General features: G+C 71.8%; 201 protein-coding genes, 1 tRNA gene, 4 pseudogenes and 2 riboswitches (1 of these 208 running past the window's edge). Of the genes and pseudogenes, 77 read left to right on the forward strand and 129 right to left on the reverse strand.

The window, feature by feature from the left end; genetic code table 11:
- Nucleotides 1–39: 39 nt before the first annotated feature.
- From pgi to uvrC, 10 genes are all read right to left on the reverse strand, one after another.
- Nucleotides 40–1,695, reverse strand: a complete 1,656-nt coding sequence (gene pgi / locus OHB56_RS10845; protein WP_406352906.1) for a glucose-6-phosphate isomerase — start codon at nt 1,693–1,695, stop codon at nt 40–42.
- Between the two features lie 355 nt (nt 1,696–2,050).
- Nucleotides 2,051–2,386, reverse strand: a complete 336-nt coding sequence (locus OHB56_RS10850; RefSeq protein WP_079034708.1) for an RNA polymerase-binding protein RbpA — start codon at nt 2,384–2,386, stop codon at nt 2,051–2,053.
- 234 nt (nt 2,387–2,620) lie between these two features.
- Nucleotides 2,621–2,854: a preprotein translocase subunit SecG gene (secG, locus tag OHB56_RS10855; protein ID WP_079034709.1), complete on the reverse strand. Its 234-nt coding sequence runs from the start codon at nt 2,852–2,854 to the stop codon at nt 2,621–2,623.
- A gap of 96 nt (nt 2,855–2,950) precedes the next feature.
- On the reverse strand, nt 2,951–3,739 hold the full coding sequence (gene tpiA / locus OHB56_RS10860; RefSeq protein ID WP_326752066.1) for a triose-phosphate isomerase: 789 nt from the start codon (nt 3,737–3,739) through the stop codon (nt 2,951–2,953).
- Between the two features lie 6 nt (nt 3,740–3,745).
- Nucleotides 3,746–4,957, reverse strand: a complete 1,212-nt coding sequence (locus OHB56_RS10865; RefSeq protein WP_326752067.1) for a phosphoglycerate kinase — start codon at nt 4,955–4,957, stop codon at nt 3,746–3,748.
- Between the two features lie 148 nt (nt 4,958–5,105).
- The gene (gene gap / locus OHB56_RS10870) at nt 5,106–6,113 is read right to left on the reverse strand and encodes a type I glyceraldehyde-3-phosphate dehydrogenase (protein ID WP_326752068.1); all 1,008 of its coding nucleotides are present in this window, start codon (nt 6,111–6,113) and stop codon (nt 5,106–5,108) included.
- 512 nt (nt 6,114–6,625) lie between these two features.
- Nucleotides 6,626–7,615: a DNA-binding protein WhiA gene (gene whiA / locus OHB56_RS10875; protein ID WP_326752069.1), complete on the reverse strand. Its 990-nt coding sequence runs from the start codon at nt 7,613–7,615 to the stop codon at nt 6,626–6,628.
- Nucleotides 7,606–8,673, reverse strand: a complete 1,068-nt coding sequence (gene yvcK / locus OHB56_RS10880) for a uridine diphosphate-N-acetylglucosamine-binding protein YvcK (protein ID WP_326752070.1) — start codon at nt 8,671–8,673, stop codon at nt 7,606–7,608. Before yvcK ends, whiA begins: the two co-directional genes overlap by 10 nt.
- Nucleotides 8,670–9,707, reverse strand: a complete 1,038-nt coding sequence (gene rapZ, locus OHB56_RS10885) for an RNase adapter RapZ (protein ID WP_406352910.1) — start codon at nt 9,705–9,707, stop codon at nt 8,670–8,672. The genes yvcK and rapZ overlap by 4 nt, the downstream gene beginning before the upstream one ends.
- Nucleotides 9,704–11,905, reverse strand: coding sequence for an excinuclease ABC subunit UvrC (gene uvrC, locus OHB56_RS10890; protein WP_326752072.1), 2,202 nt, complete (start codon nt 11,903–11,905; stop codon nt 9,704–9,706). The genes rapZ and uvrC overlap by 4 nt, the downstream gene beginning before the upstream one ends.
- 673 nt (nt 11,906–12,578) lie before the next feature.
- Between uvrC and OHB56_RS10895 the strand changes: the two genes are divergently transcribed.
- Nucleotides 12,579–13,523, forward strand: a complete 945-nt coding sequence (locus OHB56_RS10895; RefSeq protein WP_406352912.1) for a hypothetical protein — start codon at nt 12,579–12,581, stop codon at nt 13,521–13,523.
- Nucleotides 13,524–13,590: 67 nt separating this feature from the next.
- Here the strand turns inward: OHB56_RS10895 and OHB56_RS10900 are convergent, their stop codons facing one another.
- Nucleotides 13,591–14,010: a Rieske (2Fe-2S) protein gene (locus OHB56_RS10900; RefSeq protein ID WP_326752074.1), complete on the reverse strand. Its 420-nt coding sequence runs from the start codon at nt 14,008–14,010 to the stop codon at nt 13,591–13,593.
- Nucleotides 14,011–14,232: 222 nt separating this feature from the next.
- On the opposite strand from OHB56_RS10900, the gene OHB56_RS10905 reads away from it, so the two are divergent.
- Together OHB56_RS10905 and OHB56_RS10910 are read left to right on the forward strand one after the other, a co-directional pair.
- Entirely contained in the window at nt 14,233–15,405 is a 1,173-nt protein-coding gene (locus tag OHB56_RS10905; protein ID WP_406352915.1) for a LacI family DNA-binding transcriptional regulator, read from the forward strand.
- Nucleotides 15,386–16,294: a carbohydrate kinase gene (locus OHB56_RS10910; RefSeq protein ID WP_406352917.1), complete on the forward strand. Its 909-nt coding sequence runs from the start codon at nt 15,386–15,388 to the stop codon at nt 16,292–16,294. The genes OHB56_RS10905 and OHB56_RS10910 overlap by 20 nt, the downstream gene beginning before the upstream one ends.
- A gap of 212 nt (nt 16,295–16,506) precedes the next feature.
- On the opposite strand, the gene uvrA is transcribed toward OHB56_RS10910, so the two are convergent.
- Nucleotides 16,507–19,428 (reverse strand): excinuclease ABC subunit UvrA, encoded by a 2,922-nt coding sequence (uvrA, locus tag OHB56_RS10915; protein WP_406352919.1) that lies wholly within the window; start codon nt 19,426–19,428, stop codon nt 16,507–16,509.
- A 222-nt stretch (nt 19,429–19,650) separates the two neighbouring features.
- Between uvrA and OHB56_RS10920 the strand changes: the two genes are divergently transcribed.
- Complete coding sequence (locus tag OHB56_RS10920; RefSeq protein WP_406352921.1) at nt 19,651–20,340, forward strand: maleylpyruvate isomerase family mycothiol-dependent enzyme; 690 nt, start codon at nt 19,651–19,653, stop codon at nt 20,338–20,340.
- Nucleotides 20,341–20,350: 10 nt separating this feature from the next.
- Nucleotides 20,351–21,007, forward strand: coding sequence for an MBL fold metallo-hydrolase (locus tag OHB56_RS10925; protein WP_326752079.1), 657 nt, complete (start codon nt 20,351–20,353; stop codon nt 21,005–21,007).
- Between the two features lie 281 nt (nt 21,008–21,288).
- Here OHB56_RS10925 and aroQ read toward each other — a convergent pair whose 3' ends face one another.
- From aroQ to OHB56_RS10960, 7 genes are all read right to left on the reverse strand, one after another.
- On the reverse strand, nt 21,289–21,762 hold the full coding sequence (gene aroQ / locus OHB56_RS10930; RefSeq protein ID WP_326752080.1) for a type II 3-dehydroquinate dehydratase: 474 nt from the start codon (nt 21,760–21,762) through the stop codon (nt 21,289–21,291).
- A gap of 244 nt (nt 21,763–22,006) precedes the next feature.
- Entirely contained in the window at nt 22,007–23,119 is a 1,113-nt protein-coding gene (locus tag OHB56_RS10935) for a calcium:proton antiporter (protein ID WP_406352923.1), read from the reverse strand.
- Between the two features lie 372 nt (nt 23,120–23,491).
- Complete coding sequence (locus tag OHB56_RS10940; RefSeq protein WP_326752082.1) at nt 23,492–24,496, reverse strand: TerC/Alx family metal homeostasis membrane protein; 1,005 nt, start codon at nt 24,494–24,496, stop codon at nt 23,492–23,494.
- A gap of 329 nt (nt 24,497–24,825) precedes the next feature.
- On the reverse strand, nt 24,826–26,817 hold the full coding sequence (locus tag OHB56_RS10945) for a TerD family protein (RefSeq protein ID WP_406352926.1): 1,992 nt from the start codon (nt 26,815–26,817) through the stop codon (nt 24,826–24,828).
- 188 nt (nt 26,818–27,005) lie between these two features.
- Nucleotides 27,006–27,584 (reverse strand): TerD family protein, encoded by a 579-nt coding sequence (locus tag OHB56_RS10950; protein WP_055597847.1) that lies wholly within the window; start codon nt 27,582–27,584, stop codon nt 27,006–27,008.
- Nucleotides 27,585–27,744: 160 nt separating this feature from the next.
- The gene (gene uvrB / locus OHB56_RS10955) at nt 27,745–29,883 is read right to left on the reverse strand and encodes an excinuclease ABC subunit UvrB (protein WP_326752084.1); all 2,139 of its coding nucleotides are present in this window, start codon (nt 29,881–29,883) and stop codon (nt 27,745–27,747) included.
- Between the two features lie 40 nt (nt 29,884–29,923).
- Nucleotides 29,924–30,796 carry an MHYT domain-containing protein gene (locus tag OHB56_RS10960; protein WP_326752085.1) on the reverse strand — a complete coding sequence of 291 codons (873 nt, stop codon included), beginning with the start codon at nt 30,794–30,796 and terminating at the stop codon, nt 29,924–29,926.
- A 377-nt stretch (nt 30,797–31,173) separates the two neighbouring features.
- Here OHB56_RS10960 and OHB56_RS10965 point away from each other — a divergent pair, with 377 nt between their 5' ends.
- Nucleotides 31,174–32,046, forward strand: a complete 873-nt coding sequence (locus tag OHB56_RS10965; RefSeq protein WP_326752086.1) for a glycerophosphodiester phosphodiesterase family protein — start codon at nt 31,174–31,176, stop codon at nt 32,044–32,046.
- 454 nt (nt 32,047–32,500) lie between these two features.
- Entirely contained in the window at nt 32,501–33,055 is a 555-nt protein-coding gene (locus OHB56_RS10970) for a methylated-DNA--[protein]-cysteine S-methyltransferase (protein ID WP_406352929.1), read from the forward strand.
- Nucleotides 33,056–33,083: 28 nt separating this feature from the next.
- Here the strand turns inward: OHB56_RS10970 and OHB56_RS10975 are convergent, their stop codons facing one another.
- The gene (locus OHB56_RS10975; RefSeq protein WP_055597520.1) at nt 33,084–33,512 is read right to left on the reverse strand and encodes a VOC family protein; all 429 of its coding nucleotides are present in this window, start codon (nt 33,510–33,512) and stop codon (nt 33,084–33,086) included.
- 125 nt (nt 33,513–33,637) lie between these two features.
- On the opposite strand from OHB56_RS10975, the gene OHB56_RS10980 reads away from it, so the two are divergent.
- A complete protein-coding gene (locus tag OHB56_RS10980) occupies nt 33,638–34,555 on the forward strand; it encodes a pseudouridine-5'-phosphate glycosidase (RefSeq protein WP_326752088.1) in 918 nt (305 codons plus the stop codon).
- Nucleotides 34,556–34,686: 131 nt separating this feature from the next.
- Nucleotides 34,687–35,577, forward strand: a complete 891-nt coding sequence (locus tag OHB56_RS10985) for a carbohydrate kinase family protein (RefSeq protein WP_406359003.1) — start codon at nt 34,687–34,689, stop codon at nt 35,575–35,577.
- A 37-nt stretch (nt 35,578–35,614) separates the two neighbouring features.
- On the opposite strand, the gene OHB56_RS10990 is transcribed toward OHB56_RS10985, so the two are convergent.
- The gene (locus OHB56_RS10990) at nt 35,615–36,445 is read right to left on the reverse strand and encodes a class I SAM-dependent methyltransferase (RefSeq protein ID WP_406352931.1); all 831 of its coding nucleotides are present in this window, start codon (nt 36,443–36,445) and stop codon (nt 35,615–35,617) included.
- A 212-nt stretch (nt 36,446–36,657) separates the two neighbouring features.
- Here OHB56_RS10990 and OHB56_RS10995 point away from each other — a divergent pair, with 212 nt between their 5' ends.
- A complete protein-coding gene (locus OHB56_RS10995; protein ID WP_326752089.1) occupies nt 36,658–37,785 on the forward strand; it encodes a magnesium and cobalt transport protein CorA in 1,128 nt (375 codons plus the stop codon).
- Between the two features lie 58 nt (nt 37,786–37,843).
- Here the strand turns inward: OHB56_RS10995 and OHB56_RS11000 are convergent, their stop codons facing one another.
- Both OHB56_RS11000 and OHB56_RS11005 read right to left on the reverse strand, forming a co-directional pair.
- Complete coding sequence (locus OHB56_RS11000; RefSeq protein WP_055597524.1) at nt 37,844–38,272, reverse strand: CBS domain-containing protein; 429 nt, start codon at nt 38,270–38,272, stop codon at nt 37,844–37,846.
- A gap of 106 nt (nt 38,273–38,378) precedes the next feature.
- Complete coding sequence (locus OHB56_RS11005; RefSeq protein ID WP_326752090.1) at nt 38,379–39,011, reverse strand: uridine kinase; 633 nt, start codon at nt 39,009–39,011, stop codon at nt 38,379–38,381.
- Nucleotides 39,012–39,156: 145 nt separating this feature from the next.
- On the opposite strand from OHB56_RS11005, the gene OHB56_RS11010 reads away from it, so the two are divergent.
- On the forward strand, nt 39,157–39,636 hold the full coding sequence (locus tag OHB56_RS11010) for an anthrone oxygenase family protein (protein ID WP_326752091.1): 480 nt from the start codon (nt 39,157–39,159) through the stop codon (nt 39,634–39,636).
- Nucleotides 39,637–39,876: 240 nt separating this feature from the next.
- Nucleotides 39,877–41,373 carry a glutamate synthase subunit beta gene (locus OHB56_RS11015; RefSeq protein ID WP_326752092.1) on the forward strand — a complete coding sequence of 499 codons (1,497 nt, stop codon included), beginning with the start codon at nt 39,877–39,879 and terminating at the stop codon, nt 41,371–41,373.
- 219 nt (nt 41,374–41,592) lie between these two features.
- On the opposite strand, the gene OHB56_RS11020 is transcribed toward OHB56_RS11015, so the two are convergent.
- The 3 genes from OHB56_RS11020 to OHB56_RS11030 form a co-directional block, all read right to left on the reverse strand.
- Entirely contained in the window at nt 41,593–42,399 is an 807-nt protein-coding gene (locus OHB56_RS11020; RefSeq protein WP_326752093.1) for an SAM-dependent methyltransferase, read from the reverse strand.
- A 239-nt stretch (nt 42,400–42,638) separates the two neighbouring features.
- Nucleotides 42,639–42,854 carry a DUF397 domain-containing protein gene (locus tag OHB56_RS11025; protein ID WP_095534118.1) on the reverse strand — a complete coding sequence of 72 codons (216 nt, stop codon included), beginning with the start codon at nt 42,852–42,854 and terminating at the stop codon, nt 42,639–42,641.
- 90 nt (nt 42,855–42,944) lie between these two features.
- Nucleotides 42,945–43,805 (reverse strand): helix-turn-helix domain-containing protein, encoded by an 861-nt coding sequence (locus OHB56_RS11030; protein ID WP_406352934.1) that lies wholly within the window; start codon nt 43,803–43,805, stop codon nt 42,945–42,947.
- Between the two features lie 201 nt (nt 43,806–44,006).
- Here OHB56_RS11030 and OHB56_RS11035 point away from each other — a divergent pair, with 201 nt between their 5' ends.
- Entirely contained in the window at nt 44,007–44,726 is a 720-nt protein-coding gene (locus OHB56_RS11035) for an ATP-binding protein (protein ID WP_406352936.1), read from the forward strand.
- Nucleotides 44,723–45,151, forward strand: coding sequence for a hypothetical protein (locus OHB56_RS11040; protein ID WP_326752096.1), 429 nt, complete (start codon nt 44,723–44,725; stop codon nt 45,149–45,151). The genes OHB56_RS11035 and OHB56_RS11040 overlap by 4 nt, the downstream gene beginning before the upstream one ends.
- Nucleotides 45,152–45,205: 54 nt before the next feature.
- On the opposite strand, the gene OHB56_RS11045 is transcribed toward OHB56_RS11040, so the two are convergent.
- From OHB56_RS11045 to OHB56_RS11070, 6 genes and pseudogenes are all read right to left on the reverse strand, one after another.
- Nucleotides 45,206–45,391, reverse strand: a complete 186-nt coding sequence (locus OHB56_RS11045) for a hypothetical protein (protein ID WP_079034860.1) — start codon at nt 45,389–45,391, stop codon at nt 45,206–45,208.
- A gap of 192 nt (nt 45,392–45,583) precedes the next feature.
- Nucleotides 45,584–46,282, reverse strand: a complete 699-nt coding sequence (locus OHB56_RS11050; protein ID WP_326752097.1) for a DUF899 domain-containing protein — start codon at nt 46,280–46,282, stop codon at nt 45,584–45,586.
- A gap of 242 nt (nt 46,283–46,524) precedes the next feature.
- Complete coding sequence (locus OHB56_RS11055) at nt 46,525–48,378, reverse strand: FUSC family protein (protein ID WP_406352939.1); 1,854 nt, start codon at nt 48,376–48,378, stop codon at nt 46,525–46,527.
- Nucleotides 48,379–48,704: 326 nt separating this feature from the next.
- A complete protein-coding gene (locus OHB56_RS11060; protein WP_406352940.1) occupies nt 48,705–48,920 on the reverse strand; it encodes a DUF397 domain-containing protein in 216 nt (71 codons plus the stop codon).
- Nucleotides 48,917–49,774 (reverse strand): Scr1 family TA system antitoxin-like transcriptional regulator, encoded by an 858-nt coding sequence (locus tag OHB56_RS11065; RefSeq protein ID WP_406359005.1) that lies wholly within the window; start codon nt 49,772–49,774, stop codon nt 48,917–48,919. Before OHB56_RS11065 ends, OHB56_RS11060 begins: the two co-directional genes overlap by 4 nt.
- Nucleotides 49,729–49,965 (reverse strand): annotated as a pseudogene (locus tag OHB56_RS11070) (nucleotidyltransferase domain-containing protein); the annotation flags it as partial. The pseudogene OHB56_RS11070 and the gene OHB56_RS11065, both read right to left, overlap by 46 nt.
- 159 nt (nt 49,966–50,124) lie before the next feature.
- On the opposite strand from OHB56_RS11070, the gene OHB56_RS11075 reads away from it, so the two are divergent.
- On the forward strand, nt 50,125–50,541 hold the full coding sequence (locus OHB56_RS11075) for a RidA family protein (protein WP_406352942.1): 417 nt from the start codon (nt 50,125–50,127) through the stop codon (nt 50,539–50,541).
- Entirely contained in the window at nt 50,538–51,002 is a 465-nt protein-coding gene (locus tag OHB56_RS11080) for a GNAT family N-acetyltransferase (RefSeq protein ID WP_406352944.1), read from the forward strand. Before OHB56_RS11075 ends, OHB56_RS11080 begins: the two co-directional genes overlap by 4 nt.
- Before the next feature lie 61 nt (nt 51,003–51,063).
- Here OHB56_RS11080 and pip read toward each other — a convergent pair whose 3' ends face one another.
- On the reverse strand, nt 51,064–52,029 hold the full coding sequence (pip, locus tag OHB56_RS11085) for a prolyl aminopeptidase (protein ID WP_406352946.1): 966 nt from the start codon (nt 52,027–52,029) through the stop codon (nt 51,064–51,066).
- Nucleotides 52,030–52,066: 37 nt separating this feature from the next.
- Complete coding sequence (locus OHB56_RS11090) at nt 52,067–52,828, reverse strand: uracil-DNA glycosylase (RefSeq protein ID WP_406352948.1); 762 nt, start codon at nt 52,826–52,828, stop codon at nt 52,067–52,069.
- Between the two features lie 46 nt (nt 52,829–52,874).
- Between OHB56_RS11090 and OHB56_RS11095 the strand changes: the two genes are divergently transcribed.
- On the forward strand, nt 52,875–53,522 hold the full coding sequence (locus OHB56_RS11095) for an RNA-binding S4 domain-containing protein (RefSeq protein WP_406352949.1): 648 nt from the start codon (nt 52,875–52,877) through the stop codon (nt 53,520–53,522).
- Between the two features lie 148 nt (nt 53,523–53,670).
- Here the strand turns inward: OHB56_RS11095 and OHB56_RS11100 are convergent, their stop codons facing one another.
- Nucleotides 53,671–54,117 (reverse strand): DoxX family protein, encoded by a 447-nt coding sequence (locus OHB56_RS11100; RefSeq protein ID WP_326752104.1) that lies wholly within the window; start codon nt 54,115–54,117, stop codon nt 53,671–53,673.
- A gap of 100 nt (nt 54,118–54,217) precedes the next feature.
- Nucleotides 54,218–54,913, reverse strand: coding sequence for a class I SAM-dependent methyltransferase (locus tag OHB56_RS11105; protein WP_406352951.1), 696 nt, complete (start codon nt 54,911–54,913; stop codon nt 54,218–54,220).
- 143 nt (nt 54,914–55,056) lie between these two features.
- On the opposite strand from OHB56_RS11105, the gene OHB56_RS11110 reads away from it, so the two are divergent.
- Nucleotides 55,057–55,320: a DUF6343 family protein gene (locus tag OHB56_RS11110; protein WP_326752106.1), complete on the forward strand. Its 264-nt coding sequence runs from the start codon at nt 55,057–55,059 to the stop codon at nt 55,318–55,320.
- A gap of 111 nt (nt 55,321–55,431) precedes the next feature.
- Here the strand turns inward: OHB56_RS11110 and OHB56_RS11115 are convergent, their stop codons facing one another.
- The 4 genes from OHB56_RS11115 to rpsA form a co-directional block, all read right to left on the reverse strand.
- Nucleotides 55,432–55,812 (reverse strand): M48 family metallopeptidase, encoded by a 381-nt coding sequence (locus OHB56_RS11115; protein ID WP_055597083.1) that lies wholly within the window; start codon nt 55,810–55,812, stop codon nt 55,432–55,434.
- A gap of 50 nt (nt 55,813–55,862) precedes the next feature.
- Nucleotides 55,863–56,483, reverse strand: coding sequence for a dephospho-CoA kinase (coaE, locus tag OHB56_RS11120; RefSeq protein WP_326752107.1), 621 nt, complete (start codon nt 56,481–56,483; stop codon nt 55,863–55,865).
- 92 nt (nt 56,484–56,575) lie between these two features.
- Nucleotides 56,576–57,514: a PAC2 family protein gene (locus OHB56_RS11125; protein ID WP_326752108.1), complete on the reverse strand. Its 939-nt coding sequence runs from the start codon at nt 57,512–57,514 to the stop codon at nt 56,576–56,578.
- Nucleotides 57,515–57,787: 273 nt separating this feature from the next.
- On the reverse strand, nt 57,788–59,293 hold the full coding sequence (gene rpsA, locus OHB56_RS11130; RefSeq protein ID WP_055597080.1) for a 30S ribosomal protein S1: 1,506 nt from the start codon (nt 59,291–59,293) through the stop codon (nt 57,788–57,790).
- Nucleotides 59,294–59,603: 310 nt separating this feature from the next.
- Between rpsA and OHB56_RS11135 the strand changes: the two genes are divergently transcribed.
- Both OHB56_RS11135 and hrpB read left to right on the forward strand, forming a co-directional pair.
- Complete coding sequence (locus OHB56_RS11135) at nt 59,604–60,515, forward strand: class I SAM-dependent methyltransferase (protein WP_406352954.1); 912 nt, start codon at nt 59,604–59,606, stop codon at nt 60,513–60,515.
- Between the two features lie 4 nt (nt 60,516–60,519).
- Nucleotides 60,520–63,048 carry an ATP-dependent helicase HrpB gene (hrpB, locus tag OHB56_RS11140; protein WP_406352956.1) on the forward strand — a complete coding sequence of 843 codons (2,529 nt, stop codon included), beginning with the start codon at nt 60,520–60,522 and terminating at the stop codon, nt 63,046–63,048.
- Between the two features lie 353 nt (nt 63,049–63,401).
- Here hrpB and OHB56_RS11145 read toward each other — a convergent pair whose 3' ends face one another.
- Nucleotides 63,402–65,174 carry a lytic transglycosylase domain-containing protein gene (locus OHB56_RS11145; RefSeq protein ID WP_406352958.1) on the reverse strand — a complete coding sequence of 591 codons (1,773 nt, stop codon included), beginning with the start codon at nt 65,172–65,174 and terminating at the stop codon, nt 63,402–63,404.
- Between the two features lie 328 nt (nt 65,175–65,502).
- Between OHB56_RS11145 and OHB56_RS11150 the strand changes: the two genes are divergently transcribed.
- Nucleotides 65,503–66,363, forward strand: a complete 861-nt coding sequence (locus OHB56_RS11150) for a DUF4184 family protein (RefSeq protein WP_406352960.1) — start codon at nt 65,503–65,505, stop codon at nt 66,361–66,363.
- On the opposite strand, the gene OHB56_RS11155 is transcribed toward OHB56_RS11150, so the two are convergent.
- Both OHB56_RS11155 and polA read right to left on the reverse strand, forming a co-directional pair.
- Nucleotides 66,281–66,727: a hypothetical protein gene (locus tag OHB56_RS11155; protein WP_406352962.1), complete on the reverse strand. Its 447-nt coding sequence runs from the start codon at nt 66,725–66,727 to the stop codon at nt 66,281–66,283. The two genes, OHB56_RS11150 and OHB56_RS11155, sit on opposite strands and share 83 nt — an antisense overlap.
- Before the next feature lie 237 nt (nt 66,728–66,964).
- Nucleotides 66,965–69,691 (reverse strand): DNA polymerase I, encoded by a 2,727-nt coding sequence (polA, locus tag OHB56_RS11160; RefSeq protein WP_406352964.1) that lies wholly within the window; start codon nt 69,689–69,691, stop codon nt 66,965–66,967.
- 248 nt (nt 69,692–69,939) lie between these two features.
- Between polA and OHB56_RS11165 the strand changes: the two genes are divergently transcribed.
- The 8 genes from OHB56_RS11165 (at nt 69,940) to OHB56_RS11200 (ending at nt 80,066) form a co-directional block, all read left to right on the forward strand.
- Nucleotides 69,940–72,219, forward strand: coding sequence for an FdhF/YdeP family oxidoreductase (locus tag OHB56_RS11165; RefSeq protein ID WP_406352966.1), 2,280 nt, complete (start codon nt 69,940–69,942; stop codon nt 72,217–72,219).
- Nucleotides 72,220–72,339: 120 nt separating this feature from the next.
- Nucleotides 72,340–72,834, forward strand: coding sequence for a PaaI family thioesterase (locus OHB56_RS11170; protein ID WP_406352968.1), 495 nt, complete (start codon nt 72,340–72,342; stop codon nt 72,832–72,834).
- Nucleotides 72,835–72,929: 95 nt separating this feature from the next.
- On the forward strand, nt 72,930–73,439 hold the full coding sequence (locus tag OHB56_RS11175) for a hypothetical protein (RefSeq protein WP_406352970.1): 510 nt from the start codon (nt 72,930–72,932) through the stop codon (nt 73,437–73,439).
- 893 nt (nt 73,440–74,332) lie between these two features.
- On the forward strand, nt 74,333–75,568 hold the full coding sequence (locus tag OHB56_RS11180) for a branched-chain amino acid ABC transporter substrate-binding protein (RefSeq protein ID WP_406352972.1): 1,236 nt from the start codon (nt 74,333–74,335) through the stop codon (nt 75,566–75,568).
- Nucleotides 75,569–75,674: 106 nt separating this feature from the next.
- Complete coding sequence (locus OHB56_RS11185) at nt 75,675–76,607, forward strand: branched-chain amino acid ABC transporter permease (RefSeq protein ID WP_406352974.1); 933 nt, start codon at nt 75,675–75,677, stop codon at nt 76,605–76,607.
- A gap of 5 nt (nt 76,608–76,612) precedes the next feature.
- Nucleotides 76,613–78,439 carry a branched-chain amino acid ABC transporter permease gene (locus OHB56_RS11190; protein ID WP_406352976.1) on the forward strand — a complete coding sequence of 609 codons (1,827 nt, stop codon included), beginning with the start codon at nt 76,613–76,615 and terminating at the stop codon, nt 78,437–78,439.
- A gap of 5 nt (nt 78,440–78,444) precedes the next feature.
- The gene (locus tag OHB56_RS11195) at nt 78,445–79,353 is read left to right on the forward strand and encodes an ABC transporter ATP-binding protein (RefSeq protein ID WP_406352978.1); all 909 of its coding nucleotides are present in this window, start codon (nt 78,445–78,447) and stop codon (nt 79,351–79,353) included.
- On the forward strand, nt 79,350–80,066 hold the full coding sequence (locus OHB56_RS11200; RefSeq protein ID WP_360042287.1) for an ABC transporter ATP-binding protein: 717 nt from the start codon (nt 79,350–79,352) through the stop codon (nt 80,064–80,066). The genes OHB56_RS11195 and OHB56_RS11200 overlap by 4 nt, the downstream gene beginning before the upstream one ends.
- A 74-nt stretch (nt 80,067–80,140) precedes the next feature.
- Here OHB56_RS11200 and OHB56_RS11205 read toward each other — a convergent pair whose 3' ends face one another.
- Nucleotides 80,141–80,797, reverse strand: coding sequence for a response regulator (locus OHB56_RS11205; RefSeq protein WP_326752123.1), 657 nt, complete (start codon nt 80,795–80,797; stop codon nt 80,141–80,143).
- A 105-nt stretch (nt 80,798–80,902) separates the two neighbouring features.
- Here OHB56_RS11205 and OHB56_RS11210 point away from each other — a divergent pair.
- Together OHB56_RS11210 and OHB56_RS11215 are read left to right on the forward strand one after the other, a co-directional pair.
- Nucleotides 80,903–80,975, forward strand: a tRNA-Leu gene (locus tag OHB56_RS11210).
- Nucleotides 80,976–81,081: 106 nt separating this feature from the next.
- Nucleotides 81,082–81,825, forward strand: a complete 744-nt coding sequence (locus OHB56_RS11215; protein ID WP_406352981.1) for a helix-turn-helix domain-containing protein — start codon at nt 81,082–81,084, stop codon at nt 81,823–81,825.
- 18 nt (nt 81,826–81,843) lie between these two features.
- Here the strand turns inward: OHB56_RS11215 and pyk are convergent, their stop codons facing one another.
- A complete protein-coding gene (pyk, locus tag OHB56_RS11220) occupies nt 81,844–83,280 on the reverse strand; it encodes a pyruvate kinase (RefSeq protein WP_406352982.1) in 1,437 nt (478 codons plus the stop codon).
- Nucleotides 83,281–83,583: 303 nt separating this feature from the next.
- Here pyk and OHB56_RS11225 point away from each other — a divergent pair, with 303 nt between their 5' ends.
- Nucleotides 83,584–85,428, forward strand: a complete 1,845-nt coding sequence (locus OHB56_RS11225; RefSeq protein ID WP_326752126.1) for a 5'-nucleotidase C-terminal domain-containing protein — start codon at nt 83,584–83,586, stop codon at nt 85,426–85,428.
- Nucleotides 85,429–85,570: 142 nt separating this feature from the next.
- Here the strand turns inward: OHB56_RS11225 and pepN are convergent, their stop codons facing one another.
- Together pepN and OHB56_RS11235 are read right to left on the reverse strand one after the other, a co-directional pair.
- Nucleotides 85,571–88,096 carry an aminopeptidase N gene (gene pepN, locus OHB56_RS11230; RefSeq protein ID WP_406352985.1) on the reverse strand — a complete coding sequence of 842 codons (2,526 nt, stop codon included), beginning with the start codon at nt 88,094–88,096 and terminating at the stop codon, nt 85,571–85,573.
- Between the two features lie 200 nt (nt 88,097–88,296).
- Nucleotides 88,297–88,671, reverse strand: coding sequence for a chorismate mutase (locus OHB56_RS11235; protein ID WP_406352987.1), 375 nt, complete (start codon nt 88,669–88,671; stop codon nt 88,297–88,299).
- A 111-nt stretch (nt 88,672–88,782) separates the two neighbouring features.
- Here OHB56_RS11235 and OHB56_RS11240 point away from each other — a divergent pair, with 111 nt between their 5' ends.
- A complete protein-coding gene (locus OHB56_RS11240) occupies nt 88,783–89,709 on the forward strand; it encodes a hypothetical protein (protein ID WP_326752129.1) in 927 nt (308 codons plus the stop codon).
- A 115-nt stretch (nt 89,710–89,824) separates the two neighbouring features.
- Here the strand turns inward: OHB56_RS11240 and OHB56_RS11245 are convergent.
- Nucleotides 89,825–90,021 (reverse strand): annotated as a pseudogene (locus OHB56_RS11245) (toxic cation resistance protein); the annotation flags it as partial.
- Between the two features lie 232 nt (nt 90,022–90,253).
- Between OHB56_RS11245 and OHB56_RS11250 the strand changes: the two are divergent.
- Nucleotides 90,254–91,183: a rhomboid family intramembrane serine protease gene (locus OHB56_RS11250; RefSeq protein ID WP_326752130.1), complete on the forward strand. Its 930-nt coding sequence runs from the start codon at nt 90,254–90,256 to the stop codon at nt 91,181–91,183.
- A complete protein-coding gene (locus OHB56_RS11255) occupies nt 91,180–92,085 on the forward strand; it encodes a chitosanase (protein WP_406352990.1) in 906 nt (301 codons plus the stop codon). Before OHB56_RS11250 ends, OHB56_RS11255 begins: the two co-directional genes overlap by 4 nt.
- A 193-nt stretch (nt 92,086–92,278) precedes the next feature.
- Here the strand turns inward: OHB56_RS11255 and OHB56_RS11260 are convergent, their stop codons facing one another.
- From OHB56_RS11260 to OHB56_RS11270, 3 genes are all read right to left on the reverse strand, one after another.
- On the reverse strand, nt 92,279–93,742 hold the full coding sequence (locus tag OHB56_RS11260) for a glutamate synthase subunit beta (protein ID WP_326752132.1): 1,464 nt from the start codon (nt 93,740–93,742) through the stop codon (nt 92,279–92,281).
- Nucleotides 93,735–98,384: a glutamate synthase large subunit gene (gltB, locus tag OHB56_RS11265; protein ID WP_406352992.1), complete on the reverse strand. Its 4,650-nt coding sequence runs from the start codon at nt 98,382–98,384 to the stop codon at nt 93,735–93,737. Before gltB ends, OHB56_RS11260 begins: the two co-directional genes overlap by 8 nt.
- A gap of 594 nt (nt 98,385–98,978) precedes the next feature.
- Nucleotides 98,979–99,710, reverse strand: coding sequence for a VIT1/CCC1 transporter family protein (locus OHB56_RS11270; protein ID WP_364738824.1), 732 nt, complete (start codon nt 99,708–99,710; stop codon nt 98,979–98,981).
- Nucleotides 99,711–100,019: 309 nt separating this feature from the next.
- On the opposite strand from OHB56_RS11270, the gene OHB56_RS11275 reads away from it, so the two are divergent.
- The 6 genes from OHB56_RS11275 to OHB56_RS11300 are packed head-to-tail and all read left to right on the forward strand — an operon-like array spanning nt 100,020 to nt 107,195.
- The gene (locus tag OHB56_RS11275; protein ID WP_406352994.1) at nt 100,020–101,045 is read left to right on the forward strand and encodes an ADP-ribosylglycohydrolase family protein; all 1,026 of its coding nucleotides are present in this window, start codon (nt 100,020–100,022) and stop codon (nt 101,043–101,045) included.
- Nucleotides 101,042–102,505 (forward strand): ADP-ribosylglycohydrolase family protein, encoded by a 1,464-nt coding sequence (locus tag OHB56_RS11280; RefSeq protein ID WP_406352996.1) that lies wholly within the window; start codon nt 101,042–101,044, stop codon nt 102,503–102,505. Before OHB56_RS11275 ends, OHB56_RS11280 begins: the two co-directional genes overlap by 4 nt.
- Before the next feature lie 7 nt (nt 102,506–102,512).
- Nucleotides 102,513–103,694 (forward strand): ADP-ribosylglycohydrolase family protein, encoded by a 1,182-nt coding sequence (locus OHB56_RS11285; RefSeq protein ID WP_406352998.1) that lies wholly within the window; start codon nt 102,513–102,515, stop codon nt 103,692–103,694.
- Nucleotides 103,682–105,124, forward strand: coding sequence for an ADP-ribosylglycohydrolase family protein (locus OHB56_RS11290; protein WP_406353000.1), 1,443 nt, complete (start codon nt 103,682–103,684; stop codon nt 105,122–105,124). Before OHB56_RS11285 ends, OHB56_RS11290 begins: the two co-directional genes overlap by 13 nt.
- The gene (locus tag OHB56_RS11295) at nt 105,121–106,356 is read left to right on the forward strand and encodes a CaiB/BaiF CoA transferase family protein (RefSeq protein WP_406353002.1); all 1,236 of its coding nucleotides are present in this window, start codon (nt 105,121–105,123) and stop codon (nt 106,354–106,356) included. The genes OHB56_RS11290 and OHB56_RS11295 overlap by 4 nt, the downstream gene beginning before the upstream one ends.
- Nucleotides 106,353–107,195 (forward strand): HpcH/HpaI aldolase/citrate lyase family protein, encoded by an 843-nt coding sequence (locus OHB56_RS11300; protein WP_406353004.1) that lies wholly within the window; start codon nt 106,353–106,355, stop codon nt 107,193–107,195. Before OHB56_RS11295 ends, OHB56_RS11300 begins: the two co-directional genes overlap by 4 nt.
- 399 nt (nt 107,196–107,594) lie before the next feature.
- Here the strand turns inward: OHB56_RS11300 and lgt are convergent.
- The 11 genes and pseudogenes from lgt to hisI all read right to left on the reverse strand — a co-directional run.
- Nucleotides 107,595–108,486 (reverse strand): annotated as a pseudogene (gene lgt / locus OHB56_RS11305) (prolipoprotein diacylglyceryl transferase); the annotation flags it as partial.
- 81 nt (nt 108,487–108,567) lie between these two features.
- Nucleotides 108,568–109,344, reverse strand: coding sequence for a DsbA family protein (locus tag OHB56_RS11310; RefSeq protein WP_406353005.1), 777 nt, complete (start codon nt 109,342–109,344; stop codon nt 108,568–108,570).
- A 178-nt stretch (nt 109,345–109,522) separates the two neighbouring features.
- Nucleotides 109,523–110,341 carry a tryptophan synthase subunit alpha gene (gene trpA, locus OHB56_RS11315; protein ID WP_055595489.1) on the reverse strand — a complete coding sequence of 273 codons (819 nt, stop codon included), beginning with the start codon at nt 110,339–110,341 and terminating at the stop codon, nt 109,523–109,525.
- The gene (gene trpB / locus OHB56_RS11320) at nt 110,338–111,624 is read right to left on the reverse strand and encodes a tryptophan synthase subunit beta (protein WP_326752144.1); all 1,287 of its coding nucleotides are present in this window, start codon (nt 111,622–111,624) and stop codon (nt 110,338–110,340) included. The genes trpA and trpB overlap by 4 nt, the downstream gene beginning before the upstream one ends.
- A gap of 132 nt (nt 111,625–111,756) precedes the next feature.
- Nucleotides 111,757–111,927: a tryptophan biosynthesis modulator TrpM gene (gene trpM / locus OHB56_RS11325; protein ID WP_326752145.1), complete on the reverse strand. Its 171-nt coding sequence runs from the start codon at nt 111,925–111,927 to the stop codon at nt 111,757–111,759.
- 21 nt (nt 111,928–111,948) lie between these two features.
- Nucleotides 111,949–112,758: an indole-3-glycerol phosphate synthase TrpC gene (gene trpC, locus OHB56_RS11330; RefSeq protein ID WP_055595487.1), complete on the reverse strand. Its 810-nt coding sequence runs from the start codon at nt 112,756–112,758 to the stop codon at nt 111,949–111,951.
- 182 nt (nt 112,759–112,940) lie between these two features.
- A complete protein-coding gene (locus OHB56_RS11335) occupies nt 112,941–113,366 on the reverse strand; it encodes a DUF2752 domain-containing protein (RefSeq protein WP_406353008.1) in 426 nt (141 codons plus the stop codon).
- An 85-nt stretch (nt 113,367–113,451) separates the two neighbouring features.
- Entirely contained in the window at nt 113,452–113,703 is a 252-nt protein-coding gene (locus OHB56_RS11340) for an HGxxPAAW family protein (protein WP_326752147.1), read from the reverse strand.
- 147 nt (nt 113,704–113,850) lie between these two features.
- A complete protein-coding gene (locus OHB56_RS11345; RefSeq protein WP_326752148.1) occupies nt 113,851–114,492 on the reverse strand; it encodes a TIGR02234 family membrane protein in 642 nt (213 codons plus the stop codon).
- Between the two features lie 109 nt (nt 114,493–114,601).
- Nucleotides 114,602–116,095, reverse strand: a complete 1,494-nt coding sequence (locus OHB56_RS11350; protein WP_326752149.1) for an anthranilate synthase component I — start codon at nt 116,093–116,095, stop codon at nt 114,602–114,604.
- Nucleotides 116,096–116,106: 11 nt separating this feature from the next.
- Nucleotides 116,107–116,517 (reverse strand): phosphoribosyl-AMP cyclohydrolase, encoded by a 411-nt coding sequence (gene hisI, locus OHB56_RS11355; RefSeq protein WP_326752150.1) that lies wholly within the window; start codon nt 116,515–116,517, stop codon nt 116,107–116,109.
- A 159-nt stretch (nt 116,518–116,676) separates the two neighbouring features.
- Here hisI and OHB56_RS11360 point away from each other — a divergent pair, with 159 nt between their 5' ends.
- Together OHB56_RS11360 and OHB56_RS11365 are read left to right on the forward strand one after the other, a co-directional pair.
- Nucleotides 116,677–117,312: a TIGR03085 family metal-binding protein gene (locus OHB56_RS11360; RefSeq protein WP_326752151.1), complete on the forward strand. Its 636-nt coding sequence runs from the start codon at nt 116,677–116,679 to the stop codon at nt 117,310–117,312.
- 108 nt (nt 117,313–117,420) lie between these two features.
- On the forward strand, nt 117,421–117,819 hold the full coding sequence (locus tag OHB56_RS11365) for a VOC family protein (RefSeq protein ID WP_326752152.1): 399 nt from the start codon (nt 117,421–117,423) through the stop codon (nt 117,817–117,819).
- 67 nt (nt 117,820–117,886) lie between these two features.
- Here OHB56_RS11365 and hisF read toward each other — a convergent pair whose 3' ends face one another.
- The 8 genes from hisF to hisD are packed head-to-tail and all read right to left on the reverse strand — an operon-like array spanning nt 117,887 to nt 123,750.
- Nucleotides 117,887–118,645 (reverse strand): imidazole glycerol phosphate synthase subunit HisF, encoded by a 759-nt coding sequence (gene hisF / locus OHB56_RS11370; protein WP_055627705.1) that lies wholly within the window; start codon nt 118,643–118,645, stop codon nt 117,887–117,889.
- Entirely contained in the window at nt 118,642–119,142 is a 501-nt protein-coding gene (locus tag OHB56_RS11375) for a Rid family hydrolase (protein ID WP_406353012.1), read from the reverse strand. Before OHB56_RS11375 ends, hisF begins: the two co-directional genes overlap by 4 nt.
- Entirely contained in the window at nt 119,139–119,864 is a 726-nt protein-coding gene (gene priA, locus OHB56_RS11380; RefSeq protein WP_055597882.1) for a bifunctional 1-(5-phosphoribosyl)-5-((5-phosphoribosylamino)methylideneamino)imidazole-4-carboxamide isomerase/phosphoribosylanthranilate isomerase PriA, read from the reverse strand. Before priA ends, OHB56_RS11375 begins: the two co-directional genes overlap by 4 nt.
- A gap of 4 nt (nt 119,865–119,868) precedes the next feature.
- Nucleotides 119,869–120,510: an imidazole glycerol phosphate synthase subunit HisH gene (gene hisH, locus OHB56_RS11385; protein WP_406353014.1), complete on the reverse strand. Its 642-nt coding sequence runs from the start codon at nt 120,508–120,510 to the stop codon at nt 119,869–119,871.
- A gap of 2 nt (nt 120,511–120,512) precedes the next feature.
- Nucleotides 120,513–120,671 (reverse strand): hypothetical protein, encoded by a 159-nt coding sequence (locus tag OHB56_RS11390; RefSeq protein ID WP_279336570.1) that lies wholly within the window; start codon nt 120,669–120,671, stop codon nt 120,513–120,515.
- Nucleotides 120,672–121,265 (reverse strand): imidazoleglycerol-phosphate dehydratase HisB, encoded by a 594-nt coding sequence (gene hisB, locus OHB56_RS11395; RefSeq protein ID WP_055571490.1) that lies wholly within the window; start codon nt 121,263–121,265, stop codon nt 120,672–120,674.
- Complete coding sequence (locus OHB56_RS11400) at nt 121,262–122,401, reverse strand: histidinol-phosphate transaminase (protein WP_326756962.1); 1,140 nt, start codon at nt 122,399–122,401, stop codon at nt 121,262–121,264. The genes hisB and OHB56_RS11400 overlap by 4 nt, the downstream gene beginning before the upstream one ends.
- A 23-nt stretch (nt 122,402–122,424) precedes the next feature.
- Nucleotides 122,425–123,750 carry a histidinol dehydrogenase gene (hisD, locus tag OHB56_RS11405; protein ID WP_326752154.1) on the reverse strand — a complete coding sequence of 442 codons (1,326 nt, stop codon included), beginning with the start codon at nt 123,748–123,750 and terminating at the stop codon, nt 122,425–122,427.
- Between the two features lie 207 nt (nt 123,751–123,957).
- On the opposite strand from hisD, the gene OHB56_RS11410 reads away from it, so the two are divergent.
- The 4 genes from OHB56_RS11410 (at nt 123,958) to ybaK (ending at nt 128,083) form a co-directional block, all read left to right on the forward strand.
- Nucleotides 123,958–125,535, forward strand: a complete 1,578-nt coding sequence (locus OHB56_RS11410; RefSeq protein WP_326752155.1) for an oxidoreductase — start codon at nt 123,958–123,960, stop codon at nt 125,533–125,535.
- Between the two features lie 172 nt (nt 125,536–125,707).
- Nucleotides 125,708–126,757, forward strand: a complete 1,050-nt coding sequence (locus tag OHB56_RS11415) for a hypothetical protein (RefSeq protein WP_406353017.1) — start codon at nt 125,708–125,710, stop codon at nt 126,755–126,757.
- A gap of 11 nt (nt 126,758–126,768) precedes the next feature.
- On the forward strand, nt 126,769–127,509 hold the full coding sequence (locus tag OHB56_RS11420; RefSeq protein WP_326752157.1) for an LON peptidase substrate-binding domain-containing protein: 741 nt from the start codon (nt 126,769–126,771) through the stop codon (nt 127,507–127,509).
- Nucleotides 127,510–127,579: 70 nt separating this feature from the next.
- A complete protein-coding gene (gene ybaK / locus OHB56_RS11425; protein ID WP_406353018.1) occupies nt 127,580–128,083 on the forward strand; it encodes a Cys-tRNA(Pro) deacylase in 504 nt (167 codons plus the stop codon).
- A 460-nt stretch (nt 128,084–128,543) separates the two neighbouring features.
- Here ybaK and OHB56_RS11430 read toward each other — a convergent pair whose 3' ends face one another.
- The 4 genes from OHB56_RS11430 to OHB56_RS11445 form a co-directional block, all read right to left on the reverse strand.
- Nucleotides 128,544–129,326, reverse strand: coding sequence for an AAA family ATPase (locus OHB56_RS11430; protein ID WP_406353020.1), 783 nt, complete (start codon nt 129,324–129,326; stop codon nt 128,544–128,546).
- Nucleotides 129,327–129,394: 68 nt separating this feature from the next.
- A complete protein-coding gene (locus tag OHB56_RS11435) occupies nt 129,395–130,216 on the reverse strand; it encodes an ABC transporter permease (protein ID WP_326752160.1) in 822 nt (273 codons plus the stop codon).
- Nucleotides 130,217–130,343: 127 nt separating this feature from the next.
- A complete protein-coding gene (locus OHB56_RS11440; protein ID WP_326756963.1) occupies nt 130,344–131,318 on the reverse strand; it encodes an ABC transporter ATP-binding protein in 975 nt (324 codons plus the stop codon).
- A 211-nt stretch (nt 131,319–131,529) separates the two neighbouring features.
- The gene (locus OHB56_RS11445; protein WP_406353023.1) at nt 131,530–132,741 is read right to left on the reverse strand and encodes an NYN domain-containing protein; all 1,212 of its coding nucleotides are present in this window, start codon (nt 132,739–132,741) and stop codon (nt 131,530–131,532) included.
- A 222-nt stretch (nt 132,742–132,963) separates the two neighbouring features.
- On the opposite strand from OHB56_RS11445, the gene OHB56_RS11450 reads away from it, so the two are divergent.
- A complete protein-coding gene (locus OHB56_RS11450; RefSeq protein ID WP_326752162.1) occupies nt 132,964–133,128 on the forward strand; it encodes a hypothetical protein in 165 nt (54 codons plus the stop codon).
- A gap of 125 nt (nt 133,129–133,253) precedes the next feature.
- On the opposite strand, the gene dnaE is transcribed toward OHB56_RS11450, so the two are convergent.
- The gene (gene dnaE / locus OHB56_RS11455) at nt 133,254–136,793 is read right to left on the reverse strand and encodes a DNA polymerase III subunit alpha (protein WP_406353025.1); all 3,540 of its coding nucleotides are present in this window, start codon (nt 136,791–136,793) and stop codon (nt 133,254–133,256) included.
- A 264-nt stretch (nt 136,794–137,057) separates the two neighbouring features.
- On the opposite strand from dnaE, the gene OHB56_RS11460 reads away from it, so the two are divergent.
- The 5 genes from OHB56_RS11460 to OHB56_RS11480 all read left to right on the forward strand — a co-directional run bounded on the left by OHB56_RS11460 (nt 137,058) and on the right by OHB56_RS11480 (nt 142,438).
- Nucleotides 137,058–138,383 carry a DUF2252 domain-containing protein gene (locus OHB56_RS11460; RefSeq protein WP_406353027.1) on the forward strand — a complete coding sequence of 442 codons (1,326 nt, stop codon included), beginning with the start codon at nt 137,058–137,060 and terminating at the stop codon, nt 138,381–138,383.
- Between the two features lie 113 nt (nt 138,384–138,496).
- Nucleotides 138,497–139,201 (forward strand): hypothetical protein, encoded by a 705-nt coding sequence (locus OHB56_RS11465; RefSeq protein WP_406353029.1) that lies wholly within the window; start codon nt 138,497–138,499, stop codon nt 139,199–139,201.
- A 104-nt stretch (nt 139,202–139,305) separates the two neighbouring features.
- Nucleotides 139,306–140,130 (forward strand): thioredoxin domain-containing protein, encoded by an 825-nt coding sequence (locus tag OHB56_RS11470; RefSeq protein ID WP_326752166.1) that lies wholly within the window; start codon nt 139,306–139,308, stop codon nt 140,128–140,130.
- A 286-nt stretch (nt 140,131–140,416) separates the two neighbouring features.
- Entirely contained in the window at nt 140,417–140,689 is a 273-nt protein-coding gene (locus OHB56_RS11475; protein ID WP_406353031.1) for a hypothetical protein, read from the forward strand.
- 63 nt (nt 140,690–140,752) lie between these two features.
- A complete protein-coding gene (locus OHB56_RS11480) occupies nt 140,753–142,438 on the forward strand; it encodes an alkaline phosphatase D family protein (RefSeq protein WP_406353032.1) in 1,686 nt (561 codons plus the stop codon).
- A 50-nt stretch (nt 142,439–142,488) separates the two neighbouring features.
- Here OHB56_RS11480 and OHB56_RS11485 read toward each other — a convergent pair whose 3' ends face one another.
- Complete coding sequence (locus tag OHB56_RS11485) at nt 142,489–143,067, reverse strand: dienelactone hydrolase family protein (protein WP_326752168.1); 579 nt, start codon at nt 143,065–143,067, stop codon at nt 142,489–142,491.
- Between the two features lie 199 nt (nt 143,068–143,266).
- Here OHB56_RS11485 and OHB56_RS11490 point away from each other — a divergent pair, with 199 nt between their 5' ends.
- Nucleotides 143,267–144,442, forward strand: coding sequence for a mechanosensitive ion channel domain-containing protein (locus tag OHB56_RS11490; protein WP_326752169.1), 1,176 nt, complete (start codon nt 143,267–143,269; stop codon nt 144,440–144,442).
- A 7-nt stretch (nt 144,443–144,449) separates the two neighbouring features.
- Here the strand turns inward: OHB56_RS11490 and OHB56_RS11495 are convergent, their stop codons facing one another.
- From OHB56_RS11495 to OHB56_RS11520, 6 genes are all read right to left on the reverse strand, one after another.
- The gene (locus OHB56_RS11495; protein WP_326752170.1) at nt 144,450–145,196 is read right to left on the reverse strand and encodes an SDR family oxidoreductase; all 747 of its coding nucleotides are present in this window, start codon (nt 145,194–145,196) and stop codon (nt 144,450–144,452) included.
- A gap of 41 nt (nt 145,197–145,237) precedes the next feature.
- Nucleotides 145,238–146,824, reverse strand: a complete 1,587-nt coding sequence (locus OHB56_RS11500) for a Na+/H+ antiporter (RefSeq protein ID WP_406353035.1) — start codon at nt 146,822–146,824, stop codon at nt 145,238–145,240.
- A gap of 265 nt (nt 146,825–147,089) precedes the next feature.
- On the reverse strand, nt 147,090–147,557 hold the full coding sequence (locus OHB56_RS11505) for a GNAT family N-acetyltransferase (protein WP_406353037.1): 468 nt from the start codon (nt 147,555–147,557) through the stop codon (nt 147,090–147,092).
- Nucleotides 147,554–148,498, reverse strand: a complete 945-nt coding sequence (locus OHB56_RS11510; protein ID WP_326752173.1) for an RluA family pseudouridine synthase — start codon at nt 148,496–148,498, stop codon at nt 147,554–147,556. Before OHB56_RS11510 ends, OHB56_RS11505 begins: the two co-directional genes overlap by 4 nt.
- A 55-nt stretch (nt 148,499–148,553) precedes the next feature.
- Complete coding sequence (lspA, locus tag OHB56_RS11515) at nt 148,554–149,165, reverse strand: signal peptidase II (protein ID WP_326752174.1); 612 nt, start codon at nt 149,163–149,165, stop codon at nt 148,554–148,556.
- An 88-nt stretch (nt 149,166–149,253) separates the two neighbouring features.
- On the reverse strand, nt 149,254–149,730 hold the full coding sequence (locus OHB56_RS11520; RefSeq protein WP_406353039.1) for a TraR/DksA family transcriptional regulator: 477 nt from the start codon (nt 149,728–149,730) through the stop codon (nt 149,254–149,256).
- A 67-nt stretch (nt 149,731–149,797) separates the two neighbouring features.
- On the opposite strand from OHB56_RS11520, the gene OHB56_RS11525 reads away from it, so the two are divergent.
- Together OHB56_RS11525 and ileS are read left to right on the forward strand one after the other, a co-directional pair.
- On the forward strand, nt 149,798–150,241 hold the full coding sequence (locus tag OHB56_RS11525) for a hypothetical protein (RefSeq protein WP_406353041.1): 444 nt from the start codon (nt 149,798–149,800) through the stop codon (nt 150,239–150,241).
- A gap of 611 nt (nt 150,242–150,852) precedes the next feature.
- A complete protein-coding gene (ileS, locus tag OHB56_RS11530; RefSeq protein ID WP_406353043.1) occupies nt 150,853–154,011 on the forward strand; it encodes an isoleucine--tRNA ligase in 3,159 nt (1,052 codons plus the stop codon).
- Nucleotides 154,012–154,280: 269 nt separating this feature from the next.
- Here the strand turns inward: ileS and OHB56_RS11535 are convergent, their stop codons facing one another.
- The 16 genes from OHB56_RS11535 to rsmH all read right to left on the reverse strand — a co-directional run bounded on the left by OHB56_RS11535 (nt 154,281) and on the right by rsmH (nt 172,615).
- Nucleotides 154,281–155,546, reverse strand: coding sequence for a DivIVA domain-containing protein (locus OHB56_RS11535; protein WP_406353044.1), 1,266 nt, complete (start codon nt 155,544–155,546; stop codon nt 154,281–154,283).
- A gap of 52 nt (nt 155,547–155,598) precedes the next feature.
- On the reverse strand, nt 155,599–155,889 hold the full coding sequence (locus tag OHB56_RS11540) for a YggT family protein (protein WP_055593377.1): 291 nt from the start codon (nt 155,887–155,889) through the stop codon (nt 155,599–155,601).
- A gap of 50 nt (nt 155,890–155,939) precedes the next feature.
- Nucleotides 155,940–156,590 carry a cell division protein SepF gene (locus tag OHB56_RS11545; protein WP_326752178.1) on the reverse strand — a complete coding sequence of 217 codons (651 nt, stop codon included), beginning with the start codon at nt 156,588–156,590 and terminating at the stop codon, nt 155,940–155,942.
- 130 nt (nt 156,591–156,720) lie between these two features.
- Entirely contained in the window at nt 156,721–157,452 is a 732-nt protein-coding gene (locus OHB56_RS11550) for a YggS family pyridoxal phosphate-dependent enzyme (protein ID WP_406353046.1), read from the reverse strand.
- Nucleotides 157,453–157,458: 6 nt separating this feature from the next.
- Nucleotides 157,459–158,187, reverse strand: a complete 729-nt coding sequence (gene pgeF, locus OHB56_RS11555; protein ID WP_406353048.1) for a peptidoglycan editing factor PgeF — start codon at nt 158,185–158,187, stop codon at nt 157,459–157,461.
- Nucleotides 158,184–159,377 carry a cell division protein FtsZ gene (gene ftsZ, locus OHB56_RS11560; protein ID WP_055593381.1) on the reverse strand — a complete coding sequence of 398 codons (1,194 nt, stop codon included), beginning with the start codon at nt 159,375–159,377 and terminating at the stop codon, nt 158,184–158,186. The genes pgeF and ftsZ overlap by 4 nt, the downstream gene beginning before the upstream one ends.
- A 280-nt stretch (nt 159,378–159,657) precedes the next feature.
- On the reverse strand, nt 159,658–160,455 hold the full coding sequence (locus OHB56_RS11565; protein WP_406353050.1) for a cell division protein FtsQ/DivIB: 798 nt from the start codon (nt 160,453–160,455) through the stop codon (nt 159,658–159,660).
- A gap of 301 nt (nt 160,456–160,756) precedes the next feature.
- Nucleotides 160,757–161,848 (reverse strand): undecaprenyldiphospho-muramoylpentapeptide beta-N-acetylglucosaminyltransferase, encoded by a 1,092-nt coding sequence (murG, locus tag OHB56_RS11570; protein WP_326752182.1) that lies wholly within the window; start codon nt 161,846–161,848, stop codon nt 160,757–160,759.
- 6 nt (nt 161,849–161,854) lie between these two features.
- The gene (ftsW, locus tag OHB56_RS11575) at nt 161,855–163,207 is read right to left on the reverse strand and encodes a putative lipid II flippase FtsW (protein WP_326752183.1); all 1,353 of its coding nucleotides are present in this window, start codon (nt 163,205–163,207) and stop codon (nt 161,855–161,857) included.
- An 80-nt stretch (nt 163,208–163,287) separates the two neighbouring features.
- The gene (gene murD / locus OHB56_RS11580) at nt 163,288–164,754 is read right to left on the reverse strand and encodes a UDP-N-acetylmuramoyl-L-alanine--D-glutamate ligase (RefSeq protein ID WP_326752184.1); all 1,467 of its coding nucleotides are present in this window, start codon (nt 164,752–164,754) and stop codon (nt 163,288–163,290) included.
- Nucleotides 164,736–165,827: a phospho-N-acetylmuramoyl-pentapeptide-transferase gene (mraY, locus tag OHB56_RS11585; RefSeq protein ID WP_326756964.1), complete on the reverse strand. Its 1,092-nt coding sequence runs from the start codon at nt 165,825–165,827 to the stop codon at nt 164,736–164,738. Before mraY ends, murD begins: the two co-directional genes overlap by 19 nt.
- Nucleotides 165,827–167,248, reverse strand: coding sequence for a UDP-N-acetylmuramoyl-tripeptide--D-alanyl-D-alanine ligase (gene murF, locus OHB56_RS11590; protein ID WP_326752185.1), 1,422 nt, complete (start codon nt 167,246–167,248; stop codon nt 165,827–165,829). The genes mraY and murF overlap by 1 nt, the downstream gene beginning before the upstream one ends.
- 4 nt (nt 167,249–167,252) lie before the next feature.
- Nucleotides 167,253–168,800, reverse strand: coding sequence for a UDP-N-acetylmuramoyl-L-alanyl-D-glutamate--2,6-diaminopimelate ligase (locus OHB56_RS11595; RefSeq protein ID WP_326752186.1), 1,548 nt, complete (start codon nt 168,798–168,800; stop codon nt 167,253–167,255).
- Between the two features lie 268 nt (nt 168,801–169,068).
- On the reverse strand, nt 169,069–171,039 hold the full coding sequence (locus OHB56_RS11600) for a penicillin-binding transpeptidase domain-containing protein (protein WP_326752187.1): 1,971 nt from the start codon (nt 171,037–171,039) through the stop codon (nt 169,069–169,071).
- A 5-nt stretch (nt 171,040–171,044) separates the two neighbouring features.
- A complete protein-coding gene (locus OHB56_RS11605) occupies nt 171,045–171,575 on the reverse strand; it encodes a septum formation initiator family protein (protein ID WP_326752188.1) in 531 nt (176 codons plus the stop codon).
- A gap of 56 nt (nt 171,576–171,631) precedes the next feature.
- Nucleotides 171,632–172,615, reverse strand: coding sequence for a 16S rRNA (cytosine(1402)-N(4))-methyltransferase RsmH (gene rsmH, locus OHB56_RS11610; RefSeq protein WP_406353054.1), 984 nt, complete (start codon nt 172,613–172,615; stop codon nt 171,632–171,634).
- Between the two features lie 435 nt (nt 172,616–173,050).
- Between rsmH and OHB56_RS11615 the strand changes: the two genes are divergently transcribed.
- The 4 genes from OHB56_RS11615 to OHB56_RS11630 all read left to right on the forward strand — a co-directional run bounded on the left by OHB56_RS11615 (nt 173,051) and on the right by OHB56_RS11630 (nt 178,697).
- Entirely contained in the window at nt 173,051–173,599 is a 549-nt protein-coding gene (locus OHB56_RS11615) for a carbonic anhydrase (RefSeq protein ID WP_326752190.1), read from the forward strand.
- Nucleotides 173,600–173,896: 297 nt separating this feature from the next.
- A complete protein-coding gene (locus OHB56_RS11620; RefSeq protein ID WP_326752191.1) occupies nt 173,897–174,934 on the forward strand; it encodes a MoxR family ATPase in 1,038 nt (345 codons plus the stop codon).
- Complete coding sequence (locus tag OHB56_RS11625; protein WP_406353056.1) at nt 174,934–176,298, forward strand: DUF58 domain-containing protein; 1,365 nt, start codon at nt 174,934–174,936, stop codon at nt 176,296–176,298. Before OHB56_RS11620 ends, OHB56_RS11625 begins: the two co-directional genes overlap by 1 nt.
- Nucleotides 176,295–178,697: a DUF3488 and DUF4129 domain-containing transglutaminase family protein gene (locus tag OHB56_RS11630; RefSeq protein WP_406353058.1), complete on the forward strand. Its 2,403-nt coding sequence runs from the start codon at nt 176,295–176,297 to the stop codon at nt 178,695–178,697. Before OHB56_RS11625 ends, OHB56_RS11630 begins: the two co-directional genes overlap by 4 nt.
- Before the next feature lie 265 nt (nt 178,698–178,962).
- Here OHB56_RS11630 and OHB56_RS11635 read toward each other — a convergent pair whose 3' ends face one another.
- The 3 genes from OHB56_RS11635 to OHB56_RS11645 all read right to left on the reverse strand — a co-directional run bounded on the left by OHB56_RS11635 (nt 178,963) and on the right by OHB56_RS11645 (nt 181,275).
- The gene (locus OHB56_RS11635) at nt 178,963–179,385 is read right to left on the reverse strand and encodes a DUF3040 domain-containing protein (protein WP_406353060.1); all 423 of its coding nucleotides are present in this window, start codon (nt 179,383–179,385) and stop codon (nt 178,963–178,965) included.
- Between the two features lie 292 nt (nt 179,386–179,677).
- A complete protein-coding gene (locus OHB56_RS11640) occupies nt 179,678–180,448 on the reverse strand; it encodes a methyltransferase (protein WP_055591863.1) in 771 nt (256 codons plus the stop codon).
- Nucleotides 180,449–180,630: 182 nt separating this feature from the next.
- Nucleotides 180,631–181,275, reverse strand: a complete 645-nt coding sequence (locus OHB56_RS11645; protein ID WP_406353063.1) for an SAV_6107 family HEPN domain-containing protein — start codon at nt 181,273–181,275, stop codon at nt 180,631–180,633.
- Nucleotides 181,276–181,454: 179 nt separating this feature from the next.
- Between OHB56_RS11645 and OHB56_RS11650 the strand changes: the two genes are divergently transcribed.
- Together OHB56_RS11650 and OHB56_RS11655 are read left to right on the forward strand one after the other, a co-directional pair.
- Nucleotides 181,455–182,084: a TetR/AcrR family transcriptional regulator gene (locus OHB56_RS11650; protein ID WP_326752198.1), complete on the forward strand. Its 630-nt coding sequence runs from the start codon at nt 181,455–181,457 to the stop codon at nt 182,082–182,084.
- 457 nt (nt 182,085–182,541) lie between these two features.
- The gene (locus OHB56_RS11655; protein WP_406353065.1) at nt 182,542–184,071 is read left to right on the forward strand and encodes a phytoene desaturase family protein; all 1,530 of its coding nucleotides are present in this window, start codon (nt 182,542–182,544) and stop codon (nt 184,069–184,071) included.
- A gap of 88 nt (nt 184,072–184,159) precedes the next feature.
- Here the strand turns inward: OHB56_RS11655 and OHB56_RS11660 are convergent, their stop codons facing one another.
- The 6 genes from OHB56_RS11660 to OHB56_RS11685 form a co-directional block, all read right to left on the reverse strand.
- Nucleotides 184,160–185,173, reverse strand: coding sequence for a hypothetical protein (locus OHB56_RS11660; RefSeq protein WP_406353066.1), 1,014 nt, complete (start codon nt 185,171–185,173; stop codon nt 184,160–184,162).
- A gap of 56 nt (nt 185,174–185,229) precedes the next feature.
- Nucleotides 185,230–186,153 (reverse strand): methylenetetrahydrofolate reductase [NAD(P)H], encoded by a 924-nt coding sequence (metF, locus tag OHB56_RS11665; protein WP_326752201.1) that lies wholly within the window; start codon nt 186,151–186,153, stop codon nt 185,230–185,232.
- A 189-nt stretch (nt 186,154–186,342) separates the two neighbouring features.
- Nucleotides 186,343–187,023 (reverse strand): thiamine phosphate synthase, encoded by a 681-nt coding sequence (gene thiE, locus OHB56_RS11670; RefSeq protein WP_055593915.1) that lies wholly within the window; start codon nt 187,021–187,023, stop codon nt 186,343–186,345.
- 314 nt (nt 187,024–187,337) lie between these two features.
- The gene (locus OHB56_RS11675; protein ID WP_406353069.1) at nt 187,338–187,703 is read right to left on the reverse strand and encodes an Rv2175c family DNA-binding protein; all 366 of its coding nucleotides are present in this window, start codon (nt 187,701–187,703) and stop codon (nt 187,338–187,340) included.
- Between the two features lie 141 nt (nt 187,704–187,844).
- Nucleotides 187,845–189,086 (reverse strand): FAD-dependent oxidoreductase, encoded by a 1,242-nt coding sequence (locus OHB56_RS11680; protein WP_326752203.1) that lies wholly within the window; start codon nt 189,084–189,086, stop codon nt 187,845–187,847.
- Nucleotides 189,087–189,103: 17 nt separating this feature from the next.
- The gene (locus OHB56_RS11685; RefSeq protein ID WP_406353071.1) at nt 189,104–189,469 is read right to left on the reverse strand and encodes a hypothetical protein; all 366 of its coding nucleotides are present in this window, start codon (nt 189,467–189,469) and stop codon (nt 189,104–189,106) included.
- A 60-nt stretch (nt 189,470–189,529) separates the two neighbouring features.
- Nucleotides 189,530–189,641, forward strand: a riboswitch (TPP riboswitch).
- Between OHB56_RS11685 and thiO the strand changes: the two genes are divergently transcribed.
- The 5 genes from thiO (at nt 189,639) to OHB56_RS11710 (ending at nt 195,087) form a co-directional block, all read left to right on the forward strand.
- Nucleotides 189,639–190,835 (forward strand): glycine oxidase ThiO, encoded by a 1,197-nt coding sequence (gene thiO, locus OHB56_RS11690; RefSeq protein ID WP_326752205.1) that lies wholly within the window; start codon nt 189,639–189,641, stop codon nt 190,833–190,835. Its footprint overlaps the riboswitch before it by 3 nt.
- Nucleotides 190,832–191,068 (forward strand): sulfur carrier protein ThiS, encoded by a 237-nt coding sequence (gene thiS, locus OHB56_RS11695; RefSeq protein ID WP_326752206.1) that lies wholly within the window; start codon nt 190,832–190,834, stop codon nt 191,066–191,068. The genes thiO and thiS overlap by 4 nt, the downstream gene beginning before the upstream one ends.
- A gap of 2 nt (nt 191,069–191,070) precedes the next feature.
- The gene (locus OHB56_RS11700) at nt 191,071–191,865 is read left to right on the forward strand and encodes a thiazole synthase (protein ID WP_055629720.1); all 795 of its coding nucleotides are present in this window, start codon (nt 191,071–191,073) and stop codon (nt 191,863–191,865) included.
- Nucleotides 191,866–192,164: 299 nt separating this feature from the next.
- Entirely contained in the window at nt 192,165–194,123 is a 1,959-nt protein-coding gene (pknB, locus tag OHB56_RS11705; RefSeq protein WP_406353073.1) for a Stk1 family PASTA domain-containing Ser/Thr kinase, read from the forward strand.
- An 82-nt stretch (nt 194,124–194,205) separates the two neighbouring features.
- Nucleotides 194,206–195,087, forward strand: a complete 882-nt coding sequence (locus OHB56_RS11710; RefSeq protein WP_406353075.1) for a deoxyribonuclease IV — start codon at nt 194,206–194,208, stop codon at nt 195,085–195,087.
- Between the two features lie 37 nt (nt 195,088–195,124).
- On the opposite strand, the gene OHB56_RS11715 is transcribed toward OHB56_RS11710, so the two are convergent.
- Nucleotides 195,125–195,772, reverse strand: a complete 648-nt coding sequence (locus tag OHB56_RS11715) for a sulfite oxidase-like oxidoreductase (RefSeq protein ID WP_406353077.1) — start codon at nt 195,770–195,772, stop codon at nt 195,125–195,127.
- A 184-nt stretch (nt 195,773–195,956) separates the two neighbouring features.
- Here OHB56_RS11715 and bfr point away from each other — a divergent pair, with 184 nt between their 5' ends.
- A complete protein-coding gene (bfr, locus tag OHB56_RS11720) occupies nt 195,957–196,475 on the forward strand; it encodes a bacterioferritin (protein ID WP_406353079.1) in 519 nt (172 codons plus the stop codon).
- An 11-nt stretch (nt 196,476–196,486) separates the two neighbouring features.
- Here the strand turns inward: bfr and OHB56_RS11725 are convergent, their stop codons facing one another.
- Both OHB56_RS11725 and OHB56_RS11730 read right to left on the reverse strand, forming a co-directional pair.
- The gene (locus OHB56_RS11725) at nt 196,487–196,723 is read right to left on the reverse strand and encodes a (2Fe-2S)-binding protein (protein ID WP_326752211.1); all 237 of its coding nucleotides are present in this window, start codon (nt 196,721–196,723) and stop codon (nt 196,487–196,489) included.
- Nucleotides 196,724–196,909: 186 nt separating this feature from the next.
- The gene (locus OHB56_RS11730) at nt 196,910–198,262 is read right to left on the reverse strand and encodes a class II 3-deoxy-7-phosphoheptulonate synthase (RefSeq protein ID WP_326752212.1); all 1,353 of its coding nucleotides are present in this window, start codon (nt 198,260–198,262) and stop codon (nt 196,910–196,912) included.
- 343 nt (nt 198,263–198,605) lie between these two features.
- Here OHB56_RS11730 and OHB56_RS11735 point away from each other — a divergent pair, with 343 nt between their 5' ends.
- A complete protein-coding gene (locus OHB56_RS11735; RefSeq protein WP_406353081.1) occupies nt 198,606–200,561 on the forward strand; it encodes an anthranilate synthase family protein in 1,956 nt (651 codons plus the stop codon).
- Here the strand turns inward: OHB56_RS11735 and OHB56_RS11740 are convergent.
- The 4 genes from OHB56_RS11740 to OHB56_RS11755 form a co-directional block, all read right to left on the reverse strand.
- Nucleotides 200,513–201,508 (reverse strand): 2-hydroxyacid dehydrogenase, encoded by a 996-nt coding sequence (locus tag OHB56_RS11740; RefSeq protein ID WP_406353083.1) that lies wholly within the window; start codon nt 201,506–201,508, stop codon nt 200,513–200,515. The two genes, OHB56_RS11735 and OHB56_RS11740, sit on opposite strands and share 49 nt — an antisense overlap.
- Before the next feature lie 197 nt (nt 201,509–201,705).
- The gene (locus tag OHB56_RS11745) at nt 201,706–202,434 is read right to left on the reverse strand and encodes a response regulator (RefSeq protein ID WP_406353085.1); all 729 of its coding nucleotides are present in this window, start codon (nt 202,432–202,434) and stop codon (nt 201,706–201,708) included.
- Nucleotides 202,431–203,651 (reverse strand): MacS family sensor histidine kinase, encoded by a 1,221-nt coding sequence (gene macS, locus OHB56_RS11750; protein WP_406353087.1) that lies wholly within the window; start codon nt 203,649–203,651, stop codon nt 202,431–202,433. The genes OHB56_RS11745 and macS overlap by 4 nt, the downstream gene beginning before the upstream one ends.
- 58 nt (nt 203,652–203,709) lie before the next feature.
- The gene (locus tag OHB56_RS11755) at nt 203,710–204,519 is read right to left on the reverse strand and encodes a lysophospholipid acyltransferase family protein (protein ID WP_406353089.1); all 810 of its coding nucleotides are present in this window, start codon (nt 204,517–204,519) and stop codon (nt 203,710–203,712) included.
- A gap of 201 nt (nt 204,520–204,720) precedes the next feature.
- Here OHB56_RS11755 and OHB56_RS11760 point away from each other — a divergent pair, with 201 nt between their 5' ends.
- The gene (locus OHB56_RS11760; RefSeq protein ID WP_055592061.1) at nt 204,721–205,518 is read left to right on the forward strand and encodes a carboxylesterase; all 798 of its coding nucleotides are present in this window, start codon (nt 204,721–204,723) and stop codon (nt 205,516–205,518) included.
- Nucleotides 205,511–206,191, forward strand: a complete 681-nt coding sequence (locus OHB56_RS11765) for a hypothetical protein (RefSeq protein WP_406353091.1) — start codon at nt 205,511–205,513, stop codon at nt 206,189–206,191. The genes OHB56_RS11760 and OHB56_RS11765 overlap by 8 nt, the downstream gene beginning before the upstream one ends.
- A gap of 12 nt (nt 206,192–206,203) precedes the next feature.
- Here OHB56_RS11765 and OHB56_RS11770 read toward each other — a convergent pair whose 3' ends face one another.
- Nucleotides 206,204–206,962, reverse strand: coding sequence for an endonuclease/exonuclease/phosphatase family protein (locus OHB56_RS11770; protein WP_326752218.1), 759 nt, complete (start codon nt 206,960–206,962; stop codon nt 206,204–206,206).
- A gap of 296 nt (nt 206,963–207,258) precedes the next feature.
- Between OHB56_RS11770 and OHB56_RS11775 the strand changes: the two genes are divergently transcribed.
- Entirely contained in the window at nt 207,259–208,059 is an 801-nt protein-coding gene (locus tag OHB56_RS11775) for an SAM-dependent methyltransferase (RefSeq protein ID WP_406359008.1), read from the forward strand.
- A gap of 156 nt (nt 208,060–208,215) precedes the next feature.
- Here OHB56_RS11775 and OHB56_RS11780 read toward each other — a convergent pair whose 3' ends face one another.
- The 5 genes from OHB56_RS11780 to OHB56_RS11800 all read right to left on the reverse strand — a co-directional run bounded on the left by OHB56_RS11780 (nt 208,216) and on the right by OHB56_RS11800 (nt 212,736).
- A complete protein-coding gene (locus OHB56_RS11780) occupies nt 208,216–209,169 on the reverse strand; it encodes an ROK family glucokinase (protein WP_326752220.1) in 954 nt (317 codons plus the stop codon).
- Nucleotides 209,170–209,315: 146 nt separating this feature from the next.
- Entirely contained in the window at nt 209,316–209,972 is a 657-nt protein-coding gene (locus OHB56_RS11785; RefSeq protein ID WP_406353093.1) for a DUF5304 domain-containing protein, read from the reverse strand.
- 57 nt (nt 209,973–210,029) lie between these two features.
- On the reverse strand, nt 210,030–211,259 hold the full coding sequence (locus OHB56_RS11790; RefSeq protein ID WP_326752222.1) for an ArsA-related P-loop ATPase: 1,230 nt from the start codon (nt 211,257–211,259) through the stop codon (nt 210,030–210,032).
- 60 nt (nt 211,260–211,319) lie between these two features.
- Nucleotides 211,320–211,817, reverse strand: a complete 498-nt coding sequence (locus OHB56_RS11795; RefSeq protein WP_326752223.1) for an SRPBCC family protein — start codon at nt 211,815–211,817, stop codon at nt 211,320–211,322.
- Between the two features lie 121 nt (nt 211,818–211,938).
- Nucleotides 211,939–212,736 carry a metallophosphoesterase gene (locus tag OHB56_RS11800; protein ID WP_326752224.1) on the reverse strand — a complete coding sequence of 266 codons (798 nt, stop codon included), beginning with the start codon at nt 212,734–212,736 and terminating at the stop codon, nt 211,939–211,941.
- A gap of 310 nt (nt 212,737–213,046) precedes the next feature.
- On the opposite strand from OHB56_RS11800, the gene OHB56_RS11805 reads away from it, so the two are divergent.
- Nucleotides 213,047–214,858 carry an AMP-dependent synthetase/ligase gene (locus OHB56_RS11805; protein ID WP_406353096.1) on the forward strand — a complete coding sequence of 604 codons (1,812 nt, stop codon included), beginning with the start codon at nt 213,047–213,049 and terminating at the stop codon, nt 214,856–214,858.
- A 362-nt stretch (nt 214,859–215,220) separates the two neighbouring features.
- Here OHB56_RS11805 and OHB56_RS11810 read toward each other — a convergent pair whose 3' ends face one another.
- Nucleotides 215,221–216,363 (reverse strand): glycosyltransferase family 4 protein, encoded by a 1,143-nt coding sequence (locus tag OHB56_RS11810; RefSeq protein WP_406353097.1) that lies wholly within the window; start codon nt 216,361–216,363, stop codon nt 215,221–215,223.
- Between the two features lie 154 nt (nt 216,364–216,517).
- Between OHB56_RS11810 and OHB56_RS11815 the strand changes: the two genes are divergently transcribed.
- Complete coding sequence (locus OHB56_RS11815; RefSeq protein ID WP_406353099.1) at nt 216,518–217,786, forward strand: glycosyltransferase 87 family protein; 1,269 nt, start codon at nt 216,518–216,520, stop codon at nt 217,784–217,786.
- Nucleotides 217,787–217,923: 137 nt separating this feature from the next.
- Here the strand turns inward: OHB56_RS11815 and OHB56_RS11820 are convergent, their stop codons facing one another.
- The 5 genes from OHB56_RS11820 to OHB56_RS11840 all read right to left on the reverse strand — a co-directional run bounded on the left by OHB56_RS11820 (nt 217,924) and on the right by OHB56_RS11840 (nt 223,550).
- Entirely contained in the window at nt 217,924–219,129 is a 1,206-nt protein-coding gene (locus tag OHB56_RS11820; RefSeq protein WP_326752227.1) for a hypothetical protein, read from the reverse strand.
- A gap of 87 nt (nt 219,130–219,216) precedes the next feature.
- Entirely contained in the window at nt 219,217–220,245 is a 1,029-nt protein-coding gene (locus tag OHB56_RS11825) for an NlpC/P60 family protein (protein WP_406353100.1), read from the reverse strand.
- A gap of 257 nt (nt 220,246–220,502) precedes the next feature.
- Nucleotides 220,503–221,570, reverse strand: coding sequence for an NlpC/P60 family protein (locus tag OHB56_RS11830; protein ID WP_326752229.1), 1,068 nt, complete (start codon nt 221,568–221,570; stop codon nt 220,503–220,505).
- Between the two features lie 327 nt (nt 221,571–221,897).
- The gene (locus tag OHB56_RS11835) at nt 221,898–223,247 is read right to left on the reverse strand and encodes an NYN domain-containing protein (RefSeq protein WP_406353102.1); all 1,350 of its coding nucleotides are present in this window, start codon (nt 223,245–223,247) and stop codon (nt 221,898–221,900) included.
- A gap of 63 nt (nt 223,248–223,310) precedes the next feature.
- Nucleotides 223,311–223,550 (reverse strand): hypothetical protein, encoded by a 240-nt coding sequence (locus tag OHB56_RS11840; protein ID WP_042165845.1) that lies wholly within the window; start codon nt 223,548–223,550, stop codon nt 223,311–223,313.
- Nucleotides 223,551–223,706: 156 nt separating this feature from the next.
- Between OHB56_RS11840 and OHB56_RS11845 the strand changes: the two genes are divergently transcribed.
- From OHB56_RS11845 to OHB56_RS11855, 3 genes and pseudogenes are all read left to right on the forward strand, one after another.
- Nucleotides 223,707–224,441 carry a rhomboid family intramembrane serine protease gene (locus OHB56_RS11845; protein ID WP_326752231.1) on the forward strand — a complete coding sequence of 245 codons (735 nt, stop codon included), beginning with the start codon at nt 223,707–223,709 and terminating at the stop codon, nt 224,439–224,441.
- On the forward strand, nt 224,438–224,719 hold the full coding sequence (locus OHB56_RS11850; protein ID WP_055596069.1) for an Lrp/AsnC family transcriptional regulator: 282 nt from the start codon (nt 224,438–224,440) through the stop codon (nt 224,717–224,719). The genes OHB56_RS11845 and OHB56_RS11850 overlap by 4 nt, the downstream gene beginning before the upstream one ends.
- Nucleotides 224,720–224,762: 43 nt before the next feature.
- A pseudogene (locus tag OHB56_RS11855) lies at nt 224,763–225,412 on the forward strand (glycerate kinase); the annotation flags it as partial.
- Here the strand turns inward: OHB56_RS11855 and OHB56_RS11860 are convergent.
- From OHB56_RS11860 to OHB56_RS11870, 3 genes are all read right to left on the reverse strand, one after another.
- On the reverse strand, nt 225,367–226,764 hold the full coding sequence (locus tag OHB56_RS11860; protein ID WP_406353105.1) for an aminotransferase class V-fold PLP-dependent enzyme: 1,398 nt from the start codon (nt 226,762–226,764) through the stop codon (nt 225,367–225,369). The pseudogene OHB56_RS11855 and the gene OHB56_RS11860 sit on opposite strands and share 46 nt — an antisense overlap.
- 205 nt (nt 226,765–226,969) lie before the next feature.
- A riboswitch (SAM riboswitch) is annotated at nt 226,970–227,086 on the reverse strand.
- Nucleotides 227,087–227,192: 106 nt separating this feature from the next.
- Nucleotides 227,193–228,257, reverse strand: coding sequence for an anthranilate phosphoribosyltransferase (gene trpD, locus OHB56_RS11865; protein ID WP_406353107.1), 1,065 nt, complete (start codon nt 228,255–228,257; stop codon nt 227,193–227,195).
- 172 nt (nt 228,258–228,429) lie between these two features.
- On the reverse strand, nt 228,430–229,539 hold the 3' portion of the coding sequence (locus OHB56_RS11870) for a cytochrome bc complex cytochrome b subunit (RefSeq protein WP_406353109.1). It continues 552 nt past the right edge of the window; the window shows 1,110 of its 1,662 coding nt (coding positions 553–1,662); its start codon lies off the right edge, out of view; its stop codon occupies nt 228,430–228,432.

Here is a 229,539-nt window from a genome sequence, read left to right on the forward strand (position 1 = left end):
AAGCGGGCGACAGTCCGTCGCCCGCTTCCCACACCGTTCTCAGCTCCGGCCGCGCAGCTCCCGGTAGGTGGCGACCAGCGCCCTGCTGGAGGCGTCCAGACCGGGCACGTCGGCGCCCTCGGTGAGCGCGGGCTCGACACGCTTGGCGAGCACCTTGCCGAGCTCCACGCCCCACTGGTCGAAGGAGTCGATGTTCCAGATCGCGCCCTGCACGAACACCTTGTGCTCGTAGAGGGCGACGAGCTGGCCGAGGACGGACGGCGTCAGTTCGCGCGCGAGGATCGTGGTCGTGGGGTGGTCGCCCTTGAACGTCTTGTGCGGCACCAGTTCCTCGGGCACGCCCTCGGCGCGCACCTCGTCCGGCGTCTTGCCGAAGGCCAGGGCCTGCGTCTGGGCGAAGAAGTTGGCCATCAGCAGGTCGTGCTGCGCCTTGAGCGCGTCGCTCAGCTCGGCGACCGGCTCGGCGAAGCCGATGAAGTCCGCCGGGATCAGCTTCGTGCCCTGGTGGATCAGCTGGTAGTAGGCGTGCTGCCCGTTGGTGCCCGGCGTGCCCCAGACGACGGGGCCGGTCTGCCACCGGACCTCGCGCCCGTCCCGGCCGACGTACTTGCCGTTGGACTCCATGTCGAGCTGCTGGAGATAGGCGGTGAACTTCGACAGGTAGTGCGAGTACGGCAGGACCGCGTGCGACTGGGCGCCCAGGAAGTTGCCGTACCAGACGCCCAGCAGGCCCAGCAGCAGCGGCACGTTGGACTCGGCCGGGGCGGTGCGGAAGTGGTCGTCGACGAGGTGGAACCCGTCGAGCATCTCCCGGAAGCGGTCCGGGCCGATGGCGATCATCAGCGACAGGCCGATCGCCGAGTCGTACGAGTAGCGTCCGCCGACCCAGTCCCAGAACTCGAACATGTTCGCCGTGTCGATGCCGAAGTCGGCGACCTTCTCCGCGTTCGTCGAGAGGGCGACGAAGTGCTTGGCGACGGCGGCCTCTCCCCCGTCGAGCGCGTTCAGCAGCCAGGTCCGTGCGGAGGTGGCGTTGGTGATCGTCTCGATGGTGGTGAACGTCTTGGACGCGATGATGAACAGCGTCTCGGCCGGGTCCAGGTCGCGGACGGCCTCGTGCAGGTCGGAACCGTCCACGTTGGACACGAAGCGGACCGTGAGGTCGCGGTCGGTGAAGGCGCGCAGTGCCTCGTACGCCATCGCGGGACCGAGGTCGGAGCCGCCGATCCCGATGTTGACCACGGTGCGGATGCGCTTGCCGGTGTGGCCGGTCCACTCACCGGAGCGCACACGGTCGGCGAAGGCGGCCATCCTGTCGAGAACGGCGTGCACGCCGGGGACGACGTTCTCCCCGTCGACCTCGATCACCGCGTCGCGCGGCGCCCTGAGGGCGGTGTGCAGGACGGCCCGGTCCTCGGTGGTGTTGATCCGCTCACCGCGGAACATGGCGTCGCGCAACCCGAACACGTCGGTGGCCGCGGCCAGTTCGCGCAGCAGCCGCAGGGTGTCGTCGGTGACGAGGTGCTTGGAGTAGTCGATGTACAGGTCACCGACCCGGAGCGTGTACGCGGTGCCCCGGTCGGGGTGGGCGGCGAACACCTCGCGCAACCGCAGGTTCCCGAGCTCCTCGCGGTGCTTGGCCAGTGCGGTCCACTCGGGAGTCTGGTCGAGCCTGGTACGGCCGTCTGCGTTCATCTCGGACTTCAGCCTTCTTCCTTGCTGCCTGTGCTGCGTATCCGCCCCGCTGCCGGTTCCAACCTAATGGAGCAGAGGTGGACATCACCTGTCGTGACGCCGTCGTGGGGCACAACAACAGATACGGCTGTCCGGCCCCCGGCCATTCAGCACGGCGACGGGCAGGACGTCCGCCGGGCCGGGCCACGGGCAGGCGGGAGGGGCGGGACAGGCAGGGCCGAGGGCGGGAAGAAGGAGCCGACTGCGAGCAGCCGGACATGAACACGGCACGACGCGGATACGGATCGGGGACAGCGCGGTGCGGCGCGGGCCGCCCGGCCTGCCGTCGGCTCCCGAACTGAATCGAACTGAACTGCTAGATCTCGCCCCGCAGTTTGGCGAGCGCCTCGGCGAGGATCGCCTCACCGTCCGCGTCGCTGCGGCGCTCCCGCACATAGGCGAGGTGGGTCTTGTACGGCTCCGTACGCGGCGGATCCGGAGGGTTCTCCCGGTCCTGGCCGGCCGGAAAGCCGCAGCGGGGGCAGTCCCACGTATCGGGTACCTGCGCGTCGCTCGCGAAGCTCGGCTGGGTCTCGTGCCCGTTGGAGCACCAGAAGGAGAGGCGCAGCCGCGGCGCTGACTCACCGCGTTCGGCCTCACCCATCGGCCCCGCCCCGACCCGGCTTCCCCGGATCGCGTTGCCACTTGCCACGGTTGTAACTCCCTGCGTGATGGCGCGGCGAGGCGAGTCGGCGTTCCGCTTCGCTGCGAGCGCCTCAGTCTACGTAAGGCCCAACGCGCGTCCAGTGATTGGAGTTACCGCTCCCCTCCCCAGACGCAAGCCCCATGATAGGCCGCGCTGTGCTGCGCGTACCGGACATGGGGCCTTACGTGGGGAATGCGCACCCGATGCGGGCGGATCGTCCGCCAAGGTCTTCCGCTCGGATCAACCCGTCTTCATCATGATGCCGAGCGTGACGATGCAGACGGCCCAGAGCAGCCCGACCACGACGGTGATCCGGTCGAGGTTGCGCTCGGCGACCGAGGAGCCGCCGACGGAGGACTGCATGCCGCCACCGAACATGTCGGAGAGGCCGCCGCCCTTCCCCTTGTGCATCAGCACCAGCAGCATCAGCAGCAGGCTGAAGACGATCAGGGCGATCGAGAACCCCAAAACCACGGCTGGACCAACTTCCTCGGATTCGGATGGGACGACGCGGGGTCCAGCTCAGGACTGGACCCCGCAAGGGTACGACGGATCGCGGCTAGCGCCTACTCACTGGTCGCGAAAGCGGATGATCTTGACGAACTCGTCCGCGTCCAGCGAGGCACCGCCCACCAGCGCGCCGTCGATGTCGGCCTGCGCCATGATCTCGGCGACGTTGCCCGACTTGACCGAGCCGCCGTACTGGATGCGGACCTGATCGGCCACTTCCTGCGAGTACAGTTCGGCGAGCTTGCCGCGGACGGCGGAGCAGACCTCCTGGGCGTCCTCGGCGCCGCAGACCTTGCCGGTGCCGATGGCCCAGACGGGCTCGTAGGCGATCACGACGGATTCGGCCTGCTCGGCGGGCACGTCCTTCAGACCGCCCTCGACCTGGGCGAGGGTGTGGGCGACGTGGTTGCCGGCCTCGCGGACGGCCAGTTCCTCGCCGACGCACAGGATCGGCGTGATGCCGTGCTTGTAAGCGGCCTTGACCTTGGCGTTCACGAGCTCGTCGGTCTCGCCGTGGTACTGCCTGCGCTCGGAGTGGCCGACCGCCACGTACGCGCACTTCAGCTTGGCCAGCATCGGGCCGGAGATCTCGCCGGTGTAGGCGCCGCCGTCGTGCGCCGAGATGTCCTGGGCGCCGTACCTGATCTTCAGCTTGTCGCCGTCCACGAGGGTCTGCACGGAGCGCAGGTCGGTGAAGGGCGGCAGGACGGCGACCTCGACGTCCTCGTAGTCCGTGTCGGCCAGGGCGAAGGCGAGCTTCTGGACGTGGGCGATGGCCTCGAGGTGGTTGAGGTTCATCTTCCAGTTGCCCGCCATCAGCGGGGTGCGGCCTTTTTCAGCAGCGGTCATTGAGGGTCAGTCCTCCAGTGCGGCGAGGCCGGGGAGCGTCTTGCCCTCGAGGTATTCGAGGGAGGCGCCGCCTCCGGTCGAGATGTGTCCGAATGCCTTTTCGTCGAAACCCAGGATGCGGACGGCCGCGGCGGAGTCGCCGCCGCCGACCACGGTGTAGCCCGGGGAGTCGAGAAGGGCCTGGGCGACCGCTTTGGTGCCCTCGGCGTAGTCGGGGTGCTCGAAGACGCCCATGGGACCGTTCCAGAAGACGGTGGCCGCGTCGGCGAGCTTCGAGGCGTAGAGCGTGCGGGTCTCGGGGCCGATGTCCAGGCCCATCCGGCCGGCCGGCATGGCGTCCGCGGCGACGGCGGCGGGGTGGGCCGGCGCCTTCGTCTTCAGGTCCGGGAACTCCTCGGCGACCAGGGTGTCGACCGGCAGCACCAGTTCGACGCCGTTCTTCTCGGCGCGCTCCATGTACTCGGTGACGGCGGACAACTGGTCCTCCTGGACCAGCGACGTACCGATCTCGTAGCCCTTGGCCTTGAGGAAGGTGTACGCCATGCCGCCGCCGATGAGGATGCGGTCGGCCTTGCCGAGCAGTTCGTCGATGACGGCGAGCTTGTCGGAGACCTTGGCGCCGCCGAGGGCGACGACGTAGGGCCGCTGGACGTCGTCCGTGAGCTTCTTCAGGACGCCGACCTCGGTGGCGATGAGGAAGCCGGCGGCGTGCGGCAGGCGGGCCGGGAGGTCGTACACGGACGCGTGCTTGCGGTGCACCGCGCCGAAGCCGTCGCCCACGTAGAGGTCGGCGAGGCCGGCCAGACGGTCGGCGAAGGCGCCGCGCTCGGCGTCGTCCTTGGCCGTCTCGCCGGCGTTGAAGCGCAGGTTCTCGAGGACCGCGACCTGTCCGTCGGCGAGGCCGGCGACGGTGGCGCCGGCGGACTCGCCGACGGTGTCCGTCGCGAACGCCACATCGGCGCCGAGGAGTTCACCCAGGCGGGCGGCGGCCGGGGCGAGCGAGAAGGCTGGGTCCGGGGCGCCCTTGGGGCGGCCCAGGTGCGAGGCGACGACGACACGGCCGCCCGCTTCGGCCAGAGCCCTGACGGTGGGCAGCACCGCGCGGATGCGGCCGTCGTCGGTGATGGTGGTGCCGTCCAGCGGCACGTTGAGGTCGGCGCGGACGAAGACCCGCCGGCCCGCGACCCCTTCGGAGAGGAGTTCGTCGATCGTCTTCATGAAGGGACTCCTGGAGAAGAGCTTGTGTTCGCTCGTGATCGCTCGTGATCGGAAGCGGTCGACCGCTCCGATACGTGCGTCAGGGCTCGGACAGCGCGTAGGCGCGCCGGCCGAGCCCTGCACTCATATCAGGCGGTCTGCTCCACGATCAGAGCTGGTCGCCGACGAAGACCGTGAGGTCGACGAGGCGGTTGGAGTAGCCCCACTCGTTGTCGTACCAGCCGATGATCTTCACGCTCTTGCCGTCCTGGACCATGGTCAGGGACGAGTCGAACGTGCAGGACGCCGGGGCGTTGACGATGTCGGAGGAGACGATCGGGTCCTCCGTGTACTCGAGGAGACCCTTGAGCTCACCCTCGGCGGCCTTCTGGAAGGCGGCGTTGACCTCTTCCTTGGTGACCTCGCGGCCGAGCTCGACGACCAGGTCGGTGACCGAACCGGTCGGGACCGGGACGCGCATCGCGATGCCGTCCAGCTTGCCCTCGAGCTGCGGCAGCACCAGCGCGGTGGCCTTCGCGGCGCCGGTCGTCGTCGGGATGATGTTCTCGGCGGCGGCACGGGCGCGGCGCAGGTCCTTGTGCGGGAAGTCCAGGATGCGCTGGTCGTTCGTGTACGCGTGCACCGTCGTCATCAGGCCCTTGACGATGCCGAAGTTCTCGTCGAGCACCTTCGCCATCGGCGCCACACAGTTGGTGGTGCAGGAGGCGTTGGAGATGACGTGGTGGTTCGCCGGGTCGTACGCGTCCTGGTTGACGCCCATGACGATGGTGACGTCCTCATCCTTGGCCGGAGCCGAGATGATGACCTTCTTGGCGCCACCGGTGATGTGCTTCTCGGCGTCGGCCTTCTTGGTGAAGATGCCGGTCGACTCGATGACGACGTCGACGCCCAGCTCGCCCCACGGGATGTCCGCGGGGTTGCGCTCGGAGAGCACCTTGACCGTCTTGTCGCCGACCGTGATCGTGTCGGCGGTGTGGGAGACCTCCTGCTTGAGGCGGCCCAGAATGGTGTCGTACTTCAGCAGGTGGGCAGTGGTCGCGGTGTCACCCAGGTCATTGACCGCCACGATCTCGATGTCTGCGCCCTGCTCGAGCAATGCGCGGAAGTAGTTCCGGCCGATGCGGCCAAACCCGTTGATGCCTACGCGGATCGTCACGAACCGATCTCCTCGTTGGTGCGCCGGCTCAAGTCGCCGGCGAGCTGTATGGGATGTCCCCGACCACCCCCGACCCTACCTCTCCGGGACCACGCCCGTGACATCGAGTCGGGCCATACCCGGCAGGCCGACCCTTACCCGTCAGTAGGGTACGGACCGCCCAGGCGGAGGGCCCTCGTCCGGCCCGTCCGACAGGGCGACTTGACCAGGGCCGGAAGGATTTCCCGGCGTCCGGTCACCGTGCCGGAGTCCGTGGAGGGACCCCCCGCCCGCCCGCCGACCGGCCTCCGGCCGGCTGCGGTCGATCGATGAGCGGGGGCGCAGGAGGACTTGGCGGTGAGGGCTCGTCCGCGGTGGGAGGTTCGTCCCTCGGCGGGGGTTCGTCCGGCGGGGCGTCGGGAAGCCTCGGCAGCGGGACCCCGTCAACGGGCGCCGACAGTCGGCGCGTCCCGGCCCCACCCGTCCCGGCCGCGGGCCGGGTGGCCGGCCAGGCCGCCCCGGACGGGAAGGCGTCAGCCGACGAGGTTGTCGGCGAGTTCCTCGCCGATGTTGGCTTCCGTGCCCGGGAGGCCGAGGTCGGCGGCGCGCTTGTCGGCCATCGCGAGCAGCCGGCGGATCCGGCCGGCCACGGCGTCCTTGGTCAGCGGCGGGTCGGCCAGTGCGCCCAGTTCCTCCAGCGAGGCCTGCTTGTGCTCCATGCGCAGCCGCCCGGCCGCGGCGAGGTGCTCGGGAACGTCGTCGGCGAGGATCTCCAGTGCGCGCTGCACCCGGGCGCCGGCGGCGACGGCCGCGCGGGCCGAGCGGCGCAGGTTGGCGTCGTCGAAGTTGGCCAGCCGGTTCGCCGTGGCGCGCACCTCGCGGCGCATCCGGCGTTCCTCCCAGGCCAGCACCGAGTCGTGCGCGCCGAGCCGGGTGAGCAGGGCGCCGATGGCGTCGCCGTCACGGACGACGACCCGGTCCACGCCGCGCACCTCGCGGGCCTTGGCCGCGATGGACAGGCGGCGGGCGGCGCCGACCAGGGCGAGCGCGGCCTCCGGGCCGGGGCAGGTCACCTCGAGGGAGGAGGAGCGGCCCGGCTCGGTGAGGGAGCCGTGCGCCAGGAACGCTCCGCGCCAGGCCGCCTCGGCGTCGCAGGTGGCACCCGAGACCACCTGCGGGGGCAGACCGCGGATCGGCCGGCCCCGTCCGTCCACCAGGCCGGTCTGGCGGGCCAGCTGGTCGCCGCCCGCGACCACCCGGACGACGTAGCGCGAGCCGCGGCGCAGCCCGCCCGGTGCCATCACGATCAGTTCGGAACTGTGTCCGAAGATCTCCATGATGTCCCGCTTGAGGCGGCGGGCGGCCATCGCCGTGTCCAGCTCCGCCTCGATCACAATGCGTCCGCTCACCAGGTGGAGGCCGCCGGCGAACCGCAGAACGGCGGAGACCTCCGCCTTTCTGCAGCAGGTCCGCGTGACGGGGAGCCGGGAAACCTCGTCCTTCACCGCTGCCGTCATCGCCATGGGCCGATCCTTCCATGCATCCGAAAAATACGGTCGTACGCGGCGGCCAGCAGCTCCGGGTCGTGCCGGGGGCTTCCGTCGGGCCGGGCCACCGGCGCCAGCTCGACCGCGGCGCCGAGCCGCTCGGCGGCGTCGGTCAGCAAGTCGCGGTCGGGCACGGCGGCCTCGTCGGCCAGCACCACGTCCAGGGCGAGTTTAGGGGCGTGTCGTCCCAAAACCTCCACATGACGCTGCGGGGAGAAGCCCTCGGTTTCTCCGGGCTGCGGGGCGAGGTTCAGGGAGAGCACCCGGCGCGCCTTGGTCCGGATGAGCGCGTCCAGCAGTTCCGGCACCAGGAGGTGCGGCATGACCGAGGAGAACCAGGAGCCGGGGCCGAGCACCACCCAGTCGGCGTCCAGGACCGCCTCGACCGCCTCGGGGACGGCGGGCGGGTCGTTCGGCACGAGGTGCACGGACTGCACCTCGCCGGGGGTGAGGGCGACGGTCGCCTGCCCGCGGACGGTGTCCACGGTGTCCGGGCGCTCCGGGTCGTGGCCCTTGACCAGGGCCTGGAGCTCCAGCGGTACGGCGGACATGGGCAGCACCCGCCCGTGCGCGCCGAGCAGCCGGCCCACCAGGTCCAGGGCCTGGACGTGGTCGCCGAGCTGCTCCCACAGAGCGACGATCAGCAGATTGCCGACCGCGTGCTCGTGCAGGTCCCCCTGGGACTGGAAGCGGTGCTGGATGACCCGGGCCCAGGTCTGGCCCCATTCGTCGTCGCCGCACAGCGCGGCCAGCGCCTTGCGCAGATCGCCGGGCGGCAGTACGCCCAGTTCGTCGCGGAGCCGCCCGCTGGAGCCGCCGTCGTCGGCCACGGTGACGACGGCGGTGAGGTCGCCGGTGATGCGGCGCAGCGCGGCGAGCGAGGCGGACAGCCCCATGCCGCCGCCGAGGGCGACCACCTTGGGCTGGGTGCCCCGGCGTCGCGGTTTGGCGCCGCGGGCCTCGGTCCGCCGTCCGGCGCGCCCTTCGGGCATCGCCCGGCGCAGCCGGTACAGCCGCGGGGTACGCGCGGTCATTCCCGTCCCATGTCCCGGTGGACGACCACCGTCTCCACGCCCTCCGCGGCAAGTCGGGCGGCGAGCTTCTCCGACATGGCGACCGAGCGGTGCTTGCCGCCGGTGCAGCCGACGGCGATGGTCACATAGCGCTTGCCCTCACGGCGGTAGCCCGCGGCGATCAGCCGCAGCAGCTCGCCGTACCGGTCGAGGAACTCCTTGGCGCCGGGCTGGTTGAGGACGTACGCCGCCACCTCCTCGTGGCGGCCGGTGAACGGGCGCAGTTCCGGGACCCAGTGCGGGTTGGGCAGGAACCGCATGTCCACGACCAGGTCGGCGTCGACCGGGAGGCCGTACTTGAAGCCGAAGGACATCACGGTGGCCCGCAGTTCGGGCTCCTCGTCGCCGGCGAACTGGGCGTCCATCTTGGCGCGCAGCTCGTGCACGTTGAGGCTGGAGGTGTCTATCACCAGGTCGGCGTCGCCGCGCAGTTCGCGCAGCAGTTCGCGCTCGGCGGCGATGCCGTCGACGATGCGGCCGTCGCCCTGGAGGGGGTGCGGGCGGCGCACCGACTCGAAGCGGCGCACCAGGGCTTCCTCGGAGGACTCCAGGAAGACGATCCGCCGGGTGACGCCCCGGGCGTCGAGATCGGCGAGGGATTCGCGGAGGTTGTCGAAGAAGCGCCGGCCGCGGACGTCGACGACGACCGCGATCCGGGCCACGTTGCCCTGGGAGCGGGCGCCGAGCTCCACCATGGTGGGGATCAGCGCGGGCGGGAGGTTGTCGACGACGAACCAGCCCAGGTCCTCCAGACACTTCGCGGCCGTGGAGCGGCCCGCCCCGGACATGCCGGAGATGATCACCAGCTCGGGGATCGCCGCCTCGGCGGCCCCGGCCGTTTCCTTGCCCGTACTCACCTGTGCTCCGTCACCTGTTCCGTCGTCGTCCCGCCGTGTCCCAGGATCTTCGTCCCGGCCGGTGTCCCGGACCGCGTCCGCGGCCGTGTTCCGGTCCGCGCCCTGATCAGTGTCCTGGTGTGTCTCGTGCTCGGTCATCTCTCCAGCCCCCGTCGGTCGTCCGGGGCGCCCGCGGACACGGGCTCCCCGGGGGAACCCCCGGACTTCCCGGGTTCTTCCCCGTCGTCCATGTCCTCCATATCAACATCAACCATGTCATCCATGATCTCGCCCGTCGCCGTGTTCACGGCGGGACCGGCGGGGACCGCTCCGGCGAGGGCCGCGGTGATCGCCTCGGCCGTCTTGCGGCCTATGCCGGGCACGTCGCAGATCTGCTCGACGGTCGCCGCCCGCAGTTTCCTCACCGAGCCGAAGTGCTTGATCAGCGCCTGCTTGCGGGTCTCGCCGAGGCCGGGCACGTCGTCCAGTGGACCGGACCGGAAACGTTTGGCCCGCTTGACGCGCTGATAGCCGATGGCGAAGCGGTGCGCCTCGTCCCGGACCCGCTGGAGCAGATAGAGGCCTTCGCTGGTGCGGGGCAGCACCACCGGGTCGTCGTCGTCCGGCAGCCACACCTCCTCCAGCCGCTTGGCCAGGCCGCACACCGCGATGTCGTCGATGCCGAGCTCGTCCAGGGCCCGGCGGGCCGCCGCCACCTGGGGGGCGCCGCCGTCGACGACCACCAGCTGGGGCGGGTACGCGAAGCGCTTGGGACGGCCGTCGTCCTCGGTGAGCGTGCTCGCGGAGGGTACGGCGGGGTCGCCGGCGGTCCCGTCCGGGCCGGGGAGACCCTCGGTACCGGCGGTCCGGTCCGGGCCCGCGGTCCCGTCCGCGCCGGCCGCCTCACCGCCGGCCCCGGCCGCGGGCTCCTCGCCGTCGCTCCACTCGCCGGTCCGCTCCTTGTCGGCGAGGTAGCGCCGGAAGCGCCGGGTGATCACCTCGTGCATGGACCGGACGTCGTCCTGGCCGGCGAAGCTCTTGATCTGGAAACGGCGGTACTCGCTCTTGCGGGCCAGCCCGTCCTCGAAGACGACCATGGAGGCCACGACGTCGTCGCCCTGGAGGTGCGAGACGTCGTAGCACTCGATCCGCAGCGGGGCGCTGTCCAGGCCGAGGGCGTCGGCGATCTCCTCCAGCGCGCGTGAGCGTGTGGTCAGGTCGGAGGCGCGCTTGGTCTTGTGCAGGACGAGGGCCTGCTGGGCGTTGCGCTCCACGGTCTCCATCAGGGCCCGCTTGTCCCCGCGCTGCGGAACCCGCAGGGAGACGCCCGAGCCGCGCCGCCCGGTGAGCCACTGCTGGACGGGCTCCACCGGGTCGGGCAGCGCGGGGACCAGGACCTCCCTCGGGACGGCGTCGCCGGTCTCCTCGCCGTACAGCTGCTGCAGGGCATGCTCCACGAGGGCGCCGGTGGTGATCTCCTCCACCTTGTCGGTGACCCAGCCCCGCTGGCCGCGCACGCGTCCGCCGCGTACGTGGAAGATCTGGACGGCCGCCTCCAGCTCGTCCTCGGCGACCGCGATCAGGTCGGCGTCGGTGGCGTCGGCGAGGACCACCGCGCTCTTCTCCATGGCCTTCTTCAGCGCCCCGATGTCGTCCCGCAGGCGGGCGGCCCGCTCGTACTCCATCTCCTCGGCCGCCTCGGCCATCCGCTGTTCCAGGCGACGCAGCTGGGCGCCGGTGCGGCCGGCCATGAAGTCGCAGAACTCCTCGGCGAGTTCGCGGTGCTCCTCGGCGGAGATCCGGTCCACGCAGGGCGCCGAGCACTTGCCGATGTAGCCGAGCAGGCAGGGGCGGCCCGTGCGGGCGGCGTTCTTGAAGACCCCGGTCGAGCAGGTGCGCACCGGGAACACCCGCAGCAGCAGGTCCACGGTGTCGCGGATCGCCCACGCGTGCCCGTACGGACCGAAGTACCGGACGCCCTTCTTCTTGTGACCGCGCATCACCTGCACGCGGGGGAACTCCTCGTTCATCGTCACCGCGAGGTACGGGTAGCTCTTGTCGTCGCGGTACTTGACGTTGAAACGGGGGTCGTACTCCTTGATCCAGGAGTACTCCAGCTGGAGCGCCTCGACCTCCGTGGACACCACCGTCCACTCCACGGAGACGGCCGTGGTGACCATGGTGCGGGTGCGCGGGTGGAGCCCGGCGAGATCCTGGAAGTAGTTCGCCAGGCGCTGGCGCAGGCTCTTCGCCTTTCCGACGTAGATCACCCGGCGGTGCTCGTCGCGGAACCGGTAGACCCCCGGCGAGTCGGGGATCTCACCCGGTTTGGGGCGGTAGCTGGAGGGGTCGGCCATGTCTCACACCCTACTGGCGGGGACCGACACGGCGGCGGGACCGTGCGGCCATCGGCAGGGCACTGCTCCGGGAGGGTTACGACCTGTGGGAAGCGGGAATGTGGGGGGTCCGGCCCCTCGGGCGGGATGCCAGCAGAATGCGGACGCGGTCACGAGTCGGAGGGCTGGTCGGACAATGCGACAGACACGGATCGAGAAATCACGACGGCCGGCCGCCCGTGCCCGCCGGTACGCGGACGAGACGGCCGCCCTCCTGGACCCACGCGACCCACGCGACCCCGACATCGTGCGCGCCAAGCGCCTGGGTCCGCGTCCGAGGAGCGGCCAGGACACGGCAGGCCGGCCGTAGGGAAGCCGTAGGGAAGCCGTAAGAAGTACGCGGGGAAGCCCTTCGCAGCAGGGCGTCAGGGGCCGTGCCGACCTTCGGGTCGGCACGGCCCCTGACGTGTGGGTACCGCGCGTGCGCACCGCGCGCGCACGCGCGGTGTGTCCGCTTGTTGGGCGTCAGGTGTTGTCGGGAATTGGTCAACACGCTTCAATGCGGGGAAACTCGGGGCCCTGAACGGCGGCGTACGGATGTGAAGACCCGTCCACGCCGACGGGGGAGGGTCCTGAAGTGCGCCGAGCGAACGGCCTGACCAGCCGTTGTGGACATTCAGAGAAAGGCCCCTGCATGCCGCACGCCACACCGCACACGGACACCACCGCGAAACTGGACTCGGCCCTGCGCGGCGGCCCCTTCCATGTCGCCCTGCGGGCCGCGATAGCCGCCCGCGGCCTGCCCCTGCAACGGGTGCAGCACCATCTGTCGCGCCACGGCGTGAAGGTGGGTGTCACCAGCCTCAGTTACTGGCAACAGGGCGCCCGCCGCCCGCAGCGCGCGGAGTCGCTGCGGGCGGTACGGGCGCTGGAGGAGATTCTGGAGTTGCCGGAGGAGTCGCTGATCCGCCTGCTCGCCGAGTCCGACGAGCAGACGCCGGACGGCCGCCCCGCGGGCCGTTCCTACCGCTCGCTGATCGAGGCCTCGGGTGTCCTCGCGGGGCTGCTGGCCGAGCTCGAGGCCCCGCGGGACAGCGGGCTGCAGACCCTGGGGCACCACGAGCGGGTCCGGATCGGGGCGCGCCGGGAGCTGGCGGAACGTGAGTCCCACCACATCGTGCGCGCACACCGGGACGGCATCGACCGCTTCGTGGCCGTCCACCACGGCGACCCCGGTTCCGCACCGGCCCGGATGACCGTGCACTCCCTGGAGAACTGCCGCACCGGCCGCGTCCGCTGGCAGCAGGACACCGGTGTGCTCGCGGCCGAGCTGCTCTTCGACACACGGCTGCGGGCCGGCGACACGTTCCTGTTCCGGTACGCCGTCGAGGACGGCACGGCCGGTGTCTCGCACGAGTACCTGCACGGGACGGACTCCCCCGGCGGCCAGTACGCGCTCCAGGTGTGTTTCGACGCCGGGGCGCTCCCGGCGCGCTGCCACCGGTTCACCCAGCACTCCGCGGCGGCACCGCGCGGCGGCCGTCAGGAACTGGCGGTCAGCGCTCTGCACCGCTCGGTGCACCTGGTCGAACCGCGCGTGCGCTCGGGGTACGTGGGGATCGGCTGGGACTGGGGCTGAGGCCCGGCTCGGAGCCGGCCCGCAGCCTTGCGGCCCGGCCCTCAGCCCTGCGGCCCGGGTCCGCGGCTCAGGTCTGCGGCTTCGCGACGATCGTGCCGTTGTGGACCTCGACGGAGAGCGGTGTCAGCGGTGCCACCGCCGGCTCGCGCAGCACCTTGCCGGTGGTGGCGTCGAACTCGCTCCCGTGGCACGGGCAGATCAGCTTCGTCCCCTTCAGCTGGTTGATGGGACAGCTCGCGTGCGTGCAGAGGGTGCTGTACGCCGTGAAGGAGCCGTCGTCGTCCCGGCTGACGACGACGTTGTGGTCCCAGTACAGCTTGCTGCTCCCCCGGGCGACCTCGCTCTCCGCGCCGAGTTCGACGGGCCCGGCCAGCTGCGAGGGCCTCTCCTCGCCTCCCCCGCAGGCGGTGAGGCCGAGTCCGGCCACAGGAGCGAGGGCCATGCCTCTCAGAACGGTGCGGCGGCTCGCGGCGGATCGGCCGGACATGGGGATCTCCACTGGTCGAACGGCGGTACGAGGCGACCTTACCGGGGGTGATCCCTGCGGTCGCCGGGCGGGGAGCGGGTGAGGACGGCGGGACGGGGCAGAGCGCGCGTCTGAGACGTAAACGTTTGCGCAAGCGTTTACGTCTGTCGCTGGATGAGATAGCTTCCCGTCACGAAGCCGCGGCGGGGACCCGCGTCGGCCGGTACGCGAAGGGAGTGGGCGATGGCCACCATGACGGACGTGGCGCGGTGCGCCGGGGTCTCGGTCGCGACCGTCTCGCACGTCCTGAACGGCACACGGCCGGTCCTCCCGCACACCCGCCAGGCGGTCCTGGACGCCGTCGAGGAGCTCGGCTACACCCCGAACACGCTGGCCCGCTCACTGGTGACCGCCCGGACCCGCTCGATCGGGCTCGCGGTGTCGGCGATCAGCAACCCGTACTTCACCGAGATCCTCCAGGGCGTCGAAGCGGCCGCCCTGGAGTACGGCTACAGCCTGCTCATCGCCGATCCGCACGACGACCCCGAGCACGAGCGCAAGGTCGTGCAGCTGCTGCACGAGCGGCGGGTGGAGGGCATGATCGTCGCCCCGTCCTCCCAACCGCGCGAACTGCTCGCCTATCTCGGGCGCCATCGCGTACCGGCCGTCTTCCTCGACCGGGTGGTCGAGGGCTCCGGGGAGGGCGGGCCGCCCTTCGACCAGGTCTGCGCCGAGAACACGGAGCCGACGGCCCGGCTGGTCACGCACCTCGCCGGGCTCGGCCACCGCCGGATCGCCCTGGTCGCGGGGCGGCCCGGGTTCAGCACCACCGCCGAGCGGATCACCGGGTACCGGCACGGCCTCGCCGGTGCGGGGCTGCCGTTCGACGCACGGCTCCTGGTGCACGGCGACTCCGAGTCGGCCGGCGCCGAACGGGCCACCGGTGACCTGCTCTCCCTCGGCGCTCCCCCGACCGCGCTGGTCACCGGGAACAACGCCATGACGATCGGCGCCCTGCGCGCCCTGCGCGCCCGCGGTCTCTCCGTGCCCGGGGACATCGCGCTGTGCTGCTTCGACGACTTCGCCTGGGCGGACCTGTTCTCCCCCCGGCTCACCGCGATCGCCCAGCCCAGCAGGGACATCGGCGCCCGTGCCGTCCGGGTGCTCCTGGACCGGCTCGCCGCACCGGACCGGCCCGCGCGGACCGAACGGCTCTCCTGCGCCTTCGTGCACCGCACGTCCTGCGGCTGCCCGGACCCCCAGGAGCCCCAGGAACCCCGGAACGATCTGCGCGGTCCCGGTAGCCCCTACGGCCTCGGCACACGCAGCAGACCCACCACAGCAGACCCGGCAGCCGACAACCCGGCAAGCCAGCAACCCGCGAAAGGGGCCCCTCGTGATCGTCGTAGCCGGTGAGGCACTGATCGACCTGGTACCGCAGGACGCGGATGCGCTCACGGCGCTGACGCCGGCGCTCGGTGGCGGCCCCTACAACACGGCGGTGGCGCTGGGCCGCCTCGGCTCCCCCACCGCCTTCTGCTCCCGGGTGTCGCGCGACGCCTTCGGCGAGGCGCTGCTGGACCGGCTGCGGGAGACCGGCGTGGTGGTGTCGCCGGTGCAGCGCGGTGACGAGCCGACGACGCTCGCCGTCGCCACGGTCGCGACGGACGGCTCGGCGGTCTACTCCTTCTACGTGGAGGGGACGGCGGACCGGCTGTTCACGGTGCCGGACACTCTGCCGGCCGGCACCCGCGCGGTGTCCTTCGGCACCTGCTCCCTCGTGCTGGAGCCGGGGGCGAGCGCGTACGAGGAGCTGATGCGCACCGCCCACGCGCGCGGTGTGTTCACCGCGCTGGATCCCAACATCCGGCCGGGGCTGATCCCGGACCCCGACGCCTACCGGGCCAGGTTCCTGAGCTGGCTGCCGTCGGTGTCGCTGCTGAAGCTGTCCGAGGAGGACGCCCGGTGGCTCGGCGGCACACCCACGCGGTGGCTGGCGGCCGGTCCGGCGGCGGTCGTGGTCACCCGGGGCGGTGACGGGCTGACCGTGTTCACCCGGGAGGGCGGCGAGTACTCCGTGCCGGGTGAGCGGGTCGAGGTGGTGGACACGATCGGCGCGGGCGACACCGTCAACGCGGCGCTGCTGCACGGCCTGGAGGCCCGGGGCGCGCTCAGCGAGCGGGGGGCGGCCGCGCTGGGCGCGGACGGCTGGCGGGAGCTGCTCGGCTTCGCGGCGCGCGCGGCGGCGATCACCTGCTCACGCGCGGGCGCCGAGCCTCCGTACGCGCGTGAAGTAGCCGCCTGACGGCCACCCCGCCGGTCGGGGGCAGGCGGGCAGGCAGGTGCATGGAGGACACCGTGGCTTCGCCCGACGTCAGTCGTTGCCCCAGCGGCAGGCGAGCTGGATTTCCCCGCCGCAGCGGGGACGGTCCGTTCTTCCGCGAGGTCCTTGGCGCCGAGCGTATGTCGTCCCCGCCCTCGCGGGGACGCGCCAGATCCCAGCCCGCCTGCCTGCCTCTATCGCTTGATTGCCGCCTTTCGTCGGCCAACGGCCTTCTTCACCGGCGCCTTCACAAAACGTGCGGCATCGCTGATCTTTTCCGGCTCCAGAACCTCCCGCAGGAACTTGCCGGTGTGGCTGGCCGGAACGCTCGCCACCTGTTCGGGCGTGCCCTCCGCGACGACCAGGCCACCACCGGAACCGCCCTCGGGGCCCATGTCGACGACCCAGTCGGCGGTCTTGATCACGTCGAGGTTGTGCTCGATGACGATCACCGTGTTGCCCTTGTCGACCAGGCCGGACAGGACGGTCAGCAGCTTGCTGATGTCCTCGAAGTGCAGTCCGGTGGTCGGCTCGTCCAGGACGTAGACCGTGCGGCCGGTGGAGCGCCGCTGCAGCTCGCTCGCGAGCTTCACCCGCTGGGCCTCGCCGCCCGACAGGGTGGTGGCCGCCTGGCCGAGCCGGACGTACCCGAGACCGACGTCGTGGAGCGTCTTCATGTGCCGGGAGATCGCCGGGACGGCCTCGAAGAAGTGCATGGCCTCCTCGATCGGCATGTTCAGGACGTCGGCGACGGACTTGCCCTTGTAGTGGACCTCCAGGGTCTCCCGGTTGTAACGGGCGCCGTGGCAGACCTCGCACGGGACGTACACGTCCGGGAGGAAGTTCATCTCGATCTTGATGGTGCCGTCGCCCGCGCAGTTCTCGCAGCGACCGCCCTTGACGTTGAAGGAGAAGCGGCCGGGCAGGTAGCCGCGGACCTTCGCCTCGGCCGTCTCGGCGAACAGCTTGCGGACGTGGTCGAAGACGCCGGTGTACGTCGCCGGGTTGGAGCGCGGGGTGCGGCCGATGGGCGACTGGTCGACATGCACGACCTTGTCCACCAGGTCGTCGCCGTCCACGCGTGTGTGCCGGCCGGGGACGCTGCGGGCGCCGTTCAGCTCGCGGGCCAGGTGGGTGTACAGGATGTCGTTGACCAGCGTGGACTTGCCGGAGCCGGAGACGCCCGTGACCGCGGTGAACACGCCGAGGGGGAAGGACACCTCGATGTCCCGCAGGTTGTTCTCACGGGCGCCGTGCACCGTGAGGAGGCGCGACGGGTCGAACGGGCGGCGGACCTCCGGCAGCGGGATGGCCTTCCGGCCGGACAGGTACTGGCCGGTCTGCGACTCGGTGTTCTCGAGCAGCTCCTTCAGGGCTCCGCTGTGCACGACCTTGCCGCCGTGCTCACCGGCGCCCGGACCGATGTCGACGATCCAGTCGGCGACCTTGATGGTGTCCTCGTCGTGCTCGACGACGATGAGCGTGTTGCCCATGTCGCGGAGCCTGACCAGGGTCTCGATCAGCCGGTGGTTGTCGCGCTGGTGCAGGCCGATGGACGGCTCGTCGAGGACGTAGAGGACGCCGACGAGGCCGGATCCGATCTGGGTGGCCAGGCGGATGCGCTGGGCCTCGCCACCGGAGAGGGTGCCCGCCGCGCGGTTCAGCGAGAGGTAGTCGAGGCCGACGTCGACCAGGAACCGCAGCCGCTCGTTGACCTCCTTCAGCACGCGCTCGGCGATCTTCTTGTCGCGGGCGGAGAGCTTCATCCCGCCCAGGAAGTCCGCGCACTCGCTGATGGACATGGCCGAGACCTCGGCGATCGACTTCTCCATGACCGTGACGGCGAGGACGATCGGCTTGAGGCGGGTGCCTTCGCAGGAGGGGCAGGCGACCTCGCGCATGTAGCCCTCGAAGCGTTCGCGGCTGGCGTCGGTCTCGGCCTCGCTGTGCCGGCGCTTGACGAAGGGGAGTGCACCCTCGAAGGCCGTCGTGTACCGGCGCTCGCGGCCGTACCGGTTGCGGTAGCGGACCTCGACCTGGGTCTTGTGGCCGTGGAGCAGGGCCTTCTTGGCCCGCTGCGGCAGGCCCTCGAAGGGGATGTCCGTGCGGAAGCCCAGCGCGTCGGCGAGAGCTCCGATCAGCCGGGCGAAGTAGTCCTTGGTCTGGCCGTGCGACCAGGGGTGGATGGCACCCTCGTCGAGGCTCTTGTCCGGGTCGGGGACGATCAGCTCCGGGTCGACCTCCATGCGCGTGCCGATGCCGGAGCATTCGGGGCAGGCGCCGAAGGGCGAGTTGAAGGAGAAGGAGCGGGGCTCCAGCTCCTCGAAGGACAGGTCGTCGTACGGGCAGTACAGGTGCTCGGAGAACATGCGCTCGCGCTCGGGGTCGTCCTCGGGGAGGTCGACGAAGTCGAGCACGACCATGCCGCCGGAGAGGCCGAGCGCGGTCTCGACGGAGTCGGTGAGGCGGCGCTTGGCGCTTTCCTTCACGGTGAGGCGGTCGACGACCACCTCGACGGTGTGCTTCTCCTGCTTCTTCAGCGTGGGCGGGGTGGCGAGCTGGACGGTCTCGCCGTCCACCCGGGCCCGGGAGTAGCCCTTGGTCTGGAGGTCGGCGAAGAGGTCGACGAACTCGCCCTTGCGCTCCCGTACCAGCGGCGACAGCACCTGGAAGCGGCTGCCCTCCGGCAGCTCCAGCACCCGGTCGACGATGGCCTGCGGGGACTGACGCGAGATGGGGCGGGAGCACTGGGGGCAGTGCGGTTTCCCGATGCGGGCGAAGAGCAGCCGCAGGTAGTCGTAGACCTCGGTGATGGTGCCCACGGTGGAGCGGGGGTTGCGCGAGGTCGACTTCTGGTCGATGGAGACGGCCGGGGACAGTCCCTCGATGAAATCGACGTCCGGCTTGTCCATCTGACCGAGGAACTGCCGGGCGTACGAGGAGAGCGACTCCACGTAGCGCCGCTGCCCCTCGGCGAAGATCGTGTCGAAGGCCAGCGAGGACTTGCCCGACCCCGACAGGCCCGTGAAGACGATGAGCGAGTCGCGCGGGAGGTCGAGCGAGACATTCTTGAGGTTGTGCTCGCGCGCTCCACGGACGATGAGACGGTCGGCCACGCGGGTCCGCACCTTTCTGAGAGAAGTGACAGGGGCGGGGCCCCCGTGTCTTCTCACACTAGGGCGAGCCACTGACAACGCCGGTCGGATTCACGGGTTGACAACAATCCCCGGCTCTCCAGCATGCCCGACGCCACGCCCGAGCTTATAGCACGTACATTCGATTCACGGCCTTCCTTCGCCACCTTCACCCGAAGGTGTGGCGGGACTAGGGTCGGCGCCATGATGGATCACGCTCATGACCTGGCGTCTGTACACGACGCGACCGAACGGCTGCTCCGTGCGGTCGCCGCACTGGACAACGCCGCTGTGACGCAGGCGTCACGGCTTCCGGGCTGGACCCGTGGACACGTACTGGCCCACCTCGCGCGCAACGCGGACGCCTTGGTGAACGTCCTGGAAGGTCGTCCGATGTACGTCTCCGGCGCCGCCCGGGAGGCCGACATCGAGCGGGACGCCCCACGCCCCCTCGACGTCCAGCTCGACGACGTGCGGGAGAGCGCGATCCGCCTCCAGGAGGCGGGCGCGGCCCCGGGGGACCGGTCGCGCACCGTGGAGCTGCGCAACGGGGTCACCGACCGGGCGGAGCGGCTGCCCTTCCGGCGCTGGATCGAGGTGGAACTGCATCACGTGGACCTCGGCATCGGCTACGAGCTGGAGGATCTGCCGGCGGATTTCACCGAGCGGGAGATCCGCTTCCTGAGGGCGCGGTTCGACGGCCACCCGGACGTGCCCACGACGCGGCTGGCCACCGACGACGGCCGGACCTGGACCACGGGCGGTGGGGCTCCGGGCGACCCGGTCGCGGTCGAGGGTCCGGCCGCCGAACTGCTCGGCTGGCTCGCCGGGCGCCGTGACGGCTCGGGGCTGACGGTGACGTCCGGCACCCTGCCGGCCCTCCCTCCGCTATAGGCTGGCCGTCATGACGTACAGCGGGCGTGTGACGGTCGGCGGATCGGCCGACGTGCACGAACTCAAGGACCTGATGATCACCAAGGTCGCCGTCGGGCCCATGAACAACAACGCCTATCTGCTGCGGTGCCGGGCCACCGACGAGCAACTGCTGATCGACGCGGCCAACGACGCGGACACCCTGCTGGGCACGATCGGTGACGACGGCATCGCGTCCGTCGTCACCACGCACCGGCACGGCGACCACTGGCAGGCGCTCGCCCAGGTGGTGGCGGCCACCGGTGCCCGCACCCACGCGGGCCGGGAGGACGCCGAGGGCATCCCGGTGCCGACGGACGTCCTGGTCGACGACGGCGACACGATCCGGGTGGGGCGGGTGGAACTCACCGCGCGCCATCTCGTCGGCCACACACCCGGCTCGATCGCCCTCGTCTACGACGATCCGCACGGGCATCCCCACGTGTTCACCGGGGACTGCCTGTTCCCGGGCGGTGTGGGCAACACCCACAAGGATCCGGAGGCGTTCGCCGCCCTGATCCACGACGTCGAGACGAAGATCTTCGACGTGCTCCCCGACGAGACCTGGGTCTACCCCGGGCACGGCAACGACACCACGCTGGGCGCGGAGCGCCCGCAGCTGCCCGAGTGGCGCGCGCGGGGCTGGTGAGCGGCGGCCGGGTGTCCCGGCACGGACGCCGGCCCGGGGGAGCCCCGTCCTCCGGGGCGGATCCCAGGGGGCGGGCGGGGCTTAGAGCCCCGACCAAAATGGGAGTCCGATCAGCTCGCGGCGTCTGGTGCGTGCGATCGCAAGGCGCCGGAAGGTCCTCGATGGGGGTCCCCCCGCTTGAGCGGAGCCGAGAGTGGGGGAGGAGCTACTAGGGCCTTCCGGCGCCTTGCGAGCGTGCGTGCCAGACGCCGAGAGCCGGGCGCCCATTTTGGTCGGGGCTCTTACGCCCGTGCCCGTCCGGGGCCGGCCAGCGCCGCGATCCGCTCCACCGCGAACACGTACCCCTGCACCCCGCATCCCGCGATGACCCCGTCGGCCCGCAGCGAGACGTAGGAGTGGTGCCGGAAGGACTCCCGACGGTGGATGTTGGAGATGTGGACCTCCACCACGGGCAGGCCGTCGCAGGTGTTGAGGGCGTCCAGGATGGCGACGGAGGTGTGCGAGTAGGCACCGGGGTTGATCACGATGCCGCAGTGGTTCAGCCTCGCCTCGTGGATCCAGTCCACCAGCTCGCCCTCGTGGTTGGACTGCCGCAGGTCCACCGTGCCCCCGTGGACGCCTGCCGCCCCGGCGCACAGCGCCTCCACGTCGGCGAGCGTCTCGGAGCCGTAGATCTCCGGCTGACGCTGCCCGAGCAGGTTCAGGTTGGGGCCGTTGAGAATCATGATCGGGGCATCGGCCAGGCTGCGGTGCACAGTTCCTCCGGTCCGTTCGGAAAGGTCGGGAAGAGTCGGGAGAGCGGGAAGGACGTCGTGAAGAGAAGGAAACGGGTTGCGGCGGCCGTCACCGGGACGCCGCTCGGACACCGGTCTATCACGGTCCCGCGGGCGGTCGCCCCTGGCCCGGTGTGCCAAGGGAACCGTCTCCGGGTGGGGGTGCGCCGGAGCGTGGGTCTGCGCCGGACACGCCCCCGCCCGGAGGCGGTTTCTGGGGTCGGGCCTACGGATTGATCGCCAGTTCGAGATAGGCCGCGAGGATCACCAGGTGCACCCCGCCCTGGAGCGGTGTGGCCCGGCCGGGGCGGACGGTCAGGGCGCCGACCACCACCGTCAGGGTGAGCAGCACCATGTGGGTGTTGCCGAGGCCCAGGACGAGCGGGCCGGAGAGCCAGAGGGAGGCTATCGCGACCGCGGGGATGGTCAGGCCGATGCTGGCCATCGCGGAGCCGAGCGCGAGATTCACACTGGTCTGCACCCGGTTGCGCTGCGCCGCGCGCACCGCGGCGATGGTCTCGGGAAGCAGGACCAGCAGCGCGATGATCACACCGACGACGGCATGGGGCAACCCGGCCGACTTGACGCCGGACTCGATGGCGGGCGAGACGCCTTTGGCCAGGCCGACCACTCCGACCAGGGCCAGGCCGAGCAGTCCGAGGCTGATCATGGCGGTGCGGGTGGAGGGCGCGGCCGCGTGCTCGTCCTCCGGGTCCACGACCGGCTTGGGCTTGCCGGGCTTGACCACGGGCAGGAAGTAGTCACGATGCCGGACGGTCTGTGTCGCGACGAACAAGCCGTAGAGGATCAGTGAGGTGACCGCGGCGAAGGTGAGCTGCACCCCGGAGAATTCCGGGCCGGGCTTGCTGGTGGTGAACGTCGGCAGCACCAGGGTGAGGCCCGCCAGCGTGGCCACCGTGGCGAGCGCCGCGCCGGCGCCTTCCGGATTGAAGGTGGCCGTGCCGTGCCGCAGCGAGCCGACCAGGAGGCTCACGCCGAGGATGCCGTTACAGGTGATCATCACGGCCGCGAAGACGGTGTCCCTGGCCAGGGAGGCGGTATCGGGCCCGCCGTCGATCATCAGGGTGACGATCAGCGCGACCTCGATGATCGTGACGGCGACCGCGAGGACCAGTGAGCCGAAGGGTTCACCGACCCGGTGGGCCACCACCTCCGCATGGTGCACCGCGGCCAGCACGGCTGCCGCCAGCACCACGACCGCCACGGCGATGACCGCGCCGGACAGTTTGCTCCCCCAGGTCAGAGCCAGGAGAACCACCGCGAGCACGGGCACCAGGTTCGTCCACCGCTCGCCGATCGTTCTGAACCAACCGATCATGCGCGGCTCTCAGACATGAAGGAACTCCGGCCTTCGGTCACTCGACGCTCTGTGGACTCGCCTGTCGTACTGATCACTTTCACATCCACGCCATCACCAGATATCAGTTCGTGCGAGCGGTCCCGCCGCTGTCCGGCGGCTCCGATCCCCTGCGTGTTCCTTGTCGTTCTGAGGTGGTCGTCGTCGCGCATGATCTCCTCTGCTGGCCGGAGGGACGGCCCTCGACGGACGGCGGTGAGCGTGACCGACCGCCCTGTGTACCGGTTGTGGGGTGGTGGTCCGGCACGAGACAGGCAGATGCCGGGAGCGGTGCGCGACTCCGCGTCGCGCCCCGCTCCCGGGGATGTCCTGTCCGGTTCCGGACGGACGGGGTCAGACGTCGATGCTGTCCTTGGCGGTGCCCTCGCCCCGGCCCGACTCGGCCTGGTCCTCCAGGGCCTGTTTCTTGGAGGCCCTGAGGCTGGTGATCGTGGTGACGACGAGGACGCCGCAGATCACGCCCAGCGACACCGGGATGCTGATCTCCGGAACATGGACCCCGGACTCGTGCAGTGCGTGCAGCACCAGCTTCACACCGATGAAACCGAGAATGATCGACAGGCCGTACGCCAGGTGGACCAGCTTGCTGAGCAGGCCACCGATGAGGAAGTACAGCTGCCGCAGACCCATCAGGGCGAACGCGTTCGCCGTGAACACGATGTACGGGTCCTGGGTCAGACCGAAGATCGCGGGGATCGAGTCGAGCGCGAAGAGCACGTCCGTGGTGCCGATGGCGAGCATCACGACCAGCATCGGGGTCATGACCCGCTTGCCGTTCTGCTCGATCCACAGCTTGGTGCCGTGGTACCGGTCGGCCACGCCGAACCTGCGCTCGGCGGCCTTGAGGAGCTTGTTCTCCTCGAACTCCTCGTCCTCCTCGTCGGCGCGGGCCTCCTGGATGAGCTTCCAGGCCGTGTAGATCAGGAAGGCGCCGAAGATGTAGAAGACCCACGAGAAGTTGGCGATGATCGCGGCGCCCGCGGCGATGAAGATCGTCCGCAATACCAGGGCTATGACCACACCGACGAGAAGTACCCGCTGCTGGTACTGCGACGGCACCGCGAACTTCGTCATGATCAGGACGAAGACGAACAGGTTGTCGACGCTCAGCGATTTCTCGGTGATGTAGCCGGCGAAGAACTCACCTGCGGGTTGTCCCCCTCCGAAGACCAGCAGGCCGAGTCCGAAGAGCACGGCCAGGACGACCCAGACGATGGTCCAGATCCCGGCTTCCTTGATGGAAACGTCGTGCGGTTTGCGCCCGATGAAGAAGTCGATGGAGATGAGGGCGACAAGGCCCAGGACAGTAAGGACCCATAGGGTCGAGGAAACATCCACTGCGCCTCCGGCAGATACGTCTCACGGAAAATGTCAGCGTCATCGCTGCCGGAGGTCTCTTCCACCCAGGCCTCAAGCGCTTGTCAGCGCCAGGACAGACCTATGGGCCGACGCCCCGGGACCAGGCCTGATCCGTATTGACGGGGTCGCCGCACAGACGGGGAGTACTCCCCTCCGTGCGCAAAACTTTACCTCCATCACCAAGGTTTGGTAAAGAGCGAGGTAAAAGAAATCCCAAAGCGGCAGGTGGAAGGCGGTCGCACGCGGGCATGGTCCAGGAGATGGGACACCACCACCGCGTCTACGGACACACGCTCACGGGTTCCCGGTCAGGGGCGTCCTGTCCGGCGGGCCTCGGCGACCCGGGTGAGAACCTGCTGGAGGACCTGGCTGCCCGGGGGCACGAGGGGCGGCTCGTACGTCCAGGCGTGGCCGACCCACGGGTCGGCCAGATGACTGTCGGCCACCGGGGTCAGCCGCAGCAGGGAACGCCACAGGGGGTCCAGCAGCGGACCGTATCCGGCGGACTCCTCGCGGTCGGCGACCATCATCAGGTGAACGCCGACGGCCGGGCCCTCGTCGGCGAGGTAGCGCAGCTGGTTCACGGCACGGTCGTCGAAACCGTGCGGGAAGTCGTTGACGACCAGCAGCTGCTGGGAGGGGTCGAAGCCGGGCGGCAGGGCGTCGGGGGCCCCGCCGCGCAGCGCCATCTGCACCAGGTCGACCCGCTGGGTGAGCCGGCCCAGGACATCCGCGACGCCCGCGGCGCCCTGGGCGGGCGGGGCCGCCAGCACACCGCTCCGCGTCAGCGGTACCAGTGACTGCGCGCCCGATCCGGCCGGGTCGACGACGTGCACGGTGAACTCGCCCGCCGGGTAGACGGCGAGCAGGCGTGCCGCGTGGGTCACCGCCGTCTCCATGGCGAGGCGCCGCATGTCATGGGCATCGGTGAACGAGTCGTCCAGGGCGTCGGTGCGGCCGCTGTCGATCCACAGGCCGCGCTCCAGCGGCAGCCGGAGCAGCATGGGGATGCGTATCCGGTCGGCTTCGGGCAGTCGGAGGTCGCCCAGGCGCAGCGCCATGGGAATCTCCATCGGCACCCGGTAGGCGTGCCAGACGGGGTTGTCCCAGCGGGCGTACGCCGGGGGCAGGGCGGGTTCGACGACCTCGGCCTCGGCGACGAGCTGGGCGAGGTCACGGTCGAGGGCCTCCCTCGCCCGGTCGACGAGCTGGGCCTGCCGGGCCCTGGCCGCCTCGCGCGCCGCGTCGGCCTGGCCGCCGATCCGGCTGCGCGGGTCGGACAGGACCTGCTCCAGCTCTTTGTCCATCCGGGACTCGGCGAAGTCGACGGCGCTGCGGTAGGCGGCGGTGGTGCGGGCCAGGTCCTCGAACATGCCCCAGACCTGGTTGTAGAGCCGCTCCTCCATGGACCAGCCGGTCGCGTCGCCCGCGACGGGCTGCGCGGGCTGTCCCGGCGGGGCCGGGGGCGCGGTCGGCGGGGGCGGCGGCGGGGCGGCGCTCTGCCGGCGGGGGTGGCTGTAGTCGATCGGGCCGCCGGTCGGCGCCGCGGACGGCTCCGCGACTGCCCCGGGGTACGCCGGCTGCGGTCCGGCCGACCGGCCGCCGTACGCGGGCGGCACGGGACCGGGGTCGCCCTGGGGCGCGGTGGCGGCGCTCTGGTCGGGGTGGTGGGCCGGGGTGGCCGTCCGGCGTGCGCGGTCGCCGTCGGAGGGGCGGGGCGGTGGCGCCTGCACGGAGCGGGCGAGGCCCCTGGTGACCGCTTCCTCGATGCTGCCCGCGAGCTGCTGCGCCTGGGGCAGTGCCTGGTCGGTGAGGAGTTCGGCCAGGCCGCCGGCGTATCCCTGGCCGACCGCGCGCACCTTCCAGGCTCCCTGGCGCCGGTAGAGCTCCAGGGCGATAACGGCCGTTTCGGCTTCCAGGCCGGTGATGGTGTAGCTGGCCATTTCGGTGCCGTCCAGCCCGGTGACCGCGACGAAGGGTGCGGCGACGGCGCCGAAGCGGGTGGGGCCCTGGCCGCCGGCGGGGGCGGGCAGGGCGAGCAGCACGCCGACGCGGTGGACCGTGTCGGCCAGGGCGTCCAGGTCCACCGCGAGCCGGTGGTCGGCCGCGGCCTGCCGCGACACCTCCAGGCCGGGCCGGGTGGGTGCGCCCGGGTGGGCCACCCACTCCACCCCGTGGATCCGGCCGTCCTCGTCGCCGAGCGCGGCCACGGTCACAACCGGCGTGCCGGCCGAGACCCGGATCTCGAGACGGGACTGGGAGAGGGGGTGGTTCTGTCCCCGCACCAGCTCAGCCGTCATCGCCCTCGTCCCCCTGTGTCGCGTGCTTCGCGTGTGTCGCTCGTGTTCCGTCGTGCGTGACGTGCCGCCGGTGACGTACCGCTCGCTGCGTCACCTGGTGATGGCCCGGGCGCCGCTCACCGGCCCCGACGGGGCCGGCCGGCGCTTCGGGTGCTGCGGGTTGCTCGACCGGGTGCCGCTGCGGATGCTCAGAGCACCGGCAGGATCGACGGCATGAGGTCCTGGAAGGTGCGGCCGTTGGCCGGGTTGCCGAGGGCCGTCATCGTCCAGCCCGTGCCCGAGCGGTGCACCTTCGCCATGAGCTGGGCCGTGTAGGCGCCGCCGCCGGCCAGGGTGTAGCGGGCGAGTTCCTGGCCGTTGGTCTCGTCGACGAGACGGCAGAACGCGTTCTGCACCTCCTGGAAGGTCTGGCCCGTGAAGGAGTTCACGGTGAAGACGATCTGGTCGATGTGGACCGGGACACGGGACAGGTCGACGAGGATGGCCTCGTCGTCGCCGCCCTGGCCGACGCCGCCGACGAGGTTGTCGCCGGTGTGGCGCACGGAGCCGTCGTCGCTCACCAGGTGGCGGAAGAAGACGACGTCGACCGGCTGCTTGTCCGCGAACAGGACGGCGGAGGCGTCCAGATCGATCTCCCGGGTACGCGAGCCGAACAGGCCGCGGCGGGGAGCCGCCTGCCAGCCGAGACCCATGCGGACCGCGGTCAGGCTGCCGCCGTCGTTCTTCTGCAGACTGATGGCCTGACCCTTGGTCATGTTGACGGTCACGCGCTGATTCCCCTCTCGGACTTTCCCCTGTTGCCGCGAAACCGCGGATGCCCAGAACCCTACGCAGGAGCACCGACGGTGACGCACCCCGGTTCGCACTTTGTGTCGGTCTTGCAACACAGCCCGTGCCGGACGGGCGCCGGGCCGGAGGACGGCGCCGTCAGGACAGCCCCACCTCCCGCATCTGCCGCAACTCCTTCTTCATCTCGGAGACCTCGTCGCGCAGCCGGGCCGCGATCTCGAACTGGAGGTCCGCGGCGGCGGCCCGCATCCGTGCGGTGAGTTCCTCGATCTCCCCGGCGAGCTCCGCCGCGGGCCGGTCGGTGGGCACCGGCTCGGCACCCTTGGCCCTGCCCTTCGCGCCCTTGGCCGCCTTGGTGCCGAGCGCGGGCACGGGGGCCTTGGCCCCGCCGCCGTCCTTCTTGGCCTGGCGGTAGCCGGAGCCCAGCAGCTGCTCGGTGTCGATGTCCTCGCGGGCGATCTGGGAGACGATGTCGTTGATCTTCTTGCGGAGCGGCTGGGGGTCGATGCCCTTCGCCCGGTTGTAGGCGACCTGCTTCTCCCGGCGGCGGTTGGTCTCGTCGATGGCCTTCTCCATCGCCGGGGTGATCTTGTCCGCGTACATGTGGACCTGGCCGGAGACATTGCGCGCGGCACGGCCGATGGTCTGGATCAGGGAGGTGCCGGAGCGCAGGAAGCCCTCCTTGTCCGCGTCGAGGATCGCGACCAGGGACACCTCGGGCAGGTCGAGTCCCTCACGCAGCAGGTTGATGCCGACGAGGACGTCGTACTCGCCGCTGCGCAGCTCCCGGAGCAGCTCGACGCGGCGCAGGGTGTCGACGTCACTGTGGAGGTAGCGCACCTGGATGCCGAGTTCGAGGAAGTAGTCGGTGAGGTCCTCGGCCATCTTCTTGGTGAGTGTGGTCACCAGGACGCGCTCGTCCTTCTCGACGCGCGAGCGGATCTCGTGCACCAGGTCGTCGATCTGGCCCTCGGTGGGCTTGACGACGACCTCGGGGTCGACCAGGCCGGTGGGGCGGATGATCTGCTCGACGACACCGTCCGAGCGGGAGAGCTCGTACTGGCCGGGGGTGGCCGAGAGGTACACGGCCTGGCCGATGCGCTTTTGGAACTCCTCCCACTTCAGCGGGCGGTTGTCCAGGGCGGAGGGGAGCCGGAAGCCGTGGTCGACGAGGGTGCGCTTGCGGGAGGCGTCGCCCTCGTACATGGCGCCGATCTGCGGCACGGTGACGTGCGACTCGTCGATGACCAGGAGGAAGTCCTCCGGGAAGTAATCCATCAGGGTGTTCGGCGGGGAGCCGGGCAGGCGGCCGTCGAAGTGCATCGAGTAGTTCTCGACGCCGGAGCAGCTGCCGATCTGGCGGAGCATCTCGAGGTCGTAGGTGGTGCGCATCCGCAGACGCTGGGCCTCCAGGAGCTTGCCCTGCTTCTCCAGCTCGGCGAGGCGCCCGGTGAGTTCCTTCTCGATGTCGTTGACGGCCCGCTCCATGCGTTCGGGGCCGGCGACGTAGTGGGAGGCCGGGAAGACGTACAGCTGCTGGTCGTCGCTGATGATCTCGCCGGTGACCGGGTGGAGCGTGGAGAGCGCCTCGATCTCGTCGCCGAACATCTCGATGCGGACGGCGAGCTCCTCGTAGACCGGGAAGATCTCGATGGTGTCACCGCGGACGCGGAAGGTGCCCCGGGTGAAGGCCAGGTCGTTGCGCGTGTACTGGATGTCCACGAAGCGGCGCAGCAGCTCGTCCCGGTCGAATTCCTCGCCGACGCGGAGCGGCACCATGCGGTCCACGTACTCCTGCGGGGTGCCGAGGCCGTAGATGCAGGAGACGGAGGCGACCACGACGACGTCGCGGCGGGTGAGCAGGGAGTTGGTCGCGGAGTGGCGCAGCCGCTCGACCTCCTCGTTGACCGAGGAGTCCTTCTCGATGTAGGTGTCCGACTGCGGGACGTACGCCTCGGGCTGGTAGTAGTCGTAGTACGAGACGAAGTACTCGACCGCGTTGTTCGGGAGCAGCTCGCGGAACTCGTTGGCCAGCTGGGCGGCCAGAGTCTTGTTCGGCGCCATGACCAGGGTGGGGCGCTGGAGCTTCTCGATCATCCACGCGGTGGTGGCGGACTTGCCGGTGCCGGTCGCGCCCAGGAGGACGACGTCCTTCTCGCCTGCTCCGATGCGCCGGGCGAGGTCGGCGATGGCCGTCGGCTGGTCGCCGCTGGGCTGGAAGGGGCTGACGACCTCGAAGGGCGCCACCGTGCGTTCGATCTGGGAAACGGGCCGCATGTCACCCACGGTACGACCCCCCGCTGACAACGGGTCCCGGTCAGTGTTTCTGCGGGGTGCGGGTGCGGTGCTCGACGGGGCCGCGGGCACGCGGCCGCAGGCGTTTCGGGTGCGTCGGGGAGGAGTGGTGCCGGGGGCGGGCGGGGATGCCGGGCTTGTGCTCGCCGGGTGCCGGGCCGGGCCGGCCCGTGATCATCAGCGGGTCGAAGATCACCACGATGCCGGCCAGGACCAGGAGGGCGAGCGGGCCGAGCATCATGGGCGCGAGCAGGGCGGCCGCGGATTCTCCCGTGGCGGGGTCGGTCGTCCCGTGGACGTGGACCTCCAGGGCGGCCATGCCGGTGTAGTGCATGCCGGTGACCGCGAGACCCATGACGACACTCGCACCCACGCTCCACAGGAAACCCTTGGCCTGCGCGGCCGCCCACAGGGCGGCGGTCGCGGCCGCCATGGCGATGGCGACGGACGCGGCGACGGTGAGGGTGTTGTACTCCAGCCGTCCGTCGAGGCTCATGCTGGCCATGCCCAGGTAGTGCATGGAGGCGATGCCGAGGCCGGTGATGGTGCCACCGGTGAACAGGGCCGTTCCCGTGGCCCCCCGGTAGCCGACGATGAAGATCCCGATCCCCACCATGACGACGGCGACGGCCAGGCTGGCGAACGTCATCAGGCGGTCGTAGTGGATCGGCGTGTTCTCGATCGTGAAGCCCATCATCGCGATGAAGTGCATGGTCCATATGCCGGACCCGATGGCCCCCGAGCCCAGGGCGAGCCAGCCGGGGCGCCACGACCCGGTCACGACGAGCGGCCGGGTGGCACATCGCAGCCCCAGGGCGCCGCCCAGGCAGGCCATGAGGAAGGCCACCGTCGGTGTGACCAGACCGTAACTGAATCCGTCGACCGTGCTCTGCATGCGCGGCTGTCCTTCCGCCCTTTGCGTCCCGGAATTCCGGTTGTAAACCCCCTCCCAGAACCGCGTCGGCGGTCAGGGTTGACGCAGAGAGTATGACCTCACCAGAACGGTCGAACGACCATCCAGCAAAGAAACACGTCCTCGCCCCACTTGTGCGGCACCAGTGTGCGCAGTTGGGGCGGGACTGTTCAATTTGTGGTCATCCTGCGCCCGCCCTCCGTCGACTCTCCGCTGTCGTATTTGAACTGTCCGTGATGTTCCGACCGGGCGATGATCAGACCGTCCGATGTCGGCCGACCGCCCGGCGGGAATCCGGCCGTTCGGCCATGACCCGCCTTCCCGCCGATGGCCCGACCCGCTCGACGCGAGGAGTAAGCATGCACACGCGCACCGTTGTCGCCTCGACCATCGCACTTGTGGGAACCGCCGCCCTCCTGCTCACCCTCTCCCCCGCCCGCGCCACCGGCAGTGACGCGCTCCCCCTGGTCGTCGCCCACCGGGGCGCCTCCGGGTACGCGCCCGAGAACACGCTCCCGGCCGCCGACAAGGCGGCGGAGCTCGGCGTCGACTGGGTGGAGAACGACGTCCAGCGCACCCGCGACGGCGAACTCGTCGTCCTGCACGACGACAGCCTGGCGCGCACCACGAACGTCGAGGAGGTCTTCCCCGGCCGGTCGCCCTGGAAGGTGAAGGACTTCACCGCCGCGGAGATCGCCCGGCTCGACGCGGGCAGCTGGTTCGCTCCCGCGTTCGCGGGCACGCGCGTGCCGACGCTGGAGCAGTTCGTCCGGCGGCTCGAGCGGCACGACCAGAAGCTGTTCCTGGAGATCAAGAACCCTCAGCTGTATCCCGGCATCGAGGGCGAGACCCTGAAGGTCCTGGCCAACGAGGGGTGGCTCGACCGCGCGCATCTGAGGGACCGGCTGGTCGTGCAGAGCTTCAGCGCGGACAGCGTGCGGACGGTTCACGAGCTGAAGCCCGGGGTGAAGACCGGCTTCATCGGTGCGCCTCCCGTGAAGGACCTGCCCGTGTACGCGGACTTCGCCGACCAGATCAACCCCTCGTACACCTCCTTGTCCACCGGTTACGTCGCCGCCGTCCAGGGCTTCCGGGGACCGCACAGCAAGCCTCTGGAGGTCCTCACCTGGACGGTGGACAACGCGGCCGCGGCCCGGCGGGCCGCGGGATTCGGGGTCGACGGGATCATCAGCAACAAGCCCGACGTGGTGCGGGACGCGGTGGGCGGCTGATCTCCCCTCACCGTTCCTCCGGGCCGAGTGGGAGCGGGTCCGCCCAGCCGCACGCCCCGAACGGTCCTGGGCGCACCGGTCCCCGGCACACTCGGCCCCGGGGCGGCGACACGCGTCCCGTGCGCGGTCCGGGCCCGGGAGACCGGTCCCCCGCGCGACCCGGCCCCATGAGTACGGCCGGAGGCGACGGGGAGGCCCTGGACCATCACTCCGTGGAGCAGGGACCCCGCTCACCGACGCCGTACCCGGCATCCCGGATCGCACGACCACGCCGGCCCGGACGGCCCACGACACCGCGAGCCCGGAAACCGGCCACCGCACGAACGAGTCGAACCACCCTCGCGCACGCTCCCCGGCAAGGTGCTGACGCCCCCTTCGTGCCCCTCGCGCCTGATCGCCCCCGGCCCGTCGCTTCGGGTCCGGCGTGTCGGTGGCGGGTCGTACGGTGGGGCGCATGGACAGCCATGGACAGTACGAGCAGCGGGTCGTGTGGGCCGTCGTCGACACGGGCGTCGGTCCGCTGCTGCTGGCCGCGACCCGTGAGGGCCTGGTCAACGTCGTGTTCCACGCCACGGACGAGGTGCGCGACAGCGCGCTGGACCGGCTGGCGTCCCGGCTCGGCAGCGAGCCCGCCGAGGACCCCGGTTCCCCGCTGCTCACCGAGGCGATACGCCAGGTCGAGGCGTACTTCGCGGGTGAGCGGCGCGATTTCGACCTGCCCCTGGACTGGTCGCTGGTCTCCGGCTTCCACCGGGAGGTCCTGAGCGAGCTGGCCTCCGGCGTGCCGTACGGCACGGTGGTGGGGTACGGCACTCTGGCCGGCCGGGTCGGCCGGCCGGAGGGCGCCCAGGCCGTCGGCGCGGCGATGGGCGCGAATCCCCTTCCGGTGGTCGTGCCCTGTCACCGGGTCGTGGAGAGGGACGGCGGCATCGGCGGGTTCGGGGGCGGGCTGGAGGCCAAGCGGCGGCTGCTCGCCCTGGAGGGCGTACTGCCGGAGCCCTTGTTCTGACGGGTGGGCCGGTGGTCTGACGGGTGGGTCAGTCGTAGTGCCGCGCCTCGAACACGTTTCCGTCGGGGTCGCGGAAGTAGAAGCTGCGCCTGGCGAGGCCACGGGCGCCGAAGGAGTCGTGCGAGAGGTCCGTCATGGGGACGGACTGTTCCTCGAGGCGGCTGCGGAGAGCGGCGAAGTCGTCGGCGGGCAGTGACAGACAGACGTGGTTGACGGGATGGCCGGAGGCTTCGGCGGCGCCGGGCAGCATCGTCATGCGTTCCGCCATGGCGAACGGCATGAGGTCGAGGATGGTCTCCTCGTTGACCCGTACCGAGGGGAACGGCACCTCCCCCACGGAGAAGTCGGCGAGTCTGACCGGTTCCAGGCCGACCGCCTTCTCGTAGAAGCCGGCGGCCGCGATCGGATCGCGCACCCAGAGGACGACGTGGTCGAGACGTGCTGTGTTCTCCGTCATGTGTCCCAGACTCCGCGAGATCCGCGGCGGCCCGCAAGGGGCTGTCCCGCGGACGGGCTCCGGGGGTTTGACCGGCCGTCCGGCCCGCCAGGGATGAGGGAGGAGCGACAGACGGGAGACGGTACGTGATCCTGACGGTGTCCGAAGAGGTGCGGGAGGCGCTCGCCGCCCGTCGGCCGGTGGTGGCCCTGGAGTCCACGATCATCGCGCACGGGCTGCCCCGGCCGCGCAATCTCCGGGTGGCGACGGAGCTGGAGGCGGCGGTGCGGCAGGAGGGCGCCGTTCCCGCCACGGTCGCCGTGCTGGACGGGCGGCCCCGGGTCGGTCTGGACAAGGAGCAGCTGGAGCGGGTGGCCCGTGAGGACGGCATCCGCAAGCTCGGTCATCGCGATCTGCCGCTCGCGATGGCGTCCGGGGCGAGCGGTGCCACCACGGTGTCGGCCACCGCCCTGCTGGCCGCGCTCGCGGGCGTACGGGTGTTCGCGACCGGCGGACTCGGCGGGGTGCACCGCGAGTGGACGGTGACCCAGGACGAGTCGGCCGATCTCGGGCTGCTGGCGCGGACCAGGATCACCGTGGTGTGCGCGGGCGTGAAGTCGATCCTGGACGTACCGGCGACGCTGCAGCGGCTGGAGACCCTGGGGGTCGCGGTCGCCGGATACGGCACGGACCGCTTCCCCGGCTTCTACCTGGCGGACTCGGGGCACCCCGTGGACTGGCGGCTGGACGCTCCGGAGCAGGTGGCGGAGGTGATGCGGGCGCAGGACGCCCTCGGCGGGCCCGAGTCGGCGCTGATCGTGGCCAACCCCGTTCCCGTGCAGGAGCAGTTGGACCCCGGACTGCACGCCCGTGTGCTCGACGAGGCGCTGCGGGCGTGCGAGGAGGAGGGTGTCACCGGTCAGGCGGTCACTCCGTTCCTGCTCGACCACCTGGTGCGGCACACCGACGGTGCCTCCCTCGCCGCCAATCTGGCGGCGGTCCGGGGCAACGTACGGCTGGCGGCCCGCATCGCGACGGCTTGGGCCGGGCGTGAGGGAACGTGACGGCGGCGGTCCCGGGTGACGGAGGCGGCAGTGCCGTCGGGGCGGGCCGTGCGGCGGGGGCGGCTGGTGCGCGCTCCGGCGCGGGTTCCGGTGCGCGGCCCGGCGCGGGTTCCGGTGCGCGGCCCGGAGCGCTGCTGGTCGTCGGTGACGTCATCACCGATGTGGTCGCCCGGCACCGGGGGCCGCTCACCCCGGGTACGGACACCGCGGCGGCGGTCCGGACGGTGCCCGGCGGCGCGGGGGCCAATGTGGCCTGCTGGGCGGCGTGCTGGGGCGACACGGAGGTGCGGCTGCTCGGACGAGTGGGCGAGGACGCGGCGGCGTGGCACGCACGGGAGCTGGCCGCCTGCGGAGTACGTCCCCTGCTGGTGGTCGATCCGCAGGCGCCGACCGGAACCGTGATCTGCCTGGTCGACGAGGGTGCGGCGGCCGAGCGGACCTTCCTCACCGACAGCGGGGCCTCACTGCGGCTCGAACCCGGTGACTGGTCGGACGCGTTGCTGGACGGGGTGGCCCGGCTGCATCTGTCGGGGTATCTGCTGTTCAGCGAACCGGGCCGGGCGTTCGTGGCGGTGGCTCTGAAGGCGGCACGCGTGCGTGGGGTGCCGGTGAGCCTGGATCCGGCGTCGGCCGGTTTCCTCACGCGGCTGGGTGCCGACCGATTCCTGGCCCTCGTCGAGGGCGTCGACATCCTGCTGCCCAGTCGTGACGAGGCGTGCCTGCTCACGGGGTTGCCGGGGGTGGCCGACGCGGCGGCGCGGCTGAGTCGGCGGGTTTCGCTGGTCGTGGCCAAGCAGGGGGCCGAGGGCGCGCTGCTGGCCCGGTCCGGCCAGGTGTGCGCCCGCGTTCCCGCCGTGGTGGCGACGCCCCGGGACAGCACGGGCGCCGGCGACGCCTTCACGGGCGCGTTCCTCACCACCCTCATGACGGGCGCCGATCCCGAACACGCGGTGGCGGAGGGATGCAGGGCGGGTGCGCTGGCGGTGCGCCGAGTGGGAGGCCGCCCGCCACCACCGGCCTGACGGCCTCGGCCGCCTTCCGCCCTCCGCCGGAAAGGTTCTAGACCTTGCGCCCCCAGACCAAGATCATCGGGGCCGTTGCCAGGTCCAGGATGCCGGCGGCGACGTTGGCGAGGTGGCGGTCGATGTCCTGGGCGGTGGCGACGCCCGCGGTGACGAGCTGGTCCCGGGCCAGGCGGACGGTGGCGGACTCCAGGGCCGCGCAGGCGGGTGCGGCGATCGGGAAGCAGACGTCGGCCCGTACCTCGCTCAGGCCGGTCTCCCGCAGCAGACGCGGGAGTGTGCGGCCCTGGGCGAGGTCGGCCCCGCGGCCGTGGGGGAGCTTGCGCAGATCCTGCCGCAGCCGGTTCGCAAGCCGCTGTTCGGGGCCGTACTCGTCCAGGCAGGCCAAGGGCTGCAGAGCAGGGTCGGTGTCCTCGACCAGGAGGTGCCCGCGGGGGCGCAGGGCGTCGGCCATGGACCGCACCGCCCGTTCGCGGTCCGCCACGCCGAGGGACGGGAGCCGTGCGTGCACCAGGTCGAACACGCCCTCCGGCGGCTCCTCCGCGCCGATGTCATGGGCGCACACCTCCACCGGCGGACGGGCGGCCGGGGCGAGCCGGGTGATGTCGGTGCCCGTGGCCAGTACTTTGCCGGTCGGTCCGACCTTCTTGGCGAGCCAGGACACCACGGAGACACCGTCGGCGCCGATCTCCCAGCAGCGCCAGCCGGCCCCGACGCCGACCACTTCGAGATGCCGGAACGTGGCGGGGTCGAACAGGTCGGCGAAGGCGTCGAGGCGTTCCGCCGCCTCGGCCTGCCGGTGCGCCCCGCTCTGCCGGTGCACCTCGGTCTGCCGGTCTTCGAGCAGGTACCCGTCGCTTCGCGTCATGGCGCGATCATCCCAGTTGCCTGACTTGTCCGGTGCGGTTGACGCTCCGGTCCGTCGCCCTTCGTCCACAGCCGGGAACCGGACAACCGAACGGAACGCTCTGTTTCCACAGGCTCGTACGCGGTTCGCATGCGGCTCACGCACTGCTGGCAGACTGACCTGCCAAAGCGCGGGAAAGCGTGAACGCGGGGGAACCACGTAAGGGGAGCCGGATGTCGATGGCAGGGAATCTGCGGAAGGTCACACGTCTGGGCGGGGTGGGCGGCCTGCGCAGAGCGGCCCGGCTGGCCCGGCGGCGCCCGCGGGTGGATCTGAGCCACCCGGCCCGGTCCCCGCTGGGGTCCTCGGTGGTGAACTGCGTGAGCTACCGGGACGGTGTCCGCGTCTCCGCGCACGGGGAGCTGGTCGATGCGGTGCGGCAGGTGCGCGAAAGCGGGGAGGGCTTCGTCTGGCTGGGGCTGCACGAGCCGACGGACCGTGAGCTGGCGGGCATCGCCGAGCTGTTCGATCTGCATCCGCTGGCGATCGAGGACACGGTCGAGGCGCACCAGCGGCCCAAGCTGGAGCGGTACGGCGAGACGCTGTTCGCGGTGTTCAAGACGGTCTGCTACGTCGAGCACGAGCAACTCACCTCCACCAGCGAGGTGGTGAACACCGGCGAGATCATGGTGTTCGTCGGACAGGACTTCGTGATCACCGTGCGGCACGGACGGCACGGCTCGCTCGGGCCGCTGCGCGAGGAGCTGGAGTCCGATCCCCGGCAGCTCGCCGCAGGGCCCTCCGCGGTGCTGCACGCCGTCGCGGACCATGTGGTCGACGACTACCTGACCGTGATCGACTCGGTGCAGGAGGACGTGGACGAGGTCGAGACGGAGGTGTTCGCGGAACACGGCGCCCGGGTCGACCCGGGACGCATCTACCAGCTCAAGCGCGAACTCCTCGAACTGAAGCGGGCGGTGGCGCCGCTCAGCGGGCCGCTGGAGGAGCTGGCCACCCGCCCGGCCCGGGCGGTCGCTCCGGAGATACAGGCGTACTTCCGCGATGTCTCCGACCATCTGTCGCGGGCGAAGGAACAGATCGCGGCCTTCGACGAACTCCTCAACTCCATCCTGCAGGCCCATCTCGCGCAGGTCACGGTCGCGCAGAACGAGGACATGCGGAAGATCACCGCATGGGCGGCGATCGTCGCCGTGCCGACCATGGTCTGCGGGGTGTACGGCATGAACTTCGATCACATGCCGGAGCTGCGCTGGCGGTACGGCTACGGCATGGCCCTCGGCGTCATGTCCTTCGCGTGTCTGCTGCTGTACCGGGCCTTCCGGCGCAGTCGCTGGCTCTGACACGCAGGGCGTCCGCCGCCGCACGGCACCCGGAGGCGGGGCGCGGCACAGCCCGCGTTCAGCCGGACGGGACCCTGGCGTAGACGTTCTCGGCCCAGGTGGCGAGCTGGTCCTCCGTCAGGTGCTGGGCGAGATCGGCCTCGCTGATCATGCCGACCAGGCGTTTGTCGTCGACGACGGGGAGCCGGCGGATGCGGTGTGTCTGCATCTCCTGAAGGACTTCGCCGACGTCGGCGTCCGCCGCGATCCAGCGCGGTGTGCCCTTGGCCATCTCCCCTGCGGTGACCCTGGCCGGATCGTGGCCCACGGCGACACAGCCGACGACGATGTCGCGGTCCGTGAGGATGCCGCAGAGGCGCTCGTTCTCGTCGCTGATGGGCAGCGCGCCGACGTTCAGTTCGCGCATCAGCTGGGCGGCGCGGTCGAGCGTCTCGTGGGCGGGGATCCACTGGGCGCCGCGGTGCATGATGTCTCCGGCGGTGGTCATGAGGTACCTCCCGGTGCCGGACGGCCGGCGCGGCGCGGGACGCGCCGCGAGTACCGGCGTCCTTCATTGTCGTCGTGCCGACAGGGCCCCGCACCTTCGCCCGGCCTCAGCCGTGCCACGCCGGGTGGCGGGGGTCGTCGGCGCGTACCAGGACGTCGGCGGTGCCGGCCGGGCCGGTCTCCCGCTCGTAGCGCTCGAAGGCGGGGAGGGTCCAGTGCTCGGACTCGGGGGTGCGGCGGCGCAGGGCGCCCGGGGAGAGCGAGACGTGGACGCTCAGATCGAAGGGGAACCAGTGCCGCAGGAGGAGCGGGCCGTGCAGCAGCAGTACCCCGCCGGGCGGGAGCGGGACGTAGGGGCTGCGGGTGGCACGGTCGGTGACGGGGTCCCACAGATCGGGCAGGACCCGTCCGTTCCCGCCCGGGTCGAGGGGGCCGAACACCTCGCGCCAGAGGGCGCCGGTGTCGTACCAGCCGTCGTAGTACGACTCCACGTCCTGGCGGCCGTGCTCCAGCCGGACCGACGCGGGGCGCAGGAAGCCCTCCGTGCCCACCACGAGGGAGGGGCGCCCGCGGACGCGCAGGGCCTCGGCGACCCGTTCGGCGAGGTCCTCGGGGCGGGCGGCCGGGGCGCCGTCGAAGGCGACGCGCGGCCAGGGACCGCCGTCGGACGTCTGCAGCGTCGCCACACGCTCGGCGAGGAGGTCGCCGAGCCGGTCCCAGGTGATCGCTTCGCATCGCACACCGCCATGATGCGCGGGCCGGCTGGACTCCCGCGCATGGCCCCGGGACGCTCGGCCATGGCCGAGCGTCCCGGGCCCGGCTTCACTGGTGGTGACAGTGGCCGCCGGGAGGAGTTCCGGCCGGGGAAGGGCAGGAGCCGACAACGTGACAGATGGCCCGTACTTCGTGCTGACGGTGCTGGGCGTACTCGGAACCGGGCTGGTGGCGGGAGCCTTCTGCGCCTTCTCGACGTTCGTGATGAGGGGGCTCGCGGCGCTGCCGCCCGCGCAGGGTGTGGCGGCGATGCGGTCGGTCAACGTGGCCGCGGTGCGGGCGCCCTTCATGCTGGTGTTCCTCGGCTCGGCGCTGCTGTGCGCGACGATCGCCGTGGTGACCCTGGTGACGGGGCCGGACGAGGGGGCGGCGTGGCTGCTGGCCGGCAGCGCGCTGTACCTGTTCGGCGGGTTCGGGGTCACCGTGGTCGCGAACGTGCCGCGCAACAACGCGCTGGCCGGGCTCGGTCCCGGGACCGCGGAGGCCGCAGCGTACTGGACCGCGTACGTGCGCGAGTGGACGCGGTGGAACCACGTGCGCACGGGTGCCTCGGCGGGTGCCGCGGTGGCGTATGTACTGGCTCTCGCCTGACGGCCCTGACCGCCCTGACGGCACGGAAAGGCGAGGAAAGGCGAGAAAGCCCTGGCGACGGGCCTGCGTACGGGCACGAGCAGTCGTATCGTGGCCAGAGAACGCCGGAATCCGGAGCGCCAGGTCCGGAGAGACAACAAGAGGCGCCGGGAGGAGAAGGCCCGGCCCTCCGCGGAGTGCCGTCCGACCGCGAACGGCCTGCCACTCGCGCATGCAGGAAAGAACGCAAGGAAGACGGCCATGGCCGATCCCAAGGGGTTCCTGACCACGCCGCGCCGGGAATGGCCGCGCAGGCCCATCGGGGAACGGGTCCGGGACTGGGACGAGGTCTACGTCCCCGGCGCGCTACTGCCCATCATCGGTCCGCAGGCCGACCGCTGCATGGACTGCGGCGTCCCCTTCTGCCACGAGGCCTGCCCGCTGGGCAATCTGATCCCCGACTGGAACGACCTGGTCGCGCGCGACGACTGGCGGGCCGCGGCGGAGCGGCTGCACGCGACCAACAACTTCCCCGAATTCACCGGCAGACTGTGCCCGGCACCCTGCGAGGCGGGATGTGTGCTCGCCATCAACCAGCCCGCCGTGACCATCAAGAACGTCGAGTGCGCCATAGCGGACCGGGCCTGGGAGGAGGGATTCGCCGGGCCGGCCCCGCCGGACCGGCTCTCCGGCCGGACGGTGGCCGTGATCGGTTCGGGTCCCACCGGACTGGCCGCGGCCCAGCAGCTGACCCGTGCGGGGCACACGGTCGCCGTGTACGAGCGGGACGACCGGATCGGCGGGCTGATGCGGTACGGCATCCCCTCGTTCAAGATGGAGAAGCGTCATCTGGAGCGGCGCATCGAGCAGATGCGGGCCGAGGGGACGAAGTTCCGTACGTCCACGACGGTCGGGCGCGATGTCGACGCCGCCGAACTGCGGGCGCGTTACGACGCCGTGGTGATCTCCACCGGGGCCACCGCGTGGCGGGAACTGGCCGTTCCCGGACGGGAACTGATCGGTGTTCACCAGGCCATGGAGTATCTTCCGCTGGCCAACCGGGTGTGCGAGGGGGACCTGGAGACGTCCCCGCTGTCCGCCGCGGGCCGGGACGTCGTCATCGTCGGGGGCGGTGACACGGGCTCCGACTGCCTGGGCACGGCCGTGCGGGAGGGGGCCGCGTCCGTGACGCAGCTGGACATCTACGACCGGCCGGGCGACGCGCGCGACGAGGACACCGAACCCTGGCCGACGTACCCGAAGCTGTACCGGCTGTCCCCCGCGCACGAGGAGGCCGGCGTGCTGCGGACGGCACCGGAGGCGGCCGAGGACTCCGACGCACGGCTGTTCGCGGCGTCCACCCTGCGCCTCACCGGCGACACGGACGGGCGGGTCCGGGCGCTGCACCTGGTCGGGGTGGACGCGGAGCGCCGCCCTCGGCCGGACACCGAGCGGGTCCTGCCCGCCGGCCTCGTCCTCCTCGCGCTCGGCTTCTCCGGACCCGATCTGAAGGACGGGCTCGTCGCCGGGCTCGGTCTGGAACTGGAGCCGCGCGGCACGATCGCGCGCGACGCCGGCTTCGCCACGAACGTGCCGGGCGTGTTCGCGGCCGGGGACGCCGCCCGCGGGCAGTCGCTGATCGTGTGGGCGATCGCCGAGGGCCGGGCGGTGGCGGCGGCCGTCGACCGCCACCTGACCGACGGCACCACCCGGCTCCCGGCCCCCATCGGCCCGTACGACCGCCCGATGACGGCGTGACGCACCCCGGCGGGGCGCACCCGCCCTCGGAGCCCAGTCTTTCGGACCCCTGGCGCCCAGCCCTTCAGACCCCCGGAGCCCAGCCTTTCGGACCCCCGGAGCCCAGCCCTTCAGACCCCCGGGGCCCGGCCTTTCGGACCCCGGCGGTCCAGCCTTTCGGGCCCCCGGGGCCCGCCCCCTCGAACCCCCCGAGGTCCAGTCCCTCGGACCGCCCGGGGCTTATGCCTTGCGCCCCACCGCCCCGTATCCCGGGATCACCCCGTCGTCCTGACCGGGTACGGGCTCGCCCAGTTCGGGGTGCCACAGGTGGGGCACCTGGACGCCGGGTTCGACCAGCTCGAGGCCGGCGAAGAAGCGGGTGAACTCCTCGCGGGAGCGCAGGGCCAGTGTGACGCCCGCGGCCTTGAGCTTCTCGGTGGCCGCCTTCGACTCCTCGGGAGTGAAGTCGGGTGTCGCGTGGGAAACCACCAGGTAGCTGCCGGAGGGCAGATCGGCGAGCAGCCGGCCGACCAGCTCGTGGGCGCCGTCCTCGTCGGGGATGAAGTGCAGCAGCGCGATGAGGGAGAGCGCGACCGGCCGGTCGAAGTCGAGGATCTTCCGCGCGCCCTCCAGGATGCTCTCCGGATCGCGCACATCGGCCTGGAGGTACTCGGTCACCCCCTCGTCGGTGCCGCGCAGCAGCGCGCCCGCGTGGGCCAGCACGATCGGGTCGTTGTCGCAGTAGGCGACGCGCGCGTCGGGTGCGATCTCCTGGGCGACCTGGTGGAGGTTGGGCTCGGTGGGGATGCCGGTGCCGATGTCGAGGAACTGACGTATGCCCTGGCCGGCCAGCCAGCGTGTGGCGCGCTGCATGAAGGCCCGGTTCACCCGGGCCATCACCGGCACTCTCGGGTCGAGGGCGAGCATCTGCCGGCCCATGGCCTCGTCGACGGGGTAGTTGTCCTTGCCGCCGAGGTACCAGTCGTACATCCGCGCGGTGTGCGGCTTGCTCGTGTCGATCTCGACGGGGTGCTGCTGCCCGGTCATGACGAACTCCGTAAGTGTCTGCAACTGTTAGTGATCAATTTCAGTGCCGAGCCGGTGTGGTGGGCGGGGCGGGCGGGGACACCCGGAACAGAGTGCTGCGCGGGGGACGGGGGTGCGTACTCGGCGGGGAGTCAGCAGGGAGAAGGGGGAAGGAGGGAGAGAGGGGAAGGAGGGAGAGAGGGGGGAACAAGCAACATCGGGTGTACGCCGGGAAGCAACGGTAGGACGGTCGGCAAGGGTCAGGACAGCAGGAAATCCGCCTCTCCCGCTTTGGCTCCTTCGATGAAGGCCGTCATCTCGGCCGAGGTGTAGATGAGCGCCGGTCCGTCCGGGTCGGTGGACTGCCGTACGGCGATCCGGCCGTCGTCGAGCTTCATCGCCTCCAGGCAGTTGCCGCCGTTGCCGCCGCTCCACGGCTTGTGCCAGCCCTCGCTGCCCAGCTCGCGCGCGGGCATGCCGTTGTAGATCCGTCCGGCGCGGGCCCGGGGCGGGTGCACCGGCAAGAGTGAGGTCAAGGACAGGGACAGGGGTTTGATGTGATTCATTCACAGCTCCTTGCGGAGATCCCTGAGGATCACCTTCGTGCGATGTGCTGTAGCGGCCTGCGCCGCCATGCGGTCCATGACTTCGAGGTGGGTCGCCACCTCGGCACGCGCGTCCAGGTAGACGGCGCCGGTCAGGTACTCGCTGTAGACCATGTCCGGCAGTTCGGGCATGGCGAATCGGAACAGCACGAACGGCCCGTACGTGCCGGGGTGCGGCCCACTGGCGAACGGGGCGACCTGGAGCGTCACGTTGGGCAGCTTCGTCGCCTCGAGAAGTCTGTCGATCTGGGCACGCATCACCTCCGGGCCGCCGACCGGGCGGCGCAGCGCCGTCTCATCCATCACGACCCACAGCCGGGGTGCGTCGTCACGGGTGAGCAGATCCTGCCGTTGCATGCGCAGGGCGACGTGTCCCTCGATGTCCTCGGGCCGGGTCTGCCCGATGGCACCCGAGAGCAGCACGCCACGTGCGTAGTCCTCGGTCTGCAGCAGACCGGGGACGAAGTGGGGCTCGTAGCTGCGGATGAGCGTAGCCGCGCCCTCGAGACTGACGTACATCGAGAACCAGCCGGGCAGGATCTCGTGGAAGCGCTGCCACCAGCCGGGCCGGTTGGCTTCCTCCGCCAGCTGCACGAAGGCGTCGGCATCGCTGTCGGAGACCCCGTATGCCTTCAGCAGAAGCTGGAGGTACGGAATCTTGAGCGCGACCTCGGCCATCTCCATGCGCCGGACCGTGGCGGGGGCGACGCGCAGGACGCGTGCGGCCTCCTCACGCTTGAGGCCGGCGCTTTCCCGCAGATCCAGCAGGCGCCGGCCGAGGACGACCTGGCCGACCGTCGGCGCGGACCGCGGTTCGCTCACGCTCCACCTCCACGAAAAGGTTTTCGGGACGTTCCCGAAGCTGGCAGCTCTGACAGCCCCGACAGCCCTGCGGCGCCAATCCGAGATCCATCGAATGCTTCTTCGATGACCTCAACTGGCGCCGCGCGGGGTGCTGTTGCGAGCAGTGTGCCACGGCCGTCCAGACCGTCACACAGCACTCTGGATTTTTCAGAGTGACACTTGCCAAGTGTGCACGGCGGGGCGATAGTGGCAAGCGTGATTCCGTCCGTGCCCTTAGGAACAGACGCCGCTGCGCGCCCCTTCGGTCTCGGCCCCGCCTCGGGAGCCGCCGACCCCGCAGGGGCTGTTGTCCAGCGCCGGTTCCGCTTCGAACTGGCCGCCCATCCGGGTTCTCCCGCGCAGGCCAGACGCCTGACGAGGGCCCGGCTGACCGGCTGGTCGGTGTGCGAGGACACCTGCGACACAGCGGCTCTGGTCGTCTCCGAACTCGTCACCAACGCCATCGTGCACACGGCGAGCAGTCACATCGTCTGCGAGCTGCACGACGGCGACGACCTGGTGCGCATAGCCGTGCGGGACGAGGGCTGCGCCCCCGGCCGGCCCCGTGCGAACACCCGGCAGCAGCCGGAGGAGGAGCACGGCAGGGGACTGCTTCTCGTCGACGCCGTGTGTCACGCCTGGGGCGCCCACGAACAGGGCTCCGGTCTGCTGGTCTGGGCCGAGCTGCCCCGCAAGGCCGACACGCCGCTTCCGTCCGACGGGCCGCGGAACGACCTCGGCTGGGGCGAGCGCCCCAAGCCGGACCCGGCCGGCGGCCAGGACGAGGACGGGGAATCCGAGCAGCGGCACCGTCACGGAGCGGCCCCGACCGCCTCGCACACACCTCCCCGTCAGCACACGCCCCCGCGCCAGTACCGCCGGGACGGGGGACGGGTGTGACGGGCACTCGGACCCTGAGCCTGAACACGCTGGTGCGTCTCCAGCGCGGGCTGCGGAATCCGGCCGCACCGCTCCTGCGCCTGCCCGTCCCCGAGGGGATGACGGCGCCGATGGGCTGCGACGCGGTGGCGGTGCCGGCCCGTTTCGGCCCGCTGGTCATGCCCCGGCTGCCACGGGTGGGGTGCGTGTACGCCGATGAGGCGCACTGGTGGTGGCTGGTTCCCTCCGATTCGGACTACGCCCTGGAGTGGCCCGCCCCCGCGCGGTACGACACGGGGGCCGTCGTGCCGGACGCTCCGGACCTCCCCGGCCTGATCCACCGCCCCGACGGCACCCTTCCGTACACTCCGCCGATACCGCTCTACCTGGCGGTGTGCCGCCTGACGGACACGACCCCGAGCTGGTCCCGCCCGGTCACCGCGTAGGGCTCCCGGGCCTCACGCGGCACCGCCCACCGCCCTGCCGTGGCCCGTGCGGGCTCACGCGGCCGCGTCCGCGCTGCCGTCGCCACCGCGGACGATCACCAGGAACATGTCGGTCGCGAGGTCCATGACGACCTCGGCGGGCAGGCCCTCCATGCGCCGCGCCCGCGCGAACTCCTCCGCGGGCCAGGACCCCCGCGGCCCGCCCGCGGGAAAGCTTTCAAGCACCGTTCGCCCGTTCACCTGCTGCCTCTCCTTCGGCATCGCACTCGTAGAGTGAAACGCCGACGACGGGAGAACGTCTCGCCCAGTGACGCCACTGAGACGTGGTTGACACCCGTTCACCACCAGGAGGGGGGCGCACTCTCCGCTCTCTCGGACATGCGGTCACCATCCGTACAAGGTTCCGCACTCATCGCACTCGTCTCATTCGTCTTACCCGTCGTACTCGTCGTATTCGTCGTGATAGCGGATGCGTTCGCTGCCCGCCGGGGCCCCGAAAGCCGACGCGCGCCCCTCGGGTTCCTCCCACTCCTCCTGCCTGCCGAGCGCCGTGAGGTCCAGCAGGGTGGTGGTCGAGCCGAGTCCGTCGAGGCCGCGTTCGTAGGTCGAGTACGTGTGGAAGACGCGGTCCCCGTCCCGCAGGAAGCAGCTGAGGCCCGGCCGCTCGACCAGCTCCCCGTCCTGTTCGAGGGTGGCTTCGAAGTCCTTGTTGAAGTCGTCGGCGTAGGAGGAGTACCAGGGCAGCGTCCAGCCCATCCGTGCCTTGAACGGAAGGATCTTCGGGTACGGCGCCCGGGAGACGACCGCGAAGGTGGTGTCGCGGGCCTTCAGATGGGCGAGGTGCCCGATCTGGTCCAGGAACCCGGAGCAGCTGCGGCACCCGGCGTCCCACTCGGGCGCGAACATGAAGTGGTACACGACGAGCTGCCGGCGCCCCTCGGACAGGTCGAGCAGCGTGGCCTTGCCGTCACCGCCCTCGAACACGTACTCCCGGTCGATCTCGACCATGGGCAGCCGACGCCGCTCGGCGTTGAGCGCGTCCTTCGCGCGGGTGACGACCTTTTCCTTGACCAGCAGTTCCGCACGCGCCGCGCGCCAGTCGGCGCGCGAGACGATCTCCGGAAGCGACATGGTTCCTCCTGTGCAACGGTCCCGTTGCAAGAGGTGACCGGCGCCGTCACCGGAACTCATCGGAACTCGCCCGCCCGGTCCCAAGATTTTCCGGACCGGCCGCTCACGTCCGCCGGGTGCGCGCCGGGCGCTCGTCCGGTGCTCGTCCGGTGCTCGTCCGGTGCTCGTCCGGTGCTCGTCGGATGCCCAGGTGTCGTACTCCTGGCCATGCCGCCCGTCGACGACAGTGGTGCGGACGTCGCTCACCCGGCGACGGGCGACTCCGGCAGCCGGACCCCGACGCCCTCGTGGCGCCCCGCGAGCGCGTCCCGCAGTTCGGCGAGCCGCTCGGTATGACGGGCGTCGAGCCGGCCCGTGTCGTCGAGGTGGACGGCGCAGGCGGTGGTGGTGTCGACGAGCTGTTCGAGCAGGGCGGCCACCTCGTCCGTGCCGTGGGAGTGCCGGGCGAGCGCGGGGAGCTCGGCGGAGGCCAGGGCGATGGCGCCGCGGGCCTCGGCGAGGGTGCGGTAGGCCTCGCGGCGCAGGGTCCAGCGGGTGGCGCGGTCGTCGGACGCGCCGAGCACATGGGTGAGGTACGCGTGCGCGGCGTCCTCCGCTTCCGCGAGCCGGGCACGGAGGGCGCCGCCGCGCCGCACGGGCATCGGCAGATGTCCGACGACGAGCACGATGGCGCAGGCCAGCAGTGTCTCGCCGATCCGTGCCACGGAGGCCTGCGGTTCCCCGCCCACCATCACCAGGGCGAGCACGAGCACGGTGACGACGGTGGTCTGCGCGGCGAAGTGCCGGGCGGCGACCGGGATGAGCGCCCCGCTGACCGCCACCAGCGCGATGAGCCCTTCCGGCCGGGGCAGCACGGCGGCGAACCCGGCGAAGAGGAGCGCCCCGAGCACGGTTCCGGCCGCCCGGTTCAGCACCCGGGAGGCGAGCGGACCGAGGTCGGGCTTGACGAGGAAGACGGCGGTGACGGGCAACCAATACCAGTGGTCGTGCTGCCCGTACCAGCGGGAGTGGTACAGGGCCTGGGCGACGGCGACGCTCGCGCCGAAGCAGAGGGCGACCCGCAGGCCGTACTCCTGACCCCGGGCGCCGAGGACGGTACGGGTGAGGGCGGCGCGGGACCGGCGGCGCGTGTGCAGGTCACCACCGTCGGCCCGGTCGAAGGCCACGGCGGCTCGCAGGAGGGCGTCGTCGAGGGCCCGCAGTGCGGGGACGGACCGGGAGGGCGCGGGCAGCGGCCCGGTGGAGGCGCCGCCGCGCACGGCGACGGCGAGCCGCCGGGGCCCTTCGGACGCACGGGCCGGTACGGCCGCCCCGGCCCAGGCCAGCGCGGTCGCGGCCTCGGCCAGCGGCAGCGCGGCGGCGTACTGCGCGTGCAGTCGCCGTTCGGCCGCGGAGCTGGCGTACCGCCGCAGCCGGGGTCCGGCCAGCGCGTCCTGCGCGTGGTCGAGAGCGGCGGTGAGCGCGGACCGCCGTGCGATGGCGGTGGGTGAGCCGGTGGCGTCGAGCAGCGCGGCGACGGCCTCGTACACACCGGCCACGGCATGCCGTTCGCCGTCGAACCGGAAGTCCCCGGCGAGGGACCCCGGGGTGGGCAGCGCCAGCCGGAGCAGGAGCAGCCACGCGGCTCCGGCGAGGAGGGCGAGCGCCCGCTGCCATCCGGTTTCGGGCAGGGGCATTCCGGCGCCGACGGCGGCCCCGACGAGCAGCTGGATCCCGGCGGCGGAGCCGATCGGACCCAGCGCGCTGACCGCGCCGGCGACCAGCCCGCACCCGGTCAGTAGCAGCGTCAGCAGCACGGCCGGGAGGTGGTCCCCCGCGTACGTCCCGACGAGCAGCCCGGCCGCCCCGGCCAGCGCGGGTACTCCGATCCGGCCGACGGAGGCGCGTCGGCTGCCCGGCCGGTCGTTGATCCCGGCGAACATGGCGCCGATGGCGGCGACCACGCCGAGGGTGGGGTGCCCGGCAAGGACGGCGGCGACCAGCAGGGGCCCGCCGCCCAGCACTCCCCGCGTGACCGCGCTCCACGGGACCGGTCCGCGCTGGGCCCGCAGGGCGTGGGCGAGCCAGAGAGGTACGGCGGGCGTGGTGCGGGACACGGTGCTCCAGTCGTCTCGTCGGGGCGGGGCGGGCTCGCGGGCGACGGTGACCGGGCGGGGGGCGCGGTGTCCACGGTAAGCGGGGTTGCCTGAGGAAAGGGAACGGTCGCGTTTCCGGGAGGTGACGATGCGAGCGAAGGACGCGTTTCTGAGGGAACACGGCCCGCGATGCGCTTGTTCCGCGGGATTCCCGCAGGCCGGGGTCGGGCCCGCCTTCCGTGGACTGCGGGATGCCGAGATCGCGGCCGGCCGCCGCAGTCCTCGTGGGTACGCCAGTGCCCCGTGACCCGGGTCAGCGGTCACGGGGCACTACGGTGCTCTTCGCTCTACGCGGTGTGCCCTGCGGCGAACCCGACGAACTCCGCCCACGCCTCCGGCGCAAGACCGAGCATCGGGCCGCCCTTGTCCTTCGAGTCGCGTACGCGCACGACACCGCTCCTCCCGGCGGCTACCTCAACGCACTCTCCACCGTCCCCGGCGCTGTAGCTGCTCTTGAACCACGCCAGGTTGTCGAAGTCTCGCCCGGTTGTTTCCCCGCTCATCCCTCTCCCAACAACTTCTCGATCAACGAGAGCGATTCAGCCGGTGTGAGCGCCTGCGCTCGGAGACTTCCATACGCAGTCTCCAGCTCCCGGACCTTCCCGCGCTCGGTGTGGACGTGGCTGTCGCCTTGCACCTCTGTGTAGGCGATCCTCCGCTCATCCTTGGTCTCCATCAAGGTGAACGGGCCGGCCAGTCCTGCATGCTGCTTGCGGGAGAGGGGCATCGTCTGGATCTCGACGTTCCGCTGTTCCCCGGCCAGCAGGAGATGTTCCATCTGGCCCCGCCAAACGGTCTCGCCGCCGAGGGGGCGGTGCAGCACCGCCTCATCGATCACGAAGGTCAGGTGTGGTGCCGGGCGTCGGGCGAAGATGTCCTTCCGTGCCATGCGGGCAGCCACGCGCTGCTCGATGACCTCCTCGTCCAGCAAAGGACGCCACATCGCGCACACGGCACGGACGTACTCCTCGGTCTGCAACAGTCCAGGGACAGCCCTGGTGGCGTACACGTGGAGTTCGACCGCCTGTGCCTCCAACCGCGCCGCATCCCGAAAGAACGCCGGATACTGCGCCCGAGCCACCTCCTCCTTCCCCACTTTCAACAACCCACCCGCGTCGAGCAGTTCATCCGCGTTTTCGATGAACTTGGGCGGCGGGATCCGCCTCCCCTGTTCAAAGCTGGCGATGGTCGACGCGGAGTACCCCGTCCGGCTCCCCAACTCCGCCCGGTCCAGCCCCGCCCGCTCCCGCGCCACTCGGGGGCGAGGTACAGCTGCGCCAGCTCCTCGTCCTCCAGCACCATCACACCGACGACGCCGCCGCCCCAGCCTCCGATGTCGGACACCTCGCCCTCCCAGCCGACCGCGCGCAGGTCGTCGGGGTCGAAGGCGCCCTCGCCCCGGTAGTGGACCGCCAGGTCCCAGTCGCTGTCGGGCCGTTCGGTGCCCTGCGCACGTGAGCCGCCGAGGGTGACGGCGCGGACGCCGGGGAGGGCGGCGAGCCGGTCGGCGGTCGTGTCGAGGAAGGCCTGGTCCGGGAGGGAGGGCACGGCTGCGGCTCCTGGCAGGGGACGGAGGGGGGCGGCGGTCGGGTGGAAAGGCTACGGAGGTCGGCCCGGCGGGGCGAGCGAAATAGGGGTGCGGTGACGCTTCTGGGGCCGCATGCTCGGGTGGTCGTCCTTCGCCGTCCCTGGAAGATCGGAGCCCGTGTGATCCGGCGCGTCACCGTCCCCAGTCTGTTCCCGCCCCCCACGTACTCCCACGTCTCCGTCGTCGAGGCGGGCACCCGGCTGGCGTTCCTCGCCGGGTCGGTTCCGCTCGACGCCGACGGGAGGCTCGTCGGGGAGGGGGACCCGGTGCGGCAGGCCGGGCAGGTGCTGGCCAACCTCGAGGAGCAGTTGCGTGCGGTGGGAAGCGACCTGACGCAGGTCGTGTCGACGGATGTGTACGTCGTGAGCGGTGAGCCCGCCGTGCTCTCCGCCGTGTGGGACGTCGTCGAAGCGTCCGGGCTGAGCACCGGGCCGCACTCGTCGACCCTGCTCGGTGTGGCCTGCCTCGGTTACCCCGGGCAGCTCGTCGAGATCACCGCGACGGCCGTCGTACCGGACGCGGCGGCGGATTCATGATCATCGACGACCGGACGGTGAACCTGCGCCGGGCCCTGCCCGCCGACGCCGCTCCCGCGGCCGACGTCTGGCTGCGGTCGTTCGCCGCAGCCCTGCCGGACGTGGTCCGGCCCCGCTCCGACGACGAGGTGCACGGCTACTTCCGTCAGGTCCTCGTGCCGCTGCGCGAGACATGGGTGGCGGAGGCGGAAGGCGGGGGCGTCGTCGGTGTGATGGTGCTGGAGGACGAGGAGCTGGCGCAGCTGTACCTCGCCCCCGAGTGGCGCGGGCGCGGGCTGGGCGACCGGTTCGTCGCCCTGGCCAAGGAGCACCGCCCCGAGGGCCTTTCCCTGTGGACCTTCCAGGTCAACGGGCCCGCGCACCGCTTCTACGAGCGGCACGGTTTCGAGGCCGTCGAGTGGACCGACGGGAGCCGGAACGAGGAGCGGGAGCCGGACGTGCGGTTCGTGTGGCGACCGTAGGGCGGACGTGGGGCGGACATGGGGCGGCCCCTGTGGGAGACACCCGCCGCGCGCGTACGCGTCAGGCCTCGGCGCGCGCGTACCTGTCCGTCGCCGCCACCAGGACGTCGTCCCCGACGGTTCCGGCGTCGTGGCCGGCCTCGTCGACGACCGTCAGCTCGGCGTCCGGCCAGGCGTGCCTGAGCCGCCAGACGATGCCGAGTAGATTGCCCAGGTCGAGGCTGCCCTGGACCAGGGTGCCGGGGATGCCCTTCAGCAGATGCGCGTCGCGGAGGACCACGCCCTCGTCGTTGCCCTCTCCGAGGAAGTGGTCGTTGCCCCAGTAGTGGGTGACGGTGCGGGCGAAGCCTCTGCGGAACACCGGGTCCTGGAAGCGCGCGACCGAGCCCGGCGGCGCGGGGATGATCGCCGTCTCCCAGTCGGTCCAGGCCCGTGCGGCCCGTTCCCGGACCTCCGGATCGGGGGACTCGAGCAGCCTGTTGCAGGCGGCTGCGAGGTTGCCGTCGCGTTCGTCGGCGGGAAGTTCGCCGAGGAAGCGTTCGAAGGCCTCCGGGAAGATCTTCCCCAGCCCACGGGTCAGGAGGGCCACCTCGGGGTTGGAGCCCGTGGCCACCCCGGTCAGCACCAGCTCGGTCACCACCCCGGGGTGCGTCTGCGCGTACCGCAGTCCCAGCGCCGACCCCCAGGACACCCCCCACACCAGCCACCGCTCGATGCCCAGGTGGGCGCGCAGCCGCTCCAGGTCGGCCATGAGGTGGGCGGTCGTGTTCACGCTCATGTCGGTGGCGTGGTCGGCCGCGCTCGGTGTCGACCGTCCGGCGCCGCGCTGGTCGAGGAGCACGATGCGGTACGCGGCGGGGTCGAAGAAGCGGCGGAGGCCGGGGCTCGCGAGGCTGCCCGGGCCGCCGTGCAGCACCAGCGCGGGCTTGCCGTGCGGGTTCCCGCAGGTCTCCCAGTACACGTGGTTGCCGTCGCCGACATCGAGCATGCCGTGGTCGTACGGTTCGATATTCGGATAGAGACCCATCGGGGCACCGTAGCGCTCGTGACGGGGCCCGCTCCTCTCATTTCCGCGTGGGCGCTCCCGCCGCTTCGGCCGCCGTGCGCAGCACCTCCCGCAGCATGGCGGGGGTGAGCTTGCCGGTGAAGGTGTTGCGCTGGCTGACGTGGAAGCAGCCGAAGAGGTGCAGGTCGTCGCCTTCCGGAGCGGGAAGCGTGACACGGGTGCCGTGGGCGAAGGCCGGGCGGGGGCGGGGTACGGTCCAGCCCGCCTCGGTGAACGCGGGCAGGGCGGCCTGCCATCCGAAGGCGCCGAGGACGAGCGCGGCCCGCACCGTCGGCCGCAGGAGCCGCAGCTCCTGGAGCAGCCAGGGCCGGCAGGTGTCCCGTTCCGCGGGGGTCGGTTTGTTGGCGGGCGGGGCGCAGTGCACGGGCGAGGTGACGCGTACGCCGTACAGTTCCAGGCCGTCCTCCGCATGTGCGGAGGTGGGCTGCGAGGCGAGCCCGACGTCGTACAGCGCCTCGTACAGCACGTCTCCGGAACGGTCTCCGGTGAACATCCGCCCGGTGCGGTTGCCGCCGTGCGCTGCGGGCGCCAGTCCGATGACCAGCAGCCGGGCGTCCGGCGGCCCGAATCCCGGCACCGGCCGTCCCCAGTACGTCCAGTCGGCGAACGCGGCGCGTTTGGTACGGGCGACCTCCTCCCGCCAGTCCACCAGCCGTGGACAGGCACGACAGCCGGCGATACGCCGGTCGAGAGCGGGGAGGCTCGGCACGTCGTGGACGCCGGAGGGGGCGGAGGAATCGGGGAGGCCGCTGGGGTCCATGGTTCCACGGTAGGGCGGGCCGTCCCGGAGCGTTAAAGTCGGGAGCATGGCTTCTGAGGGTGCCGAGTACGGCAGGACACGGGGTGGCGAAGACACCGCGGAGGGGGCGGGCCCCGTGCGGGAAACCGCTCCCGCGCCGGAGTCCGCGGGCACTGCCCCGGACCCGGGGACCGCCGCCGCCGTGGCCGCCGCCGAGGCCGCCGGACCGCAGAGCGGCGAGAGGATCCGGACCGACAGCTGGATCTGGGCCGTACGCCTGGTCAAGACCCGTTCCCTCGGTGGCGCCGCCTGCCGGGGCGGTCATGTGCGAGTGAACGGTGAGCGGGTGAAGCCCGCGCACGCGCTGCGCGTCGGCGACGAGGTGCGTCTGCGGCACGAGGGACGGGAACGGGTCGTCGTCGTCAAGCGTCTGATCCGCAAGCGGGTGGGCGCCCCGGTCGCGGTCCAGTGCTACATCGACAATTCCCCGCCGCCCCCGCCCCGCGACGCCGTCGCCCCGGCCGGTATCCGGGACCGCGGCGCGGGCCGTCCGACCAAGCGCGACCGCCGCGAGCTGGAACGTCTCCGCGGCCTGGGCGGCCCAGGGGGCCTGAGCGGCCCTGACCTCCCCGGCTCCCTCGAAGGATCCGACGCACCGGCCGGGCCCGGCGGCCGTGGCCGGCGACCGGCCTCGAAGAAACGGCAGCGGCCCTGAACGACCGGCTACGCACGGTGCCGGGACGGTCCCTGGGCCGGGCCGAACCCGGTGGTGCCCCGGACACCACTCCAAGGCACCGCCCCGGCGGGCGCTTCGGCCCTGCCGGGGCCGAGCCGTGGCACCGGGCGGAGCCGCACCGCTCTCCTCACCCCTGACGGCGCACCAGTCGCAGCAGCTCCGCGTTGTGCTCCCGTCGCACCCGGGCGATGAGCACGAGCGGCACCAGCAGAATGACCGGGGTCACCGCGTACTGGCCGTCGAAGACGACGATCTGCACCACGCACGCTCCCACCATCAGCGCGCTCAGCCCTACCGCGGCCGCCGACTGCAGTACCGGGACCAGCAGGCCGATCGCACCCGCGAGTTCCAGCGCGCCGATGATGTACATCCCCGCGCTGCCCCAGCCCATGTCGTCGAAGGACTCGACGGCCGACGCGTGCGCGATGAGCTTGGGCAGGGCACTCGCGAGGGCGAAGAAGAGCGCGAGCACCACCTGCACGGTGCGCAGTGCGAGGCCGGCCCACCGCCCGCGGGCGGACACGGGTGCGGGCACGGAAGCGGCGGATACGACGGGGGCGGTGTGCTCGGGCATGGTGTCTCCTGCGGGAAGCGGTCGGTGTCGCTGTCGTAGAGGTAGACCACCCCTCGCCCGCGAACTCATCGCCGCCCGGGCTGAACTCCCGGTTTTCCGCTCAGCCCCCGGTCGCCACCGCCCTCACCCACATCCCGTCCTCCGTCAGGTACCGGTCCACGCGCAGGCCCTCCTCCTCCAGCGCCTCCTCGAACTGCTCCTTCGTCAGCGGCCGCGACCGGAACGTCTGGGTCCACACCGCGTCCGGGAACACGTACTCCGCGCGCACCGCGTCGACCCCGTCGCCGACCGGCTCGGCCGACACGATCCGCACGGTGAAGCCCGCCGGGTCCACCCGCTCGCGCGGCACGTTCGTGTGGTAGTCCTCGCCCTCCCGCTGGATCAGTACGCACCCTCCCTGCGCCAGATGCCGCACGCAGGCGCGCAGCAGGCCCCGCCGCACCTCCGCGTCGCCCGCGTGCACCAGGAACGACGCGAGCAGCACCACGTCGAACGTCTCGTCCAGCCGCAGCCTCTCGACGGGACCGCATATGGTTCGCGCCCCGCGGACGCGCTCCAGCATCTCGGCGGACTCGTCCACGGCCGTGACCCCGAATCCGCGCTCCAGCAGCGCGTGGGTCATCCTGCCCACGCCGCTGCCCAGCTCCAGGACGCTCGCGCCCTTCGGTACCGCGGCGGCGATGATGTCCGGCTCGTCCCCGACGGGCAGCCGCGAGTACAGCTCCACCGCGCAGCCGTCCGGGGTGATCGCCCCGGGCCCCGTCCCCTCGTGTCCCTCACGCATTTCCAGCTTCATGCCCGTCCAACGGACCGGATCCGCAAGCCCGTTCCCATGCTTCCCTGGTTTCACCCGTCCGAGTGACGGCACCCCTCAGGGAGAGGTCGACGGCCGTTGCCCGCGGTCCGGCGTACGGTGGAGACAGGTGGGGTGGTGACGGAATGCGTACGGGCAATGAGCCGAGGACCGCGCGCAGTGCGCTGCGCATGCGGTTCTGGCTGAGCGTGTGGGGCGAGGTCTGGACGGTCTTCGGGACGGTGGCGTTCGCGGTCTCCGGGCACCCGGGCTGGGCGCTCGTCTGCGGGCTGCTGTGGCTGGTCGTCACCGTCGACCTGATCGTGGTCGTCCGGCGCCTGCGTCAGGGCTCGCACTACCAGCCGGGCCGTGACGTGCCACCGTACGAACCGCCCCGGGACGCGATGTGACCGTCGAAGAACGGCCTGTCGCCCTGGGAAGGCAGGCGCCGTGACCGGGTCCGGGCGGGGTCCTCCCGGAGGCCCGGCCGTCCTCTGCCCGCCGCCTCGGGCGTGGTCGAATCAGTCGTCGAACCGTGCGGCCTTCAGGTACTCCGGGTTCGGGTCCAGGGCGGCGGCCAGCCGGAAGTGGCGCCTGGCGGGGTCGGGCCGGCTCTGCCGCTGGTAGGTGCGGGCGAGCGCGAAGTGCGCGAAGGCGTTGTCCGGCTCGCGCTCCAGGACGATGGAGAACTCGAGTTCCGCCGGACGCAGCTGGGCCGCCGCGAAGAAAGCACGCGCGCGCAGCAGCCGCGCGGCCGTGTTCTCCGGATACGCGTCGATGACCCCGTCGAGCAGCTTCACCGCGCCTCGCGGGTCCCGCGAGGCGAGCAGTTGCTCGGCGGCACGGAAGTCGATGACATGCGTCTCCGGCGTACGTCCGGTCGAACCACTGCTCTCGGGCACAGCCGCATCCTTCCCTTGCCGAACCGGTTCAACGCCCCGGCCAAGAACCCCTATTCCCGCGCGGACCGTCGGTCCGCGCCCGCCCGGCGTACGAGCTCGGCCCCTATGTCCTTCACCCGCCGCGTCAGCTCGTCCAGGGACACGTCGTTGTCGATGACGATGTCCGCGATCTTCCGGCGCTGCTCGCGCGTCGCCTGGGCGGCCATCCGTGCGCGGGCGTCCTCCTCGCTCATGCCGCGCCGGCCGACGAGCCGCTCGAGCTGGGTCTCGGTACTCGCGTCGACCACGATCACGAGGTCGTAGAGGGAGGCGAGGCCGTTCTCCGTGAGGAGGGGTACGTCGTGGACGACGACGGCGTCCTCGGCGGCGGCTTCCTCCAGCTCCCGGGAGCGGGCGCCCACCAGGGGGTGCACGATCGAGTTGAGGAGGGCGAGCCTCTCCTTGTCGGCGAAGACGATCGCGCCGAGCCTCGGCCGGTCCAGGCTGCCGTCCTCGGTGAGGATCTCCTCGCCGAAGGCCTCCACGACCGCCGTGAGACCGGGTGTCCCCGGTGCGACGACCTCGCGTGCGATGCGGTCCGCGTCGATCAGTACGGCGCCGCACTCGACGAGCAGCCGAGACACCTCGCTCTTGCCCGCGCCGATCCCGCCGGTCAGTCCCACCGTCAGCATGTCCGAAAGCTTAGGGCCTGTCGTCGGCGGCGCCCCGGGCGGGACCGGCATGTGGTGCCGGGACGGCCGGGGATCCCGGCGTCCCGGCCGTCTCAGACGTCGCCTTCGCGCTCCGCCAGGAACCGCTCGAACTCGAGCCCGATCTCGTCCGCCGACGGGATCTCCACCGGCTCGGCGAGCATGTTGCCCCGGGTTTCGGCACCCGCGGCGGCGTCGTACTGGTGCTCGAGGCCCTGGATGAGGGCCGTGAGTTCCTCGTCGCCCTCCTGGACCTGGCGGTCGATCTCGGTCTGGGTGCGGTGGGCGTCGGTGCGCAGGGAGTGCGCCACACCGGGCAGGACCAGGCCGGTGGCGGCCGTGATGGTCTCCAGGACGGTCAGCGCCGCGTCCGGGTAGGTGGAGCGGGCGATGTAGTGCGGCACGTGGGCGGCGACTCCGAGCACGTCGTGTCCGGCCTGCATGAGCCGGTACTCGACGAGGGCCTCGACGCTGCCGGGCACCTGCGCCTCCTCGAAGGGGCTGCTGTGGGCCGGGACGAGGTCGGTGCGGTTGCCGTGCGGGGTGATGCCCACGGGGCGGGTGTGCGGGACGCCCATGGGGATGCCGTGGAAATTCACCGCCAGGCGGACGCCGAGCCGCTCCACGATCTGCCGCACCGCGGCGGCGAATCTCTCCCACTCCACGTCCGGCTCCGGCCCGGACAGCAGCAGGAACGGCGCTCCGGTGGCGTCCTGGACCAGCCGCACCTCGAGTGCGGGCACCTCGTAGTCGGTCCAGCGGTCGCGGGTGAAGGTCAGCAGAGGGCGACGGGCCCGGTAGTCGACGAGCCGGTCGTGGTCGAACCGGGCGACGACCTGGTGGGGCAGCGAGTCGAGCAGTCGCTCGGCGATCTGCTCGCCGGTCTCGCCCGCGTCGATGTATCCGTCGAAGTGGTAGAGCATGACAAGCCCGGCCGATTCCTGGGCGAGCGCCATGTCGACGACAGCCAGCCCCTTCGGCTCCCATGCGTACAAACCCTGCGGATCAAGCACAGTGACCGCCCCTCCTCGTGTTTCCTAGTGGACAACGTGGCACGCGGCACCGGCATTCCCGGAGTCCGTCCTCGAACGCTCCTGCTCTCACGGGACTTCACGTGGGGCGCCGTCCTCCCACGGCCGGCTCGGGCACCGTCACCGGCCGGCCGGGCGGCCTCCTGGCCGGCCGGCCCACCGGACCGGGACGTGCCGAGGGCCCGCACCCCGGTGGGGTGCGGGCCCTCGGCCCAAGAGCTCGCGCTCAGTGGTTACCGCTCAGCGTGCCGCGGTTCAGCTCTGGCCGCCGGCCAGCTTCTCGCGCAGCGCGGCCAGCGCCTCGTCCGAAGCCAGGGCGCCGGAGGTGTCGCCGCCCTCGGAGGAGTACGAGCCGCCGCCACCACCGGAGGCAGCCGGAGCCGCACCCGCGGTGTCGACACCCTCGGCAGCGGCCTTCTCGTCCGCCTCGCGGGACTTGATGACCTGCGCCTGGTGCTGCTCGAAGCGGTTCTGCGCCTCGGCGTACTGGGTCTCCCACGCCTCCCGCTGGGTCTCGTAGCCCTCGAGCCAGTCGTTGGTCTCGGGGTCGAAGCCCTCGGGGTAGATGTAGTTGCCCTGGTCGTCGTAGGACGCGGCCATGCCGTACAGGGTCGGGTCGAACTCGACCGCCGACGGGTCGGCGCCGAAGGCCTCGTTGGCCTGCTTCAGCGAGAGGCTGATGCGGCGGCGCTCGAGGTCGATGTCGATGACCTTGACGAAGATCTCGTCGTTGACCTGGACGACCTGCTCCGGGATCTCCACGTGGCGCTCGGCCAGCTCGGAGATGTGGACCAGACCCTCGATGCCCTCGTCCACGCGGACGAACGCACCGAACGGAACCAGCTTCGTGACCTTGCCGGGCACGACCTGGCCGATCTGGTGGGTGCGGGCGAACTGCTGCCACGGGTCTTCCTGCGTCGCCTTCAGCGACAGGGAGACACGCTCGCGGTCCATGTCCACGTCGAGGACCTCGACGGTGACTTCCTGACCGACCTCGACGACCTCGGAGGGGTGGTCGATGTGCTTCCAGGACAGCTCGGACACGTGCACCAGGCCGTCGACGCCACCCAGGTCCACGAAGGCACCGAAGTTGACGATCGAGGAGACGACGCCGGAACGCACCTGACCCTTCTGGAGGGTGGTGAGGAACGTCTGGCGGACCTCGGACTGGGTCTGCTCCAGCCAGGCACGGCGGGACAGGACCACGTTGTTGCGGTTCTTGTCCAGCTCGATGATCTTCGCCTCGAGCTCCTTGCCCACGTAGGGCTGGAGGTCGCGGACGCGGCGCATCTCGACCAGGGAGGCCGGGAGGAAGCCACGGAGGCCGATGTCGAGGATGAGACCACCCTTGACGACCTCGATGACGGTACCGGTGACGATGCCGTCCTCTTCCTTGATCTTCTCGATGGTGCCCCAGGCGCGCTCGTACTGGGCGCGCTTCTTCGAGAGGATCAGGCGGCCTTCCTTGTCCTCCTTCTGGAGAACAAGGGCTTCGATCTCGTCACCGACGGCGACGACCTCGTTGGGGTCGACGTCGTGCTTGATCGAGAGCTCGCGGCTCGGGATGACACCTTCGGTCTTGTAACCGATGTCGAGCAGGACCTCGTCCCGGTCGACCTTCACGATGACGCCGTCGACGATGTCGCCGTCGTTGAAGTACTTGATCGTCTCGTCGATCGCGGCGAGGAAGGCTTCCTCGTTACCGATGTCGTTGACCGCAACCTGCGGGGTGGTGGCGGTGGTCTCGGTGCTGCTCGTCATGTGGGAAAGGGCTCCGGTACGGACAGTGAGTCGTAGGTACTGCTACGCCGGAGCCCGTTTCGCTCTGCAGAAGCCGGACAGCCTGGGAAGCGCCGTTCCAGACACCGGGTGCCCGGTGACGCCTCGACAACCGAGGGGACATACAACAGATGCGAGCGCAGCCTGCTACGTCTGAGGTGCGCAGGCTCGCAGCGCAACTTGTAGCATACGGGTGCAGCCGGGCAGGGTCAATGCGCGAAGCCCCCCACCCGGGGCGGATCGCCGCATAACCGGCACAATTCCCCCGTCCGGGGGTAGAGCCGCACGTCAGATGCCACCTCGAGGCCACGCGGAACCCGCACCGCAGGACACCGCGCCCCCTGTGGCGACAGCCGGGGCGACTGGACGGAAGAGTACGACGATGGAGCCGATCATCCAAGAGCCCGAAGGCCCCGAACCCGAGGCGACCCGACGGGACGCCGGCATCACCGAGAGCACCCGCGCCAACCGGGGCTGGTGGGACCGCAACGCCGACGAGTACCAGGTCGAGCACGGCACGTTCCTCGGCGACGACCGCTTCGTGTGGTGCCCCGAGGGACTGGACGAGGTGGAGGCCGAGCTGCTCGGCCCGCCGGAGGAGCTGAAGGACCGCGCCGTCCTGGAGCTCGGCGCCGGCGCGGCCCAGTGTTCGCGCTGGCTGGCCGCGCAGGGCGCGCGCCCGGTGGCCCTGGACATCTCGCACCGGCAGCTGCAGCACGCACTGCGCATCGGGGGCGCGTTCCCTCTGGTGTGCGCGGACGCGGGCGTGCTGCCGTTCGCGGACGGTTCCTTCGACCTGGCCTGCTCGGCGTACGGGGCGCTGCCCTTCGTCGCCGACCCGCGGCTCGTGCTGCGCGAGGTGCACCGGGTGCTGCGGCCCGGCGGCCGGTTCGTCTTCTCCGTCACGCATCCCATCCGCTGGGCGTTCCCGGACGAGCCCGGTCCGGAGGGACTGAGCGTCTCCGGGTCGTACTTCGACCGCACGCCCTATGTGGAGGAGGACGAGCAGGGCCGCGCGGTGTACGTCGAGCACCACAGGACGCTGGGCGACCGGGTCCGCGACGTCGCCGCCTCGGGCTTCCGGCTGGTGGACCTGGTGGAGCCGCAGTGGCCGGAGTGGAACACCTCGGAATGGGGCGGCTGGTCCCCGCTGCGCGGCCGTCTGATCCCGGGAACGGCGATCTTCGTGTGCGTACGGGACTGAGGGCGTGATCCGTCACGACGCTCTGGAGTCCCTCCCCGTACACGAAGCGCTCCCCCCTCTGACCGACGCCCTTCAGGAGCGCGGCACCGCCGTGCTCGTCGCCCCGCCCGGCACCGGGAAGACGACCCTGGTGCCGCTGGTGCTGGCGGGGCTGATCGGCGACGGTCCCGCGCGGCGGGTCGTGGTCGCCGAGCCGCGGCGGATCGCGGCGCGGGCGGCGGCCCGGCGGATGGCCTGGCTGCTGGGCGAGAAGCCCGGCGAGTCGGTCGGCTTCACGGTGCGCGGGGAGCGGGTGACCGGTCGGCACACGCGCGTGGAGGTCGTCACGACCGGTGTGCTCCTTCAACGGCTGCAGCGCGACCAGGAACTGACCGGTGTGGACGTCGTGGTGCTCGACGAGTGCCACGAGCGGCATCTGGACGCGGACACGGCCGCGGCGTTCCTGTGGGACGTGCGCGAGACGCTGCGTCCGGAGCTGCGTCTGGTGGCCGCGTCGGCGACGACCGACGCGGCGGGCTGGGCACGGCTGCTGGGCGACGCGCCCGTCGTCGAGGCGCGCGGCACGGCGCACCCGGTGGAAGTGGTGTGGGCGCCGCCCCCGCGGCCGGTACGGCCGCCGCACGGCATGCGGGTCGACCCGGCGCTGCTGACGCATGTGGCGTCGGTGGTGCGGCGGGCGCTGGCCGAGCGGGACGGGGACGTTCTGGTGTTCCTGCCGGGCGTGGGCGAGATCGCCCGGGTCGCCGGGCAGTTGGGGACGCTTTTGGACGTCGAGGTGCTCCAGGTGCACGGGCGGGCGCCGGCCGCGGTGCAGGACGCGGTGCTGATGCCCGGACAGCGGCGGCGGGTGGTGCTGGCGACCTCGGTGGCGGAGTCGTCGCTGACGGTGCCGGGGGTGCGGGTGGTGGTGGACGCGGGCCTCGCGCGTGAGCCCCGTGTCGACCACGCGCGCGGGCTGAGCGCTCTGACGACGGTACGGGCCTCGCAGGCGGCGGGCCGGCAGCGGGCGGGACGGGCCGGGCGTGAGGCGCCGGGTGCGGTGTACCGGTGCTGGGCGGAGGCGGAGGACGTCCGGCTGCCGCGGTTCCCCTCCCCCGAGATCAGGGTGGCCGACCTGACGGCGTTCGCGCTCCAGGCGGCCTGCTGGGGCGATCCGGACGCCTCCGGGCTCGCCCTGCTCGATCCGCCCCCGGCCGGGGCGATGGCGGCGGCCGGGGCCGTCCTGACCGCGATCGGGGCCGTCGGCGCCGACGGGCGGGCCACGGAGCGGGGCGCCCGGCTCGCCCGGCTGGGCCTGCATCCACGACTCGGGCGTGCCCTGCTGGACGCGGCGGCGGTCGTGGGCCCCGCGCTCGCCGCCGAGGTGGTCGCGCTGATCGGCGAGGAGGCGCCGCGGAGCTACGGGGACGATCTCGCCGGTGCGTTGCGCACCGCGCGGCGCGGGGACGACGCCTACGCGCAGCGGTGGCGCACCGAGGTGCGCCGGCTGCGCGCGCTCGCCCAGGACGTCTCCGCACAGGGCTCCTCGCGGACGGGCGGCGGCCTGCCGCGCGTGGACGGGACGGACGCGCGGGTGGGGCTGGTGGCCGCGCTCGCGTTCCCCGAGCGGATCGCCCGCGCGGACGGCGGTTCGTATCTGATGGTGTCCGGGACGCGGGCCGAAGCCGGGGCGGGCACCGGGCTGCGCGGCGCGCCCTGGATCGCGGTCGCCGCGGCCGACCGGCCCGTGGGGCGGGGTCACGCGCGCGTGCAGCTCGGCGCGGTCGTCGACGAGGCCACCGCGCGGTGGGCGGCCGGCACCCTGCTGGAGACGCGCGAGGAGGTGCACTGGGCCGACGGGGACGTCGTCGCCCGGCGGGTCGAGCGGCTGGGAGCCGTCGAACTGGCCGTGCGGCCCCGTACCGACGCGGAGCCCTCGCTCGTCCGGGCCGCACTGCTGGACGGGCTGCGGCGGGAGGGTTTCGGGCTGCTGCGGTGGCCGGACGGGGCGGCCATGCTGCGGCAGCGGCTCGCGTTCGTGCACCGGCAGGCCGGCGAACCCTGGCCCGACGTGTCCGACGACGCGTTGCACGCGCGCGTGGAGGAGTGGCTGGAGCCGGAGCTGAGCCGGGCCCGGCGCCGGGCCGACCTGGGCCGGATCGACGCCGGGCAGGCCCTCCGCCGGCTGCTGCCGTGGGCGTCCGGGGAGGCCGCCCGCCTGGACGAACTCGCCCCCGAGCGGATCACCGTGCCCAGCGGGTCCGCGGTCCGGGTCGACTACTCCGACCCCGCGCGGCCGGTGCTCGCGGTGAAACTCCAGGAGATGTTCGGGCTCCAGGAGTCGCCGCGGGTGGCCGGGGTGCCCCTGCTGGTGCATCTGCTGTCCCCGGCCGGCCGGCCCGCCGCCGTCACCGCCGACCTCGCCTCCTTCTGGAAGGACGGCTACAAGGGCGTACGGGCCGAGCTGCGCGGCCGTTATCCCCGGCATCCGTGGCCCGAGGACCCCGCTGCGGCCGAGCCGACCCGGCACACCAACGCGCGGCTCGGGCGGTGACCCGCTCCCGCTCGGCCGCCGGGGCGGGACCTGACCGCCCGGCGGCGGAGCGGCGGCCACGAGGCTCCGGGCGCGGTGCCGGGCCCAGCAGCAGGACGCCGGGGCCGGGGAATCCCCGGGGCGGGTACGAGGTCGTCACCAGGACGCGGGTGTGTTCGGCCCCTACCGGGTCCACGGTCCCGTGATCCCACGTGGACTGACGGGACGTCGCGTCCTGGCGGGTTCGGCACCTTGGCGACGGGCGGGCGGACGGACGGACCGGCGAACCGGATAAGAACACGTCGCGCACGCGGGAGGCGCCCCTCCGTCGGCAACGGAGGGGCGCACCAATGTGTCCGCGCGGGCGCGTGCGACTACGCGCCCCCGGTGGGTTCGGGGGAGGCGGTCCCGGCCTCGGCCACGGTGAGTTCGACCGTGAGGGTGGCGCCGCCCGCGGTGGTGATGCGGAGCAGGAAGGTGCCGGTGGTGTCGTCCGCGTACAACTGGGGCAGCTTCAGCCGGCCGTCCGCGTCCGTCCGAAGGTCGTTCAGGGTGCGTACGGCCTTGTCGTCGGCGTCCTTGAAGTAGGGGCCCTTGTCGTTGACAGTCGGATCGTCGGCCGAGGTGATCAGCGTGGCGGTGGCGGCGACCTTGCCTGCGGCGGCGCCGTCGTGAGTGGCCAGCACCTCGAGGCGGTGGGCGAACTCGCCGCCCGGCGTGCAGGTCAGCGCCTCGTCATCGGTACGGACGACGGTGTCGGCGACGCGCTCGGTGACGGTGGCCCGGTAGTCGAGGCCGGGCACCACGCGGCCGACGACGGTGGCGCGGACGGTGACGTTGCCGGTCTTCTCACCTGCCCGGAGTACGGGCGCGACGGCGACACCGGAGCTGTTGGTGAGGACGGTGGCCACGCTCTCGCCGCCGATGAAGGTGGTGTCGGTGTCGCCGAGGACGGTGAAGCGGATCCGCACCTTCGCGACGGCCTTGCCCCCGTCCGTCTCCGCGCGGGTGCTGATCCGCTCGGTGAACGCCTCGCCCGCCGTCGCGGTGAGCTTGCCCGTGCCGGCGTTCTCCAGGTGGTCCACCGTGTCGGTGGGCGTGGGGGACGTGGTGGGGGGCGGGGTCGTCGTCGGCGGCGGGGTGGTCGGCGGCGGGGTCGTGGACGGCGGCGGGGTCGGTGTGCCGGGCGAGGACGGCGGCTTGGTACTGCCGCCGCCCTGGTTGCCGGGCGGTGTGCCGGGCTTCGACGGCTGCGTGTCCGGGGTGGACGGGCCGGCGCCCGGCGTCGACGGGGTGGGGCTCGTGGAGCGGTCGTCGCTGCGGTTGTCGGGCAGGGTGCCGGTGCCGTCCGGGACCTCGTGCGTGCCCTTGCGGTAGTACTCCAGCCACGACAGGACGGTGTTCAGGTACTCCGTCGAGTTGTTGTAGCTGAGGATCGCCTTGCGGAGGTCCGTCCGGTCGGACAGGTTCCAGTCGAAGCGGCACAGGTAGTGGCCGGCCGCCAGCGCGGCGTCGTAGATGTTGTTGGGGTCCTCGAGGCCGTCGTCGTTGCCGTCGCGGCCGGCCCACGCCCAGGTGGACGGGATGAACTGCATGGGGCCGACAGCGTTGTCGTAGGCGCTGTTGCCGTCGTACCTGCCGTCGTCGGTGTCCTTGATGAGCGCGAAGCCGTTGCCGTCGAGCTGCGGGCCGATGATCGGGGAGGTCGTGGTGCCGTCGGCGTCGACGCGTCCGCCGCGGGCCTGGCCGGACTCCACCTTGCCGATGGCGGCGAGCAGTTGCCAGGGCAGGTGGCAGCCGGGCTTGGACTCGCGCAGCGCGGCTTCGGCCTTCTTGTAGGCGTCGAGGACGGTCGCGGGTATGCCCGCCTCGGCGGCGCCCCGCGTGACCGGGTCGGAGCTCGCGGACGGCGAGGGGTTGGGGCTGTTCAGCGGCGGCAGGTCCGTGTAGTACGGCGAGTTGCCGGTCGCGCCGGGGTCTCCGGCACTCTCCTCGGGCTCCGAGGCGGCGCCCGAGGGGGTCCGGCCGCCCTGGCCGTCGATCGTCACGCCCGGAGCCTGGGACGCGGACAGGGCCGCCACCGCGGCCGCCGCCACGGCGGTGGTTGCCGCTCCCTTGCGCAGCCTCCTGCCGAAATGCGCCGCCATAGAGTGAACCCCTCCCCGTGGACGCCGGAGCATCCGTCAATGTCTGTCACGGTCGCCTGTGGTGACGATCAGCCGCAGCCATCGGTTGTACTGATTCGTTGTAACGATCCGTCGTGGCACTGCAGTCGGCCCCGTTGGTCGCACCGGGCACGGCAGCTCTCGCGACCCTACGGCACCATCCTTTGTCCGGACACCCGTTCACACCCGGTCTTCACCGGTCGGCCACAGCCGTTCCCTCCCCGGTCGAGGACGGCCGGGTCGCGCATACTGGGGTCCGCCGAGCACCCGGGCCGACGTGCCGGGTCAACTACCCTTCCGAGGAGCCGGGTTGCCTTTCACGCTGAGCCACGCGGTGGCGGTCCTGCCCGCCGTGCGCACCGACGGGACCGGCCGGGGACCGCTGGTGCCGGCCGTACTCGTGGCGGGCAGTCTCGCTCCGGACCTGACCTACTACGCGGCCAGTTTCCTGTCCGGGGCGATGGAGTTCGGGGACTTCACGCACTCGTTCCCGGGCGTTCTCACCATCGATGCGGGCATCGCCTGGGCGTTGGCGGGTCTGTGGCTCCTGGTCCGTGAACCGCTCGTCGCCCTGCTGCCGCGGTCCCGGCAGGGGCGGCCGGCCGCCCTGCTGCGCTGCGGCACGCCCCGCGCGCGCGTGCGCGCCGCCTTGGCGGCGCGCTGGTACGTCTCGGCCGTCCTCGGTGCGCTGACGCATGTGGTCTGGGACGAGTTCACGCACCTCGACCGGTGGGGGATGCGGGTCTTCCCCGTCCTGGGACAGGAGATCGCGGGCTCACCGCTGTACTGGTACCTGCAGTACGGCGGGTCGGCGGTGGCCGCGGTGGTGATCGCCGTGTTCCTGGCGCGGGCGCTGCGCCGGGCGACGCCCGGCCCGGGGCCTGCGGGGGTCCCTGCGCTGTCCCCGGCCGACCGGTGGGCGGCCGCCGCGCTGCTCGGCGGCTGCGCGCTGGCGGGGGCCGTGCAGCGGGCCTCGCGCTGGTGGGACTACTGGGGTGCGACCGCGAAACCCTGGGAGCTGATCCCCACGGTGTGTTTCGGGGCGGGCGCCGGGCTCGTCCTCGCGCTGCCGGTGTACGCCGTGACGGTCAGGACGTGGCGTCCGGCCCCGGCCCCTGCGGACCCCGAGGAGGCGGATACGCGGCTGCCGAGCCGTACGGCCGCACGCTGAGGGTCTCGCCGGCCGCCACGAACACGGTGACGGTACGGACCGGGCGGGGCCGGGGCAGCAGGGTGAGGGCGAGCGTCAGACAGCCGCGGACCAGCTCGGCCCACCGCCGCCACGCGGGCGGCTCGCCGGCGCCGGGGCCCGGGAGTCCGGGCCCTTCGCACAGGCCGGGGTGCCAGGGACCGTCGGCGATGCGGCGGCCGAGATCCGCGGTGGCACGGCGCAGCGCGACGGCCGGGGAAACGGGGGTGCGGGCGGTACTCGCGTCGGCCGCGAAGACCGGAACCGGCGACAGCGCCTCGGGGGTGGGTCCGTCGGCGGCGGCCCTCGGGAATGCCGCTCTGCGGTGAAGCATGCGTATGCCCATGCCCCGCATCCTGGCGCCCGGTCCACTCGACGGCTTGCCCGCCTGGCCCACGCGAGTGAAGCGCCCTCCGGGGGCCGGGCACCTGCGGGGGAGACGGGCAGGGGCGGAAGGCGCCCACCGGACGCCCTCCGCCCCTGCCCATCCACCGTCCGCCGCCCGCCGGTCCCCGCGTGACCGGCGTGGCCCGCGTGACCCGCATGCCCCGCGTGACCGGCACGCCCCGCGTGCCCGGCGCCGTCAGTGTGCCGCCGACTCCCAGTCCGGGCCCGCGCCGACCGAGACTCCCAGGGGGACGCTGAGCCGGACCGCGTCGGCCATCTCCCGGCGGATCAGCTCCTCGGCGGCCGGACGCTCACCGGGGGCGATCTCCAGGACGATTTCGTCGTGGACCTGGAGGAGGAGGCGGGACTCGAGGTCCGCCTCGCGCAGCGCGCGGTCCACGTTCAGCATGGCGATCTTGACGATGTCCGCCGCCGTGCCCTGGATCGGCGCGTTCAGCGCCATGCGCTCGGCCGCCTCGCGGCGCTGACGGTTGTCGCTGTTGAGGTCGGGCAGGTAGCGCCGGCGGCCGAAGAGGGTCGCCGTGTAGCCCGTCGCCCGAGCCTCGTCGACGACTCGGCGCAGATAGTCCCGTACTCCGCCGAACCGCTCGAAGTACGCGTCCATCAGGGCGCGGGCCTCGGCCGCCTCGATGTTCAGCTGCTGCGAGAGCCCGAAGGCGGACAGCCCGTACGCGAGGCCGTACGACATCGCCTTGATCTTGCGGCGCATCTCCGCGTCCACCGCGGACTGCTCGACCGCGAACACCTGCGCGGCGGCCGTGGTGTGCAGGTCCTCACCGGAGGTGAACGCCTCGATGAGGCCGGCGTCCTCGGAGAGATGGGCCATCACCCGCAGTTCGATCTGACTGTAGTCGGCGGTGAGGAGGGATTCGAAGCCCTCGCCGACGACGAAGCCCCGGCGGATCGCGCGTCCCTCGTCGGTACGGACCGGGATGTTCTGCAGGTTCGGGTCGGTCGACGAAAGGCGGCCGGTGGCGGCGACCGTCTGGTTGAACGTGGTGTGGATACGGCCATCGGCGGCGATCGTCTTGATCAGGCCCTCGACGGTGACGCGCAGCTTCGCCTGTTCACGGTGCCGGAGCATGATCACCGGAAGCTCGTTGTCGGTCTGGCCGGCCAGCCAGGCCAGGGCGTCGGCGTCGGTCGTGTACCCGGTCTTGGTCTTCTTCGTCTTCGGCAGGCCGAGTTCACCGAAGAGGACCTCCTGGAGCTGCTTGGGCGAGCCCAGGTTGAACTCGTGTCCCGCCGCCGCGTGCGCCTCCTTCACGGCCTGCTGCACGGCGCCCGCGAACATCTGCTCCATGGACTCCAGGTGGGCCCGGTCCGCCGCGATGCCGTGCCGTTCCATGCGGGCCAGCAGGATGGACGTCGGCAGTTCCATGTCCCGCAGCAGATCCGCGGCGCCCACCTCCTGGAGGCGGCCCTCGAAGGCCTCGCCCAGGTCGAGCACCGCACGGGCCTGCACCATCAGCGCCTCGGCCTCGGCGGCGTCGTCCGCGCCGAAGGCCAGCTGGCCGTCGGCCGCGGCGGCGGGCGCCAGTTCGCGGTGCAGGTACTCCAGGGACAGCGCGTCCAGGGCGAAGGAGCGGCGGCCGGGCTTGACCAGATAAGCGGCGAGGGCCGTGTCCATGGAGACGCCCTCGATGCTCCAGCCGTGCTCGGCGAAGACCCGCATCGCGCCCTTGGCGTTGTGGAACACCTTGGGCCGGTCCGCGTCGGAGAGCCAGGCGGCGAAAGCCTGTTCGTCGCCCTCGTCCAGCTCGGCCGGGTCGAACCAGGCGGCCGGTCCGGCGGCCGCGGCGAGGGCGATCTCGGCGACCGAGCCGGTCCCCAGCGCCCAGGTGTCGACGGTGGCGACGCCGAGGGGCCCGACGGCGTGCTCGGCGAGCCAGCCGGCCAGCTCGCCCGCGGCCAGGACCGTCCCGTCCAGTTCCACGCCCTCCTCGACGACCGGGGTGGTCTCGGCCTCCTGCGCTCCGGGGTCGACGGCGAAGAGCCGCTCGCGCAGGGACGGGTTCCTGATCTCCAGGGTGTCCAGGATCATCGCGACGGCCTTGCGGTCGTAGGCGGTCCGCTCCAGCTCGGTGACGCCCTTGGCCAGCTCGACCTGCCGCTCCATCTCGGTGAGGCGGCGGTTGAGCTTGACCGATTCCAGGTGGTCGCGCAGGTTCTGCCCGGCCTTGCCCTTGACCTCCTCGACCCGCTCGACGAGCTGCGCGAAGGAACCGAACTGGTTGATCCACTTCGCGGCCGTCTTCTCGCCGACTCCGGGGATGCCGGGCAGGTTGTCGGACGGGTCTCCGCGCAGGGCCGCGAAGTCGGGGTACTGCGCGGGCGTCAGCCCGTACTTCTCGAACACCTTCTCGGGAGTGAACCGGGTCAGCTCGGAGACGCCCTTGGTCGGATACAGCACCGTGGTGCGTTCGGAGACCAGCTGGAAGGAGTCCCGGTCACCGGTGACGATCAGCACGTCGAAGCCCTCGGCCTCGGCACGGGTGGCGAGCGTGGCGATGACGTCGTCGGCCTCGAACCCGTCGACGGCGAAGCGCGGGGTGTGCATCGCGTCGAGCAGCTCACCGATCAGCTCGACCTGGCCCTTGAACTCGTCCGGGGTCTTGGAGCGGTTCGCCTTGTACTCGGGGAACTCCGCCGAGCGCCAGGTCTTGCGGGAGACGTCGAAGGCCACCGCGAAGTGCGTGGGCGCCTCGTCACGCAGCGTGTTCGCGAGCATCGACGCGAAGCCGTAGATCGCGTTCGTCGGCTGGCCCGTCGCGGTGGTGAAGTTCTCCACGGGCAGCGCAAAGAACGCGCGGTAGGCCAGCGAATGCCCGTCCATGAGCATCAGTCGCGGTCGGGCCTCGCCGGAGGTCTGGTCGGTCTTCTTCGCTGCTGTCTCTGCCACGTCCCCGATCCTGCCACGCGCCACCGACACTCGGCCCCGCCCCCGCCCCGCCGGACGTCATGACCGTCGCCCCCGCCCCGGCGCTTCGCCCCCCTTCCTCCACGCGAAGCCGCACGCAATCCCTCGAAACCGTTCGCAACCGTTCACGGGGGAACGCCCCCGCCCCGCCAGGAGCCCGCCGTGGCCGTCACGTCCCGTGCGAGGATTCGGAGCCGTATGTCACACGTGTACGCGAAGAGGAGTGCGCGATGGCCAGCAAGCCGCCCAAGGGCGACCCGGTCCAGGACGCGCCGAAGGTCGCCGAGCCGAAACGCTCGGCAGCGGGCCTCACGGCGATCGGCCACAGTCTGCGTATGGCCCACCAGCAGATGGGCGTGAAACGCACGGCGCTGACCCTTCTCAGCGTCAACCAGAAGAACGGTTTCGACTGTCCGGGCTGCGCCTGGCCGGATCCCGAGCACCGGCACACGGCGGAGTTCTGCGAGAACGGCGCGAAGGCCGTGGCCGAGGAGGCCACTCTGCGACGGGTCACCCCCGAGTTCTTCGCCGAGCACACCGTCGCCGACCTGGCCGGCCGCAGCGGCTACTGGCTGGGTCAGCAGGGCCGCCTGACCCATCCCGTGTACCTCCCGGAGGGCGGTGACCGCTATGAGCCGGTCACCTGGGAGCGCGCCTTCGACATCGTCGCCGAGGAGATCGGCGCCCTCGGCTCCCCCGACGAGGCCGTCTTCTACACCTCCGGACGCACCAGCAACGAGGCCGCGTTCCTCTACCAGCTGTTCGCGCGCGAGCTCGGCACCAACAACCTGCCCGACTGCTCGAACATGTGCCACGAGTCCTCCGGCTCCGCCCTGTCCGAGACGATCGGCGTCGGCAAGGGCAGCGTCCTGCTGGAGGACCTCCACCGGTCCGACCTGATCATCGTCGCCGGCCAGAACCCGGGCACCAACCACCCGCGCATGCTGTCCGCCCTGGAGAAGGCCAAGGCGAACGGCGCACGGATCATCAGCGTCAACCCGCTGCCCGAGGCCGGTCTGGAACGCTTCAAGAACCCGCAGACCCCCAAGGGCCTCACCACCGGCGCCGCCCTCACCGATCTGTTCCTGCAGATCCGTCTCGGCGGCGACCAGGCCCTCTTCCGCATCCTCAACAAGCTGATCCTCGACACGCCGGGTGCCGTCGACGAGGACTTCGTCCGTGACCACACCCACGGTTACGAGGACTTCGCCGAGGCCGCCCGCGCCGCCGACTGGGACGCCACCCTCACCGCGACCGGCCTCACGCGCGAGGACATCGAGGAGTGCCTGCGCATGGTCCTCGCGTCGAAGCGCGTCATCGTGTGCTGGGCGATGGGCCTGACCCAGCACAAGCACTCCGTGCCCATGATCCGCGAGATCGTCAACTTCCTGCTGCTGCGCGGCAACATCGGCCGCCCCGGCGCCGGCGTCTGCCCGGTGCGCGGCCACTCCAACGTGCAGGGCGACCGCACCATGGGCATCTTCGAGCGGCCCGCTCCGGAGTTCCTGGACGCCCTGGAGAAGGAGTTCGGCTTCGCCCCGCCGCGCGAACACGGCTACGACGTCGTACGGGCCATCCGCGCACTGCGCGACGGACGGGCGAAGGTCTTCTTCGCCATGGGCGGCAACTTCGTCTCCGCCTCCCCCGACACGGAGGTCACCGAGGCCGCGATGCGCCGGGCCCGGCTGACCGTGCACGTGTCGACCAAGCTCAACCGCTCGCACGCCGTCACGGGCGCGCGCGCCCTCATCCTGCCGACCCTGGGGCGCACCGAACGCGATCTGCAGGGCGGCGGCGAGCAGTTCGTGACGGTCGAGGACTCCATGGGCATGGTGCACGCCTCCCGCGGCCGCCTCGAACCGGCGAGCGGGCAGCTGCTGTCCGAGCCGGCCATCGTCTGCCGGCTGGCCCGCCGCGTCCTCGGCTCCGGCAGCAAGGTGCCGTGGGAGGAGTTCGAGAAGGACTACGCGACGATCCGCGACCGCATCGCCCGCGTGATCCCCGGCTTCGAGGACTTCAACGCGCGCGTGGCGAACCCCTCGGGCTTCACGCTCCCCCACGCCCCGCGCGACGAGCGGCGCTTCCCGACGGCCACCGGCAAGGCCAACTTCACCGCCGCCCCGGTCGAGTACCCCGAACTGCCGAAGGGGCGGCTCCTGCTGCAGACACTGCGCTCACACGACCAGTACAACACCACGATCTACGGCCTCGACGACCGCTACCGCGGCATCACGAACGGCCGCCGCGTGGTGCTCGTCAACCCCGAGGACGCGCGCGAGCTGCGGCTCGCGGACGGCTCGTACGTCGACCTGGTCGGCGAGTGGAAGGACGGTGTGGAACGCAGGGCCCCCGGATTCCGCGTCGTGCACTACCCGACCGCCCCTGGCTGCGCCGCCGCGTACTACCCGGAGACCAACGTACTGGTGCCGCTGGACGCGACCGCCAACACCAGCAACACCCCGGCCAGCAAGTCGGTCGTGGTCCGTCTGGAACAATCCACGACCGACTGAGCGTTTGCTCAGCAATGACGGCGGCACTGCCGTGGACGCTTGCGCGCAAGCGTCCACGGCAGTGCCGCCGCAGTGATCACGACGGACGAACCACAACGAACGACGAACGGAGCCCGGCCCATGGGAGAGCAGCAGCACGTGAAGTTCCCGCAAGAGGTCATCGACGAGTACGCCGCGCTCGGGGTGGACCTGGGGGCACTGTTCTCCGCCGGCCACCTCGGTACCCGCATGGGCGTGCAGATCCTGGAGGCCTCGGCGGAGCGGGTCGTCGGGACGATGCCGGTGGAGGGCAACACCCAGCCCTACGGGCTGCTGCACGGCGGCGCCTCCGCCGTCCTGGCCGAGACCCTCGGCTCGGTGGGGTCGATGCTGCACGGCGGCGCCGCCAAGATCGCCGTGGGCGTCGACCTCAACTGCACCCACCACCGCGGCGCGCGCTCCGGCCTGGTCACCGGGGTCGCCACCCCGGTGCACCGGGGGCGGTCCACGGCCACCTACGAGATCGTCATCAGCGACGAGGCCGGCAAGCGGGTGTGCACCGCGCGCCTGACCTGCCTGCTGCGGGACACCGGCACGAAGGACGCGGAGCAGGCCGCCGGCGCCGCCAAGAGCTGACCGGCACGGGTGGTGCGGGGTACGGCACGCGGCCGCCCGCGCCACCCGTTGCCCGGCCCTTGCCCGGCAACAGCAAGGTGCCCTACCGTTCCGGCATGGAACGGGGAGGTGCCACCCGGCCCGCCGCGCGGGACCCCCGCCGCCCCCTGCTCGCCACGGCGCCCCTCCCGACACCTCCGGCGCTCCCGGCACTCCTCTCGAGGGTCTTCGCGAGAGTGTTTCCGGCCTCCCTCCTGGCCGCCCTCGCGACCGTCCTCCTGGCAGCCGGATGCGGCCCGTCCGGACGCCCCGGCGCCCCGGCACCGTCCCTGCCGCCGCCCGCCCCGGCGCCCTCCCCGGCGGCGACCGCTCCCAAGGACGTGTGCGCACGGGTCGTCGCCCATCGGGCCCGTGAGGTGCTGGACGGCACCGCCTACGGCGACTACCAGTCGATGGGCCTGTCCAACGGCCAGTACGACATCCTGCGCGACGCCGTGGCCGCCGCCCGCCCCGTCCGCGAACGCCAAGGCACCGCGGCTGCCCACGACGTGATCGACCGTCATGTCGGCGAGGCCTGCGCGGCACGGCACCGCACCGGCGGACCGGACGAAGGCGCCTGGCGATGAGCGCCATCGGCCCCGTGGAACCCGGCGGCGAAACCCGCCCCTCGATCCCGCCGCCGCGTCGCGGCCTCCGGGCCCCCGCCGCGGCCCCCTCGCGGCGCTGCACGGGCGTCATCGCCGGACCGTACTCGCCGCCCTCACCGTGGCGGCCGTCCTCACGGCCGGCGTCCTCCTCCACCTCACCCGGCCCCGGCAACCTCCGCCGCCCGCAGCTCCGTTCCCGTCCCGGGTGATCACCGTCGCCTACCTGAAACCGCAGGCCAGAGGCCCAGAAACAGATAAACGGAATTTCAGCTTCATCGTCGAACCCACCGTGGAATCAGGCCCTCCGGTCACCGTCACCCCCATATCCCAGGCCTACTCGGGTTTTCGACGGCCTCCAGCCCGCACGCCCTTTTCCGGACAAAAGAAAGGTCCCCCGCAAGCTCGTCATCACCCTCCGCGTCACAGAATGCGGAGAATTGCCGGAGACCGTCGGACTCCCTCTCCTGGATGTAACTCTGCGTAATGCGCGCGCAATACGGACTCACGGCTTCACCCTCGGACCGCGCTGCGCGCAGGAACTCTCCACAGCCCTAAAAGTCGCCTGCAGCAACGATTTTCGGTAATCACCAAAACCCCTGATACACCTGAACACCCCCCGCCCGGTCCTGCGGTTTCTCACCATGCGGACAGGTCAAAACGGCCGGAATTCCGCCGTTCCCCCCACTCAGTACCGCTCTGCATTACCTCGTGTCATAACAAGAGCGTCACAGCATTGGCCAGACCCTCCTCCCCGTTCCCCCCACCCGCTTAGAGTCACGGCCAGTCACCGCGCCTCCCGATTCTTACTTCGGCCCAGCGCTCGACTCGGCCGTTTCCACCGGGAAACAGCCGTCAGGGGAAAGGACTGGATCGTGCGTCAACGTTCACTCATCGCCGTCACCGCTGCTTTGGCGGCAGGAGCACTCACCCTCACCGCCTGTGGTTCGCGCGACGAGGGCGGGAGCGGCAACTCGGGTTCCGGCAGCGGTGGCACCACCGTCGTGATCGGCATCGACGCACCGCTGACCGGCGACCTGTCCGCGCTGGGTCTCGGCATCAAGAACTCCGTGGACCTCGCCGCCAAGATCGCCAACAAGGAGAAGGTCGTCGACGGCGTCACCTTCAAGGTCGAAGCCCTCGACGACCAGGCCCAGCCCTCCTCCGGCCAGCAGAACGCCACCAAGTTCGTCGCCAACGACGAAGTACTCGGCGTCGTCGGCCCGCTGAACTCCTCCGTCGCCGAATCCATGCAGAAGGTCTTCGACGACGCCAAGCTCGTCCAGGTCTCACCCGCCAACACCAACCCCTCCCTCTCCCAGGGAACCGACTGGCAGAAGACCCAGACACGCACCTATAAGTCGTACTTCCGTACCGCGACCACGGACGCCGTCCAGGGCCCGTTCGCCGCCCAGTACCTGTACAACGACTCCAAGAAGCGCAAGGTCTTCGTCATCGACGACAAGAAGACCTACGGCGCCGGCCTCGCCGCCACCTTCACCGCCGAGTTCAAGAAGCTCGGCGGCAAGGTCGTCGGCACCGAGCACATCGACCCCGAGACCAAGGACTTCTCCGCGGTCGCCACCAAGGTCAAGTCCTCCGGCGCCGACGTCGTCTACTACGGCGGCGAATACCCGCAGGCCGGCCCGCTCAGCAAGCAGATCAAGGCCGCCGGCGCCAAGATCCCGCTCGTCGGCGGCGACGGCATCTACAGCGCCGACTTCATCAAGCTCGCCGGCGCCAGCGGCACCGGCGACCTCGCCACCTCCGTCGGCGCCCCGGTCGAAGAGCTCCCCTCCGCCAAGGAGTTCGTCGCCAACTACAAGGCCGAGAAGTACAAGGAAGACTTCGAGGCCTACGGCGGCTACAGCTACGACTCGGCCTGGGCCGTCATCGAAGCCGTCAAGAAGGTCGTCGAGGACAACGACGGCAAGCTGCCCGAAGACGCCCGCGAAAAGGTCACCGCCGCCATGCAGAACGTCTCCTTCGACGGAGTCACCGGCAAGGTCTCCTTCGACGAGTTCGGTGACGCCACCAACAAGCAGCTCACCGTCTACGCCGTCGAGAACGGCGACTGGAACGACGTCAAGTCCGGCACCTACACCGGCTGACCCAGCCGCACCAACCGAGCCGCGCGGGGCGCCGCACCACAGGCGCCCCGCGCGGCTCGTATCCGGCCCCATCCATCGAACTTTCCGAACGCTCGGAGGACATGCGGTGAACGAACTGCCGCAGCAGCTGGTCAACGGCCTGCTACTGGGATCCATGTACGGGCTGGTCGCCCTCGGCTACACAATGGTCTACGGCATTGTCCAGCTCATCAACTTCGCCCACGGCGAGATCTTCATGACCGGCGCCTTCGGCGCACTCACGGTCTACGTATACGTCCTGCCCGACGGCACCTCCATGCTGATCGCCCTGCCGCTCATGCTCATCGGCGCCATGATCATCTCCACCACCGTGGCCGTAGGAGCGGAACGGTTCGCCTACCGGCCCCTGCGCGGCGGCCCCCGCCTCGCCCCCCTCATCACCGCCATCGGCCTCTCCCTCGCCCTCCAGCAGGCGGTATGGGCCTGGTACCCCGAAGCGAAGTCCGCCCGCACCTTCCCCAGCATCCCCGGCGGACCCTTCGAGATCGGCACCGTCACCATCCAGACCGGCGACGTCTTCGTCTTCTGCGCCGCCCCCCTCAGCATGGCCATCCTCGGCTACTTCGTGATGCGCACCCGCACCGGACGCGGCATGCAGGCCACCGCCCAGGACCCCGACACGGCCAAGCTCATGGGCGTCAACACCGACCGCATCATCGTGGTCGCCTTCGCCCTCGGCGCCATCTTCGCCGCCGTCGGCAGCGTCGCCTACGGCCTCAAGTACGGCCAGATCGACTTCCGCATGGGCTTCATCCTCGGACTCAAGGCCTTCACCGCCGCCGTCCTCGGCGGAATCGGCAACATCTACGGAGCCATGCTCGGCGGCCTCGTCCTCGGCATCGCCGAAGCCCTGTCCACCGCCTACATCTCCGACATCCCCGGCATGCAGCAGTTCGGCAGCCAGTCCTGGGCAAACGTCTGGGCGTTCGTACTCCTCATCCTCGTGCTCCTCTTCAGGCCCCAAGGCCTCCTCGGCGAGCGCGTCGCGGACAGGGCGTGACACCGATGACCACACAGACCACCACAGCACAGACCCCCGGCTCCCACACCGCCGAACCCAACAAGGGCATCATCGGCATCCCGGAGCACATCGGCCGCGCCCTCGCCACCGCCGGCGGCGCCCTCACCGTCATCTCCACCTTCCTCGCCTGGACCTGGACCTCCGCCTTCCCCGGCGACCTCACCTACTACGGCTACCCCGGCGGCCTCCAGGTCCTCGTCCTCATCGGCGGCGCCCTCACCACCCTCTTCGGCCTCGCCTCCTACGGCACCAAGGGCCTGCGCTGGCTCACCCCCGCCGGTGCCGACAGCGCCATCAAACTCGCCGCCACCGGCACCTTCGCCACCGCCTGGTACACGATCACCGCCATCAGCGCCAAACTCGGCGGATTCGTCAACCTCGAACCCGGCGGCTGGATCGCGGCCCTCGCCACCCTCACCGCCCTCCTCGGCGCCCTCGCCCTACCCTTCGAACGGCCCGAACCCGACCCCCACGACCCCGACGACAGCGACTGGGAACAGATCCGCCACGAGTTCCGGCGCGGCTTCGCCCTCCTGCGCGCAGCCATCGCCACCGGCCGCACCCGGCCCGCACGCGAACTCCCCGCCTACGCCGAGATCCTCATCATCGTCGCCGCCCTCACCACCGGCCTGATCGTCTTCACCTACGGCATCGGCACCTCGTACGACGAACTCTTCGTCGGCTTCCTCATCACCGCCGGCTTCGGCTTCGCCGCCCTCGCCAAGGCAGGGCTGATCGACCGCGTCTCCGCGATCACCGCCAGACACCGCAACGTCACCCTGATCGGCGCCTTCGTCGCAGCCGCCGCCTTCCCCTTCACCCAGTCCGACGACCAGTACGCCACCATCGGCGTCTACATCCTCATCTTCGCCACCGTCGCCCTGGGCCTCAACATCGTCGTCGGCCTGGCCGGCCTCCTCGACCTCGGATACGTCGCCTTCCTCGGCGTCGGCGCCTACACCGCCGCCATGGTCTCCGGAAGCCCCTCCAGCCCCTTCGACATCCAACTCCCCTTCTGGGCCAGCGCCCTCCTCGGCGCAGCCGTCGCCATGGTCTTCGGCGTCCTCATCGGAGCCCCCACCCTCCGCCTCCGCGGCGACTACCTCGCCATCGTCACCCTCGGTTTCGGCGAGATCTTCCGCCTCGCCGTCCTCAACACCGACGGCACCTCCGGACCCGACATCACCAACGGCTCCAACGGCATCTCCTCCATCCCCAACATCAACATCCTCGGCTTCGACTTCGGCCAGGAACACACCATCGCCGGCTTCACCATCGCCCGGTTCGCCAACTACTTCCTGCTGATGCTCCTCATCACGCTGGTCGTCGTCGTGGTCTTCCGACGCAGCAGCGACTCCCGCATCGGCCGCGCCTGGGTCGCCATCCGCGAAGACGAAACCGCCGCCCGCGCCATGGGCATCAACGGATTCCGCGTCAAACTCATCGCCTTCGCCCTCGGCGCCACCCTCGCCGGCCTCGCCGGCGCCGTCCAGGCCCACGTCACCTACACCGTCACCCCCGAGCAGTACATGTTCGCCCACGTCGTCCCGCCCAACAGCGCCTTCCTCCTCGCCGCAGTCGTCCTCGGCGGCATGGGCACCATCAGCGGGCCCCTCGTCGGCGCGGCCCTGCTCTACCTCATCCCCGCCAAACTCCAGTTCCTCGGCGACTTCCAGCTCCTCGCCTTCGGCCTCGCGCTCGTCCTCATCATGCGCTTCCGGCCCGAAGGCCTCATCCCCAACCGGCGTCGCCAGCTCGAATTCCACGCAGAGGCCGAAGCACCCACAGTCCTCAGCAAGTCAGGGGCCTGACCACCATGACAACCGACACCACCACCCCGAGCGCCCCCACCGGCGCCACCCCGGGCGAAACCATCCTCGACGCCCGCGGCGTCACCATGCGCTTCGGCGGTCTCACCGCCGTCCGCAGCGTCGACCTCACCGTCAACAGCGGTGAAATCGTCGGCCTCATCGGACCCAACGGCGCCGGCAAGACCACCTTCTTCAACTGCCTCACCGGCCTCTACACCCCCACCGAAGGCGAAGTCCGCTACAAGGACAAGGTCCTGCCCCCCAAGTCCTTCAAGGTCACCGCCGCCGGCGTCGCCCGCACCTTCCAGAACATCCGCCTCTTCGGCAACATGACGGTCCTCGAGAACGTCCTCGTCGGCCGCCACACCCGCACCAAGGAAGGCCTCTGGTCCGCCCTCCTGCGCGGCCCCGGCTTCCACAGGGCCGAAGCCGCCTCCCGCGAACGCGCCATGGAACTCCTCGAGTTCGTCGGCCTCGCCGACAAGGCCGACCACCTCGCCCGCAACCTCCCCTACGGCGAACAACGCCGGCTCGAGATCGCCCGCGCCCTCGCCAGCGAACCCGGACTCCTCCTCCTCGACGAGCCCACCGCCGGCATGAACCCCCAGGAAACCCGCGAAACCGAAGAACTCGTCTTCGCCATCCGGGACAAGGGCATCGCCGTCCTCGTCATCGAGCACGACATGCGCTTCATCTTCAACCTCTGCGACCGCGTCGCCGTCCTCGTCCAGGGACAGAAACTCGTCGAAGGCGACGCCGCCACCGTCCAGGCCGACGAACGCGTCATCGCCGCCTACATCGGGGAACCCATCGCGAACGACCCCGGCGCCGAAGAAGCAGCCGAAGTCGAAGCCGCGGAAGCAGCCGCCGAGGCCACCACGGACGCCGCGCCCGGCAAGGAGAACGACCGATGACCGCACTCCTGGAAGTCGAAGACCTCAAAGTCGCCTACGGCAAGATCCAAGCCGTCAAGGGCATCTCCTTCAAGGTCGAGGCCGGCGAAGTCGTCACCCTCATCGGCACCAACGGCGCCGGCAAGACCACCACCCTGCGCACCCTCTCCGGCCTCCTCAAGCCGGTCGGCGGCCAAATTAAGTTCAACGGAAAATCACTCAAGAAGATCCCCGCCCACGAGATCGTCTCCCACGGCCTCGCCCACTCCCCCGAGGGGCGGCACATCTTCCCCCGCATGACCATCGAGGACAACCTCCGCCTCGGCGCCTTCCTCCGCAACGACAAGGCAGGCATCGACAAGGACATCCAGCGCTCCTACGACCTCTTCCCCATCCTCGGAGAACGCCGCAAACAAGCCGCGGGAACCCTCTCCGGCGGAGAACAGCAAATGCTCGCCATGGGCAGGGCCCTCATGTCCCAGCCCAAACTCCTCATGCTCGACGAACCCTCCATGGGACTCTCACCGATCATGATGCAGAAGATCATGGCCACCATCGCCGAACTGAAGGCCCAGGGCACCACCATCCTGCTCGTCGAACAGAACGCCCAGGCCGCCCTCTCCCTCGCGGACCACGGCCACGTCATGGAAGTCGGCAACATCGTCCTCTCCGGAAGCGGACGCGACCTCCTCCACGACGAATCCGTCCGCAAGGCCTACCTCGGCGTCGACTGACCCATCCACACCACAAGCACAACACTGAGGCCCGGCTCCCCCAGGGAACCGGGCCTCAGCAGCACAACCGACAACTACCCCTTCGCAGCCTTCTTCTCCTCCGCGTCATCGATAACCGCCTGCGCCACCTGCTGCATCGACATCCGCCGATCCATCGACGTCTTCTGAATCCAACGGAACGCCGCCGGCTCCGACAACCCGTACACCGTCTGCAACACCGACTTCGCCCGGTCCACCAGCTTCCGCGTCTCCAGCCGCAGACTCAGATCCGCGACCTCACGCTCCAGCTCCCGCAACTCCGTGAACCGCGACACCGCCATCTCGATCGCCGGCACCACATCACTCTTCGAGAACGGCTTCACCAGATACGCCATCGCCCCCGCGTCCCGCGCCCGCTCCACCAGATCACGCTGCGAGAACGCCGTCAGCATCAACACCGGCGCGATACTCTCCTCGGCGATCTTCTCCGCCGCCGAGATACCGTCCAGCTTCGGCATCTTCACATCGAGAATCACCAGATCCGGACGGTGCTCCCGCGCAAGCTCCACCGCCCGCTCACCATCACCGGCCTCACCGACGACGGTGTACCCCTCCTCCTCCAGCATCTCCTTGAGATCGAGCCGGATCAGCGCCTCGTCCTCGGCGATCACGACACGCGTCGTCATCGGAGGCACGTGCGACTTGTCGTCGTCGGGCACGTCTACTGGCTGGGGCGACTCGGGGACGCTCAACGGGGCTCCTTGGTGCGGGCAGGGCAGATACTGCTGACAAGAGCGTACCTAGCTGCGGTAAGGTGGGGGCACGGCGGGTGACCGCCAACCTTTGTTTTAGAGGAAGCCCCGGTAGTCCAGCGGAAGAGACACGGTGCTCAAACCACCGACAGCGTGGGTTCGAATCCCACCCGGGGCACTTTTCCTTCGATTGCAAGGTCGTCATTCCTAAGCGGATGTTCGCATTCTCGTGAACATCCGCTTTTTGCCGCGTGTCGTAGTGGCCCCCCACGCATCGTGTGCACATGTACGACCTCAGCACACGCAGGCGGGCACTGGCTTTGGTGGCCCAGGGCCGAAGCCTCAACTCGGTGAGCCGCGAGACGGGCGTCTCGCGCGCCGCGATCAGGTCCTGGCAGCACCGCCTGGAGCCCATGCCCCGCATGATGACTCCGGATCCGGGACCGCCTGCCGATGAGTTCGCCTACGCCTATCTCCTCGGCCTCTATCTCGGCGACGGCTGCATCAGCCCGCACCGACACTCCGGCTACTACCTGCGGATCGCGTGCGCCGACGCATGGCCGGGATTGATCGAACTGTGCCGCGAAGCCATCACGCGAGTGCGCCCCGGTATCGGCGTCTACACACAGCCGAAGCAGGGCTGTGTGATGATCACCAGCTACTCTCCGCACTGGCCCCAGCTCTTCCCCCAACACGGGCCCGGCAAAAAGCATGATCGTTCCATCGCTCTGCAGCCCTGGCAACAGGCTCTGGTCGACAAGTACCCCTGGCAGTTCATCCGTGGACTCATCCACTCCGACGGATGCCGGATCACCAACTGGACGACGCGCATGGTCCGCGGTGAACGGAAGCGCTATGAGTACCCGCGGTACTTCTTCACCAATCTCTCGGCCGACATCATCCGCCTCTTCACAACATCCCTGAACCAAGTGGGTGTCGAATGGCGGCAGCCCAACCCCCGCAACATCTCCGTCGCCAAGAAGGCGTCCGTCGCCCTGATGGACCTTCACGTGGGCCCCAAGTACTGAACCGGGGCCCTGATGAGGCTACTTGGGGCTGTCGTCCTCGCCGACGTGGTGGACGCGGACGAGATTGGTCGAGCCGGAGACGCCGGGCGGGGAGCCGGCGGTGATGACGACGATGTCGCCCTTCTTACAGCGGCCGTAGGCGAGGAGGAGTTCGTCGACCTGGTCGACCATGGCGTCGGTGGAGTCGACGTGGGGGCCGAGGAAGGTTTCGACGCCCCAGGTGAGGCTGAGCTGGGAGCGGGTGGCGGGGTCGGGGGTGAAGGCGAGGAGGGGGATGGGTGAGCGGTAGCGGGAGAGGCGGCGGGCGGTGTCGCCGGACTGGGTGAAGGCGATGAGGTGGGTGGCGTCGAGGAAGTCGCCGATTTCGGCGGCGGCTCGGGCGACGGCGCCGCCCTGGGTGCGGGGTTTGTTGGTGTCGGTGAGGGGTGGGAGGCCTTTGGTGAGGATGTCCTCTTCGGCTGCTTCGACGATGCGGGCCATGGTGCGGACGGTGTGGACGGCGTGTTTGCCGACGCTGGTTTCGCCGGAGAGCATGACGGCGTCGGTGCCGTCGATGATGGCGTTGGCGACGTCGGAGGCTTCGGCGCGGGTGGGGCGAGCGTTGTCGATCATCGAGTCGAGCATTTGAGTGGCGACGATGACCGGTTTGGCGTTGCGTTTGGCCAGTTTGATGGCGCGCTTTTGAACGATGGGGACTTGTTCGAGTGGCATTTCGACGCCGAGGTCTCCGCGGGCGACCATGATGCCGTCGAAGGCGGCGACGATGTCGTCGATGTTCTGGACGGCTTGGGGTTTTTCGATTTTGGCGATGACGGGGAGGCGGCGGCCTTCTTCCTCCATGATGCGGTGGACGTCCTTGATGTCGTGTCCGCTGCGTACGAAGGAGAGGGCGATGGTGTCGAAGCCGGTGCGCAGGGCCCAGCGGAGGTCGTCCTCGTCCTTTTTGGAGAGGGCGGGGACGGAGACGGCGACGCCGGGGAGGTTGAGGCCTTTGTGGTCGGAGACCATGCCGCCTTCGATGACGGTGGTGTGGACGCGGGGGCCGTCGACCTCGGTGACGTGGAGGGTGACTTTGCCGTCGTCGATGAGGATGCGTTCGCCGGGGGTGACGTCGTCGACGAGGCCTGCGTGGGTGGTGCCGCAGGTGTGGCGGTCGCCTTGGACGCCGTCTTCCACGGAGATGGTGAAGGTGTCGCCGCGTTCAAGGAGTACGGGGCCTTCGGTGAAGTGGCCGAGTCTGATTTTCGGGCCTTGAAGGTCGGCGAGGAGGCCGACGCTGCGTCCGGTTTCGTCGGCGGCTTTTCGGACCCGGTGGTAGCGCTCCTCGTGTTCGGCGTGGCTGCCGTGGCTGAGGTTGAATCGGGCGACGTCCATTCCGGCGTCGACCAAGCCTTTGATCTGGTCGTATGTATGAGTGGCGGGCCCTAGCGTGCAGACGATTTTGGCTCGGCGCATGGAATGAGCCTAGGGCTTACCGACGGGTAGGGATTAGGTCACATGTGACCATTCGGCGGACTGCGCATGAATGACTATTGACAAGTGTTGAACTGTGCGGCCATGCGCTCCGATGAGCACACCGGATCGTCGGCCGCGGCGCGGTTCTCACGGCCGGTCACGGCGTCCGCCGCCGTCATCGCCGCCGCCCGTGCCGTCCTGCCGGATCGCGGCTCGTGAGGGCTGGTCAGACTCGACGTGTTCAGGTCAGAATCGTCGCGCGTGGATCTACGCGCGTCATTGCCTGCCTGAGGAGAGCCCCGGATGCCGTTGAACCGCCGGAAGTTTCTGACGAGGTCCACTGCGACGGGGGCGGGGGTGGCGCTGGCGGGTGCGGCGGCTCCCGCTGCTCGGGCCGCCGGGTCCGCGGAGGCCGCAGGGTCCGTCGTGGCGGCGGGTGGGGGCAGAGAGGGGAAGGGGAAGCCGGTGAAGCGGTACGCGCTGACGGTGATGGGGACGACGGACCTGCACGGCCATGTCTTCAACTGGGACTACTTCAAGGACGCGGAGTACGAGGACGGGGCGGGCAACGCGCAGGGGCTGGCGCGGGTGTCGACGCTGGTGGAGCAGGTCCGCAGGGAAAAGGGCCGGCACCACACGATGCTGCTGGACGCGGGTGACACGATCCAGGGCACGCCGTTGACGTACTACTACGCGAAGGTGGATCCGATCACCGCGAAGGGCGGTCCGGTTCATCCGATGGCGCAGGCGATGAACGCGATCGGGTACGACGCGGTGGCGCTGGGCAATCATGAGTTCAACTATGGGATCGAGACGCTGCGGAAGTTCGAGGAGCAGTGCCGTTTCCCGTTGTTGGGTGCGAACGCGCTGGACGCGAAGACGTTGAAGCCGGCGTTCCCGCCGTATTTCATCAAGGAGTTCCGGGTGAAGGGTGCTCCGCCGGTGCGGGTGGCGGTGCTGGGGTTGACGAATCCGGGGATCGCGATCTGGGACAAGGCGCATGTGCAGGGGAGGCTGACGTTCCCGGGGCTCGAGGAGCAGGCGGCGAAGTGGGTGCCGAAGCTGCGGTCGATGGGTGCGGACGTGGTGGTGGTGTCGGCGCATTCGGGGTCGTCGGGTACGTCGTCGTACGGGGATCAGTTGCCGTATGTGGAGAACGCTGCGGCGAATGTGGCGCGGCTGGTGCCGGGGATCGACGCGATTCTGGTCGGGCACGCGCATGCGGAGATCGAGGAGTTGCGGGTCGTCAATGAGGAGACGGGCCGGGAGGTCGTGCTGTCGGAGCCGCTGTGTTATGCGGAGCGGTTGACGTTGTTCGACTTCGGACTCGTTCTGGAGCGGGGCCGGTGGCGGGTGGAGTCGGTGGGGGCCTCGTTGCGGGATGCGGCGACGGTGGAGGACGATCCGCGGATCACGCGTCTGTTGTCGGACGAGCATGCGGAGGTGGTGGCGTACGTCAATCAGGTGGTGGGTTCGGCGACGGTGGCGTTGACGACGGTGGAGGCGCGTTACAAGGACGCGCCGATCATCGATCTGATCACCAAGGTGCAGGAGGACGTGGTGCGGGCCGCGTTGGCGGGTTCGGAGTACGCGTCGCTGCCGGTGTTGTCGCAGGGGTCGCCGTTCTCGCGGACGTCGGAGATTCCGGCGGGTGAGGTGACGATCCGGGATCTGTCGGGTCTGTATGTGTATGACAACACGTTGGTGGCGAAGTTGATGACGGGTGCGCAGGTGCGGGCGTATCTGGAGTATTCGGCGGGGTATTTCGTGCGGACGGCGGTGGGTGCGCCGGTGGATGTGGCGGCGTTGACGAACGCGGGTGGGCGGCCGGACTACAACTACGACTATGTGTCGGGGTTGCGGTACGACATTGATGTCGCGCAGCCGGTGGGGTCGCGGATCCGGAATGTGACCGTCGGGGGTGCTCCGTTGGATGACGCGCAGGAGTTCGTGTTCGCGGTGAACAATTACCGGGCGAACGGGGGCGGCGCGTTTCCGCATGTGGCGTCGGCGAAGGAGGTGTGGTCGGAGTCGACGGAGATCCGTACCCGGATCGCGGAGTGGGTGACGGCGAGGGGTGTGCTGGATCCGGCGCAGTTCGCGTCGGTGGACTGGCGGCTGACGCGGGAGGGTGTGCCGGTGTTCTGAGGGGTTGTGCGGGAGGGTGTGCCGGTGGTGTGAGGGCCGGTGTTCCCGGCGGCCGCCCGGGGTGGCCGAGGTCGTCTTGACGTGTTGCCGGGGGTGCCGCATGGTGGTGCGGCGCCCCCGGTCGCGTGGTGTGTCTGCCGGTTTACGCCTGCTGCTGTATGCGCAGTGCGCGGGCGAGGTCGTCGAGCTGGTCGACGAGTTTGCGGCGCAGGGCGGGGGTCGGGTCTGCCTTGCGGAGGCATTTCTGGCCGAGGCGGAGGGTTTCGGGGTCGACGGCGTGGACGGGGAAGGCCCAGTGGCCGGCGGCTTCGGCGATGGCGGGGCCGCGGCGGGCGGCGAGGGCGACGGCGTCCTTGTGGTAGCGGGCGACGTAGGGGTGTACGAGGTCGGCCTGTTCGGGTTGCCAGAAGCCTTGGGCGGTGGCGGTGAACAGGTAGTTGGACAGGTTGTCGGTGTGGAACAGGGCGTCCCAGGCGCGGGCTTTGGCGTCTTCGTGGGGCAGGGCGGCGCGGCAGCGGGCGGCGCCTTCCTGGCCGGTGGCGCTGGGGTCGTCGGCGAGTTCCGCGGCGATGGCGGCTTCGTCGGTGGCGTCGAGGACGGCGAGGCGGGTGAGGATGCGCCAGCGCAGCTCGGGGTCGAGTTCGGGGCCGCCGGGGACGGTGCCGTCGGTGAGCCAGGCGGCGATGGTGTCGGGGTGGGCGGCGGTGTCGATGCGGTGGCGTACGGCGATGAGGCGCAGGCCGGGGTGGTCGCCGTCCTCGGTGCGGCGGATGAGGTCGCGGCACAGGTCGGTGAGGGTGGCGAGGGCGGCGGGCCGCCGGCCGGGGGTGATGTAGCGGTCGGTGACGTGGGTGGTGGCGAAGGCGAGGACGCCGCCGACGAGGGCGAGGTCGGTTTCGTGGGGGAGGTGGGTGCGGGCGATGTCCAGGTAGGTGGTGGGGGGGAGTTCGCCGTCGCGGACGGCGTCGCGCAGGGCGTTCCAGACGACGGCGCGGGTGAGGGGGTCGGGGAGTCCGGAGAGGCGGGTGCGGAGGGTCTGGGTGGACTCGTCGTCGAAGCGGATCTTGGCGTAGGTGAGATCGCCGTCGTTGAGGACGAGGAGGGCGGGGCGGGGGCCGGGGGCGCTGATGGTGGTGGTGCCGGTGGTGGAGAGGTCGGCTTCGAGGGGTGTGCGGGGGGTGAGGCCGTGGGGGGTGTGGGGGTCGTGGTCGTAGAGGCCGAGGGTGATGCGGTGCGGGCGGCCGGTTTCGTCCACGGGGGGCGGGTTGTGGAGGGTGAGGTGCCAGTGGCCGTTGTCGGTGCGGAGTTCGGGGGTGAGGGTGTCGACTCCGGTGGTGGTGAGCCAGGCGTTGGCCCAGGCGTGGACGTCGCGGTCGGTGGCGGAGGCGAGGGAGTCGATGAAGTCGGTGAGGGTGGCGTTGGCGAATTTGTGCCGCTCGATGTGGGTGTTGATGCCGGCGAGGAAGTCTTCTTCGCCGAGCCAGGCGACGAGCTGACGCAGGACGGAGGCGCCCTTGGCGTAGGAGATGCCGTCGAAGTTGAGGAGGGCGGAGGCGGTGTCCTGGACGTCCTCGGGGGCGACGGGGTGGGTGGAGGGGCGCTGGTCGGCGTCGTAGCCCCAGGGTTTGCGGGTGACGCCGAAGTCGGTCCAGGTGTCGGTGAAGCGGGTGGCTTCGGCGGTGGTCTGGTAGCCCATGTATTCGGCGAAGGACTCGTTGAGCCAGATGTCGTCCCACCAGGTGAGGGTGACGAGGTCGCCGAACCACATGTGGGCCATTTCGTGGGCGATGACCATGGCGCGGGTCTGCCGTTGGGTGTCGGTGACGGCGGACCGGAAGACGAATTCGTCGCGGAAGGTGACGAGGCCGGGGTTTTCCATGGCGCCGGCGTTGAATTCGGGGACGAAGGCCTGGTCGTAGGAGTCGAAGGGGTAGGGCTGGGTGAATTTTTCGTGGTAGCGGTCGAAGCAGGCGCGGGTGACGTCGAGGAGTTCGTCGGCGTCGGCGTCGAGGTGGGGGGCGAGGGAGCGGCGGCAGTGGAGGCCGAAGGGGAGGCCTCGGTGTTCGGTGCGTACGGAGTGCCAGGGTCCGGCGGCGACGGCGACGAGGTAGGTGGAGATGAGGGGGGTGGTGGCTGCTTTCCAGCGGCCGTCGCCGAGGTGTTCGGTGATGCCGTTGGCGAGGACGGTCCAGGTGCGGGGGGCGGTGACGGTGAGGTCGAAGACGGCCTTGAGGTCGGGCTGGTCGAAGGCCGCGAAGACGCGTTGGACGTCGTCGAGGAAGAGCTGGGTGTAGGTGTAGGTCTCGCCGTCGGCGGGGTCGGTGAAGCGGTGCATGCCTTCGCCGGTGCGGGAGTAGTGCATGGCGGCGTCGATGTGGAGTTCGTGTTCGCCGGGGGTGAGGTCCTTGAGCGGCAGTCGGTTGCCGTCGAGGGTCTCGGGGTCCAGTGGGTGTCCGTCGAGGGTGACGGAGCGCAGCTCGGCGGGCTTGACCTCGACGAAGGTGTCCGTGTCGTCCTGGTCCGCGAGGACGGTGAAGCGGATCAGGGTGCGGGAGTCGAAGGTGTCGTCACCGGTGGTGAGATCGAGTTCGATCGCGTAGCGGTGGACGTCGAGGAGCTGTGCTCGGTTCTGCGCTTCGTCGCGCGTGAGTACGGACATGCAGGCCATGCTGCCTGATGGCGTTGGTGGGGCACAGAGGCGGATCGGTACACGGCTTATGTCCGGTCCGGGGTGGGCTCCCGGGTGTGCGCCCCTGTGTGGGGGTTGCGGGGTGTGCGGGGTGTGCGTGCCGTCGTGTGGGGGCGGTGCCGGCGGGGTGTGGTGTCGGCCGTGGGTGCCCGTGCCCCCCGGGGAGGGGGGCCGGGGGGTCAGTCCGTGGTGGGTGCGGGGGTGCCGGTGGGACTGCCGGCGGTGCTCCTGGTGGCGCCGTCGGCGATGTGTTCGTGGTGGCGGATCACTTCGGCGATGATGAAGTTCAGGAACTTCTCGGCGAAGGCCGGGTCGAGTTTGGCGTTCTCGGCGAGGGTGCGCAGCCGGGTGATCTGGCGGGCTTCGCGGGCCGGGTCGGCGGGGGGCAGCCGGTGTTCGGCTTTGAGGCGGCCGACCTGCTGGGTGCATTTGAAGCGTTCGGCGAGCATGTGGACGACGGCCGCGTCGATGTTGTCGATGCTGTCGCGCAGCCTGGCGAGTTCCTCGCGGACTGCGGGGTCGACGTCACCGGTACCGGTGCTGCTGGTGGTCATGGGAAGTCAGCCTACGGGGCGGTGGCGGGGTGGCGGGTGTCCGCGGTCGGGACAGGTGCCGGGGTGGGCTCGTACAGTGGAATCGGTGGTGGGACGTCTTGGGGGTGAGGCGTGACGAGCGACGGGGCGGTGGAGCGGGGCTTCCCGCATCTGGGGACGGTGCGATCGGCGGTGACCGCGGTGTACCGGCGTTTGTCGTATGACACGGTCCGGTCGTTCTCGGTGAGTGTGGCGCCTGTCGATGTTGCGTTCTGCGACACGGATGATCTTCATATGGGGGCGCAGCGGGTGGCACGGGAGATGGTCCGGCACTACCGGTTGCCGGATGAGCGGTTGATCGTCAGTTTTCGCGAGATGAGGCATGCGGCGAATGTCGAGCTGGCGGCGGGTCCTGAGTACTTCGTGGAGCTGAACGATCGGTTCCGGACGCATCGGCGGGACATAGGGGCGGCGCTGGCTCACGAGGTGACGCATGTCTATCTGCATCGTCTGGGGCTGTCGTTTCCCGATGCGCGCGACAACGAGCTGCTGACGGATACGGCGGCGACGTATCTGGGGGCGGGGTGGCTGCTGCTGGACGCGTTCCGTCAGGACGAGGTGTCGTCGCAGAAGCTGGGGTATCTCACGCCGGAGGAGTTCGGCTATGTGCTGGCGAAGCGGTCGCTGGCGTTCGGCGAGGATCCGTCGGTGTGGTTCACCAGCGAGCAGGCTTACCGTGCGTACGTGAGCGGGATGGAGCTGGCCCGGCTCGACGGGCGGCAGCCGCCGCTGACGGCTGCCGGCTGGACGGGGCGCAGGCGGTACGCGCGGGAGCGCCGGTATGCCCAGCAGGGGCAGCGGGGGGTCCTCCCCTTCCCCTCGGACCGGACGGCCCGCACGGATGTGCCGTACAGCTTCACGCGGGGCGGTGGCCGTGAGGAGCCGTTGCGGGTGTCGTTCCCGTGTCCTACGTGCCATCAGCGGATCAGGGTCCCGGTGCGGGGGCGGGTACGAGCGCGGTGCACGTTGTGCCGGACGGTGCTGGAGTGCGACACGTAGGGGGCGGGGAGGTCGGGGCGCCGGCCCGGCCCGGCGGTGATGCGGGCGTCCTCGGCCGGAGGGTCCCTCGTGCCCGCGCGTCCGCCGGCCACTGGGGGAACTCGTCCGGCAGCCGGCCCGGCACCCGGTCGGCGGGCGCCTGCACGCTGCCGTCCTTGTAGTACGGCGTAGTACGGCGTAGTACGGCCGCATCGAGCCGGAGTGGTCGATCACGAGGTGGACGGCGGCGCGCAGCCCGTGCGGCCCGTGCCCGGGCACCGCGTGCCCTGCGGTCCTGTACAGGCTGACCGGTGCGGGCTCGGTCTTCTCCATCCCGCTCAGGCTGATCGCGGCCGTGCGCGCTCCCCCGCCTGTCGCCGGGACCGCCGCTCGGGCGCCGGGGGCCGGTGGTCCCGTCACCGGAAGCGGTCGTCCGGTCCGCGGAACCGGCCCCGAGGGTACGGCGCCTCCACCCCGCCTGCACACCTCTCCCCCATCGTTCGATATTTTGTTCGCCGCCGTCCCTACCGGCTCGTCCGTCCCGTCCGTCGCAAGGAGCCGGCCCGTGGATTCCGAGGCCACTGTCACCACCTGCTATCGCCATCCCAAGGTGGAGTGCCATGTCCGCTGCGTGCGCTGCGACCGGTACATCTGCCCGGACTGCATGCGGGAGGCGGCCGTGGGCCACCAGTGCCCCGACTGCGTGAAGGAGGGCATGCGGTCGGTGCGGCAGGCCCGCACCGTGGTCGGCGGGCGCGTCTCGGCGGTGCCGGTGGTGACGTACGCGCTGATCGCCGTCAGCGTGCTGGCGTACCTGGCGGAGCTGGCGCTGCCGGAGGTCGTGGACCGGTTCGCGATGCTGGGCGCGGGGCTGGTCGGGCCGGACGGCGGTCACTACGTGTGGGTCGAGGGCCCGTACTACGGGGACTTCCGTGCGGAAGGTCTGGTGAACGGGGAGTGGTACCGGCTGCTGACCGGCGCCTTCCTGCATCTTCCGCCCACCGAGGGCACGTTCGGGATCCTGCACATCGTGATGAACATGGTGGCGCTGTGGAACCTGGGCCGGGCCGTCGAGCCGATGCTGGGCCGTGTCCACTATCTCGCCCTGTACCTGCTGTCGGCGCTGGGCGGCTCGGTGCTGGTGCTGCTGCTGGCACCGCAGGACGCCGTGGTCGGCGCGTCCGGGGCGATCTTCGGGCTGGGTGCCGCGTACTACGTGGTGGCCCGGCGGATCGGTGCCGACATGCGGGCGGTCAACCGGTTCATGGCCGGGCTGCTGCTGTGGCTGGTGATCTCCGCGGTGGTGACGTCCTGGGAGGGGCATCTGGGCGGGATGCTGGCGGGGGGTGCGGTGGCGGCGGCGTTCGCGTACGTGCCCAGGGGCAGGCGCCGGACGGTGCTGCAGGCGGGGGCCTGCCTGGTCCTGCTCGCGCTGCTCGTCGTCCTGGCGGTGGCCAAGGTGTCGGAACTGACCGGTGGAGGAGTTTCCCAGTGAAACGTTCAGCCCTGCTGCTCGCGGCCGTGCCCGTGGTGGCGACGGCCGTGTACATGCTGGTGCCCGGAGGGTCCGACGGCGCGGCCGTGGGCGACGGCCCGGCCGTGTCCGCCTCGCCCCCTGCGCGCGAGCAGGCCAAGGAGCGCGCCGAGTCGGAGTCGGCCAAGGACGACAAGGTGGTGGCGAGCCGGCCGCCGGGCCTGGCCGACCCGGCGAAGAAGGAGCTCGCCCAGCAGATCCTGGCGAGCGCCGAGAACGCGACGTTGCGCTGGCGCGAGACCTACGGCTCCATCGAGGACGCCGGGGACGGCGTCGGCTACACGGCCGGCATCGTCGGCTTCACCACCGGTACCCACGACCTGCTCGCCCTCGTCGAGGGCTATACCGAGGACCACCCGGACAACGGCCTGGCAAGGTATCTGCCGGCGCTGCACGAGGTCGACGGCACGGACTCGCACGAGGGCCTGGACCCGGGCTTCACGGCCGCCTGGCAGGCCGAGGCGAGGACGCCGGCGTTCCGCGCGGCCCAGGAGGCCGAGCGCGACCGGGTCTACTTCGACCCGGCGGTGCGCATGGCCAAGCTCGACGGCCTCGGCACGCTCGGCCAGTTCGTGTACTACGACGCGATGGTCCGGCGTGGCCCCGACACCGGCTCCGACGGCTTCTACGGCCTGCGGGAGCAGGCCATGCGCAAGGCGAGAACGCCGGGCCAGGGCGGCGGCGAGAAGGCGTTCCTGGAGGCGTTCCTCGACGTGCGCCGCGCGGCCGTGCTCGCGAAGAAGCCGGGCTCCGACACGTCCCGGATCGACACCGCCCAGCGCCGGTTCCTGAGGGAGGGGAACCTGGAGCTGACCACGCCGCTGACGTGGCAGGTGCACGGGGAGGCCTTCCGCGTTCCCTGAGCGGGTGAGCGCATGCGGCAGCGCCTGCCCAATCCGTCCTGGTCGGGGACCGGCGGGCAGGCGCCACCTGTGTTCCGTACGCCGTTGTACGGGACCTCTGCGGGGGACCGTCAGGTCCCGTTGTGCGCGGTCCGGACCGGCGGGGTCCGGATCGCGTGGTGTGTCCCGGAGCGGCCGGCCGGCCGGCGTCCGGTCACACCGTCAGTGAGCGGTCGGTCGGGCGGATCGGTGCGGGCAGGTCGCTCGCCCCGGTGAGGTGGCGATCGCAGCCGCGCGCCGCGGAGCGGCCCTCGGCGATCGCCCACACGATGAGCGACTGGCCGCGTCCGGCGTCTCCGGCGACGAAGACGCCCGGCACGCTGGTCCGGAAGTCGGCGTCACGGGCGATGTTACCGCGCGCGTCGAGTTCCAGGCCGAACTGCTCGACCAGGCCGTTGTCGCGGTCGGTGCCGGTGAAGCCCATGGCGAGGGTGACCAGCTGGGCCGGGATCCTGCGCCCGGTGCCGGGCTTCGGGGTGAGCCTGCCGTCGACGAACTCGACCTCGGTCAGGTGCAGCCACTGCACGTTGCCGTCCTCGTCGCCCTCGAAGTGGGTGGTGGAGACGGAGTAGACCCGCTCGCCGCCCTCCTCGTGCGCGGAGGTGACCTTGTAGAGCATGGGGAAGGTCGGCCACGGCTGGGAGAGCGCGTCCCGGTCCTCGTTCGGGCGGGGCATGATCTCGAGCTGGGTGACGGAGGCGGCGCCCTGGCGGTGGGCCGTGCCCACGCAGTCGGCGCCGGTGTCGCCGCCGCCGATCACGACGACGTGCTTGCCCTCGGCCGTGATCGGCGGGGCGACGTAGTCGCCCTCCTGCACTTTGTTGGCCAGCGGCAGGTACTCCATGGCCTGGTGGATGCCCTTGAGTTCGCGGCCGGGCGCCGGCAGGTCGCGTGCGGTCGTCGCGCCGACGGCGAGGACGACGGCGTCGTACCGCTTGCGCAACGCGGTGGCCGGCATGTCCCGGCCGATCTCGACGCCGGTGCGGAACTTGGTGCCCTCCGCGCGCATCTGCTCGATGCGGCGGTTGATGTGCCGCTTCTCCATCTTGAACTCGGGGATGCCGTACCGCAGGAGGCCGCCGAGGCGGTCCGCCCGCTCGTAGACGGCGACCGTGTGGCCGGCCCGGGTCAGCTGCTGGGCAGCGGCGAGGCCGGCCGGGCCGGAGCCGACGACGGCGACGGTCCTGCCGGACAGGCGCTCGGGGATCTGCGGGGCGACGTCGCCGGTCTCCCACGCCTTGTCGATGATGGAGACCTCGACGTTCTTGATGGTGACCGGCGGCTGGCTGATGCCGAGCACGCACGCCGACTCGCACGGAGCGGGGCACAGCCGGCCCGTGAACTCCGGGAAGTTGTTGGTGGCGTGCAGGCGCTCGCTCGCCGCCGACCAGTCCTCGCGGTAGGCGTAGTCGTTCCACTCGGGGATGAGGTTGCCCAGCGGGCAGCCGTTGTGGCAGAACGGGATGCCGCAGTCCATGCACCGGCCGGCCTGCTTGCTGATGATCGGCAGCAGCGAGCCGGGGACGTGGACCTCGTTCCAGTCCTTGACGCGTTCGGCGACCGGGCGTGAGGCGGCGACTTCGCGGCCGTGGTTCAGAAAGCCCTTCGGATCAGCCATTGGTCGCCGCCTCCATCATCTTCCGGTGGGTGTCGGACTCGGAGAGCCCGGCTCGCTCGGCGGCGTCCTTGGCGGCGAGCACTGCCTGGTACGTACTGGGGGTGATCTTGCTGAAGCGGGCGGCGCCCCCGTCGGGGCCGTCCCACTCGGCCAGCAGCTTGGCGGCGACGGTGGAGCCCGTCTCCTCCTGGTGCCGGCGCACCACGTCGTGCAGCCAAGCACGGTCGGTGTCGTCGAGCTCGTGGACGGCGTCCAGGTGGCCGGGGTTGACGTTGTCCCGGTCGAGGTCGAGGACGTAGGCGGTGCCGCCGGACATGCCGGCCGCGAAGTTGCGGCCGGTCTCGCCGAGGACGACCGCGTGACCGCCGGTCATGTACTCGCAGCCGTGGTCGCCGACGCCCTCGGAGACGACCAGCGCGCCGGAGTTGCGGACGCAGAACCGTTCGCCGACCTTGCCGCGCAGGAACATCTCGCCGCCGGTGGCCCCGTAGGCGAGGGTGTTGCCCGCGATGACGCTGTACTCGGCGAGGTGGTCGGCGCCCCGGTCGGGGCGGACGACGATCCGGCCGCCGGAGAGGCCCTTGCCGACGTAGTCGTTGGCGTCGCCCTCCAGGCGCAGCGTGATGCCGCGCGGGACGAAGGCGCCGAAGGACTGGCCGGCGGAGCCGGTGAAGGTGATGTCGACGGTGTCGTCGGGCAGGCCGGCACCGCCGAACTTCTTCGTCACCTCGTGGCCGAGCATGGTGCCGACCGTGCGGTTGATGTTGCGGATGGCGACCTGGGCGCGTACGGGCTGCGCCTCGGTCGCGCCGTCGGCGGCGAGTGCGTCGGCGGCGAGCTTGATCAGCTCGTTGTCGAGGGCCTTCGCCAGACCGTGGTCCTGGGGGACGGTGTGGTGGCGGACGGCGCCCTCGGGCAGTTCGGGCACGTGGAAGAGGGGGGCCAGGTCGAGGCCCTGTGCCTTCCAGTGGCTCACCGCGCGGGTGACGTCGAGGACCTCGGCGTGGCCGACGGCCTCCTCGACGGAGCGGAAGCCGAGTTCGGCGAGGAGTTCGCGGACCTCTTCGGCGATGAACCGGAAGAAGTTCACGACGTGCTCGGCCTTGCCAGCGAACCGGTCGCGCAGGACCGGGTTCTGCGTGGCGATGCCGACCGGGCAGGTGTCCAGGTGGCAGACGCGCATCATGACGCAGCCGGAGACGACCAGCGGAGCGGTGGCGAAGCCGAACTCCTCGGCGCCGAGGAGGGCGGCGATGACGACGTCGCGGCCGGTCTTGAGCTGGCCGTCGGTCTGGACGACGATCCGGTCGCGCAGGCCGTTGAGCAGCAGCGTCTGCTGGGTCTCGGCGAGGCCGAGCTCCCAGGGTCCGCCGGCGTGCTTGAGCGAGGTCAGCGGGGAGGCGCCGGTGCCGCCGTCGTGACCGGAGATGAGCACGACGTCGGCGTGGGCCTTGGAGACGCCCGCGGCGACGGTGCCGACGCCGACCTCGGAGACCAGCTTGACGTGAATGCGCGCCTGGGGGTTGGCGTTCTTCAGGTCGTGGATGAGCTGGGCGAGGTCCTCGATGGAGTAGATGTCGTGGTGCGGCGGCGGGGAGATGAGGCCGACGCCGGGCGTCGAGTGACGCGTCCTGGCGATCCACGGGTAGACCTTGGGGCCGGGCAGCTGGCCGCCCTCGCCGGGCTTGGCGCCCTGGGCCATCTTGATCTGGATGTCGTCCGCGTTGACCAGGTACTCGGAGGTCACACCGAAGCGGCCGGAGGCGACCTGCTTGATGGAGGAGCGGCGGGCCGGGTCGTACAGGCGCTCCGGGTCCTCGCCGCCCTCGCCGGTGTTCGACTTGCCGCCGAGCTGGTTCATGGCGACGGCGAGGGTCTCGTGCGCCTCCTGGGAGATGGAGCCGTACGACATGGCGCCGGTGGAGAAACGCTTGACGATCGCGGAGACCGGCTCGACCTCGTCGACCGGGACGGGCGCCCGGCCGGAGGTGAAGCCGAAGAGCCCGCGGAGCGTCATCAGGCGCTCGGACTGCTCGTTGACGCGGTCGGTGTACTGCTTGAAGACGTCGTAGCGGCCGGAGCGCGTGGAGTGCTGGAGGCGGAAGACCGTCTCGGGGTCGAACAGGTGCGGCTCGCCCTCTCTGCGCCACTGGTACTCGCCGCCGATGTCGAGTGCCCGGTGCGCGGGGGCGATGCCGGTGGCGGGGTACGCCTTGGCGTGGCGGGCGGCGACCTCCTTCGCGACGATGTCGAGGCCGACGCCGCCGATCTTGGTGGCGGTGCCGTGGAAGTACGTGTCGACGAAGGCCGCGTCGAGGCCGACGGCCTCGAAGACCTGGGCGCCGCGGTAGGAGGCGACCGTGGAGATGCCCATCTTGGACATGACCTTCAGGACGCCCTTGCCGAGGGCGTGGATCAGGTTGCGGATGGCCTTCTCGGACTCGGTGCCGGGCAGGAAGGTGCCCGCGCGGACGAGGTCCTCGACGGACTCCATCGCCAGGTAGGGGTTGACCGCGGCGGCGCCGAACCCGATGAGGAGGGCCACGTGGTGGACCTCGCGGACGTCTCCGGCCTCGACGAGGAGGCCCACCTGGGTGCGCTGCTTGGTGCGGATGAGGTGGTGGTGGACGGCCGAGGTGAGCAGCAGCGACGGGATCGGCGCGTGCTCGGCGTCGGAGTGCCGGTCGGACAGGACGATCAGGCGGGCGCCGTTCTCGATCGCGGCGTCGGCCTCGGCGCAGATCTCCTCGATGCGGGCGGCGAGGCTGTCGCCGCCGCCGGAGACCCGGTAGAGGCCGGAGAGGGTGGCGGCCTTGAAGCCGGGCAGGTCGCCGTCGGCGTTGACGTGGATGAGCTTGGCCAGCTCGTCATTGTCGATGACGGGGAAGGGCAGCACGACGCTGCGACAGGACGCGGCGCTCGGTTCGAGCAGGTTGCCCTGGGGGCCGAGCGGGCTGCGCAGGGAGGTGACCAGCTCCTCGCGGATCGCATCCAGCGGCGGGTTGGTGACCTGCGCGAACAGTTGGGTGAAGTAGTCGAAGAGGAGCCGGGGGCGTTCCGACAGGGCGGCGATCGGCGAGTCGGTGCCCATGGAGCCGATCGGCTCGGCGCCGGCCTTGGCCATCGGGGCGAGCAGGACGCGCAGTTCCTCCTCGGTGTAGCCGAAGGTCTGCTGGCGGCGGGTGACCGAGGCGTGGGTGTGCACGATGTGCTCGCGCTCGGGCAGGTCGGACAGCTCGATCTCGCCGGCTTCCAGCCACTGTGCGTAGGGGTGCTCGGCGGCGAGCCGGGCCTTGATCTCGTCGTCCTCGATGATGCGGTGCTCGGCGGTGTCGACGAGGAACATGCGGCCGGGCTGCAGGCGGCCCTTGCGGACGACCTTGGCGGGGTCGATGTCGAGGACGCCGACCTCGGAGCCGAGGACGACGAGGCCCTCGTCGGTGACCCAGTAGCGGCCGGGGCGCAGACCGTTGCGGTCGAGTACGGCGCCGACCTGGGTGCCGTCCGTGAAGGTGACGCAGGCGGGGCCGTCCCAGGGCTCCATCATCGTGGAGTGGTACTGGTAGAAGGCGCGGCGGTCGGGGTCCATCGAGCCGTGGTTCTCCCACGCCTCGGGGATCATCATGAGCACCGAGTGCGGCAGGGAGCGCCCGCCGAGGTGCAGCAGTTCGAGGACCTCGTCGAAGGACGCCGAGTCGGAGGCGTCGGGGGTGCAGACGGGGAAGATCCGCCCGAGGTCGGCGGAGCCGCTGCGCCCACGGTCGGCGGAGCCGCTGCGCCCACGGTCGGCGGAGCCGAACAGGTCGGAGGCCAGCTGGGACTCGCGGGCGCGCATCCAGTTGCGGTTGCCCTTGACGGTGTTGATCTCACCGTTGTGGGCGACGAAGCGGTAGGGGTGCGCGAGGGGCCACGACGGGAAGGTGTTCGTGGAGAACCGGGAGTGCACCAGCGCGAGCGCGGAGCCGAAGCGGCGGTCGGACAGGTCGGGGAAGAAGGGCTCGAGCTGACCGGTGGTGAGCATGCCCTTGTAGACGATGGTCCGCGCGGACAGCGACGGGAAGTAGACGCCCGCCTCGCGCTCGGCGCGCTTGCGCAGCACGAAGGCCGTGCGATCGAGGTCGATGCCCCGGGACACGTGGTCCGTGACGAAGATCTGGCGGAAGACCGGCATCGTGGAGCGGGCGGTGGCACCGAGCAGGTCGGGCGCGACGGGCACCTCGCGCCAGCCGAGGACGGTGAGGCCCTCGGCGGCGGCGATCTCGTCGATGCGGGCGACGGTCTCGTCGGTGGCGTCCACGGGGAGGAAGGCGGTGCCGACGGCGTAGGCGCCGGCACCGGGCAGTTCGAATCCGGCCACCTCGCGGAAGAAGGCGTCCGGGACCTGGGAGAGGATGCCCGCGCCGTCGCCGGAGTCCGGCTCGGAGCCGGTGGCACCGCGGTGTTCCAGGTTGCGCAGGACGGTGAGTGCCTGCTCGACCAGGGTGTGGGACGCCTCGCCGGTAAGCGTGGCGACGAATCCGACGCCGCAGGCGTCGTGCTCGTCGCGGGGGTCGTACATGCCCTGCGGGGCAGGGCGAGCATCCATGAAGGACCAGTTCTGGCCATGCGCGGAATGCTGGGACGGCTGGCGCGTCATACGCATCGCCTCTTCCCGTCGTCGTCATGTGGCATGTGCAAAGTGCCGAGGGACGACGCTGGCCCTCTGCGTGACTGCGAAATTTCGTGCAGGTTACACGATGGCTCGGTTCCCGGTAGGCGGGATTTTCCGTTCCACCATGTGGACACCATGCAGGTCGCTTCGGGAATTCCGCGCCTGACGGGGAGAAGCTGGGGGACCGTGGCGGGCGCATCGATGTCCGCCGGTCCGATGGCGGGCCGGGCGTCCTCGCCCACTCCCGCGGCCGCGTCGTGAGCTTCGTTGCCCACGGCGCTTTCGGCTCATGCCCCATCGTCACGCGGTCGAAACCAACGAGCAACAGCTACTTGTGCGGCCCCTCGCACGGAAGCGGAGCCGGGGCGTCGGTGCTGCCCGTCCGTGCCGGGCGCCCAGCCGGCGCCCCGGTCCGGGGCAGCCGTGCGGGGCCGTCCGAGTCGAGTCGCCCGGTCCGGGGCAGCCGTGCGGGGCCGTCCGAGTCGAGTCGCCCGAGCCGGGCCGTCCGAGCCGGGTCGTCCGAGCCGGGTCATCCGAGCCGGGTCATCCGAGCCGGGTCATCCGAGCCGGGTCATCCGAGCCGGGTCATCCGATGGCCGTTCCGAACCATGTGCCCAGGGCGTATGTCACACCGGCCGCCGCGCCGCCGAGGGCGAGCTGCCGCAGACCGCTGTACCACCAGGTCCGCGCGGTCACCTTGGCGACCAGCGCGCCGCACAGGAAGAGCCCCAGCAGCGCCACCAGCACGGCGGGCCACAGAGCGCTCGCGCCGAGCAGGTACGGCAGTACGGGGAGCAGCGCGCCGAGCGCGAAGGCGCCGAAGCTCGAGACCGCGGCCACGGTGGGCGAGGGGAGGTCGCCGGGGTCGATCCCCAGCTCCTCCCGGGCGTGGATCTCCAGCGCCTGCTCGGGGTCGCGCGACAGCTGCCGGGCCACCTCGGCGGCGAGCTCCGGCTCGACGCCCCGGGCCTCGTAGAGGGCGGCGAGTTCGGCCTCCTCGTCCTTGGGGTGCTTGCGCAGCTCGTGCCGCTCGACGTCCAGTTCGGCCTCGACGAGCTCGCGCTGGGAGGCGACGGAGGTGTACTCGCCGGCGGCCATGGAGAAGGCGCCGGCCGCCAGGCCCGCGAGGCCCGTGATGACGATGGTCTGCTGTCCGACCGAGCCGCCGGCCACGCCGGTCATCAGTGCGAGGTTGGAGACCAGGCCGTCCATCGCGCCGAACACGGCCGGTCGCAGCCAGCCGCCGTTGACATCACGGTGCGTGTGGTTGTCGCGGTGCGCCTCGTGCAGCGTCGCCTCGGTCTCGATGATCGCCATGCCGTCCCCCAGGGAGTTCGCGAAAGCGCCTGCAAAGCCGACGTCTCCGACGGCTGCTGCAGACCTCGTTTTAGACAAGTTCTACTTTTGAACAGCACCCAATCTACGCTTCCGCATTCCCTCCCGCCAGCAAGGAAAGGCTGGGCTAACCTGCGGTTTCGTCGCTTCAGCCGCTCACCTGCGGGAGGGCCCGCGCAGATGTCGACCGGGTGACACCGAGGCCTGTGAGGCTGTGCCGGACCTCGCACCGGGGACAGTTCCGCAAAGGGCTTCGCGCCTCTCGGGGCGCCCCTGAGAGGAGAGCCGCGCATGGCATCGAACGCCCGCATCCCCTCGGCCCCGGCGTCCGGGAATTCCCTCGGGCTCCGCGAACGGGCACGCGGCGCGCTGCTCGGCCTGGCCGTCGGCGACGCGCTGGGCGCCCCGGCCGAGAACATGAAACCCTCCGAGATCCGCGCCCGGTGGGGCCGCATCACGGGATACGTGGCGGAGTATCCCGCGGGCACGGACGACACCGAGTACGCGATCCTCTCCGGCCTGCTGCTGGCCCGGCACGGGTCGGCGCTCACCCCGGCGCAGGTCGGGGCGGCCTGGCACGAATGGATCGCGGACCGCGCCGAGGGGCGGTTCCGGGGCGCCGGATTCAGCGAGCGCGGCACCCTGGAGAACCTCCGCCGGGGACTGGCCGCACCCGTCTCCGCCCAGCACCGCCACGCCTGGAGCGACGGGCTGGCGATGCGAGCGGCACCGCACGGCGTCTTCGCGGCCGGCCGTCCCGCCGAGGCGGCCCGGCTGGCGGCGATCGACGGCTCGGTCAGCCACGACGGTGAGGGCATCTACGGAGGCCGGGCGGTCGCGGCGGGCGTGGCGGCGGCGATGGCCGGGGCGCCAGTGGTCACCGTCGTGGCCACCGCGCTGGCCCTGGTGCCGGAGGACTCCTGGACCGCCCGTTCCCTGCGCCGCGCCGTCACCGCGGCCCACCGGGGCGAGCACGCGGTCCGCTCCGCGGTCGTGATCGGCGGCTACCCCTGGACCGACCTGGCCCCCGAGGCCGTCGCCCTCGCCTTCGGCGCGTACGCGGCGGCGGACGGGGACTTCGAACAGACGGTGCTGACGGCCGTCAACATGGGCCGTGACGCGGACACCACCGCGGCGGTGGCGGGCGCCCTGGCGGGCGCGACCCGGGGCGCCGCCGCGATCCCGGAGCACTGGGCGGCCGCGATCGGCCCGGCCCGCGGCAGCTGCCTCCCCGCGATGGCGGGCCACCACGTCCTGGACATCGCGGACCTGCTCACTTCGGCACCGGCCGGCAACACCACGGAGACCCCGTCATGACCCTCTCCCCACCGGCGGCGACACCCACGTCCGCGCCCCCGGACCCGCCCCCCGCACCCCCCACCGAGAACCCCCCGCCGAGACCGCCCCCGCCCGATCCCGAAACCTGCCCCGCCGGCCCCACCGACACCCCCGGGGCCCGCCGGACCGAAAGCCGTGTCTCCGGCACCCGTCCCCCTGAAGGCGCTCCCGGGGCCGCCGACGGCGCGACGGCCCCACCGGGGCCGCCCGCACCCGCCCCCGCCGTCCGCGGAAGCGGTGCGGGCGAAAAGCGCCGGGCCGGAGGCGAAGCCGAGGCCTTCGGCGACCACCGGCCCGCGACAGCGGCCCTCGTCCCGCCGCCGCAGGCGCCCCGCATCGAGGGCCTCCTCCTCGGCCTCGCCGCCGGGGACGCCGCCGGCTGGCCCGCGGCACGCCACCGTGCCGCCCGGATGCCCGAGTGGACCCGGCGCCTCACCCGGGAACTGGACACCTTCGCCGAGCAGAACGCGACCACCACCCTGCCCGTGCCCATCGCCCTCAACCAGTCCCCGGAACCCCTGCGCCTGGGTCCCTCCGACGACGCCGAGTGGGCGGTGTTCGCCGCCGAGGCGGTCCTGCGGGCCGGCGACGACGGCGCGCTCGGCGACCTGAGCCGCGAACGCCGGACCCGGGCCGCCATCGACCTCACCTGGAACGCCGTGGCCGGCGAGGTCGCCGCGGCCGCACAACGCGCGCCCGAGGTCGAGTCGGCCGTCCTGCCCCTGCGCGCGCGTATCTCCGTACGGGCCGGGCTCGGCAACCTCGCCACCGGTCTGCGCCCGCCCGCCACCGGCCACGACAACCCGCACTACTTCGACGACGCGGCCTGCGTACGGGCCTGTGTCCTGGCCGTGGCCCACCCCGGCGACCCCGAGGGCGCCGCCGCGCTCGCCGAGTTCGACGCCCGCTACACCCAGGACGGCGACGGGGTGCACGGCGCCCGCGCGATGGCCGCCGCCATCGCCCTCGCGCTGGCCGGCGCGGGCGTCGGGGCATGCGTGGCGGCCGCGGTGGCCGAGTTGCCCGAGGAGACGGAGATCGGCCGCAACGCCCGGCACGCGCTGCGGCTCGCCGCGGACACCGACGGCGCCTTCGCCCTCGTGCCGCTCCTGGAGCACCAGATCGTCGACCACGTCTACAGCTACGGCATCGCCGCCGCCGAGACCGTTCCCGTGGCCCTCGCGCTGGCCACCGCCTCGCAGGGCCGGATCGCGGAGGCGGTACCCGCGGCGGCCTGTCTGTCCCGGGTCGCGGACTCGGCCCCCGCCCTCGTCGGCGCGCTGACCGGCGCGCTCGGCGGGGGTACGGCGATCCCGGCGTCCTGGCGGGAGAGCTGCCGCATCCTCTCCGGCTGCACGCTCCCCCGGCTCACCGGCACCGACCTGGTGGAACTCGCCGGGCTCCTGGAAGCCGCACAACCGCCTCCCCCCGGAGGATGATTCGGGCATGACGCTCAAAGAGCACGAAAAGCAGGTTCGGGGTGCCTCCCTCGACGAGCGGATCACCGGCGCGCTGGTGGGGGCCGCCGTCGGCGACGCGCTCGGCGGCCCCGTCGAGGGGTACTCCCCCGAGCAGATCGTCGAGCGCCACGGCGGCCGTGTCCACGGCGTCGTCGGCCCCTGGAACGGCGACGACTGGCGCACCGCCCGGCCGATCGCCCCGTACCACAAGGGCGACGGCCACGTCACCGACGACACCCTCATGACGCACGCCCTGGTCCGGGTGTACGCGCGGGTCAGGGACCATCTGGACGCCCACGCCGTGGCCGACCACCTGGTCCCTGACCTGATGACGCACCCGCGCTGGATCCCGGAGCTGGAGGCGGAGGCGCTCCTGCTGCAGCGGGTCTTCCTCGCGGAGAAGTGGCTGGTGTCCCGGATCCACTACGGCCATGTCGACCCGCGCGAGGCGGGCGTCGGCAACATCGTCAACTGCGGTGCCGCGATGTACATGGCCCCGGTCGGCCTGGTCAACGCGGCCCACCCGGCGGGCGCGTACGCCGAGGCGCTGGACGTCGCGGGGGCCCACCAGTCGTCGTACGGCCGGGAGGCGGCCGGTGTCCTCGCCGCGGCCGTGGCGGCCGCGTGCGCACCGGGGGCGACACCGGACTCGGTCGTCGCCGCCTGCCTGTCCCTGGCGAAGGACGGCACGCGGACGGCGATCGAGAAGGTCTGCGAAGTGGCGTCCCGTCATACGGACTTCGAGTCCGCGCTGCGCCCGCTGCGGGAGGCGGTGACCCCGTACGACACCGTGGGCCCCGACTACCGTGCCCCTTCGCTGGATGCCCGCCGTCCGTCGCGGCTGCACGCGATCGAGGAACTCCCGGTCGCGCTGGGCATGGTGGTGGTGTCCGGCGGCGACTTCCGGCACGCGGTGCTGGGCGCGGTGAACTACGGCCGGGACTGCGACTCCATCGCCACGATGGCCGGCGCCATGACGGGCGCCCTCGGTTCGCCGGTCCCCGAGGGCTGGGCGAAGACCGTGGCGGAGGCCAGCCGTCTCGACCTCCTGGAACCCGCGGCCGCGCTGACGGAGGTGGCCCGCGAGATCTTCGCGCGCGACGTGTCCCGGCGCCGCTCGCACGAAAGGGCGTTCGCCGAGCTGGGAGGCCCGGAATGCTCCGACTGACCTGGGTCCAGCCGGAGGACCTGATCGGGCACGAGCTGCGCCAGGCCGCCCAGGACGGCCGGTCGGCCGCGGCCGTCGCCGCCGTCGCGGCCCGGTGGCGCGCGGCGGGCGGCTCCGAGGCCCCGCCTCGCGCGGGCGCCTCCCCGCAACCCGCGTCCCGCTACCTCCGGCTGCTGGCCGGGGACCTCCTGGACGAACTCGCCGACCTGCCCAGCGGCCTGGCGGACGATGAACCGACGGACCTCGGCGCCATCAAGTCCCTCTGCCCGAACTGGCCCTCACCCGTCGGCGCCGCTCCCCCGGCCCCCGACCGCGCCGAAGCCGGCCCTCCCGAGGACGACTGCCTCGAAGCCTGCCGTCTCGAGGCCGCCTGGCTCGGCCGTGCCGTGGGCTGCCTGCTCGGCAAGCCGGTGGAGAAGCTCCCCCTCGACGGCATCCGCCGACTCGCCCGGGCCACCGGAAACTGGCCTCTGAACGGCTACTTCACCGCCCTCGGAGTCCCCGGGGAGCTGGCCGCGCGATACCCCTGGAACCGTCGCTCGGCGACCACCTCGCTCGCCGAGAACATCGACGGGATGCCCGAGGACGACGACCTCGACTACCCCCTCCTCAACCTGCTGCTGCTCCAGCGGTACGGCAAGGACTTCACCACCGCGGACGTGGCCCGGCTCTGGCTGGACGAGCTCCCGGCGGGCCGTGCCTTCACCGCCGAACGCGTCGCCTACCGCAACCTCCTCGACGGCGTGGAGCCGCCGCGCACCGCCCGCCACCGCAACCCGTTCCGCGAGTGGATCGGCGCCCTGATCCGCGCCGACGTGCACGGCTGGACCAACCCCGGCGATCCGGCGGGAGCCGCCGAACAGGCCCACCGCGACGCCACCCTCACGCACACCGCGGGCGGTGTGCACGCCGCGATGTTCGGCGCGGCCGTCATCGCCACCGCCGCAGGTACAGGCACAGGTACAGGCGGCGACCGCCCGGACGTCCACGCCTGCCTGCGCGCCGGCCTCACCGTCGTACCGCCCCGCTCCCGGCTCGCCCGCGCCGTGCGCGAGGCCGTACGACTGGCCCACGAACACCACGACTTCGCCGCCGTCGTCGACCGGCTCCACGCCCTGCACGCTGGCACCCACTGGGTGCACGCCGTCCCCAACACCGCCCTGATCGCCGCCGCCCTCACCCACGCGGACGGCGACTTCTCCGGCGCCGTCTGCCGTGCCGTGTCCGGCGGCTGGGACACGGATTCCAACGGCGCGACGGTCGGCGGTGTCACCGCCCTGCTCGCCGGTTCCCCCGCCGCGCTCCCCGAGCGCTGGACGGCCCCGCTGAAGAACCGGCTGGCCACCTCCGTCGGCGACTTCAACGGTGTCGGCTTCGACACCCTGGCCCGTCTGACCCGTACGACCCGTCTGGAGGCCTCCCGCCCATGACCCGGCCCACCGCGCCCGCCGCCCCCTCCCCCGCTCCCTCCGCTCCCGCGCCCCCGCTGACCGGTCTGCGGGTCCTGGACCTCGCGACCCTCTTCGCCGGGCCCCTCGCCGCGACCCTGCTCGGCGACTTCGGCGCGGAGGTCGTCAAGGTCGAGCACCCGAGGAAACCCGACCCCTCCCGAGGCCACGGCCCGTCGAAGAACGGCGTGGGGCTGTGGTGGAAGATGCTCGGCCGCAACAAGCGGACCATCACCCTCGACCTGTCCACCCGCGGCGGCCGGGCGACCCTGCTACGCCTCGCCAAGGCCACCGACGTGATCATCGAGAACTTCCGGCCCGGCACCCTGGAGAAGTGGGACCTGGGCTGGTCCGAACTGTCCGCCGTCAACCCCCGTCTCGTCCTGGTCCGGGTCACCGGCTTCGGCCAGTTCGGCCCGTACGCGCACCGGCCCGGCTTCGGCACGCTCGCCGAGGCGATGAGCGGTTTCGCCGCCATCACCGGGGAGCCGGACGCGCCCCCGACGCTGCCGCCGTTCGGCCTGGCCGACTCCATCGCGGGCCTGACCACGGCGTACGCGGTGCTGACCGCCCTCGCCGGGCGGGAGAGCACCGGCGAGGGCCAGGTCGTCGACATGGCCCTCATCGAACCGATCCTCACCGCGCTCGGGCCCCAGCCGACCTGGTACGACCAGCTCGGCCACGTCCAGCCGCGCACCGGCAACCGCTCCCAGAACAACGCCCCGCGCGGCACCTACCTCACCGCCGACGGCACCTGGGTCGCCGTCTCCACCTCGGCCCAGTCGGTCGCCGAACGGGTGATGCGGCTGGTGGGGCGGCCCGAGCTGATCGACGAACCGTGGTTCGCCACCGGCGCCGGCCGCGCCCGGCACGCGGACGTCCTCGACGAGGCGGTGGGCGGCTGGATCGCCTGCCGCACCCGTACCGACGTGCTCGCCGCCTTCGAGAAGGCCGAGGCAGCGGTGGCGCCCGTCCAGGACGTACGGGACGTGATGGCCGACCCGCAGTACCAGGCCCTGAACACGATCACCACGGTGGACGACCCCGAGCTGGGCCCGCTGCGCATGCAGAACGTTCTCTTCCGGCTCTCGCGCACCCCCGGCGCGATCCGCTGGGCGGGCCGACCGCACGGCGCCGACACCGACGAGGTCCTGACCGAACTGGGCCTCACTCCGGCCGAACTGACGGCCCTGCGCGCGGAAGGCGCACTGTGACGGCCGCATCCCCGCTGACCTGGCTGTACGCGCCGGGCGACCGGCCGCGTGTGGTGGCGAAGGCGCTCGTCTCCGGGGCCGACGTGGTGGTGATCGACCTGGAGGACGCCGTCGCCCCCGACCGCAAGGCGTACGCCCGTGCCGCCTCCGCCGAACTGCTGTGCGACCCGCAGCCGGTCCCGGTCCACATCCGCGTCAATGCCCTGACCGGCCCCTGGGGCGAGGCCGACCTCGCCGCCGTGGCCCCGGCCGGGGGCCTGGCGGGGCTGGCGGGCCTGCGGCTGCCCAAGGTGTCCTCGCCCTCCGACGTCGTCCGGGTCGCACGGCGGGCCGTGTCCGCCCGGGGCGGCCCGCTCGGTCTGTACGCGCTGCTGGAGACGGCCCTCGGCATCGAGCGGGCGCACGACGTGGCCACCGCACACCCGTCCCTGCGCGGTATCTCGATCGGCGAGGAGGACCTGCGGACCGACCTGGGCGTAGGCGACGACGCGGGCCTCGACTGGTCCCGCTCCCGCGTGGTCGTCGCCGCGCGGGCGGCGGGTCTGGCCCCGCCCACCCAGTCCGTCCACCCGGACATCCGCGACCTGGACGGTCTCCGCGCCTCCTGCGCCCGTGGTCGTGCCCTGGGTTTCCTGGGCCGCGCCGCCATCCATCCGCGTCAGCTGCCGGTCATCGAGCGCGCCTACCTGCCCACGGAGGAGGAGATCGAGCGGGCGGAGACGGTCGTCAAAGCGGCGGCCGGCGAGCAGGGCGCCCAGGCGCTTCCCGACGGCCGCTTCGTCGACGCGGCGGTGGTGACGGCCGCCCGGCGGGTCCTGTCCCTGGCCGACCGCGCCTGAGGCGCCGCACACACGCCCGTGGGGCGCCCGGAGTTCCCGGGCGCCCCACGGCGTCGTTCACGTACCACGGGCCGCCGGTCGGCGGCGGCCCGGCAGACCGTCAGCTCTTCTTCGCCGACCCGGCCTCGTCCTTGGACCGCGCGTCCGCGGAGTCCGCGGCCCCGGGACCCGTGTCCTCGGAGTCCGCCCGGACCGTCTCCGCCTCGGCGTCCTCGGCCTTCGCGTCACCCGGCTCGGCGGCGTCCTTGTCCGCTGCGCCGCCCTTCTCCTTCGAACTCGCGTCGGCCTTCGACCCGGCGTCCGGCTTCTTCGGCCCGGCTTCTTCCTTCGCCTCCGGGGAATCCGCCTTGCCGTCCTTGCCGGCGGCTTCCGGCTCGGTCGCCCCGGATCCGGAACCGCTCCCGGCCGCGTCCGGGGCATCGTCGCCCCCGGCGGAACCGTCCGTCGCGCCACCTGTCGCACCACCGGTGGCAGCCGCGCCCGGTTCCACCACGGTCTCGCGTCCCGGACGCAGCTTCGCGGACATCACGAAGTACACGACCGCGAGCACGAACACGAACATCGCGGTCCAGTTGTTCAGCCGCAGGCCCAGGATCTCGCGGGCCTCGTCGACGCGCATGTACTCGATCCAGAACCGGCCCGCGCAGTACGCGGCGACGTACAGGGCGAACGCCCGCCCGTGCCCGAGCTTGAAGCGGCGGTCCGCCCAGATGACCAGCAGGGCGACGCCCACGCACCACAGGGACTCGTACAGGAACGTCGGGTGGTAGTACCCCGGTACCCGGCCGCCCGCCGTGGACGTGATGTGCAGGGCCCACGGAAGGTCCGTCTCCCGGCCGTACAGTTCCTGGTTGAACCAGTTGCCCCAGCGTCCGATCGCCTGCGCCAGCGCCAGACCGGGGGCCAGGGCGTCGGCGTACGGCGGCAGGGCGATTCCCCGGCGCCGGCAGCCGATCCAGGCACCCACCGCGCCCAGCGCGATGGCGCCCCAGATACCGAGGCCGCCCTCCCAGATCTTGAAGGCGTCGACCCAGTTCCGGCCCTCGCCGAAGTAGAGCTGGTAATCGGTGATCACGTGGTAGAGGCGGCCACCGACCAGGCCGAACGGGACGGCCCAGAACGCGATGTCCCAGGCGGTTCCCTTCTGGCCACCGCGCGCCACCCACCGGCGGTCGACGATCCAGAGGGCGACGAAGAGGCCGGCGAGGATGCTGAAGGCATAGCCGCGGAGCGGAACGGGGCCGAGGTACAGCACCCCGCTCGACGGGCTGGGAATGTAGGCAAGTTCCATGGCAGGGTCGACGCTACCGCGCCGGACCGCTCCTACGGCGGGCGGTCCGGCTACGGGTCCATAACGGGAAGGCTCGCAGCCCTACTGCTGATTGGCCTCCTCCACCATCTTCTTGAGTTTCGCCGGGGTCATCGTCCGGTCCTGGTAGATGTTCTTGTCGCCGAGCAGGACGGTCGGGGTGCCGGGGAAACGCCCTTTCTGGAAGGCCTCGTTGGACTTCGCGACCCAGCTGTTGTGCGCGCCGTCCTCCACGCAGCCGCGGAAGGCGGGGGTGTCGAGGCCCTTGACCTTGCCGGCCAGCTCGATGAGCTTGGCCTTGTCGGCGAAGGCGTCGTCCGTCTCCGGGGGCTGGTTGTCGAACAGCACGTCGTGGTAATCGGTGAACTTGCCGGCGTCCTGGGCGCAGGCCGCCGCGTTGGCGGAGTTGCGGGAGCCGGTGCCGCCCATGTTCCCGTCGATCAGCGTGACGAGGTGGTACTCGATCTTCAACTGGCCGGACTCGGTCAGCTCATGGAGGGTCGGCCGGTACGCCAGCTCGAAGGACTTGCAGGCGGGGCAGCGGAAGTCCTCCCACACGGTGAGGGTGGACTTGGCACTCTCCTTGCCGACCGGGATGGCCAGGCCGTCCTTGCCGAGCGCCCCCGAGGGCGCCACCATCGGGCCCGCCTCCTCGCCGCCCTCGTCCTTGCCCGCGTTGGCGGCGACGATGCCGATCACCGCCGCGAGCGCCAGGACACAGACCACGCTCGCCCCCACGATCAGGGTGCGGCGCCGCCTGTCCGCCGTCTTCTGCTTCTCACGCTCGACCGCCAGCCGCTCACGGGCGGTGCGCTTTCCCTCACGGTTCTTCTCGCTCACACCCCGCAGAACGAACCGGGGAGGCGCAACGCGCCTCCCCGGCACCAGATCCACCCGTACGAGGGACCCGTATGACTAACTGCGGAACGTCTGCCGAGAACGGGACACCGGTGCCGCCCTCCCGGATCGGTGCGTCCGGGCCCGGCCGCACGCGCCGTCGCCGACCCCCCGCACGCCGTCAGGACCGGCCGCGTACGCCCTTGGCCAGCTCGCCCGCGAGCGCCCGCACGGCCTGGAGGCCCGCGGCCGGGTCGGGGGCGTCCAGCAGCCGTTTGACGAAGGCCGATCCGACGATCACGCCGTCGGCGAAGCGGGCGACCTCGGCGGCCTGGGCGGCGTCGGAGACGCCGATCCCGACGCACACCGGCAGGTCGGCGCGGCTCGCCCGGGCGCGTGCCACGAGGTTCTCGGCCTGCGTGCCGACCGACTCGCGGGTGCCGGTGACCCCCATGAGGGACGCGGCGTAGACGAAGCCGCTGCCCGCCGCGGTGATCTCGGCGAGCCGCTCGTCCTTGCTGCTGGGCGCGACGACGAAGACGGTGGCCAGACCGTGCTTGCCGGCGTGCTCCCGCCACAGCGCCGACTCCTGGACGGGCAGGTCGGGCAGGATGCAGCCGGCGCCGCCCGCCTCGGCGAGCTCGGCGGCGAACCGCTCGACGCCGTAGCGGTCGACGGGGTTCCAGTACGTCATGACGAGGATCGGCTTCCCGGTGGCCCGGTGGGCCTCCCGGACCGTGCGCAGCACGTCGGCGATCCGTACGCCGCCGCGCAGGGCGATGTCGTCGGCGGTCTGGATGACGGGCCCGTCGAGGACGGGGTCGCTGTGCGGCAGGCCCACCTCCACGACGTCGGCACCGCCGTCGATGACGGCCTTGACGGCGTCGATGCCGCCGTCGACGGTCGGGAACCCGGCCGGGAGGTAGGCGATGAGGGCGGCCCGGCCCTCGGCCTTCGCCGCGGCGAGGGTGTCGCTCAGCAGTCGCACGTTCCCGCTCACTTGGCGTCCCCCTCGATCTCGGCGGTGTCGGTGTCCGCGTCGGCGGCGACCTCGGCGTCGGTGTCGTACAGCCCGAAGTAGCGGGCGGCGGTGTCCATGTCCTTGTCGCCCCGGCCGGACAGGTTGATCACGATCAGCCCGTCCTTGCCGAGTTCCTTGCCGACCTCCAGGGCACCGGCCAGCGCGTGGGCGCTCTCGATGGCCGGGATGATGCCCTCGGTGCGCGACAGCAGCCGCAGCGCCTGCATGGCGGCGTCGTCGGTGACCGCGCGGTACTCGCCGCGGCCGGAGTCCTTGAGGTAGGCGTGCTCGGGTCCGATGCCCGGGTAGTCGAGCCCGGCCGAGATGGAGTACGGCTCGGTGATCTGGCCCTCGTCGTCCTGGAGGACGTAGGAACGCGAGCCGTGCAGGATGCCGGGCTCGCCCGCGGTGAGGGTGGCCGCGTGCTCGCCGCTCTCGATGCCGTGGCCCGCGGGTTCGCAGCCGATGAGCCGTACCGAGGCGTCCGGGATGAAGGCGTGGAAGAGGCCGATGGCGTTGGAGCCGCCGCCGACGCAGGCGACGGCGGCGTCGGGCAGCCGTCCGGCGCGCTCCAGGAGCTGGCGGCGGGTCTCGACGCCGATGACGCGGTGGAAGTCGCGCACCATGCCGGGGAAGGGGTGGGGCCCGGCGACGGTGCCGAAGAGGTAGTGCGTGCTGTCGACGTTGGCGACCCAGTCGCGGAACGCCTCGTTGATGGCGTCCTTGAGGGTGCGGCTGCCGGACTTCACGGCGATGACCTCGGCGCCGAGCATGCGCATCCGGGCCACGTTGAGGGCCTGGCGCTCGGTGTCGATCTCGCCCATGTAGATGGTGCAGTCGAGGCCGAACAGGGCGCAGGCGGTGGCGGTGGCGACGCCGTGCTGGCCGGCGCCGGTCTCGGCGATGACACGGGTCTTGCCCATGCGCCGGGTGAGCAGGGCCTGGCCGAGCACGTTGTTGATCTTGTGGGAGCCGGTGTGGTTGAGGTCCTCGCGCTTGAGGAAGACCCGGGCGCCGCCGGCGTGTTCGGCGAACCGGGGCACCTCGGTGAGGGCACTCGGGCGGCCGGTGTAGTGGACCAGCAGGTCGTCGAGTTCGCGGGCGAACTCGGGGTCGGCCTTGGCCTTGTCGTACTCGACGGCGACCTCGTCCACCGCGGCGACGAGCGCCTCCGGGATGAACTTGCCGCCGAACGCGCCGAAGTAACCCTCGGCACTGGGGACCCGGCCCTCGGGGTCGGGCAGGAAGAACTCGCTGGGCATGCGGAAACCTCACGGTGAGTGTGCGGACACGTTGCGCCGTGGGGGCAGGGTGCGCCGACCGGCTTCAGGCCGGGTGCGGCTGATCGCGCCGACACGGCCGAGTGGCGTGTCGGCGCAGCCCCGCGCCCCTTGTCAGGGGCGGTGCCATCGCAGTCCGTTGACCTGACCGGGCTCGTCACCGATGTGGTAGCGCACCCTGCGGCCGAGCACACGGCGAGCGGGGGCCCGGCAGCCCCGCGGGCGGCAGCCGCGAGCGAGGCGCGCGTACGGGTCCCTGGTCGGCAGGGTGATCGGGAGGGTCATCGGGGCCAGCCTAGCGTGTGCTCAGCCGCGCCCGTGGCGCAGCGCCGGGTGCTCGCCGGCCGCCACCAGGTCGGCGACCGCGGTCTTCGGGTCGCGGCCGGTGACCAGGGACTCGCCGACCAGGACGGCGTCGGCGCCGGCGTTGGCGTAGGCGATGAGGTCGTGCGGGCCGCGGACGCCGGACTCGGCGACCTTGACCAGGTGGTCCGGGATCTCGGGGGCGACCCGCTCGAAGGTGCCGCGGTCGACCTCGAGGGTCTTCAGGTTGCGCGCGTTGACGCCGATGACCTTGGCTCCGGCGTCGACCGCGCGCTCGACCTCGTCCTCGTCGTGCACCTCGACGAGCGGGGTGAGCCCGATGGACACGGCACGCTCGATCAGCGACTCCAGGGCCGACTGTTCGAGGGCGGCGACGATGAGCAGCGCGAGGTCGGCGCCGTGTGCCCGCGCCTCCCACAGCTGGTACGAGGTGACGATGAAGTCCTTGCGCAGGACGGGGATGTCCACCCGCGCGCGGACCGCCTCCAGGTCGGCGAGCGAGCCGCCGAAGCGGCGCTGCTCGGTGAGGACGGAGATGACGGCCGCGCCGCCCGCCTCGTAGTCGGCGGCGAGTCCGGCCGGGTCGGCGATCGCGGCGAGCGCGCCCTTGGACGGGCTGGAGCGCTTGACCTCGCAGATCACCTTGACGCCTTCGCCGCGCAGGGCGGCCACGCCGTCCTTGGCCGCGGGAGCCTTCGCCGCGCGCTCCTTGAGCTCGTCGAGGCTCACCCGTGCCTGGCGCTCCGCGAGGTCGGCACGGACTCCGTCGATGATCTCGTCGAGCACACTCACGCGAGGGGCCCCCTTCCAGACGGTCCGTCTTCAGTGCGTTCGTTTCCGTCCCTGGGGCGTTGCCCGTCCTGACGGGCGGGTCGCCGGACGAAACCGGTGGTCACTGCGATGGTATCCGCAGCAGGGGGTACGGCTCACATCCGGTTGACGCCGGTCCCACTACCTGGACGTTCGCCTTTTGATCAAGGATGCAGCCAGCCACCGAACGGCAGGTTCCGGACAACCGTGAAGACCAGCACGAACGCCCCCAGGGACCACAGGAGCACCGGTCGGGGGTCGATGCGCAGGGGTTTTCCGCGCACCGCGCGGACCACCCATACGGTCCAGAGGACGGCGAAGGCCGCGTAACCGAGGACGGCGGGCGCGTTGGCCTGGAGGGCGGCCAGGAGGTCGCCGTGGGCTACGGCGTGCGCGCTGCGCAGTCCGCCGCAGCCGGGGCAGTACAGGCCGGTGAGGCGCAGCAGCGGGCAGGCGGGGTAGTGGCCGGGCTCGTTGGGGTCCACGGCCCCCACGTAGAAGAAGGCGCCGACGACGGCGGCGAGCGCTCCGGCGGGGAGGACGAGTCGGGCGGCGAGGCCGCGGGGCACGCTGCGGCTGACGGCGTTCACGGGGTGATTGTGCCCCGCGCCCGCGCGTCGGGGGCGGTTCCGGCACCCGGGTGCCGGCCGCCCCCGTCCGGAGCGCTCCCGGTGATCAGCTCTCGGCGCGGGCCGGCTCACGGCCCGCGGCCGGCGGGTTGAGCGGGTGGAAGTGCGGCTTCTGGCCCATGCCCATCTTGCTCATGATTCCGCCGACGACACCGCCGAGCAGCACGATGCCCATGCCGACCCAGAAGCCCACCGGCGAGGCCACCACCATGAACAGGCTCGCGACGCAGAAACCGATGAACGAGATGATGACACCGGTCCAGGCGGCCGGGGTGTGACCGTGGCTGCTGCCCGCCATTGCTTGCTCCTCAGTGCTGTGTACGTGTCTGAGCAGGACGCTCGGATCGATTGTCCCGCACGTGCGCGCGTGCCGTGATCGGGGGTGCTCCTCCGCGCGGCGAACGCCCCCGGCCGGCCGCTCGTCGAGGGGTGGCGGCCCGGTGGTTCAGGCTCCGGTCGGGTCCTCGCCCCGGTCGAGGGCCTTCCACAGTTCCTCCGGCCGGTCGGGATCGCCGGCGGCTGCCGTGCGGCGTGGCCGCGGGGCGCCGGCTCGCTCGTAACGGCCGGACATCGCGGGCCACAGCCTGCCGTAGCGCAGGGCGAGCACGCCGGCCAGCAGGAGCAGCAGGCCGCCCACGGCCGCGACGTAGGGCCAGGCCGTGTGGCTGAGGGCTTCCACGGCGGCCGACGTGTCGCCGGAGACCTCGGCGGCCTTGTCGTCGAGCGCGGAACTGTCGGAGGCGCCGAGCAGGGCCGCCGCGACGGTGCCCGCCCCGGCCAGGGCGAGCAGGGCGGCGACGGTGAACCGGCCGGCCCGGCGGACGGCGAAGACAGCGACGAGCGCGGCCAGGCCCACCACGGCGAGGGCGGCGGGGACGCCGGTGACGTCGCTGCCGTTCGCGGTCAGGGGGAAGGAGCCGCCGGCCACGGTCGCGGTGCCCTTGGACCACTGCTGCCGGGTGGCGAGCAGGGCCACGGCCGCGCCCAGGGCACCGCACAGCAGGGCGACGGCGAGGCTGAGGCGGCCGGCCCGGGCGGAGCCGGCGGCCTCGGAACGGGGGTGAGGTACGGCAGTCACGTACTCCACTATCGCGTGAACCGCGCGCGAACGGTCACCCGGGGGCTCGTCCCGGTCGCATCTCACACGGCTCCGGACGCGTCCCGCGCGGCCCCGGGCAGGTGTCACCCCGTGCGTGTCACCCCGTGCCCAGCCGGTTCGCCGTGTGGACGGCGCGCAGCACGGCGGCCGCCTTGTTGCGGCACTCGGTGTCCTCGGCGACCGGGTCGGAGTCGGCGACGATCCCGGCGCCCGCCTGGACGTACGCGGTGCCGTCGCGCAGCAGCGCGGTGCGGATGGCGATGGCGGTGTCGGAGTCGCCGGCGAAGTCCAGGTAGCCGACGCAGCCGCCGTACAGTCCGCGCCGGGACGGCTCGAGTTCGTCGATGATCTGCATGGCGCGGGGCTTGGGCGCGCCGGAGAGGGTGCCCGCCGGGAAGCAGGCGGTGAGCACGTCGAAGGCGGAGCGGCCGGGCGCGACCCGGCCGGTGACCGTCGAGACGATGTGCATGACGTGCGAGTACCGCTCGACGGACATGAAGTCGACGACCTCGACGGAGCCGGGCTCGCAGACCCGCCCGAGGTCGTTGCGGCCCAGGTCGACGAGCATGAGGTGCTCGGCGCGTTCCTTGGGGTCGGCGAGCAGCTCCTCGGCGAGGGCCTGGTCCTGCTGCGGGGTGGCGCCGCGCGGCCGGGTGCCGGCGATGGGGTGGACCATCGCCTGTCCGTCGTCGACCTTCACGAGTGCTTCGGGGGACGATCCGACGACGTCGAATGCGTCGAAGCGGAACAGGTACATGTAGGGCGACGGGTTGGTGGCCCGCAGCACCCGGTAGACGTCCAGGGCGCTCGCCGTGACCGGGGTCTCGAACCGCTGGGAGGGGACGACCTGGAAGGCCTCTCCCGCGCGGATGCGTTCCTTGATGTCCTCGACGGCGGCCCGGAAGTCGGGGCCGCCCCACAGGACCGTGTGGTCGGGGAGTTCGGAGGGCGGGAGGACGGCCGGGGGCTGGGCGACCGCGCGGGAGAGGTCGGCCTCCATGGCGTCCAGGCGGGCCACGGCGTCGGCGTGGGCCTCGTCGACGCCGGTCTCCAGGTCGTTGTGGTTGATCGCGTTGGCGATCAGCCAGACGGAGCCCTCCCAGTGGTCCATCACGGCGAGGTCGCTGGTGAGCAGCATGGTCAGCTCGGGCAGGCGCAGGTCGTCCCGCTCGCCGGGGCCGATCTTCTCGAGCCGGCGCACGATGTCGTAGCCGAGGTATCCGACCATGCCGCCGGTGAAGGGCGGCAGGCCGAGGTCGTGGGCGAGGTCGCGCGGGGTGTGCAGGGCTTCGAGGGTGGCGCGCAGCGTGGCGAGCGGGTCGCCGCCGGCCGGTACGCCGACGGGCGGGGTGCCCTCCCAGTGCGTCTGTCCGTCCCGCTCGGTGAGGGTGGCGGCACTGCGGACGCCGACGAAGGAGTAGCGGGACCAGGACCGTCCGTTCTCGGCGGACTCGAGGAGGAAGGTGCCGGGGCGCTCCGCGGCGAGCTTGCGGTAGAGCGCGACCGGGGTGTCGCCGTCGGCGAGCAGTTTGCGGGTGACCGGGATGACCCGGCGGTCGGTGGCGAGCTTGCGGAACGTCTCGAGGTCCATGGCGGCAGACCTTACTGACCGGGGGCGTGCGCGCCGCTTCCGGCACGGTCCGCGGGGGCGTCGGTGAGCAGCACGTCGGCGTCGAAGCAGGTGCGGGCGCCGGTGTGGCAGGCGGCGCCGGTCTGGTCGACCTGGACGAGGAGGGTGTCGGCGTCGCAGTCCAGGGCGACGGACTTCACGTGCTGGACGTGGCCGGAGGTGTCTCCCTTGACCCAGTACTCCTGGCGGCTGCGCGACCAGTAGGTGCAGCGGCCGGTGGTCAGGGTGCGGTGCAGCGCCTCGTCGTCCATCCAGCCCAGCATCAGCACCTCATGGGTGTCGTACTGCTGTGCGATGGCGGGCAGGAGGCCGTCGGGGCTGCGCTTGAGCCGCGCGGCGATCTCCGGGTCGAGGCGGCTGGGCCGGGACGTGCTGCTGGTCATGGAAACCATTGTGCCGTGCGGGTGGGCGGCGCCCGGGTCGCGTCCACGGGTTGGAAGGACGCGGGGACGAAACGGGCCGGGGTGGTGCGCACGCGTCTCGTTGGGGTGACGGCCGGGGGACGGGTGGGCGGACCGGGCGGGCCCCCGTAGGCTGACTGCATGTCGACCCATGCCAAGCGTGAACGACTTCTTCTGGCCGACCTGCTGGAGACCGCGGGCCCTGAGGCCCCCACTCTGTGCGAGGGCTGGCGCACCCGCGACCTCGCCGCCCACGTGGTGGTGCGCGAGCGCCGCCCGGATGCCGCCGGCGGGATGGTGGTCAAGCAGCTCGCCCAGCGTCTGGAGCGGGTGATGGCGGAGTTCACCGCCAAGCCGTACGAGGAGCTGATCCAGCTGATCCGTACCGGTCCGCCGCGCTTCTCGCCCTTCAATCTCAAGCAGATCGACGAGCTGTCGAACGTCGTCGAGTTCTACGTCCACACGGAGGACGTGCGCCGCGCGCAGCCCGAGTGGGCGACGCGCGAGCTCGACCCGGTGTTCCAGGACACCCTGTGGTCGCGGCTCGAGCAGACCGCCCGGATGATGGGCCGCGGTGCCCCCACGGGCCTGGTGCTGCGCCGCCCGGACGGCCGGACGGTGGTCGCCCACCGCGGCACGCCGGTGGTCACGGTGACCGGTGAGGCGTCGGAGCTGGTGCTGTTCCTCTACGGGCGGCGCCAGGTGGCCAAGGTCGACCTGGAAGGCGAGGCGGACGCGATCGAGAAGCTGAACGCGTCCAAGCAGCTCGGTATCTGAAGCCGCACGCTCTCGGGGACCGTCCCAGTACGGTCATGGATACCGGGGCCGGTGACCGGTGCCGGCGACCGGCCCCGGAAAGACTGCAAGATCGGAAGAAGAATCCCCATGATCAAGGTCGCCATGACCAGCGTGTACGTCGACGACGTGGCGAAGGCGCACGCTTTCTACACCGGCGTCCTCGGCTTCGAGACCCGCACCCGGACGGACCTGGGCGACGGCACCCTGTTCGTCACGGTCGGGGCGGGCGAAGGAGCGCAGCGGGATCTGGAGCTGCTGCTGGAGCCGGGGCAGGGTCCCATCGCGGAGCCGTACCGCAGGGCGGTGCGCGAGGCGGGGCTGCCCGCCATCGTGTTCTCGGTGACGGACCTTCGCGCGGAGTACGAGCGGCTGCGCGGCGAGGGCGTGAACTTCGTCCAGGAGCCGCAGGATCAGGGGCCGGTGCTCACCGCCGTCCTGGACGACACGGTCGGCAATCTGGTCCAGCTCGCCCAGCCGAAGGACTGAGCGGGCCGGCCGGGCGCCGCACCCCGCCCGGGCGCCGGGAGCGGCGGCCGGGCGGCGCGCGGCGGCCTCACCGTACCGGGTGGCCCGCTTCCCGCAGGGTCTGCTTGACCTGGCCGATGCGCAGGTCGCCGAAGTGGAAGACCGAGGCGGCGAGGACCGCGTCGGCGCCCGCGGCGACCGCGGGCGGGAAGTCGGCGAGCCGGCCCGCACCGCCCGAGGCGATCACCGGGACGGTGACGTGCTTGCGGACGGCGGCGATCATGTCGAGGTCGTAGCCGTCCTTGGTGCCGTCCGCGTCCATGGAGTTGAGCAGGATCTCGCCCGCGCCCAGCTCTGCGGCCCGGTGGGCCCACTCGACGGCGTCGATGCCGGTGCCCCGGCGGCCGCCGTGCGTGGTGACCTCGAAGGAGTCGCCGGACCCGGTGCGGCGGGCGTCGACCGACAGGACGAGGACCTGGCGGCCGAAGCGCTCGGCGATCTCCCGGATGAGGTCCGGGCGGGCGATCGCGGCGGTGTTGACGCCGACCTTGTCGGCGCCCGCCCGCAGCAGCTTGTCCACGTCCTCGGTGGTGCGGACGCCGCCTCCCACGGTCAGCGGGATGAACACCTGTTCGGCGGTGCGGCGCACCACGTCGTAGGTCGTCTCGCGGTTGCCCGACGAGGCGGTGATGTCCAGGAACGTCAGCTCGTCGGCGCCTTCGGCGTCGTACACCTTGGCCATCTCGACGGGGTCGCCCGCGTCCCGCAGGTTCTGGAAGTTGACGCCCTTGACGACCCGGCCGTTGTCCACGTCCAGGCAGGGGATGACTCGGACCGCCAGGGTCATGAATCGTGCTCCTCTAGTGTCTGTTCGGTGTCCGCTGATTGATCTCGGTGCCCGCTGACCGGTCCCGGTGTCCGGCGGCGGTCTCCGGGCCGGCGGGCCGGCCCGGTGGCGTCGAACGCCTCGACCTCCACCGCCACCAGCACGCGCGAGTCCATGAAGCCCTCCACCACCAGGAGAGTCGTGACCGGGCGCACCGCCTCGAACAGCTCCCGGTGGGCGCGGCCGGCCGCGTCGATGTCCCGCGAGTGCGCGAGGTACACGCGCGTGCGGATCACGGAGTCGACGCCGAGCCCGAACTCGGCGATCGCCTCCAGGGCGCTGCCGAAAGCGGCCCTGGCCTGTTCGTACGGGTCGCCCTCCCCGTACAGGACGTCGCCCTTGAACGCGGTCGTGCCGGCCACCAGGACCCGGTCGCCCGCCGCCACGGCGCGTGCGGACCCGAAGGACTCCTCCCAGGGGCTGTCGCCCCGCACGCGCCGTACGGCTTCGGATGTCATCGGGACACAGCCTCCAGGGCCTCTTCCAGGGTGAACGCCTTCGCGTACAGGGCCTTCCCGACGATGGAGCCCTCGACGCCGAGCGGGACGAGCTCGGCGATGGCCCGCAGGTCGTCGAGCGAGGACACGCCGCCGGAGGCGACCACGGGGCGGTCGGTGACGGCGCAGACGTTCTTCAGCAGTTCCAGGTTGGGGCCCTGGAGGGTGCCGTCCTTGGCGATGTCGGTGACGACGTACCGCGCGCAGCCCTCCTTGTCGAGACGCCCCAGCGTCTCGTAGAGGTCGCCGCCGTCGCGGGTCCAGCCGCGGCCGCGCAGGGTGGTGCCGCGTACGTCGAGGCCGACGGCGATCTTGTCGCCGTGCTCGGCGATGACCTCGGCGACCCATTCGGGGGTCTCCAGGGCGGCGGTGCCGAGGTTGACGCGCGTGCAGCCGGTGGCCAGGGCCGCGGCGAGCGTGTCGTTGTCACGGATGCCGCCGGACAGCTCCACCTTGATGTCCATGGCACCTGCGACCTCGGCGATCAGCGCGCGGTTGTCGCCGGTGCCGAACGCGGCGTCCAGGTCCACCAGGTGCAGCCACTCGGCGCCCGAGCGCTGCCAGGCGAGCGCGGCCTCCAGCGGGGAGCCGTAGGAGGTCTCGGTGCCGGACTCGCCGTGCACGAGGCGGACGGCCTGGCCGTCGCGGACGTCGACGGCGGGGAGGAGTTCGAGCTTGGCCATGTCGCTACAGGGTTCCGATCCAGTTGGTGAGGAGCTGGGCTCCGGCGTCGCCGGACTTCTCGGGGTGGAACTGCGTCGCCCACAGGGCGCCGTTCTCCACGGCGGCGACGAACGGTTTGCCGTGGGTGGACCAGGTGACCTTGGGTGCCCGCATCACCGGGTTGTCCACCTGGAGGGACCAGTCGTGGACGGCGTAGGAGTGCACGAAGTAGAAGCGGGCGTCCGCGTCCAGGCCGGCGAAGAGTTCGGACCCGGTCGCCGCGTCCACGGTGTTCCAGCCCATGTGGGGCACGATGTCGGCCTGCAGCGGCTCGACCGAGCCGGGCCATTCGTCCATGCCCTCGGTCTCGACGCCGTGCTCGATGCCGTGGGCGAACAGGATCTGCATGCCGACGCAGATGCCCATGACGGGCCGGCCGCCGGACAGCCGGCGGTCGATGATCCAGTCGCCGCGCGCCTCCTTGAGGCCCTTCATGCAGGCGGCGAAGGCGCCGACGCCGGGGACCAGCAGCCCGTCGGCGTTCATGGCGGTGTCGAAGTCGCGGGTTATCTCCACCTCGGCGCCGGCGCGCGCGAGGGCGCGCTCGGCGGAGCGGACGTTGCCGAAGCCGTAGTCGAAGACCACGACCCGTTTGGTGGCGCTCACGGTCACACCTCCAGCCGGAGGATGCCCGCGGCCAGGCACATCGCGGCGCCGATGCCGAGCACCGCGATCACCCCCTTGGGCAGCTTCTGCTTGCTGAACGAGACGACGCCGCCGACGAGGAACAGACCGACGACGATCAGCGCGGTGGACAGACCGTTCATCTACAGGGCGCCCTTCGTGGAGGGCAGGATGCCCGCCGCACGGGGGTCGCGCTCGGACGCATACCGCAGGGCCCGGGCCAGCGCCTTGAACTGGCACTCGACGATGTGGTGCGCGTTGCGCCCGTACGGCACGTGCACGTGCAGCGCGACCTGGGCCTGGGCGACGAAGGACTCCAGGATGTGCCGGGTCATCGTGGTGTCGTACTCGCCGATCATCGGCGCCATCTTCTCGGGCTCGGTGTGCACGAGGTAGGGGCGGCCGGACAGGTCGACGGTGACCTGGGCGAGGGACTCGTCCAGCGGGACCGTGCAGTTGCCGAAGCGGTAGATGCCCACCTTGTCGCCGAGGGCCTGCTTGAAGGCGGCGCCGAGGGCGAGGGCGGTGTCCTCGATGGTGTGGTGCGAGTCGATGTGCAGGTCGCCCTCGGTCTTCACGGTCAGGTCGAACAGACCGTGCCGGCCGATCTGGTCGAGCATGTGGTCGTAGAAGCCGACCCCGGTGGAGATCTCCGTCTTGCCGGTGCCGTCGAGGTCGATCTCGACGAGGACCGACGTCTCCTTCGTCGTCCGCTGGACGCGTCCTACGCGGCTCATGCGCTCTGCTCCTTCGGGGGTGTGGGGGTGGCCCCCACGTAGCTGACCAGTTCACCGACCGCGTCGAGGAACGCGTCGTTCTCGGCCGGGGTGCCCGCGGTGACCCGCAGCCATCCCGGTACGCCGTTGTCCCGCACCAGGACGCCCCGGTCGAGGATCTTCTGCCAGACCACGTGGGAGTCCGCGAACGTGCCGAACTGGACGAAGTTCGCGTCGGACTCGGTGACGTCGTAGCCGAGGGTACGCAGTGCGGTGACCAGCCGGTCCCGCTCCCCCTTCAGCTGCTCGACGTACTTCAGCAGCGTATCCGTGTGTTCCAGGGCGGCCAGCGCGGTCGCCTGGGTGACGGCGGACAGGTGGTAGGGCAGGCGGACGAGCTGCACGGCGTCCACCACGGCCGGGTGCGCGGCGAGGTAGCCCAGGCGCAGTCCCGCCGCGCCGAACGCCTTCGACATGGTGCGGGAGACGACGAGGTTCGGGCGGCCCTCGATCAGCGGCAGCAGGGAGTCGTCGTGGCTGAACTCGACGTACGCCTCGTCCACGACCACCATCGACGGCCCGGCCGCCTGTGCGGCCTCGTACAGGGCGATAACGGTCTCGGCGGGGACCGCGGTGCCGGTGGGGTTGTTGGGAGTGGTGACGAAGACGACGTCCGGGCGGTGCTCGGCGATCGCCTTCTCGGCGGCGGGCAGGCCGATGGTGAAGTCCTCGCCCCGGGGGCCGGAGACCCAGCCGGTGCCGGTGCCGCGCGCGATGAGTCCGTGCATCGAGTACGAGGGTTCGAAGCCGATGGCCGTGCGGCCGGGCCCGCCGAAGGTCTGCAGCAGTTGCTGGATGACCTCGTTGGAGCCGTTGGCGGCCCAGACGTTCTCGGGGCCGACGGGGTGGCCGCCGCTCTTCGTCAGGTACTCGGCCAGCCGGGTGCGCAGCTCGACCGCGTCCCGGTCGGGGTAGCGGTTGAGGTGGCGGGCGGCCTGGCGGACCCGCTCGGCGATCCGCTCGACCAGCGGTTCGGGCAGCGGGTAGGGGTTCTCGTTGGTGTTCAGCCGTACCGGGACGTCCAGCTGGGGCGCGCCGTAGGGGGACTGGCCGCGCAGCTCGTCGCGTACGGGGAGGTCGTCGATGGTGACGTTCACGGGGTCGGTGGCGTTGATGGCGTTCACTTGCTCTCGGGTACCTTCCAGCCGAACCGGGCCTTGATCGCCGCGCCGTGCGCGGGCAGGTCCTCCGCCTCGGCGAGCGTGACCACGTGGTGCGCGACGTCGGCCAGCGCGTCCTCGGTGTAGTCGACGATGTGGATGCCGCGCAGGAAGGACTGGACGGACAGGCCCGAGGAGTGGCAGGCGCAGCCGCCGGTGGGCAGGACGTGGTTGGAGCCGGCCGCGTAGTCGCCCAGGGAGACCGGGGACCAGGGGCCGACGAAGATCGCGCCGGCGTTGCGTACCCGGCCGGCGAGCGCGGCGGCGCCGGCGGTCTGGATCTCCAGGTGCTCGGCGCCGTAGGCGTCGACCACGCGCAGGCCCTCCTCGATGCCGTCGACCAGGACGATCGCGGACTGTCGGCCGGCGAGCGCGGGGGCGATCCGGTCCTCGACGTGCCGGGAGGCGGCGACCTGGGGGGCCAGCTCCTTCTCCACGGCGTCCGCGAGAGTGACGGAGTCGGTGACCAGGACGGCGGCGGCCAGCGGGTCGTGCTCGGCCTGGCTGATCAGGTCGGAGGCGACGTGGACCGGGTCGGCCGTGTCGTCGGCGAGGATCGCGATCTCGGTCGGTCCCGCCTCGGCGTCGATGCCGATGCGGCCGGTGAAGTAGCGCTTGGCGGCGGCGACCCAGATGTTGCCGGGGCCGGTGACCATGGGGGCGGGCGGGCAGGACTCCGTGCCGTACGCGAACATGGCGACGGCGGTGGCGCCGCCCGCGGCGTACACCTCGTCGACTCCGAGCAGGGCGCACGCGGCGAGGATCGTCGGGTGCGGCAGTCCGCCGAACTCCTTCTGTGCCGGGGAGGCGAGGGCGATCGACTCGACGCCCGCCTCCTGGGCCGGGACCACGTTCATGATCACGGAGGACGGGTACACGGACCGTCCGCCGGGCGCGTACAGGCCCACGCGGTCGACCGGCACCCACTTCTCGGTGACGGTGCCGCCGGGGACGACCTGGGTGACGTGGGTCTCGCGGCGCTGGGCGCGGTGCACGAGCCGGGCGCGTCGGATGGACTCCTCCAGAGCCGCGCGCACGGCCGGGTCCAGTTCCTCCAGCGCGTCGGCGAGCGCCCGCGCCGGGACCCGGACGGATTCCAGACGCACGCCGTCGAACCGTTCGGCGAAGTCGATCAGCGCCGCGTCGCCCCGATGGTGCACGTCCTCGCAGATGGGCCGCACCCTCTCAAGGGCGGCCGCGACGTCGAAGTCGGCTCGGGGCAGCAGGTCGCGCAGGGCGGGGCCCTCGGGGAGGGTGTCGCCGCGCAGATCGATTCGGGAGATCACGTGCTCAATTCTCTCAGACCCGCCCCCGACGCCGTGCGGGCGTTCCAATGGCTGATACGCGGCCCTCCCGGTAACCCATTGTGCGCACCCGGAAGATCCTCCTTACTTTCTGTGTTCGAGGCGTCACCCGGTGGGCATGAACCGTTGTACGCGTACGAGTTGTACGAAGTGACGAACCCACGAGTACCTGGGGAAGGAGGGAGGACCGTGACCGAGGGGGAGGGACGACGCCCCGGCGAGGTGCCGGCCGACCTGACGGCGCCGGAGGCCGGCATGTGGCAGGCCTTCCGCAACGGCAGTGTGTACGACCTGAGCAGCGGGGACTCCGCCGTCGACGATCCGCACGGAGGGCATCCGTGGGGGCCCGAGCGGACCGTCCGGGCGCGGGTCGTGTGCTGGCTCCTGCTGGACGGCCCGCCCGCACTGGCCGGCCGGGTCTCCTCGCTGAAGCTGGTCGGGGTGCTGATCAGCGGCGCGCTGGACCTCGCGGGCGGCACGGTGATGCCGTACGTGGAGATGCGCGACTGCCGTTTCGAGGGGGACGTGCTGCTGCCGGAGGCCCGCTTCACGACGGTGCGGCTGGTGGACTGCTCGGTGCCGCGGCTGGAGGCGGCCCGGCTGCAGACCGAGGGCGATCTGCATCTGCCGCGCTGCCGGTTCCTGAGGGGCATACGGCTGACCGACGCCCGGATCGGTACGGACCTGATGCTCAACCAGGCGGTCGTGCACCGCGACCGCAGCGGCCGGTCGATAGCCGCGGACGGCATGACGATCGGCCAGGACCTCCAGGCCGAGCTCCTGGAGTCGCACGGTGAGCTGAGCTTACGCAGCGCGACGATAGGCGTCTCGGTGAATCTGCGCGGGGCCCGGCTGGTCAACCCGTCCGCCCGGCTTGCGTTGAACGCGCCGCAGCTGACCGTCGAGCGGTCGCTGTACCTGACGCCCGCCGGGGTCGGCACCCAGGCGCGGAGCGGGATGACACCGGCGCGCGGGACACGGATCCAGCGGTTCGACTGCCAGGGCGGGATAAGGCTGGACGACGGGCGGTTCGGCGACGCGGTCGACTTCGAGCGGGCCCGGTTCACCCTGACCGACGACCAGGAGCTGTCGCTGCGCCGGGTGCAGACGCCGGAGCTTCGCTTCCTCGGGGAGCGGCCGGCCCGCGGGCGGGTGGCGCTGTCCGGGGCGCGGGTGGTCAACCTGATGGACCGGGCGGACAGCTGGCCGGGGCCGGGCCGGCTGCACATGGGCGGCTTCGCCTACGAGAACCTCGTGCCGCGCGGGCCGTTCCCGCTGGCGGAGCGGCTGGAGTGGGTGGCCGCGGCGAGCGCCGAGTACACCCCGGAGCCGTACGAGCGGCTGGCCGCCGTGCTGCGGGCGGGCGGCGAGGAGGAGGACGCCCGCGAGGTGCTGCTCGCCAAGCAGCGCCGGCGCCGCGAGGGCCTGCCCCTGGCGGCCAAGCTGTGGGGCTACGCGCAGGACTGGACGGTCGCCTACGGCTACCGGCCGGGGCGGGCCGCGGTGTGGATGGCGGTGCTGTGGGCGGGCGGTTCGCTGGCGTTCGCGCACGCGTACCATCCGCCGGTCAAGAGCGGCGAGCATCCGGCGTGGGACCCGTCCCTCTTCGCCCTGGACCTGCTGCTGCCGGTGATCGACCTGGGCCAGGTGGGGTTCTGGCACCTGCGCGGCGGCTGGCAGTGGCTCGCGGCCGCCTTCATCCTGCTCGGCTGGATTCTCGCCACGACGGTGGCGGCGGGCGCGACCCGGACCCTGCGCCGCGGCTGACCGGCCCGCCCCGGCCCCTGACCGTCCTCCGCCCAGCGTCCGACCAGCGACGACGGGTGTCTTTGCGGCCCCGGAGGGCTCGCCTCCTTTTTACCCGGCCTTGAACGAACGGCGTACAACCTTCCGCGACTTCCGTGAAGGGTCTGGCGCCGCTGTGACCTGCGGTCTTTCAATGGTCGACACCATGGCTCTGCTGCACACGTTCACCCGTGCGTCCCGGGTGCGAGAGAAGCCGGGCGCCGCCCGGCCCGGCGTCCTCGTGCTGCCCGCGGACGCCGAGGTGCTGCTCGACGCCCCCGACGAGGTCCTCGGTCCGGTCCTGGTCGGGGCCGCGGCCGGCGACCCGGCGCCCGCCGCCGGCCTGCTCGCCGCCACCCGGCATCGCGGGTCGTGGGAGCACCGCGACCGGTATGTGCGGCAGCTGGCCGTCTTCGCCCGTTCGCGCCCCGAGTGGCTGGACACCTGGCGCGTCCACGACCCGCACAGCCCCGACGGGCTGCTCGTGGACGCCCAGCGGGCGGTGCACCGCGCCTGGGACTCACCGGCCCGTGCCGAACTGCTGCGCGAGGTGAGCCCGTCGATCACGGCCGCCGCGCGGGCCGATCACCGCGACCCGGTGCCGTGGCGGCTCGCCCTGGACCACGCCCGCGGCGCCCGGGCCGGGCACCGGTACTTCCAGGAGCTGTGGGAGGCCGCGGTCCGCCGCGCCCCGCACCACTACGGCTGCCACGTGGCGGCCCTGCGCTACCTGTCGTCCTCCTGGCACGGCGCGCACCTCGAGTGCTTCGACTTCGCCGACCAGGCCGCGCAGGACGCGCCGGACGGCTCGCTCACGCAGGCCCTGCCGCTGCGGGCGGCCTTCGGTTACCTCACCGACGGGGGCGGCGCCGAGGTGCCGCGCGAGCGGCTCGACGCGGCGGCCGACCGCGCTCTGGCCCTGTCCGCCCGGCTTCCGGCGGCCCACCCCCGGCCGGCCGGCCTGCGCAACCTTCTGGCGTACGTCCTGCTGCGTCTGGAGCGCCGGCCGGAGGCCCTGGAGCAGCTGCGGCTCACCGGCCCGTACGCCACCTCCACGCCCTGGGACCGGGAGGCGGAGGACCCCCTCGGCCGGTTCCTGGAGGTGCGCCGGGGCCTGCACGAGGAGGCGGCCGCCGGTCCCGCCGCGGCCTCCCGGCATCCACGGAGTGAACGGGGCCGCCGGGCCCGGTCCGGCGACCATTAGGCTTTTGCGTCGTGACCACCGCCCGGCTCCCGCTCTTTCCCCTGAACTCGGTGCTGTTCCCCGGGCTCGTGCTTCCGCTGAACATCTTCGAGGAGCGCTATCGCGCCATGATGCGCGAGCTTCTGAAGACACCGGAGGACGAGCCGCGCCGGTTCGCCGTCGTGACGATCCGCGACGGCCACGAGGTCGCCCCGAGCGCCCCCGGCATCCCGGACCCGACGGCCGTACCCGAGCTGGGGCCCGCGGCGGGCTTCGGCACCGATCCGCTCCGGTCCTTCCACAAGGTGGGCTGTGTGGCCGACGCGGCGACGATCCGGGAGCGGGCCGACGGCACCTTCGAGGTGCTGGCGACGGGGACGACGCGGGCGCGGCTGCTGTCGGTCGACGCCTCCGGGCCGTTCCTGACGGCCGAGCTGGAGCCGGTGCTCGAGGCTCCCGGCGAGGAGGCGGGGGCGCTCGCCGAGGGGGTGCTGCGGGCGTTCCGCCAGTACCAGAAGCGGCTGGCGGGGGCGCGGGAGCGGTCGCTGGCGACCGGCGCGGAACTGCCGGACGAGCCGGGGGTCGTGTCCTATCTGGTCGCCGCCGCAATGATGCTCGACACGCCGACGAAGCAGCGTCTGCTCCAGGCGCCGGACACCGCGTCCCGGCTCCGCGACGAGCTGAAACTCCTTCGCACGGAGACGGCCATCATCCGCAATCTGCCGTCGCTGCCGGCGGCGGAACTGACCCGCGGGCCGACGCACCTCAACTGACGTACGACCGTACGACTTCCCGGAGCGGGACGGGACCGGGACCGGGCACAGGGACGGGAGCAGGGCCGGGATGGCGAAGAAACCGAAGAAACAGCAGCAGTCGGGCGGTACGCCCGCGACGGTGACACTCACCGCGGCCGGGGTGCCGTTCACGGTCCACTCCTACGACCACGACCCCGCCCACCCGTCCTACGGCGAGGAGGCGGCCGAGGCGATGGGTGTCTCCCCCGACCGGGTCTTCAAGACGCTGGTGGCGGACGTCGACGGCGCGCTGACGGTGGCGGTGGTCCCGGTGGCGGGGCAGCTGGACCTGAAGGGCCTGGCGGCGGCGGTCGGCGGCAAACGGGCCGCGATGGCCGACCCCGCCCTGGCGGAACGCACCACGGGCTACGTCCGGGGCGGCATCTCTCCCCTCGGCCAGCGCAAGCGGCTGCGTACGGTGCTGGACGACTCGGCCGGCCGGCACGAGACGGTCTGCGTCTCGGCCGGCCGCCGCGGTCTGGAGGTCGAGCTCTCTCCCGCCGACCTGGCCGAACTGACCTCGGCGGTGCTCGCCCCGATCGGGCGTGCCTGAACCCTGGGGTCCGTCCGGCGGATCGTGCCGGAGACGCGGGCCGGCACGCGCATCCGCCGCGTTGTCGTCACTCGCCGACTCCCCCGCTCTCGACTCCTCCCCCACTCTCGGCTTCGCTCGAGCGGGGGCACCCCCATGAGCAGGGGGGACCCCCATCGCGTCGGCTCCTTCCTCCGCCGTGCGGCCGCACGCTCCCCCAAGTTCTCGGCTCCGCTCGAACAGGGAGGGACCCCCAGGGCCCCGCTCGCTCCGGCCGGACGGATACCGTCGGTCACCTCCGGCCCGACCCGCCGGACAGACCCTGGACGGACTCCGCCTTTTCGGTTAATCAGAAGAGGCATGTCGAAGAGAACACGCAAACGCAAGTGGCGTACCAGGAAAGGCCGCGCGAACCATGGCAGGCGCCCGGCCTGACACCCCGACCGGGCCGGGGCCGTGGGGTCTGCCCGCCGGGCAGGCCCTACGGCTTCGGAAATCCGCCGTGCGGCGGCTGCGGGACGTACGGGTCGGCCGGCGGGTAGGGGTCGGGGTCGCGGGGGCCGAACAGCGCGGTCAGGCCCAGGTGGACGACCAGCCCGGCGAACGGCCAGGCCAGCAGTGCCCCTTTGGCGCTCAGCTTCAGCGGCGCGTCGAACGTCACCCCCTTGCCGACGTCCCTCGCCTGGGCGATGACGTCCTGCGCGGGCCCGAGCCACACCCCGAGCCGCCACGCCAGCAACGATCCGAGCAGCCCGCCGACCCCGAGCGCCACCACCAGCGGCACACTCCCGCGCCTCCGCACGAGGAACACGGCGAGCGCGCTCACCGCGCCGAACGCCAGCGCGAGCAGTACGAACGTCCCGTCCACGCCGATGGCCTGCTCACCCTCGGTGTCCTTGAGGTAGACGACCCAGCTGTCGCCCGTGACGTCGCCCACCAGCGGGACCCGCGGCGCCAGCCACCACCACAGCACCCCGAGCAGCACCCCGCCGAGCGCCACCGCCACCGCGGTCACCGCGGCCTCACGCAGTTCCGTCTTCATCCCGGGGCCGTCCTGTTCGTACCAGCCGTAGCCTGCCCGGTCACCGTGCCGGGCAGGCCCGGCCGCGGCGTCCGGGGCGGACCCGTCGGCCGAGGCGGACCCGTCGGCCGAGGCGGACCCGTCGGCGGAGGCGGCGGCCACCTGCCCGGCGGACGGTGACTGCCACCCGCCCTGCGGGGAGTGTTCATGCGGAGGCGGTGGTGGTGTCAGAGGTGCGCTCACCCTGACATCGTGCCAGGCCCGGCTGTGCGGCGTGACACGGACAGGTCACCGACGGGACACCGTACGGATCAGCGGACGGCGGCCCTGCGGTACGCCCAGGCCGCCACGGCCAGCGAGAGCACGCCGACCACCCCGCACACGGCGAGGTCGCCGAGGACCAGCGCCCAGTCGGGACGCGGCGCGAAGGTCCGCGCGAGGGCCTCGACGCCGTACGTCGACGGCAGCAGGTCCCGGACGACGCGTACCGCCTCCGGCATCCGCTCCGCCGGCAGCACACCCAGCAGCAGCGCCGCCGACATGCCGAGCTGGCCGAGCAGCGTGGCGAACTCGGGCCGCGGCGCGAGCAGCCCCAGGGCGGCTCCCAGCCCGGCGAGCGCGGCGCCCGACAGCGGGATCACGGCGGCCAGCACCCACAGGTGCGTCAGCGGCAGCCCGAACAGCACGCATCCGAAGGCCGCCGTCACCACGGTCCCCGGGACGGTGAACGAGGCGTAGGCGCCGGCCGTGCCCAGCACCACCGCGGCCGGCGGCACCGGCAGCGTCGCGTAGTGGTCGAGTCCGCCGCTGGCCCGCAGCTGTCCGAAGTACTGCGCGAGCAGGTTGAGTGCGACGAAGGCAACGACCAGGACGGCCGATCCGGCCACCACCGCCCGCGCCTCCGAGCCGCCGTCCACGACCCCGCGCATCAGGATCATGATCCCGACGGACTGGAAGGTCGCCACGAACAGCAGGGGGATCCGCGCCACCCGCGCCCGGGAGAGCTGCGCCCGGTACACGGCCGCCAGCGACGGCCACAGCCGCGCCCGGGGGCCGAGCACGGCGGGTTCCGGCGCGCTCTCCTCCGCGGCCAGGACGGCGCCCGGCAGGACATCGGCGGGTACGACACTCACGTCGCGCTGCTCCCCTTCGCTCGGAGGTTCGCCCGGATCCACTCCGGCAGTCGTCCTGTTCTGTTCTGTACGGATACGGCGCCGTTCCGTACGGATACGGCGGCCGGTGCACTCAGGGGTCCGCCGTTCATGCCTTCACCAGCCCCTGCCGCACGGCACCGCCCAGCGCCAGGTACACGTCCTCCAGAGTGGGCGTGGTGAGCGTGAAGTCGTCCAGGGCGGCGAAGGCGGCGCCGCCGGTGACGGTGGCGACGACGGCGCGGGCCTCCTCCGGCCCGAGCCGCAGCGTCCAGCGGCGGCCGGACTCGGCGGCGCGGTCCTGGAGCGCGGCGACCTCCGGCACGTGCAGGGGGGCCGTCTCGCGCCACACCAGGTCGACCCGGACCTCGCCCGCGACCTGCTCCTTCAGCCCGGACGGGCTGTCGCAGGCGATCACCCGGCCCCGGTCGAGCACGGCGACCCGGTCGAGCACGGTCTCGGCCTCGATGACGTTGTGGGTGACCAGCAGCACGGTGGCGCCCTGCTCGGCCCGGCGCCGGTCGACGGCGGACCACACGGCGCGCCGCGCGATCGGGTCCATGCCGACGGTGGGTTCGTCGAGCACCAGCAGGGGCCGCTCGCCGACCAGCGAGGCGGCGAAGCAGGCCAGCCGGCGCTGGCCGCCGGACAGCTTCTTCAGGGGGCGCGCGGCGATCGGGGTGAGCCCGAGTTCGTCGAGGACGTCGTCCCGCTCCGCGCACGCCCGCTTCGCGTCGAGGCCGCGCAGCCGCGCGGTGGTCTCGACGGCGAGCGACACGGTCAGCTCGTCGAGGGCGGTGGACTCCTGCCCGAGGTAGGCGAGGATCCGCGCGGCCCGCTCGGGGTGGCGCACGATGTCGTGGCCGAGGATCCGGACGCTGCCGCGGTCGGGCCGCATCAGTCCGGTGAGCTGGCGTACGAGGGTGGACTTGCCGGCGCCGTTCGGCCCGAGCAGTCCGAAGATCTCACCGCGCCGGACGTCGAGCGTGACGTCGTCGGTGGCCCGGACCTCGGGGGTCGCCGGCACTCCGCGGCGTCCACGGGCCGCCGGATAGGTCTTGGTCAGCCCGCGCACCACGCACACGATGTCACTGTCGTGCCGGAATGCCTGTACCGCGCGCGTACTCACAAGAAACGAGACTACGGGGTCCGCGCCCCCGATCCACTTCCGGGTCGGCCGACCACCCCGGAATCCCCGGGGGAACGACGAGTCGGCCGCACGGCACCGGTCCGCCCCGGCACGGGGCCGCACGGGGACGCCACCGCGGGGTCGGCGCCCGGCCCGGGTGCCCGGATCAGTCCCCGACCGGGGCACGGTCCGTCCCCGTGCGTACGTCCAGCTCGCGCCAGAAGCCCGCACGGATGGCGTACCGGTCGCGTTCGTCGATCTGGTCGTCCTTGTGGGCGAGCAGGCCGAAGCGGGCGGCGTAGCGCAGCAGCTCGCCGTCGACGCGGTGCGGGATGCGGGGGTACATGCCGGACAGCTTCTGGACACTGCTCTGCTCCCCCAGCCGCTCCAGCCAGCGGCGGGCGAAGACCTGCCCCACCTCGAAGGGGTCCCCGCCGACCGTGGTGATGTCCTCCTCACGGTCGGCCCACCGCTGCTCCGCCGTGGTCAGCTGGGCGAGCGTCGGCATCGAGGCGGCCTCGGGAGGCTCGGCGACGGGCCGGTCGACCCAGCCCTTGTCGGAGGACCAGCGCAGGGTGGCGGACTGCGGCGGGTGGGGGTGCGGGGCTCCCGGGCCGCGCAGGGCCGCCAGGTCCTTGGGAGTGGGGACGCCCTTGGCGGCGGGTGCCCGCTCGCCGGTGCCGTTGTGTCCGGCGACGGCCGGGTGCGGCGGCTCCTGGGCGGCCGGCTCCTCCCCCTGGGCGGGCGCGGACTCCGGCAGCGGGGCGGAGAGGATCGCGGCGATCTCTGGACGGGCGGCGGGGGGCGGCGCGCACACCCCGGAGTAGTCCTCCTTGGCCCGCACCGCCCCGGTGATCCAGGCACGGTCCAGCACCCGGCGTTCGTCGGCCTCGGCCACCAAGTCCTCGGACTGGTTGTAGTCGCCGTCGGCGGCCTGGACGGCCCACAGGTGGACGGCGACACCGTGCTCCTTGGCCGCCATCATGCCGGGCAGCAGGTCGCCGTCGCCGGTGACCAGGACGATGTCGGAACAGGCGCGGTTGCGGGCCAGCTCGGTCAACTCGGCGTGCATGGCGGCGTCGACGCCCTTCTGCGCCCAGCGGCCGTCGCTGCGGGTGAGGGCGCCCAGCCGGACGGTGACCCTGGGCATGACCCGCAGCCGGCGGTGCTCGGGCTGCGGCACCCGGTCGGGGGCGCCGTCGAACCAGTAGATGCGCAGCAGGGGCCGGCCCGTGTCGGACTCGGCCCGGTCGCGCAGCCCTTGGATGAGGGCGGTGTGATCGACGGTGATCCGGGACCGCGAGGGCTCCCCGGCGAGGAGACTGGCGGCGGCCCCCAGCAGATACCCGGCGTCCACCAGGACGATGCAGCGGTCCACGCGATCCACCCTCTTTCCGGGAGGTTTGCTTCGGGCTTGCTTCGAGTCTGCCCGACCACGCCGGGGTTAACGGCCCGAACTCGATCTTCGGCGTGGCGTTTCCACACTTCCTTCGTCGACCCACCCTGTCACACACGGTAATTGTCCGACATGCGGTGGCCCTTCCGCCATGTGATTCTGGTCCCGGCCCTGGCCCCTAGATCCCCCACAGGAGGCATCACCATGGCCAAGAACAAGAACCGTGAACGGAAGCAGCCGCAGACCGCACGCGCCCCGCAGCCGGCGCAGCATCCCTCCGCGGAGCCGCAGACCGAGCAGCACGGACCGCAGATCACTCCCGGAGATGTCGCCCGCAAGGGCAGGGAGAAGCGCTTCGGCCACAACTGACGCCCGTGCGGTGGGCCCTTGAGCCCCGCACACGGCCTATGCAGAGGGGTGCCCCCGTCACCGGGGGCACCCCTCTTGGCCGTCGGTCCCGTCGGCCTGGCCGGTCGTGTGGTCCGCCCGGTCGGCTAGCCCGCCAGGCAGGACGGGCCGAGGAGGACCTTGAGGTCGCCGAACAGGGCGGGGTCCGGCTTCACCCGGTGCCGGTCCAGGCGCAGCACCGTCGTCTTCGTCGGCCCCTGGAGCCTGATGCGGACCTCGCTGTCGCCCTTGTGGTGGCCGAGGATCTCGCCGAGGCGGCTGACCATCGGCGGGGTGACCCTGGTCGCCGGGATGGTGAGCACGACGGGCGCGTTGGTGCCCGCGTTGGACAGGTCGGGCACCTGGAGCTCCATGGCGACCAGCCGCGGCACGTCCTCGCGCTTGTCGAGCCGGCCCTTGACGAAGACCACGGCGTCCTCGACGAGTTGGGTCGAGACGAGCTGGTAGGTCGCGGGGAAGAACATGCACTCGATGGACCCGGCGAGGTCCTCCACGGTGGCGATCGCCCAGGCGTTGCCCTGCTTGGTCATCTTGCGCTGGAGGCCGGAGATGATGCCGCCGATGGTGACCACCGCGCCGTCGCCGAAGTCGCCGCCGGTGAGTTGGGAGATGCCCGCGTCGGCCTTGTCGGACAGGACGTGCTCCAGCCCGAACAGCGGGTGGTCGGAGACGTACAGCCCGAGCATCTCCCGCTCCTGCGCGAGCAGGTAGGTCTTGTCCCACTCGTCGTCGGTGAAGGTGACGTCGAGGCCGAAGCCGGGCTCGCTGGTCTCCTCCTCGCCCATGCCGCCGAAGAGGTCGAACTGTCCCTCGGCCTCCTTGCGCTTGACCGCGACCACGTTGTCGATCATCGGCTCGTACTGGGCGGTGAGGCCCTTGCGGGTGTGCCCCATGGAGTCGAAGGCGCCCGCCTTGATCAGCGACTCGGTGGTCCGCTTGTTGCAGACGACCGCCTCGACCTTGTCGAGGTAGTCCGGGAAGGAGGCGTACTTCCCCTTGGCCTTGCGGCTCTTGATGATCGACTCGACGACGTTGGTGCCGACGTTGCGGACCGCGGACAGGCCGAAGAGGATCACGTCGTCGCCCTGCGCGGCGAAGTTCGACTCGGACTCGTTGACGTTCGGCGGGAGCACCTTGATGCCCATGCGGCGGCACTCGTTGAGGTAGACGGCCGACTTGTCCTTGTCGTCCTTGACCGAGGTGAGCAGCGCGGCCATGTACTCGGCCGGGTAGTTCGCCTTGAGGTACCCGGTCCAGTACGACACCAGTCCGTACGCGGCGGAGTGGGCCTTGTTGAACGCGTAGCCGGCGAACGGGACCAGCACGTCCCACAGGGCCTGGATCGCCTCGTCGCTGTAGCCGTTCCTGCGGGCGCCCTCCTGGAAGAGGACGAAGTTCTTCGCCAGTTCGTCGGGCTTCTTCTTGCCCATCACGCGGCGCAGGATGTCGGCCTCGCCGAGCGAGTAGCCCGCGATGATCTGGGCGGCCTTCTGCACCTGCTCCTGGTAGACGATCAGGCCGTAGGTGACCGACAGCACCTCCCGGAGCGGCTCCTCCAGCTCCTTGTGGATCGGTGTGATCTCCTGGCGGCCGTTCTTGCGCTCCGCGTAGTTGATGTGCGAGTTCATGCCCATCGGGCCCGGGCGGTAGAGGGCCGAGACGGCGGAGATGTCCTCGAAGTTGTCGGGCTGCATCTGGCGGAGCAGCGAGCGCATCGGGCCGCCGTCGAACTGGAAGACACCGAGGGTGTCACCGCGGCAGAGCAGTTCGAAGGTCTTGGGGTCGTCCAGTGGGAGGGCGAGCATCTCCAGGTCGATGCCCTTGTTGGCCTTCACCATCTTGATGGCGTCGTCCATGATCGTGAGGTTGCGCAGGCCCAGGAAGTCCATCTTCAGCAGGCCGAGCGACTCGCACTGGGGGTAGTCCCACTGTGTGATGGTCACGCCGTCGGTGTGCCGCACCCAGATCGGGGCGTGGTCGACGATGGGCTCGCTGGACATGATCACGCCGGCCGCGTGCACGCCCATCTGCCGCACGAGGCCCTCGACGCCCTTGGCGGTGTCGATGACCTTCTTCACGTCCGGCTCGTTCTCGTACATCGCGCGGATCTCGCCGGCCTCGTTGTAGCGCGGGTGCGAGGGGTTGGTGATGCCGTCGAGGTCGATGCCCTTGCCGAGGACGTCGGCGGGCATGGCCTTGGTGAGCCGGTCGCCCATGGCGTACGGGTAGCCCAGGACGCGCGCGGAGTCCTTGATGGCGTTCTTCGCCTTGATCTTGCCGTAGGTGCCGATCATGGCGACCTTGTCGGCGCCGTACTTCTCGGTGACGTACCGGATCACCTCGACGCGCCTGCGCTCGTCGAAGTCGATGTCGACGTCGGGCATGGAGACGCGCTCGGGGTTGAGGAACCGCTCGAAGATCAGGCCGTGCGGGATCGGGTCGAGGTCGGTGATCCCCATGGCGTAGGCGACGATCGAGCCGGCCGCGGAGCCGCGGCCGGGGCCGACGGCGATGCCCTGCTTCTTGGCCCACATGATGAAGTCGGCGACGACGAGGAAGTACCCGGGGAAGCCCATCGAGATGATGGTGTCCATCTCGTACTCGACCTGCTTCATGCGGTCGTCCGGGATGCCGCCCGGGAAGCGGCGGTGCATGCCCCGCATGGTCTCCTCGCGGAACCAGGTGACCTCGGTGTAGCCCTCGGGGATGTCGAACTTGGGCATGAGGTCGCGCTTCTCGAACATGCCCGTGGTGTCGACCATGTCGGCGATCAGCCTGGTGTTGGCGCAGCCCTGCTGCCAGGCGTCGGAGGAGTCGACGGCGTACATCTCGTCGGTGGACTTGAGGTAGTAGCCGGTGCCGTCGAACCGGAAGCGGTCGGGGTCGGAGAGGTTCTTGCCGGTCTGGATGCACAGCAGCGCGTCGTGCGCGGTCGCCTCGTGCGCGTACGTGTAGTGCGAGTCGTTGGTGACCAGGGGCGGGATGCCGAGCTTCTTCCCGATCTCCAGGAGGCCGTCACGGACCCGGCGCTCGATCTCGATGCCGTGGTCCATCAGCTCCAGGAAGTACCGGTCCTTGCCGAAGATGTCCTGGTAGTCGGCGGCCGCCTTGAGCGCCTCGTCGAAGTGGCCGAGGCGCAGCCGGGTCTGGACCTCGCCGGAGGGGCAGCCGGTGGAGGCGACCAGCCCGGTGGACCACTTGGAGATGGTCTCCTTGTCCATCCGGGGCCACTTCTGCAGCCAGCCCTCGGCGTACGCGTCGGAGGAGAGCTTGAAGAGGTTGTGCAGACCCGTGCTGTCGACCGCCCAGATCGTCTTGTGGGTGTAACCGCCCGAACCGGAGACGTCGTCCCGCTTCTGGTGCGGCTGGCCCCACTGGATCTTGCGCTTGGTGCGCCGCGACTCGGGCGCGACATACGCCTCGATCCCGATGATCGGGGTGACTCCGGCCTTCTGCGCGCTGTGGAAGAAGTCGTACGCGCCGTGCAGGTTTCCGTGGTCGGACATGGCGATGTGGCTCATGCCCATCTCGTTGCAGGCGTCGAACATGTCCTTCAGCCGCGCGGCACCGTCCAGCAGCGAGTACTGGGTGTGGACGTGCAGGTGCGTGAACGGCGTCTTCGACACGGTTCGGCCTCCAGTGGCGGGGGTCGGACGGGAAGGGTGGCTGTGGCGCGGAGCGCCTCGTCGAGGGGCGGTGGCCGGGCGACGGGTGGGTGCTCGGCGGCAGTCCGGTGGACAGCCTCGAAGTCTATGCCCCGACACTGACACTCGGGGCTCCGCCGGACGTACCTTCGGGCATGCGTCGCGGGCACTCCCGTGACGCGTCACACGTTGGACGGGGGACGGATCCGCCGTCCCAGAACATCCCGTACCAGGAGGCACTCAGCGATGTCGGTCCCGCAGCTCAACGACGAGCACCGTGGCGAGGAGATTCTCGCCGTTCTCGACACCGCCTTCGGCGAGCTCCTGGCCGCCGACCCTGCCGCCTTCCGCGTGAAGTTCCGGAAGATGGCGGCCTCGGCGTTCGCGTTCTACCGAGGCACGGCGTGTCTCTTCTACCGTGATCTGGACGCCGAGAAGCGCGGCGGACCGTACCTGGACGACCGGACGGCCCGGGTGTGGATCCACGGTGATCTGCACGCGGAGAACTTCGGCACGTACATGGACTCCAACGGCCGTCTGGTCTTCAACGTCAACGACTTCGACGAGGCCTACGTCGGCCCCTTCACCTGGGACCTCAAGCGCTTCGCCGCCTCCATGGCGCTGATCGGCTACGCGAAGGCGCTCAGCGACGAACAGATCACCGAGCTGGTACGGATCTACACGGCCGCGTACCGGGAGCGGATCCGCGCGCTGGCGACCGGCGCGAAGAGCGACGAGGTGCCGCCGTTCACGCTGGACACCGCGCAGGGCCCGCTGCTCGACGCGCTGCGCGACGCCCGCTCGCTGACCCGGTTCGGGCTGCTGGACTCGATGACCGTCATCCGTGACTTCGAGCGCCGCTTCGCCTCCGGCGGCGGCACGGTGGAGCTCGACGCCGCCACCCGCTACAAGGTCCTCGCCGCCTTCGACGGCTACCTGGAGACGCTGCCGGACGCCTCGCTGGCCCGTCCGGACTCCTACCGCGTGAAGGACGTCGTGGGCCGCCGGGGCGTGGGCATCGGCTCGGCCGGGCTGCCGTCGTACAACATCCTGCTGGAGGGGCACAGCGACGCCCTGGAGAACGATGTGGTGATCTACATCAAGCAGGCGCAGACGCCGGCCGTCTCCCGGCACATCACCGACCCGTCGATCCGGGACTACTTCCAGCACGAGGGCCACCGCACGGTGATCTCCCAGCGCGCCCTGCAGGCGCACGCCGACCCGTGGCTGGGCTGGACCGAGCTGGACGGCACGGGGCAGCTGGTCGCGGAGGTCTCGCCGTACGCGGTGGACCTGGACTGGGGCGACATCGACGAGCCGGAGGAGATCGCCCAGGTCGTCGCCGACCTCGGCCGGGCCACGGCCACGATGCACGCGGCGGCGGACGACACGTCCGGCGAGTCCCTGGTGCCGTTCTCCACCGAGCGCGCCATCGACGCGGCGATCGCCGCCGACGAGGAGGGGCTCGAGCCCCTGCTGGTCGACTTCGCGCACAGCTACGGCGCCCGTGCGCGCGGCGACCACCAGATCTTCCTGGACCTGTTCCGCAACGGCAGGATCCCAGGACTGTGACCTGCCCGCCGCCCGGGATTTCCCCGCCCGGAGCTCCTCCGGGCGGGGAAATCCTGCCAACCGGAACCCTTTAGGGATCCCTTACCGGAGCGCATGACAGACTCGGCCCCACCATGGACATATCCGGAGCCCCGCTCAGAGCCGTACGCGCGGCGCTGTTCACGACCGTGGTCGTGACCCTCAGCACCGCGTCGCACGTGGTGCTGTCCGGGGCTCCCCTGCCGTTGAGCACGGTGGCGGTGATCGCCGTCGCCGTGTTCGTCCTGGCGTACGCCCTCGCGGGCCGGCAGCGCTCCTTCGGGCGGATCGCCGCCCTGCTGGTCCCGCTGGAGCTGGCCGCCGACACCGTCTTCACCACCGGCCAGCACGTCTGTTACGGCCGGATGGGCGGCCCGATCACGGGCCCGCTGCGCTCGGTCGGCTTCGACGTGCTGTGCGGCGACGCCGTGGGCACCCCGTTGACGCGGGTGACCGGCACCGCGGCCGACGGCGGCGACCGGTTCGCGGGACTGCTCGCCCAGGCCGACCCGGCCACCTCGTGGCTGCTGCTCGGCGCGCACATCGGCGTCGGCCTGTTCGCCGCCGCCTGGCTGCACCGCGGCGAGCGGGCGCTGGCCCAGCTGCTGGGCGCGGTGACGGCGACGGCTTCGACAGCGGTCCGGCCGCTGCTGCTGGCGGTCGCCGCGGTGACCGTGCGCCGCGCCCCGAAGGTCCGCCTGCCGGCCCGCCCGGACCACCGGGCCACCACGGCCGTGGACCGGATCTTCGTGCACTTCCTGGGACGGCGTGGACCGCCGTGCTCCACCGCCCTCGTCTGAGACGGCTCAGTCCTTCCGGCGTCGGCATCATGTCCGAGCACCCGCAGTCCCCCCTTACACATCCCGCACACACACTGTGCGCGTCCCCCGTGGAGAGCATCACCATGAGCAAGCGGAACAGCCAGGCGGCGAAGACGGCGGCCCGTGAGCGTCTGCGCGTCGAGCGCGAGCGCGAGGCCAAGAAGGCCAAGGTCAAGCGTCAGCTGGTCGTCGCCGGAACGATCGTCGGTGTCCTGGCGATAGCCGGCGGCATCGGCTACGCGGTCATGCAGGCCAACAAGCCCAGCGCATGGGAGGCCGCGGCGGACGCGAAGCTCGTCAAGCCGGCCAACTCCAGCGGCGAGAACGGCACCACCGTCGTCATCGGCAAGGCCGACGCGAAGAAGACCCTGCAGCTGTACGAGGACCCGCGCTGCCCGGCCTGCGCCGCCTTCGAGCAGCAGATCGGCGCGACGATACACGAGGACGTGAAGGCCGGTAAGTACAAGATTCAGTACGTCGGCGCCACCTTCATCGACAACAACGTCCCCGGCGAGGGCTCCCGAAACGCCTTGAGCGCACTGGGTGCCGCTCTGAACGTGAGCCCCGAGGCATTCTTGGACTACAAGACGGCCCTCTACTCGGAGAAGTACTACCCCGAGGAGACGGACGACAAGTTCAAGGATGACGAATACCTGATCAAGGTGGCGAACAGCGTCGACGCGCTGAAGGGCAAAACGGCGTTCCAGAAGGACGTAAGGGACGGGACCTACGACAAGTGGGCGCTGCTCATGAGCGACAAGTTCGACGAGGACGGGAAGAAGTACGACTTCGGGGGAACTCCGAGCCTGATCATGGACGGCAAGAAGGTCACCGGAAGTAACGGCCAGAGCGCCCCCATGACCGCCGCGGAGTACACGACGGCGATCGACGCGGCACTCAAGGGCTGATCTCTCCGCGCGACGTGACACTGCCCCAGGGGGTGGGCGGCCCGAGTATCGCGCCGCCCACCCTTGTGAACCGATGACCGACTTCACAAGATCATCGGCGAACGTGACCAGTTCATGAAGGGGAGCCACTACGTCACGCGCCAAAGCCACGATGTATGCAATCGCTGCAGCAGGTGCCGCCGTTGTCCTTACGGCGAGCCCTGCGAGCGCCGGCACCAACGTCTCCGTCCACACCTCGGATCCTCGGCATTCCGGCACGGCAGGCTTCCGGGCCGACGGTGAAACGGTGACGGTCTGCGACAACCGCGCCGACGGAATGCGGGCAACCGCGATCTTCATCTGCACGGGGGCGAACCCCAGCGAGCGGGTGAGGATCTCGGACACCAACGGTTCCGGGAACAGTTGCGCCACCCAGGACTTCAGTATCCCCGAGGGAAACCGCGTGCTTCTGGAGGTTTGCTTCCAGAACGGCGCCAACGGCACCCTCCAGCACTGCGCCGGCAGCAAGGAAGGCAGGGCCCGAGCCCGTGACGGGCCCGGTCGGCCGACCACACGCTGAAGAGCGGGCGAACTTTGCGAGTTCGCCCGCTCTGGCATGTACCGATCAGTAACCTGGTCGGCTGTGACCACTCGACACAGATCGTCCGAGAGCGCCGCCTCCGCCACTGCGGACGCCAACTCCCTTTCCCCCCGCCGCCGTTCGGTCGTCAAGGCAGCCGCCGCGACCGCGATTCTCGCCGCACCGCTCACCGCCGCGCTGCCCGCCCGCGCCGCCACCGCCGTGGCCCCCGCCTTCCTGCACGGGGTGGCCTCCGGCGATCCGCTGCCGGACGGCGTCCTGCTGTGGACGCGCGTGACGCCGACGCCGGAGGCGATACCAGGCTCGGGACTCGGCCCCGACACCGAGGTCGGCTGGACCATCGCCCGCGACAAGGCGTTCACCGCCGTCGTCGCGAAGGGGTCGACCCGCGTCACCGCGGACACCGACCACACCGTCAAGGCCGATGTCCGCGGCCTCGCGCCGGCCACCGACTACTGGTTCCGCTTCTCCGCCGGCGGCACCGACTCCCCCGTCGGCCGCACCCGCACCGCCCCGGCCGCCGACGCCGCCGTGACCGGTCTGCGCTTCGGCGTGGTCTCCTGCTCCAACTGGGAGGCCGGCCACTTCTCGTCGTACCGCCATCTCGCGGCCCGCGGCGACCTCGACGCCTGGCTGCATCTCGGCGACTACATCTACGAGTACCGGACCGGCGAATACGGCACGCGCGGCAGGACCGTCCGCGCGCACGCGCCCGCCCACGAGACCGTCACCCTGGCCGACTACCGCCTCAGGCACGCGACGTGCAAGACCGACCCCGACCTCCAGGCGCTGCACGCCAAGGCGCCGGTCGTCGCGATCTGGGACGACCACGAGATCGCCGACGACACCTGGTCCGGCGGCGCCGGGAACCACACCGAGGGCGAGGAAGGCACCTGGGCCGCACGTCAGTCCGCCGCCAAGCAGGCCTACTTCGAGTGGATGCCGGTACGTCCCGCGCTGGCCGGCACCACCTACCGCCGGCTGCGTTTCGGCAGGCTCGCCGACCTCTCGCTGCTGGACCTGCGCTCCTTCCGCTCCCAGCAGGTCTCCCCGGGCAACGGCGAGGTGGACGACCCCGACCGTACGCTCACCGGCCGCGCCCAACTCGACTGGCTGAAGTCGGGGCTGGCGGCGTCCGACACCACCTGGCGGCTGGTCGGCACCTCGGTGATGATCTCGCCGCTCGCGATCGGCTCGCTCCCGGCCAGTCTGCTGAAGCCGATCGCCAAGCTGCTCGGCCTGCCGCAGGAGGGCCTCGCCCTCAACACCGACCAGTGGGACGGCTACACCGACGACCGCCGGGAACTCCTCGCCCATCTGCGGGCGAACGCGATCCGCAACACGGTCTTCCTCACCGGCGACATCCACATGGCGTGGGCCAACGACGTGCCGGTGAACGCGGGCACGTACCCGGCTTCCGGCTCGGCGGCCGCCGAGTTCGTCGTGACCTCGGTCACCTCGGACAACCTCGACGACATCGTCAAGGTTCCCGAGGGCACCGTCTCCGCGGTCGCCTCCCCGCTGATCAAGGCCACCAACCGGCACGTCCACTGGGTCGACACCGACCGCCACGGCTACGGCGTGCTGGACATCACCTCCGAGCGGGCGCAGATGGACTACTACGTGGTGTCCAGCCGCACCGATCCGGGCGCCACGTCCACGTGGGCGCGCTCCTACCGGACGCTCAGCGGCACCCAGCGGGTCGAGCGCGCCGACCGCCCGGTCTGACCCGCGCGGTCCGGTACGCCGGTCCGGCGCGCGCCCTTCGCTTCTCTCCGTCAGTCGTCCTCCAGCGAATCGAGGAAGCCGAGCGCCACCCGCCAGGTGGCCTCGGCGGCCTCCTCGTCGTGGTCCGGCAGGCCGGGGTCGGTGTAGAGGTGGCCGGCCCCGGCGTACCGGTACACCTCGACGTCGGCTCCGGCGCGGCCCATCTGCAGATACCAGGCGCTCAGCCAGTCGTCCGTCTCGAACGGGTCCGGCTCGGCGACGTGGAGCTGTACCGGCAGACCGTCCACCGCCGCGTTCGCCGCGATGTCCGACGTGCCGTGCAGGAGCAGCAGCCCGCGCGCCCGGCCGTCGCCGAGGGCCAGCGTCTGGGCGACGGAGGCGCCGAAGGAAAACCCGGCGTACACCAGCCCCCGCTCCGAGTAGGGCGCGGCGGCGAGCACGGCCCTCCTCAGCAACTCGTCCCTGCCGATGGACTCCTGGTGGGCCATGCCCTCCTCGACCGTGTCGAACGTACGGCCCTCGAAGAGGTCGGGTGTCCACACCTCGTGTCCGGCGCCGCGCAACCGGTCCGCGGCCGCGGACACCGCGGGTCGCGGGCCGTAGGTCGAGTGAAACAGCATGATGTTCATGACGCCCATGGTGCCAGCCGGGTCCGACGGCCGGTGCCTGCCGGTGCCCCGGTCCGATGTGCCGGCCCGCGTACCGACGCGGCCTGCGGATCCGGCGTGCCGGCCTCGTGCCACGGCTCCGGCCCTCGGCACCGGCCGTACCCACGGCGCCGCGGATGTCACATGTTCACTGCGCGCGAGGCCGGTTAGGTTCGAGGACATGGAAGACGTGCTCCGCCCCCTGATCGTGTTCGGCGGCTCGGTCGTGCTCACCCTGATGCTCGGCTGGGCCACCGACCGACTGCTGCGCAAAGCCGACGCCCGGCACTCCGAGACCCCCATGTGGGAACTGCTCCGGCGCGGCCGCATCCCCTACCAGCTGCTCATCTGCGCGGCCCTGCTGAGAAGTTCGTTCAGTGAGGCGAAGCTGTTCGAGGGCCACCGGGCATCCATCGAGCGGGTGCTGACGCTGGTGCTGATCGGGTCGGCCGCCTGGCTGGTGATCCGGATCGCGGCGGCCGTCGTCGAGACCTCGTACACCCGGTACGCCAACGTGCACCGCGAGCGCGACCCGGCCAGGGTCCGCCGGGTGCGCACCCAGGTGACGCTGATCCGGCGGGTCGTCTCGGCGATCGTCGGCGTGGTGGCGGTGGCCGCGATGCTGCTGACCTTCCCCGCCATGCGCGCGGCCGGCGCCTCGCTGCTGGCCTCGGCGGGCATCCTCGGCATCGTCGCCGGTGTCGCCGCCCAGTCCACGCTCAGCAACCTGTTCGCCGGGCTGCAGATCGCCTTCGGCGACATGGTGCGCATCGGCGACACGGTCGTGGTGGACGGCGAGTGGGGCACGGTCGAGGAGATCACCCTGACCTTCCTCACGGTGAACACCTGGGACGAGCGCCGGATCACCATGCCGGTGTCGTACTTCACGTCCAAGCCGTTCGAGAACTGGTCCCGCGACTCCCCGCAGATGACCGGGACGGTCATCTGGCACCTCGACCACCGGGCCCCGCTGGACGCCATGCGCGACCGGCTCCGCGACATCCTGCGCGAGTGCCCGGCCTGGGACGGCCGCGCCTACAACCTGACCGTCGTGGAGACCACACCCAGCACCATCCAGGTCCGGGCCCTGGTGACGGCCAAGGACGCCGGCGACATCTGGACGGTACGGGTCGAGGTCCGCGAGCAGATGATCCGCTGGCTGGCCGAGCAGCATCCCTACGCGCTGCCCCGGATCAGCACCGCCCCGGCCGACCCGGCACCGGTCCTCGACAGGAGCCACCACTCCCCCGGCGGCGCCGCCGGCATCACCCGTCCCCCCGGTCTCCCCGGCCCCTCCGGTCCTCCGGAGAACGGGGCGCCCGCCCAAGAACCGCAGGGCGCGGCGCAGGGGTACTGACGGCGCCTCAGTGGCCGCGTTCGGCACCGCCGTTGACCTGGATGATCTGCGAGGTGATGTGTCCGGCGCCCGGGGAGGCCAGCCAGTGCAGGGTGGCGGCCACGTCCCCGGGCGTCCCGGCCCGCCCGTCGGCGGTCTCGGCGACCAGCTCCGCCCGCCGCTTCTCGTCGATGCCGTCGCCGAAGAACGCGGTGTCCTCGATGTAGCCGGGCGCGACCACGTTCACCGTGATCCCGTGCGGCCCCAGTTTCCGGGCGAGGTCATGGGCGTACGGGTGCAGCCCCGCCTTGGCCGCCGCGTACGCGATCTGCCCGGATCCCCGGTAGGCGGCGATGGAGCTGAGGAACAGCACCCGCCCGCCGGGCTCGGCGAGCCGGTCCTTCAGGGCCTCCGTGAGCAGGACGGCGGTCAGCAGGTTGAGCCGGAAGTTGACCGTCCAGTGGCGGGCGACGGCTTCGAGCGGATCGTCCGCCCCGGCCTGGCGTTCGAGGAGGCCGTTGCCGCCGGCACTGTGGATCAGTACGTCGACGGCTCCGAACTCCCGGCCGACGTGGTCGGCGACACCCCGCACGGCGACCGGATCGGCGAGGTCCGCGGCATACGCCTCGGCCCCCGGCACCTCGGCCCCGGCCCGCTCCAGGACGTCCTCGCGCCGCCCGAGCAGCAGCACCCGGTCCCCGTCGGCCGCGAAGAACCGTGCCGCCGCCAGCCCGATCCCCGTACCGCCCCCGCTGATCACCACGTTGCGCCTCATGCCCCGACCTTACGGACCGAACGCCGCACCGCGGAGCGAACTCACCGCATGCTGCGCACATCGAGGTGGCGCAGCACCCGGTCCACCACCTCGGGGTCGGCCCCCGCCTCGCTCCGCGCCGCCAGCACCTCGTGCCGTGCGGCACTCAGCATCTCCCCCCGGATCCGCCGCGCCGCCCTGACCCATCGCGCCCGCTGCCGGTACGCCTCCCGCCGCTCCTCCTCGACGACATCGGGGCTGATCCGCGCCCCGATCTCGAAGGCACTGCGCAGCATCTGCTCGGCCAGTTCCTCCGGGAGCTCCTCGGCCTCCTCGATCTCGCGCAGCCTGTGTCTCGCGGCCTGCGCCGCCCGCAGCGCGAGGTCCCGTTCGAGTTCCTTCTCCCGCCTGGTGTCGGCCCGCACCCCCAGCCGTTTCACCAGCCACGGCAGGGTCGTCCCCTGGACCAGCAGCGTCGCCATGATCACGCCGAACGCGATGAAGACGATCTCGCCCCGGGCCGGGAAGTCGCCCCCGGTGTCGGTCTCCAGCGGAATCGCCAGCGCCAGCGCGACGGAGGCCACCCCGCGCATCCCCGACCACCACATCACCACGGTCTCGCGCCAGCTCACCGGGATGTCCTCGCCGGTGTCCCGCGCGGCGTGCAGCCGCCGCGTCAGCCAGGTCGCCGGCAGCAGCCACAGCAGCCGGACGAGGACGACCACGCCCACGATCGCCCCCGCCCAGCCGAGCAGTTCGCCCCAGTGGCCGGCCGCGGCCCCGACCGCGTTGTGCAGTTCGAGACCGACCAACCCGAACGCGACGCCGATGACGAGCGTGTCCACGATGTCCCAGAAGGCGTGCCCGGCCAGCCGGGTCATCACGTCGTCGGCGTCGGTGGCGTACTCCACGAGGAACAGCGCGGTGGTGAGCACCGCGAGCACCCCCGAACCGTGCAGTTCCTCGGCCAGGACGTAGGAGAAGTACGGCACCAGCAGGCTCAGCGCGATCTGCAGGGTCGCGTCCCCGAGCAGGTCCATCAGCCGGTTGGCGCCCCAGCCGAGCGCGAGCCCGACCGCGACCGCCACCACGGCCGACAGGACCAGGTCCAGGCCCGCCTCCCAGGGCGAGAAGGTGCCGCTCAGGGCGGCGGCGATCGCCACGTGGTACAGGACGATGGCGGTGACGTCGTTGAACAAGCCCTCGCCCTCGAGGATCGACACCAGCCGGCGCGGCAGCCCCAGCTTCCCGGCGACGGCGGTCGCCGCGACCGGGTCGGGCGGTGCGACCAGCGCGCCGAGGGCGATCGCGGCGGCCGGCGGCAGGCCCGGCACGATCGCGTGGGCGACGACGGCCACGCACAGCGTGGTGACGAACACCAGCGCCACGGCGAGCAGGAGGATCGGTCTCGCGTTCGCCGCGAACTGCCGCCAGGACGTCCGGCGGACGGCGGCGTAGAGCAGGGGCGGTAGCAGCAGCGGCAGGATCAGGCCCGGCGGGACGTCCACGTTCGGGACGAACTCCAGGAGTGCGAGGACGATGCCGAGGAGCGTCATCAGCACCGGCGCCGGCAGCCCCAGCCGGTCTCCCAGGGGAACACACACCACGGCCCCGAGCAGCAGGGCGAACATCAGGGCCAGCTGGTCCACGGTCGGTGCTCCGGACGGCTCGGCGGTCGGACGACGGGGCGTCCAGCCTGCCACGCCGACGCCCCGCGCCGGGCGTGCGGCGCCGACCGTTCGGCGCCACGCGTTCGGCGCCCCTGGTCGCCCCACGTGCCGGAACCGGAACGCTCATGCGTGCGGAGCCCGGCCGGCCGAGGTGCGTACGGCCGCCGTGACCGGCCTGCCTCGATGCGGTCCGGCTGCCGGACCCCCGGGCCGCCCCGCGCCGTCCGCTACCTGTCCCGTCCGGTCACAGGGCGCGCCGCATGGCCCGGTGGGGCATCCCCGCGTCCGGGAACTCCGGTCCGTACGCCACGTACCCCAGCCGCTCGTAGAACCCCAGGGCATGGGTCTGCGCGTGCAGGTCGACGGCGGTGAGGCCGCGGGCGCGGGCCGCCTCCTCGATACCCCGGACCAGGGCGGCCCCGATGCCGAGCCCCCGCGCCCGGCGCGTCACCGCGAGCCGTCCCAGGGACCCGACCGAAGCGTCACCGCCGGTCTTCGCCGCGGCGGCCCCGCCGTGCAGCAGCCGCCCGGTGCCGAGCGCCTCGCCGTCCTCACCGATCGCGAGCACCTGCACGGCGCCGGCGTCGTACGCGTCGTACTCCAGGTCCTCGGGCACGCCCTGCTCGGCGACGAAGACCTCCTTGCGCACCGCGAAGCACGCCTCCCGGTCGCCGGGTTCCACCGCCTCGCGGACCACGTGCGGGGTGCTCACGCGTAGGTCTCCTCCCGGACCAGGTCGAGCGCCTGGCTCAGGTCCTCGGGGTAGTCGCTGGTGAACTCCGCCCACAGGCCGTCCCCGGGGTGCTCGAAGCCGAGCCGCACGGCGTGCAGCCACTGACGGGTGAGGCGGAGCCGCTTGGCGAGCGTGGGGTCGGCGCCGTAGGTCAGGTCGCCGACGCAGGGGTGCCGGTGGGCGGCCATGTGGACGCGGATCTGGTGGGTGCGGCCGGTCTCCAGCTTGACGTCAAGGAGCGAGGCGGACCGGAAGGCCTCGACCAGGTCGTAGTGCGTGACGGAGGGCTTGCCCTCGGCGGTGACCGCCCACTTGTAGTCGTGGTGCGGATGCCGGCCGATGGGTGCGTCGATGGTGCCGCTGGTCGGGTCGGGGTGGCCCTGGACCAGGGTGTGGTAGCGCTTGTCGACCGTGCGCTCCTTGAACTGGCGCTTCAGCGACGTGTACGCGTACTCCGACTTGGCGACCACCATGAGACCGGAGGTGCCGACGTCGAGACGGTGCACGATGCCCTGGCGCTCGGCGGCGCCGGAGGTCGAGATGCGGTACCCGGCGGCGGCGAGGCCGCCGATCACTGTCGGTCCGGTCCAGCCCGGCGAGGGGTGGGCGGCGACCCCGACCGGCTTGGCGATCACGACCACGTCGTCGTCGTCGTGCACGATCTCCATGCCCTCGACGGGCTCGGCGACCACCTGCACCGGGGCGGGCGCCTGCGGCATCTCCACCTCGAGCCAGGCGCCCCCGCTCACCCGCTCCGACTTGCCGACCACCGATCCGTCGACCGTGACCTTCCCCGAGGTGGCGAGTTCGGCCGCCTTGGTCCGGGAGAAGCCGAACATGCGGGAGATGGCGGCGTCGACGCGCTCGCCCTCCAAGCCGTCGGGCACGGGCAGGGTTCGAATCTCGGGAATCGTGCTCACCCGTCGAGTATGCCGGACCGGTCCGGCAACCCCGTACCCGCGCTCTCGGCCCTGCTCAGTCCTTGTGGACGGTCCCGTCCGGGTCGAGGCCCCGGAAGGACAGCAGGACGATCAGGATGCCGCCGCAGACGATCGCCGAATCCGCCAGGTTGAAGACGGCGAAGCCCTTGGGCGCGATGAAGTCGACGACCGCGCCCCGGAAGACGCCCGGGGAGCGGAAGATCCTGTCCGTGAGGTTGCCGAGGGCACCGCCGAGCAGCAGGCCCAGCGCGATCGCCCAGGGCAGGCTGTACAGCTTGCGGGCCAGCCGGACGATCACCACGATCACCGCCGCCGCGATCACCGTGAAGATCACGGTGAAGGCCTCGCCGAAGCCGAAGGCCGCGCCCGCGTTGCGGATCGCCTCGAACCTCAGCCAGTCGCCGACGATCTCGATGGGCTCGTGGTGCTCCAGCTCGGCGACCACGATCATCTTGCTGATCAGGTCGAGGGCGTAGGCGACGACGGCGACGGCGAACAGCACGGCCACGCGCCGCTTGCCGCGGGGTGCTCCGGCCGCCGCCTCCGCGGCCTGGGCATCGGCCCGGTCGAGCCCGGTCCGGTCCTGCCCGCCCCGGTCCGCGTCCGGGGTTTCCGGCGTACCGATGATGCGCTCCGCCTCTGCCACGTGAGTCCCTCAAGCTAGGTACCTGACTGAGGACGAGGGTACGGCACACCCCGCGCGACCCTCGTGCTCAGGCGGCGTACGAGGGTGCTCAGTACCGGCGCTCCTGCTTCTGCTTGCACTCGACGCACAGCGTGGCCCGGGGGAAGGCCTGCATCCGGGCCTTGCCGATGGGGTTGCCGCAGCTCTCGCACAGGCCGTAGGTGCCGGCCTCCAGCCGCTGCAGGGCGCGCTCGTACTGGGTGAGCATCTCGCGTGCGTTGGCGGCGAGCGCCAGTTCGTGCTCGCGCGTGGTGTTCTTCGTGCCGGTGTCGGCCTGGTCGTCACCCGCCCCGTCCCCGGAGTCCCGCATCAGGCCGGCCAGCGACCGTTCGGACGAGGCGATCTCCTCGCTCAGCCGCAGCACCTCGGTCGTCAACTCGGCCCGTGCGTCCTCGACCTCCTCCGGTGTCCAGGGCTCCTCTCCCGGACGCACCGCGAGGTCGCCGGGCTCCACTGCTGCGAGCCGCGCCTTGGGCACGGCGGTCTTCGCCGCCGTCGCCGTGCCAGGAGTCTTCTCAGCACCCACCGTTGTCGCTCCCGTCTGCGTCGCGGCCTCGACCGCGCCCGTGTCAGTGGCCGTGCCGTGCCCGGCCGTGTCCTGTGTGCCCCCGCTGGTCCTGGTGGTGCTTTCCCTCGTACCGCCGCCCCCGCCCGTGCCGCCCTCACGCGCGGCGCCCCGCCCGGCACCGGCCTCCGTTCCCCGGGCCGCCGCCTTCTTCCGGGAACTCCTGGCCGTGACGGCCCTGGAAGCCGTCGCCTTCGAGCGCGCGGCTCCGGAGGCCGCCGTTCCCTTCTCCGCCTTCGCGGGGGCGGGGGCGGCCTTCCCGGTCCCGGTCTTTCCCGCCGTGTTCCTTCCCGTCCCGGCCTTCCCGGATCCGGCCTTCCCGGCCGACTGCTTCGCAGCCGCCTTCCCCGCATGCGCCGTCGCCTTCGCGTCCTCCCGGGACTCCTCGGCGGGCACGGCCCTGCCGGACGCCGACTGCTGTACGGCGGTCTTCTTCGCCACCATGGCCGCGGCCCCTTTTCACATACTGTGATCTTGCGCGCGCATCGTTCTGGGACGATAAATCGACTCGGGTCCCGCGGCAACGGGGCGCACCGCCCGATTCGCCCGCCCCGCGGACGCCGCGCGGCGGACCTTCATGCGTTGTGCCCAGCTCCCCGCCGGGTATGCCACCAAGTCGGACGTCGCGGAATCCGAACACCCGTACCGCCCCATTCGGCGGTATGTACCCCTATCGGCGACTCGTGAGGCATATGCGCGAACCCTGCCCGGCCCCCGCTCGCCGTCCACGGAACAACCGGTCAGCCGCTGTCCGCTCCGCGCCGTACACTGGGCGGAGCGAAAAGCGTGGATGGGGACGAGTAGCGGCGTACGCAGCCCAGAGCGACCCGGGGACGGTGTGAGCCCGGGGGCGAGCGCGACGCGAAGATCACCCCGGAGCCGCCGGAGGAAAGCCGCAGCCCGACAGCAGCGGCGAGTAGAACCGGCATCGCGACCCCAATGAGGGGGTTCACCGGCGCACACGACGCACCGGGGAGCCAAGGAGGGTGGTACCGCGGGAGCGCGCCGACGGTGGCGCAGGGATCGACACAGCTCTCGTCCCTCCGGACGGAAGGCAGCAAGTCCGCCGGAGGAAGCCCGCTGATGACAACGCCGACGTACCGACAGGTGCCCGCCCAGGTCGACCTGCCCGCTCTCGAGCACGCGGTGCTCGACTTCTGGCAGGAACAGAAGATCTTCGCCAAGAGCCTGGAGCAGTCCGAGGGCCGCCCCGAGTGGGTGTTCTACGAGGGCCCGCCCACCGCCAACGGCATGCCGGGCGCCCACCACATCGAGGCGCGCGTCTTCAAGGACGTCTTCCCCCGCTTCCGCACCATGCGCGGCTACCACGTGGGCCGCAAGGCCGGCTGGGACTGCCACGGCCTCCCGGTGGAACTGGCGGTGGAGAAGGAGCTCGGCTTCTCCGGCAAGCAGGACATCGAGGCGTACGGAATCGCCGAGTTCAACGCCAAGTGCCGCGAATCGGTGACCCGCCACACCGACGCCTTCGAAGAGCTCACGACCCGCATGGGTTACTGGGCCGACCTCCAGGACCCGTACCGCACGATGGACCCGGAGTACATCGAGTCCGTCTGGTGGTCGCTGAAGGAGATCTTCACCAAGGACCTGCTGGTCCAGGACCACCGCGTCGCCCCCTGGTGCCCCCGCTGCGGCACCGGCCTGTCCGACCACGAGCTGGCGCAGGGCTACGAGACGATCGTCGACCCGTCCGTCTACGTCCGCTTCCCCCTCACCTCCGGCCCGCTGGCCGGCGAGGCCTCGCTCCTGGTGTGGACGACCACGCCGTGGACACTGGTGTCCAACACCGCGGTCGCCGCGCACCCCGAGGTCGCCTACGTCGTCGCGACGAACGGTGAGGAGAAGGTCGTCGTCGCCGAGCCGCTGGTGGCCAAGGCCCTCGGCGAGGGCTGGGAGACCACCGGCGAGACCTTCACCGGCGCCGAGATGGAGCGCTGGACCTACCAGCGCCCCTTCGAGCTCGTCGCGTTCCCCGAGCCGGCCCACTATGTGGTCAACGCCGACTACGTCACCACCGAGGACGGCACCGGTCTGGTCCACCAGTCGCCCGCCTTCGGTGAGGACGACCTCAGGGTCTGCCGCTCCTACGGCCTGCCCGTGGTGAACCCGGTCCGCCCGGACGGCACCTTCGAGGAGGACGTCCCGATGGTCGGCGGCGTGTTCTTCAAGAAGGCCGACGAGAAGCTGACGGAGGACCTGGGCGACCGGGGCCTGCTGTTCAAGCACATCCCGTACGAGCACAGCTACCCGCACTGCTGGCGCTGCCACACCGCGCTGCTCTACTACGCGCAGCCCTCCTGGTACATCCGCACCACGGCCGTCAAGGACCGCCTGCTCGAGGAGAACGAGGGCACCAACTGGTTCCCGGACTCCGTCAAGCACGGCCGGTACGGCGACTGGCTGAACAACAACATCGACTGGGCGCTCTCCCGCAACCGCTACTGGGGCACCCCGCTGCCGATCTGGCGCTGCGAGGACGACCACCTCACCTGCGTCGGCTCGCTCGCCGAGCTGACCGGGCTGACCGGCACCGACCAGTCGGGCCTCGACCCGCACCGCCCGTTCATCGACGCGGTCACCTTCGCCTGCCCGCAGGACGGCTGCGGGAAGACGGCCACCCGCGTGCCCGAGGTCATCGACGCCTGGTACGACTCGGGTTCGATGCCGTTCGCGCAGTGGGGCTACCCGCACAAGAACAAGGAACTGTTCGAGAGCCGGTACCCGGCACAGTTCATCTGCGAGGCCATCGACCAGACCCGCGGCTGGTTCTACACGCTGATGGCGGTCGGCACCCTGGTCTTCGACAAGTCCTCGTACGAGAACGTCGTCTGCCTCGGCCACATCCTCGCCGAGGACGGCCGCAAGATGTCCAAGCACCTGGGCAACACCCTGGACCCGGTCCCGCTGATGGACCAGCACGGCGCGGACGCGGTCCGCTGGTTCATGGCGGCCGGCGGTTCCCCGTGGGCGGCCCGCCGGGTGGGCCACGGCACCATCCAGGAGGTCGTCCGCAAGACGCTCCTGACCTACTGGAACACCGTCGCCTTCCAGGCGCTGTACGCCCGTACGTCCGGCTGGGCCCCGTCCGAGGCCGACCCGGCGCCCGCCGCCCGCCCGCTGCTGGACCGCTGGCTGCTCTCCGAGCTGCACGCGCTCACCGACCAGGTGACCCGGGCACTGGACAGCTACGACACCCAGCGCGCCGGCAAGCTGCTGTCCGCGTTCGTCGACGACCTGTCCAACTGGTACGTCCGCCGCTCCCGGCGCCGCTTCTGGCAGGGCGACAAGGCCGCACTGCGCACCCTGCACGAGGTCGTCGGGACGGTCACCCAGCTGATGGCCCCGCTGACCCCGTTCATCACCGAGCGGGTCTGGCAGGACCTGGTCGTGCCGGTCACCCCGGACGCCCCGGAGTCCGTCCACCTGTCCTCCTGGCCCGAGGCCGACCTGACGGCGATCGACCCGGAGCTGTCGAAGCAGATGGTGCTGGTGCGCCGCCTGGTGGAGCTGGGACGGGCCACCCGCGCGGAGTCGGGCGTCAAGACCCGCCAGCCGCTCAAGCGCGCCCTGATCGCGGCGAGCGGCTTCGGCGCCCTCCACCCGGAGCTGCACCAGCAGATCACCGAGGAGCTGAACGTCGAGTCCCTGGCGTCCCTGTCCGAGGTGGGCGGCTCGCTGGTGGACACGACGGCCAAGGCCAACTTCCGTGCGCTGGGCAAGCGGTTCGGCAAGCGCGTCCAGGACGTCGCCAAGGCCGTCGCCGGCGCGGACGCCGCCGCGCTGTCCCTGGCACTGCGCGAGGGCACCGCCTCCGTGGAGGTCGACGGTGAGACGGTCGCCCTCGCCCCGGACGAGGTGATCATCACGGAGACCCCGCGGGAGGGCTGGTCGGTGGCCTCCGACGCCGGCGCCACGGTCGCCCTGGACCTGGAGATCACCGAGGAGCTGCGCCGCGCCGGTCTGGCCCGGGACGCGATCCGGCTGATCCAGGAGGCCCGCAAGAACAGCGGCCTCGACGTGGCCGACCGGATCGCCCTGCGCTGGACGTCGACGGAGGACGCCACCGTCGCGGCCCTGACCGAGCACGCCGGTCTCATCGCCGATGAAGTCCTCGCCGTGGCCTTCGTGAATGAGCACAGTGCCCGGGATGAGGCCGACGACACTTACGGTCAGCCGTTCACCGATGAGGGCCTGTCCCTGACGTTCCGCCTCCGCAAGGTGTGAGGTCCAAGGGGTAGAACCACCGGCGCACCCCGCGCCACCCGCAATGCCGAAGGGCCCGGGTCCGCCGAAAAAGTTCGGCGGACCCGGGCCCTTCGGCATTGCGTCCTACGGACAACTGCCCCGCACCTCGAACAACCGCCGCAACCACCACAACCACCGCGAAAGGGCCCCAACGCGCGTAGCACAAGGGCGGGGCCCCGGGTTCTCGAACCCGGGGCCCCGCCCTGAACGCTGTCGGCCGCTACGCCGTACTCATGGCCATCAGGCCGTCAGTTGTCGTCCTCGTCGATCAGGAACCCGCGCATCGGCGAGGGCGCCTGACCCATCGGCGACGGCCCCTGCGGACGCACCGGCGCCATGGGCTGGGTCATCGCCGGCTGCATCTGCTGCTGGCCACCGCCGTAGGACGGGCCGGACTGGCCGGGGCCGCCCATCTGCTGGCCCCCGCCGTAGGACGGCGCACCGGCACCGGCCGGAGCCATCGAGGGCGCCGGGGACGGCGGCAGCGACGGAGCGGCGGGCTGACGCGGCGGGGCGAGCGAGTCGTCCGCCTGGGTCTCCAGCTGACGCAGCTGCGACTCCAGGTAGGACTTCAGCCGCGTGCGGTACTCGCGCTCGAAGCCGCGCAGGTCCTCGACCTTGCGCTCCAGCGTGGCGCGGGCGGACTCCAGGGAGCCCATCGCGACGCGGTGCTTCTCCTGCGCGTCCCGCTCCAGGGCGTCCGCCTTGGAGCGGGCGTCCCGCTCGAGGCCCTCGGCACGCGAACGCGCCTCGCCGACGATCTTGTTGGCCTCGGAACGGGCCTCGGCGATCGCCTGGTCGGCGGTCTGCTGGGCCAGCGAGAGCACACGGGCCGCACTGTCGCCGCCGGGGCCGCCCTGCTGTCCCGGGAGGCCGGGAGGACCGCCCATGGGGCCACCGGGGCCGCCCATGGGGCCGCCGTGGCCCATCTGTCCCTGCATCTGGCCCTGCATCGGACCGCCCTGGCCCATCTGCCCCTGCATCGGGCCACCCTGGCCCATGGGACCGCCCTGGCCCATGGGACCGCCCTGGCCCATCTGCCCCTGCATCGGGCCGCCCTGGCCCATGGGACCGGGACCCTGACCCATCTGGCCGGGACCCTGCGGACCGCCCTGACCGCCGGGGCCGGCGGGCAGCTGCGGCGCACCGCTCGGCAGCTGGGGCGGACCACCCATGGGGCCACCCATCTGCTGCTGCGGCGGGCCCGATATGCCGGCGGGCACCGGACCGCCGGGACCTCGCATGCCCTGCTGGGGCATGCCCTGGGGCGGCCCCTGCTGTTGCTGCTGCTGGTCCTGCGGTTCCGGAGGCTTGCGCATGTTCTGCTGGTTCTGGGCAGCAGCGCGCGTGGCCGCGGCCAGTTTGGCGCGCAGGTCCTCGTTCTCTCGGAGCAGGCGCGTCAGTTCGGCTTCGACCTCATCGAGGAAGGCATCGACCTCGTCCTCGTCATAGCCTTCTCGGAGGCGGACGGTCGTGAACTGCTTGTTCCGCACGTCCTCGGGGGTCAACGGCATCTCTTCACCTCAACGTAGTCATCGGCAGTCGGCAGGCCCATGTCGTCCACAGTCACCTCAGCGCACTGCCCACGAGGGAGATCAGGATGTAGACGATGATCATCAGTACGAAGAAGGACAGGTCGAGCGCCACGCCCCCGAGACGCAGCGGCGGGATGACCCGCCGCAGAAGCTTCAGCGGTGGATCGGTGACAGTGTAGGTGGCCTCCAGGACGACCACCATCGCCTTGCCGGGTTGCCACGAGCGGGCGAACTGGAAGACATAGTCCATGACCAGACGGAAGATGAGCACGATGAGGAACACCATCAGCGCGATGTAGATCACCTGCGCGAACACGCTCATGGTCTGGTTGTCCCTCTCCCCTGTGTCCTGCGTCTGTCCGGTCCTGCGTCTCAGCTCTGGTTGAAGAACCCGCCCTCTGCGATACGGGCCTTGTCCTCCGCCGTGACATCGACGTTAGCAGGAGACAGCAGGAACACCTTCTGCGTCACCCGCTCGATGCTGCCGTGAAGACCAAACACCAAACCGGCCGCAAAGTCGACAAGTCGCTTGGCGTCCGTGTCGTCCATCTCGGTCAAATTCATGATCACCGGCGTGCCTTCACGGAAGTGTTCCCCGATGGTACGGGCCTCGTTGTAGGTCCGCGGGTGAAGTGTGGTGATCCGGTAAGGCTCTCGTTCCGACACGACCTTGGGCATGATCACCGGTGCGTTCTTCTCCAGGCTGGCGCGTTCTTGTGTGATGGATGCCACGGGCGCGATGCGCGCCGGGCGTGCCGATTCAGCGGGAAGCGAAGCGGACCGGGCGACCGGCTCGCGAAGCGGGGGCGAAGGGGCGACTCGCACCTCTTCGCCCCTTTGGAGTTGGTGTGCCCCATGTGCGCCGTGCGACTGGTGCGACGGCTCGTGCCGCCGGTGGTCCCGCTCGGGCTCCGGGTCGAGTTCGGGTTCGAAGTCGTCGTCTGGGTCAAATCCGCGGCCGTCGTACCCATCGTCCTCCACGAGGCCGAGGTAGACCGCCATCTTGCGCATCGCGCCGGCCATTCTCCGTGCCCTCCGCTCTGTGGTGGATCCGCTGACGACCGCCAAGTGCCCGCGATCCACAAGGTCCTCAAGTCCGCCCGATCAGCGGCAATGACCATATTTTCTGCTGTGGTCCGACTTCCTGGCGACGTTACCCGAGCCGGGGGCGGACTCCGAGTACCGCACTGCCTACACGCACATGTGTCGCTCCGGCCGCAACAGCCTGTTCGAGATCCGCACTCATCCCCGCGGAGACCATGTTCGCAGCAGGATGGGCCGCGCGCAGGTCGGTCGACAAATCCATCAAGCGCTCGAACGCCGCCTGTTGGCGCCCGGCGTACTCCCCGGTGAGCGGAGCGACGGTCATCAGCCCGTCCAGCCGCAGACCTTCGGCCCCGGCGACGAGACGGGCCAGTTCCGCGACGCCGTCCGGTGCCACGCCGCCGCGCTCCCCCCGGCCCCCTCCCGCCGCGGGCTCATCCGCGTCGAGCGCGACCTGGATGAGGCAGCCCAGTTCGCGCCCGTTGCGCACGGCCTCCTTCGAGAGCGCCGTGACCAGTCGGGAACGATCGACGGACTGCACGAAATCGGCATAACCCGCCACAGACCGCACCTTGTTGGTCTGAAGCTGCCCGACAAAGTGCCACCGAAGGGGCAGATCGGCACATGCGGCGGCTTTCGGGGCGGCGTCCTGGTCGCGGTTCTCGGCGACATGACGCACACCGAGCTCCGACAGGATCCGCACATCGCTCGCGGGGAAGGTCTTGGTGACCACGATCAGGGTCACTTCCTCCCGCCCGCGTCCGGCGGCCGCGCACGCGGCGGTGATCCGCTCCTCCACATCCGCGAGATTCGCGGCGAGTTCTTCCCTACGTTCCGTCATACCCCATCAGTCCAGCCATACATAGCCCGCGAGCCGCCCGGTGGTGCGGTCCCGCCGGTACGAGAAGTGATCGTCCGACTCCAGCGTGCACACCGACGACCGCTCCCGGTCACCCACCCCGAGCCGTTCGAGCTGGGCGTGCACACCTCCGGCCACATCGACCGCCGGCGTACCCCGACTCGTCTCGGCATACGCCGCCGGCTCGACGGCGGCCACCTCGGCGCGCATCTGCGACGGCACCTCGTAGCACCGGCCGCAGACGGCGGGGCCGGTGCGGGCGACGATGCGGGCCGGGTCGGCGCCGAGTTCCGTCATGGCCCGCACGGCGGCGGGGACCACCCCCGCGACCAGGCCGGGCCGGCCCGCGTGGGCCGCCGCGGCGACACCGGCGACGGGGTCGGCGAGCAGTACCGGGACGCAGTCGGCGGTGAGTACGGCGAGGGCGAGGCCCCGCCGCGCGGTGACCACGGCGTCGACCTCGGGAACGGGACGGTCGCCCCACGGCCCGTCGACCACGACCGCGTCGGCTCCGTGCACCTGGTTCATCCAGACCACCCGGTCCGGGTCGAGGGCAAGGGACTTCGCGGCCAGTTCGCGGTTGGCGCGCACCGCGCCGGAGTCGTCGCCGACCGCCCCGCCGAGGTTGAGCTCCGCATACGGAGCGGCGCTCACCCCGCCCCACCGGTCGGTGAAGGCGAAGTGCGCGCCGCGCACGCTTTCACGCTGTCCTATCACTTGAGGAAGTCCGGTACGTCCAGTTCCTCGGCCGCGCTGTCCGCGTAGGTGCGGGACGGCGGGACGGGCGGCTGGGCGATCGGGATGTCGCTGACCGGCTCGGGGGCCTGCTCCGGCTCCTCCTTGGGCGTGACACTGCCCAGGGAGCCGAAGGACGGACGGCTCTCGGGCTGCCGCGCGGGGGCGGGCTCCTCGCGCTTGGCCGAGGACGAGCCGAGGACGTTGTCCCGCTTCGAGGGCGGCTGGCCGCCGTCGAAGCCGGCCGCGATCACCGTGACCCGGACCTCGTCGCCGAGGGCGTCGTCGATCACCGCGCCGAAGATGATGTTGGCTTCGGGGTGGGCCGCCTCGCTCACCAGCTGGGCGGCCTCGTTGATCTCGAACAGACCGAGGTCGCTGCCGCCGGAGATGGACAGCAGGACGCCCCTGGCGCCGTCGATGGAGGCTTCCAGCAGCGGGGAGGAGATCGCCATCTCGGCGGCGGCCACCGCGCGGTCGTCGCCGCGGGCCGAGCCGATGCCCATGAGGGCCGACCCGGCCTCGGACATGACCGACTTGACGTCGGCGAAGTCGAGGTTGATCAGGCCGGGGGTGGTGATGAGGTCGGTGATGCCCTGGACACCGGAGAGCAGGACCTGGTCCGCCGACTTGAAGGCGTCCAGGACCGAGACCTGGCGGTCCGAGATGGACAGCAGCCGGTCGTTGGGGATGACGATGAGGGTGTCGACCTCTTCGCGGAGCTCGGCGATGCCGTCCTCCGCCTGGTTGGCGCGGCGCCGGCCCTCGAAGGTGAACGGGCGGGTGACCACGCCGATGGTGAGAGCGCCGAGCGAGCGGGCGATGTTGGCCACCACGGGGGCGCCGCCGGTGCCGGTGCCGCCGCCCTCGCCGGCCGTCACGAAGACCATGTCGGCCCCCTTGAGGACCTCCTCGATCTCCTCGCGGTGGTCCTCGGCCGCCTTGCGGCCGACGGCCGGGTTGGCTCCGGCGCCGAGTCCGCGGGTGAGTTCACGGCCGACGTCGAGCTTGACGTCGGCGTCGCTCATCAACAGGGCTTGCGCGTCGGTGTTGATGGCGATGAACTCGACGCCCTTGAGACCGACCTCGATCATCCGGTTGATGGCATTGACACCACCGCCGCCGACACCGATGACTTTGATGACTGCGAGGTAGTTCTGCGGTGCTGCCACGTCGAAGGCCTCTCGCCTCGAGTTACGTGTCGCCGACTCACGGCCGTGCCGCGGTTCGACGACTGATGCCGATGTGGGACGGTCCGTATCGCCGACCCGAACCCTAACGTTGAAGTTTAGGGTTACCAGTGTGCCTGTTCCCTGGAGTCTTCTGAACAGGACAGTAAGTCGACAAGTGGCGCGCGTTCAACGAACACGCCGAACCTCCCGTTTTTCTTTTCACCCTATGTGATCAGCCGTGGCACCACCCAACCAGGGGTCTGGCCTGCACTGATATGCGTCAACTCCCCGATGACGCGGGAGCGGTGGGAACACTCACATCGAAGTGCCGTGCGTCCGGCGCCGCTTTCAGCAGAGCGGTGAGGGCACGGCCCTTCGCGGCACCATTCTCACCGCTCCCCCAGGCGATCGCCCTGCCGTCCGCCAGTTCCAGCGAGATGTCGTCATAGGAACGGACCTTGACGCTCCGCGTCGCGCGGATGACGGCGTCCGGCACATCACGGGCGACCCGTACCGCTTCGCGCACCAGTCGGCCCTCGCCGAAGCGGCGCAGACTCGCGGCCGTGGTATCACTCCGGCGCACGCTCAATTCCAGCCGGGGAACACCTTCGGGCGCTCGGGAAACCGTGGCGTATCGGACACCTTCGCCGTCGATCTCGGTGAACTCCCCGCCTTTTTCGACCACGAGAACCGGCGTGCGCTCGGTGATATTCAGCTCTATTTCGTGCAGCCAGGAACGGACCACGTCAACTGCGCCGATTCGGGGCAATTCATCGCGGAGCCGTGCGGCGATCGCGTCCGTGTCCACCGCGACCATCTGGTCCCCGACGGGGACATCGGCGATCTCACGCACTTCCCCGGGGGTCAGGACCCGGGTGCCGGACACGGACACCCGCTCCACCCGGGCCAGATCGGACCCGTACAGCAGCCAGAACGTGCCGCTGCCGAGGAAGACCAGGGCGACCGCCAGGACGACGATCAGACGAAGGTGTCTCCGCCTCAACCGCCGCCGCGCCGGCGGCGGCCCGGACGGCTCCCGCCGGCGTTCACCGCGCTCGGCGGTGGTCGATCCGGCCACAGCACTCCCTTTCCCGCGGCGCGGTTCGCCTCCGGGGCACCGCGGTCGGTGCCGGCAGGCCGACCGCGCTCAGCCCTTCGGGCCTTCGCACGCTCGGCCTGCCGGCACCGCCGCGCCCCTTCGGCTCACTCGCCGGTGTCCTAGGCCTGTCGTTTGGATCAGGCCGGGCTCGCGGGCCCCGGCACCGCGCCTCGCCGCGTTGTCGTCGGTCCCCAGGGCTCGGCCCTGGCTCCCTCCTCCGCCTTGCGACGCACGGCACCGGACCCCGCTCCCTGATCCGGCCTGATCCAAACGAAAGACCCTAGCGCTGACGTGAGGCGATCGCCTCGTACACCATGCCGACGAGCAGGTCGTCGGCGTCCCGGCGGCCGAACTCGGTGGCGGCGCGGGACATCTCGTACAGCCGGTGCGGGTCGGCCAGGACGGGCAGCACGTTCTGCTGGACCCACTCCGGCGTCAGTTCCGCGTCGTCGACCAGAAGTCCGCCGCCGGCCTTGACCACCGGCTGGGCGTTCAGCCGCTGTTCACCGTTGCCGATGGGCAGCGGGACGTAGGCGGCCGGGAGCCCGACGGCGGAGAGTTCGGCGACGGTCATCGCGCCCGCGCGGCAGAGCATCATGTCGGCCGCGGCGTACGCGAGGTCCATCCGGTCCACATAACCTACCGGGATGTAGGGGGGCATTCCCGGCATCTGCTGCACCTGGGGCAGTTCGTTCTTCGGGCCGACCACGTGCAGGATCTGGATGCCGGCCTGCTGGAGCCACGGCGCGACCTGCTGGACGACCTCGTTCAGCCGGCGGGCGCCCTGCGAGCCGCCGGACACCAGCAGCGTGGGCAGGTTGGGGTCGAGCCCGAACGCGGCACGGGCCTCGGGCCGCACGGCGGCCCGGTCCAGGGTGGCGACGGAGCGGCGCAGCGGAATCCCGATGTAGCGGGCGTCGCGCAGCTTGCTGTCCGGGGTGGAGACGGCGACCCTGGCCGCGTACCGGGAGCCGATCTTGTTGGCCAGACCGGGGCGGGCGTTGGCCTCGTGGACGATGATCGGCACACCGAGCCGCTTGGCGGCGAGGTAGCCGGGCAGGGCGACATAGCCGCCGAAGCCGACCACGGCGTCCGCCTTGGTGCGTTCCAGGATCTGCTCGGTCGCCTTGATGGTGCCGCGCAGCCGGCCCGGGACGGTGATCAGCTCGGGGGTGGGCTTGCGGGGCAGCGGCACGGCGGGGATCAGCGCCAGTTCGTACCCGCGCTCGGGTACCAGACGTGTCTCGAGACCGCGTTCCGTGCCCAGGGCCGTGATGCCCACGGACGGATCCTGCCTGCGCAGGGCATCCGCGAGGGCGAGCGCGGGCTCGATGTGGCCCGCGGTTCCTCCGCCGGCGAGTACGACATGCACCGAAATTCACCGCTCTCCGGACGAACGTGCCGCCGTGGCGCGCCGTCGCATCGTGTTCCATCTGTGGGGTCGCTGAGTACCCCGGTTCCGCTTTCTACCAAAGCGAGGTTGCCGCATCGCAAGCGCCGCCCGCGCAGCGGGCTCGTCACGCGCGAAGGCGATCAGCAGTCCGATGGCGAACATGGTCGGCAACAGGGCGGAGCCCCCGTAGGAGAACAGCGGGAGGGGAACACCTGCGATCGGCAGCAGTCCGAGGACCGCACCCATGTTGATCACGGCCTGGGCCGTGATCCAGGTGGTCACGCCTCCCGCGGCATACCTCACGAAGGGGTCCTCCGTGCGTCCGGCCACGCGGATACCCGCATAGCCTAGAGCCGCGAACAGGGCGAGTACCGACAGCGTCCCCGCCAGACCCAGTTCCTCACCGGTGATGGCGAAGATGAAGTCGGTGTGGGATTCCGGCAGTTGGCCCCATTTCTCCACACTCGCGCCGAGTCCGGACCCGAAGATCCCGCCGGACGCGAGTGCGTAGATCCCGTGCACGGCCTGCCAGCAGTCGACGGGGCCCGCCTGGGGCTCGGTGGCGCCGAGGCAGGCGAGCCGGGCCATGCGGTTCGGGCTGCTCCAGATGAGGAAGGCGCCGATCAGCGTGGCGACGGCCAGCACGCCGGCGAACAGCCGGGTGGGCGCCCCGGCCAGCCAGAGCAGGCCGAAGAGGATCGCCGTCAGGATGATCGCCGTGCCCATGTCGCCGCCGAGCATGATCAGTCCCAGCAGCATGAAGGCGGCCGGAACGAGCGGCACCAGCATGTGCTTCCACTGGGACAGCAGCTGCCTCTCCTGCTTGCGGGCGAGCAGGTCGGCGCCCCACAGCACCAGGGCGAGCTTGCCGAACTCGCTGGGCTGGAGTTGGAAGGAGCCGCCGACGCCGATCCAGTTCTGGTTGCCGTTGACCTCCATCCCTATCCCCGGCACCTGCACCAGGACCATCAGGAAGACGGCGCCCGCGAGGATGGGGTAGGCCAGCGCCCGGTGCAGCTTCACCGGCATCCGGGAGGCCGCGAGCAGCAGCACGGCGCCGATGCCGGCGGCCAGGAGCTGTTTGCGGAAGAAGTACGAGCCCGGCAGCGACATCTGCAGCGCGGTGATCTGGGAGGCCGAGTAGACCATCACCAGGCCGAGCACGGTGATCAGCGCGCTGCCGCCGAGGATCAGGTAGTAGGCGGTCAGCGGCCGGTCCCAGGCCTTGTAGGCCCGCGCGTGGAGGGCCCTCAGGGGGTTCTCGCGGGCCTGCCGGGGTGCGGCGGGGCGGTGGGGCGCCCGCCGCACGGGAGGCCGTCCCGTGCGGCTACCGGGCATGTCGGCCTCCGCTGTGCGCCCCATGGTGCCTCGACGGTCCCACGCGTCCCTCCCAAGGTCGCCCGGCACAGGCGGCCGGGTCAGGCACCGAGTTCGCGCACCGCCTGTGCGAACGCCTCACCGCGCCTGTTGTAGTTGGCGAACATGTCCATCGAGGCGCAGGCCGGGGCCAGCAGCACCGTGTCGCCGGGCCGGGCGAGGCGCTTCGCCTCCTGGACAGCCTGGAGCATCGCCCCAGTGTCGGTCCGGTCGAGGTCGACCACGGGTACTTCCGGTGCGTGTCGCGCCAGGGCTTCGCGGATCAGCGCGCGGTCCGCGCCGATCAGGACGACGCCGCGCAGGCGCTTCGCCGAGGCCGCGACCAGTTCGTCGAAGGCGGCACCCTTGGCGAGTCCGCCGGCGATCCACACGATCGACTCGTAGGCCGCCAACGAGGCCTGTGCGGCATGGGTGTTGGTCGCCTTGGAGTCGTCGACATAGGCGACCTCGTCCACGTCGGCGACATGCGCGATGCGGTGGGCGTCCGGGGTGAAGGCGCGCAGCCCGTCCCGTACGGCCGCCGCCGGCACCCCGTAGGCGCGCGCGAGGGCGGCGGCGGCGAGGGCGTTGGCGATGTTGTGCGGGACGGGCGGGTCGACGTCGGCGACCTCGGCGAGTTCCTGGGCGCTGCCCCGGCGGTCCTCGACGAAGGCGCGGTCGACCAGGATGCCGTCGACGACGCCGAGTTGGGAGGGGGCGGGGGTGCCGAGGGTGAAGCCGACGGCGCGGCAGCCCTCCTCGACGTCGGCCGCGCGGACCAGGTCCTCGGTGGACGGCTTGTCGGTGGCGTCGGCGTTGTAGACGCAGGCGATCCGGTTGCCCTCGTAGACACGGCCCTTGTCGGCGGCGTACGCCTCCATGGAGCCGTGCCAGTCGAGGTGGTCGGGGGCGAGGTTCAGCACCGCCGCCGAGTGCGCGCGCAGGGAGGAGGACCAGTGGAGCTGGTAGCTGGACAGTTCCACGGCGAGCACGTCGTACCGCTCGTCGCCGAGCACCGCGTCGAGGAGCGAGACGCCGATGTTGCCGACGGCCGCGGTGCGCAGGCCCGCCGCCTCGAGGATCGAGGCGAGCATCCGGACGGTGGTGGTCTTGCCGTTGGTGCCGGTGACCGCGAGCCAGGGCGGGGCGTCGGGGCCGCGCAGCCGCCAGGCCAGTTCGACGTCGCCCCAGACCGGGACGCCGGCCTGTCCGGCGGCGGTGAACAGCGGCTTGTCGGGCTTCCAGCCGGGGGCGGTGACGACGAGTTCGGTGCCCTCGGGGAGGGTGCTCGCGGCCTGCTCGCCGAGGCGGACGGCGATGCCGAGCCGTTCCAGCTCGGCCGCCTGGGTCCGGGCGCGCTCGTCGTCGCCGTCGTTGACGACCGTGACGTGCGCGCCGAGGCCGTGCAGCGCCCTGGCCGCCGGGACGCCGGAGACGCCGAGCCCGGCGACGGTGATGTGCCTGCCCCGGAACCGGTAGGGCTCCGGGGACTGCGATGCCACTGGTGCGGTCACTTGTCCGCTGCCCATCCCGCGTAGAAGATGCCGAGTCCGACGATCACGCAGATGCCCTGGATGATCCAGAAGCGGACCACGACAAGGACTTCGGACCACCCCTTGAGTTCGAAGTGGTGCTGGAGCGGTGCCATTCGGAAGACGCGTTTCCCGGTGAGCTTGAAGGAGCCGACCTGGATGACCACCGACATGGTGATGAGGACGAACAGGCCGCCCAGGATGGCGACCAGCAGCTCGGTGCGGGAGCAGATCGCGAGGCCCGCGAGGACGCCGCCGAGCGCGAGCGAACCGGTGTCGCCCATGAAGATCTTGGCCGGCGAGGTGTTCCACCACAGGAAGCCCAGGCAGGAACCCATCAGCGCGGAGGCGACCACCGCGAGGTCGAGGGGGTCCCTCACCTCGTAGCAGGCACCCGGGTTGGTCAGGGTCGTCGCGTTGGCGCAGGACTCCTGGAACTGCCAGACGCCGATGAAGGTGTAGGCGCCGAAGACCAGGACGGAGGCGCCGGTGGCCAGGCCGTCCAGACCGTCCGTCAGGTTCACGCCGTTCGACATCGCGAGGATCATGAACAGCGCCCAGATGACGAACAGCACCGGGCCGATGGTCCAGCCGAAGTCGGTGATGAACGACAGCTTGGTGGAGGCCGGGGTGTTGCCGCGGTCGTCCGCGAACTGCAGGGCGAGCACGGCGAAGGTGATACCGACGATCAGCTGGCCGGACATCTTCGCCTTGGCCCGCAGGCCCAGCGAACGCCGCTTGACGATCTTGATGTAGTCGTCCAGGAAGCCGACCAGGCCCATGCCCACCATCAGGCCGAGCACCAGCAGACCCGAGAAGGTCGGCGACGCGTCGACCTTCGGGTCCACGTAGCCCGTGACCAGTTTCGCCAGGAAGTACGCGGCGACCGTCGCCAGGATGAAGGCGATACCGCCCATCGTCGGCGTACCGCGCTTGCTGGCGTGCTCGCGCGGGCCGTCGTCGCGGATGTACTGACCGTACCCCTTGCGTGCGAGCAGCTTGATCAGCAACGGGGTGCCGATCAGCGTCAGGAAGAGGCCAATGACTCCTGCGAACAGGATCTGCTTCATCATCGGGCGACGACCTCGCCCTCGGTACCGGTCGCGAGCAGCGCCTGCGCCACGCTCTCGAGACCGACCGACCGGGACGCCTTCACGAGAACGACGTCTCCCTGGCGCAATTCACTGCGCAACAGGTCGACAGCCGCCTGTGCGTCGGACACGTGCACCGACTCCTCACCCCACGAACCCTCGTTATATGCGCCCAGTTGCAGCCAGGCGGCTTCCCTGCCCCCGACCGCGACGAGCTTGCTGACGTTGAGTCGGACGGCGAGCCGTCCGACCGCGTCGTGCTCGGCGAGCGCCTCGTCCCCGAGCTCGGCCATCTTGCCGAGCACCGCCCACGTACGGCCCCCCTTCGCCTGTGAGGCTTTGCCCATGGCCGCGAGCGCGCGCAGGGCGGCTCGCATGGACTCGGGGTTCGCGTTGTAGGCGTCGTTGACGACCGTCACGCCGTCCGGGCGCTCGGTGACCTCCATCCGCCAGCGGGAGAGGGAGCCCGCTTCGGAGAGCGCGAGTGCGATCTCGTCTGCGGACATGCCCAACTCGTGGGCGACGGCGGCCGCGGCGAGCGCGTTCGACACGTGGTGCTCACCGTACAGGCGCATGGTCACATCGCTTGCACCGGAGGGTGTGTGAAGCCTGAACGAGGGCTGTCCGCTGTCCATGAGTCGTACGTTCTCGGCCCGAACGTCCGCTTCGTCGCTCTCCCCGAAGAGGAGCACCTTCGCCTTCGTGCGGGACGCCATGGCGCGTACGAGCGGGTCGTCCGCGTTGAGGACCGCGGTGCCGTCCTCGGGGAGGGCCTCGACGAGTTCGCCCTTGGCCTGTGCGATCTGCTCCCGGCCGCCGAACTCCCCGATGTGCGCGGTGCCCACGTTGAGCACCAGGCCGATCTTCGGCGGGGTCAGGCCCGCGAGGTACCGGATGTGGCCGATGCCACGGGCGCCCATCTCCAGCACGAGGAACCGGGTTTCCTCGGTGGCGGTGAGCGCGGTCAGCGGCAGCCCGATCTCGTTGTTGAGGGAGCCGGGGGTGAAGACGGTCGGCGCCTTGCGCCGCAGCACCTGCGCGATGAGGTCCTTGGTGCTGGTCTTGCCGGCCGAGCCGGTCAGTGCGACGAGGGTGGCGCCGAGACGCCGCACGACGTGCCGGGCGAGGGCGCCCAGCGCGCTCTGGACGTCCCCGACGACGATCGCGGGCACCCCCACGGGCCGGGAGGCGAGCACGGCCGCCGCGCCCGCCTCTACGACCGCGGCCGCGAAGTCGTGGCCGTCCACGCGTTCACCGGCGAAGGCGACGAACAGGCTGCCCGGCACCACCTCCCGTGAGTCCCGCACCACCGGCCCGGTGACCGGAACGGACGGATCCGGTATGTCGTACGTCTGCCCGCCGACGACTTCTGCGATCTCGGCGAGGGAGAGGGCGATCACAAGTTCATCCCTGGGTCTGCTGGATAGCTTCGCGAAGCACCTGGCGGTCGTCGAAGGGACGCACCACCCCGGCGATGTCCTGTCCCTGCTCGTGGCCCTTGCCGGCGACCAGCACGGCGTCGCCGGGCTGTGCGCGGGCGACGGCGGCGGCGATCGCCGCGGCCCGGTCCTCGAAGACCTGCACCTCCCCGCGCTCGTGGGCGGGCACGGAGGCCGCGCCCTCCAGCATGGCGGCGAGGATCGCGAGGGGGTCCTCGGAGCGGGGGTTGTCGGAGGTCAGTACGGCGGTGTCGGCGAGCCGGGCCGCCGCGGCGCCCATCGGCCGTCGCTTGGTGACGTCCCGGTCCCCGCCGCAGCCGAGCACCACGTGGACCTTGCCCTCGGTGACCCTGCGCAGGGCGCGCAGCACCGATTCGACGGCGTCGGTCTTGTGCGCGTAGTCGACCACCGCGAGGTACGGCTGGCCCGCGTCCACCCGCTCCAGCCGGCCGGGCACGCCGGGGACCGCGGCGACACCGTCGGCGGCGGCCTGCGGGTCCAGTCCGGCGGCGGCGAGGGCGACGATCGCGGCGAGGGTGTTGGCCACGTTGAAGGGGCCCGGCAGCGGCGACCGGGCGGTGATCCGCTCGCCCTCGGGGCCGAGCACGGTGAACGTGGAGTCGGTGGGGCCGACCACGACGTCCTCGGCGCGCCAGTCGGCGTCGGGGTGGCCCTCGGCGGAGTAGGTGATGACGGGGACGCCGGCCTCCTTGGTGAGGCGGCGGCCGTACTCGTCGTCGGCGTTGACCACGGCGAGGCGGCTGCGCAGCGGGGTGAACAGCTGCGCCTTGGCCCCGAAGTAGTCCTCCATGTCGGAGTGGAACTCCATGTGTTCCGGGCTCAGGTTGGTGAAGACGGCGATGTCGAAGACGCAGCCGTCCACCCGGCCCAGGACCAGGGCGTGACTGGAGACCTCCATGGCGACCGCGTCGACACCGCGTTCGCGCATGACGGCGAACAGGGCCTGGAGGTCGGTGGCCTCCGGCGTGGTGCGCTCGGACTTGATGCGCTCGTCGCCGATGCGCATCTCGACGGTGCCGATCAGCCCCACCCGTCGCCCGCCGCCGCCCTCGGCCGTGCCGCGGACGGTCTTCAGGCCGCCCTCGACGAGATAGGCGGTGGTGGTCTTGCCGGAGGTGCCGGTGATGCCGATCTGGAGCAGGTCGCGGCCCGGGTGGCCGTAGATCGTGGCCGCCAGTTCGCCCATGCCCGCGCGGGGGTCGTCGACCACCAGGGCGGGCAGGCCGGCCGCGGCAACGCGTTCGGCGCCGCTCGGATCGGTGAGCACGGCGACCGCGCCGAGGCCCGCCGCCTGGTCGACGAAGTCGGCGCCGTGCAGGCGGGCGCCGGGGAGGGCGGCGTACAGGTCACCGGGGCGCACCGCGCGCGAGTCATGGGTGATGCCCGTGACGTCGGCGGTCCGCTGCGGCACGGCGGCACCCAGCTGACCGGCGAGTTCCGCGAGGGGTGTGGCGGTGACCCGCGCCGGCCGGGGCGGCCCGGGAAATGTCACGGGGTGGCCCTTCTGAGTGGTTTGGGACTGATCAGCGTGTGGCACGGCGGTGAGCGTACCGGGCTCACCCGCCGCGGAGCGAAAGAGGGGGCCGTGCGCGGTGCCGTCCGGCGGGGAGCCGTGTCCGGCGGCGGGGTCCGGCACGGGGCGGGGGGTGTTCCGTTTCCCGGGGTCGGGAGTGTTCGGTTTCCCGGGGTCGGGGGTGATCGTTGTCACGGGCTGTTCCTGGGTGGTTCCGTGCGGGCCGGACGCGAGGGTTCGCGGCCGGTCAGCGCTTGAAGGTGACCGGGAAGTTGGCCGGTTCGGCACCGGTCGGCGGCACCTGGAGGGTCTTGAGGGCGAACTCCATGACCTGCTTGTAGACGGGGCCGCAGATCTGGCCGCCGAAGTAACTGCCCTCGGTGGCGTTCTGGATGACGCAGGAGACGGTGACCCGGGGCTGGTCGGCGGGCGCGAACCCGGCGAAGGAGGAGGTGTAGCCGTGGTACTTGCCGGTGGCCGGATCCACGCGGTTGGCCGTACCCGTCTTCCCCGCCACCCGGTAACCGGGGATGCGCGCCTTGGTGCCGGTGCCCTCCTCGTCGTCCACGACCGACTCCAGCATCCGGGCGAGCGTCTTCGCCGTCTTCTGGCTGACGACCCGTGTCTTCTCGGGCTTCGGGGCGGAGGTGAAGCTCCCGTCGGGCTCCTTGGTGCCGCGCACCAGCGCGGGTTCGACGCGTACGCCGCCGTTGGCGATGGTGGAGTAGACGGACGCGGCCTGCATGGCGTTGACGGACACGCCCTGGCCGAAAGGAATCGTGTACTGCTGGGAGGTCGACCAGGTGCCGGGCGGGGCGAGGATGCCCTTGGTCTCGCCGGGGAAGCCGAGTCCGGTGTGGCTGCCGAGACCGAAGGCGCGCAGGTAGTCGTAGAGCACCTTGTTGGCGGCGGCCTGGGTCTTGCCGAGCTGGCCGGTGGCCAGGATGGTGCCGATGTTGCTGGACTTGGCGAGCACCCCGTTGAGGGTGAGGTACCAGGTCGGGTGGTCGACGTCGTCCTTGAACAGGCGGTCGCCGCGGTGCAGCCGGTTCGGCACGACGACATGCGTCCGCGGGGTGGCCGCTCCCTCTTCCAGCACGGCCGCCATGGACAGGACCTTGGCGGTGGATCCGGGCTCGAAGGCGTCCTGGAGGGCCGCGTTGCCGAGGGCCGCCGGATCGGCCTCGGAGAGGTCGTTGGGGTCGAAGCCGGGCGCGTTGGCCATGGCGAGGACCTCGCCGGTGCGGGTGTCCTGGACGATGACGTAACCGCGGTCGGCCTTCGACTTCTCCACCTGTTCGCTGATGGCGTTCTGCGCGGCCCACTGGATGTCGCGGTCGATGGTGAGCTCGACGTCGCTGCCGGGGACGGCCGGCGTCTCGCTGGAGTCCACGGTCGGCACCAGACGGCCACCGGACTGGGCGTAGCGGATCTTGCCGTCCTCGCCGGCGAGCCGCTTGTCCAGCTGGAGTTCGATGCCGCCGCCGCCCCTGCCCTCGGCGTTGACCCAGCCCAGTATCCCGGCGGCGAGTTCGTTGTTGGGGTACACCCGCTTGCTGGTGGGCACGGACAGGACGCCGGCGAGGACGTTGACGGAGGACGTGTCGGTCTCCGCCTTCTGGGCCAGCGCGGACTTCAGGTCCTTGATCTGCTGCCACACCTGGGGAGTCTGGCGGCTCGCGAGTTTGACGTAGCGCAGGGCCTTGTTGTCCGGCCGCAGCTTCCCGGCCAGCTGGTCCTGGTCCTGGCCGAGGATCGGGGCGAGGAGGGCGGCGGCCTGTTCGGGACCGTCGGCGATCTCCAGCTGGTCGGGGGCGAACATCGTCGGGTCGGCGGTGATGTCGTAGGCGTCCTCGCTGGTCGCCAGGGCGACGCCGTTGCGGTCGGTGATCCTGCCGCGCTCGGCGTCCAGCACCTGGCCGACGTAGAGGCTCTGCCCGGCCTTCGCGGCATAGGTGTCGGCCTTGACGGCCTGCACCTGGAGCAGGCGCACGACGAAGACGCTCAGGACCAGGGCCAGCACCAGGCCGATCAGGCGCAGCCGGGGACGCGGGCTGCCCAGCCGGATGGCCTTCGGGGCCGCCGAACCCGGCGTCCGGGGGCGGGAGGCCGGCCGGGAACGGGGGGCCGGCCGGGCTCCGGGGCGCTGCCCGGCGCCCGGGCGGGCGGGCCGGGCGGGGCCGGGTACACGGCGGCGGGGCGGTTCCCTGTCGGACACTTCCGTCACCTGCCGGGAGTCGATGCGGGGGTGGACGTGGGGGCGGCCTCGGAGGCGGTGGCGGCCGTGGGGTCTGCCGCCGCGCCCGGGACTGTGCCGAACCCCGTGCCCGGGAGCGTGGCCGTCACGGTGGCCAGCGCCTCGGGGGCGAGCACCAGGGGCGCGCGGGAGGCGGTGGCGGGGCTGGGGACGCCCTTGACCTTGCCGTCGGGGTTCAGGAAGGCGGGGTCCCCGCCGGGCACCATGCCGAGCTCGCGGGCCCGGCGCTGGAGGGCGTCGGGGGCGGAGTAGGCGTCGATGTCCCGCTGGAGGGCCTGCTCCTCGTCGGTGAGGCTCTTCGTCTCCCGCTTGAGGTCGTCGAGCCGGAACGCGCCCTCGCTGAGGGCCGAGTTCAGCACCAGGAGCCCGATCAGTCCGCCGCCCAGGAGAAGGACGACCAGCAGCACGAAGGGGGTACGGGCCGCCTGGGCCCGTCCCGTGGGGAGGAGCTGCGCGAGACGGGCCGCCCTTCCCCTCAGTTCGGGTTTCCTGCTCACTCACGCTCCCTTGGGTTCGCCCGAAGCCTGCCTTCCGTACCCGAGTCCCCCGCACGTCATTCGAGGTGCTCCCGGACGCGCTGGGCGCCCCGCAGCCGTGCGGGTGCCGCTCGCCGGTTCTCTGCGATCTCCTCCTCGGTGGGAAGTTCGGCACCGCGTGTGAGCAGCTTGAGCCGGGGCTGGTAGCGCTCGGGGACGATCGGCAGCCCGGGGGGCGCGGTGGTGGCGGCGCCCGCCGCGAGCACCTGCTTGACCAGCCGGTCCTCCAGGGAGTGGTACGACAGCACGGCGATCCGGCCGCCGACGTCGAGCGCCCGCACCGCGGCCGGGATCGCCCGCTCCAGCACGGAGAGCTCGCCGTTGACCTCGATGCGCAGGGCCTGGAAGGTGCGTTTGGCCGGGTTGCCGCCGGTGCGCTTGGCGGCCTGCGGCAGCGCGTCGCGGATCAGCTCGACCAGGCGTGCGCTGGTGGTGAACGGCTCCTTCTCCCGCTCGCGCACCACCGCGGCCACGATCCTCTTGGCCTGCTTCTCCTCGCCGTAGGCGCGCAGGATGCGGACGAGGTCGCCGGGCGGGTAGGTGTTGAGGACCTCGGCGGCGCTGATGCCGGCCGACTGGTCCATGCGCATGTCGAGCGGGGCGTCCTGGGCGTAGGCGAAGCCGCGGTCGGCCTCGTCGAGCTGCATGGAGGAGACGCCCAGGTCGAACAGGACGCCCTGCACGCGCGGGGCGCCGAGCCGGTCGAGCACGTCGGGGAGTTCGTCGTAGACGGCGTGGACCAGGGTGGCGCGCTCACCGAAGGGGGCGAGTCGCTCGCCGGACAGGCGCAGCGCCTCCTTGTCCCGGTCCAGGGCGATCAGCCGCGCCTCGGGGAACCGTGTCAGCAGGGCCTCGCTGTGGCCGCCGAGGCCGAGGGTGCAGTCGACGACCACGGCTCCCGGCCGCTCCAGGGCGGGCGCCAGCAGGTCCAGGCACCGCCGGAGCATCACCGGGACGTGCCGGGTGTGCCCGCCCGTGTTCGCATGCGCTTCGCGCCCCATGGGGTCTGGGCCCTCTTCTCAAAGTCCGGCGCGGCCGTGACGCACCGCCGGGTCCCCGCCCCTCCCCCGGTGTGGACGGGGCGGTCCGCCGGCGCCGGAGGCGACAGCAGGCCGGGAACGGGAGGAGGCCGAGCCGTGCGTACGCGCAGCGCACGCGGGGAGATCTCCGGGACGCTGCCCGGTTCTCCGGGGAAATCAGTGCAGCGGGGAGTCTCGCCTCCCGCTTCGCGTCACTTTAGTCCACGGTGTCGCCCGGTCAATCAACCGGCCTGCGCGGCGCGGCCCTCGGCGTGAGGACAACCGCATCACAGGGAAACCACTCGTACGAGGAGACTCACACCCCCCTTGTGGGTCATCTCACACCAAAGACGGATGACGTTCTTTGTCCTGTCCCACAGCGAGCCCGGACGGCAGGTGGCCAGTACCGTCATGGCTATGACGACTTCTGCATCGGTTCCCGCGGGTTCAGGAAGCGCGACAGTCAGCCAGGGCACGGTCACCGATCGCCTGGTGGACGCGAACGAGCAGTACGCCCACGCCTTCGTCGATCCCGGAATGGACGCCCGGCCCGTCCTCCGTGTCGCCGTGGTGGCCTGCATGGACGCCCGGCTCGACCTGCACGCCGCGCTCGGTCTCGAGCTCGGCGACTGTCACACCGTCCGCAACGCCGGAGGCGTCGTCACCGACGACGTGATCCGCTCGCTGACCATCAGCCAGCGGGCACTCGGCACCCGCAGCGTGGTCCTCATCCACCACACCAACTGCGGCCTCGAGTCGCTCACCGAGGAGTTCCGGCACGACCTGGAGATGGAGGTCGGCCAGCGTCCCGCCTGGGCCGTGGAGGCCTTCCGGGACGCCGACCAGGACGTGCGCCAGTCGATGCAGCGCGTGCGCACCTCGCCGTTCCTGCTGCACACCGACGACGTGCGCGGATTCGTCTTCGACGTGAAGAGCGGCCTGCTGCGCGAGATCGACCCCGCCTGACCCGTCGGCCCGCTCCGAGGACGCCCTTCGCCGGGGGTTCGCGCGCCCGTTCCCCGGATTCCACCAGGTCGAACGATATTCACAAAAATCTTACGACCTGACATATCACCGCCAGTTGTCCACAGGCGAGTGACACGAATCGGTAACGGCAGCAAGAATGCGGGAGTGGTGCCGTGTGGAACTCTTTCCGCACGGCGTCCGTGATTCGGGGTGGGCCGGTCCGCACAGCAAGGCGTCGGCCCGGACATTTGGGGCCCTCGTTCCTTCGGAGCGGGGGGAAAGGCCGAGGAGGGCCGGGTGACGACCTATGACGATCGAGCGAGCCTCACTGATCTGACCGCCGTGGTCGAGCGCGTGCGGGGTTCGGTGGAGGGCGTGATCGAGGGCAAGCCCGAGGTCGTACGGCTCTCGCTGACCGTGCTGCTCGCCGAGGGACATCTGCTCATCGAGGATGTCCCGGGCGTCGGCAAGACGATGCTGGCCAAGGCGCTGGCGCGGTCCATCGACTGTTCGGTGCAGCGCATCCAGTTCACACCGGACCTGCTGCCGTCGGACATCACCGGTGTGTCCATCTGGGACCAGCAGCGCCGCGACTTCGAGTTCAAGCCGGGTGCCATCTTCGCGCAGGTGGTGATCGGCGACGAGATCAACCGCGCGTCGCCGAAGACGCAGTCCGCGCTCCTGGAGTCGATGGAGGAGCGCCAGGTCACCATCGACGGCACGACCTACCACCTGCCCAGTCCCTTCATGGTGGTGGCGACGCAGAACCCGGTCGAGATGGAGGGCACCTATCCGCTGCCGGAGGCCCAGCGCGACCGGTTCATGGCCCGTGTCTCGGTCGGCTACCCGAGCCCCGAGGCCGAGCTGCAGATGCTGGACGTGCACGGCGGTGTCTCTCCGCTGGAGGACCTCCAGCCGGTGGCGCACGCGCACGAGATCCTGAAGCTGATCGAGACGGTGCGCGCGGTCCATGTGGCCGAACCGGTCCGCCGGTACGTGGTGGAGCTGGTCGCCGCCACCCGCACACACCCCGACCTCAGACTCGGCGCCTCCCCGCGCGCGACGCTGCACCTGCTGCGCGCCGCGAAGGCGTCCGCGGCGCTGAACGACAGGGATTACGCGCTGCCGGACGACGTGCAGGCGCTCGCCGTGGCCGTCCTGGCGCACCGGCTGCTGCCCACCGCCCAGGCCCAGCTCAACCGCCGCACGGCCGAGCAGGTGGTGCAGGAGATCCTGCAGCGCACGCCGGTACCGTCCGCGGCCCCGCAGGAGACCGGCATCGGCCTGGGCCGCGGCGGCCTCGGCTACGGCCGGCAGCAGCCGCGGAGGCTGTGATGACGACCGCGGGACCGGTCCGCGCGGAGGACGACCACGGTGACCGGGGCGGCCTGCGCACGGCTCTGGCCGGGCTGACCACCCGCGGGCGCTCCTTCCTGGCCGCCGGTGCGGCCGCCGCGGTCTGCGCCTATGTGCTCGGGCAGAGCGATCTGCTGCGGGTCGGGCTGCTGCTGGCGGTGCTGCCGCTGGTGTGCGCGAGCGTGCTCCACCGGACCCGCCACCGGGTCGCCGGCAGCCGCCGGCTCTCCCCCTCGCGGGTACCGGCCGGCTCCGAGTCCCGGGTGCATCTGCGGATGGACAACGTGTCCCCGATGCCCACGGGCCTGCTGATGCTCCAGGACCGGGTGCCCTACGTACTCGGGCCGCGGCCCCGGTTCGTGCTGGACCGGGTGGAGGCGGGCGGGCGCCGCGAAGTGTCCTACCGGGTCCGTTCCGATCTGCGCGGCCGCTATCCGCTGGGCCCGCTGCAGCTGCGTCTGTCCGACCCGTTCGGGATGTGCGAGCTGACCCGGTCCTTCTCCACGTACGACACGCTGACGGTGATCCCGCACGTGGAGCCGCTGCCGCCGGTGCGGCTGAGCGGTGAGGCCGGGGGGCACGGCGACGGGCGGCAGCGTTCGCTGGCGCTGGCCGGCGAGGACGACCTGATCCCGCGCGGCTACCGCTACGGCGACGACCTGCGCCGGGTGCACTGGCGTTCCACCGCGCGCTACGGCGAGCTGATGGTGCGCCGCGAGGAGCAGCCGCAGCGGGCCCGGTGCTCGGTGCTGCTGGACACCCGCGCCATCGCCTACGACGGCGCGGGCCCGGACTCGGCGTTCGAGTGGGCGGTGTCGGGTGCGGCGTCCGTGCTGACGCACATGCTGGAGCGGGGTTTCTCGGTGCGGCTGCTGACCGACACCGGCACGTCGGTGCCGGGCGAGGGCTCCGACGGGTTCGCGGGCGCGAGCCAGGGCACTGCGGACGCGGTCGGGCTGATGATGGATACCCTCGCGGTGGTCGACCACTCCGACGGGGAGGGTCTGTCCCGGGCGTACGACATGGTCCGCGGCGGGAACGAGGGGCTTCTGGTGGCCTTCCTCGGTGATCTCGACGAGGAGCAGGCGGCGGTGCTCGCCCGGATGCGGCAGCGCAGCCGGAGCGCGGTCGCCTTCCTCCTGGACAGCGGGGCCTGGCTGCGGGAACCGTCGGGCGCGTCCGGTCCGTCGGAGGGTGGCGGGGAGCGGTCGCGGATGCTGCGCGAGGCGGGCTGGACGGTGGTGGGCGTGCCACGGGGCGCCTCCCTGGAGGAGCAGTGGCGGCTGGCGGACCGGGAGCGTTCCGGCCTGGCGGCCGCGAGCGGTGGGGAGGGAACAGGGTGAGTGGACGACTGCGGCTGACGGTTGCCTCGTGGGCGGCCACGCTGCTGGCCGCGTGCGCGCTGCTGCCGCTGGTCGATCCGCCCTTCTGGATCGTGCAGGCGGCCTTTCTGCTGGCGGTGCAGTCGGGCGTGGGCGCGCTGGCCCGGCGGGTGCCGCTGGCGCGCCCGCTGACGGTGGCGGTGCAGGCCCTGGTCGCGCTCGTGCTGCTGACCCTGGTCTTCGCGCGTGAGCACGCGTTCGCCGGTCTGCTGCCGGGTCCGGACGCGTTCCGCTTCTTCGCCGGGCTGCTCGACCAGGGCGGGACGGACGTCGGCCGTTATGCGATACCGGCGCCGCTGTCCGAGGGCATCCGGCTGATGCTGGTCGGCGGCGTCCTGGTGATCGGACTGCTGGTGGACATCCTCGCGGTGACCTTCCGCAGCGCGGCACCGGCCGGGCTGCCGCTGCTCGCGCTGTACTCCGTCGCCGCGGGTCTGTCCGACGGCGGGGCCGACTGGCTGTGGTTCCTCCTGGCGGCGGCCGGCTATCTGATGCTGCTGCTCGTGGAGGGGCGCGAACGGCTCTCCCAGTGGGGGCGGGTCTTCGGCGGGGCGTCGCAGGGCTCGCCCGGCGAGCCGGGCGGGGCCCGTGCCCCGGTGCGCACCGGCCGGCGGATCGGGGTGCTCGCGGTGGGCATCGCCCTGGTGGCGCCGCTCGCTCTGCCCACCATGAACGGCGGCCTGCTGGACCCGGCGGGTTCGGGAGTCGGCCCGGGCGCCGGCGGGGGCGGCACGATCTCCGCGGTGAACCCGCTGGTGTCACTGCGCGACTCGCTGAACGTGAACGAGGACCGCCAGGTCCTGTCGGTGCGCTCCGAGACGGAGGACGTCTCGGACCTGTACCTGCGGATCGTGTCCCTGGACGACTTCGACGGCACCACCTGGAAGCCGTCCAAACGGTCCATCACCACGGTGCCCGACGGCGCCTTCCCCACCCCGGCCGGCCTCGGCCCGGACGTGGAGCGCGAGGAGATCGGCACGACGATCTCGACCGCCGACTGGTACAGGCAGGACTGGCTGCCGATGCCGTATCCGCCGAGCGGCGTGGACATCAGGGGGAACTGGCGTTACGAACCGGTCGGGATGACGCTGGTCGGCGACCACGGCCAGAACACCCGGGGCCTGACCTACCAGGTACGCAGCCTGAACGTGCGGCCCACGCCGGAGCAGCTGGCCGACGCGTCGGCGCCGCCGGCCGCCCTGGAGCGGGACTACACCGAGCTGCCCGACTCGCTGCCCGCGGTGGTGTCCCGGACCGCCCGCGAGGTCACCGAGGGGGCGGCGAACGCGTACGACCGAGCGGTCATGCTCCAGGAGTACTTCGCCCTGAGCGGCGGCTTCGAGTACGACACCGAGGTCGACGTCGGCAGTGGCTCGGAGGCGATCGCCCGCTTCCTGAGGGACAAGGAGGGCTTCTGCGTCCACTTCTCCTTCGCCATGGCATCGATGGCCCGGTCCCTGGACATACCCGCCCGGGTCGCGGTGGGCTTCGCGCCGGGCACCCCGCAGGCGGACGGCACGGTGGCGGTGGGGCTGCGGGACGCGCACGCCTGGCCCGAGCTGTACTTCGAGGGCGTGGGCTGGACCCGTTTCGAGCCGACTCCCACGCGCGGTTCGGTGCCGGCCTACACCGTGCCGGACACCCCGGAGAGCACACTGCCCGACCCGGCACGGCCGTCCGAGGCGGAGTCCTCGGAGCCCTCGGCCGCCCCGTCGGAGAGCGAGGGCTGCTCGGTGCGGCAGCAGCGACTGGACGGCTGCGCGAGCGAGGCGCCCCTGGCGACGCTGCCCACGGGCGGCGACGGGCCGAAGTGGTACGGGGTCCTGGCGTGGGCGCTGGGCGGTCTCGCCGTCCTCGTGCTGCCCCTGGCACCGATGCTGTGGCGGCTGCGGGCCCGTTCGGTGCGCCTGGGCGCGCACGGCCGGTCCGAGGCGGGCACGGCGGCGCACACCCTGGCCGTCTGGGACGAGCTGACGGACACGGCGTGGGACGTCGGTATCTCCCCGGACGAGTCGCTGACTCCGCGCAAGGCGGCGGCCCGGATCGTCCGGCTCGGCCGGCTCGACCCGGATGCCGCGGCCTCGGTGCACCGGGTGGCGGATGCCGTGGAGCAGGTCCTCTACGCGCCGCGGCCGCGCCCGACGGCGGGCCTCACGGACGACGTGCGCCGGGTGGCCGCCGGACTGAGCTCCGGGGCCGGCCGGGGCATGCGGCTGCGCGCGCTGCTCCTGCCGCGTTCCACGGTGCGGGTGGTGTGGACGGTGTCGGCCCGGTGGGCCGCCGTGCGGGGCCGCGTCCTCGCCCTGCGGCCGGCGTGGCGCAGGCCCGCGTGGCGCAGGCCCTCGCGGCAGCAGGGGTGACGGGCCGGGTCCGGGCCGGTCGGCGCCGGGCCCGGCCGGGCAGGTGCCCCGGCTGAACAGGTGCACGGTGAGGGGCGGGACGACCGGAAATCGTCCTGCCCCTCGTCTTCGTACCGTGCTTCGTGGCGCGACCGGCGCCCGACGCCTGCCCGGGTACGGACATGCGCCGACCCGGGTGCGGACATGTGTCAGGGGGTGACCACCGAGTCGGTGGTCACCCCCTGACACATGCTCTTCGCTCAAGTCCTGGAGTGGTGCGGGGGAGCTACTGCCCGCCGCCCTGTTCGTCGCGGCGGCGCTGCCAGCGCTCCTCTATGCGGTCCATCACGGAGCGCCGCTGTCTGCCCTGCCGGCCGGACTGCGGCACGCCGGTGGAGCCGACGGCACCGACGGTGTCGGCCGCCTGCTCACCGGGCTTGGGCGCCTTGCGCCAGCCGGTCACCGCGAGGACCGCGCAGCCCAGCATGACGAGGAAGCCCACCACACTGAGCCAGACCTGCTGGGCGACCATTCCGGCCATGAGGAGCGCAATACCTACGAGGAAGCCCACGATCGCCTGGTAGACCCGCCGACGGGTGTACGTACGCAGGCCACTTCCCTCGAGCGCCGACGCGAACTTGGGATCTTCGGCGTACAGCGCTCGCTCCATTTGCTCGAGCATGCGCTGCTCGTGCTCCGAGAGCGGCACGGCGTCCTCCTCATCGTGCAGTCGCCGGGGGCGACCCGGGGGGTCACTTCAGGATAGGCAGGGATTCGCCCCCATGAAACCCGCCCCTCTGCGCCAATTGGCCAACCGGCACCCGCCATGGGCGTCCCGGCCCTCTCGAGGCTTCTCATTCCCCGACGGCCAGGCCGTCATGCCGGACGGTCTCCCTCGATCATACGGTGCCCAGCCGCCATTCGGGGGGCCCGGGGCGGACTCCATGCGCTGTGCTGCCGACGGACGCGTCGCTGATCAGCGACGCGTCACAGGCGGCTGCTCAGGCCCCTTCGGCCGCCGGTGCCTCACCGAGCACATGGAGCTGGGTGGCCACGGAATGGAAGGCGGCGAGTTCGGCCGCCGCGGCTTCCAACTTCAGCAGCGCGTCGAGGGCTCCGGGCTCGGTGTCCACCAGGCCTCCGGGGACGAAGTCGGCGAAGACCCGTACGCCGTGCACGGCGCCGACCCGCAGGCCCGCTCCCTCCACCAGACCGCTGAGCTGATCGGCGGTGAAGCGGCGCGGCACGGGATCGCCGGCGCCCCATCGGCCGTTCGGGTCGTCGAGCGCCTGCCGGGCCTCCTTGAAGTGACCGGCGAGGGCGCGGGAGAACACGGCGCCGCCGAGGCCGGCGGCGAGCAGGCTGAGGACGCCTTCGGGGCGCAGGGCGGCCACGGTGTTGCGCACGCCCTCGGCCGGGTCCTCGACGTATTCCAGGACTCCGTGGCACAGCACCACGTCGTAGCCGCCGCGTTCGACGACGTCGAAGAGGCCGTGGGCGTCGCCCTGGACGCCGCGGACCCGGTCGGCGACGTCGGCCTCGGCGGCGCGGCGCTCCAGGGCGAACAGCGCGTTGGGGCTGGGGTCGACGACGGTGACCCGGTGGCCGAGGCGGGCCACGGGCACGGCGAAGTTGCCGCTGCCGCCGCCGGTGTCGAGAACGTCCAGCGCCGGCCGTCCCGTCGCCTTGGCCCGGCGCTCCAGGGCGTCCTGGAGGACCTCCCAGACCACGGCGGTACGGAGGGCGGCGCGGGGGCGCAGGGTGTCCGACACGGCAGTTGACTCCTCGGCGCGGCACCGCCTCGTTCACGGCGGAGCGATCGGGCTGCCTCCCCGTCCCGGACAAGGAACGCGGAGGCTTCAGGCGTCTTCCACCCTATGGCCTGCCCCGCGTTGCCCGCGCCGGGCTGCCCCGCCACCGTCGGGCGGGGCAGTCCGGGGACCGGGAAGAGCACTCAGCCCGCGTCGGGCATCTCGCGGCCCAGGCCGCCGTCCGGACGGTGGCCGTCCGGGCAGTGGCCGTCCGGACCTCGTCCGCCGGGGTCACGGCCGTCCGGGTCGTGGCCGTCCGGGTGGTCGGGGTGATCCGCGTCCGTGCGAGGCTGCGGGAGGACGGGCTGGAGGACGAGCATCCGCTCGACCAGGCGCAGGAACATCGCCACGTCCCGTATCAGGTCATCGGCGTCCCGACCGCTGGCCGCGCCCCGGATGCCCGCCTCGGCGCGGGCGCGGCGCGGGGCGCCCGAGGCGAACAGGGCGCTCCATTCGGTGAGTTCGGGCGCGATCTCGGGAAGCACTTCCCAGGCGCTCCGGATTTTGCTCCGGGCTCTGGACGAGGTCTCGGGCCGTCCCCGTGCGGCGAGCACGGCGGCGGCGGTACGCAGGGCGGCGAGGTGGGCCGTCGCGTAGCGCTCGTTGGAGGTGTCGAGGACGGTGGCCTCGTCGAGACCGGCACGGGCCTGGGCGAGCAGGTCGAGGGCGGCGGGCGGGGCGGTGGCGCGGCGCGGCACGGGGTGCACATCGCTCGCGGGGCCGGTCAGTGAGGGGGCAGGGCCGGTGGCGCGGCGCCGGCGGGCGGCGGCTGCGGAGGAGTGGGCCATGACGAACCTCCTGTCGTCTTCGTGACGGCTCTGTGGCCGTATGGGTTCATCGTGAGGTATGCCACTGACAATCCGTTCCGACCTGTGCTTTTTCTTCGACCGACTGTTCGGTGCGGGTGGGCCGGCCATGGGGCGGAGCCTGTGGCGGGGCGGGCCGAGGGTGCTGTGAGAATCAGGGCATGGAACGCAGCAGCACCACGTCGGGCGGCAGCACCCGCCGCGAGGCCACCCGGCAGAAGCTCTACGAGGCGGCCGTCACGCTCATCGCGGAGCAGGGCTTCTCCGCCACCACCGTGGACGAGATCGCCGAACGGGCGGGGGTCGCGAAGGGCACGGTCTACTACAACTTCGCGAGCAAGTCGGTCCTCTTCGAGGAACTGCTGCGACACGGGGTCGGGCTCCTCACCGCCTCTCTGCGGGAGGCGGCCGAGCGGACCGCCGGGGCGGGGGGCAGCAAGGTCGACGCGCTGGACGCGATGGTCCGCGCGGGACTGGTCTTCATCGACCGTTACCCGGCCTTCACCCAGCTGTACGTGGCCGAGCTGTGGCGCACCAACCGGGCCTGGCAGTCCACGCTGCTGGTGGTCCGGCAGCAGGCCGTGACGGTCGTCGAGGACGTGCTGCGCGAGGGCGTGGACCACGAGGAGTTCAGTGCGGAGATCGACATTCCGCTGACGGCCGCGGCGCTGGTCGGCATGGTGCTGGTGGCCGCGCTGGACTGGCAGGCCTTCCAGCCGGAGCGCTCCCTGGACGACGTGCACTCGGCGCTGTCCCGGCTGCTGCAGGGACGCGTGAGCGGCCACCGCTGAGCCTGGCGGACGACCGCACCCGGCGGCGGTCGGCGGTCGGCCCGGGACACGGAAAGTGCCGGTCCGACGGTGGCTGCGTCCCCCGCGAGCCACTGCCGGACCGGCGTCTTCCTTGCTCCCCCGTACGTCCCCCCGTGGAACCCCGTTGCGGTCGTTCCCCGGGTTCCCCCGTGCCTCGCTCCCGCCGACACGGCCGGCGGAAGGAGCGGATCGCGGACCCGGACCGTTCCGGCGCCCCGTGTCGCCGGTTCCGGAACCGTGCCCCTCTCCGTCATCTCCACTCTCTCGTTTCCGCAGGTCCTGGCCCATCCGCGCGCGTACTCATCTCGGGCACTAGGTACGGATACTCACTCCTGCGCACCCGGCCCCACCCGGTCCGGCCGCCGGCTGGTCACCGGAGCGTGGGCGACGGTACTCGGGGCCGGGGGTGGCCGCGGGGGCGGATAAAGTCCCTGACATGGCACGGATTGCGGTGATCGGCGCCGGGCTGGGCGCGATGGCGGCCGCTGCCCGGCTGGCCGTCGCGGGCCACCGGGTGGCGGTGTACGAGCGGACGGACACGTACGGCGGCGCGCTGCGCCGGCTGGAGCGGGAGGGCTTCGCGTTCGACACCGGCCCCGGCCTGCTCCCCCTGCCGGCGGTCTACCGCGACCTGTTCGTGAAGACGGGCAAGGAGCCGCTGGAGGCCTGCGTCGAGCTGGTCCAGGTCGACCCGTCGTCGCACCACGTGTTCGCGGACGGTACGCGCGTCCCGCTGCCGAACGCGTCCCGCGCGGGTGTCGTCTCCGCCCTGGACGCGGCCCTCGACCCTGCCGCCGCCAAGCGCTGGGGGGACTTCCTGGTACGGGCCCGCGAGACCTGGGACAGGACCCGCAGGCCGCTCCTGGAGGAGCCGCTGTGGCCCGACTGGCAGGTGCTGGCCGGGCGTGAGCCCTACCCGGCCGTCCCCCACAGGAAGCTGCTGCGCACGCGCACGGCGGGCACGCTCGCCGAGGTCGCCGCCTGGGAGCTGCGCGATCCCCGGCTGGCCTCCCTGCTGGAGGGCTACGCGCTCGAGCACGGCCTGGACCCCCGGTCCACGCCGGCGAGCGCGGCGGTGCTGCCGTACATGGAGCACGCCTTCGGCACCTGGTACGTCCGCGGCGGCATGCGGGAGCTGGCCCGCGCGGTGTACGAGCGGTGCCTGGCCCGCAGGGTGGAGTTCCGTTTCGGTGCCGAAATCACCGGGGTTCTGGAGAAGGACGGCCGGGTGGCGGGCGTGGAGTTCACCGAGGGCGCCTCCCCCGGCGGCGGGAGCGGGAACGGGGCGGTGGCCGAGGCGGATCACGTGATCGCCGGGGTGACGCCCGGCGTGCTGGACCGGCTGACCCGGGGGACGCGGGTGCGGGGCGAGGGCGAGGTCGTGGGCCGCTTCGGGACCGCGAGCCGTCTGACGGTGCTGCTGGCACTGCGCGGCGGACGTCCCGAGGGGACACCGCACCGGACGGTCGTGCACACCCGGGACCGGGAGGCCGAGCTGGAGTCCCTGTTCGGCTCCCCCGCGGGCCTGCCCGCGCACCCCACGGTCACGGTCCTGCGCCCCGACGACCCGGCCCTGGTCCCCGACGCGGGCCATGAGTCGGTCACCCTCACCTCCGCGGTGCCCGCGGGGTCCGCGGGGCCGGGCCTGGACGCACACGCGCACACCATGATCGGCGCCGCCGAGCGGGCCGTACCCGGCCTGCGCGACCGCCTCCTGTACAGCGAGGTCCGCACCCCGGACGACATCGCGGAGGCGACGGGCGCGGAGGGCGGAGCGGTGCCCGTCCCGGCGCTCGCCGCGGCGGGCGGACGCCTGCTGCACCCGTCCAACAGCACCGGCATACCGGGGCTGTGGACAGTGGGTGGCTGGTCGCACCCCGGCGGGGGTCTCCCGCACGCCGGGATGTCGGGCGCGCTGGTCGCGGGCCTGATCGTGGAGGGGCCGGGGTTCCGCGGGTCCCAGTGAGCGGCGGGGACCGGGGCGGATCACCGGCCGGGACCGGCGGCCGCGGCGGGCCGGGCCCGGCCCGCCGGGTCAGTAACGGCCCGTCGGGTCAGTAACGGTACTGCTGCTCGTCGTACCCGTTGCCGTTCCCGTTGCCCGGGGTCTGGCCCTGCTGGCCGTCGTCCTGGTACGGGTACGGCTGCTCCTGAGGGAGTTCGCCGCCGTACAGGTCGTCGGTGCTGCGCTGCTGCGGCACCCACAGACCGCCCGCCGGGGTCTCCCCGCCGTAGCCGCCGCCGTACTGGTCCTGGCCGTAGCCCTGCTGGCCGTACTGCTGCTGCGGGTCGGTGTATCCGGTGTCGTACGAGGTCCCGTCGTAGGTCGGGTTGCCGATGTACGGGTCGGAGTAGGCGGCGTACTGCTGCTGTTGGCCCGTGGTGTCGTAGGACTGCTGCTGGCCGTAACCGGAGTAGTCGTAGGCGTAGTTCTGGCCGGTGTCGTAGCCCTGGTCGGTGTTCTGGCCGGTGTCGTAGCCCTGGTCGGCGCTCTGGGCGGTGGCCGCGTACTGGTCCTGGGCGGGGGTGCCGTACCCGTTGTCGCCGTAGACGCCGTACGAGCCGGTGTCGTCGGGCATGGGCTGCGGCTCGTAGACGGCGGTGGTCTCGGCGGCCGTCTGCTGTTCGCCGCGCACGGGCGTGAACACGTCGTCGCGGTCGTAGTCGTCGTCGGCTCCGTAGGAGGCCCGGTCGCGGCGCCGCTCGGCGCCCTCGTCGCCGTATCCGTCGCCGGTGGCCTCCAGATCGGAGACCTCCAGAGTCGGCTCCTCCCGCCCGCGGTCACCACGGCCGCCCTTGACGGCGGACAGCAGGGGGGCGTTGACCGCCCAGCCGGCCGCGAAGCCGCGGCGGAACGACAGCGTGACGTAGGTCTGGCCGATCGCGAAGGCGATGGCGCCCAGGCCGATCACGACGACCGACGGGATCAGCACACCGAGCACGACGCCCAGAAAGCCCCCGAAGGCGAGCAGCCGCCAGCGCAGACGTGCCTTGTACTGCAGCAATACCTCGCCGAGCAGCCACAACGCGACCACACCGAACGCGATGTAGAGGACCGTCCAGCCCATGTACGCCCCTCTCCCAGTGGCCGCTACGCAGTGTGTCGTACGCCGGTGCGACCGGTCTAGGCCCGCGGTGGATGGTGCAGGCCCAGGTTCTCGTAGATTTCCAGCGTCGCCGTGGAGTTGTTCAGCGTGATGAAGTGCAGTCCGGGCACTCCCTCGGCCAGCAGCCGTGCGCAGAACTCCGTGGCGAACTCGATACCGATGGAGCGTACCGCCGCCGGATCGTCCGCCGCTGCGAGGATCCGCTCTTTCAGGGCATCCGGGAACGACGCGTTACTGAGCTGCGGCAACCTCTCCAACATCTTCACACTGGTCACCGGCATGACCTCCGGAATCACCGGTGTTCCGCAACCCGCCGCATCGACCCGGTCACGCAGACGCAGATAGGACTCGGGCTGGAAGAACATCTGGGTGATCGCGTAGTCGGCGCCGGCCCGGCACTTGTCGACGAAGTGTGCGACGTCCGTGTCCCAGTCGGACGACCGCGGGTGCATCTCCGGGAAGGCGGCGACCCCCACGCAGAAGTCGCCCGACTCCTTGATGAGCCGGACGAGGTCCGCGGCGTAGGTCAGGCCCTGCGGATGCGGGATCCAGTCGGCCATCGGGTCGCCGGGCGGGTCGCCCCGCACGGCGAGCATGTTGCGGATCCCGGCGTCGGCGTACTGGCCGATGATGTTGCGCAGTTCGGCGACGGAGTGGTCGACCGCGGTGAGGTGGGCGACCGGGGTGAGGGTGGTGTCGGCGACGATCTGCTCGGTCTCGTGGACCGTGCCCGCGCGGGTGGACCCTCCGGCGCCGTAGGTGACGGAGACGAAGTCCGGAGCGACCGCCTCGACCCTGCGCAGCGCGCTCCAGAGGTTCCGCTGGCCCTTGGGCGTCTTGGGCGCCGAGAACTCGAACGAGTACGTCGTCTTTCCGTCAGCGAGCATGTCGCGCACGGTGCGTGCGTGATCAGTCCTGACGGACGCTGTTCCGAGGGCCATACCGGCAGGTTAGCCAGGGGGCGCCGGTCCCCCAACCGGATGCGGGGGATTTGCCGGAATTGCCGACTTGTTGTCCACCCTTTGGACACGCGGTGACGAGAAGGGGTGGCGGGCCGGGAGCGGGCGACGGTCCGGGCGGCAGGTGGCCGGCGGCGGGCGTGGTGCCGGCGGCGGGCGCCGGCCGCGGTGTCAGGGGCGGCTGCCCGGTGCCGCCTGCCGCAGCCGCCTCGCGAACTCGGCCGCCGCCGCGCCCGGGTCGTCCGCCTCGGTGATGGCCCGGACGACCACGACCCGGCGGGCGCCGGCCTCCAGGACCTCGTCGAGGTTGCCGAGGTCGATGCCGCCGATGGCGAACCAGGGGCGGTCGGTGCCGAGGCCGGCGGCGTACCGGACCAGGCCGAGGCCGGGGGCCTGGCGGCCGGGCTTGGTGGGGGTGGGCCAGCAGGGACCGGTGCAGAAGTAGTCCACGCCGTCCTGCGCGGCGGCCGCGGCGGCCTCGGACTCGGCGTGCGTGGAGCGGCCGATCAGGATGTCCTCGCCGAGGAGGGCTCGGGCCGCGGGGACGGGGAGGTCGCCCTGTCCGAGGTGCAGTACGTCGGCGCCGGCGGCGTGGGCGACGTCCGCGCGGTCGTTCGCCGCGAGCAGCTTGCCGTGCCGGGCGCAGGCGTCCGCGAGGACCTCCAGGTGCTCCAGCTCCTCGGCTGCCTCCATCCCCTTGTCCCTGAGCTGGACGATGTCGACGCCGCCGGCCAGGACCGCGTCCAGGAACTCCGCGAGGTCGCCCTGCCGCTTGCGGGCGTCGGTGCAGAGGTAGACCAGGGAGTCGGCGAGGCGGGCGCGCGGGGCGGTGCCTGCGGCGGTGTCGGGCATGCGGGAATCCCCCTGTGTCGGTGGCGGCCGGGCCGGCGCGGGCCCGGTGGGTCGTCGGCTGATGCCCCACGGCCCACCGGGGCCGGCGGAGCGCACGCCGCAACGGACCCTATGCCGCCGCCCCCGCGACCGGGAGACCGGCCGCGGGGGCGGCGGCGGCCGCCCGCGGGGCCGCGAAGCTCTCCCGACGCCCTGCGGCAGCGGCGCCGGGCGCCGGTCTCATGGCCGGGTACCCGCACGAGTGCGAGGGCGGGCCCGGCACACGAGGAGGTGCGTACCGGTGCTTGCGCGGGCCCCGGCGTTCCGCCCCGGGGTCAGACGGCGAGCGCCTGGGCGCGGCGCTTCACCTCCGTGCCGCGGTTCTCACTCAGTGCCTGCGCGGGCGTGCCCGGCAGGCTCTCGTCGGGGGTGAAGAGCCATTCCAGCATCTCTTCGTCCGTGAAGCCGTCGTCCCGCAGGAGCGTCAGGGTCCCGGAGAGGCCCTTGACGACCTTGTCCTCGTCGATGAAGGCGGCGGGGACGTGCAGTGCGCGGTTCTCACCTCGGCGTACGGCGATGAGCTGGCCGTCCCTGACCAGCTGCCGGACGCGCGTCACCTCGACGCCGAGCATCTCGGCGATGTCGGGAAAGGTGAGCCAGGCGGGGACGAGAGCATCGTTCTTTGCGTCAATCTCGGTCACGGGACAAGCCTGCCATCTGGCACCGACAGCCGGAAGTCGGACCCCTCCACCTGGGCGGATGTTCAACCCGGACGACTGGATGCCCGGCCTGCCTGCCGGGCGCCGGCGGGCAGGAGTCCCCCGGCCCGGGAGACCGGGTGCTCACGCCTTCGCCGACTTCAGCGGCCGCGCCGGGTCGGCCAGCAGCGCCTCGTCCATCACCGTGCCCGCCTCGATCAGCCTGCGCCCCTGGGCCAGGTCGCGGGGGCGGCCCACCGCCAGCAGCGCGACCAGCCGGGACGCACGGAGCCAGCAGACCGTCCACGCCGGTCCGTCGGCCTCCCCGCGCCACACCGTCCGGTCGGCGTCCGCGTGGTGCCCGGCGTACTGGACGAAGCGTCCGAACTGCTCGGACCAGAAGTACGGCACCGGGTCGTACACCGCCGGGGGCGCGCCGGTGGCCGTCCCGATGATGTTCGCCGCGACCGTGCGCGGGCCCTGGAGGGCGTTGTCCCAGTGGTGCACCAGCAGGCGTTCGCCGTACCGCTTCGAGGGGAAGGACGCGCAGTCGCCCACCGCGTACACGTCCGGCACGGAGGTCGTCAGGCGGGCGTCGGCGACCACCTCGCCGTGCTCGCCGAGCTCGATCCCCGAGCCGGCCAGCCAGGCGGTGGCGGGGCGGGCGCCGATACCGACGACGACGGCGCCCGCGGGCAGCCGCGAGCCGTCGTCGAGCACCACCGCGCCGGGCTCGACGCGCTCCACGCGCGCGTGCGTCCGCAGCACCACTCCCGCGTCGTCGTACCAGGCGGTCATCGGGGCGGCCGCCTCGGCGGGCAGCGCCTCGGCCAGCGGCCGGCCGGCGGCCTCCACGACGGTGACCGCGCAGCCCGCCTCGCGCGCCGCCGTGGCGAACTCCGCGCCGATCCACCCGGCACCGACGACCACGACGTCCTGCCGGCGTGCGAGCACCGGCCGCAGCCGTTCGACGTCGTCCAGGGTGCGCAGCAGATGGACGCCCGGAACCCCCTCCGCGCCCGGCAGCCGGACCGGTTCGGCGCCGGTGGCGACGACCAGGACGTCGTAGGGGACCGGCCCGGCCTCCGTGTCCAGCTCGTGGTCGGCGGGGCGCAGTCCGAACACCTCGCAGCCGAGCCGCAGTTCGATGCCGAGCGCCTCGAAGTCGACGTCGAAGGCGGAGTTCTCCGCCGTGCCGAGCAGCACCGCCTTGGACAGGGGTGGTCGGTCGTACGGCTGGTGGGGTTCGGCGCCGATCAGTGTCACGGTGCCGGTGAAGCCCTGCTCCCGGAGGGCGACGGCGGTCTGCACGCCGGCCATCCCGGCCCCCGTCACCACCACGCGCCGCGGCCCGGACGGTCCCCGTTCCTGCGTCTGCTCGCTCACCTGATCACCATAGACACCTACCCGGTGGCCGGCCGGTCCTCGGGAGCCGTGAGCTGTTCGACCACGCTGGTGCCGCTGCCCGGCTGCGACTCCCACTCCCAGGTCTCCTCCAGCCGCACCCGCCCGTCGGGCAGTTCCACGACCGTGGACTCGCAGTGTCCGCAGGAGGTGGTGCCGTCGTGCTTGAGCTGCACGTACCGGAAGTCCAGCCGGTCCCCCTCCCGGGTGCCCACCAGGTGGCCGCGGACGATGTCACCGCCCGCGTACTCGGCCCAGATCCGGCCGCCTTGCTCGTGGTAGACGAACCGGGTGCTGGTGCCGACCTGGCCCGGCGCCTGGTCGGCGACCGGGGAGAGAACCAGGCCGTCGAGCGAACCAGCCATGCGAGAGCTCCTTGCACGTTCGTTGTTCCGGCGTTGTTCCGGGGCTAGGCTTGGCCACGGTAAAGCACTCGCGGGAGTCCGGACGCACCGGGCTGAGAGGGAGGCTGGCGGCCTCCGACCGTATGAACCTGATCCGGGTCATGCCGGCGAAGGGAGGGGCTGGACGCCCATGTCGCCCACACGCACCTCAGGCACCCCGCACGCTCCGGGACGCTCTCCGGACGTCCTCGTCGTCGGGGGCGGGATCATCGGCCTGGTCACGGCCTGGCGGGCCGCGCAGCGCGGACTGGCCACGACCGTGCTGGACCCCGAGCCGGGCTCCGGCGCCGCCCGGGTGGCCGCAGGGATGCTGGCCGCCGTCACGGAACTGCACTACGGCGAGCAGACCCTGCTCGGTCTGAACCTCGCCTCCGCGCGCCGCTACCCCGATTTCGCGGCCGAGCTCACCGAGGCCACCGGCCATGACCTCGGCTACCGCCGCTGCGGCACGCTCGCGGTCGCGCTGGACGCCGACGACCGCGCCCATCTGCGCGAACTGCACGTCCTGCAGCAGCAGTCGGGGCTCGACGCGCAGTGGCTGTCCGGGCGCGAGTGCCGGCGTCTGGAGCCGATGCTCGCACCGGGTGTGCGCGGCGGGCTGCGGGTGGACGGCGACCACCAGATCGACCCCCGGCGTCTGGCGGCCGCGCTGGTGACCGCCTGCGAGCGGGCGGGAGTGGTACTGCACCGGGCGTGGGCCGAGCGGCTCACCGTCGCCGGGGAGCGGGCCACGGGCGTGGTCACCGCCGACGGCACCGCGCTGGACGCCGGGCAGGTGGTGCTCGCCGGGGGCAGCCTCAGCGGGCGGCTCGCGGGGATCCCGGCGGAGGTGCTGCCTCCGGTACGTCCGGTGAAGGGGCAGGTGGTCCGGCTCGCGATGCCGGACCGGTTCGGTCCGTTCCTGAGCCGGACGGTACGCGCGGTGGTGCGCGGCAGCCATGTGTACCTGGTGCCGCGCGAGAACGGGGAGCTGGTGATCGGGGCGACCAGCGAGGAACAGGGCTGGGACACGACCGTCACCGCGGGCGGGGTGTACGAACTGCTGCGCGACGCCCACGAACTCGTCCCCGGGATCACCGAACTGCCGCTCACCGAGACCCGGGCCGGGCTGCGCCCCGGCTCCCCCGACAACGCGCCGCTGCTCGGCCCGTCCGCGCTGGCGGGGCTGGTCCTCGCGACCGGGCACCACCGCAACGGCGTGCTGCTCACGCCGGTCACGGGCGACGTCCTGGCCGAGGTCCTGACCACCGGTGAACTCCCCTCCGAGGCCCGTCCCTTCACACCCCGGCGGTTCACCGCCGCCGCACTCACGGAGCAGTCCGCATGAACGATCCGGCGCATGTCACGACCGGCCCCACCGTCACCGTCTCCGTCAACGGGGAGCCGCGCGAGGTGGCTTCCGGTACGGCGCTCGACGCGCTGGTCGCCGGCCTGTCCTCGGCTCCCTCCGGGGTGGCCGCCGCCCTCAACGAAACCGTCGTCCCGCGCGCTCAGTGGCCGCTCACGTCCCTCTCCGAGGGGGACCGGGTGGAAGTCCTGACCGCCGTCCAAGGAGGCTGACCATGGCCGACGATCCGTTCGTTCTCGGCGGTACGTCCTTCACGTCCCGGCTGATCATGGGAACCGGCGGGGCGCCCAGCCTCGACGTGCTGGAGCGGGCGCTGGTGGCGTCCGGTACGGAGCTGACGACCGTCGCGATGCGGCGGGTGAACCCCTCGGTGCACGGCTCGGTCCTGTCGGTGCTGGAGAAGCTGGGCATCCGGGTGCTGCCGAACACGGCGGGCTGCTACACCGCCGGCGAGGCGGTGCTCACCGCGCGTCTCGCGCGGGAGGCGCTCGGCACCGATCTGGTCAAGCTGGAGGTCATCGCCGACGAGCGCACCCTGCTGCCGGACCCGATCGAACTGCTGGAGGCGGCCCAGACGCTGGTCGACGACGGGTTCACGGTGCTGCCGTACACCAATGACGACCCGGTGCTGGCGCGGAAACTGGAGGACGCCGGCTGTGCGGCGATCATGCCGCTCGGGTCACCGATCGGGTCGGGGCTCGGCATCCGCAACCCGCACAACTTCGAGCTGATCACGCAGCACGCGCGCGTGCCGGTGATTCTGGACGCGGGCGCCGGTACGGCGTCGGACGCGGCGCTGGCGATGGAACTGGGGTGCGCGGGGGTGATGCTCGCCTCGGCGGTGACGCGGGCGCGGGAGCCGGTGCTGATGGCCGCCGCCATGCGCGGTGCGGTCGAGGCGGGGCGGCTGGCCAGGCGGGCGGGGCGGATTCCGCGGCGGCACTTCGCCGAGGCGTCGTCTCCCGCGGAGGGCCTCGCCGCGCTGGATCCGGAGCGGCCCGCCTTCTGAGGGGGCCGCCGTCGCCGGGGCGTCCTCCCGCCCACGCGCCGTCCGTTTCCACTCGGCCGAGAGGCTGAGGCTCCTCTCCTCGTGGGGGCGCACCGCCGCCGCTGGCGGCTGCCGCGCCCCGGCCCGGACCGCGTCCCACCACGTCCCGGAGCCGGAACGCGTGCGCGCCGGAGCATGACCGCGGTCCGGGACCGCACCCGTCCCGGACCGCGTGGGTTGCGTCACAGGTCGGCTGCAGTCACGGACCGATCCGCGACGAAGCGGTCGGGGGTGTCGGCGGCTGCTCGTAGACTCCCTGCGTGGACACGACCCTTCAGGACCCTCTGGTCGGGCAGATGCTCGACGGTCGGTATCGCGTCGAGGCGCGTATCGCGGTCGGCGGGATGGCCACGGTCTACCGGGCCGTGGACACCCGCCTCGACCGCGTGCTCGCGCTCAAGGTGATGCACCCGGCGCTCGCCGCCGACGGTTCCTTCGTCGACCGGTTCATCCGCGAGGCGAAGTCGGTGGCCCGTCTGGACCATCCGAACGTGGTGCAGGTCTTCGACCAGGGCACCGACCGGACGTACGTGTATCTGGCGATGGAGTACGTCGCCGGCTGCACCCTGCGGGACGTGCTGCGCGAGCGCGGGGCGCTGCAGCCGCGCGCCGCGCTGGACATCCTGGAGCCGATGCTGGCCGCGCTCGGTGCCGCGCACCGGGCCGGTTTCGTGCACCGGGACATGAAGCCGGAGAACGTCCTGATAGGGGACGACGGCCGGGTCAAGGTCGCCGACTTCGGCCTGGTCCGGGGCGTGGGCACGGTGACGAACACCACCGGGTCCGTGCTGGGCACGGTCTCCTACCTGGCACCGGAGCAGATCGAGAGCGGCACCGCCGACCCCCGCGTGGACGTCTACGCGTGCGGCATCCTGCTCTACGAGATGCTGACCGGTGAGCGGCCGCACGAGGGCGACTCCCCCGCGATCGTGCTCTACAAGCATCTGCACGACGACGTGCCGCCGCCGTCGGCCGTCGTCCCCGGTATGGCGTACGGGCTGGACGAGCTGGTCGCGTCGGCGACCGCGCGCAACCCGGAGGTCCGTCCGTACGACGCGGTGGCGCTGCTCGCACAGGTCCGCGAGGTCCGCGGCGGCCTCGACGCGGCGCAACTGGACGCGATGCCGCCCCAGGCGCTGTCGTCGGAGCACCACAACGCGGACGACCGTACGAGCGTCATCCCGCGCGCGCTGACCGTGCCCCCGCTGCCCGTCGACGAGGAGCACGGGCAGCGGGGGCACGGCGGCGGTGCGGACTCCTCCCACCGCACCAGCCGGCTCCGGACTCCGGCGCCGCTGCCGCCCCGGCGCGGCCCGGGGCTGCGCGCTCCGGCGCTGCTGCGCGGCCCGATGACGATCGTCGTCGTGGTGCTGCTGGTCCTCGGAGCCGGAGCGGGCTTCTGGTACATCAACTCGGGCCAGTTCACCAAGGTCCCGCCGCTGCTGGCGAAGACCGAGCAGGAGGCCCGGGACCGGCTGGCGGAGGCCGGGCTGGGCGTCGGCCGGGTCGAGGAGGCGTACAGCGACTCCGTGAAGCGGGGCTCGGTGATCCGTACGGACCCGGCGGCGGGCGCCCGCATCCGCGGCACCGACTCGGTCTCGCTGACCCTCTCCAAGGGGCCGGAGACCGTGAAGGTGCCCGAGGTGGACGGCGTCGCGCTGGACAAGGCGCGGGCCGCGCTGAAGAAGGCGGGCCTGGAGCCGGGCATGGTCACCCGGGAGTTCAGCGGGGACGTGGCCAAGGACTCCGTGATCTCCACCGGGCCGGCGGGGGGCACCGAGGTCCGTGCGGGCTCGGCGGTGGCGCTCACCGTGAGCAAGGGCAACCCGGTGGACGTCCCCGACGTGACCGGTGAGGACCTGGCGGACGCGCGGGCCGAACTGGAGGATCTCGGCCTCGAGGTGGAGGTCGCCACCGAGCGGGTCACCTCCGAGCACGACGCGGGCCGGGTGGCCCGGCAGAGCCCGGAGGCGGACGGTGAGGCCGTCGAGGGGGACACCGTGACGCTGACGCTGTCCAAGGGCCCCGAGATGATCGAGGTTCCCGACGTGGTCGGCGACAGCGTGGACGAGGCCACGCAGACGCTGGAAGCGGCCGGGTTCCGGGTCGAGGAGGACCGCGGGCTGTTCGGCCTGTTCGGTGACACCGTCAAGGGTCAGTCCGTGGCGGGCGGGGACACCGCGCCCAAGGGCTCGACGATCACCCTCAAGATCCGCTGATCGCCTGGGCGGCCGGCCCGGTGAGCCGTCGTTCCGCTGATCCGGCGGCGGTCGCCGGGCGGCGGCATGACACCCTGGAAGGGTGAAGAGTCACCTGTCCGGCCCTGCCCGCAACCCGGTCGGCGGCCATGTCCCCGTGGCCGGCGGTCTGCATTCCGTCGGTCTGTCCTATGCCCGTGAGCTGCGCGCGGAGGCCGTTCAGGTCTTCGTCGCCAACCCGCGCGGCTGGGCGACGCCGGCCGGCAACCCGAAGCAGGACGAGGCCTTCCGCGAGGCGTGCGCGGCCGAGTCGATCCCGGCGTACGTGCATGCCCCCTACCTGATCAACTTCGGGTCCCACACCCGGGCGACCGCCGAGCGGTCCGCCGAGTCGCTGCGGCACTCGCTGCGGCGCGGGCGCGAGATCGGGGCGCTGGGCGTGGTGGTCCACACCGGCAGCGCGACGGGCGGACGGGAGCGGTCGGTGGCGCTGGCGCAGGTACGGGAGTACCTGCTGCCGCTGCTCGACGAGCTCACCCATGACGACGACCCGTTCCTGCTCCTCGAGTCGACGGCCGGCCAGGGCTCCTCCCTCTGCTCGCGGACCTGGGACTTCGGGCCGTACTTCGAGGCGCTGGACGCCCACCCGAAACTGGGCGTCTGCCTGGACACCTGCCATGTCTTCGCGGCCGGCCACGACCTGACCGGGCCGAGCGGGATGCACCGGACACTGGATCTGCTGGTGGAGACGGTCGGCGAGGGACGGCTGAAACTGATCCACGCCAATGACTCCATGGATGTGGTCGGCGCCCACAAGGACCGGCACGCGAACATCGGCGACGGCCATATCGGCGAGGGCCCGTTCCGCGCGTTGATGACGCACCCCGCGACCGAGGGCGTGCCGCTGATCATCGAGACGCCCGGCGGCAAGGAGGGCCACGCGGCGGACGTGGAGCGGCTGAAGAAGCTCCGGGAATCGCCGTAGTCCCCTGCGGTCCCCGGGGGAGGCACGCCGGACCGGTTCAGAGCTCGGGTCCCTCCCCGGGCTCCTCCTGGTACGAGTAGCGCTGTTCCTTCCAGGGATCGCCGACGTTGTGGTAACCGCGCTCCTCCCAGAAACCGCGGCGGTCGGTGGTCATGTACTCCACTCCGCGGACCCATTTGGGTCCCTTCCAGGCGTACAGATGGGGGACGACCAGCCGGAGCGGAAATCCGTGCTCGGCGGTCAGCAGTTCGCCGTCCTTGTGGGTGGCGAAAAGGCTCTGCTCGGACGAGAAGTCCGCCAGACGCAGGTTGGAGCTGAATCCGTACTCGGCCCAGACCATCACATGGGTGACCTCGGGCGCGGGCGGGGCGAGCTCCAGGAGGGTGCGGACCGGAATGCCGCCCCATTCGGCGCCGAGCATGCTGAACTTGGTGACGCAGTGCAGGTCGGCCACGACGCTGCGGTACGGCAGGGCCGTGAACTCCTCGTGGTTCCAGCAGTGCTTGTCGCCGTCGGCGGTGGCGCCGAACACCCTGAACTCCCAGCGCTCGGGCCGAAACCTGGGCACCGGCCCGTAGTGCGTGACCGGCCAGCCCTTCTGCAGTCGCTGCCCCGGCGGGAGCTCGAACCGCGCCCCTTCCTCCGCTGTGCGCTCCCCCGATTCGCGTTCCGCCGGCTGACCCATGCTTCCATCCTGACAGACCCGGATTAACGCACCGGACCGGGGCCCCACGAAACCGGGCAATGCACATCGAATATCTGTAAGTACACCCTTACTTACTAAGTCCATGCTTACTGGACGATCTTCTCCACCAGTGGAATCATGCGGCGCACCTGGCCCGTTCACCCGCACGGAAGGAGCCTCTGCGATGCAGGGCGACCCCGAGGTCATCGAATTCCTCAACGAACAGCTGACCGCCGAGCTGACCGCGATCAACCAGTACTTCCTGCACTCGAAACTGCAGGACCACAAGGGCTGGACCAAACTCGCCGAGTACACGCGCGCCGAGTCCTTCGACGAGATGCGGCACGCGGAGGTCCTCACCGACCGCATCCTGCTGCTCGACGGCCTGCCCAACTACCAGCGGCTCTTCCATGTGCGGGTCGGGCAGACGGTGACGGAGATGTTCCAGGCCGACCGGGAGATCGAGGTCGAGGCCATCGACCGTCTGCGCCGGGGCGTGGAGGTCATGCGCAGCAAGAACGACATCACGTCCGCCAACATCTTCGAGGCGATCCTCGCCGACGAGGAGCACCACATCGACTACCTGGACACCCAGCTGGAACTCATCGAGAAGCTGGGCGAGGCGCTCTACCTGTCGACGGTGATCGAGCAGTCCCAGCCGGATCCCTCGGGCCCGGGGACGGGCGGGTTCTCGACCCACTAGCCCGGCAGGGCTCACGCGGCTTCGGGAAGCTCCGTCGCGAGGGGCGGCCGGCCCTGGTCGGCCAGCTGCCGGCGGGGGCAGGCGTCCCGGCCGAGCAGCGCCTGGATGCGTCGCACGCAGCCGCCGCAGTCGGTGCCGGCCTTGCAGGCGGAGGCGATCTGCCGGGGAGTGCAGGCCCCGGCGTCCGCGTGACTCCTCACCTGTTCCTCGGTCACTCCGAAGCAGCTGCAGACGAACACGCGGTTCACCTCCCGTCATAGCGTGGGTCGTGCCGTCCCGACCCCTGATCGGTGAGGCAAACCTAACCTTACCCGTCGCCCGGAGGGGAAAAAAGTGGGGTGGGTACGGATTCCGTGTGATCCGTGCCCCACCCCTCGCCGTTCCGGCGGGTGAGCGGCGGGTGACCGCTGCCGGTCACCCGCCGCTGCCGGCGCCTACTGGTCCCGGTACATCTCGGCGACGAGGAACGCCAGGTCCAGCGACTGGCTGCGGTTGAGCCGCGGGTCGCAGGCGGTCTCGTAGCGCTGGTGCAGATCGTCGACAAAGATCTCGTCGCCGCCGCCCACGCACTCGGTGACGTCGTCGCCGGTGAGCTCCACGTGGATGCCGCCGGGGTGGGTGCCGAGCTCCTTGTGGACCTCGAAGAAGCCCTTCACCTCGTCGAGCACGTCGTCGAAGCGGCGGGTCTTGTGGCCGGAGGCCGCCTCGAAGGTGTTGCCGTGCATCGGGTCGGTCACCCAGGCGACGGTGGCGCCGGAGGCGGTGACCTTGTCGACCAGCTCGGGCAGCTTGTCGCGGATCTTGTCCGCGCCCATGCGGACGATGAAGGTCAGCCGGCCGGGCTCGCGGTCCGGGTCGAGACGCTCGACGTACTGCAGCGCCTCCTCGGCCGTCGTCGTCGGGCCGAGCTTGATGCCGATGGGGTTGCGGATCCGGGAGGCGAACTCGACGTGCGCGTGGTCCAGCTGCCGGGTGCGCTCGCCGATCCACACCATGTGCGCGGAGACGTCGTACAGCTGTCCGGTGCGCGAGTCGACGCGGGTCAGCGCCGACTCGTAGTCCAGCAGCAGCGCCTCGTGCGAGGAGAAGAACTCGACGGTCTTGAACTCCTCCGGCTCGGCCCCGCAGGCCTGCATGAAGTTCAGCGCTTGGTCGATCTCGCGGGCGAGCTGCTCGTAGCGCTGGCCGGACGGGGACGACTTCACGAAGTCCTGGTTCCAGGCGTGCACCTGGCGCAGGTCGGCGTAGCCGCCGGTGGTGAAGGCGCGCACCAGGTTCAGCGTGGAGGCGGAGGCGTTGTACATCCGCTTCAGCCGCTCGGGGTCCGGGACGCGGGCGGCCTCGGTGAAGTCGAAGCCGTTGACGGAGTCGCCCCGGTAGGTGGGCAGGGTCACGCCGTCGCGGGTCTCGGTCGACTTGGAGCGCGGCTTGGAGTACTGGCCGGCGATCCGGCCCACCTTCACCACGGGCACGGACGCGGCGTACGTCAGTACGGCGCCCATCTGGAGCAGTGTCTTGAGCTTGGCCCTGATGTGGTCGGCGGACACCGCGTCGAAGGACTCGGCGCAGTCGCCGCCCTGGAGGAGGAACGCCTCTCCCTTGGCGACGGCCGCCATCCGGGCGCGCAGCTGGTCGCACTCGCCCGCGAAGACGAGTGGCGGATACGACTCGAGGTCCGCGATCACTGCGCGCAGAGCCTCGGTGTCGGGGTACTCGGGCTGCTGCGCCGCGGGCAGGTCTCGCCAGGTGTTGCCAGCGCTCGGGCTGGTCTTAGCGTTCACGGTCACGTCTCAACATTACGGGGTGGGACGGCGCCTTCCGGACGACGCCCAGCAAGTGAGATGGGAAACGCGCTCCGTGACCGGACGACGGACGCGCCGGAGCCGTGCGCGGGGCATGCGCTCGCGGGACATGCGCTAGGGTGCGTCCCGTGTCCGCGCTCTCGACCCGGAACGGTTCGGCTCAGAACCCTTCCGCCCCGAACTGGTGGTGGCCCGCTTCTCCGGCGGCCCACTGACCTTGTAGCGCGTACGCACGACTTCGCGAAGGCCGCCCGAGGGGCGGCCTTCGGCGTTCGCGGACCGCGCGGCGCGTGCGGGTCGGCCCTCTCACACCGAGGGACCACGACCGATGAACCGACCGATGAACCGGCCGACGAGCCTGCTCGGCCTGCTGGACGATCCCCGCCCGTTCGCCCTGCTGCGCCGCCGCACGCCCGGCCACGACGACTCCGTGGTGGAACTGCTGCTCGGCCCCGTCACCCCCCGTGAGCGCCTGGCCGACCTTCCCGACGAGGGGCTGGCGCTCATCCCCTTCCGGCAGATCCGGGAGCGCGGTTTCGATGTGCGCGACGACGGCACCCCGCTGCTGGTGCTGACCCCCGAGGAGCGCCACGAGATCCCGCTCGCCGAGGCCCTGGAGCAGTTGCCCGCGCACGACGTGCGGGTGGAGGGCGGGGGCTTCGACGTCGACGACGACGAGTACGCCGGGATCGTCGGGCGGGTGCTGCGCGAGGAGATCGGGCGGGGCGAGGGCGCCAACTTCGTCATCCGGCGGACGTACGAGGGGGAGATCCCCGGGTTCTGCCGGGCCGACGCGCTGGCGCTGTTCCGGCGGCTGCTGGCGGGCGAGCGGGGCGCGTACTGGACGTTCGTGGTGCACACCGGGCAGGAGGCGGGAGGGCGGACGCTGGTCGGGGCGAGCCCCGAGGTGCACGTGCGGGCGTCCGGCGGGACGGTCGTGATGAACCCGATCAGCGGCACCTACCGCTACCCGGCCGACGGGCCGACCCCCGAGCATCTGCTGGAGTTCCTCGCCGACGGCAAGGAGATCGAGGAACTGTCGATGGTCGTCGACGAGGAACTCAAGATGATGTGCACCGTCGGTGACATGGGCGGGGTCGTGGTCGGGCCCCGGCTGAAGGAGATGGCGCACCTCGCGCACACCGAGTACGAGCTGCGCGGCCGGTCCTCGCTGGATGTGCGGGAGGTGCTGAAGGAGACCATGTTCGCCGCGACGGTCACGGGGTCGCCGGTGCAGAACGCCTGCCGGGTGATCGAGCGGTACGAGCCCCTCGGGCGGGACGGCGCCGGGCGCGGCTACTACGCGGGGGCGCTGGCGCTGCTCGGCCGGTCCGCGGGCGGCGGGCGGGAAGGGGACGCCGGGGCCCAGACCCTCGACTCCCCCATCCTCATCCGCACCGCCGACATCGACGCGGACGGGCGGCTGCGGGTGCCGGTCGGCGCCACCCTGGTGCGGGGCTCCGACCCGGCGGGCGAGGTCGCCGAGACCCACGCGAAGGCGGCCGGGGTGCTGGCCGCGCTGGGGGTGCGCCCCGGGCGGCCGCACGAGGAGTCCGTACGGCCGCGGCTGGCGGACGACCCCCGGGTACGGGCGGCGCTGGACGGGCGGCGGGCCTCGCTGGCCCCGTTCTGGCTGCGGATGCGCGAGGCGCCGGGGGCCCTCGACGGCCACGCCCTGGTGGTCGACGGGGAGGACACCTTCACCGCGATGCTGGCGCATGTGCTGCGCGCCGCCGGGCTCGGGGTGACCGTCCTGCGGTACGACGCGCCGGGACTGCGGGAGGTGGTGGCGGCGCACGAGGGTCCGCTGGTGCTCGGGCCCGGCCCCGGGGACCCGTCCGACACGGCCGACCCGAGGATGCGGTTCCTGCGCGGTCTGACGGCCGAGGTGATCGGGGCCGGCCGACGTCACGGCGTCCTCGGTGTCTGCCTCGGCCACGAGCTGATCGCGGCCGAGCTGGGTCTTCAGACCGTCCGCAAGGAGGTGCCGTACCAGGGGGCGCAGACGGAGATCGACCTGTTCGGGCGGCCGGAGACGGTCGGCTTCTACAACAGCTTCGTCGCGCGCTGCGACGACGAGGCGGCGGTGGAGCTGGCGGCGCACGGCATCGAGGTGAGCCGCACGGCGGGCGGCGAGGTGCACGCGCTGCGCGGGCCCGGCTTCGCGGGGCTGCAGTTCCACCCCGAGTCGGTGCTCACCCTGAACGGCGCGGCGATCGTCGCCGAGCTGATCGGTCAGCTGCGCGGGACCAGGACGTTCTCCGAGCGGCGGCCCTCGGTGTAGTCGAGGACGTTGGCCACCGTGGTGTCGATGATCTGGCCGACGGCGTCCGCGGTGTAGTACGCCTGGTGGGAGGTGACCAGCACGTTGGGGAAGGTGACGAGGCGGGCCAGGGTGTCGTCCTCGATGGCCTCCAGGGACTTGTCGAGGAAGAACAGGCCCGCCTCCGCCTCGTACACGTCCAGTCCGACGCCGGTGAAGCGGCCCGCGCGCAGTTCGGCGACGAGGGCCGCGGTGTCGACGAGTCCGCCGCGACTGGAGTTCACCAGGATCGCGTCGTCCCGCATCGTCCGCAGGGCGGCCCCGTCGATCAGGTGGAGGGTCTCCGGCAGCAGCGGGACGTGCAGGCTGACCAGGTCGGACTCGGCGAGCAGCTGTTCCTTGGGGACGTAGGTCATGCCGAGGTCCCGGCAGGCGGGGTTCTCGGCGACGTCCCAGCCGAGCAGCCGCATGCCGAAGCCGTGCGCGATCCGGGTGAACGCCTCGCCGATCTTGCCGGTGCCGATGACACCGGCGGTACGGCCGTGCATGTCGCGGCCCATCAGCCCGTCGAGGCGGAAGTCGAAGTCGCGGGTGCGGGTGGAGGCGCGGACGATACGGCGGTTGACCGCCATGGCGAGGGCCCAGGCGAACTCGGCGACCGAGTGGGGCGAGTAGGACGACACCCGGGCGACCGTCAGGCCGAGCCGCTCGGCCGTCTTCAGCTCGACGTTGTTGAAGCCGGTGGACCGCTGGGCGATCATCCGGGTGCCACCGGCCGCCAGGCTCTCCAGGACTCCGGCGCCGAGGTCGCAGTTGACGCTGGTGGAGATCACCTCGTGGCCCGCCGCGATGGGGGCGGTGTCCTCATTGAGGAAGACGTGCACTCCGCGCACCTCGTGGTGCCCTTGGAAGGCCCGTTCGATCAAGGGCTTCTCGTCGGCCTGCACACCGAACGCGAGGATCTCCACAGGGTCCCTCCCAGGGCCGTGCCGGGAACTCTTCCGTACGCGACGGCTGCCGCATGCGCGAATATACGGGGCCGGGGCGGGCGCGCCCGGGCCGGACGGGGCGGGAGCGGCGCGTTTGCGGCTCCCGGGTCCCGTGTGCGACCGGAAGGACCGGGCCCCGGGAGACCCGGGCCGCCCGACCGACCGGCCGACCGGTGCTACTCGTCGTCCAGGCCGCGTTCGATGGCGTAGCGGACGAGTTCCACGCGGTTGTGCAGCTGGAGCTTGCCGAGGGTGTTCTGTACGTGGTTCTGCACCGTGCGGTGGGAGATGACGAGCCGTTCGGCGATCTGCTTGTAGCTGAGGCCCTTGGCGACCAGGCGCAGCACCTCGGTCTCCCGGTCGGTCAGCCGGGGTGCCCTGGACGCGCCGCTGTCCGGGGCGGACGCCGGGTCGGAGGCCAGCCTGCGGTACTCGCCGAGGACCAGTCCGGCCAGGCCCGGCGTGAACACCGGGTCGCCCACGGCCGTGCGGCGCACCGCGTCCTGCAGGTCCTGGGTGGAGGCGGATTTCAGCAGATAGCCGGTGGCACCGGACTTCACCGCCTCCAGGACGTCGGCGTGCTCGCCGCTCGCCGAGAGCACCAGCACCCGCAGCGCCGGGTTCGCGGCGACGACCTCCTTGCAGACCTGGACACCGGGCTTGCCGGGCAGGTTCAGGTCGAGGACGAGGACGTCGGGGGCGACGGCCTTGGCGCGGCGCACGGCCTGGTCGCCGTCGCCCGCGGTGGCGACCACCTCGAAGCCGGACTCGGAGAGGTCCCGGGCGACGGCGTCGCGCCACATGGGGTGATCGTCGACCACCATCACCCTGACCGGGCCCTGTCCGTCCCCGCCCGGCCCTCCGCCCGGCGTTCCGCTCGTCTCTCCGGCTGTCGTGTCGGTCATCGCTGCTCCGCCTTCCCCCGTACGTCCTGTTCGTCGCTGTGGTGCTTGGGCGCCTTCAGCTCGACCTCCGTGCCCTGTCCGGGCACCGAGATCAGCTCCGCGCTGCCGCCGAGGTCGCGCAGGCGCCCCCGGATCGACAGGGCCACCCCGAGCCGCCCCTCGCCCTCGGCCTGGGCGAGCCGGCCCTCGGGGATGCCGGGCCCGTCGTCGCGGACGGTGACGATCACCTCGTCCGGTTCGTCCTCGACCAGGATCCAGGCGCGCGCGTCGGGCCCCGCGTGTTCGCGCACGTTGTCCAGGGCGGCCCCGACGGCGGCGGCGAGTTCCCGCGCGGCGGCCGGCGCGAGCGGCACCGGCGCCCCGGGGTCGGCGAGGCTGACGAGGGCGCCGGCGTACGGGGCCAGCAGGGCACGCAGGTCGACGGGGTCGTCACCGGCGCCGTCCCCGGCCGCTCCCCCGGACGGGTCCTTTGCCCCTCTGGGGAGGGGCACCGGACCGCCGGACACCAGGGTGCGCAGCGCCACCTGCTGTTCGCCGGCCATCCGGCCCAGCTCGGCCGCCTCGCCGCCGATCACCGCGCCGCGCCGCTGCACCATCGCGAGCACCTGGAGCACGCTGTCGTGGATGTCCCGCGCGAGCCGCTCCCGCTCCCTGGTCGCGGCCTCGATCTCCAGGGCGCGGGCGAGGGTGCGCTCGGAGGCGCGGGCGACCTCGACGACATAGCCGATGGCGATGGAGGCGACCCAGACGAGGATCACGTTGTGCACGGTGTCGCGGGCGGGGCCTCCGCGCTCGATCAGGTTGGCGACGGCGACCAGCGTAGAGGCGAGGGCGGCCCAGCGCCAGCCGCCCTTGATGGCGAAGGCGAGCACCGCGCCCGCGGTCCATATCGACGGCATGGTCGGACCGCCGGCCGCGATCCGCTCCGGGGCGTCGGCGACGGGGGTGAGCAGGATGCCGGTGAGCGCGACGGTCAGGTCGGCGGCGAGGAAGCGTTTGGTGCAGGCGGCGGCGTTCGCGACCCGGGGCAGGGTGGCCGGTGTCCATACGGCCAGCAGGGCGAAGTAGACGACGGCGAGCCAGGGACGCTCGAACTCCTCGTAGGCGGTGGCGAACAGGCCGACCGCGTACACCATGGTGAGGACCCGGTAACCGGCGAGCGCGCGCCACAGCGGCTGCTCGACCGACATCCTCATGACTTTCTCGCGCCTGGGCATGTCTCCCCCACCCTTCGCCCCCGGCCCCGGCCCCGGCCCCGGCCCCCGCCCGCAGGCCCTAGGGGTCGGACCGCCGCTGCTCGGCAGCCTGCTCCCGCTGGGCTTCCTTCTCCGCTTCTTTCGCCGCTTCCTTCTCCGCCTTCTCGGCGCGGGCGAGCTCGGCCTTCTCCGCCTTCTCGGCGTCCTTCTCGGCCTTCACCGCCTCCGCGAGCTGCCGCTTCATGGCGGTCGCGTACACGTCGACGTACTCCTGGCCGGAGAGCTTCATGATCTCGTACATGACCTCGTCGGTCACCGCGCGGAGCACGAAACGGTCGTGTTCCATGCCCTGGTAGCGGCTGAAATCCAGCGGCCTGCCGATGCGGATGCCCGGCCGGATCAGCTTCGGGACGACCTTCCCCGGCGGCTGGACCTTCTCCGTGTCGATCATGGCGACCGGGAGCACGGGCGCGCCGGTGGCGAGCGCCACGCGGGCGAGGCCACCCGGCTTGCCGCGGTAGAGACGGCCGTCGGGCGAGCGGGTGCCCTCGGGGTAGATGCCGAACAGTTCGCCGCGTTCGAGGACCTCTATGCCGCTCTTGATCGCCGCCTCACCGGCACCGCGCGCGCCGGAGCGGTCCACCGGGAGCTGCCCGACGCCCTTGAAGAAGGCGGCCGTCAGCCGGCCCTTCACCCCCGGTGTGGTGAAGTACTCGGCCTTGGCTATGAAGGTGACCTTGCGGTCGAGGACGGCCGGCAGGAAGAAGGAGTCGGAGAACGACAGGTGGTTACTGGCCAGGATGGCGGGACCCTCGGCGGGGACGTTCTCCAGGCCCTCCACCCAGGGCCTGAAGGCAAGCTTCAGCGACCCTCCGACGGTGACCTTCATCGCGCCGTACAACAACCGAGTGCCTTCCTCTTTGTATGGGTCAGACCCTAACCCGGAGTCCCGTCAATGGCTCCGACGACCCTGGTCGGTGTCAGTGCGGTCGCGTACGGTGAAGGTCCTGCAACCCGTGTGCAGCCCGTCGACTTCCTCGACTCCTTTCTTTCCACGACTCCGACGACTCTTACGACCGGGAGGCCGAAAGTGCCGCTCCTGACCGGAGCCGAGCCGTACCGCCACGAGGGCGGGGAGGCCGCTGTCCTCCTCTGCCACGGCTTCACCGGTTCGCCTCAGTCGCTGCGCCCGTGGGCGGAGCATTTCGCCGAGCACGGCCTGACCGTCTCGCTGCCCCTGCTCCCGGGACACGGCACCCGCTGGGAGGATCTGCGGACCACCGGCTGGCAGGACTGGTACGCGGAGGTGGACCGCGAGCTGCGACTGCTGCGGGACCGCTGTTCGCGCGTGTTCGTGGCCGGTCTGTCCATGGGCGGCGCGCTGGCCCTGCGCCTGGCCGCGCGGCACGGCGACGCGGTGAGCGGTGTCATGGTCGTCAACCCGGCGAACCGGGTGCACGGTGTGGCCGCGCACGCCCTCCCGGTGCTCCGTCATCTCGTCCCGGCGACGAAGGGCATCGCGAGCGACATCGCCAAGCCGTCGGTCGAGGAACTGGGCTACGACCGGGTTCCGCTGCACGCGGCGCACTCCCTGCGCACCTTCCTGCGCCTGCTCGACGGCGAGCTTCCCCAGGTCACCCAGCCGCTGCTGCTCCTGCGCAGCCCGCAGGACCATGTGGTGCCGCCCGCGGACTCGGCCCGGATCCTCGGCCGCGTCTCGTCGCTCGACGTGACGGAGGTCCTGCTGGAACAGAGCTACCACGTGGCGACGTTGGACCACGACGCGGAGCGGATCTTCCAGGAGAGCACCGCGTTCATCGGACGGCTCGCACCCGGCGCCGTCAAGGAGTCCGGTCTCGGCAAGGAAGGGACGACCACAGGTGGCTGAGCACGACTCGGACCGCGAGGACCGCGAAGGGCGTGAGGACCAGGAGGCCCGCGAGGCGCGCGAGGCCCGCGCGGGCCGGGGGCGTGACGGCAGTGGCCCGGAGCATCAGGACCAGGACGTCCCCTTCGACGAGGACGCCGCGTGGAAGGCGATCGTCGCCGGGTACGGTGACGAGCCGCCGGACCCGTCGGGCGCCAAGCCGTTCAAGTCGGTCGAGGACCTGGCGCTGCTGGAGTCCGACACCAACACCAACACCGACACGCGGACCGAGGCCGCCGACGACGGGGCGCCGGCCGAGGCGCCGACGCGGGCCGGGGACAAGCCGGTCAAGCCGCTGGGCGGTTCGGTCGCCTTCGCCCCGGGCGTGGGCGGCCCGCGCGACTACAGCGTGTCTGAGCCGTCGGAGAACGACTTCGACGACGGCGACGAGGGCCACTTCGTACCGCCGGAGCCCCCGCCGCTGCCCGAGACCGACGTCACGTCCAAGTTCGCGTGGCTGGGGGTCCTGGGCGGTCCGGTGCTGCTCCTGCTGGCGGTACTGCTCGGCTGGGAGATGACCTGGTGGCTGACCACGCTGTGCATCGGCGGCTTCCTGGGCGGTTTCGCCACGCTGGTGATGCGCATGCGCACGGACGACGAGGACGACGACCCGGGCCGGGGCGCGGTGGTCTGAGGGCGCCCTGGATCAGACGGCGGGGATTCTGAGGGCGGCCAGGACCGGAAGGTGGTCCGTGGCCGCCCTCAGGTCGGTCTCGGTCACCCCGGGCTGACCGTGCGGCACCCCGCAGCCCAGGACCTCGACGCCCTTGCTGGTGAAGAGCGCGTCGATGCGCTGGTGCGGATCGGCGGGGGTCGAGGTGTACTCGCCGCCCCAGGGCGCCGCCGCCCAGCAGTCCGTCAGCTCCTCGCCCGCCAGCCGGCGGAAGGTACGGCCGTCCGGCCGCTCGTTCAGATCGCCGCCGGCGACCACGTGCTCCACTCCCATCCCGGCGAGCCGGTCCAGGAGCATGCCGCCCTGTGCGTACCGCTCGTCCTTCTGCAACGACAGATGGCAGCTCAGCACCCCGAGCCGGGCCCCGCCGAACCGTACGACGGCGGTGGCGAAGCCGCGCCGGTGCAGTCCCGGGGTGAGCGGCAGCAGCACGTCCTCGGTGCGCTCGACGGTCGCCCGCAGCGAGCACATGATCGCGGGACCGGCGGCCGTGGCGCCCCCGGAGAGGACCACCAGCCCGGAGGCGGAGGCCAGCCGGGCCAGTTTCTTGCGCCAGCGGAAGAACCGCGGCGCCTCCTGGATCAGGAGCAGATCGGGGGCGCACGCGGTGATCACCCGGGCGAGGGCGTCCGTGTCGTCGTACATCGACCGGATGTTGTAGCTCAGCACACGGATCACGGCCGAACCGTCGGACTCGGTCCGGGAGTCGGGCAGCAGCGGGGTCGTCGCCATGCGGATCAAGATACGCCGACCCGCACCGGGCCGGCATCGGTACGAAACGAACCGGTCGGTGACCGTGGCGAGGGCCTCGGCGGCCGGAGCTCCGGCGCCTCGGCGATCACCGCTGCTCCCTCGCTCACCGTCGCGCGCCGCGCCGGGATCACCGGCCCCGACGCGAAGGGGAGGGATGCCGGAAGGGCTGCCCGGCGCGCCGGGCCGATCAGGTCCTGGCTATCGTGACGGTCACGATCACAGGTCAACTCCCGGGCGCGACAAGGGGAATCACGGTGGAGCAGCAGGACGCGGGCATGGGCACCTCCTTACGGATCGACACCGGCAAGCCGCACCCCGCGCGGATGTACGACTGGTTCCTCGGCGGCAAGGACAACTACCCGGTGGACGAGGAGCTGGGCCGGCAGCTGGTGGGGTTCGCGCCGGTCATCCCGGTCATGGCGCGGATGAACCGGGCCTTCATGCACCGCGCCACCCGCTGGGTGGCCGACCGGGGGGTGCGTCAGTTCCTCGACGTCGGGACCGGCATCCCGACGGAGCCGAACCTGCACCAGGTGGCCCAGCAGGTCGCTCCCGACGCACGGGTCATGTACTGCGACAACGACCCGATCGTGCTGGCCCACGCCGGAGCGCTGCTCCGGGGCACCCCCGAAGGGGTGGTCGACTACGTGCAGGCGGACGCCCATGACACCGCCTGCATCCTGGAACGCGCCCGCGGAACACTGGACTTCGACCGGCCTGTCGCACTCTCCCTGATCGCGCTGCTGCACTTCATCGGCGACGAGGACGAGGCCTACGAGCTGGTGGAACGCCTCAAGGACGCCCTGGCGCCGGGCAGTTACCTGATCATGTCCCACCTCACCCCCGACTTCCACCCGGAGGAGGCCTCGCGGAAGGTCAGCGACCTGTACAGGGCGGGCGGGCTCACCATGGACATGCGCAACCGGGAGAGGTTCGCCCGCTTCTTCGAGGGGCTGGAGCCCGTGGAGCCGGGCATCGTGGCGGCCGAGGACTGGCACCCGGAGCTGGGGGAGCCGGTCCCCGGCCAGGAGAACGTCCTCAGCGGGTCCTACGTGGCGGTGGCACGCAAGGGGTGACCCCGGCCCGGGACGGTCCCGCGGGCGGGGACGGCGTCTCCTGCGAAGGTGCGCGAACACCTGCGCACCGGGCTCGCCCTCCTCGGGGGACGGCGGCGCCCGCCGTCCCCCGAAGGGTCGGGCGGGCGCCGCCGTGCCCAGGGGTGGGTGGCGAGGTCACATCACCGGATCGGGTTCCCGGGCCAGGTCGGCCGCGCCCACCAGGCCGGCCTTGTTGCCCAGCTCGGCGGCCCGGACGTCGGCGACCGGGCGCCAGTTGCCGCCCACCAGCCAGCGCTTGTACGACTTGCGGATCGGGTCGAGGAGCAGTTCCCCCTCGTCGGAGAGGCCGCCGCCGACGATGAAGGCGGAGGGGTCGAAGAGGGAGGCGAGGTCGGCCAGGCCGGCGCCGACCCAGCGGGCCAGCTCACGGTAGGAGTCGACGGCCACCAGGTCGCCCTGCCGGGCGGCCATGGAGACGTGCTTGCCCTCGATGCCCTCGGGGGTGCCGTCGCCGAGGGCGAGCAGCGTCTCCGCGTTCTCCGGGGTCGCGTTGGCGCGCTGGGTGGCGTACCGGACGAGGGCGCGGCCGGAGGCGTACTGCTCCCAGCAGCCCTGCGAACCGCAGCCGCACAGCAGGCCGTCCGGGACCATCCGGATGTGCCCGAACTCGGCGGCCACGCCGAAGTGGCCCCGGCGCAGCTTGTTGCCGATGATGACGCCGCCGCCGAGGCCGGTGCCGAGCGTGATGCAGATGACGTTGCGGTGGCCCTTGCCGGCGCCGAACTTGTACTCGCCCCAGGCCGCCGCGTTCGCGTCGTTCTCCACGACGACCGGAAGACCCACGCGGGCCTCGACCTTCTGCTTCAGCGGCTCCTGGCGCCAGTCGATGTTGGGGGCGAAGTACACCGTCGAACGCTGGCGGTTGACGTATCCGGCCGCACCGATTCCCACGCCGACGATCTCGTTGCCCGCGCGTGCTCCCTCCACCGCGGAGGCGATGGCGTCCACGATGCCGTCGGGCGTGCCCGGGGTCGGCACCTTGTGGACCGAGAGGATGTTGCCGTCCTCATCGACCACGCCGGCCGCGATCTTGGTGCCGCCGATGTCGACGCCGATGGTGAGTCCCATGAATCCCTCAGTTCCGGTCGAGCCCCGCTACCGCCCACGGTACCCGAGGCCCTGGGGTCGGCCTCCCGGTACGGGACACCCGTGCGGGACTCCGGGGCCCTCCCGGGGATCTCCGCCGGCATGGGTCCTCGAGCCGTCACCGCTCCTCAGTCCAGGTCGATGCGCTCCCCGCCGGAGCCGGGCTCGTCGCCCCGGTCACGGCGGTGGTCCCCGTCCGCGCCGCCGTCGCGCTCCCGGTTCCCGTCCGTGGCGTCCGCGGGACCCTTGGTGCCCTTGGCGTCCTTGGCGTCCTTGGCCTCGTCCGGGTCCCAGGGGCGGGTGTCGCGGGTGGTCCAGCGGCGCTCCTGGTCCTGGACCGCGGAGCGGTAGGCGGCGAGGAGTTCGTTGCCGGCGGCGGCGAGGTGGTCGAAGACGTCCGGGTTGCGGTCGACGACCGGTTCCACGGCCGCCTTGGCCTGCTGGACGACCTGCCGCACCACCTGCTGCGCCGCCGGTCCGGCGACCGCGCCGAACAGCGGCGACCCGAGCCCGGTGAGCCGGTCGAGCTTCTCCGCGACCACGTCGGCGAGCTTGCGCAGCTCCTCGGCGGCCGACGCGGGGGGCGGTCCGTACCGGGCGCGGCGGCGGGCCTTCTCCGCCTCGAGGTCCTCGGCGCACGCCGTCGCCCAGGCGTCCGCGTCGACGGCCCGTACGTCGGAGTCACCGGGCCGTACGTCGTCGGTGGCGGCCGTGCGCGCGTCGGACGCGGAATCGCCCACGGGCTCGTCCCCGGTGTCGTCGGGCGGGGGGAGCTGTTCGCTCATGACGGACTCCTGACTACGGTCGGCCCCTCCGACGGTACCCGAACGGGGGTACCGGCTTCACGGGGTGCGCGGCCACAGCCGCGGATCCGGCCGGAACCGGATGCGCAGTTCGTCCTCGCGCAGGGCCGCGCCGTCGACGGTGCAGCGGCGCAGCGCGGAGGGCAGCGGGACCGTCCGCCGGAACGGACCGGCGGTGACGGCGATTTCGTCGCCGTGCCGGATCAGGTCCAGTTCCTCGCGCCGGGCGCCGGGCAGCGGAATGTGCCAGACCAGGACGCCGTCCTCGGCGAGCCGGTCGGTGACGGGCCACTCGGCCGACACGGGCCCCGCCTTGCCGCCGGAGGCAGTGGAGGCAGCAGAGGCAGCGGATACGGATGCGGCGGGGGCGGCAGGCACACCCGGTACGGCGAGCGCGGTCAGGTCGTCCGGGCCGCGCGGATCGCGGCCGAGGTGGGCGACGGGGCGGACGTCGTACGTCTGGCGCCACTCGTCCAGCGTCTTGCGCTGCTGGGCGACCGGACCGGCGAGCCAGCTGTCCTCGACGCTCTCGGGCAGTACCCGCCCGGCGACCAGCACGTCGGGGCGCAGTGCGCGCAGGGCGAGGCCCAGTCCCGCGGTGCGTACGGCGGCGGCGCCGGCGGGGCCGGGTTCGGCGACCAGCCGTACGGTGGTGTTCCGGTCGGCGAGGACGGCTTCGACGGCGGCCAGTTCGGTGTCCCACCGGGCGGCCGTCCCGTACAGCCATTCCGCGGGCATCGGTACCCCGGCGAGGCGGCCGAGCACGGGGCGCAGGGCGCGGGCGGCCTGGCGTTCCGGCGGAAGCAGCCTGCGCATGGCGCGGCGGAGGTCCTCGGGGAGGGCGAACAGGGCCAGGGCCCGCTCGGCGGGCGGCAGGTCGACGACGAGCAGGTCGTGCGCCGGGGACAGCGCGGCGTCCCGCAGGGCGCGCAGCACGGAGAGTTCCTCGGCTCCGGGCAGCGGGCCGAACTCCTCGGGGTCGAGCCGGGACGCGCCGAGCAGGTCGAGCGCCGAGGCGGCCCGGTCCTGCAGTGCGGCCAGGTCGGCGCGGAAGTCCTCGCCGGCGTCGACCCGTCGCGCGGTGAGGCCCGGGACGACCTCTCCGGGCGCGGTGCCGACGGGCGTGCCCAGCACCGCTCCCAGCGTGTCCGTCCGGTCGGTGCCGAGCAGCAGGACGCGGGCGCCCGCACGGGCGGCGGCGAGCGCGGTGGCCGCCGCAACGGTGGTACGTCCGCTGCCGCCGGGGCCCGTGATCAGGAGGGTGCGCATGGGGGTGAACGCTACCGGTGCACGCACCCGCCTCCGACCGGCCGGGAGGGCGACAGCGTGCTACTCGGCGCCCGGCTTCCCGCCGGATCCGGTCCCCGGCTCGGCGTCGGCGCCCGGCTCCTCGCCGGCCTCGACCCGCTTCTTCAGTCCCGCCAGGGCCCGGTCGATGATGACCTTCTCGGCCTTGCGCTTGATCATGCCGAGCATCGGGATCTTGACGTCGACGGTGAGCCGGTAGGTGACCTCGGTGGCACCCGCGCCGGCCGGCTTCAGGAGGTAGGAGCCGTCCAGGGAACGCAGCATCTGGGACTTCACCAGCGTCCAGGACACCTCGTGCTCACCGGTCCAGGTGTACGCGAGGGTCTGGTCGTCCTTGATCGCGCCGGCGTCCATGACGAGGCGTACCTGCTCCGCACGGCCCTGGCCGTCGGTCTCGAGGACTTCCGCCTCCTTCACCTCGCCGGTCCAGTCCGGATAACGGGCGAAGTCGGCGATCACCCCCATGACCTCGGCCGGTGCCGCCTCGATCGTGATGCTCGAGCTGGTGTGTTCCGCCATCGCCGTGGCTCCTCCAGATGCGGGCCGTAGTCGGATCGCCGTGCGCGGCCCACGCGCACGCCCGTGCAGCGGAAGGCTATCGCGCGCCTCGCCGGCGCAAGTCACCCGACCTGGGACATCCTCACCATTCGAGGACCCAGGGCCGGCCGCTGCTCGCGAAGTGCCCCACGTTCACGCACTCGGTGGCCCCGACCCGCATGCGCCGGGCCAGCGGCTGGTGCACGTGCCCGAACAGCGCGTACCGGGGCCGGGTGCGGTGGATGGCGTCCAGCAGAGCGCGGCTGCCGCGCTCGAAACGGCGGGCGACGGTGTCGTACACCAGCTCCGGGACCTCGGGCGGGATGTGCGTGCACAGCACGTCGACCTCGCCGACGGCCTCGATCTTCGCCGCGTACTCCTCGTCGCTGATCTCGTACGGCGTGCGCATGGGCGTGCGCAGTCCGCCGCCGACGAAGCCGAAGACCCGGCCGCCGATCTCCACCCGTTCGCCGTCGAGGACGGTGGTACCGGGTCCGGCGTACTCCGGCCACAGAGCCGGCATGTCGACATTTCCGTACGTGGCGTACGTGGGGGCGGGGAAGGCGGCGAACAGCTCGGCGTACTGCTTGCGCACCGCCTCGCGGATCGCCGAGGCGCGGTCCGCGCCGATGCCCGCCCACAGCCGGGCCTGGAAGTCGCGCGCCTCCTCGAAGCGGCGGGCGGTGCGCAGTTCCACGATGCGGTCGGCGTTCTCGGTGCCGAACAGGTCGGGGAAGATGCCGCGCGAGTGGTCGGCGTAGTCGAGGAAGAGCACCAGGTCGCCCAGGCAGATCAGGGCGTCGGCGCCGTCACCGGCCGTGGCCAGGTCCCGGGCGTTGCCGTGGACGTCGCTGACCACATGAACGCGCGTACGGCGGTTTCCGACCGGTGTGGATGCCATGGCGATCAAGCGTAGCCAGGGTGCGGCCCTCGTGAACAGTGGCGGCCGGACCTGCGGTTACTGGCTCCCCCTCAAGGGGGTGCACTACTGTGCGCGAGGGTAATCAACCCGTTCACCGACGTGTGTGACGCAGCGAACATCTCACCGGACCCCCTGTCGTTCCGGCCATACCGGCGGGTAACGTCCGGGCAGTCCACTCGTGCTCAGGTTTTCAACAGATGAATCCTCGAGCACCCGCCCGAGCCTTGGACCGCGTTGTCGTCGCATCCCACACCGTCGTGGCGCCGGCGCCCTAAGAGGAGCAGCAGTCTTGCGCGAGTTCAGCCTTCCGGCTTTGTACGAGGTCCCTGCGGACGGCAACCTGACCGACATCGTCCGCAGAAACGCCGCGCAGCATCCCGATGTCGCCGTCATGGCCCGCAAGGTCGCCGGCGTGTGGCAGGACGTGACGGCCACCGTCTTCCTCGCCGAGGTGCGGGAGGCCGCCAAAGGGCTCATCGCCTCCGGCGTCCAGCCCGGCGACCGGGTCGCCCTGATGTCGCGCACCCGCTACGAGTGGACGCTGCTCGACTTCGCCATCTGGAGCGCCGGCGCGGTCACGGTGCCGGTGTACGAGACGAGTTCGGCGGAGCAGGTGGCCTGGATCCTCGGCGACTCCGGTGCCACCGCCTGTGTGGTGGAGTCGGACGGCCACTCCGCCACCGTCGAGTCGGTGCGCGACCGGCTGACCGCGCTGAAGCACGTGTGGCAGATCGACCGCGGCGCGGCCGGGGACGGCGCGGTGGAGGAGCTGGGCCGCCTGGGCCGGGACGTCGCCGACGAGAGGGTCGAGGAGCGCAGCTCCGTCGCCGGCGCCGACGATCCGGCGACCATCATCTACACCTCCGGGACCACCGGCCGGCCCAAGGGCTGTGTGCTCACCCACCGCAGCTTCTTCGCCGAGTGCGGCAACATCGTGGAACGGCTGCGTCCGCTGTTCCGTACCGGCGAGTGCTCGGTCCTGCTCTTCCTTCCGCTCGCGCACGTCTTCGGCCGGCTGGTGCAGATCGCGCCGATGATCGCGCCGATCAAGCTGGGCTGCGTCCCCGACATCAAGCAGCTCACCGACGAACTGGCCTCGTTCCGGCCGACGCTGATCCTGGGCGTGCCGCGGGTCTTCGAGAAGGTCTACAACTCGGCGCGGGCCAAGGCCCAGGCCGACGGCAAGGGCCAGATCTTCGACAAGGCCGCGGACACCGCGATCGCGTACAGCAAGGCGCTGGACACGCCGTCGGGGCCGTCCCTCGGCCTGAAGATCAAGCACAAGGTGTTCGACAAGCTCGTGTACGGCAAGCTGCGCACGGTGCTCGGAGGACGTGGCGAGGCCGCCATCTCCGGCGGCGCCCCGCTGGGCGAGCGCCTCGGTCACTTCTTCCGCGGCATCGGTTTCACGGTGCTGGAGGGCTACGGGCTCACCGAGTCGTGCGCGGCCACCACGTTCAACCCCTGGGACCGGCAGAAGATCGGCACGGTCGGGCAGCCGCTGCCCGGTTCGGTGGTCCGCATCGCCGACGACGGCGAGGTGCTGCTGCACGGCGAGCACCTGTTCAAGGAGTACTGGAACAACCCGGGAGCGACCGCGGAGGCGCTCGCCGACGGCTGGTTCCACACGGGGGACATCGGCACCCTCGACGAGGACGGGTACCTGCGGATCACCGGCCGGAAGAAGGAGATCCTCGTCACGGCGGGCGGCAAGAACGTCGCCCCGGCGGTGATCGAGGACCGGATCCGCGCGCACGCGCTGGTCGCGGAGTGCATGGTCGTCGGCGACGGGCGGCCGTTCGTGGGCGCGCTGGTCACGCTCGACGAGGAGTTCCTGGGCCGCTGGGTGGCGGAGCACGGCAAGCCCGAGGGGTCGACGGCAGCGGCGCTGAGCGAGGACCCCGAGCTGCTCGCCGCGATCCAGGCGGCTGTCGACGACGGGAACGCGGCGGTCTCCAAGGCGGAGTCGGTGCGGAAGTTCCGGGTGCTGCCTTCGCAGTTCACGGAGGAGTCGGGTCATCTGACTCCGTCGCTGAAGCTGAAGCGGAACGTGGTGGCGAAGGACTTCGCCCATGAGATCGAGGCGATCTACGCGAAGTAGGGCTCGGGGCCGGCCGGTGGCCGGCGGTCGATGACTGGTCATGGCGCGGGCTCCCTGGTGTGCGGGGGCCCGCGTTGTGGTGTGGGCCCCCGTTGTGGTGCGGGGCTGGGGAGACGGGACTTCTTCCGCTCCCGGGCCCCGCGGCTGCCCGGACGCCGAAGGGGCCGAACCTCCCCAAAGCCGGTTACCGGGACTCTTGCAGAAAGCCCCGGCGTTCACGCCGAAGATGAACGCATCTCAAGACTGCTCCGACGTGCACTGTGGAGCGGACGACGTGCCCGCACAGCACGGTGAAGCAGGAAGCCCCCGGAAGGGTCGGCCGGCCCAGGCCGGAATCCCTGGACTTCAGGCCAGGAAGCACGTCAAAGCAGGGTCTTCAGGTTTTCTGCCAGGAGGTCCCAGCGCCATTTCTGCTCGACCCAGGCCCGGCCCCGTTCGCCCATGCGGTGGCGGAGTTCGGGGTCGGCCAGGAGGGTGATGATGCGGTCGGCGGACTCGGCGGGAGTGTCGCCGCGGACGACCCAGCCGGTCTCGCCGTCGAGGACCGCGTCGGGGGCGCCGCCGGAGTCGCCGGCGACGACGGGCAGGCCGGTCGCGGAGGCCTCCAGGTAGACGATCCCGAGCCCCTCGACGTCCAGTCCCCCGCGCCGGGTCCTGCACGGCATCGCGAAGACGTCGCCGGCGCCGTAGTGGGCGGGCAGCTCGGACCAGGGCACGGGTCCGGTGAAACGGACGGAGCCGGCCACCCCGGTGTCGTGCGCGAGGCGGCGCAGGTCCTTCTCGTAGGGCCCGCCGCCGACGATCAGCAGGACGGCGTCCGGCTCGGCGGCGAGGATCGCGGGCATCGCGCGGATCAGCGTGTCCTGGCCCTTGCGCGGCACCAGCCGGGAGACGCAGACGACCACCGGACGGTCCGTCAGGCCGAGCCGCGCCCGGACCTCGTCACCGCCCGAGCCCGGATGGAAGGTCTTCTCGTCGACCCCGGGCGGCAGTTGCACCATCCGCGCGGCCGCCTCGGGGGTGAGCGCGTCGGCGATCCGCGAGCGCGTGTACTCGCCGAGGTAGGTGATCGTGTCCGTGGACTCCCCGATCCGGCGCAGCAGTTGCCGGGCCGCGGGCAGTTGGGCCCAGCCGGCCTCGTGGCCGTGGGTGGTGGCCACGATCCGCTCGGCGCCCGCCCGGCGCAGCGCCGGTGCCATCAGTCCGAGCGGCGCCGCCGCCCCGAACCAGACCGAGGTGCATCCGTGTGCGCGCAGCAGTCCGACGGCCTGCCGGGTCGCCTGCGGGGTCGGCAGCAGCATCGGCGTACGGGCGCGTACGACGGTGAAGGGCTGCTCGGCGTCGAAGGCGGCGGTGGCCCGGACGCCCTCCCGGGAGCGCTTCCAGGTCGAGGCGTACACGACGAGCTGCGCGGGATCGAGGCGCAGCGCCATATTGTGCAGAAACGCCTGGATACCGCCCGGCCTGGGCGGGAAGTCGTTGGTCACGATCAAGGTCCTGTGCATCGTGGCAGACCCTACCGAACCGGTGTGTCCGGGCCGTGGGCGCGGCGGGCCGCTGTGGCACTCTCTCTCAAGGGCGCGGGACATCAGGGCCCCTCAGGGCCCCTCAGGGCCGCACGCGGACGCGCACGGACGCGCACGGACGGGCAGGGATCAGGTGGACACGACGGGCTCGCGCGGATACCCGGCTCGGCTGCCCGCGCGCCGGCAGGCGGTGTTCCGGCCTCTGCTGGTGTGGGGACTGACGAGAGCGCTGCTGCTGTTGTTCGTCCTGAAGGTGATCGTCTTCCCCGGCCCGGACGTCACCAGCGACGTGTCCGTGATCTACCAGGGCTGGTACGACGTCCTGCGCGCCGGAACGTTCCCGCTGGACGACGTCACCTGGCAGTACCCGCCCGCGGCGGCGCTGGCGATCCTCTCCCCCGGCCTGCTGCCGTTCCTGGAGTACGCGACGGCGTTCTTCGTCCTGGTGTTCCTCGCCGACCTGGCCACCCTGGCCCTGCTGCTGTACGCGGGCGGCCGGCCGGGCCGGACCCGGCTCGGCGCCTGGGTGTGGGTGGCGGGCGTGCCGCTCCTGGGGCCCACGGTGTACGCCCGCTACGACGTGATGGTGACCGCGGTGGCGGTGGCCGCGCTGCTGGCCGGGTCCCGGCGTCCCCGGCTGCTGGGGGCGCTGGCGGCGTTCGGCGCGCTGCTGAAGGTGTGGCCGGCGATGCTGCTGCTCGGTGTCCGCCGGCGTTCCGCGTGGGTGTCGGCCGTGGTGACCGGGGCGGGCGTGGCGGCCGTGTTCGCGGCGCTGATGCCGGGCGCGTTCGCGTTCCTGGGTTTCCAGCGCGACCGGGGCACGGAGGTGGAGTCGCTGGGCGCGCTGGTCTTCCATGTCGCCCGGCATTACGGCTGGGACGGCGAGGTGCTGCTGAACTACGGCTCGGTGGAGTTCCTCGGCCCGTACGTGGACCTGGTCAGCGCGGGCGCGATGTTCCTGAGCGGGGCGGCGCTGGCCTGGCTGGTGCTGTGGCGGCTGCTGGCCCGCCGTTTCGAGCCGCAGACCTTCGCCGACGCCGCGTTCGTGGCGGTGCTGCTGTTCACCACCACCAGCCGGGTGATCAGCCCGCAGTACGTGGTGTGGCTGGTCGGGCTCGCCGCGGTCTGTCTGTGCCATCGGGCGAGCCGGATGCGGGTGCCGGTGGTCCTGGTGCTGGTCGCGTCGTTCGTGACGGTGCTGGAGTTCCCGCTGTGGTTCGCCCACGTCGTGGCCAGTGACGCGCTCGGTGTCACCCTGCTGTTCGTGCGCAACGGCCTGCTGGTGGCGGCCGCCTTCCTCGCCGCCCGCACGCTGTGGCGCTCGACGGTCACGCACGGGCTTCCGGCCCGCCCGGCCCCCGCTCCGGCGGCCCGCGCCGCGAAGGCCCCGGCCTCCCCCTGACCCTCCCTTCGGTCCCGCCCCCGGCACTGTCCCTGGTTCTGCGCCTGTCCCTGGTCCTGCGCCTGTTCCTGGCCCGGCGCCTGCCCCTGGTCCTGCGTCTGCCCCTGGTCCTGGTCCTGGTCCTGTGATCCTGGTCCTCAGCCGAACTGCTCGCGCAGGTAGCCCTGCCATCGCATGGTGAACTCCTCCGGTGTGGTGCCCAGGATCCGCTGCATCGCGTCCTCCACCGCGCCGTCCCGTTGCCCGTGCGCGCCCACGGCCCGGTAGAAGGCGCCGAGCCGTTCCTCGCCCCAGTGCTCGGCGACGAGGCGGCAGGCCATCCAGCCGCTCTCGTAGGCGCGGGCGAGGCCGTCGGTGTCGGCGGTGAAGCCGAAGTCGTCGTCGCCCGGCAGCCCGGAGGGCACCTCGCCGTGGCGCACCTCGCGGGCGAGTTCCGGTGCCGCCTCGGCCGGGACGCGGTCGCCGCCCCGGTAGCCGACCCAGTCGGCGAAGCCCTCCGACAGCCACAGCGGGGTCGCGGCGGTGGTGTGGGCGCGGGTGGCGACGTGGGTGGTCTCGTGGGTGACGACGACCTGCCGGCCCGATTCGCCGAGCAGGCCGAAGGCGTCCGGGTTGACGATGACCCGGTCCGCGGGCGCCCGGGCGTCGGCTCCGGTCTCGCCGGTGGTGACGGCCGCGATGCCCCGGTAGGAGGAGGCGGGTGAGCCCAGCAGTCCCGCCATGCCCTCCAGGGACCCCGGGACCAGGACGACGACCCGCCGCGCCCAGCCCGAGCCCCACGCGTCCGACACGGCGGGCACCGCCCGGTCGGCCAGCGCCGCGTAGTCGCGCAGCTTCACGTCGGTCTGCCCGACGCCGAGCACCAGGCTCCGTTCTCCGTGCACGGCGCGCACCGCGCCCTGGTCCCACAGCTGGCGGCCGGACTTCCCGGCCGGCCGGTCGGAGACGACGGTCCACCGGCCCTTCTCGTCCCGGCTCAGGCGCAGGGTGCGGGCGGTGGTGACGGGGGCCCGGTCGTAGCCCTCGACGCGGTAGCCGAGGTCGGCGTCGACGGTGGCGGTGTCGCCGGTGCGGTGCACGGCGTTGACCCGGTAGCTCCAGTCGGCCAGCGGCACCTCGCGCAGGCTGTCGTATCCGGCCCGGGTGCCGGTACGCGCGTAGGCGGCGGCGTCCTCGCCGAGGACGGCGTCGGCCCGCCGGTCGAGCAGGGCCTGCACCTCGGCGTGCGCACCGTCGACGACCGGCCCTCCGCCGCACGCGACCAGGGCGACGAGCAGGGAGACGAGCAGCAGGCATCGCACCGCCGCCACCGGCGCCCCGGGCACCCACCTTCGACCAGCCACCCTTGTGAGGGTACGGGCGCCGGGCCGTTCGGGTCAGACCGCCTGGACCGACGGCCCCGGCCGGCCCTTCGCGGCCGCCCGTTCCGGTCAGACCCTGGTGACCGACGAGACGGGCATCATCCCGACCGGGTCGTAGCGGACGGGGGCGCCGGGGTAGGGCGCGTGGATCACCTGGCCGTTACCCATGTACATGCCGACATGACTGGCGTCGGCCCGGTAGACGACCAGGTCGCCGGGCCGGGCCTGGGAGAGCGGGACCTGCCTGCCGGCGTACCGCTGGGCCTGCGAGGTCCGCGGGAGGGCGACCCCGGCCTGTGCGTACGACCACTGCATCAGACCGGAGCAGTCGAACCCGAAGGGCCCGTTGGCGCCCCAGGCGTAGGGCTTACCGAGGGCGGAGCGGGCGGCGGCGACGGCGGCTGCCGCGCGGCCGGAGACGGCGGTCGCACCGCCCGGACCGGGCAGGCCGGGCAGGTCCGCCTCGTGGCCGGAGCGGGCGGCCCTCTCGTGGGCGGCGCGCTCCTCGTCGGGGAGGGCGTTGAGCAGCCGCCGGGCCCGGGCCAGCTTGCGCTCGACGGTCTTCTTGTGGGCGGCGACCGCCTTGCGGCTGCGTTCCAGCTCGCCCAGCTTGCGGGAGGTCTCCGCACGGTCCTGGTCCAGGGTGCGCACGGCCTCCTGAAGTCCCTTCAGCTCGCCGGCCCGGCGGGCGGTGAGCCGGTCGAGCACCGAGGCCCGCTCGAGGTAGTCCTCGGGGTCGCCGGAGAACAGCAGCGCGAGGGACGGGTCGATTCCGCCGGAGCGGTACTGGGCGCCGGCCAGCGACCCCAGCGACTCCCGCATGCCGTTGACGCGCTCCTGCTGCCGGGCGATCTCGTCCCGGGCCGTGTCGACCTGCTCCCGCAGGGTGTCCGCGCGCTCGTCGGCCTTGTTGTACGCCTCGGTCGCCCGCTCGGCCTCCGCGTAGAGGCGGTCCACCTCGGTCCTGGGGTCCTCGTGCGGGGTGGCCGTGGCCGGTACGGCGCCGAGGGCGGCTGCCGCCACGGACAGGAGACCTACGGCGACGGTGGTGCCCCGGTCGGGGCCCGGGGACGGTGCAAGGCGGCGATGGGACCCCACGGGGAACCGCGCTCCTTCCGCTGACGGACGGGGAAACGCGGGAGACAGTAGCCGTGGAGCGGGCGGCCGACCCGTGGCCTCGGTGGCCACACACGGTGACGCCCCGCCTCTGACGCAGGTCACAGGCGGGGCATGGGGCCGGGCGGCGCTCGCGCGATTCCCCCGAACGGGGGCATGCACCCGGGTCCGGAAGCGCTCGGGCGGGACCCGGTGCGCCCCCTGAGCCGGCCCCGGCCGGGGCCGGCTTCGGCGGAACGTCAGACGCGGACGCCGAACATGAACGGGCCGCCGATGGTGTTCATCGACTCGTAGCGGACGACGGTGCCGCTGCGCGGGGCGTGGATGACCTGGCCGTTGCCCGCGTAGAGACCCACGTGGTGCAGGTCGTTGAAGAAGAAGACCAGGTCTCCGACCTGGAGCTGGCTGGCCGAGTAGATCTTGGTGCCCGCGCCGGTCTGCGCCTCGGAGGTGCGCGGGATGGAGACGCCGGCCTGGGCGTAGGCCCAGGAGGTGAGGCCCGAGCAGTCGTAGGAGGACGGGCCGGTGGCGCCGTAGACGTACGGGGTGCCGAGCTTGCTCTGGGCGGCGGCGAAGGCGGCGCCGGCGCGGCCGGAGCCGTTGCCGACCGAGGCGGAGCTGCCGGTGTCGGTGTTGGTGGCCTTGAGGACCTCCCGCTCGCTGGCGCGGGTGGCGCGGTCCTCCTCCTCGGCGAGCTGCGCCTTCTCCTCGGTGGTGAGGGTGTTGAGCAGCTTCTGCGCGGCACCGAGCTTGTTCTGGACTTCCGTCTTCTTCTTGCCCAGTTCGGTGCGGGTGGAGGAGAGGTCCTTGAGCTTCTCGGAGGCCTCGGAGCGCTGCTGGGCGAGCTCGCGCTGCTTCTCCTGGATCTCCTTGAGCGCGTCGACCTGCTGGGTGCTCAGCTGGTCGAGGGCGGACGCCTTGTCGAGGTAGTCGTCCGGGTCCGCGGAGAGGAAGAGCTGGAGCGAGGGGTCGATGCCGCCGCTGCGGTACTGGGCGCTGGCCATCGAACCGAGGCCGTCGCGCAGCTCGTTGAGCTCCTGCTGGCCCTTGGCGACGTTGTCCTGGATCGTGGAGATCTCCTTCTGGAGCTTCTCCTGCTTCTCCTTGGCGCCGTTGTACTTCTCGGTGGCCTGCTCCGCCTCTTGGTAGAGCTTGTCGACCTTGGCCTTCACCTCGCCCTTGCTCGGCTTCTCGCTGGGGGCCGCGTTGGCGGCCTGCGAGCTCAGGACGACGGCAGCTGCGGCAGCGGTGGTGAGCACAGTGACACGTGCCCGGTTCGGCTGCTTGGGACGACGGTGGGACGCCACGGAGGCGAGCTCCTTCTTCCTCCAGCCGCCTACCGACACGCCGGTGGGCGGGGCCTCCGCCGTCGCCACCCCATGTGAACGATCAACCGAGCGGAGGTTCGAGGTCCGACCCTAGTGATTCTCTTGTGATCAGTTCAAATCCCCGGACATGAATTCTCGGTCACAGTATGTTTCTTTGCCTTCAACTCACCTGCAGTGATACTTCATTGACGCTACGTTGCGTCAATACCGCGCCAATTCGGGCAATCGACGGGTACGTTGCAGTTGGGGCTTACGTTCCGGATGGGATGTACCGCGCTTTGCGCCCTGCGGGGCCGGCGCGGGCCTCTACGCCCGGGAGAACCGCTTCAACAGGACCGCGGAGGCGACCGGGCGGGCGCCCGCGCGGGCGACTCCGTCGGCGACCTCGCGGTCGGTGGAGACGACGATGACGGGCCGCCCCAGCGGCTCGGCGCGGACCAGCTGACGGATCAGTTCGTCGGCGGTGACGCCCGGCTTGGAGAACAGCACACGCACCCCGCGCGGCGGCGCGAGCAGGACGGGAGCGGCCAGTTCGGCCCCGTCGAAGACGCAGGTCACCTCGGCGCCGGTCTGCGCGGCGAGTTGGGCGAGCTGGCCCAGGATCCTCAACCGCTGCTTCTCCAGGGGCATCTGGGGATAGCCGGTCTTGGTCACGTTGTAGCCGTCGATGACGAGGTGCGCCTGCGGGAGCGCCAGCAACTGGTCGAGGATGGCCGGGTCGCCCTCGGACAGCGCGCGGGCGGCGATGTCCTTGGGGGACAGGCTGCCGGGCTCGACGGCGTCCACGGTCTCGGCGGGCCGGACGGACACGGGGGGCAGCGCGAGTTCGCGACGGAGCCCCTGGGCGGCGTCCAGCACGGTGTCCAGGAGCAGCCGTACCCGCATGTCCTCGACGCTGCGCCCCTCACGGGCGGCCCGGCGGGCGGCCTCCAGAGCGGCTTCCGACTCGCCGAGGCGCGCCTTGAGCCGCCGGGACTCGCTCTCGGCGGCGGACACCTGGGCCTGCCCGTCCGCGCGGACGGCGTCCATCTCGCCCTGCAGTCTGCGCAGCGCGGCGGCACCGCGCTTGACGTCGCTGAGCGCGGACCGCAGCTTGCGGTGCAGGGAGTCCGCTTCCTTCCTGGCGGCTTCCAGGTCGGCACGCAGCCGCTCGGTCTCGGACCTGGTGTGCTCGCGGGCACGGGCGAGTTCCTCGCTCAGCCGCTCCAGCTCCGCCCGGGTCTCCTCGTCGGCGCGCTCGGCGTCGGCCCGCTGGGCCTCCTCGCCGGCGGCGGTCACCAGTTTCACCCAGCCGGGCGGCCGCATGACGTAGGCCGCGGCCGCCACGTCCAGCGGGTCCGCGGCCGGGGGCGGGGAGCCTGAGTCGAGGGCGCCGGTCAGTTCCGGCTGGACCTCTCTCAGCCGCTCCCCGATGCGCTGGCGGAACAGCGGCTCGGTCTCCAGGGCGGCGGCCATCGCGTTGCCGGCGAACTTGGCGCGGCGGGTCGGGGTGAACCGGGCGTACTGCTTGAGCTGGGCGGGCAGCTCGGCCACGGTCAGTTTGCCGAAGCCGTCGGAGACGATCTGGACGACCCGGCGGCGCACGCCGTCGGGCAGCGGACGGTCGAACACCTCGGCGGCGCCGTCCTCCGACCCCCCGTCCGCGGTCTCCACCATCGGTCACACCCCATGCCTGTGTCCGACCCCGCGTACGGGGTCCCCTGGGCGGGGCCCGCTCCCTCAGGAGCCGGCGCCCGGCCTGTCGACGAGTTCCACCTGATCCACGGCGTTGCACCAGCGGCACCGCACCGACTCGATCGTCTCACCGAGGACCTCGCGCTCCTCGACCTTCGGCTCCCCCGCCAGGTCGAGGTGGACGTACTCCACGACCTTGGACGAGCGGGTCACGTCGAAACGGGTGAGGTTGCCGCAGAGGGTGCAGCGCCACCGCGTCGAGGCAGTCGGCAGAGGAACCGTCATCGTGGCTGTTCGCCTTCCTTACAGTGTCCGTGACGCGGCGGGCGCCCGGCGCGTCTGGCACATAACCCTACGGCCTGGTGGGTCTTCGCCGCCCGCCCGTCCACGGCGGCGAGGCGGTCTGTGCTGTTGCATCCGGTTACGTCATGCTCTGTATTCATGATCCGCAACTGGGGCTCGGCGGCGGCCGGGGCGCTGAGGCGCCCGTCGGCACCGGTGACCCACACCCTCATCGCCGTGTGCTGCCTGGTCTTCCTGATCGGGCCGGCCTCGGGGCTCGATCCGGGGTACGGGACCGGGGACGAACTGCTCGCCGCGCAGCGCGGCTACTTCCGCCACTGGGGGGTGATTCCCGCAGACGTGTTCGAAGGGTCCCCGTGGAGTGCCCTCACTCCGGCCACGGCCCTGTTCGTCCACGGCAGCTGGGTGCATCTGCTCGGCAACATGCTCTTCCTCCATGTCTTCGGAACGATGACCGAGGCGCGCATGGGCCGCCTGCGGTTCATCCTGTTCTACGTCGGCTGCGGGTACCTCGCCCTGCTCGGGTACGCCGTCGCCAACGCGGACTCGGAGCAGTCCCTGGTCGGCGCCTCGGGGGCGATCTCGGCGATCCTCGGCGCGTTCCTCCTGCTGTTCCCCCGGGCGCGGGTGACCAGTCTGCTGCCGTTCCTGTTCTTCCTGCCGGTGCGCTTCCCGGCGTGGGTGGTGCTGCCGTTCTGGGTGGTGCTGCAGTGGCTGGCGGCGGGGCAGGCTTCCGAGGGGCCGGGGGTGGCCTATTTGGCCCACCTGGTGGGCTTCGGGCTGGGCTTCTGCTGGGCGTGGGCGCGTTTCACGGGGGCGACTACAGTGAGAGGCGCACCGGCTCCGGCCCCCGAGGGAGAGAACCAGCAGTGATCACCGCGATCGTCCTCATCAAGACCAGCGTGGACCGGATCCCCGAGATCGCGGAGCGGATCGCCGCGCTGGACAGCGTCAGCGAGGTCTTCTCCGTCACCGGGACCTACGACTTGATCGCCATGGTCCGGGTCAAGGAGCACGAGGACCTGGCTGAGGTCATCCCGGGCCGGATCAACAAGATCCCGGGCGTGGAGGGGACGGACACGCACGTGGCGTTCCGCACGTACTCGCAGCACGACCTGGAGGCCGCGTTCGCGATCGGCCTCGACAACTGACCGGCCCGGACCGGGAAGGCCCGCGCGGCGGGAGCGCCGGGCCGCCCGGCTCCTCGACGCGGACGACGCCGAACTCGACGAGGGCGGACGGGGCCTGACCCGGATCGACCCGGTCGGCCTCGATCACGGCTGCCCGAGGTCGAACTCCTCGTCGCCCGCACCGATCTGCGCCCGGCCCCCGGGACGGGCGCCTCGGGCGGTCCGGGCGCTGGTCTCGCGGCGTTCGGCGCCCGTCTGCTGCCCCGCTTCGACGTCCTGCTCGGCCATCTCGACCTGGGCGCCCGGCCGGCCCGCGCCGACCCGGTCGTCACCGCCGAGGGGGCCTTGGACCACCGGACACCGCGCGGGAAGGTCCCGGCGGAGGCGGCCCGCCGCGCCAAGCCGTCCGGGCGGCCGGTGCTCGCCCTGGCCGGGACGCCCGGCGAGGGCGCGCACGCCGTGCCGGGCGTGGACGCCTTCCACGGCATCCTCCCCGCCCCGATGCCCCTCGCCGAGGCCCTGACCCGCGGTGCCGGACTCCTCACCGAAGCCGCGGAACGCGCCTTGCGCATGATCGTCCTGGGCGCTCGCCTGCACTCCCCCGCCGTCCCCGCCGTCCCGCGGGCGATGCCCGGCAGGACGCACGTACCGGGGCAGGCGACCGGGGCTCAGGCGGAGGTGTCCGGCACGCAGCGGCCGTCGACCGTCCGGTAGCTCCAGCGGGCGCCACCGCGCACGAGCTCCCGGACGGCGCGGACGAAGCGCTCCACGTGTTCGTCCGGCGTGCCCGCGCCGAAGCTGACACGGATCGCGTCGAGGGCCGGCCCGCCGGGCGCCGCCCCGGGGGCGCCGCACTCGCCCCCGTCCCGCGGATCGCCGCCGAGCAGGGCGCGCAGCAGCGGGTGGGCGCAGAACAGTCCGTCCCGTACGCCGATGCCGTACTCGGCGGAGAGGGCCGCGGCGAAGTGGGAGCCGTTCCAGCCGTCGACGACGAAGGAGAGCACGCCGACGCGCGGTGCGTCGTCCCCGAACAGGGACAGGAACCGCACCTCGGGCACGTCCGCGAGCCCGTCCCGCACGGTGCGGATCAGCCGCTCCTCGTGAGCGGCCAGCGTCCCGAACCCGGCCTCGGCGAGTGCCGTGCAGGCCGAGGCGAGCGCGTAGGCGCCGATGACGTTGGGCGAACCGGCCTCGTGGCGGGCGGCGCTGTCGTGCCACTGGACGTCCACTCCCCCGTCCTCGCGCCGGGCGACCTTGCGGCTGGCGCCGCCCCCCGCGAGGTAGGGCTCGGCCTCCCGCAGCCAGTCGGCGCGGCCGGCCAGGACGCCGGCGCCGAACGGGGCGTACAGCTTGTGCCCGGAGAAGGCGACCCAGTCGACATCCAGCTCGCGCAGGCTCACCGCGTGGTGCGGGGCGAGCTGGGCGGCGTCCAGGACGATCCGGGCACCGTGCGCGTGGGCGGCGGCGGCCAGCTCGCGCACGGGCCACAGCTCGCCGGTGACGTTGGAGGCGCCGGTCACGCAGACCAGGGCGGGGCCGTGGGGGTCGCGGGCGGCGAGAGCGTGTTCCAGGGCCCGTACGGCCTGCTCCGGGCTGTCCGGGGCGTCGAGGAAGGTGACACGGGCGCCGCGCCAGGGCAGCAGGGCGGCGTGGTGCTCGGTCTCGAAGACGAAGACCTGGCAGTCGTCCGGGAGGGCGGCGGCGAGCAGGTTGAGCGAGTCGGTGGTGGACCGGGTGAAGACCACCTGGTCCCCGTCCCGGCAGTCGAGGAACCCGGCGACGGTCCGGCGGGCGTTCTCGAACAGCTCGGTGGAGAGCTGGGAGAGGTGCCCGGCGCCGCGGTGGACGCTGCCGTAGTAAGGCGCGTACGCGGCCACGTCGTCCCAGACGCGCTGGAGCGCCGGGGCGCTGGCGGCGTAGTCGAGCGCGGCGTAGGCGACCTCCCCGCCGGTGACGAGCGGAACGGTGACATCCCGGCCGAGCACGGGCAGCGGGGCGCAGCCGGACGGGGCGACGACATCGGCGACGGGGACGGCGGAGACGGCGGCAAGAGTGGAAACGGACATGGCTGGACTCCCGTGGGGGCAGGCGGAATCACCACGCGAGCGCACACGGCTCGAGCGTGGGAGAAGGTGGGAAAGAATCCTGCGGGGGGCGGGGCTCTGCGGCCTCGAAGGGCCTGTCAGAAGCGCCCTAACGCATTCGCATGCTCAACGGAAGGCTCCCTCGAACGACCAGGACCCCTGGTGTCCCACTCGATCGAGTGCGAGGGATCCGCGCTTGCCGCGAGCCCTGCTGCTCACGGCCTGGTCCTCACCCGGGGCACCCCGCCACGGACGGAGGGTTGCCGGACAGCCGGCCGGGGCCTGATGGCTGTCGCTCATGACCTGGTCCCACATCCTGCCACACGGGCCCGCGGCACGCGCAAGGCGCGGTCCGGATCCTGGACGGACCGGACCGCGCCCTCACGCCTGCCGTACCGCTCGAACGCGGCTCACGCGTTGCTGGCCAGCACCCAGCGCTCCAGAACCCGCCGGGCGGCGCCCGAGTCGATCGATTCGGCGGCCTTGGCCATCCCTGCCCGGATCTGCTCCACCAGCGTCCCGGCGCCCGGTTCGAGCGCCACCAGCGCCGCCGCCGAGTTCAGCAGCACCGTGTCCCGCACCGGGCCGTGCTCGCCGTCCAGCACCCGCCGGGCGACCTCCGCGTTGTACGACGCGTCGGCGCCGCGCAGGGCCTCCAGCGGCACGGGCTCGATGCCGACGTCGCGCGGGTCGAAGCGCTCCTCGGTCACCTTTCCGTCCCGGACCACCCACACCGTCGAGGGGCCGGTGGTGGTCAACTCGTCGAGGCCGTCGTCACCGCGGAACACCAGCGAGGAGTGGCCGCGTCCGGCGAACACGCCGGCCATGATCGGAGCCATCCTCGGGTCGGCGACGCCGACGGCCTGGGCCCTGACCCGGGCGGGGTTGGCCAGCGGACCGAGGAAGTTGAACACCGTCCGGATGCCCAGCTGGCCTCGCGCGGCCGCCACGTGGCGCAGCGCCGGGTGGAACTTCACCGCGAAGCAGAAGGTGATCCCGGCCTCCTCGGCGACCTCGGCGACCCGCTGCGGGGTCAGCTCCAGGTTGACGCCGAGTTTCTCCAGGACGTCGGAGGCGCCGGACGCGGAGGAGGCGGCCCGGTTGCCGTGCTTGACGACCTTCGCCCCGGTGCCGGCGATGACGACGGAGGACATCGTGGAGATGTTCACCGTCCTGGCGCCGTCGCCGCCGGTGCCGACGATGTCGACGGTCTTCCCGGGCACCTCGATGCCGATGGCGTGGTCGTACATTGCCCGGACGCAGCCGGTGATCTCCTCGACGGTCTCGCCCTTGGCCCGCAGGGACACGGCGAACCCGGCGATCTGCGCGTCGGTGGCCTCACCGCGCATGATCAGGTCCATCGCCCAGGCGGTGTCGTCGGCGGACAGGTCGTGGCCGTCGAGCAGGCCGTTCAGCAGGGCGGGCCAGGAGCGGCCCGCCGCGGTGTTGCCTCCTGCGGGGGTCACAGCGCTCATCAGCCGCTCCTGGGTCCTCGACGTCTTCGGCAGACGGATGGGTAGGGGTTTCGTCCCCACCCTATCGATCCCGGGGCACGACGAAGGGCCCCCGTCCGGTCCTCGGACGGGGGCCCTTCGCAGTCGTGTGGCGACTCGGTTGCCTTGGAAGGCGGTTGAGGCGGTGCGGGGATCAGTGGTGGCCGTGGCCGCTCGTGATCTCCTTGTACTCCTCGACGGTCGGCTTCGGAATCTGGGATTCCTCGCCGTAGTAGCCCTTGCTGAGCTTGACGCGCAGCTTCTCGAGCGGATTCACCTTGCGCTCGACACCGTTCTCGTCGACCAGCGGGCCGATCTCGACCGGCGCGTACTGGTGATGCGTCGTGAGGGTGTGCAGCTGCTCCTGGCTGAGCGGCTCGTGGACCTCGATGAACTCACCGTGCGGCAGGCGCTTGATGATGCCCGACTCGCGGCCGTGCAGCACCTTGTCCTTGTCCCGGCGCTGGAGGCCGAGGCAGATCCGCTTGGTGACGATGAACGCCACCACGGGCCCGACGAAGAACCCGATGCGGATGAACCAGGTGATCGCGTTGATCGACAGGTTGAAGTGGGTGGCCCACAGGTCGTTGCCACCGCCGACGAGGAGCAGGAAGTACAGGGTGATCCAGGCGACACCGAAGGCGGTGCGCGTCGGGGCGTTGCGCGGGCGGTCCAGGATGTGGTGCTCGCGCTTGTCCCCGGTGATCCAGGACTCGATGAACGGGTAGAGGGCGATGGCCCCCAGGACCAGCCCGAAGATCATCAGCGGGATGAACACACCCAGGACGAGCGTGTGGCCCCAGAAGTTGATCTCCCAGCCCGGCATCACACGGATCAGGCCCTCGGAGAAGCCCATGTACCAGTCGGGCTGGGCTCCGGTGGAGACCATGTCCGGCCGGTAGGGGCCGATGTTCCAGATCGGGTTGATCGACGCGACCGCCGAGACGACGCACAGCACGCCGAAGACCAGGAAGAAGAAGCCTCCGGCTTTCGCCATGTACACCGGCAGCAGCGGCATGCCCACGACGTTCTTGTTGGTCTTGCCGGGGCCCGCGAACTGCGTGTGCTTGTGGTAGAAGACCAGGATCAGGTGCGCCACCACGAGGCCGAGCATGATGCCCGGCAGCAGCAGGATGTGGATCGAGTAGAACCGGGCGATGAAGTCGTCCCCCGGGAACTCCCCGCCGAAGATGAACATCGAGAGGTACGTGCCGACGATCGGAATCGACAGGACCGCGCCCTGCGTGAAGCGGATACCGGTACC

Origin of the sequence: Streptomyces sp. NBC_01635 (assembly GCF_045209715.1) — a bacterium.
Taxonomy (GTDB): domain Bacteria; phylum Actinomycetota; class Actinomycetes; order Streptomycetales; family Streptomycetaceae; genus Streptomyces; species Streptomyces hirsutus.

Bases quoted from the DNA above. Each gene is read 5' to 3' on its own strand.
- pgi (WP_406352906.1), bottom strand. From the start codon at position 1,695: ATGAACGCAGACGGCCGTACCAGGCTCGACCAGACTCCCGAGTGGACC.
- tpiA (WP_326752066.1), bottom strand. From the start codon at position 3,739: ATGACCGCTGCTGAAAAAGGCCGCACCCCGCTGATGGCGGGCAACTGG.
- OHB56_RS10865 (WP_326752067.1), bottom strand. From the start codon at position 4,957: ATGAAGACGATCGACGAACTCCTCTCCGAAGGGGTCGCGGGCCGGCGG.
- whiA (WP_326752069.1), bottom strand. From the start codon at position 7,615: ATGGCGATGACGGCAGCGGTGAAGGACGAGGTTTCCCGGCTCCCCGTC.
- yvcK (WP_326752070.1), bottom strand. From the start codon at position 8,673: ATGACCGCGCGTACCCCGCGGCTGTACCGGCTGCGCCGGGCGATGCCC.
- rapZ (WP_406352910.1), bottom strand. From the start codon at position 9,707: ATGACCGAGCACGAGACACACCAGGACACTGATCAGGGCGCGGACCGG.
- uvrC (WP_326752072.1), bottom strand. From the start codon at position 11,905: ATGGCCGACCCCTCCAGCTACCGCCCCAAACCGGGTGAGATCCCCGAC.
- OHB56_RS10895 (WP_406352912.1), top strand. From the start codon at position 12,579: ATGCCGCACGCCACACCGCACACGGACACCACCGCGAAACTGGACTCG.
- OHB56_RS10900 (WP_326752074.1), bottom strand. From the start codon at position 14,010: ATGTCCGGCCGATCCGCCGCGAGCCGCCGCACCGTTCTGAGAGGCATG.
- OHB56_RS10905 (WP_406352915.1), top strand. From the start codon at position 14,233: ATGGCCACCATGACGGACGTGGCGCGGTGCGCCGGGGTCTCGGTCGCG.
- OHB56_RS10920 (WP_406352921.1), top strand. From the start codon at position 19,651: ATGATGGATCACGCTCATGACCTGGCGTCTGTACACGACGCGACCGAA.
- OHB56_RS10925 (WP_326752079.1), top strand. From the start codon at position 20,351: ATGACGTACAGCGGGCGTGTGACGGTCGGCGGATCGGCCGACGTGCAC.
- OHB56_RS10935 (WP_406352923.1), bottom strand. From the start codon at position 23,119: ATGATCGGTTGGTTCAGAACGATCGGCGAGCGGTGGACGAACCTGGTG.
- OHB56_RS10945 (WP_406352926.1), bottom strand. From the start codon at position 26,817: ATGACGGCTGAGCTGGTGCGGGGACAGAACCACCCCCTCTCCCAGTCC.
- uvrB (WP_326752084.1), bottom strand. From the start codon at position 29,883: ATGCGGCCCGTTTCCCAGATCGAACGCACGGTGGCGCCCTTCGAGGTC.
- OHB56_RS10960 (WP_326752085.1), bottom strand. From the start codon at position 30,796: ATGCAGAGCACGGTCGACGGATTCAGTTACGGTCTGGTCACACCGACG.
- OHB56_RS10965 (WP_326752086.1), top strand. From the start codon at position 31,174: ATGCACACGCGCACCGTTGTCGCCTCGACCATCGCACTTGTGGGAACC.
- OHB56_RS10970 (WP_406352929.1), top strand. From the start codon at position 32,501: ATGGACAGCCATGGACAGTACGAGCAGCGGGTCGTGTGGGCCGTCGTC.
- OHB56_RS10975 (WP_055597520.1), bottom strand. From the start codon at position 33,512: ATGACGGAGAACACAGCACGTCTCGACCACGTCGTCCTCTGGGTGCGC.
- OHB56_RS10990 (WP_406352931.1), bottom strand. From the start codon at position 36,445: ATGACGCGAAGCGACGGGTACCTGCTCGAAGACCGGCAGACCGAGGTG.
- OHB56_RS10995 (WP_326752089.1), top strand. From the start codon at position 36,658: ATGTCGATGGCAGGGAATCTGCGGAAGGTCACACGTCTGGGCGGGGTG.
- OHB56_RS11000 (WP_055597524.1), bottom strand. From the start codon at position 38,272: ATGACCACCGCCGGAGACATCATGCACCGCGGCGCCCAGTGGATCCCC.
- OHB56_RS11015 (WP_326752092.1), top strand. From the start codon at position 39,877: ATGGCCGATCCCAAGGGGTTCCTGACCACGCCGCGCCGGGAATGGCCG.
- OHB56_RS11020 (WP_326752093.1), bottom strand. From the start codon at position 42,399: ATGACCGGGCAGCAGCACCCCGTCGAGATCGACACGAGCAAGCCGCAC.
- OHB56_RS11025 (WP_095534118.1), bottom strand. From the start codon at position 42,854: ATGCCCGCGCGCGAGCTGGGCAGCGAGGGCTGGCACAAGCCGTGGAGC.
- OHB56_RS11050 (WP_326752097.1), bottom strand. From the start codon at position 46,282: ATGTCGCTTCCGGAGATCGTCTCGCGCGCCGACTGGCGCGCGGCGCGT.
- OHB56_RS11060 (WP_406352940.1), bottom strand. From the start codon at position 48,920: ATGAGCGGGGAAACAACCGGGCGAGACTTCGACAACCTGGCGTGGTTC.
- OHB56_RS11080 (WP_406352944.1), top strand. From the start codon at position 50,538: ATGATCATCGACGACCGGACGGTGAACCTGCGCCGGGCCCTGCCCGCC.
- pip (WP_406352946.1), bottom strand. From the start codon at position 52,029: ATGGGTCTCTATCCGAATATCGAACCGTACGACCACGGCATGCTCGAT.
- OHB56_RS11090 (WP_406352948.1), bottom strand. From the start codon at position 52,828: ATGGACCCCAGCGGCCTCCCCGATTCCTCCGCCCCCTCCGGCGTCCAC.
- OHB56_RS11095 (WP_406352949.1), top strand. From the start codon at position 52,875: ATGGCTTCTGAGGGTGCCGAGTACGGCAGGACACGGGGTGGCGAAGAC.
- OHB56_RS11100 (WP_326752104.1), bottom strand. From the start codon at position 54,117: ATGCCCGAGCACACCGCCCCCGTCGTATCCGCCGCTTCCGTGCCCGCA.
- OHB56_RS11105 (WP_406352951.1), bottom strand. From the start codon at position 54,913: ATGAAGCTGGAAATGCGTGAGGGACACGAGGGGACGGGGCCCGGGGCG.
- OHB56_RS11110 (WP_326752106.1), top strand. From the start codon at position 55,057: ATGCGTACGGGCAATGAGCCGAGGACCGCGCGCAGTGCGCTGCGCATG.
- coaE (WP_326752107.1), bottom strand. From the start codon at position 56,483: ATGCTGACGGTGGGACTGACCGGCGGGATCGGCGCGGGCAAGAGCGAG.
- rpsA (WP_055597080.1), bottom strand. From the start codon at position 59,293: ATGACGAGCAGCACCGAGACCACCGCCACCACCCCGCAGGTTGCGGTC.
- OHB56_RS11135 (WP_406352954.1), top strand. From the start codon at position 59,604: ATGCCACCTCGAGGCCACGCGGAACCCGCACCGCAGGACACCGCGCCC.
- OHB56_RS11145 (WP_406352958.1), bottom strand. From the start codon at position 65,174: ATGGCGGCGCATTTCGGCAGGAGGCTGCGCAAGGGAGCGGCAACCACC.
- OHB56_RS11155 (WP_406352962.1), bottom strand. From the start codon at position 66,727: ATGGGCATACGCATGCTTCACCGCAGAGCGGCATTCCCGAGGGCCGCC.
- OHB56_RS11165 (WP_406352966.1), top strand. From the start codon at position 69,940: ATGGCCAGCAAGCCGCCCAAGGGCGACCCGGTCCAGGACGCGCCGAAG.
- OHB56_RS11170 (WP_406352968.1), top strand. From the start codon at position 72,340: ATGGGAGAGCAGCAGCACGTGAAGTTCCCGCAAGAGGTCATCGACGAG.
- OHB56_RS11175 (WP_406352970.1), top strand. From the start codon at position 72,930: ATGGAACGGGGAGGTGCCACCCGGCCCGCCGCGCGGGACCCCCGCCGC.
- OHB56_RS11190 (WP_406352976.1), top strand. From the start codon at position 76,613: ATGACCACACAGACCACCACAGCACAGACCCCCGGCTCCCACACCGCC.
- OHB56_RS11195 (WP_406352978.1), top strand. From the start codon at position 78,445: ATGACAACCGACACCACCACCCCGAGCGCCCCCACCGGCGCCACCCCG.
- OHB56_RS11200 (WP_360042287.1), top strand. From the start codon at position 79,350: ATGACCGCACTCCTGGAAGTCGAAGACCTCAAAGTCGCCTACGGCAAG.
- OHB56_RS11215 (WP_406352981.1), top strand. From the start codon at position 81,082: ATGTACGACCTCAGCACACGCAGGCGGGCACTGGCTTTGGTGGCCCAG.
- pyk (WP_406352982.1), bottom strand. From the start codon at position 83,280: ATGCGCCGAGCCAAAATCGTCTGCACGCTAGGGCCCGCCACTCATACA.
- OHB56_RS11225 (WP_326752126.1), top strand. From the start codon at position 83,584: ATGCCGTTGAACCGCCGGAAGTTTCTGACGAGGTCCACTGCGACGGGG.
- pepN (WP_406352985.1), bottom strand. From the start codon at position 88,096: ATGGCCTGCATGTCCGTACTCACGCGCGACGAAGCGCAGAACCGAGCA.
- OHB56_RS11235 (WP_406352987.1), bottom strand. From the start codon at position 88,671: ATGACCACCAGCAGCACCGGTACCGGTGACGTCGACCCCGCAGTCCGC.
- OHB56_RS11260 (WP_326752132.1), bottom strand. From the start codon at position 93,742: ATGGCTGATCCGAAGGGCTTTCTGAACCACGGCCGCGAAGTCGCCGCC.
- gltB (WP_406352992.1), bottom strand. From the start codon at position 98,384: ATGCGTATGACGCGCCAGCCGTCCCAGCATTCCGCGCATGGCCAGAAC.
- OHB56_RS11270 (WP_364738824.1), bottom strand. From the start codon at position 99,710: ATGGCGATCATCGAGACCGAGGCGACGCTGCACGAGGCGCACCGCGAC.
- OHB56_RS11275 (WP_406352994.1), top strand. From the start codon at position 100,020: ATGGCATCGAACGCCCGCATCCCCTCGGCCCCGGCGTCCGGGAATTCC.
- OHB56_RS11280 (WP_406352996.1), top strand. From the start codon at position 101,042: ATGACCCTCTCCCCACCGGCGGCGACACCCACGTCCGCGCCCCCGGAC.
- OHB56_RS11285 (WP_406352998.1), top strand. From the start codon at position 102,513: ATGACGCTCAAAGAGCACGAAAAGCAGGTTCGGGGTGCCTCCCTCGAC.
- OHB56_RS11290 (WP_406353000.1), top strand. From the start codon at position 103,682: ATGCTCCGACTGACCTGGGTCCAGCCGGAGGACCTGATCGGGCACGAG.
- OHB56_RS11295 (WP_406353002.1), top strand. From the start codon at position 105,121: ATGACCCGGCCCACCGCGCCCGCCGCCCCCTCCCCCGCTCCCTCCGCT.
- trpB (WP_326752144.1), bottom strand. From the start codon at position 111,624: ATGCCCAGCGAGTTCTTCCTGCCCGACCCCGAGGGCCGGGTCCCCAGT.
- trpM (WP_326752145.1), bottom strand. From the start codon at position 111,927: ATGACCCTCCCGATCACCCTGCCGACCAGGGACCCGTACGCGCGCCTC.
- OHB56_RS11340 (WP_326752147.1), bottom strand. From the start codon at position 113,703: ATGGCGGGCAGCAGCCACGGTCACACCCCGGCCGCCTGGACCGGTGTC.
- OHB56_RS11350 (WP_326752149.1), bottom strand. From the start codon at position 116,095: ATGGACCTCGAGACGTTCCGCAAGCTCGCCACCGACCGCCGGGTCATC.
- hisI (WP_326752150.1), bottom strand. From the start codon at position 116,517: ATGACCAGCAGCACGTCCCGGCCCAGCCGCCTCGACCCGGAGATCGCC.
- OHB56_RS11360 (WP_326752151.1), top strand. From the start codon at position 116,677: ATGTCGACCCATGCCAAGCGTGAACGACTTCTTCTGGCCGACCTGCTG.
- OHB56_RS11365 (WP_326752152.1), top strand. From the start codon at position 117,421: ATGATCAAGGTCGCCATGACCAGCGTGTACGTCGACGACGTGGCGAAG.
- hisF (WP_055627705.1), bottom strand. From the start codon at position 118,645: ATGACCCTGGCGGTCCGAGTCATCCCCTGCCTGGACGTGGACAACGGC.
- OHB56_RS11375 (WP_406353012.1), bottom strand. From the start codon at position 119,142: ATGACATCCGAAGCCGTACGGCGCGTGCGGGGCGACAGCCCCTGGGAG.
- priA (WP_055597882.1), bottom strand. From the start codon at position 119,864: ATGGCCAAGCTCGAACTCCTCCCCGCCGTCGACGTCCGCGACGGCCAG.
- OHB56_RS11390 (WP_279336570.1), bottom strand. From the start codon at position 120,671: ATGAACGGTCTGTCCACCGCGCTGATCGTCGTCGGTCTGTTCCTCGTC.
- hisB (WP_055571490.1), bottom strand. From the start codon at position 121,265: ATGAGCCGCGTAGGACGCGTCCAGCGGACGACGAAGGAGACGTCGGTC.
- OHB56_RS11415 (WP_406353017.1), top strand. From the start codon at position 125,708: ATGGTCGACACCATGGCTCTGCTGCACACGTTCACCCGTGCGTCCCGG.
- ybaK (WP_406353018.1), top strand. From the start codon at position 127,580: ATGGCGAAGAAACCGAAGAAACAGCAGCAGTCGGGCGGTACGCCCGCG.
- OHB56_RS11450 (WP_326752162.1), top strand. From the start codon at position 132,964: ATGGCCAAGAACAAGAACCGTGAACGGAAGCAGCCGCAGACCGCACGC.
- OHB56_RS11460 (WP_406353027.1), top strand. From the start codon at position 137,058: ATGTCGGTCCCGCAGCTCAACGACGAGCACCGTGGCGAGGAGATTCTC.
- OHB56_RS11465 (WP_406353029.1), top strand. From the start codon at position 138,497: ATGGACATATCCGGAGCCCCGCTCAGAGCCGTACGCGCGGCGCTGTTC.
- OHB56_RS11470 (WP_326752166.1), top strand. From the start codon at position 139,306: ATGAGCAAGCGGAACAGCCAGGCGGCGAAGACGGCGGCCCGTGAGCGT.
- OHB56_RS11485 (WP_326752168.1), bottom strand. From the start codon at position 143,067: ATGAACATCATGCTGTTTCACTCGACCTACGGCCCGCGACCCGCGGTG.
- OHB56_RS11490 (WP_326752169.1), top strand. From the start codon at position 143,267: ATGGAAGACGTGCTCCGCCCCCTGATCGTGTTCGGCGGCTCGGTCGTG.
- OHB56_RS11495 (WP_326752170.1), bottom strand. From the start codon at position 145,196: ATGAGGCGCAACGTGGTGATCAGCGGGGGCGGTACGGGGATCGGGCTG.
- ileS (WP_406353043.1), top strand. From the start codon at position 150,853: ATGACAACGCCGACGTACCGACAGGTGCCCGCCCAGGTCGACCTGCCC.
- OHB56_RS11535 (WP_406353044.1), bottom strand. From the start codon at position 155,546: ATGCCGTTGACCCCCGAGGACGTGCGGAACAAGCAGTTCACGACCGTC.
- OHB56_RS11540 (WP_055593377.1), bottom strand. From the start codon at position 155,889: ATGAGCGTGTTCGCGCAGGTGATCTACATCGCGCTGATGGTGTTCCTC.
- OHB56_RS11545 (WP_326752178.1), bottom strand. From the start codon at position 156,590: ATGGCCGGCGCGATGCGCAAGATGGCGGTCTACCTCGGCCTCGTGGAG.
- OHB56_RS11550 (WP_406353046.1), bottom strand. From the start codon at position 157,452: ATGACGGAACGTAGGGAAGAACTCGCCGCGAATCTCGCGGATGTGGAG.
- ftsW (WP_326752183.1), bottom strand. From the start codon at position 163,207: ATGCCCGGTAGCCGCACGGGACGGCCTCCCGTGCGGCGGGCGCCCCAC.
- murD (WP_326752184.1), bottom strand. From the start codon at position 164,754: ATGGGCAGCGGACAAGTGACCGCACCAGTGGCATCGCAGTCCCCGGAG.
- mraY (WP_326756964.1), bottom strand. From the start codon at position 165,827: ATGAAGCAGATCCTGTTCGCAGGAGTCATTGGCCTCTTCCTGACGCTG.
- rsmH (WP_406353054.1), bottom strand. From the start codon at position 172,615: ATGGGGCGCGAAGCGCATGCGAACACGGGCGGGCACACCCGGCACGTC.
- OHB56_RS11615 (WP_326752190.1), top strand. From the start codon at position 173,051: ATGACGACTTCTGCATCGGTTCCCGCGGGTTCAGGAAGCGCGACAGTC.
- OHB56_RS11625 (WP_406353056.1), top strand. From the start codon at position 174,934: ATGACGACCGCGGGACCGGTCCGCGCGGAGGACGACCACGGTGACCGG.
- OHB56_RS11645 (WP_406353063.1), bottom strand. From the start codon at position 181,275: ATGGCCCACTCCTCCGCAGCCGCCGCCCGCCGGCGCCGCGCCACCGGC.
- OHB56_RS11650 (WP_326752198.1), top strand. From the start codon at position 181,455: ATGGAACGCAGCAGCACCACGTCGGGCGGCAGCACCCGCCGCGAGGCC.
- OHB56_RS11655 (WP_406353065.1), top strand. From the start codon at position 182,542: ATGGCACGGATTGCGGTGATCGGCGCCGGGCTGGGCGCGATGGCGGCC.
- OHB56_RS11660 (WP_406353066.1), bottom strand. From the start codon at position 185,173: ATGGGCTGGACGGTCCTCTACATCGCGTTCGGTGTGGTCGCGTTGTGG.
- metF (WP_326752201.1), bottom strand. From the start codon at position 186,153: ATGGCCCTCGGAACAGCGTCCGTCAGGACTGATCACGCACGCACCGTG.
- thiE (WP_055593915.1), bottom strand. From the start codon at position 187,023: ATGCCCGACACCGCCGCAGGCACCGCCCCGCGCGCCCGCCTCGCCGAC.
- OHB56_RS11685 (WP_406353071.1), bottom strand. From the start codon at position 189,469: ATGGCTGGTTCGCTCGACGGCCTGGTTCTCTCCCCGGTCGCCGACCAG.
- thiO (WP_326752205.1), top strand. From the start codon at position 189,639: ATGTCGCCCACACGCACCTCAGGCACCCCGCACGCTCCGGGACGCTCT.
- thiS (WP_326752206.1), top strand. From the start codon at position 190,832: ATGAACGATCCGGCGCATGTCACGACCGGCCCCACCGTCACCGTCTCC.
- OHB56_RS11700 (WP_055629720.1), top strand. From the start codon at position 191,071: ATGGCCGACGATCCGTTCGTTCTCGGCGGTACGTCCTTCACGTCCCGG.
- OHB56_RS11715 (WP_406353077.1), bottom strand. From the start codon at position 195,772: ATGGGTCAGCCGGCGGAACGCGAATCGGGGGAGCGCACAGCGGAGGAA.
- bfr (WP_406353079.1), top strand. From the start codon at position 195,957: ATGCAGGGCGACCCCGAGGTCATCGAATTCCTCAACGAACAGCTGACC.
- OHB56_RS11735 (WP_406353081.1), top strand. From the start codon at position 198,606: ATGAACCGACCGATGAACCGGCCGACGAGCCTGCTCGGCCTGCTGGAC.
- OHB56_RS11745 (WP_406353085.1), bottom strand. From the start codon at position 202,434: ATGACCGACACGACAGCCGGAGAGACGAGCGGAACGCCGGGCGGAGGG.
- macS (WP_406353087.1), bottom strand. From the start codon at position 203,651: ATGCCCAGGCGCGAGAAAGTCATGAGGATGTCGGTCGAGCAGCCGCTG.
- OHB56_RS11755 (WP_406353089.1), bottom strand. From the start codon at position 204,519: ATGAAGGTCACCGTCGGAGGGTCGCTGAAGCTTGCCTTCAGGCCCTGG.
- OHB56_RS11770 (WP_326752218.1), bottom strand. From the start codon at position 206,962: ATGGCGACGACCCCGCTGCTGCCCGACTCCCGGACCGAGTCCGACGGT.
- OHB56_RS11775 (WP_406359008.1), top strand. From the start codon at position 207,259: ATGGGCACCTCCTTACGGATCGACACCGGCAAGCCGCACCCCGCGCGG.
- OHB56_RS11780 (WP_326752220.1), bottom strand. From the start codon at position 209,169: ATGGGACTCACCATCGGCGTCGACATCGGCGGCACCAAGATCGCGGCC.
- OHB56_RS11785 (WP_406353093.1), bottom strand. From the start codon at position 209,972: ATGAGCGAACAGCTCCCCCCGCCCGACGACACCGGGGACGAGCCCGTG.
- OHB56_RS11790 (WP_326752222.1), bottom strand. From the start codon at position 211,259: ATGCGCACCCTCCTGATCACGGGCCCCGGCGGCAGCGGACGTACCACC.
- OHB56_RS11795 (WP_326752223.1), bottom strand. From the start codon at position 211,817: ATGGCGGAACACACCAGCTCGAGCATCACGATCGAGGCGGCACCGGCC.
- OHB56_RS11800 (WP_326752224.1), bottom strand. From the start codon at position 212,736: ATGGCATCCACACCGGTCGGAAACCGCCGTACGCGCGTTCATGTGGTC.
- OHB56_RS11810 (WP_406353097.1), bottom strand. From the start codon at position 216,363: ATGCACAGGACCTTGATCGTGACCAACGACTTCCCGCCCAGGCCGGGC.
- OHB56_RS11835 (WP_406353102.1), bottom strand. From the start codon at position 223,247: ATGGTGGAGACCGCGGACGGGGGGTCGGAGGACGGCGCCGCCGAGGTG.
- OHB56_RS11840 (WP_042165845.1), bottom strand. From the start codon at position 223,550: ATGACGGTTCCTCTGCCGACTGCCTCGACGCGGTGGCGCTGCACCCTC.
- OHB56_RS11845 (WP_326752231.1), top strand. From the start codon at position 223,707: ATGATCCGCAACTGGGGCTCGGCGGCGGCCGGGGCGCTGAGGCGCCCG.
- OHB56_RS11860 (WP_406353105.1), bottom strand. From the start codon at position 226,764: ATGTCCGTTTCCACTCTTGCCGCCGTCTCCGCCGTCCCCGTCGCCGAT.
- trpD (WP_406353107.1), bottom strand. From the start codon at position 228,257: ATGAGCGCTGTGACCCCCGCAGGAGGCAACACCGCGGCGGGCCGCTCC.